The sequence below is a fragment of the Sulfurimonas gotlandica GD1 genome, assembly GCF_000242915.1.
Taxonomy (GTDB): Bacteria; Campylobacterota; Campylobacteria; order Campylobacterales; family Sulfurimonadaceae; genus Sulfurimonas; species Sulfurimonas gotlandica.
Genome location: NZ_AFRZ01000001.1, coordinates 1 through 230,686 on the forward strand (window position 1 = coordinate 1; position 230,686 = coordinate 230,686).

Below are 230,686 nucleotides of genomic sequence, written 5' to 3' on the forward strand. Positions count from 1 at the left end.
AGCTAAATCTTGGAAATCATCTCCAACATCATAAGTATAACTACCATCAGAGTTAAAGACTAAAGTACCTTCATCTTCACCAAGAGTGTCTTCTCCAAGTTCATATCTGATCTCATTACCATCAGCATCTTGACCAACTAACTGACCACTTACTACTACACCATCTTCTATGGCACTATTAGCAGCATCGTCTGCTGTTGGAATGTTGTCATTAAGATTGTTTACATTGATTGAGAGTAGTTGAGTAGTAAAGTTACCCAAAGCGTCTGTCACTGTAACCAATATATTGTATTCATTGTCACCACCTGTATCAAGTGGATTTTCATAGTCAGGTGCGTCATTAAATCTAAGTACCCCTGTTATAGGGTCGATAGTAAATAGTGCGCTATCTAAACCAGATATACTAAATGTTACGGCACTCGTGTCCAATGCTGTTACTGTCATAACCGCATCCGGATCGTTCTCATCAAAAATCACTTCGTTGTCAGACGTAATGACCGGAGGAGTTCCATCTGTTTCTGACACAACACCGAAATTTGTTATACCTTCGCCGTATCTTGTATCATCGGCACCTCTACCAAATCCTAGCAACGATGATTCATCCATAGGAATTTCTTCTAAGAAAGCGGAACTTCCATCTGGGCCTGCATCACCTGCTGCTGTTTCCATAAAGTCAATGTCGTCTCCAAAATAATTCTCATTTCCATCAAGTCCTGAGATTACAGAGCCGTCAGCTAAAACTCTAAATATACCATCATAAGCTGTAGCTTCTGGAAGTGCTAAATATTTAATCTGGAAGAGCGCATTTACATCGTCACTATAAATTTGTTCACCTTCATACATTAGCCCCTCATACCCAGTATCGCGAAGATTACCATTAACATCAACAATTTTTACATTCCCGGTAGATACTTCGACTCTACCAATCACTTTTCCAGTAGCCATAATACACCTCCATTATTAAGTATACTTATATAATAACATGGATTTTGAGGATTGTATATAGTACTTCAGTATTAATTTAGCACTAATTACGTTATATTACAGTACTTTCGTATTGGTATTTATTTAATTATTATTGTAGAATATAATTATGATAACTGAAGTTGCTATGAATTACATTTTACTATTCGTTTTTCTCGAAATTTACGAGATAAGTTGGCAAAAAGCTCCAAGCATAATGGGCATGCTTATTCGTATGCACAGATACTATTCTAAGAGCATATTTCTATTTTTAATTATGCAGCCAACATTCTACTTCGCCATAGGTTTTGCGATGCTCACAGATTATAGTATCAGTGCTATGATTTTACTCTTTATAAAAACAGCAGACATCGCTACTAAGATTTTACTTATAGAGCAGGTATTTAAAAAGAGAGAGTTGACTCAGGAGTTGAGTCTTGTTTTGCTAGCGCCCATAAACAATTTTTTACCATATATGGGTTTAGTTCTTTATCCTGCACTTATTGTCTTGAGCTTAAATTAGTATATTGCTACTTTAAGTCTGTATATCCCTTTTGAAGCTGTGCTTTTTTTGCTAGTATCTGAACACTCTTCGTGATATCATCAGATGCTATGTGATAGTGCTCATGAAGTTTTGCTAAAGAGTCATCTATCCTTTTTGTTAGTGTTACTATCAGAGCTTCCATCTGCTCTTTTACACTGTCTATCTCAGACTCTTTTTTTGAATTGAGCTTATAAGAAATACTACTTAATTCTGACTGAGCTTTTACATAATCAGCTTTGATAACTTCTATCTCACCTACTAAGTCTCTAATAGTAGAATAAATGTCGTGCAGTCCGCTGTTTTGGCGCTCTAGCTCATTCATTTTTTTAGATGAAAGAAGCATCTGCTTCATAATCATCTCACTCTGTTCACGAATAGCACCCAGTCTATTTTCGCTCTCATATAGAGATGTACTAACTCCCTCTGTATGAGACTTCAGAGACAGAATTTGATTTTCAAAAGTTTTTGTTACACCAGAGAGCTGTTCTAGAGTATGTCTTGTAATTGTTTTTGCGATATCCTCAGATATAGACTTCATACCATTTAGATTCTCTTTTAACTCATCTATGTCCTCTGACATATCAAATCTACTGGCTACTGCTTTTTCAAGTGTAGTTTTTATTTGGTTATAGTGGTCCTGTTCTGCAACTCTTAGTATATCTATGTGCTTGTGAACAACATTATCAAGTTCTGGAAGTTGAACGTTTGTAAAGTCTTCAAATGCTTTTGAGACTCCATTGTGCCAACCATCCATATCATCAAATTTTTCTAAAAATTTACTTTGATTAAGTTCAATAGCATTCAGAGCTTTGATATCGTGTTTAAACTTCTCTCGCATTTCTTCTTGAGATTGTCTATCCTCTTGTTGAGAAAGAATCATACGACCTTCTAATTCGCCCATAAACTCTTTTAACTCACTTACCTGAGTTGTGATTACTCTTGCAAACTCATCATGTGTTCTTGCAGTTTGAGTCTGTTGTGTCTGATGTAATATGTTCATAACTATATATAGCAGCATAGCTACAAGAAGCGGTAAAAAAGACTCTCTTAGAAGTAAAATTGCATCAGTGATATCTGGATGGATAATAAAGTGAACAACACTACTAATAGTACCTATTCCTATCATAAGCGGTGCGTAGTTTATCTTGTTTGGTTGTTTTAGTATAGATATCTGTCTTAAAAAGAGAATCCCCATAAATGCGAAGGCTAGGAGTAAGTCACTATCAAACACTGTTGTCCCCTTTAGATAATTTATAGTTATTTTATCATATAAATTTATAAAACGATGTCTAATATCTCTTTTGGCTCAAAAACTACAATATCATGCTTAGCTTCCGGTGTAAAACCCCAAGTAGCAAACATAGAACTTATTCCTGCATTTTTAGCACTTAACATATCTTTTGAGTTGTCTCCAACCATCCAAGCCTCATCTTTAGTTCTATCAAAACCGTAGTGATTAAGTATCTCATGTAGCATCTGTGGGTCTGGTTTAGAAACTCTAACCTGATCAGCACCTATTATGAGATCAAACATCTCATCAACTCCAAGGTGCTTTAACATTCTAGATGCAAAAGGTGTAGGTGCATTTGTAGCAACAGAGACTTTGACTCCAGATGCAACCAGTTTTTCAAGAGTCTCTTTTACACCATCGTAAAGATATGGATTTTGAGTACACTGAAGAGCATAGTGGATTTCAAAAACATCTCTATCTTTGTCATGATAAAGCTCAGTACCATAAAACATTTTGGGAAGATTTCTCACTTCCATATTTATTGCCTCAACTACAAACTCTTCAGTTAAAGGAGGAAGATTATAGTGCAAGTCTCTTATGTAGTTTATAGAGATTGTTATATCTTTTTTAGAATCTAAAAGCGTTCCATCCATATCAAAAATAACTACTTTCATTTGCTCTTTCACCTAGTAAATTCCTCTTCTGTTTATTGGTCTACCAATACCTCTATACGGCATAGTATTATAATAAGATTCGTTTTCTTCATCCTGTCTGATAAAAGGGGTGGTTTTTGAGCTATTAACATCTTTATTTATAGTTGCTTTATCTATATATGATTTGTCTTTACTAGATGCCATTAGAGTTATAGGTCCTCTGTTGTATTCACCTTCAGTCACTGTAATGCTTCCCTCAAGATCAACTTTACCTATGAAAGTTATGTTCACATCTGTTGCGTTTATTGTCTTCCACTTTATCTTATATAGCTGCTTATCGTCTTTAACAACACTCACAGAATCAAAGACAACAATTTCAGGATTATTACCTTTTGGCATCTCAAATTTTGGAAGTTCATAAGCACTTAGAGAGAGTGAAAAAAGAGCTAAAAAAACTAATCTTATCAACATCATCAGACTACTTCATCTTCTTATAAATTTCTTCTAAAGCATCTACAAAAAGTTCACTATCATTTGGACATCTACAAACTCTGTATTCTTTAAATCCAAGTTCCTCAGCTATCTCTCTATACTCAATTTCCAGTTCAAAATCTGTCTCAGAGTTATCTATTGTAAAAGCTATCGGGAAGATTATTACTCCCCTGTTTCTAACAGTTTTGAGCTTATCTTCTAGAGATGGCTTCAACCACTCCATAGGTCCTACTTTTGACTGATAAGCCAGATGCGACTCATGGAAGTTCATTTTTTCATCTGAGAGCATCTGCTTTAAAATAGCTACATGCTTCTCAACATGACGCTGGTAAACATCTCCAGCATCTACTATCTTTTGAGGAAGTCCGTGAGCTGAGAAAATAATATCAAAATCTTCATACTTGGCCTCAGCGACCTGTTCTTTAATTCTATGGATTATCGCTTTATTATAAGTTTCATTTTCAAAAAAATGTTTTGTCTCTACAAGAATAGCATCTTCACCTATATCGTGATAACACTCTTCAAAATCTTCTAATGATGATTTTGTTGTAGTAGTTGAGAACTGAGGATAAAGAGGAATCAGGTATATTTTTTCAACATTTTCTTTGTTGATTTTCTCTATTACTTCTGACGCAAAAGGCGGAGTATATCTCATTACAAAGTCAACCATAACATCTTCGCCAAGTCTTGTCTGAAGTTTTTCAACTAAGCTTTTTGTATGTCCTACTATAGGTGATTTTCCACCTATTTGTCTGTAAATGTCTTGCGAACTTTCTGTTCTTGTAAAAGTAATCATACCACCAACAAATTTTCTTAAAAGGTCGCTTTTCATTGTCAATATATTCTTATCAGCGAACATATTCTTCAAAAACATCTCAACTTCTTCTAAGTTGTTTGGTCCACCCATATTTAATAATATAACTGCTTCTTTACGACTCGGCATTTAGTGCCTCCCTGCATTGAGCTTTAACTCTTATTTTCAACTGTTTTCCTCTTTAACTCTCAAACTTATTTCATAAACCAACTGCTGTAATGGTAGCATCTCTTCATAGATTTTATAGAGCGTATCTATGAGTTTATCACCATTTACTATAAGCTTAGGGTCTAAAATTTTATATGTAGCCATACCTTTGTAGAGGCTCAAGTGAGCATCTGACATCTCTGCACTAAATCCTCTAGGATATCTTTTGTAACCCTTTTCTATGGTCTTGTAACCCTTACTTTCAAGAGTGTCTAAAACTTCTGCAAGCTTTGCTCTTCTCTTATCATCTAAAATGAACTCTCTGTAAGCATCTAACATGGGTTTTTCAAACCATCTGACACCAACAGCTACAAATAGTTCATCCGGAGAGAAGTGAAGATAAAAAGATGAATTTTGCATTCTACTGCCGTTACCCTGCCAGAAGATAATCCCGATGCGGTGTTTCAAAGGAACTTTAATAGCACCCATTCGACGAGTGTCTCTGTAGATGCGAAAAAGAGATTTGTTTATTTTAGGAGAGAAGGTGATAGTAGGTTCAAGAGCCATCAGATGCTCACCAAACTCTTCAACGAAAGCTCGTGAAGGGTTTAGTATGTTTTGCTCATATTCTGATCTGTGCTCTTCAAACCACTCTTTATCATTGTTTTGACGAATGGATTCTAAAAAGGGGAGTGTATCTTTACTAAATCCCTTAAATTCCATATATAGACCTATGCTAACTTTCTGTTTCTAAACGCAAGTGCGACTAATACAAAGATTATCGCATAAGTTATAGGAACAAAATCAGGAACAGGAACAGGATCACCCTTAGCGTATGAGTGAAGTCCTGCAAGATAGTAGTTTACCCCGAAGTAAGTCATGATTACAGAAGTATAAGCCATTAATGAAATAACTGCAAAGTTAAACTCGCTGTAGATAGACTTAATAAATCTAAGGTGCACAACAACTGCATAAACTAAGATAGTTACAAGTGCCCAAGTCTCTTTTGGATCCCAGCCCCAGTATCTACCCCAAGACTCATTTGCCCAAACACCGCCTAGGAAGTTTCCTATAGTAAGCAGCATAAGACCAACCATAAGAGCCATTTCATTTATAGAGTTTAACTCTTTTATAGATAAGGTAATGTGTTTAGAGTTTTTATCAGTTTTAAGTATAAAAAGCAGTACTGACACAAAACCAAGTAAAGCTCCAAGCCCTAAAAAACCATAACTGGCAGTAATTACTGCAACGTGAATACTTAACCAGTATGAGTTAAGAACAGGAACAAGATTTGTAACCTGTGGATCCATCCAGTTTAGGTGTGCAACAAATAGAATAAGACCTGCTAAAACAGCTGTTGATGCCATAGTCATAGATGAGCGTTTTGAGAAGATAAAACCTGCTAAAACTGTTGCCCAACCGATGTAGATCATAGACTCGTAACCATTTGACCAAGGGGCATGACCTGAGATATACCATCTAAGTCCTAAACCAAAAGTATGTGCAACAAAAAACACAACTAAAAGGCCAAGTGTGACTTTAGAGAAAATTGCTATATTAAAAGCTGGTTTAAGTATTTTTACAAAACTTAAAATTAAAAGTATAAACCCAAGTAGAAGATAAAAAGGATAAAGTGTTTCAAAGATATATGCTTTGTTGTAAAACATCTCTGCTTTAATTCTATTTTTGCTTGGATAAACATCTGCGCCATAAAATTTTTGATACTCTGCTAATTTAGTGACTGCTGTATTCGCATCAGCCCAGTTACCATTTGCTAATGCATCATCAATAGAAGTAAAATACTTAACTGCAACACCTCTTAGTCGCTCAGCATTTTCAGGAGAAAATGTCTGAAGTGCTTCTATTGTCGGATACCACTTGTTGTTTGCATCATTTGGCTTTGGCCACATTTTCATCAACGCACCGGTATAAACAGAGTAAGCTATATTTACTCTCTCATCAACTTTTAAAATAGCTTTATCAAGCATATTTCTGTGTTTTGGTTCCTTACGAACTGCAGCATCTACAAGTTCAGCCAGCTTATATCCATTCATATTAGAAGGATCACTAAAAAACTGTGCAAATGAAGCATATTTAGCATCTGAAACAGTACCTATTAGCTTATTAACTTCAGGGTTTTTTGTATAGATAATTTTAATATCACGATATGCATCAGGCTTAACCATCATTCCAAGAATAACTTGGTTTGAGTCTAGTTTGTAGTCACCGATTTTAACACTTGCACCTCTATGTATTTTAGCTAATATCTCAGTTGAGAGAGTATCCATCGGTTTCATTCTACCACCGCTGTCTTGGATAACCAACTCACCAAATTTCTCAGCATGGTCTTTATCAAAAGAAATAATTGTTTTGATAGTAGGATTTAAATCCTCTGCATACGATGGTGTTAAACTAAGAACCAGACCTAAAGCAATGATAGCACCGACAGCCTTTTCATCAGCAGCTTTTTTCGCTCTTTTTGCTAGCTGTGCAAATCTATTTGATTTTGAAAAAAGAGACCACATCATCCCTAAAGTTAAAAGAAAATAACCTATATATGTCGGTAAAGTACCAGGGTCATTATTTACAGAAAGAATTGTTCCTTTTTCATCTTGATCATAAGATGATTGGAAAAATCTATATCCACGGTGTTCTAAAATATTATTCATAAAAATTCTATAAGGCATTTCAATATTTTGCTCTTTATCTATTAAAATAACTTCACTAGCATAAGATGCAGGACTCATTGAGCCTGGATATCTGTCTAGTTGAAATTCTTTTAGTTTGATTTCAAAAGGCAGTTGAAGTTTTTTAGAACCATATGAGAGATGAACGTCAACACCATTGACTTCGTTATGATACTCTTTTGCCATTCTTCCCGACTGTCCAAAGATTAGAACATCTCTTGAAATATCATCAACTGTAATCTTAAAACGAAGTCCATCATAACCAGGTCTTTGTGGAGATGCATTTGGATTTGTAACAATCTTTTTTGAAGCATGTGGGTAAAAAGTTCTAAGAACAAATCCACCACCTGCTGTACTAAAAAGAGTTCTTATAGTAAAAGGTTGTTTTGCGCTTGCTTCTAGTGTTCCTTTTGACTGATCATCCATTTTTAAGTATGAGAGAGTCATAGGGTGATTCATAAAAAATTTGTCATCTTCAACAAAAAGAGAAACAACCATTTTGTCAAACTTTTTACCTGAGTTAAAGTCTAAAACAAAATTATCACTCTCATAAAACTCACCTTCACTAAGTGAAACAGGTTCACCCTTCCCTGACCCAGTAACCATCATAGAAGCCATAGGAATACCTGTTTTGTCTTCTACTGTCGTCTCAACTGCATCTGGAATATACTCTATCATCTCAACATTTACTTTCTTGCCTTCTATCTCTAAAGAACTAGATAAGCTGTTTGTACTTTTTTTAGAAAGATATAGTGTCTGGGATGTAATTTCATGTTTAGAACCTACTTTAGCATCAACTGTAAAGTATGTATCTGAACTTGTCATTGTCGAAGAGCTTGCACCCTCACGAATATGCATAGTTCCTTCGTAACCAACATATCTAGTAATAGAAGCACCAATTATTATTATTATAAATGCAACGTGAAAAATAAATATAGGAGCCTTTTTAAATGTATACATTTTGTATTTATATATATTTAAAATAAGGTTTATTGTTAAAAGCCCCATCAGAACTTCAAACCATCTCGCGTTATATATATCAGCCTTAGCTGTAATAGTTCCATAATCGTTCTCTACAAATGTAGCATAACCGATTGCAAATGCAAAGATTGACATCAAAACTGCCATAGTTTTCATGGAGTTTAGAATTGATAATAGTTGTTTCATTATTAGCCTTTCATATAAAAAGGACATTCTAATCAAAATAAGCTAATAGAGGCTTAATTTATTTATCAAATACTCTATGATGGTAACGATTCAGGTCAAATAATCCTGCTTCATGAGGATTATCTTTGTAAAATCTTTCTTGAAACCAGTCATAATTTTGCCAAAAATCATCATCTCCACGATTGATGCCATACTTCAAAAACTTATTTATATACTTTTTACTTCCGTCATAATTATGTAACATATCAAAAAAGTCCGGTAAATCTTGATAATCTACTACCATAAATAGGTTTGGGTATGAACCGACAAAACCTTCAACAAAATCAAACTCATCCTTAGAAGCATCTAAACTATCATCCTCATCAAACATAAATGAGACATTGTCATGCCATCTATTAACAACTGCAGAGACTACCACATCTTTATTATTTGGTGTGTTCTTAATTCTGATAAATGCTAAATTTGAGCTTTGTCCACTCACAACTCTAATAAATGCTAAACCTGGTTTAAACATAGACTTGAATGCTTGTTGATAATCAGCATGTTTTTCATAAACTTTTGGAAGTTTTGGTATTCTCTCGTTTGCATAAAAGTAATTTAACTTATCAAAAGCGATTCCACAAGATTTTAAAAGATGTTTGTCTACCACTTTCTCTATCAACTCTCTTTTTGAATCAACTTTTTTATATTTTATCGCTGTAATATTTTTTGATAAAAAGTGTTCCTCTTTATTTTCAGAATTCAAATACCATGAAGCAAATAGTTCTTCTCTATCCTCTTTAGGCAAAAGATTTATAAAATTGCTCTCACCCTCCACTCTTAACCTATTCATATAACGGCGTGTAGAGATTTGGTGACCTACATTTCCGTAAATGTCAAAACCAGCGACAAGAGCGTAATATATTCTCTCAAACAGAGGATAGTCTATCACCCATGCAGTTCTAGGAAGTCCACCTAAGGCACCTTTGTGAACAGAGGCACTGTCAAAGTGTCTATAAATTGTTAAAAAAGGAACACTAGTAGAATTGTCACCTCTCCAAATGCTATCAATACCTAAACCATTTTTATATGTTGCATCGTATAGTTCTTGTCTGTTTTTATTGTATTTTACTGCTGAGTCTATATAGATATCACTAAAAGATTTTAAAAGCCGTACTGTACTTCCATCTTCTATTGGCATCTTGAGATTCTCAAATTCTTTAGTTAAAAAACTTTGATTCTTAAGTGATAAATCATATTCTGGATCCATAAACATAACCCAAAAATTATCTTGTATAACATTTAAAGCAATCTGTCCTTTACAAACAGGACCTCTAATAAAAGTTCTTATTACATACTCAGAGTTATCGAGTAAAAACTTATATCTAGAAGCTTCTGGAATCTGAGAAAATACTCTAAAAGGTTCTGCATTAAACTTTGTTTTATAACCGACTACATAAGGGTTTTCATTCCATTTAGGCTCTATAAAAAGTTCTTTATATCTTTCTAACTTCTCAGCATCTAAGTCATAGACCATATGTGTTTTATAGACTATAGTAGAGTGTATTTTTCTAAAACGGTAGTAAAACTTTTCTACTTCTGGATCGTCGTATGGACGAACTGTTGGAATAATATCTATGGCTTGAGGCGACGGAGTTTTTGAGCGTACTAACTCAAAAAATTCATCTGGTGAGCTTTTAAATGAGAGATGCGCCAAAAGAGATGCTCATATATATATCTGGCACTCATAACGTGTTTAGCATCTGGATTATTTAAAAATATCTCAAATTCTTCTATATCTTTTTGTGCTACTTTTGAAGCTACTTTTGAGGGTGTAATTTCAGATGCACTTGGAGCTGGTGCACCTTGACCTAGCCACTCTTTAATAGTTTTAAATTCATCTTTACTCAGTGGAGGAAAACCAAATGGCATACCTTGATGAGGATTATCATCTAAAAACTCTGCTAATTCTTCTCTGTTTTTTGAACATGTCAAGTCATCACTCTCACTAAAGTAATCACCTTCACTTTTTGGATTTCTCATCTTGTGATCTAGTAGAAGTAACATCATAGAGTTATTAGATCCCATTTGAGCATCACTATCAAGAACACTGTTAAAGTCTTTTTCTCTCCACTCTTTGGTATTTTTAGCATCTATAAATAATCTTGATGGATCTTGAGCTAATAACCTCTCAGCAAGATAGACCTTGTCTTTTGAAGCACCTCTATCAATACCCTCGAAAGAACTAAGCTTTAACTGACAAGGAGAGTTATAACATGAGTGACATACAACACATCGCTTGTCCAGTATTGGTTTAACCTCTTTTAAATAATCTATCCTAGCCTGAGGGGCAGTTACCTCTACAGGTTTTAAAGGCTCTACACTACATCCACTAAAAACACTCAAGATAAACGGTATAAAAAATAAATAATTACGCATCTGCTAAAAATTCCTCTATATATTCAGATATTTCACCAATAGCTTCTGTAGCCTTGGCATAATAAACTTTTGTAAAATAACTATCATCAATAGCATTACTCGGTTCCAAGTTGTTTAGTATTGACTTATCTGTAAGTTGTGCAAAATATGTAACATCCAAGACATTTCCGCTAGTACCTATAATAACTATAAGTTCACATCTATTTAATTCTTGTGTAAGCTTTTGATACTCTGGAGCTGCTTCACCAAAGAAGACAATATTTGGTCTCAGACTTCCTCCACAGCTTGGACACTGAGTTGCAAAACTCTCCTGAGGCTGATAAGCTATGTCAAATATCTCATCACAATCTCTGCATCTTAACTCTCTTATAAATCCATGCAGATGAACAATCTCATTCTCTTTCATACCAGCTTTTTCAAACATATCATCTATATTTTGAGTTAGCACTGAGATTTCATTAGGATACTTTTGTTTTAACTCAGCTATCACTTTATGCGCATAATTAGGAGTCTTATCTTTAATATCAGCTCTTCTTGCATCATAAAACTTTATTGTAGCTTCACCATTAGTATCCAGACATCCCGCACTGCAGACATCTTCAATGCGGTGTTTCTCCCATAGTCCATCACTGTCTCTAAAAGTAGAGATGCCTGACTCAGCACTTATACCTGCACCGGAGAGAATTAAAACTTTTGACATGCAATATCCTTTAGAACATTGTATTTTATTAATAGTTAAAATTAGTTTATGTACAATGAGAGAACGAAGGAAATACAATATGCACAATTATAAACGTGAGATTTCTATTCTTTATGTTGAAAATGAAAAAGATATTATGGAAAGTTATGCAAAAGAACTCCAAAAAGTATCACAAAATCTTTTTACAGCAGACAATGGTGAGGAAGGTTTAAAGCTCTATAAAAAGCATAAACCAGATATTATTATCAGCGATATGAATGGTCTGGAAATGACGAAAGCTATAAAAGAGATTGATGAAAATGCAAATGTTATCTTTACCACAACCAACAATGAAAGTGCTTATCTACTAGAAGCGATTAAACTACATGTTGAAGGTTATCTTTTAAAACCTGTTGAAAAAAAGCTACTCTTAAAAATAGTTAAAAAACTCTCAAGAACAATTATTCTTGAAAAAGAGAACAAAGAGCAAAGAGAGCTGCTACAGTATATTATTGATTCTGAAAACAGCATTACTATCATTACAAATACTACGAATATATCATTTGCAAGTAAATCGTTTTTGAGCTTCTTTGGTGCATCTACAATTCAAGAATTCAAGCAGAAATTTCCAATACTTCTAGATATATTTTCAAACTCAGATGACTTGATTAATAAGTTCAGCATAACACAAAGCATGAAAAACAATATAGATTTTTATGAGTTTATACATAACATAGATGAATCATCAAGAGTTGTAACACTTAAAAATATAGACAATGAAGAGAAATCTTTATATATAAATATATCAAAAATTAACGATTTAAACTACCTTATAAACTTTACTGACATAACTAAACTAACACAAGAAAAAGAAGCTACAGAACTAAAGCTTTATCAAGACTCTTTAACAGGAATCAATAATAGAGAAAAATTTGAAGAGGTAATTTACTACGAACTAAAACAGTCTAAAAGATATAATCGTTCTCTTAGTCTAGCTATTTTAGATATTGACAAATTTAAAGACTTTAATGATACATATGGCCACCTAATAGGTGATGAAGTTCTAATCATGCTGAGTGAAGAAATACAAAAACACACTAGAGAGAGTGATTTATTTGCTAGATGGGGTGGAGAAGAGTTTGTACTACTTTTTAGTAATACAAACTTGCAAAATGCAATGAATCTTGCAGAAAATTTTAGACAAATCATTGAAAAACTAAAACACAAATCTGCAGGCAGTGTAACTGTAAGTTTTGGACTTACAGAGTACAAGAAAGGTGATACCCTAAAATCAATGTTCAAACGAGCTGACGATGCTCTATATGAAGCGAAAAACAGTGGTAGAAACTGTATAAGAAGTATCTCTTAGACAGATAAAACGAAATTTTAAATATATGGTAGAGTTTTAAAACCCTCCCATATATTTTTATATTATTTAGAAACTATACTATCAAGGATAGCAAACATCTCTTTAGATTTAAGTTCAGTATCTTTAAATAGTGCAACTATCTCGTCTGAGTTAATTGTGTTGTCATTTTCAATCATTTTCATAACTTTAGCTATGTTTTCATGAACTCCATTGTGAGGTTTAGAAAGAGAAGAAAAAGCACCGTTACTACCGAAATTCTCTTTACCATCTTTGTTATACCACTTGCCAAGACCACAAGCATTATGATCTCCTAGAGACGGTACAGATTTTCCTTCAAAGACTGATGAGTAAGTATAGTTTTTATAAACCATATGCTCAAGTTTAGCCATGTTTACAAATAGTTCATGACCAATAACTGTATTATCTTCAGTAATTCTTCCAGAGTTAACAATAAGCTCACCAAGAATATCTTTAAACTGATCAAGTTTAGCTTGTGATGAGTGAGCATGTCCTTCGATAAGCTCACTATTTTCTGACATACTCATAGAGTTTTGTTTAAGCACACTAATATTTGCTTCAACTTCACTAGTAGCTTTTTGAGTACGTTCTGCAAGTTTTCTAACTTCATCAGCAACAACAGCAAACCCACGACCATGTTCGCCGGCACGAGCAGCTTCAATGGCAGCATTTAGTGCCAGTAAGTTTGTCTGATCAGAGATATCTTTAATAAGTGATATAACATTAAAAATCTCTTCAACATTTGCATTTAACTGCTCAGAAGAAACTCTTGATTCACTAATCATCTCAGTAATATTTGATATAGTACTTATAATCTCGTCTGTAGAAACTGTAACTTTAGAGATAACATCTTCAGTCTCTTTATTAAGTTCGTTAACACTGTTTACATTCTCAACATTTTTCTTCATACTATCGCTTAGATTGTTAGCGTTATCAATCGCTCCGCGAATCATCTCATCTGAAAGTGCTAAGGTTAATTTGTTTTTATCCATACTATGCTGAACAGCTTTTTCAGATTCAACTGCTCTTAGAGCCTCTGCCTTAGCTTCATTTGACAATACTTGAACCTTATCTAAGAACCTATTAAAACTGGTACTGGCATGTCCTAATTCATCTCCAGATTTTACTGGTAGTCTTTTTGAAAGATCTGCATCTCCTTGAGCAAGCTCTATGGCAACTTCGTCAAGATTTAAGATAGGATTTACTACAGCAATCTTAATAACTATAATTAAAAATACCAAGATAAAAAGGTCTATCATAGCCATTACATACACTTGTCTCATCAGTGAGTCTTCTGATTGAGAGATAACACTATTAACATTTGCAACAGTATTACCTATCAAAGCATAACCAACAACTCTATCAGAGAAGTCTTTTATTGGTTCAGATACTACGAAATAATTACCTGCTTGTTGAAAAGAAGTTGTATTAGATATATCTATATTTTTCAGGTCTTTGATAAATCCCTGATCTACAACTTTTTCTTTTACCGCTAGAGTATAGTTTCCTATTTTAGGAGCCGATTCTAATGCTGTTGCAGTAGATAAAAAATCATTTTTCATCACGATTGCAATTTCATATCCAGCACTACTTCTTGCATGCTTAACTATAGAGTTTAAACCTTGCATAAACTCAACTGATCCAATATAATCACCTTTGTCAAATATTGGAGCTATACCACGTAAAACCAGACCTGCACGACCAAGTTCTATATCAACAATTGGTTTTTTGTTCTCTTTTACATTTACAATTGTCTTTCTAAATGAACTTAAATCATCACCAAACTTTTCTGGTTTCCAAGCTCTTAAAAAACTATGTACTTTAGCATCATGAATATGAATCTTGATATTCTTGTAATTTGTATGCTCTTTGAACTCTTTAGATATTAATCCAAGTCCTTCAATAGCTATATTTCTGTCATTCTCTTTTAAAGCACGTATAACATCGTAGTTTTTTGCGATATTGATTGCATTAGTAAGACCAATATTCTCTTTAGACTGAATAGATTCTTTATACAAAGAACGAAGTGATTTTTCTTGAGTTTTATGTACATTTTCTTTCATTTCATCAATAGAATAAAAATAATTCATTATGATAATAATAAATCCAAAAATTATTGACGCAACTAGCGGAATGTGAATTTTTTTACTGATAGAGAGGTTGTTGAGCATTTTTATCCTTTTAGGCAACATATTGTCATTATTTCACAATTGTACTTAAAAGTGCTTTATTTATTCTTACTCAGATTTTTTAAAAGTAACTTGAAAGTCTCCACTATCAAGCTCTACTGCTTCATGTGATATTGTGAAAGGTATTCTTTCATAAAGAGGAAAAGGCTCGTGAAAAAAGATACCAACAAGTCTATCATTATTACTTTTTAAAAGGCTAAGTCCTTTGATTGTGTTAATCATTGGTTCTGGAGGATTGCACTCTGTTGCGTTAAACTCAAAAAATGTCAAACCATCTTGTTCATATGTATAAAATGGAAGTGTCGTACCTGGGACTTCAACTAGCTTTTTTTTCAAATTCTAAACCTTTTTTTGCTGTATATACATAGCTATTGTAGCTATCGCTCCACTCAAAATACTTTGATACTTTTTCAAAAGCTTTTAATACTATTGTATTATGCGAATCATGATTGTAGATTGTTATAGGAGTGTGATAATATCTGTTATATGACTCAATTGGATGCAGAATTAATTCCTGCCATGAGATCTCTATCTTTCCATCATATGGTTCAAATGGGACAGTTGAAATAATAGTCTTGTTTGTTATTTTGCATCTAAAATGACAAACCACATAGAACCTATCTATCTTAACAAATTCCAAAAGTGGAGTTATATTTTTATGATTTATTGGCATATCCTGATACCCTTGAATGAACTATATAAAACAGAAGCAAGAATTATACCATTTTTTTAGATAGCAATCTTAATCTCAAAGCATTTTTTGTCTGTATCTAAAAGCTCTACTGAACCGCCGTGAGCCTCAGCAATCTCTCTGCAAAGAACCAGACCTAAACCGTTACCTTTTACTTTTGTACTCTTAAAAGCTTCAAAAAGCTCTTTTTTATTTTCTATCTCTACACCGCTGTCATAGATGTAAAACTTATGATAAAACCCATCATTTTCATAGACAACTTCTATGCTTCCCTCTTCGTTATCATCACACTCGATTGCATCTATAGCATTAGCCATGAAGTTTGAAAATAGCATCTCCAGTAAATCTTTATCTGCATTTAATTTAAAGTCTTTTTCTGGAAATATGAAGCTAATCTCTTTTGAATATCCGTAATATCCAATAGACATATCAATAGAATTCTTTAAATCACTCCACATAAATGATCTCGTTGAGACTTCAACTCCTTTGGAAAACATCAAGGTAGCTTTTATGATTCTGTCTATACGATAAACAGACTTCTGAATCTCTTCTACTATGGCTACATTTTCAGGTAAAACACGTTTTTTTAGAGTTGAACTAAGCAGTGATATAGAACCTATAGGATTTCTTATCTCATGAGACAGATGAGCTGCCATTTGTCCCATAGTCGCAAGATTTTCTTTTCGTTTTTGCTCAGTTATATCTGTTGCGCTAAGCATGTTCTTATTCTTATAATTAGAACTTTTAATAAGATATGAGCGAGAGTTAAAGCTTACCTCATAATCATCATTTTTAAACTCTAAAAGTTTTAAAAGTTCCCATAGTTCTCTAGCTTTAGAGTTTTGTAAAAAAACAGTGTCGTCACTATTTAATATCCATATAGCATTAGGTAAAAACTCTACAACCTTTTCTACTGTATCTTGCAAGTGTGCATAAGATGCTTTTAGTTCATTAAACTCTTTTTCAACCTTATATGTTTGCTCTATTAAAAGGTTTAGTTCTTCTGGAGTTACCATGTTATGACCTTTACTTAAAACCAAGAATTATTTTATATAAAGAGTGCGCATCATCACTGCCGCAAAGTTCTCTTATGGAGTGCATAGCAAATGTTGGAAGTCCAACATCAAGAGTTTCAATACCAAGTCTTGTAGCTGTAATAGGTCCTATTGTGGAGCCACAACCCATATCACTTCTTGTAACAAATTGTTGTATCGGTTCATTAAGCTCAGATGCCACGCTCATAAACTTTGAAATAGTTTTAGAGTTAGATGCATATCGCTGATTTGCATTTACTTTTACTACACTTCCTTTGTTTATATGCGGAGCATGGTTTGCATCGTGCTTGCTTGGAAAATTTGGATGGATTGCATGTGCATTGTCAGCAGATATCATCGTTGAAGTTCTTATCATTTGCATATATTCATCATAATCAGCGAACATTCTGCGAAGTGTATTTTCCAAAAATGAACCACTTGCACCTGATGTTGACTCACTTCCAACCTCTTCATGATCACTTGCTATAAAAAGCATAGGTTTACTTTCATCTACACTACAGATGCTAAGCATTCCTACATAACAACTAAGAAGATTATCAAGTCTAGCACTAGCAATAAAATCATCACTTAGTCCTACTAAAGAGGCTTTTTGTGTGTCGTAAAAACTAAGTTCAGATGCATAGAGTTCTTTAACGTCCAGAACATCTACTTTTGAGAGTTGCCACTTTAAAAACTCTTCAAACTCAAAGTCATCTGATGTTGTTAAGATTGGACATATATCTGTTTGGTTGTTTACAGTTCTCTCTTTATTTGCTTTTTCATCTAAATGAATTGCAAGAGATGGGATAATAGCTAGAGCTTTTTTAGCATCTATTAAAGCATCTTTTATCTCGCCCTTGGAGTTTAAGTAAGAAACTCTACCAGCCAAAGACAAATCTCTGTCAAACCAAGGATTGAGAAGTAAGCCACCATAAGACTCAACTCCAAACTTTACAACTCCATGCTCTTTTATCACAGGATTTGGTTTTAGTTTTAGATTTGGTGAATCAGTATGAGCACCAACCATAGTGTAATCTTTAGCATCTCTAGGATATGTAAATGCTATAACAGAAGAATCATTACGAGTCACATAGTACTTACTGCCCTCTTCTAGCTCCCACTTCTCTTCTTCATTTAGTTTTATAAACCCAGCATTTTCAAACATCATTGACATGTTTAAAGTTGCATGAAAAGGTGTAGGAGACGCATCTAAGAAACCAAGTAAACCCTCATTAAAATCTTTTTTATCCATTTAAAATTTCCTATCCTATGATATCTATAGCTTCGTTACCGTCTAAAGCCGTTATTATTTTACTGTCGACTCTTATGGCTGAGTCTATTACTACGTTGTGTAATTTTGAGATAATTGTAATTTTGAGTTGGCGATTACCTGGGTTCTGTCTGATTATTGAATATAAATTATCTAAAACATTCATATCTGCATCTAGCCTTACAGCTAAGTTAAGTGGTTCTTGTGGCACTTCACGCACCTCTTTTTTCACTTTTTTACACTCTTTTTTAGCCTCTTTAAGTGTCATGATTTTTGTAACACCTATTCTTGTAAACATCTCAGTATGCGTTATCTTTGCTTTAAATGCGATAGGCTCATCTAAGTCCATCTCATTTAACTCATCTAACTTGTCGCTAAAAAGCATAATTTCAATATTTCCATGAAAGTCCATCAGAGATACTATTCCAAACTGATTTCCTTTTTTAGAAACCTTTTTTTGTATCTCTTCAACTTTACCGATGAAGATTGCAAAAGTGCCATCTTTAATGCCTTCAAGTTCTGAAGATAGTGAGTAGTTAAGTTCATCTAGTTTGTCTCTGTATTCATCTAGCGGATGCCCAGAAACATAAAAACCCAAGGTGTCTTTTTCAAACTCTAAAATCTCTTTTAGCTCATACTCATCAGAGTTTTTAAGTGATAGTTTTACAGTAGTAATTTCTTCATCATCTCCAAAGAGACTTCCGACCGCATTTTTTCTGGCAGTAGATGCATCTTTTGCAGTATCAACTATAAGTTCTATCTGATCTAAAAGTGCTTTTCTAGAGTACCCAAATCTATCAAACCCTCCTGACTTTATGCTTGATTCAACAAACCGTTTATTTACCTTTGATGGATCGATGCGGTTTACAAAGTTCTCTATGGATGTAAACTCACCATCCTCTTCTCTTGTTTGTATAATAGACTCAACAGCAGCTCCACCGACTCCTTTTATGGCGCCCAAACCAAAAAGAATAATATCTTTTTCATCTTTTGTTATCGCAGAAAACTCCAAATAAGAATCATTAACATCAGGAGGAGCTAGTTCTATTCCCATTCTTCTAACCTCATCTATGTAACGAACAACTTTTTCTGTATTGTCCTTGTCAGATGTTAAAAGTGCCGCCATAAACTCATTTGGATAGTAAGTCTTTAGCCATGCTGTCTGAAAAGTAACCATCGCATAAGCTGCCGAGTGAGATTTGTTGAAACCATAACCCGCAAACTTTTCAATCAAATCAAATAGTTTTGAAGCCTTATCATAATCATAACCCTGCTTTTGTGCGCCATCACTAAACTCATGATTAAAAACACTCATATCTTTTTTCTTACCCATAGCACGACGAATAATGTCAGAATAACCAAGAGAAAAACCACCAATAGTCTGAACTATTTGCATTACCTGTTCTTGATATACGATGACCCCATAAGTTTTTCCAAGAATAGTTTCCATAGTATCAAAGGTGTACTCTATCGTCTCACGACCATGCTTTCTTTCAATAAAACTATCAAGCATTCCAGACTCCATTGGTCCTGGACGATATAGTGCCAAGACCGCTATCAAGTCTTCAAAGCTATCTGGCTTTAGTCTTTTATTAAGGTCCTGCATACCTGAAGACTCTATCTGGAACATTCCTACAGTCTCACCTGTTCGAATTACCTCATAAACCTTAGGGTCATTCTCGTCTATCTGATTCCATATTACATCTTTATCAAATCTTCTTTTTACAAGTTTTATAGCATTGTCGATTACATCAAGCGTTTTAAGACCAAGGAAGTCAAACTTGATTAAATCAACATCTTCTAGGTAGTTCAAAGAGTACTGAGTTACAAAGGTTGTCTCACCTGAAGGTTTATAAATAGGTGTTTTATACCAAAGTTCTTCATTGGAGATTACTACACCAGCAGCATGAATACCTGAGTTTCTCTTCAGTCCTTCAAGCTTTTTGGCAAATTCCCAAACTCTTTTAGAGTTAGCATCTGAGTCTATAAGTTCTCTAAGCTTAGGCTCTTTTTGAAAAGCTCCATCAATAAACTCACCATTTTTTGTTTTACCATTAAGAGTGATTCCAAGTTCATCTGGGATGAGTTTTGCCATTTTATCAGCTTGTGACAGAGGCATATCAAGAACACGTGCAACATCACGGATAACTCCTTTTGCTAAGAGAGAACCGAAAGTGATGATTTGTGCAACCTGATTACGACCATACTTCTCAACAACATAGTCTATAACCTCTCCACGACGAGCCTGCATAAAGTCCATATCTATATCGGGCATTGATACACGTTCCGGATTTAAGAATCTCTCAAAAAGAAGATCATACTTCATCGGATCAATATCTGTAATATCAAGTGAGTATGCAACAAGACTTCCAGCAGCTGAACCACGACCAGGTCCAACAGCTATCCCTCTATCTTTCGCAACTTTTACGAAATCCCAAACGATAAGCATATAACCAGGGAATTTCATAGAGTTAATGATATTAATCTCAAATTCTAAACGCTCACGGTATTCATCATGTTTTTCTTGAGGAACTATTTTAAGTCTATTGTCCAAACCGCGTTTACAACAAAATGTAAAGTATTCAGCATCATTTTTATCAATTCCGCTAAACCATTTCTTTTTATCTTCAGCGGAAGCATCTGCAGAAAGCGGAGCATCATCTTCATGGTTTATTGCAAGTCCATCATTAGCTGCATATTCTGGAGTAAATTTAAAATTAGGAGGAATAGGTTCCTTGACTGTAATGCTAAAATCTTCTATTTTATCTACAATTTCTTGTGTATGTGCCAATGCTTCAGGAATATCTGCAAAGAGTCTAGCCATTTGCTCAGGGCTTTTAAGATAAAACTCATGTACCGAGTGACGCATACGGTTTGGATCATCGTAGAGTTTATTCATCCCAATACACATAAATGCTTCATGATACTGTGCATCTCCAGGATAAGTATAGTGTGTATCATTTGTAGCGACTATCTTTATACCTGTCTCTTTTGAGATTTTAAGTATTTCATTATCAATAAATAGTTGATCACCTATCCCGTGTCTCATTAATTCTAAGTAAAAATCATCACCAAATATTTCTTTATATTCCAGTGCTACTGCTTTTGCACCTTCATAACCCAAAGCACCGTTTCTTACATTTCTTTCATTAGCTAAGTTTAGATGCCAGTTTACTTCACCCTGAAGACAAGCAGAAGTACATATAAGACCTTCACTATGAGCAGCCAACTCTTTTTTGTTTATACGTGGAAAGTAGTACATTCCTTCTATAAAAGCTTTTGACGAGAGATACATAAGATTCTCATAACCCTTTTTGTTTTTAGCAAAAAGACAGATATGAAAACGCTGTTTTGTAGATTTATCATCGAGTGTTTCACCATTATGGATATACCCTTCCATTCCGATAATTGGCTTAATATCAGCAGCCTTCATCTGGTGGTAAAAGTCTATAGCCCCAAACATATTTCCATGGTCAGTCATAGCTACAGAAGTCATTCCCAGCTCTTTAACACGGGAGACTAAGTTTGTAAGTTTGTTCGCGCCGTCAAGTAGTGAATATTCGGTATGTAGATGTAAGTGTGTGAAGGGTTGTGCACTCAAAATAATCACCTTTAAAAGTATTAAATTATTAAAGTGATTATAGTAAGTTTGTCTTAATATTTAGTAAGAGTTTTAATTAATACTCTTTTTAAGAAGCAGCTAAAATATAACCGATTTTTGGAACATTTTTTATGTGTAAATCCGGCATTTTCTTTCTTAGTCTATAGATAAGTTCTCTTAATGACACTTCTCTATTACTCTCTCCGTTCCAGATTTTCATAATTAATTGTTCATGAGAGATATATGAATTTTTATTTTCTATAAGATACGCTAGAAATATAGTCTCGTTCTTACTCAGGTATATAATCTCATCCGCTTCTCGTACTGTTTTGCTTTCTTTTTCGTAGATATATGGACCAATTTCTACAATATTATTATCTACTACTTGTCTATTTCTTTTAAAAGACTCTACAACCATAAGAATTGCATTTAAGTCACTCTCAACAACAGGTTTTATTATGTAACCAAGTGGAGACACTATCTTTGCTCTATCGATAGTCTCATCATCTTTAAATGATGTTATGAAAACTATAGATATTTTTGGGTACTTTATACTAATCTCATAAGCGAGATCAATCCCATCTAGCTTACCATTAATCTGTATGTCCATAAAGATAAGATCTATATTTCTATTTTTGTTTAAAAACTCTAGCATCTCAGCAGAGTTATCATACATACAAAGAATATTATGTCCAAATTCTTCAAAAGTGTCTTTTAAAAAAAGTGCTGTTATTGCTTCGTCTTCAACTATAGCTATATTCATTTATCATCTTTAGTATTTTTATTATATTATATTGGAATAGAGTTAGAAAAGAGTTAGTACATATTAATTCTGTTATGATAATAAAAAAAACATGAGATAATAATGAATATTTGTAAGTTTGAAGATAAGAACACACAAAAAAAATTTGATAAATGGAGAGAACAATCTCAATTAAAACAGATATTTGTGATATCTATCTTAACTGCTTCTTTATATATAATCATGTCTTTTGCTGATAGAGTCATTGCGCCTAAAGAGACAATGTCTTTGATGGTTTTTATGCATCTATGGGCTGTCCCCTCTGTACTATTATTAATTTCACTTCTTACTTATTTAAAGAAATACAAATCTTTTATGATAAATTTACTTATAGTAGCACCCCTTATCGCAGCTATTGGTAATATAATTATTGTCTCAAATTTTCATGGATATTCTATATATTCAAATGAAATATATCTTATAGTATTTTGGATTTTTACGGTCTCTGGCTTAAAGCTTACTCAAGGACTCATTAGTGCACTTTTGGTTGTTACTATGTCTGTCACCTGTTCTTACTTTTTTTATAATCTTCAGACAAATGAATTTATCATGCATTTATTTTGGTTATTTTCCTCTATGACTTTTGGTTTTTTTGGCAAATATCTACTGGAACAATCAAATAAAAGCATCTTCATAAAACATGAACAACTCACATTGGAACTAAATAACAAAAATGTTTTACTAAGAGAGCTTTTTCACAGAGTAAAAAACAATCTGCAGATAATTTCATCTATATTATCTTTGCAATCAAAAAAAATAGAAGACAAGTCTGCAAAAGAAGTTTTTAGAAATAGCATCCAAACAATTATATCAATGGGAATTATTCATGAAAAACTATATAAGTCCGATAACTTGGAAGCTGTTAACATAAGTGACTATGTATACAGTCTCATTGGCTACATGAAACAGAATCTAGGCGGTAGCGATATAAAATTCAATGTAGATTGTAATGACATGATGATTGCACTTGATAATGCAGTTCCTATTGGTCTAGTCATAAATGAACTAATCACAAATAGCATTAAGTATGCATTTACTGAAGATTCTAAAAATAATACTATAAACGTAAAAATGCATCTAGATAATGAAAAATTAGTTTTAGAAGTATCAGATAACGGAGTTGGGATAGATTTTGAAAACTTAAATAAAGGCTTTGGTTTTAAGCTCGTGGACTCTCTAGCTGTCTATCAGTTAAAGGGGACTTTGGAGTACTTTAATAGAAATGGTCTTTGCAATATATTGAAGTTTAATGAGAATGTTTTAGCAAAGTAGTCTTACTCTCAGCTTTGCTGAGAATAAGAGTTATTTTAGAAGTTTCTTCCAAGCTTTTTCAATCTTAGATGCAAGCTTTTTAGTGATGCCTTTTACTTCAGTAAGTATAGAAGTGTTTTGGTGAAGCACACCAACTACTTCATCAACATTGCCAAAGTGTTTAACAATTTTTTCTACTTTCTTAGCACCAACACCATCAACTGATGTTAAAAAGTCACTTAACTCTTCTTTAGTTATTTTAGCTTCATCTTGAACTGATTCACTTGATTCATCTTTAGTTGGACTTGGAACATCTTTATCATTAGCAATTTCTTGCTTTGATGATTTATTAGCTGGTTTTAGAGCAAGATTATCTTGGTAGTTATATATCTCACTTGGCCACTCTTCAGTCCATCTTCTCTTAACATCATACATTTTGTATTCACTGTCTAAAACATGAAGGTAGACTTCATTCTCTCCAAATAGTTTTTTCTTTTTACCGAAGTATGCACCATCATAACTAGAGTTATACTCTCCGAATGTAATGTGTCTCATTGTTCTAAGGATTGAGCTGTCAAGTTTACCTAACTCTTCCCAGTTGAACATTGGAGCGTGAGGCTTTCTAAATCTGCCTTCACTTAGACTCCACATAATGTACTGACCTATCCAGTCTCTGATGTATGGGAATGCTGCAAATGCTGTAGCACATTCTAAGATGCGAACCTTGCCGTCTTTACCATAAGCAACATCACAAGCCCAATACTCAGCATTTGCAGCTTTAGACACTTGTACAGCTAAGTCAAGTACATTTTTAGGAACATCGTTATAGTCCATACTTCCACCCTGAGAAGTGTTAGTCAACCATTCACCTTCCGGTGCGCGTCTCCAGAATGCACATACAGGTTTATGACCTATTAGCATTACACGAATATCTGCTTCCATAGGAATAAAGTCTTGAAAGTATTGAGGATGATATTTTTTCTCATCAAAAAGCTCTCTAGCCTCTTTATAGCTATCTACTTTGTGTACAAAGTATCCGCCATAGTTTGATGGTCCGTAAGACTTTTTAATTATCTTAGGATATTTACATTTTTTAAGAAATTTGTCTGCATTATCATGTTTGTAGTAGATATATGTTTTAGGAATAGGAAGGTCATATTTCCAAGCAAATCTTGTAACATTTTCTTTTGATTTGTTAGAAAACTGCGTATCCATTGATGGGATAAATCTCACATGAGGAAGCTCACGAGCTATCTCTCTAAAAGTTTCATAAGCAGTTGCTGGGATGTTACCGATTAGTACATCAATTTTCTTTCTTTTTACCTCTTTGATAAATCTATCTTTATCATTTTTCCAGTGGTATGTGACTGTCTCTATCTTATTTGGCCACCCTTTAAAGTTTGAGTGATCAAAAAATCTCAGTACATAATCAAGATATAAAAAACCTAATTTTGGTAGTTGCTTATTACTTAGTCCCATATTTTACTTACTCCCCATGTTTTTGTATGTGTAATTATAGTAAAAATGTCTTAAATTTCTGTCTGTTTTATCTTAATACTAAACTCCGCACCAAAATATTTTTCATCATTAACAACAAACTCTCTATTTTGAACTTCTATACTTCCATTAAAATGGTTTGAGATTATTTTTTTACTCATAAATAGTCCTATTCCGGTTCCCTGAGATTTATGCTTGGTTGTAAAATATGGTTCAAAGATTTTCGTCTTAATATCATCAGGTATTCCACCTGCATTATCATGTATTTTCACTACTACATATTCATCATCACTCAAAACTTCAATCAATACAACTGCATTCTTTATCTTTTTGTCTTTTATAGCATCTTTAGCATTATTTAAAATATTTAAAAAGACTTGTGAGAGTTCACTCCCGCTTCCCATAAGCATTACTTTTAATCCGCCACTTTTAAGAACAAGATTTATGCCATTGTCTTTATACATCGCGTCTGTAAGTGTTATAGACATATTAACTACATCGCAAACATCAAAGGCTTCTATCTTTTTATCATGTTTAAAAAAATCTCTAAAATCATCTATGGTCTTTGATAGATGCTGAGTATGATCTTTTATCTTTATAAAAGTCTCATCAAGCTCTTCATCACTCAGTAAGTTGTTCTTATATCTTAGTTTTGCACCTGTAGCAATAGTACTTATAGAGCTAAGAGGTTGTCTCCATTGGTGAGCTATATTACCTATCATCTCACCCATAGCCGCAAACCTAGACTGCTCAACTATCAAAGAATCTTTCTCTTTTTCTAGAGTAATATCCTGTATATTCGCAACAACTATTTTGCTATCATCTTCTATCTTTGAACCAAAAGAGATTCTAATAGGAAATATTTTGCTATCTTTGTGTTGTCCTTCAAGCTCAAAGACATAGTTTTTATTATTGAACTCACCACTAAGCATAAAGTTTTTGAGTCCTTTTACATGTCTGTCTAAATACTTTAATGGAATAATTCTGTCATCTAAAAGTTGAGTATGTAGCATCTCTTCTGCACTATAACCAAACATATTTTGAGCGCTCTTGTTGAATGTTAAAATATTAAAATTTCCATCTACTGCGATAATCGCATTGTTATTTATCTCAGTAATAATATCTGAATACTCTTTTTGACTCTTTAGCTCTTTAGTTTTTCTTTTTTCACTATTGTTTGCAGGTCTAAATATAAAAAGTGCTTCAAATAGTAGGGTTGCAGATATAAATAGAAAAATGAACAGCTCAACATTTTTTAGATTCTCTGTTTTCATCTCTGTCTCTTTTTGGTATATTGAAACAGCAGTGTCTAGATCTTTTAAAAGAGGCTGAGAGTTTGTAAGGATATAAGTTAAACTACGTCCGTCTCTGTGTTTTAAGAAGCTTCTTCCTCTAGATATATACTCTCTAATCTTCTCATCTAGAAGAACAGGTTTGGAATAGTATATTTTTTTTAATTCATCACTCATTTCTAAAGATAGCAGATAAGAGTGAGATGAGTCCATCAAGTCAACCATCTCTTCAAGACTTTTTGTTTTATAGTGAATAGCGAAAAGGGCTATCTTTTGTGAGAGCATTCTCTGTTTACCACTAATGTTAATTACTTTTACATCATTAGATTGTGAATCTATTAACCTAACAAGATTTATATAAGCAGCAAATGAGAAAAATGCGATAAGAGATAGAGCAAATACATATTTTTTTGTAAATGTTAGAGAAGTGAAAAAACCATTCACTATATCTTCTCTAGGGGTTCAGAAAAATAGAAACCTTGGAATTCATCTATATCCATAGTTTGAAGTAGCTTAAAAACTGCATCACAATGAACAAACTCTGCTACTGTTTTAATCCCTAACGAATGGGCAAAATCATTAATAGTTTTAGTAATGAGAAAAGAATTATTATCTATATGAATATTTTTTACTAAGGAACCATCTATTTTTATATAGTCAGGTTTAAACTTTAAGAGATATGCAAAATTAGAATAACCGCTGCCAAAGTCATCAATCGCAATTTTACAACCCAGCTGTTTAACATTATCTATAAAATCTATGACTTTTCTATAGTCTGTAATACTCTCACTCTCTAAAATCTCAAAAGTGATTAGATACGATATATCCCTTTTACTTAATTCATCTTCAATAAACTTTATAATTTCAAGATTTACAACATCTTCAATTGATAGATTTATATTTATAGATATTCTCTTTTCTTGGGCTTGTTCAAAAGCTTTTTGAATCACTATTTTGGTTAGCTGAGGGTAGAACTTAACCTTTTTGGCTATATCTAAAAAAAGCATAGGAGGATAGATGATTCCATCATCTTCTATACGCATTAATGCCTCATACTTAACTATCTTTTCGTTTGAGTTAACTACCGGCTGATAGTAGACGATGACTTTATTTAATTTAATAGCCTTCTCAATTATTTTAGTCCATTTAACATCATTCTTATATTCAGCATCCATACTGTATTCATCACTATATATCAAATATTGGAGCCTATCTGTCTTAGCTTTTTTAAGGGCCATATCTGCACTCTCTAAAGTATTTACTTTCTCGTGAGAGACACCTATTGTCACATTGACTCTAATTACAATATCATAATCAACAATATTTAGAGGTTCAGAATTTATTACATTTAATATTGACTTAACAGTTTCTTCACACTTACGTTTATCTAATTCTGCTTCTTTCATCAAAGCAAATTGATCAGCACCTATTCTATAAAGATCACAATCTAGATGCTTAACAAAGTTTTTAAGTATCTTTGAGACTGCATCTAAAACTAAGTTTCCTATATGTTCACCATATAAATCATTAATGCTCTTAAACGAATCAATATCAATAATTAAAAGAATTGGTCGATCCACTTTTTTAAGATCTCTTAAAAGAGATTTTCTATTTTTAAGAGAGGTTAATCTGTCTGTGTGAAGTTGATAGTACAGTTTTTCATTTTGTAAGCGAAGCTCTTTAGTCTTCTCTTCTATCTTTTTTTCTAAATCTTCGTTTATTTCTTGAAGTGAGTTTTTAAGTTTGTCGTTTTCTATTTTTATAGATGCTTTTTCTATAGCTTTTAAAAGAAGTTCTACATCTATTGGTTTTATAATGTATCCAGTAACAGATTGTTCTATGGTCTTTTTAAGATATTCACTGTCACTAAAAGCAGTTGAGTAAATAACTGGAACTTCTGAATCAATCTCTCTAATCTCATCAATCATATCGATACCGCTAAGATTTGGCATCAAAATATCAGTTACAATTAAATCAATTTTATCACGATGTTCTATATAATATTTAAGACCTTCTTCTCCGTTATTGGCTGTAAAGATCTCTTTTACGAAAGGAGCTAAATTTTGACACACTTCTTCTTGCAAAGTCAACTCATCTTCAACATAAAGTAGTGATATTGTTTTTAGAAGTTCAAAATTCATAATTATGTATGTTACTTGATTTAAACTGAAGTTATATTGAATATAGATATTTTAAAGACATTATGAAGAATTAATGATAGATTAATATTTTACATAAGGGGTAAATCCCCTATGTGATGTAGATTAAAAAAGTTATTTTACTTTTTCTAAGTATTCACCTTCAACAGTATTTACTCTGATTAAGTCACCCTGAAGAACATGGTAAGGTACTTGAACAACAGCACCAGTTTCAAGTGTAGCAGGTTTTTTACTTCCACTTGAAGTATCACCTTTGAAATTTGGGGGAGTTTCAGTAATTATAAACTCCATAACTTCTGGGGCAGCAACACTGATTGCATTACCTTTATAGAAAATAATATCAACATTGATTCCATCTTTGAACCATTTTGAAGCATCATCACATTGATCATATGATAGACCGAGTTGGTCGTAAGTGTCATTGTCCATAAACTGGAACATTTCACCATCATCATAAAGATATTGCATTGTTTTAAAATCAATAATTGGAACTTCAAACTTATCACCAGCATGAACAGTTTTATCAACTACTTTACCATTTAAAAAACTTTTTATTTTCATACGAACAAATGCTGCACCCTTACCTGGTTTAACATGTTGGAACTCTACCACTTTATATGGTACTTCTCCAACAATCATACGAACACCTTTTTTAATATCACTCATTCCGACAGTTGCCATTAACACTCTCCTTAATTTTATTGTAATTATTTTATTTTAATTTTGATTGGTTGAATTCTACTATAAAGGTTCTTAGAATGCTATAATGTCACTAAAATTATTAACGGATTTATTAAACTATGGAATTTACTCTAGAAGCCACTTCAAAAAATGCACGTGCATGTACTATAAAAACAGCCCACTCAACTATTAAAACTCCTGTATTTATGCCGGTTGGAACACTAGGTAGTATCAAAGCTCTAGACATGGATGATGTACTAAATGTCTTAGGTGCAGAAATTATTTTAGCTAACACTTACCATATGTATCTGCGCCCTGGTGATGAGACAGTTGCTAAAATGGGTAAGCTTCATAAGTTTACAACCTATCCTAAAAGCTTTTTAACAGATAGTGGCGGATTTCAGGCATTTAGTCTTAGTGATATTTCTAAACCTAAAGAAAATGGTATTGAATTTCGCTCACATATAGATGGCTCAAAACACTTCTTTACACCAAAAAAAGTAATTGATATTCAGAATAACCTTGGTTCTGACATCATGATGATTTTAGATGATTTAGTTGCTCTTCCTGCAACTCAGGAGCGAATCAAGCTCTCTATTGAGAGAACTACTGCTTGGGCAAAAGAGTCTATAGAGTATTTTCGCTCAAAGCAAGCAAAAGGTATAGGGCAAGAGCAAAATATCTTTGCCATCATCCAGGGTGGAACTGACAAAGCATTTAGAACAAAGAGTGCAACAGAACTTTGTGCTCTTGATTATGATGGTTTTGCTATCGGTGGTCTCTCAGTTGGAGAGTTAAATAATGAGATGTACGACACGGTTGAGCATACTGTACAGTATATGCCTAAAGATAAGCCCCGCTACCTTATGGGTGTTGGAACCCCAGAAGATCTGATAGAAAATATTGAAAGAGGCATAGATATGTTCGACTGTGTTATGCCTACACGTAATGCAAGAAACGGTACTCTGTTTACATCTTTTGGAAAGATAAATATCAAAGGTGCTAAATTTAAAGAAGATGAAGCTCCTATTGATCCGGAGTGTAAATGTATTACTTGTCAAAGATACTCTCGTGCATATCTAAACCATATGTTTAGAGCTCGTGAAATAACATACTTCAGACTTGCAACTATTCACAACCTTCACTACTACCTAAATCTAATGAGAGAAGTGCGTGAGGCCATCTTAGAAGATAGATTTGCAGAGTATAAAGAAGTATTTTATAAAAAAAGAGCAAATTAGTAAGTTTAGTTACATTACTCACTACTAACTCACAACTATCAGATAGAATACCGTATTAAATAATATTATAATTAGGGAAAACAAAATAATGGGAAACGAAAGACTTTTTAAAGTAGGAAAGAACTTAGTTAAATTTGCCTGGGTAATTGAGGTTATAGCTGTACTAATCGGCTTCTTAATCTCTATTATTGTTTCTTATTCTGTATTTAATGAAATCAATAGATTTGGTAAAGTATTTACATTTGGTGACTACTCGGCAATACTTGTAGCCGGTCTTCCATTTTTACTTGTTGCAGTAGTTGAAGCTACTAAAATACCTATAGCAACAGCGATGATGTATGCAAAACATAGATCATGGAAAATTATGCTGTTTTTTGGAGTGATTTTACTTTCTCTTATCACATTTGAGACCATGATTAACGGTTTTGAGCGTAACTTCGCTAATCTTACATTTGCAATAGATGAGAGAAAGAGTGAATCACTTTTACTACAACAGAGTATTGATAATATTGAAGAGCAAAAACGAAAAATTGATACTATAAAAATTGAAAAAGTTGAAACTTCTTATGCAAATAGAGTGGCTCGAGCAAATGAAAACTTCAACCAACAAGTACAACGTCAAAACGAATATATAAATAAACAGCTAAATGGTATGGATGACACTTATAAAGCTAAAATAGACAAAGAATTAAATGAACTCTACTCTAAAGAGAGCAATATATATGAGTCATGGGATAAAGAGCGTGAGAGTATGCAAAAACGTTTGAGAAATCTACTTAACCAAAATGTATCAGGTGCTAACAAAGACAAAGAAAAATTATCAAATGAAGTAGATTCACTTAAAATAGAGATGAAGAAAAAAATGGCAGACTCTACATTCTTGACAAGAGGTGCTGTTGAGAGAAAATATAGACAGCTTATCTCTGAGAAAGAGAAACGTCTCTACGCTGTCTCAGATTACGCTACAGGTACAAAAGCACTGGACCAGCAGACTGGTACAGAAAAACAGTTACAAGAGCAGTTATCGGTAGTAGGAATTACTTATCAAAAACGTATAGATGCTATTCATTCACGTATTGACTACTTAAACAATCAGCTTAAAAAGCAACAAAATTCAAATGATTTCATACAAACAAAATACCGTAAAGAGTTAGAAAACTTTACACATGATGCTGCAAAAAACAAAGATGATCTTATAAGAAGAGCAACTAATGAAAAACAAAGTCTTTATAATAAATATTCAAATATTCAAACAAAAATGAAAACTCATGATGAAAAAATATTTGACTTAAAAAAAGAGCAGACTACTATACATTATGAGATGAACAGACTTGTTAATCAAAACCAAGTTTATCGCGTGGCTTCATATATAAGTTCTAAAGAAAATGGGATGGATGTGCCACGTGATATAGTTGGTTGGGTAGCACTTATCTGGTTTGCTTCACTTGCATTTATTAGTTCTGTAACAGGGGTGTTTTTAGCAATAGCCGGTATCTATATTCAGAAGTGCTATGATCCAGAGTTAAATGAGAAGACTGTAGTTTAGTCTTCTTTATTTTCTGCGCTTTAGTATCTCTGGCAGTACAAAGTGTCTAAAATGTGCATTATTTATTGGCTTTTTCAAAAAACGCTGTACACCAACTTTTTTCATATTCATATAGCTTTCAGGACTCTCATCACCGCTTATAGCGAAAAAAGAGCTTAGTACACTTGGTTGTATTTCAAATACCAATTTAGCAAACTCGTATCCATCCATCTTAGGCATATTGATATCTGTAAAAACTATATCTGCGCTATTTTCTTTTATAAATTCTATAGCATCATGACCACTCTCAAATGAGAATATTTCATCATCTTCTACACCAAAATCTTCTAAAAAAGATTCAATTATCATTCTGACCGTCAAAGAGTCGTCTAATATTACAATTTTCATAAAATAATTATAGCCTATTTGTCTTCCAAAAAAATTGATTTAGCTCATTCTTTGGTTAAAATATATTAATTACCTCTCCACTTAACTTTTCACCATTATAAAGTGATTGTTCATTCTCAACTTCTCTTATAACTTCAGTAGCAAAAAGAAAAGCATTGGCAGGAGTTCCTACTTTTATTTCTCCAGCATCTAGACCTATACTTTTTGCAGGATTTTGTGATGTAAGCTTCACTAATTCTGACATTGTTAAAAGACCAGTTTTAACAAGCTTGGTGTAGTAAAGAGGCATAGCATCACAGAGTGCTTCACATCCATAGTCAGCATCATAGAATGCGACCTCTTTGTTTAGTGGTGAACTAGGTTGATGAAGTGTTGTAAGAACATCTATCTCTTTGTTTTTAAGAGCAGCTCTTAGCAGTTTTACATCCGATGCAGATGCTAAAGGCGGGTCAAGTTTTGCTGTAGTGTTAAAACCTTCACAAGCTTCATCTGAATTAGTAAGATGATGGATAGAGACTTCGCATCTAACATCAACACCATCTTCTTTTGCTTTAGTTATAAGAGAGATTGAGCGAGGAGATGCTATAGATTTAAAAAGTATCTTGATGTTAAAGTGTCTAGCAATTTCTATCATACGAGAGACATGTAAGACTTCACTAAGGTCAGGTATACCTGCGAGTCCTAGTTTTGAACTCACATCACCATCTAACATAACTCCACTCTTAATAAGAGAGTTGTCTTCTGCCTTACAAAAAAGTGTGACTTTATACATCTGTGCATACTCTGCAATTTTTATTGCTACATCATTTTTAGCAATCGTACTCATATATGGAGCTACTGCTCCCCTCTTTAGAAGTATCGCTATATTACTCAGTGTACTATCTTCTTTTAAAGAGTTTAACATCAAGTCTATTTTTGCACCTTCAAGATTATGTAATCCATTTTGAGCAAATTCTAAGACTACTTCATTATCTATAGCAGGATTACTATCAGCATTTAAAACAACATGCCCTACTCCGCCAAGATATGCTTCTTTAGAAATGGCTTTAATATTTTTTGAGTTTAATGTTGAGTCATGAAGCCTTACGTTTGTATCGACTAAGAGAGGTAAAAAGTATGCACCTTTTGCATCTGTTATTTCACTGCCTTCTAAATCAGAGCCTAACTCTGTAATAATTCCATCTTCTATGCGTATATCAGACTTATACTCACCATTAACATCACATACCACTGCATTTGATATTATCATTTAAAACTACCCTTATTCGAAATATTGTACTAACGCTTCTTTGTCTATTCTTTTAGACTTAATATCTATAATATCGTGGTCCTTAAAGAATTTCAGTATTCTTGAGAGAGTCTCTGGAGATACACTTAAAATCTCTGCTATTATAATATTTTTAGTAGTAAAAAAATCATCAGTATGATTGTAGATATACTTAGCTACTCTCTCTTTAGAATCTAAAACCAAGTTTGTAGAGATTATAACTTCAAGATTTTTAATCTTTTTAATCAAAGATGTTTGAATAATAAATGATAACTCTGGATTTGAGTATATAATCTCTTTTAAACTACTGAAGTCTATTTTTAGTATTTCGACATCTGTATATGCTTTAGCTGTCGCAGGATAAGGTATTTGCTCAAAGTTAGCTACCTCACCTATAAGTTCATTTTCGTGAAAATATTTTAAAACTATCTCTTTATGATTTGATGAAGTCTTATATAGTTTAATGATTCCGTGAACTAAAAGATATAGATATTTAGAGTCATCTCCTTCATAAAAAACTATGTTGTCTTTTGAAATAGTATGCTCAGTAGTTAACTTTTCTATTCTTTGGATTGTATCATCATCCAAATCTTTAAACATATCTATGTTTTTTAGCTTTAATTTCATTGACCTATCTTTACTACTCTTTTAATAACTTCATCATAAGAGATGATTTCTTCATCTTTTTTGATACTGTTTTTTGATTTATGAGCAGAAAACCCATATGCCATTGGTGTAATATTATTTGTGTCATAAAACGCAGCCCTTGCATCTATGAACTCTCCAGATTCTAAATCTGTGACCCATACTATAGCTTTGTTCTTCCACTCTATTTTCTCTTCTTCAAACCAAAGAGCCATACAACCAATATCATCGAACATATATGTCTTAGATGTATCTGGGTTTCTTACTTGTACAGTGTTTTTTCTATCACTTACAACCATAACACATCTACTACACATATCTCTATCCCAGTGGACTTCTGCCACACCAGTTTCAGCTTTTTTCTCACAAGCTAAAAACACTACTCCAATCACAAGAAGTAATAAAACTTTTAGGTACTTAACAATCAAAGCCAAACTCCATTTTTTATAAAATATATCATTACAAATGAACTCAGTAATATAACATAAAGAGTGTTAAATATGACAGATTTCTTGTAGCTTTTGTCTCTATCTTCTTTGCTGGATTCTATAAATCCGACAACAAGACCATAGAAAGTTCCCAAAAATAGGAGAGTATAGATGAGATAACCTACAAAATAGTAATCACTTTGTAAATAACAAAAAGGACAATGATGAGAAGGAAGTTCATAGATATAAGTTCCAAAAAAGACAATCAGAGTCACTAAAGATATTATTGTAAAAAAAGCATTGCTTATTGCAAATAGATACCTGTTTTTTATAAAATAAAAAAAGATTATAAGTAAAAATATTCCATAAAAAAGGCTCAAAAGAAAAGTAGTATCAAGAGCAAATATGCTAGAAATCGCAGAAGTTGAAGAGCTAGAATATAGAGTTCCGCAACAACTCACCATTTTATCTATCTCTATAGAGCCAAACATAATTCCCTCTATAATCAATTCTGCCATAAAAAGGAAAAATGCCAAGATAAAAATGCCAAATTTTTGTTTTACAAATGGTTGGTTTTCATGTTTCATATCTTCATTATGAAGTACAATCCAGTAAGCAAATATATACAAGTTAATGATTTTTAAAACAAAAAGAGCCGTGCCGGTATCTGTAGCATCAACTACTCCAGCTCCACACATAGCTCCTGTTAGAACGTTAGATATTTTATCCAGAGTAAATACAAAAAACAAAAATAGAGGAACTTTAATGATAAATATATATTTGATGATAGTAGCACCGAGATAGCTTAATTTTTCAAGCTTGTACTGCTTCTTGCTAACTGAGTTTAAATCCCATCCAAAATAGATTTTCACACTCAAAATAAATGCGATGATGCCAAAAAATGCGAAGAGTGCATTTAGTATAAATATGGCTAAGACTTCTGGTGTGAGAATCAAACTAAGACACCATTATGCATCTCTATCTCTCTATCTACAAAATCAAGACCAAAAAATAGTGGATCATGAGTTGCGACTACGATAGTTTTACCTAGAGCCTTTAGCTCACGAAGAATCTCTATAAAGTGAAGTGAAAGTTTCTCATCCAGATTTGCTGTTGGCTCATCGGCTATTATAATCTTAGGATTATTAACATTTGCTCTGGCAATCGCAACACGCTGTTGTTCTCCACCGGATAAGTTTTTAATGAAAGCGTCTTCTTTATGCTCTATTTTAAACATATCCATTACACGTTGAAGTTTTTCATTTGCCTCATCAGCATCTGGATTTAGTGGGACTAAAGGAAGCAGAATATTCTCTTTAACACTAAGAGTAGTTATGAGGTTATACTTTTGAAAGATAAAACCTATGTTGTCACGTCTATACTCAGATGCAAAGTTATCAGGAAGTTTTGAGATATGTTTAGCATCTACGATAACCTCACCGCTTGTAGGTTTAGAAAGTGCTGCAATAAGAGAGAGAATACTACTCTTTCCACTACCACTAGCACCCTTTAACACGATAAGTTCACCCTCTTCTACCTTAAGGTTTATATCTTTGAGTGCAGTGACGACATTATTTTTATTTATCTCGTATGTTTTTGTTATATTTATTAACTCTATCATTTATTGACTGCTTTTTTTTAAAATCTTTTTCATTTCTTTGTCAAAATCAGATTCTATTTTTTGTATTTTGTTAAATTCTTCATATTCACCAAAAGCTTTTTTTTCGGCTTGACTTCTTGAAATTTTACCACTATTTTCAAGAATTTTATATTCGTTAAATTCAAGAAACTTATTTACAGAGTTTGAGATTTTTTCCATTGTAAGAGTTGTGTGTTTTTCAATCATTCTTTCTATATAATCAAAATATCCACTTACTGCTCTTTCAAGCTTTTTTATATCATCAACACTAAGATAGTTCTTGGCAATTACTGTATCTGACTTTAAAACTCTACCATCTGGAGAGTTTTTAAAAGTTTGGAGTCCCATCAATGGTTTTAATTTATCTGCCTTTTCATAAATAATTTCTGCTGACGTTTGTCCACTTATTGCGAAATGAAATTTATTTTGAACACTTGCATAAAAGTTTTTTGTTGTCTCTGCATTTTTATCATAATCTATACTACACTCTGCAAATATATCTGTAATTTGCTGGTATATTCTTCTTTCACTCGCACGAATGGAGCGAACCCTTTCAAGAAGTTCTTTGAAATAGTCTTTTTCAAAATAGCGACCATTTTTAAGTCTGTCGTCATCTATAGCAAAGCCCTTGATGATATACTCTTTTAGTATTTTTGTAGCCCAAATTCTAAACTGTGTAGCCTTTGTGGAATTGACACGATAACCCACTGAGAGAATGGCATCTAAATTATAAAAGTTTATTTCCCTTTTAACTTCCCTTTTACCTTCCATTTGAACTATTGGGAATTTCCCAATAGTTGCTTCCTCTTCTAGTTCATAACTATTGTAAATATTTTTAAGATGCTCATTAATTGTGCTTACATCTACTCCAAAAAGTTCAGCTATCTTTTTTTGTGGTAACCATACAGTTTCATCATGCATATATATTTCAACTTTTACATCACTGTTAGGGGTGGTATATAATAAAAACTCTGTAGTTAAATTTTGCATTATTTAAAATTTTCCAAAAGAGTCATAAATTGATTTTGTAATTCATTGCTAAGTTCTAAAACATTTTTTACACTTCTTGTTCTATTGTAAAATTTTAACCACCAAGATTTTTTTGGATACGTTTGTAGTTCATTTTTACTTTGTTCAAGAATTTCTATTGACTTTTTAGAACTAGAACTTTCTTCTAGCTTTTCTATTCTTTTTTGTAATTCTTCTAACCTATTAGTTAATTCTACTTTTTCACTTTCTGTAAACTTCTCTGTATCATTTGTGAATTTTTCATTTAACTTTATTTCAAAGTCTTCAATATCAGCTATGTCATCTATATCGAATTCAATATTATTTTTTAAATCTTCATCTAAATATATAAGCCATGAATAAATTGTTTCTATACACTCATCAATATTTTCATGATTATTTATTTCTATATTTTTATCTTTACCTGGCTTTTCAATTGTTTGTAAAACTTTTTCATATTCTTTATTTGCTAGCGTATTAGCAAAATCATAAATTCCATTACTCACTGTATTTTCTTCAATATTGAAAGAATAATTTGGTAAAGCTCTAAAGTGTATGCTTGCTAAAACATTTCCATCATCAGGAAATTCAAACTTAAAGTCATTTATAGAAAATACCTTAGATTTGTTGATTTCATTTTTTATATTTTGTATTTTTGTATTTCTAATTATTGGCATTTTAATTCCTTAAATAATATTATTTGAACTTACTACAAATACTACCTCATTTTAAAATTAAGCTGAAATAGTATTACAATTTGCCATATTTATCTTATAACCTCGTCAGCATCTAAAGTAGCTGTTTTCCATGATGGGATAATAGTCGCTGCTATGTAGATAGGAACGCTTAGAAAAAAGACCAAAAATAGTGTTTGAACATCAAAGATAAAAGGTAGTTCAAACGAAGTCTTTAGTTGTGAATAACCTGTAAATATATTTTGTAGAAGTGGAGCTTGTAAGATGTAAACAAATCCAAAGGCTAAAATCACACCTACGATGTAAGCTATAAAAGAGATTATAAACCCCTCATAGAACTTCTCTTTAAGTACATCATCTACTCTCCAGCCAATAGCTTTTAGTATTCCTATCTCCCTTTTTTCTTCGTTTGAGAGTCCGCTCGCCTTATCGTATATAATGATGAAAAATGTAAAAAGTGAGATGATGAAAAGCGCTAAGAATATACCGCTCTTATAGTCAAAGATATTTTGATAAGAGATTTTAAGATCATTTTTCGTGATTATCCTGCTATCTGGAAAAATTAGTTTTATCTTAGATGCAATAGTCTGCACTTCATCTGGGTTTGATACTTTTACAACTATGTCAGTTGCTTTTGACTCATCTATATCAAATATCTCTCTCACATTCTCTTTGGACATAACTATCATGTCGTTAGATTCCAGCTGAGTGTCACCGTCAAAGACACCTACAACATCTACTTTTTTAAGTGTTCCGTCTGGTTTTATGAAGTTAAAATACTCTTTGTAGTAGTTTTTATGCATCGTCTTTTTAACTCCGCTTCCAACTACCATAAAGCTATTTTGGCTCTCACCTAGCTCTCCACTCTTTACTACATTTGTAAGTGAGTTTTTATACTGCTTTTCAAACTCATCTACCCCGACAACAGAGAAGTTAACACCGGCATTTTCAAAGTAGTAGTAGCCCCATACGCGAGCCACTGCATCTATTACACCTGTAATCCCTAAAATCTCTTCTTGTATCTCTACATCTATATCGTAATGTCTTCCTGCTTTAATCTTTTGAACCACTATCTCTGGAAGAGCATCTACGGTAGAGTCCAGCTCATACTTTATTGAGTTTGTTATGAAAAATACACTTGTCAAAAGAAAGACAAGAAGTGTCAAAACAGTAGTAATAAAAAAGCTTTTATACTTCTGTCTAAGTATCGCATTTATTGCATACTCAATGAGGTAGAAGTTGATTTTACTTAGCATTTGTCTGTCCATTTATGATGTGTGAGTGAGAGTAAGCATAAGTCGATGGAAAATACTCTCTAAGACTTCCATCATCTTTATATATTGAAAACATATCACTCATACTCCTGTGTCTTATAAAAGTAGCTTCCGTAGAGATTGCAAGATCTGGAAGTCCGCTTATACTGACAAACTCTTTTCTTTTGTTTTGAGACTCAAGACTGAGAGTTTTTGTTGCATTAAGATAAATACCCTCTGCTATTAAAATAGCAACTAGAGAAGCTAGTATAAACAACAGACGAGGAGTCTTTTGAGTGTATTTATATTTATTCATCTAGTTTATGTACTTCAAGCGCATTTATTTCGTCAAATTTTAAGACTTTAATACCTTTATGATCCATACTAAAAGTTTTAGCATCCGAGAGTTTTTCAAAAGGTATAAGCTCATCTCCCATAGGTCCGTAAACGTCACTGCCAAAGACGAAGTAAGATTCTCTGGCTTCTATAGCTTTTTGAGAGTAGTAATCTGTAACTAATATTTTAGAGATGCCCTCTTTATGCTCATAATAGTATTTCATCATATCTTTTGCACCATCAAATGAGTAATGTCTATCAGCATAAAAAATCTGTGCTGCCCACTTAGGGTATTTATATACAAACATTCCACAAATCGGACACTTTTCATCTTCGGTTACATGAATTTTACCCTCTATATTATCCAAGTCACCAAAGCGTTTTACTTCCCACAGATAGAGCGCAAGAACTTGAAGCTTTTCCTCATTTAAAGGCTTACATAGTTCTTTATTTTTTATATCTGCTTTTAGCTCATTTATCTCTATATAGTTTGTTACATCTATATCTTTGTTACACATTTTTTCAAATATTCTTTTACCCATCGGATAGAGTTTTTTAATCTTTTTATTTTTTATAGACTCTATGTCAGAGAAAAGCGACTCTTGTGCAGATTTTAGTGCCTCGTCGAAAGAGACTATCTTTCCTTTATACTTTTGAACATGTTTTTTTGCATCTTCTTCTTTAGCAAAAGCTAACTTGCTTACTTTGCTCATAGTTCCTTTTACTTTTGAACCAATAACATAATAAGCACTCTTTGCATCTATTAACATCTCCGTTGTTGCGTCTACAACTTGTATGCTCTTACTGTCGATACCGTACTCTTTTTTATCCATAACCAGACATCTCATAGAGCAGTATTGTCTTGAGGTTTTATTTTGAAGTTGTGATGTGTGATTTGTTTTGTAATATATCTTTAGACTCATGCCACAGACCGGACACCAATGTTTTTCATCTCCTTTTTGAACAAGCACAGGTTCTTTTGAAGCTTCTTTAGAAAAATTGTTTGCATTTAAATTTAATGAAGAGAAAATTAGTAGAGTAATTAAAATAAATATTTTTATTGTTGTCATATAATTCCTTAATTAACAAGAAGTATTATTTTATCTGAAATTATTTATGGTAACTTGAAAAATACCAAAACTATGACTTCATAGCCTTGGTAATTCTAATATTTTTTATCTTCTACCTAAGTAGATTCCGACAGCTTGAAGTTTTTTACCACTCATATCTCCACAAAGCTTATTTGATTGAATATAAGCTTTAGCCTCAGCAGTTGATTTGAATTTTAAGTCAGTTTTTTTGCACATTTTATTGTACATCATCTCACCTTTTTGAGCCATCATCGCTTGTTTCTCAGCAATCATCTTCATCTCTTTTTCCATACTATTTGAAGCAATTTTATATGTTTCATCAAAGTTTTCAACTTTACCGCCAAACTTCTTAGCAAAATCCTGGGCATCTTCTTTTTTAGCAAAAGCATACTTACTGACCATACTCATAGTACCTTTTTTACTACTACCTACAACATAGCTAGCAGTTCTTGCGTCTATAAACTCAAGAGTTGTAACATCAACAACAATTATGTCTTTTAATATACCTTTGTTTTTCATGTTTGTCTCTACCAAACAGTGCAGAGAACAATACTGCTCTACATGCTCACCGTTGTTAGCGGCATGATTTGTCTTATAAAACATTGGAAGATTCATCCCACAAGCAGGACAGAACATCTTTGCTTTTCCACCCTGCATGATAGTAACTTTATTCATATCTACACTTTGAAACATCTCCATCTGATTGTTTCCCTGAGCATCACCTTTAGGCTCACCCATTCCAGCAAAAACCAAAGTACTCAGTACTAATATACCAGCAATAATCTTTTTCATTCTATCTCCTGTTCTTATAATTTACATAATCATATACTATAAATGTTAAAGAAGTGTTAAGTTTATGGAATATTTCTAATATATGCATGTTTTAATTTAAAAGTAGAAAATGTAGAAAAGTTAAAGGGGAATATAAAAGTGGAAAGTTTTACGAAAGTCTAAGCAGCATTAGCCTTCTTATAAAAAGAACGATTAAGCCTACTGCTAATATTTTGAAGTCAAGTTCACTTGCCATATGGATATTTTGAAATGTATCGCTTTGTGTAGCTTCTACGCCGATTGCTTGCATAGATAAGATTTTTGGAGAGTAGACGGCGCTAAACATCAGAGATGAGAAAACAACCGTTACTGCACTTGCAAAAGCTATGGCATCTCTTTGACCCATCTTGTACATCGCAGCTTCATAGAGTAAAACTCCAGATGCTACGACATATAACCAATAGCTAAATCTATGAAAGACTTCACCCATTAGTACTCCAGAATGATAGTGATCAAGAGTCATGTCTACGAGAATTTTATCAGAGTGAAAAATGACAGGTGCAACAACAGCACCCAAAATGATAACAGCACCAAAAGAAGCCGCTAGCATTATCAAGTAAGTAAAATCTACGTATATTCTCTTTTTCAAAACTGTCACCACCTTTATGTTCTTAATGTAAAACCGCGATCGAAATCGCTGTAGTCTTTGTAAAACTCCAAACTGTCAAAATCTGTGTTTTTCAAATAATCACGTATTCTATCCTTTTGGTCATAACCAATCTCACAAGTAAAAAAGTTAATATTTCGCTTTAAGACTTCATCAAGAAGGTTTTGTATGATTTCATCGCCGATATTTCCGCCAAAAAGTGCATTTTGAGGTTCATAAGAAAGGTTTGATTCTAAAAGGATTTCATTTGCTATGTATGGAGGATTTGAAACAAGGTAATCAATATGTTCATCAACAGGTTCTAAAAGTGAACCAAGACGAAGTTCGATTCTGTTTTGCATCTCAAACTTCTCTATATTTGCTTTTGCAATGATGAGTGCAGCCGGTGAAATATCCACAGCTATGAATTTAGCATTTTTATAGTGTTGTGCTAAAACTATAGAGATGATGCCGCTACCGATTCCAACCTCTATAAAAGTCATTTTGGCATCTGTGTCTGGGAAGTTCTTTAAAACATCATCTATAAGAAGTTCAGTTTCAGGACGAGGGATAAGAGCACCTGGAGCAATGAAGAACTCTTGTGAGTAAAAGCTCACGCTGTTTGTGATGTACTCAAGAGGCTCATTTTTAGCTCGTCTCTCTACCCATTCATAAAGTCTATCTACATTTGAGACTTCAGCACTCTGGTTAGTGATAAGCCAAAGCTCATCTTTTTGCAGATGCATCATCAAAAGAAGTTGCGCTTCTCTAGATGCTCGCTCTATAAAAGGCTTAAGCTTTGAAGTAATATCTGTTAAAACATCTTTAACTATATGTTGGCTTCGCATTTGCCCTCTAAAGAACTTTTATCTATATTTCCCACATCAACACCAAGCTCTTTTAGTCTCTCTAAAACAGGAGGATGAGTATAGTGAAAAAAGATATATATAGGATGAGAAAGTGGAAAACTCTTGTTCTCAGTTACAAGCTTTTTAAGTGCATTAGCAAGCTCAACTGCTCCACCTTCTCCACCCAATTCACTTCCCATTTTGTCTGCTTCGTACTCATTATGACGGCTGACAATTCCCATGATAGGCATCATGATAAAACCTAATACAGGCATAAATAGTATAAGAAGTATCATAAGTAGATATGGTGCAGGAGAGATACCCATCTCTAAGTAAAGAGATTCAGGAAGATTTCCAAAGATACCAAACATAGCAAAAAGCATAGCACCAACAAGAGCTATGTTTTTATAGATATCGCCATGTGCAAAGTGTCCAAGTTCGTGTCCTAAAACAGCTAAAAGTTCTTTTGTACTTAGCTTTTCTATCAGTGTGTCATAAAGCACAACTCTCTTAGCTTTTCCAAAACCGCCAAAGTATGCATTTAGTCTTGCATCTCTCTTACTTGCGTCACTTACAAATACACCTGAACTTACAAAGCCTGTCTTGTCCATAAGTCTTTTTATCTCAGCATCTAGTTTTTCGTCTTGTAATGGAGTAAGCTTGTCAAAAAACATTGCACGAAATGCTGGGTAAAGCATATTTATAAGTACAACAACACCAAAGATAAATACAAAACTCCATAACCACCAAAGGTCAAAGTTTGAGATAATCGCGTAGATGCCCCACACTACTAAAGAGCCAAGAACAAGAGTCATCACAAACGAGATAAGAGTATCTTTTATCCACTGAGCCATAGTTGACTTGTTAAAACCAAACTTCTCATCAAGCACAAACTTTTCATAGTATGCAAAAGGCAGTGAGATAACTGAGTTGATTACAATAAAGCCCATAACAATAGCAATATTCATCAATGCATCATTTTCAAAAATCATACTACCAGACAGATAAGAGATACCAAATCCCATCCAAGCTATAAACATAATATAGTCTATAAATGAGCTTACTATACTCATCTTCTCTTTAGCGACGGCATAGTTACCCGCTTTTAGGAAGTCTGCATCTGATAGTAAGACTGCTTTTTTTCTTTTTGCTAAATTTACATAGCCGATTTGCATTACACTTGTATAGATTGAGACTAAAACAAATAGAGTATAGATAGTGACAACTGTCATTAACATTTTATGACCTTAATTTTTTTGATATTGTATCGAAACTTCTTATCTCATTGGAACTTTTTGAAATGTTTTATCTGCTGAAGTCGGTTCTTCATGAGAAATAAAACTTGTTGCTAGCATGTAAACAATGCCCATAATAAGACTTGAAATCACTATTGCAAAAACAACTTTCTTTTTTTCTCCGCTTAATGTATTGTAATCATCAATACTTTCTAGAGTCGGTTCGCTCATGTCTTATCCTTTTATTTTATTTTTAATATAATAGCTTGTTATTTTTATACAAATTATACCTTTATCAACTAAGAAAAATTTTTAAGTATTATTTATTAATTACACAAATGTAATATAGTTTTTATAAATTAAAAAGAGCTACTAATGATTAAGACACTACTTGCTACCCTACTTTTAAGTTCTGCACTCTTTGGCGTAGATGGTTATGAGGTATACAAAAAAAACTGTGAATCTTGTCATGTTGAGATGATGGAAAGATTTGAAATGATGCCTAGTTTAAAAGGTAAGCTAAACGCACAAGAAGCTCAAGCAGTAGCTGAGTGGTTGTATAATAGATACGAAAATATAGATTTTAAATAATTAGTCACATTTTTGTATAACTTCAGATCAATCAAAGTTAGCTTTTAAATCCTATTGTCCTAGTAATACAATAAAGTATATAATTGATATAATACAAGCAATAAGCTCTAAACATAACTTAATTCAATGTAAAAAGACATAAAAAATGATGAAATTATTGATAACATTTACATTAATATTAACTACACTTTTCTCTTATGAAATAGTTTTAGGTAAATCATCCAACAAAGATAAAAAAGTCACAGAGTCTAAGCCAAAAATAGCTTTAGTTAGAGATGATTCAAAAGAGTTGGTAATAGATAAGAATACAGGTTTGATGTGGCAAGATAATATTGATGCTAAAACTATAAGAAAAAATCGCAAAGATGCAAAACAGTATTGTCGAAGTCTTGTTTTTGCTGGGTATGATGACTGGTATTTACCAAGGCTTAAAGAACTAAAATCTATAGTAGATGAAAGCAAATATGACCCAGCTATAAAGTTTGGATTTAAAAATATCCAATCTTATCATTATTGGACATCTTCCCCAAACCTATCCGCGAATATTATAAATGTAATAAATATTGACTTTAAAAATGGTCAAACATATAAGACTAACAGAAGAGGTAGGTGTAATATTAGATGCGTTAGAGGTAAATATAATCTTTAATATAATCTTTTAGATATAATTGCATCATTATAAATACTGAGGTTTTTAGTTGCGTTTTTTACTACTTATTTTACTGACTTTCACACTTTCTTACGCCTCTTCATCTTACGAACTTGGCAAAAAACTCTATATGGAAAAAGGGTGTTTTTCTTGTCATGGTTCTAAGCTTGAAGGGATGCATATGTATCCTCGTCTTGCCAATCGTGCGAGAGGATTTCTTACATACAAACTCAAACGATTTCGTGACAAAAAATCAGATAACCAACAACAAGAGATGATGATAGCTTTTGCTACTTCACTAAGCGATGCCGATATAGAGAACTTAGTAACTTATATGACAGACTATGTTGAAGACAAAAATGGGGAGAGATATGATGACACTTATCATACACATGGAGACGGTGGATCATGAAAGTATTAGTTAGTGCCTTAGAACATTCGGCAAATATGCATCTGAAGTCTCTCAAAAAAGAGCTTAGTGATGAAACAGAGTTTATCGGGATATTTGACAGTGACTTGGGTGATTCTATAGTAGACCTGAGAAGTTTAGCAATCATGGGTTTTGTAGATGCCATAAAAAAGCTACGCTACTTTTTCAAGCTAAACGCTCAGATGGTAGACTTAGCCCAAGATGCGGACAAAGTCTTGCTTATAGACTCATCAGGCTTTAATCTTCCACTGGCTAAAAAGATAAAAAAACGTTACCCAAATAAAGAGATAATCTACTATATCTTACCTCAGGCTTGGGCATGGAAGAAAAAGCGTATTCCTGTGCTAGAACGTACAATAGACCATTTAGCATCTATACTTCCTTTTGAGAAGAACTACTACTCAAAAAATGCTCCCATAACTTACGTTGGGCATCCACTGCTTGATATCATTAAAGAGTTTAAACAAGAACTTAGTAGTAATGTAAAAAGTGTTGCTTTTATGCCTGGAAGTCGTAAGGGCGAGATAAAAAAACTCATGCCAATTTTTGAGAAAGTAAGCCGTAAACTTGGGGTTGAATCGACTATTATAATTCCAAAACACTTCACAAAAGAAGATATAAAAGAGCTTTATGGTACCCTTTCAGGTTTTAAAATAGCTCACGATGCACATAAGACTCTTTATGAAGCGGACTTTGCGTTTATCTGTAGTGGAACGGCAACACTTGAAGCAGCACTCATAGGAACTCCTTTCGTGCTTAGCTACATTGCCAAACCGTTAGACTACTTCATAGCGTCTAAACTGGTTAAACTAAGCCATATCGGTCTTAGTAACATCATGTTTACACAGTTTAATGACAGGGACTTGCATCCGGAATTTATTCAAGAAGATGTAACAGCAGATAATCTCATCAAAGCTTTTAACGAGTATGACAGAAGTACATTTTTAGATGATTCAAAAAGTCTAAGAGCCTACTTAAAACACGGTAGTTCAAAAAACATAGCAGCAATTATAGAGGACAAAAATGAAAATTAATTTTATAGACTTACAAGCACAATATTTAGAGTATCAATCAGAGATAGACAGTGAAGTTTTAGAAGTATTTAGCTCGGCTCAGTTTATAGGCGGAGAAAAATTAAACACGCTTGAAAGAGACTTAGCAACTTATACTGGTGCAGAACACGCTATCGGTTGTAGTAGTGGAACTGACGCTCTTTTACTAGCTCTAATGGCTTTAGACATTGGACAAGGTGACGAAGTTATAACAACTCCTTTTACATTTATTGCTACAGCTGAAGTTATTGCTTTTTTAGGTGCTAAACCTGTATTTGTTGATATTGACGAAGAGAGCTACAACATTGATCCTACTAAAATAGAGAATGTTATTACAGATAAGACTAAAGCTATTATGCCTGTTTCACTTTACGGTCAGTGTGCGGACATGGATGCTATCAATGAGATAGCTAAAAAACATGACATTCCTGTAATAGAAGATGCATGTCAGAGTTTTGGTGCAACTTACAAGGGTAAAAAATCTTGTAACCTTTCAACTATAGGTTGTACAAGTTTCTTCCCGTCTAAACCACTTGGTGCTTACGGTGACGGTGGAGCAATCTTCACAAATGATGATGAACTTGCAACTAAGATGAGAATGCTTCTAAATCACGGTCAAAATGAAAGATATAAACACAAATACATCGGTATCAATGGGCGTCTAGATGCTGTTCAAGCTGCAGTTTTAAATGTAAAACTAAAACATTTTGACAAAGAAGTAAAAGCTCGTGATGATATTGGAAGTAGATACAGCGACCTTTTAGAAGATGCTAATGTTATAACTCCTAGTATTGCACAAGATTGCACAAGTGTATATGCACAGTACTCTGTAAGAGCTAAAGACAGAGAAGAGTTAGTGGCTAAACTAAGTGCTTTAGAGATTCCAACTGCTGTTCACTACCCTGTTCCACTTCACCTCCAAGAAGCATTTATATATCTTGGATATAAAGAGGGAGACTTCCCTATAAGCGAAGTAGTATCAACTCAAATCATGTCACTTCCTATGAGCCCATATCTTACAGAGGCTCAACAAGACTTTATTGTTAAGTCAATAAAAGGCGAATAATGCAAAACATAGCAATAGTCGGTTTAGGTGTAATGGGTAAAAACCACTACAAAACTCTAAAAAATGTAGAAGGTGCAAAAATAGTCGGTCTCTGTGATGTGCATCATAGCAATGAGTATAAAGAACCATTTTTTACAGACTTTGAGACTATGATAATTGAGACTAAACCAGATGCAGTTATCATCGTAACACCTACATTTTTACATAAAGAGACTGCTCTTATCTGTGCTAAACACGATGTGCATATGTTTATAGAAAAACCTGCTGCTTCAAGTGTAGAAGATGCCAAGATAATGGCAGAAGCTATAAGAGCAAAAAACCTTAAAAGCTGTGTTGGTCATATTGAGAGATACAATCCTGTTGTTAAGGCTCTTATAAATGAAATATCAAAACATGAGGTTTTATCTATATCTATTACTCGTAGTGGAGCATTTCCTGAGAGAATCGCAGATGTTGGAATTTTAACTGATTTATCTGTTCATGATAGTGATCTTATTAGATTTATCACTCAAAAAAATATAGTTAAAAGTGCAGTTTTTAAATCTCAAAAAATCCACAAAACACATGAAGATAATGCCATCTTAGCATTTGAGCTTGAAGGCTCAGTTGTTGGTGACATTACAACAAACTGGTTAACTCCATATAGAAAAAGAAGTATTGCCGTAGCTTGTAGAGTAGATGCCAACAGTAAGATAAAATACTTTGAAGCTGACCTGCTTTCTCAAACACTAAAAGAGAGAATCAACATAGATGCTTCGTCTCATACAACAAGAAACTGTTTTGTTGCTAGAAGCAATGCTCTTAGTGATGAGCTTGAAGCATTTGTTAACTATCTTAATACTGGTAACATTGGCTCTTTGGCTACAGTAGAAGACAGCATAATCACACTGGAGATCGCAAATGATTCATGAGAGCTCAATAATAGAAGATGGTGCTAAAATAGCAGATGATGTAACAATAGGACCGTTTTGTAATATTGGCAAAGATGTAGAACTAAAGTCTGGATGTATTTTGGAATCAAACATCATACTAAAAGGTAAACTTACACTTAGCGAAAATGTAAGAGTATTTAGTTTTACAACAATTGGTAATGATACTTCTGACATTGAAGTAGGTGAAAAAACTCATATTAGAGAGTTTGTACAACTTGGTGCTCAAGAAAGAGAAGATGGAACTAATAAAAAGATAACTATCGGTGCGAATAACTTCCTTATGGGATATGTTCAAATCCTTAACGGTGTAAGCACTGGAGACTTTTGTATTCTTACAAATGCCGTTAGACTTTATGAAGATGTTAAGTGTGAAGAGAGAGTGATTGTTGGTGGTCTTAGTACTATAGAAGCAGGCAACACTATCGGAACTGGTGTAATGATTGGTGGAGCTTCTTGTGTTGACCATGACATTCCGCCATTTACTCTTGTAGAGGGCAACAAAGCAACTGTAAAAGGTTTAAATGTTGTAGGTCTTAGAAGAAGACTTGAAAACAAAGATGACATAGAGAAAATCAAAACTATTTTCAAACAGATTCTAGGTGATGTAGTTGATAAAGAGCTGGCATCTGACATAGCTATAAAACATGAGAACGAGTACGCCAGAAAATTTGCTTCGTTTATCTCAACGAGTAATATTAAGTAACTTAGAGTTAAAGCCTGCTACTACTTAGCTGCTGCTTTAACCTCTTTTAGTTTATCAGAAAAATCTTTCTTATTTACACCACCATCGATTCTACCTATTTTTTTCTCATGTTTATTTAAAAAGTGGAATGTCGGTGTTCCCATATATGTTAAATCATCATTTGGTATAAAACCTTTATATATATCTATATGAACAGGAATAAAATCTTTGTAAAGCTCTTTTAAAACTACATCATCATCAAATACTATATCTTCCATATATTCACAAGCTACACAATTTTCTCTACTTAACATTACCATGATAATTTTATTTTCTTTTTTGGCAAGTTCTAAGGCATCATCATACTCAACCCATTTTATTTCAGCAAACAGGGAACTAATCAATAAACTTATTATTAATATTATTTTTTTCATTTTTTCTCTTTTATATCTTATTCAAGTGTGTCAAAAACTCATCTGGTTCTATAAAACCTATGATAGTTTTAGACTTTATAACTTTAGAGTCTTTATCAAAAAAGAGTATTGCCGGAGGGCCGAATACTCCATACTTTTTACTTAAGTCTTTTTGCTCTTTTTTGTTATCTGTAACATCTGCTTGTATTAGAATAAACTCATCCATCTTATTTTTAACACTCTCATTTGCAAATGTAACTTCTTCTAACTCTTTGCATGATGTACACCAGTCAGCGTAAAAATCAAGCATTATCTTTTTGCCTTTATGCTTAGACAAAAGCTCATCCAACTCTGCGATTGAAGTTACTTTAACAAACTCAGTATGTTTTCTCTCTATTTTAGTAACAGTAGACACTACTTGTGGCTTTAGAAATGATAATGGCTTGATCATACTTGTTGAGCCGCCTAAAACACCTATAAAAAGAGCTACTGAGTATATAAACATTATTACTGCGACACTTCTTTTAAATATATGTGAATCTTTATCAAAAGTACCTAAATAAATAGCAAAACCAATACCCAGCATAGAGTAAAGTATCATAGTTACATATACGTCAGCTACACGTTCTAGCATCCATACAGCAACTCCTAGCATCATAACACCAAAGATTGCACTAACCATAGTCATCCATGCACCAGGCTTAGGCATAAACTTACCTGCACTTACACCAACTATGATAAGAGGAATACCCATACCGATACTCATAGAGAAAAGTGCCATACCACCAAGAACTGCATCTCCAGTTTGACCTATATATACAAGAGCGCCTGCCAGTGGGGCAGCTACACAAGGCCCAACAATAAGAGCTGATAAGAATCCCATTATTGCTACACCAATAAATCCGCTTTTATGTTTAGAAGAACTTACTTTTGAAACCAAAGAGTCAGGTAGTTTAAGCTCATAAAAACCAAACATACTAAGTGCCAGTGCTACAAAAACACCTGAGAATGAATAAATAACCCAAGGAGTCTGAAGAGCAGCTTGAAGGTTAGAACCAAAAAGCCCGGCTAAAACACCTGCCACTGTATAAGCAACTGCCATAGCAAGAACATAGACCATAGAGAGCATAAATGCTTTTTTAGTTGTTATTCCATCACCCTGAGAGATAATAACTCCTGAGATAATTGGAATCATAGGGAATACACATGGAGTGAGTGCAAGAAGTAGACCAAAGCCTAAAAATGTTAAAAGAATTACAAAGATATTTCCAGATTTAATAGTATCTGCAATAGCATCTGACTCAGACAACTCTTCTTTAACAGGCTCTACCTTTTCTTCTTTTTTTGTCTCTATTTTTTTAACATTTAGACTTTTTAACTCTGGCTTTTTTATAGATGCTTCATCTAATTTAGATGTATCAATATCAAAGTTATAGACCGTTGTCAGAGGCTCATAACATAAACCCTGCTCAGAACAGCCCTGATAAGAAAAACTAAGCTCAATATTCTTAATTCCTGTGACGCCACTCTCTTTTTGCAGAGTTACTACAAAACTTGGTGACTCTAAGTAGACCATCTCATCATGATGCTCAACACTTTTTGGCCCATCTTTTTTAGCTATAGATATACCACTGCCCTCTTTTAGAGAAAACTTTGTCTGTTCTTCATATACATAGATATCTTTAGCAATCTTGAGAGTAACCTCTATCTGCATCTGTGAGTTAACTTTTGCATCTGATATAAATGCCTCATCTGGCATTAAAAATTTAGGAGTAGCGGCTAAAATAAGTGTGGATGTAAAAAGGATTAAAAGTAGTTTTTTCATATAAATTTGCCTATTAAAATAATTCAATTATTATAACTAATAAAAATGTGATATCTATTATCTTTTTTGATATAAATGGAGTCTAAATTCGTATTGTCACAAAACTGTTACTATAATTAGCAACTAAAAAGTTGCTAATTATCACGAACAGGAATGTACGCAAAACCTTCATTTTGCTTGTCTATTAAACCAATAGTAGATGTTGGCACTAATTGAACAAAGTCAAATAAATTGTTTTTTTCTAACTTGTTTTTCTCCATTCCAACTTTACACATCAAAAACTCAACATCATATGCTTCTGACATAGTAGAAATTCTTTTTTTCAAGTCTGCATGTACTTTTATAAGTTCTTTATCATCTTTATAGATAGTACCTTTAAGATCTTTTAAAAAATATCTATATGCTTCACCATGAATAACAACTGCTACTTCCAGCTCTTTTAAATTATTTCTATAGTGAGTTTTACTAACTTCGATTCCCTTTAGAATATTCTTTTCAAACTTAGCAACACTACTTGTTGTAAGATCAATAACAACTCTTGGTGTCGCATCTTCAGCACTAAGAAGACCTATAAACGCTAGCAATAATATGAATTTCTTCATTATAATTCCTTATTCTGTTACTTCTTTTAAGATTGACTCAAAATCCTTCTGAGCTTGTTGAAGCACTGCTTTGGCTTCTTTGTCTTCAACTTTTGCACTACTCATCCAGTTGTAAACTGCCGGAAACCCAAGAACAACTTTATCCTCATCTTTTTTCTTGTATACCATCAGAGTACAAGGTGCAAATGCAGATGCTTCAGGACGTGTTTGAGATACTGTGTATATAACTTTTAATTTACAAATAGAGTAAGTAACATAAAAATCAAATGGACTCTCTACTGTTCCCTCTTTTGTCATCTCAGCATTGAAGTCCATATAGTTTGGCGTTACAAAACCAAATGGTTTAAAGCCGTTTTCTAAACCTAATTCTAGTTCTTCTTTCACACCTTCCCACTCTGCACCATCTAACTCAAATTCAAACTTAGAAACAAGTGATCTGCTCTCTTTTAAACTATCTTCACTATAGCCATGTTTTGCATTTGCAAGGGCACTTTTAATAGATTTAAGTACCTCTTTTTCTATAGTTCTTAATAGTTCATCATCAAATCCGAGAATCTTTGCTTGAGCTTCTGATGTTAACGTAGAAACATGCAGAGTATCTTCATTTAAACCTTGATATATACCAACACCAAGTGGAGTAAATACACCGGCATCTGGATGTTTTTTCACTAAATCCTGAGATAGTTTTGTATGATACACAGTTAAAAGTGTAAACACTTTAAAGTCAGTCTTTTGAAACTGCTTTTTAAATGGAAGATTCATCTCACTGTTGACGGCGATACTAAAGCCATTATCTGTAAATGCTTTTTCAATTGTTGTTGGTGTAATTACACCTTTTTTATTGTCTACATCAAACAGATGCAGGTCTCCTTGTGCGAACACTATACTAGCACTAAAAAGTGCAACAAACATAAGAATTATTTTCTTCATTTTTTTTCCTTTTATATTTTAAATTTAACCAGATTAAGGGACTATGTTGACCCAGCCCTCTTTAACTCTCTCTATCATCTCAACTATTCCAGCCGTTACGATTTGGGTATCTTCTATTAGTTCTTCTTCTTTTATATTTTTTGTCTTCATTGTGTTGCCACAAGCTACAAACTCTACATCAAGAAGTTTCAAAGCTCTTACTCTAAGTGCTATCTCTTTGTTGGCTTTTAATAGAGCTTTTATCCCGTGATAATAAGCAACTATTCTCATCTGAACATTTTCAGGACCATAGAACTTCAGCACATTATTTGCACTACTTAGCACATGATGTATATCTTCATCATTTGCACTTTTTATGGAAAAAACTATTTGACGTTGGTTATCAATAGCAGGTTTTGGCTCTGCAAACTCTGTTTCAGCAGATGCCAATAAAGCAAAAGTAAGTAAAACAAGTAGAAATTTAATCATTTAATCCCCTTTGTAAGATCTTTAAAGTCCTCAATATTCCAAGAACCAGGTATTGTCTTCAATATCTTTTTATTTGAATCTACAAAATAAAAGGTAGGTGTAAAATGTACTTTTATACCTAGTGGCAACTCTTCATTGTTTAAGTTTATTTTAACAGAGATAAATCTCTCATTTAACCACTTACTCATTTCTTTGTCTCTAAAAACATTTCTGTCCATATCTTCACAATAGTGACATCCTGTTTTAACTACATCTATCATTATGATTTTTTTACTCTGTTCTTGAAGCTTTAAAGCATCTTTATACGAGTGAAACTCAACTGATAAAAGAGAAGAAGCAGTAATAAGTAAAACGATTAGTATCTTATTCACTGCTCCACTCCAACATTCTATACGCTATCTCAACATTTTGTCTATGTAGAGAACCGTACATCTTAAAATCTTTAAAATCTTTCATGCTAACATTGTTTACAGTATCGGCTATATCTATCCCATTTTCTAATGCTAATGAAATCTTATCCACTAACTGAGTCAGGTATTTATATGTAGCATCGATTGAGCTCTTGTCTACTATTTTTCCATGACCACCTATAATATACTTTACATCCATAGATTTTATTTTATCCAGTGCCTCTATCCAATTTTTTAAATTTCCATCTCTTATGGATGGTATTCTTTCATTAAAGACTAAGTCACCAACAAAAATTGTCGAAAATTCCGGTATATAAATTAAAAGATCACTTTTTGTGTGAGCTTTTTTATTTACACTTTCTATGTTTATTTCTTTAGCATCTATACTTATTGTTTTATTCTCTACTAAAATATTTGGAAATACTTGTTTAGTCCCTGAATAAGCATCTTCAAGTATATTCATTTGCATTCTAGTTTTTTCTAGTTTTGTCTCATTTTCAAACTCATTAGAGCCAACAATATCAACACCTATTTCATTGTAAAATGAATTACCTAAATAGTGATCATCGTGTGTATGAGTATTTATAACATAAGAGATTGGAAGATCTTTAATCTCTTTCATTTTTGAGTATGCTTGTTTTGCGTACAAGTATGTAGGACCACTATCTATCACAAGATAGCTAGTCCCCATATTAACAAAACAGGAGTTGACCATATTACCGTTGTTACGCTCGTCCATCACCTCTGGCAAGCCAAAAAAGCAGTGTGTCTCTGCACTGACTTTTTGTGGCTTAAGAGTATAATCAAAAGCTAGGAGAGAATGAATGAACACTAAAAGTATTAGAAGTGATTTCAAAGCGTAACCTTTTTTAATTTAGTCTAGAATTTTATTTGATACTGAGCTATAAATGCATCAGCTCTATAACCACTTAAGCCACTCCATTTATCAGCTGCAACTTCAGTTGCACCGTTACCGCTTGCTACAATGTAGTTAAATGCGATTTTGTGCTGATTTCTATTACGTTTTTCCATACGAGAAAAACCTTCGTAAGGAGGGTTGATGAAAAAATTGAAACCTAAGTAAGTATTTCCTAACTCTGAACTCTTCGAATTTGTAGCAGATGCAGGATTTTTAGCTGTACCTTGCATATGTTTACCAACTAATTCTAAGGTTGGAGTTACAAGATAACCAGCTGTTGCTGTCCATACTTGTTCATCATAATTTTTTATACCTGTGATGTTATGCGCATCAAAGTACTCAGCTTTAAGGCTTAACTCTTGTAAGTTTGAGTCAATACCAATGTTATAGTTTGAATAATCTTCACCATTTGTAGTTAATGCATTTAGTCCATCAGCATTTTCAGATACAGCATAAGAAGCTTCTATGTGAAGTTTTTCAGTATAGTCAAACATACCACGAACCGCATAAGCATTTCCACCAAATTCAATACTGTTTGCCGCTGCACTTCTACTTGCTTGATTTGCTACCATAATATCGTAACCAAAACCTATCCATGGACGTTCGTGACCCATCTCAAAACCATTTACTTTACCATTATTTCCAAAACCGATATCACGGCCAGAAATCATAAGACCTGTATTTCTTTCCATTGCAAGTGACTTATCTAGCCCTCTTTCAGTAATGTCAAGATTCCATCCTGGCATAGTAAAACTCATACCATTTGGCATTTTCATAAGACCAAGTTTCACAAAAAATGCGTCATCTGCAAGATAACCAACGAAAGCATCTTTTATCATACCAGGCATAGCCGCACCATCTGTAGCATCACTACCAGCATCACCCGGATCATTTTTTTGATTAAAATCTAAGAAAACTTTAGCAAAAGCTTTACCAGCTACATAGTTCCAACCAAGACGAATACGCTGTGCTCTAAATGCAACATCAGAGTTAGCTTTTGCTACTGAACCAGATTCTTTGATTTTCATACCGTCACCACCAACTGCTTCAAGTTGTGCAAAACCGTAGAAAGTAAGTTTAGTATCTATATCACCAACTTTTTTCTTCATTGTATAACCAGCTTGTGCTGATGTACTCATTAGTAATACCGCAGCTGCTCCAGCAGCTAATTTAATCATTGAACTTTTTTTCATTGTATACCCTTTTTTTCTTTTTTAGTACATGTTATAATAAAGCGTTTGACTTTGTTATTATTAACATATTCAGATTGGATGGTAGTTAGAGCTACCATCTGCCTTTGTTTAACAGCTTCTAGAGCCTTTTGTCGGACAACCACAGTCGTAATCAACGATAGTAACATTACCTTCATTACTTACATCAACAACTTTTTTTCTTTTTATATAGTCACGAGTAACATCATACACTGCTCTGATCTTATCTTTTTGAAGATTTGATCCTGCATTTTGTAAGTTACCACCCCAAGAAGAAACTATGTATGTCTTATTCAAGTCTATAGGTTTACCTCCAATCATAAGTTTAGAAATTCTCTTACCAGCTTTATTTGCAACAGCGATGCTATACGTTACACCGCCAAGACGACTCATGTCACCACCTTGCTGATAAAGAGGATTTGCATTAAATACATTATCCGCAATATCTTCTAATAGAGTTGCAATTTTAGAACCTTTTAACTCAAATGTATAAACGTTAGGGTAAGTAATACCACACATCTCATATACATTATCCATTAAGATATCATCACCAGCTAAAACCGTTGTTCCCCATCTATAACCAGGAGTAAAAGAGATATCACACTTCATCTCATCCATGATAGCGTCATTAATCAGCTGATCAAAAGTCGAGAAGAAAGTATCTCTCTTATATAGAGTATTTTTAGTCTTACCTAGAACTTCATTAAACTCTTTAGCAAACGGTGCATATAGCTCATCTACCAGTTTAACACCTGCAGGATCTGCCGGAATCATGTTAGATGCTATTGGAACAAGCTTGTACTCATAGTTATTTACTTTACCATTCTTAGCATCTATGTCTAAACGACCAACATATTTACCATGACTACCTGCAATAACGATAACAGTACCGTTGATTGTAATAGGCTTAGGTGAAGGGTCATGTGTATGTCCGCTTAAGATAAAGTCAATACCATGAACCATACGAGCAACTTCTTGATCAACACTAAAGCCATCATGAGAAAGAACAACAACACAATCAACTTTGTGCTCTTTTCTTAACTCGTCTACATATTTTTGAAGTGTTTCAGGTCTAATACCAAAACTCCAACCCTCTGTAAACTCTTTAGGATTTGCAGTTGATGTGAATGGAAATGATTGACCGATAATACCGATCTTTGCTCCACCCTTTTCCTGAATCGTATACGGTTCAAAAATCAGTTCTTCATACTCATCAGCAAATGGATCGTTACCAATAACATTTTGAGAGATAAACTTAGCATCTAACATATCAATAAGCTCAAGAACTCTTTTTTTACCGTAAGTAAATTCCCAGTGTCCAACCATTACATCAACACCAAGGTAGTTTTGAGCTTTAACGATAGCTTCACCTTGAGTTTTCAATGCAACACCAGTACCTTGCCAAGTATCTCCAGAATCTAAGAATAGTACATTTTCAGCACCACGCTCTTTTCTTACATGATCAAGGTATGTTTTCATATGAGCTATACCGCCCATTTTTCCAAACTTCTTAGCTAATGTATCAAAATCCATATGCGTATCGAAGTAAGCATCTAATGAGCTTGGCTCTAATCCGTAATGTTTTGCAAAAGCTTCACCACATAAAAAGCCAGGTGTACCGACTAAGTTTGGAGCAGAGATCAAAGTAGACGGTTCTCTCCAGTATAGTGGTTTAATATGAGCATGAATATCACACATATGTAATAGAGTAAAATTACCCGTTGCTTTAAAAGCATAAATATCTTTTAAAGATATTTGAGCGGGTGTTTTTGGACTAGCCATACCGCTTGTAGCAGCACTTAGTCCAAAAATTGCTGCTATGTGCATAAAGTCTCTTCTAGAAATTTCCATTCTGTTTCCCTATCTCTTAATACCAGGAACAGCTATTTCTGCGCCCTTAGCTTGATCAGTAAGATAGACTTCTAATGCAACCATTTCTGGTGAACCAAGAGGAATAACTTTTAATAAAGCGTTTTTCATACAACCTTGAAAACGACGTTGTAGAGTTCTTAGAGATGATTTAGTCATTCTATATGCCGGCCAAGTTGCTGCAACTGCGACACCTTTGTTACTCAGGTCTGGTAGTGGTTGAGTTCTTAAAACTGAACCTATAACATCACTAGAGTGACAGCTTAAACATGCTAAACCACGTCCACCACGCTTTTGTTCAAACGTTAACTTACCAAGCGCATAAGCATCTTTCATATGTTGATTTGCATTGATATCAATATTACTTTTCTCACCATTAGCAAGAGTTTTAGCATAAGTACTCATATCAAACATTTCTGAACTTTTAAGCTCAAATGGTTTATGTCCATTTTTACTCATTAATCCCTGAAGAACTTGATCTACCCCAACTACTTGTTTAAAATCTTCTAAGTAACGAGGAAAACCTGCTATATATGCCGGTAGTTCATCTTCACTTACATTTAAAAATGCCGCTAAACCAGCATCTCCACCGCAATACTTACTTAATAGTTCTCCACCATTGGCAACCATAATATCAGCTGGATTGTTTTCTAGCATCTCAGCATACATTGCACGGTCTGCATCACTCATTGCGAACTGTTCGCCTCCAAAAGACAATGAAGAAAGAAGTGCAATAGATAGTGCTATTTTAATTCCTGTTTTCATTGATTATCCTTTTGGTTTAATCTTTGTACTTTGCTCGTTTACTTCACCAGTGTTATCAGTATATGTAACAGTAAGGTCACCAGCACCATTTATCTTCATATATGTTGTAAATACAGGGTTAGTAGATAGTGATTCCCATACGTTCATAGTTGTAATAACTTTACCGTTATAGTTAAATTTTACACTATTGATATATTTAGCTGGAACTATTTCTTTAGTTTTTTTGTCTTTACGCATACCAGTTTCCATTGGATGCATAACCATAAAACTTACTTTAACAACTTCGCCATCTTTAAATTTTTTTGGCTTGATTTTAATTAGTGATTTACCTTTTTCCATTCTTAATTCCTTAATTTTTTATATTTTAAATTTGTATTAGTTGGTTAAAATCAACCACATCCACCAATAGTAACTTTTACATTTTGACTAGCAGTTAAAAATGTTCCATCACTAAGCTCAACAACAGTTGCAACATCTTGAGTCCCACCAAGTTTAATACGAGTTGCGAACATCGCTTTTCCATTTGCCGGAGTTAAATGAACATCAATACAACGACTATTATTATTTTTAGTAGCAAAAATATGGATAGCTTTTACATAATCAGCATCTGTCATTGGAGAGTCTACCTCAACAGTTACAGGAACAACAGCACCATTTTCAGCGATTTCCGGTACTTTAAGCGTGATTTTTGAAGAAATAACAGGAGTTTTACCACCAGTTATTGCATCTACAGCAGCTTTAAATGAAAGCTCATTTGGACCTGTTGGTTTTTTTGCCTCAGCTGCAAAACTAATTGATGGAGTAACAGCAGCAACTGCAGCTACTGCACCTAACTTTTTGAAAAATTCTCTTCTTTGCATAATTTTTATTCCTTTATTTTGGAGATACAATATATGAAGTAATCTCACATATCTCTTTAGTTGTAAATAACTTAGTAGTTAAGTTAACGGTCATGTGTGTGTCTTTATTATCTATACGAGGATCAGCAATTTTTTGAAAAACAAATTGATTATCTCTAACACCAGTTGCCATAAACATATCTTTATAACCTGTTAAATCCGGACCAATATTTCCAGCACCTTTTGCACCTTCTATATTATGACAAGCAACACAGTTTCCATATTGTTTATCTGGTATTTTGTCGCCAGGCATATATGTCTTGCCTTCTTGCATTTGCTTTTTAGCCAAACCTTCAGGTGTATCGCCTTTTACTTTTGAACCATTTAAATTATGGAATATAAAAGCGCCTCTTGCGATAGCCTTAGGATCAGTTGTAATACAACCAGCCGGCATAGTAAATGTTTTAGCTGGAGCCAATAGATCTTTTTGAATCAGCTCACTTGCATTTGGTTTCTCTATAACACTACTATAATCAGCAGCGAAAAGTGAAGCACTTACAAGTAGTGATATCATCACAGTTTTCTTCATTCTTGTTCCTCCTATTCTTATTTCAGGAGCAAGTTTATCTTCTAAGTGTAAAATTTATGTAAAATCAGATTAAATTATCTTTATTTTGTAGAAGTTAATGGAAAAACGTAGAGAAATTCACTTCCTATCTTTGGAGTTGAATCTATTATAAGTTCTATATTAGCCTTGTCAATGATTGATTTTACAATGTTTAGTCCGATACCAAAACCGCCTTTGTTAGTGTCTTCACGATAGTATCTACTAAAGATTTTTTCTACTTTTTCTATTCCAACCCCATAATCTCTAAAACTCATATGACACTTTCCATCTTTCATATATAGCTTTATGTCTATCTTTGAGTTTTCATATGAGTACTTAATCGCATTAGATATAGTATTGTCAATTACACGTTGAAGTTGCTTTGAATTCATCTCTATATTTGTACACTCTTTTATATCAGAGTTAATTTTAATATCTTTCATCAGAGCGACTTCACTAAAATACTCAATCCTCTCTTTTAAAAAAGCACCCATATCTATATTTTCTTTTTCATGCTTAAGTCTGTCATGCTTTATTAGATAATCCATATCGTTATATATGTTTGATAAGACCTTTGTTGCAGCTTTCATTCTCTGCATATACTTGTTTGGTTCATTCTTTCTATTATAAAGGTCAATATTTACACTGATAATAGAGAGTGGTGTGTTTATCTCATGCATGGAATCTTTTATAAAGTTATCTAGTCTTTTGTTCATCTTTTGAAATGGTTTAGCAAAACTTTGTAAGAAGATCATACTCAATATAAAAACTAATATAACTACACTAAAGAGTATGTACATTACTTTTTCATAGACTACAGCGAAAGAGAGTTGGTTCTTGACTATGAGATACTTTGCACCGAAATATCTATCTTTTGGAAGTTTAACAATCAGGTAAGCGTCATTGTTATCTAAGTGATATCCATCTTTAAAGTACTTTATCTTATAGTTTACCAAAGAAAAAATTGGTTGAAAACTCTGATCATAAAGACCAGATTCAAATGTTTTAAATCTCGGGTATTCAAAATAGACATCATTTTCATTGTACTCCTGCATCGCTTTTATAACTAAGAGGGACTTCTCTTTGAGCAACAACTCATTTTGAATTGAGTGAATGTTTTTCATATATATGAAATAGAAAAAGAGTGGAGTTAAAAGTATCACTGAAACTAGTGTAGTATATATTAGTGCATACTTTGCAGAGTATTGGCTATCTTTCAATTATATATCCTAGTCCTCTTCTGTTTTGGATAACACCATCGGGTAGTTTTTTACGTAGATTGTTTAGCTGTACTCTTATCGTAGCAGGCTCTACATATTCTCCCCAAACCTCATCTTGAAACATCTGAGTAGATACTATGGCATTTTTATTTTTTATAAGGACTTCTAAGAGATCTTGTTCTGTCTTTCTAAGGATTATCTCATTATCTTTAAGTGTTAACTTACTCTTTTTCATATCATAAGAGATATCACAGCCAATATTTACTACTGAGCTATCATCATTAAAGAAGCTTGCCAATGCCTGATCTATGCGAAGTTCTAACTCTTCTAAATCAAATGGTTTTCTTATGTAGTCACAACACCCTCTTCTGTAACCCTCTTTTAAGTCATCCATATCTGTCATAGATGTTAAAAAGATTGCAGGGGTTTTTATGTCATCAAGTCTGAGTTTCTTTAAAAGTTCAAATCCATTGAGTGATGGGACATTTACATCAAGCAGCAAAATATCATAAGCCTTATCATATACAGCATCATAAGCTTCGAGTCCATCCATAAAACCATCTACTTCATAACCTAAGTCTGTTAAAAACTCTTCTATACTTATTCGCAGTGAATACTCATCTTCTAATAATAAAATTCTCATCTGATTTTCCCATCTATCTTTTTAACTATTTTTCTCTCTAGCATCATCTGAATAAGTTCATCTTTAGAATACTCATCAAACTTTTCATATGCTTCATCTAAAAACATTTGTCTGTCTTCTTTGTCAACAACATCTTGAAGATATACCATTGAAGTGGCGGAGTAGTCATCATATATATTCTTCTCATACTTCTCTTCTTTTACAACATCATAAAGGCCACTTCTTGTAACATTTATAAGAAATGATATATCGTCTTCAGGATTTCTAAAATAGTTTAGATATCTCTCTGGCAAAACAAAAACAAATGCACCTATAGCTTTAAAATCTCCATCATACATAGTCTCATAAAAAATATACTTACCATCAGCATTTAGTACATGGCTTAGCCTTAGTTCTTTGAAGTCTATCTTGTTTAGCGTTTGAATATGACTATAGTTATAGTTTCTATTTGCTACAACGTACTTGTCAATAGCTAAATTTTCCATCATAAGTACTGCGCTATCTATATATTTAACATCAAGTAGAGCATAAACATCAACACCCATAGAGCTAAAGAAGTCTGTGATTGATTTAAAAAAAGAGATAACTTCTACAAAACCAAGAAGTTCACCATCTTTATATATAGGAACTGTAGCTTTTATACCTAAACGTCTTCCTACTTCTATGGAAGTACGAGGGGTTGTATGCGTCTCAAAATATTTCAAGTCAGTTCTATAGTCACCTAATGGCATCCCCGCATATACATCATCCCAACTTCTTGCAAAGATATTTAGCTCTTTAGTAATAATTTGTGATCTTATAAGTATATTTGTATTTTTTTTGATTGTAGTAGTGATGCCTGCTAGTATCTTATAACCTAAGTCTTCATCTTCATTTTCTAAAGCATCTACTAAGGCTTGGTTTTTTGATAATAATAGTGCCATCTTTAAGTCATCCATCTTATAAGACTTTAGTTCTGACTCAAGAGTTACTGTAAGCTGGTCCATTATATGGTATATCTTTTGTTCTTTTATCTCATTTTTGTAGTAAAACATTCCTATAGAGATGATAACTACAACTAATACAAAAATAACAACTATCTTTTTTAACATACATATACCATTTAAAATAATTTGAGAGGATTATAACTAATAATGAATTAGTATCTATTTATCTTTCAAGCGTGTTTATCATAAAAAGTTTTGATTTCAGGGTATATAAGTACAAACTTCTTAACTAAGTCAGGATCAAAATGTTTTGATGACTCCTCTGTAATATAGTCAATTGCATCTTGGTGAGTCCAAGCTTTCTTATAAGGTCTCTTAGAAACAAGAGCATCAAAAACATCACAAATGGCTGTGATTCTTCCTTCAATTGGTATAGCCAAAGCTTTTAGTGCATTTGGATAACCAGTTCCATCATACTTTTCATGATGTGTATATGCAATACTCTCTGAGAGTTTTATTAGTTTTGAGTTGCTGTTTTCTAAAATCTTCTTACCAATATTTACATGTTCTTGCATGATAGCTCTTTCATTTGCATCTAGTTTTCCCGGTTTTAGAAGTATGTTATCAGGGATTCCTATCTTGCCAATATCATGCATCCCACTTGCGTATAATATGCTGGTAACAAAATCTTCACCATATCCGCACTCTTTTGCTAAAAGACTGCAAGAGTAACTCATTCTTGTGATATGCATACCGGTCTCATTATCTCTATATTCACCAGCTTTAGAGAGTCTACTTACAACTTCATGCTGTGTATTGAGTACACTCTCTTTATCTACGATAGAGTCGACCAAGTTTCTGTAATAGCTTCGCCCTGATATGTAAAAAAAGATGATAAGACCAGTAATAAAAACACCCGTAGCAGTATATATATCACCCTCTTGCATAAATGCATAAGTCGCACTGATTCCAAGCATCGGAACTATAAAAGAGATATATACTTGAAATACAGCACTAAGAGTAACAACACTGGCACCTGCGAGTCCAACCACTACCGTGTACAAGAAAAACTGGTATTCTATAGAGTCTTCAAAAAAGAGAAGGACCACAGAGAGTCCCCAGACTATTCCACTTAAAAAAGTACCAATTACATAATATTTTTTATATTTTTTGAGTGTAATCAGATCCGTGATTTTACTTTTGTTTTTTGAGTAACTCTTACAAATAGCTGTTCTGTATATAAGCACAATCACATGCATAAACAGCCCTAACAGTATCACATAGATAGGCACTATGTTGTAAAATAAGAAACCGACTATCATCATCATGACAAAACTACCGCCTATGGTAATCGGTGACATTTTAAATAACTTATCTAATGTTATCTGTTGGACTTTAAAGTCAATATTCATTAAGCGCACTTTATCACAATTTTATGATATTGTACTTTGTTTGTCTCGTTATATTTCTTTAATGAAATTAATAACAAATATTTTAAGCGTTAAAAAAGTCTAGCTAACATAATTTAGAAAAAATTAGAGTATAATGAATTAGTTTTATTAAATTTATTAATATTTAAACTTATAGGATGGTTGAAATATAATGTTAAGATCAATCGGATATAAAAGTATATTAATCTCAATTATCATCTCTCTTTTTGGACTATTGAGTTATCTCCCTGGTATGGACTTACTTGGAAGAATAAATTACGAATATATTCCAATGGCACCGAGTACAGGAGTTGGCTTTCTTATCCTTGGTATTAGTTTAATAGTCTTATATATGCAAGAAATCTCAAAAAAGATTTTAGCTTTAGTTTTAATAGCTTCCTTGTCTGTATCTCTCTTTGGTGTATTGGAAGTAGTTGGTTATTTTATTGATATGGATTTAAATTATGAGGATTCTATTGTACCAATTCAAGGATACTTAAATGGCGTTCCAATAGCTAGAATGTCTCCTGCAACTGGAGCTCTATTTTTTACTTCAGGGCTCTCTATAACATTTTTTACAATTCAGAGATTATCATTAAAACAAAACACACTAAATAAACTTTTTGTGGCTATTTTTGGACAATTATCATTAATGGTAAGTTTTACATTTTGTTTATCATATCTATATGGACCTCCTTTTTTTTATGAAACACATAATACCATCCCTATGGCACTTACAACAGCAGTTTCTTTTTTATTTCTTTCTATTGCTATTATATTTATAGATGTTAATTGCTTCGTAATAAATTTCTATAAAGATACCGCTACTCGTAATTATTTATTTAAATTTATATTTCCTATTTCAACTTTATCAGTTATAGTTAGCGTGATTGCTACTATATATATAATTCAATCATCAATAATAAATCCTGCATTAATATCTGCAACTATAACAATATTAATAATGATATTCATAGGTCTACTATCTCATTATATCTCTCGTTATATGGGTATTAAAATTGATAATGCAGGGGAAGAAGAAAATAAAATAATAATAGAAAGTGAGAGAAAATTCAGAGGTACTTTTGATCAGGCAGCCGTTGGAGTAGCTCGCGTAAATTTAGATGGAACATGGTTGGAAGTCAATAAAAAACTTAGTGATATTGTAGGATATACAAAAGAGGAATTATTAACAAAAACATTTCAAGACATAACTCATCCGGATGATTTAGAAGATGATTTAAATTACATCAATCAGCTTCTCCACGATGATATCAAAACTTACTCAATGCATAAGCGCTATTTTAAAAAGAATGGTGATATTGTCTGGATCAATCTTACGGGAAGTCTTGTGAGAAAAACAAATAATGATCCTGACTATTTTGTTGCAATAATTGAAGACATTACGAGTCAAAAAAAAGATCAGCAAAGATTAAAAAAAAGTGAAGAGAAACTTCGTGATTTGTTAAACAGTCTGAGTGTTGGCGTTGTTGTTCATGCTCCAGATACATCCATAATCATGAATAATCCAAAAGCATCTGAACTCCTCGGTTTAAATGATGAACAACTAAGAGGCATGCAGGCAATAGACCCTGAATGGAATTTTCTAGATGCGAGCAAAGATATTATTCCAGTTGAAGAATATCCTGTAAACAAAATTATAAGAACAAAAAAACAAATTGAAAATATGATGCTAGGCATTGTTCAGCAAAATACAATTGATGTTATCTGGGTTTTAGTAAATGGTTTTCCCGTTTTTAACGATAAAAATGAAATAATAGAAATAATTATTAACTTTGTTGATATTACAGAACTCAAACACAAAGATGAGATGCTAATCAACCAATCACGTCAAGCTGCAATGGGAGAGATGATAGGCATGATAGCTCATCAGTGGAGACAACCGATCTCCATTATCTCTATGGATGCAAACAACATGCTACTTGATATTGCTATGGATAAATTTAATGAAACTGAAGCAGAAAAATATGCAAACAACATCACTCTACAGACTAAACATCTTTCTCATACCATCGATGATTTTAGAAACTTTTTTAAACCAGATAAAGTTATTTCAAAAGTCAATATAAGGGATATATTTGATATAACTTTATCTATTGTAAAAGATAGTCTCAAAAATCACAATATAGAACTCAAAATCTCCTACCAGACAGAAAAAGAAGTTTATGCTTATCCAAGGGAGCTAATGCAGGTATTTGTTAATATAATCAACAACGCTAAAGATGCTCTCTCATTTAAAAATAAAAAAAACTCCATAATAGATATTGAAGTGTATGAAGATGAGACATATATAAATACAAAAATATGTGACAACGGTGGTGGAATAGATGCTGATATACTCTCAAAAGTATTTGACCCATACTTTTCAACTAAAGATGAAAAAACTGGAACAGGTCTAGGACTTTATATGAGCAAGATGATTATAGAAAAACATCTTAACGGTGTGATTGAAGTCTATAGTAGTAATAAAGGTGCTTGCTTTACAGTTAAGCTGTTAAAACAAGATTAAATAGAGTCAGAACCAATATCTTCTTGGTTTTTAATCTGTTTAAGTGAATAAAGAAGGCTCGTCTATATAAAATCCTTGTGAATAATCAATTTTTAGTTCTTTTACTTTTTCAAAAACTGCACTTGAACAAACATATTCTGCAATGGTTTTAATACCTAGCTTTTTAGCAAATTGAACTATTGATTCTACAACTATAAATGAGTTATTGTCCTTATCAATATTTTTAACAAGAGAGCCGTCTATCTTTATATAATCAGCATTAATTTTAGTAAGGTAAGAAAAATTAGAGTACCCGCTTCCAAAATCATCTATCGCTATTTTAGCACCATATCTTCTGACTTCTTTTATAAAACGATCTACTTTTTCAAAATCTTCTATTGCATCTGATTCTAGTATTTCAAAAGTTACTTTATCTGATATATTAGAATTTTTTAGTTTATCCATAATAAAATCAAACATATCTTTCTTTACAATATCTTCTATTGAAAGATTTATACTAAACTCTGAGTCCAAAGTTTCAAAATTTTTGAATGATTTATCAATGATGATTTTCGTGACCATACTGTAGTATTTAATCTTTTTTGCTATTGGGATAAAAAGAAGTGGAGAGACTATTTTTCCGTTTATATCTACTAGTCTTGCCAAACACTCATACTTTTGTATTTTAGATGTCTTTGTATCCACAATAGCTTGATAGTAAGGTATTATTCTATAATTTCCTACAGCTTCTCTGACGGTTTCAGAGAGCTGTAACTTGATTGCATAATCTTGTTCAAAATTCATTGTATCTTCATATATCCAGAAGTTTGAACCTGTGTCTTTTGCATGCCTTAAGGCCATAGAAACTTTTGAAAATATATTATAATTATCTTTACTTGCAGATGATGCAAGTGTAAAATCTACATATATATTGGAATCAATATACTTAACAATAAAGTCTTTCATCTCTTCACAAAGATTGACTAGATGCTCTTTTATGTCATAAAAAAACATTTTCTTCGCTATTACAAATGCGAACTCATCACCTGTGAGTCTGTATGTTTTATGATTTTGGAGATTATGTTTAAAGTATTGTCCAAGCTCTTCTATTACATAGTCACCGACCATACAGCCGTAAAAATTATTTATTGTTCTAAAATTATCTACATTAAATATTATCAATGTAAACTCTTCCTGATTTTCTAAATCTCTTCTGAGCTGATATACATTAGGAAGATTTGTCATGTGATCTGTAAAATATCTACTAAAAATCATATTTCTATTCTTGATTTTACTTACAGATATTGTTTCTTCAGAATTATTCTCTGATTTCAATTCTTCACCAAATAAACCTTTATTCATATACTCTATTAACAAGCAAAACTAGTTCCATTAAAAATATATTTCACTATATAAAAATAATATATAATAATATACAACAAGAAGTAAAGTTTAACTGTCGAACTATATCATATAAATTGAAACAACAGTGTTTACGCAGAATAAAAGCATGAAAAAGTGTCCATTATGGAAGAATATAATCTTAGCATTAGCTTTAAGCATAAGTCGTATAGAATGTGTGAACGACAATATGATTTACAAATCTAAATAAAGGAGATATTATGGCAAAAGGTCAAGATGCAAAGAAGACAGTTAAAAAAACAGCAACAAAAAGTTTAAAAGAGAAACGAAATGATAAAAAAACAAAAAAAGCCAAAGACTAAAATTCTGAAATAAGCATTTCAAGATCTCTCTCTTATAGCTAAAAATTGAGTTCAAAAACTCACTTTTTAGCCTAAAATATTTACTTTAAATCCAACTAATTTACCAATATTCAGATCTATGTTAAACTTACGATATTAGAACAAATAAAAGGATTTTTAAATGCTTAATGAAATAATGTCTCAATTAGGACATTCCTACACTGATGAGGACTATGAAACTGTTATTGAAAATATGTATGAAGATATTTATGATGAAATAATAGAAGATGATAAGTATGAGATGATTTTTGATGAGGACTGCTCTTTTGAAGTAAAAGAGTTAATTGCACAATATCTCAACCATGAGAATTTTCAAATGATGCAAAAAGATACAGTTGATCAAATTAACGAGAGCATCACAGATGCTTTAGAAATTTTAGAAAAAAACAACACACCTGAATACCAATGCTTAGTAGATAATGGATTTTGTGATCCGCTTGCTGTACGTCCACCTTATGAAGGATATATAGATGAACAATGGCATATTGATTATATGCAAAAATTTGTAGACAAGGCGCAAGGATTTGGTATTGAGGATCATATAGCTAAGAAGATGATATCCGGCTTAGAAAATATCCTATAATAAATCTCTAACTATTTTTGATATAAACTCTTCTAGCTTCTATCTTTATTTAAGCAAAATAATACAAAAAAAATTAACACAATATTTATAGAGAACCTTTTGAAAACGAAACTGGAGATGTAAAATAATATTTTTGTTTAAAGCTAAGATGTTAATAATAAGGGGTATGATTTAGAGATAGTAAAAAAGGATTTAAGATGCAAAGAATGATCAATGGTATAAGTGTTCACACTTTTGGTAAAGCAACCAACCAAGCTATAGTTTTTATACATGGATTTCCATTTGATCATACACTTTGGGATGATGTGATAGATGAGTTTAAAGATGAGTATTATTGCATCTCATATGATATTAGAGGGTTTGGTAAGTCTGAGATAGAAACTGCTCAGTTTACTATGGAGAGTTATGTTCAAGACTTAGAGAGTGTTGTTTTGGGATTAAAGCTAAATAAGCCCATCATTTGTGGATTTTCTATGGGTGGTTATATAGCACTTAGAGCAAATGAAAGAGAAAACTACAAGGCGTTGATACTTGCAAATACTGCAACAAACAGTGATAGTGATGAAGCAAAACTAAAAAGAGCTGCAGGCATTTCAAACATAGATGCTAAAGGGCTTGAGCCGTTTATAGATGCTTTTTTCTCGGCTGCTTTTAGTGAAGACTTTGTCAAAGAAGAGCCACTAAAAATAAAAGATAAAGTCATGAACACTAACTCCATAGCTATAAAAGCAGCACTTTTAGCGATGATTAGCAGAACTGATACAACTCAAAGTTTAAACAAGATAGACATTCCTGTTTTACTTATTACTAGCGAAAATGACAAGATAATACCTAAAGAGACAATGGAGCAAATGGCAAGCAAGATAAAAAACTCAACGCTTGTAAGTTTAAGCGAGAGTGGTCATGTGAGTATGATAGAAAATCCAGATGAATTTAAAAGTGCAGTGAGAAGTTTTTTGCAAAGTCTTTGTCACTAAGAGCTGAAACTAAAGCATTTCTCAACTCTATCTTCATTTTGAGGGAGAATTTTAAACTTGTGCTATAATCCAACATTAAGAGTTGTGAAGTAAAACTATGACTAAGTACCCCAACAAAAGGCATTAAAACACTATGAAACAGTATATTATAATTATTTTAATTGCTTTTCATTTAGCAAGTAGCAGTGCCTATGCAACAAAAACTTTTTTAAATGAAGACCATCTTCATAATTATATTCATAAGTGTGCTATTCATATACATGGACATCATCATTCTCATAATGGTTTTAATCATCAACATAAGCATAGTCATTCACAAATAAATATAAATTATGCAGACATGATTACTAATATTTACGATATGAATTTATATGACTTTGAAAATCTAAAACAGGCATATTTAGAAACTGCTTTTTGGATTCCAAATCCTACGTTAGAGTCACTTTTTCGTCCTCCTAAAATCTAATTTCTTTACTTTAACTTACTTTATTATCATAATTACAAAGGAACAAAATGAAAATATTTTTTCTATTTGTCTCGTTTTTTTTGCTAAATACATCTGCATATGCACATGGAATTTCAGCAGCTGACACACAGGCAATGCTTGACGGAGGTAACCTTCGTTATATCTGGTTAGGTGCAACACATATGTTGAGTGGTTATGACCATTTACTTTTTCTTTTTGGAGTTGTATTTTTTCTTACAACAACTAAAGATATTCTAAAGTTTGTAACAATATTTACTGTTGGACACAGCATCACTTTGATATTTGCTACTTTTATGAGTATCAATGCAAATTATTATCTTATAGATGCTGTTATCGCTATTAGTGTTATCTATAAAGCATTTGATAATAACAAAGGATTTCAAAACTATTTAGGTGTAAAATCTCCTAACTTATTAGTAATGGTTCTTATATTTGGATTTATACATGGATTTGGACTATCTACAAGATTGCAACAATTACCACTTGGTGAGCAAAACTTAGATATGCTAATAAAAATAATTTCATTCAACATAGGTGTAGAAATTGGACAGATTATTGCTCTAATTTTCATGCTTATTGTATTGACACAGTGGAGAAGAACAGCATCTTTTTTACGACTTGGTAAAGTGGCTAATCATGTATTGATGTTTGCTGGTTTTATGTTGTTATTAATGCAACTACATGCTTATCTACATACAACAAATGAAGAAGAATTTGGATTTAACAAGGATGAGCATCATCATATTCATTTAGATATGAAAAAAGCTGAACAACAAAACTATACACATGATAGTTTATAAAGGAAAACAATGAAAACATTAATAAAAGCAACAGCAGTTACATTAGCACTAAGTTTCACAACACTATATGCAGGTAGTGGGCATAGCCATGATGGCGAACATGGGCATAGTCATGCGCAAGCAAAAGTAAGTCAATCAGTTGTTAAAAAACAGGCTAATCAAGGACTTACAAGATTAATTCAGTCTGGAAAAGTTGAGAAAAGTTGGTCAAATATTCCAATTAAAGATATGAATAAAAAACAATTTCATCATAATATGGAATGGGTAGTTAGCTATGAAAATAAAAAGATTACAAATAAAACGGAACAAACTCTTTATATTTTCGTAAGTCTTACTGGTGAGATTACAGGTGCCAACTATACAGGTAAATGATTATTAGCAAGCCTGTAAAGTTCAGGCGTGCTTACCCAACTATAAAGGAAATTATAATTGTCTTACTATATTGTTAAATTAATAATAACTACACTTTTAATTGTATTAATCTCTGAAATAGCTAAAAGAAATAGTTTAATGGGTGCAATGTTAGCTGCAATTCCCTTGGTGTCAATATTGGCAATGATATGGATGTATGTAGATACAAATGACAGTAATAGTGCAGTGGAATTTTCAAACTCTATTATATGGTTAATTGTTCCATCTATGACATTATTTATTGCTTTTCCGATTCTGATTAAAAAAGGATTGAGTTTTTATCCAAGTTTGTCTATTTCGATACTTATGACTATACTCGCTTACTATAGTGTTATATTTGTTCTTACTAAGCTTGGTATTAGATGATACAACTTTAGGAATTACTAGATGCTGACACTTTACAACTGTTATGAGGTATCACTAACCCACTAAAGGGCTAAATCTTCGACAGCCAATAGAGAGCCACAACTTAGAATACTATCTCTTTTTTACATCGGAATAATATAATGTCTGCACTCTAATTTTTTTCTAAATATTCAATAAATCAAAATAACTTAAGCAATCTCTCATCATTATTTCTCTACCCTACAAATAATTTAATTTATACACTTTTATAAATAGGAAAATTATTATGCCAAATAGATTAGAAAAAGAAGATTCTCCATATTTACAGCAACATAAAGAAAATCCGGTTGATTGGTTTGCCTGGGGTGACGAAGCATTTGCAAAAGCCAAAAAAGGAAATAAAGCTATCTTCATTAGTATAGGTTACTCATCTTGTCACTGGTGTCATGTAATGGAAGAGACAGTTTTTGAAAACCAAGAATGTGCAGATATTTTAAATGAGCACTTTGTCTGTATCAAAGTTGACCGTGAAGAGCGTCCGGATATAGACAAGCACTACCAAGAAGTTCATATGCTTCTTAACCGTCGTGCAGGCGGTTGGCCGACATCTATCTTTTGTACTCCTCAAAATAAGCCATTTTTTGCAGGAACTTACATACCACCTGAATCCCAACAAGGGTCAATTGAAGGTATGGGGTTTAAAGAACTTACAAAACTCATAGGTTCAAAAGTAAAAGAAAATGATCCTCAACTCTATAAAAATGCTGATGAAGTGGAAAGCTTTTTAAAAACGGAAAAACATCCAACAGAAGCAACAGTTTTAAAAGAAGAGTTTACTAAAAACTTTATGCTTCAGGTAAAAAACAATTATGAGCCAAGAGATGGAGGTTTCTCAGTATCTCCTAAATTTCCTCATGCATCTACGCTTGGTACACTTCTAACTATTGATAAACTATATGATGACAAAGCAGCTAAGGCTATGCTTATTCACACATTGGAGTCTATGAAAAAAGGTGGTATGTACGACCTTGTTGACGGCGGTTTTTGTCGCTACTCAGTAGACAGTGAGTGGAGAGTTCCTCACTTTGAGAAGATGCTATACGATAACGCCTTACTTTGTGACCTTTATGCAAATACTTACCTGACTTACAAAGATGAAAGTTTTTTGATTACTGCCAAAGAGATTGCAGATTTTTGGTATAACTTTATGAGTGAAGATAATCTTTTCTATAGTGCAAGTGACGCGGACAGTGAAGGTGAAGAAGGAATTTATTTTGTATATACATACGATGAAGTTTATAAGTCTCTATCAGATAATGGGTATGAGAATATAGAAGAGATGCTTGCAGAGATGGAAGTCACACATGATGGTAACTTTGAAGGCAAAAATATTATCCGCTTTAATGGTGAAAAAATCCCTGAGTATTTTGATAAAGTAAAAATTCTTTTGCAAGATTTGAGAAAAAACAGAGAGTATCCGTTTATAGACAAAAAAGTTCAAACATCTTGGTCTAGTATGATGATAAAAGCACTTTTTACTCTTGGAACTATAGATTCTAAGTATAAAGATAGAGCTGTAAAAAGCCTAGACGCACTGCTTAGAACTATGTTTATAGACTCTAAACTTTATCACACTACTCTTATCCATAAGACTCCAAAAGTAGAAGCTTTTTTAGAAGACTATGCTTATCTTGCTCAAGCACTAATAGCTGCATACAATGCTACTCAAGATGAACTATATCTTATTCAAGCTCAAAGGTTTGCAAACATAGCTTTAGAAGAGTTTTACAAAAAAGGAAGTTGGAACTTTAGCAACGGAGAGTTTGAGACAAAAGCTGATATTGCGGACAATACTTACACAAGTTCAGTAAGTATCATGCTAGATGTTCTTATCTCTCTAGGTACTCTTCTTGAAGATGAAAAATACTCTCATTTTGCTTTTAAAACTCTGGAGTACAACTCTTATGAACTAGGAAGAAGACCTGTAATATATCCATATATGCTGCGTCAGATGCTAAGACATATTAGAGGAGACAGAGTTATAAAATCAAATGCTTATAACCTAGGTGCAAACTCTTATGAACTAAGTTCTCTAGAATATCCATTTACACATAAAAAGTTATCTCAAGATGCCAGCTTTATGGTCTGTGGTGACAAGAACTGTTTTGCAAATACGGATAATATAAATAAAATCAATGATATAATAAAAAATAGTTTCTAAGAAAGGATAAATCATGAAAACAACAATATTTACAATTATACTAGCACTAGGGATTATGTCAATTTTCACAGCTTGTGAGAGAAATGACTACCAACACCCTGGTTACCGTTCAAATAACAAATAATTTTTCAAGAGGGATTAATGCTAAAAACACTAGGTAAGTTTATATTTATGATTGAGCTTGGATATAGACATATTAAAATATTCAAGCGCACATATTTTCATCCCTTTATATCACTAAAACCTGCTTATACACAGCTCTCAAAAGATAGACAATCATACTCAAATGGTGTCATTGAATTTCTAAATATTGAAATAGAATTAATCGGTGAAGTACCTCAAAAAGACAAGGTGCTCTATGCAATAAACCATCGTTCTCTGCTTGACATAATTGTTATGGAGCATATCTTCTCAAAGCATAATAAAAATGGAACTTGGATAGCAAAACAAGAACTTTTTGATGCATTTTACGGTGACTTTTTTAGATATAGCGGATGTATAAGTGTTGATTTGGAAAACAGAAAAGGTCTATTAAAATTTTTCAAAGAAATTAAAAAGACACTCTCAAAGATAGATGACTTTAACATTTACATCTTCCCAGAAGGTGAGAGAAATAAAACACCAGATATATTAGAATTTCAAAGTGGAGCACAGAAGATTGCAAAAGCAAATAATCTTGATGTAGTTCCAGTATTTATCAACGATACTCTAGAAAGTGTGTTTAAACATGCGCCATACAAAGAGAAAAAAGTAGTTCAGGTACATATGGGTGATTTAATCGACCATACAAACTTAGAAAACGATTATATAAATTTTATGAATGAAGCAAAAGGATAGAGACAGTGAGTACAATGAAGTTAGGTGTAAATATAGACCATGTAGCAGTTTTAAGAGAAGCAAGACGCGTTAACGACCCAGACATCCTAAATGCGCTTTTCGTGGCTTGTGCTAATGGCGCTGACCAGATTACAATACATCTTCGTGAAGACAGAAGACACATTCAAGACATAGATGCAAAAAATATTATGATTCACTCACAGTTGCCTGTAAACTTGGAATGTTCAATAAACAGAGAAATTTTAAACATTGCATGTAAGCTAAAACCGCATCGTGTAACTTTAGTTCCTGAAAAAAGAGAAGAAGTAACAACAGAAGGTGGACTCGATGTTTTTACTTATGAAGATCAAATATCTTATGCTATAGAACAGCTTCACGATTCTATTATCCCTGTTTCACTATTTGTTGATCCTACTATAGAAGCAATGGAAAAGTCAAAAGAGTTAGGGGCTGAGATGGTTGAACTTCACACTGGAAGTTTTGCCAACATCTTTGCAATGCTAAACTCTTCACTTCCTCACTCAAACCACTCAGTAAAAGAGCTTGAACTTCCTCGTTATGAGTTAGCTAGCAGACTTGAGAAGTCTCTAGAAGAGATTCAAGCAGCGGCGACTCATGCAAAAAAACTCGGACTCGAAGTTGCAGCCGGTCACGGACTAAACTACCACAACGTTTCTCATATGATGTCCATTGAAGAAATCACTGAGTTAAACATCGGTCAAAGTATCATTGCTAGAAGTGTATTTAGCGGTTTAGCAGATGCTGTTAGAGAGATGAGAAGACTCACTACACGATAATGACTAAACACAACATTGCCATCAGCGTTGGCGACTTAAACGGAGTAGGCATAGAGATAGCTCTAAAAGCTCACGAAGAAGTCTCCAAACTTTGTAACCCTATCTACTGTATCAGCTCCGAGATGCTCTCACAAGCTACTAAACTTCTACATGCCAAAACACCAAACGATATAAACCTGCATCCAGTTAATGGTGAGTTTAACATAGAAGCCGGAAAAGTTAGTTCTGCATCTGGCAAGTACTCTTATGATTCTTTCATGAGTGGTATCAAACTTTGTGAAGATAAAAAAGCAGATGCAGTCGTGACTATGCCGATTCATAAGGAGGCTTGGATGCTAGCTGGTTTAGAGTACAAAGGTCACACCGACCTACTCCGCCAATACTTTGACAGAGATGCTATCATGATGCTAGGCTGTGAGAAGATGTTTGTAGCACTTTTTACAGAGCATATACCTCTTAAAGAAGTGGCTGCATCTATACAGTATGTAAAACTAAAACAGTTTTTTATAGACCTGCATAACTCAATCGGAGATGCTAAAGTAGCCGTACTTGGACTAAATCCTCACGCCGGTGATAATGGTGTTCTGGGAAATGAAGAACTTAGAATAACTAAAGCTATAAAAAGTGCAAATAAAAAATTAGGCTTCGAGCAGTTCATAGGTCCAATAGTCCCAGATGTAGCTTTTACACCTCATGCAAGAAAAAACTACAAATATTTTGTAGCGATGTATCACGACCAAGGTTTAGCACCGCTAAAAGCACTATACTTTGATGAGAGCATAAACGTATCACTAAACCTACCGATAATCAGAACATCAGTAGACCACGGAACAGCTTTTGACATTGCCTATAAAGGCGAAGCAAAGACTCTTAGTTATATCAATGCTGTTAAGAGTGCTATTTCTTTTATTTAGCGTGACAAAGTTCAAACTTGATGTTAGTTTGAAAACCGATAGTAACATCACTCCAAGTCTTACCTTTATGAAGATCAAAACAAGCTTCGTTGATAGAAGATAGAGCTTTAGATGCACTGAAGTCTAAAAGGTCTATGTTTCCGCTTGCACTAAGATCACCTTCGTTAAAAATGTATGGCATAGCTACATTTTTAGTAATACCGTTCATAGTTACCGCAACACTCATTACACCAGTTTTTGGTTGACCTTTTATTCGCTTATTTGACTTAATATCTACAATTTCTGCTTTTATATTTCTAGAACTCATCTGATCAAAGAAAAATTTTACAAGTTTAACATCTCTATCACTATTTTTAGAGTTAACGCTTGCTGTGTCAATCATTACGCTTGAACCTACAAGTATCTCACGAAAGTTATTTCCCTTTGGAGCAACTGCAGTGTACTTTACGCTGTCAAAAATTCCGCCTACACCTACTTTTTCAGGTGTTTTATAAGCTTTCCAACTTACATTTACTTGACCATCTTGACTCAAGATACAAGAGCCACCTTTTGTTCCCATTTCCTCAGCATACGACATTGTCGCGACTAAAAATAGAGCTATTAAAAACTTCATCATATTGATTCTCCTTTTGTGTTGAGAGAGTATAGCCGTTGATATATAAATCCAAATTAAATTAATAGGTTTAGTTTTCTCTGTTATACTTTGAATATGAATCCAATACTTTTTTTCACAGCCTTTTTAGGTGTTTTTATCCTTATAAATATGTACATTTCCAAAAGACTAATTGCAAAATTAGATATCAAAGATAAGTACAAACTCTACCTTCGCGTCTTTCTCATAGTTAACTTTTTTGGCATCATCGGCTACATGCTTGGTCGCTACTATGTAGATATTCCAAACTGGCTATATTTTCTCTTTTCGCTTCCTATCGGCATACTTTTTTTACTCTTTTGTACGGCTATAATTTATGATATATCCAGAGTTATACTCCATCACTCGCCAATATCTCAAAAGAGAAGAAACTTCTTTAAACGCTCACTTGATATCTCCTCTCTAGTTGTTGCATCTTCACTTAGTGCAAGAGCAATGTATGAGGCAAGATATGTAAAACTAGAGAAAGTAAATATAAAAATAAAAAACTTGAAAAAACCATACAAGATAGTCCAGCTTAGTGACATACACATAGGCGGTCTTATAGATAAAGATTTCATACATAAGATAGTCCAAAGAGTAAACGCACTAAATCCTGACCTAGTTGTAATAACAGGAGACCTTGTAGATATAGATGTAAAACATGCTAAAGAAACACTTGATGAACTAAAAGGATTAAACTCTAAATACGGGACTTTTTTTATAGTAGGTAATCACGAGTATTTTCATGGAATAGCAACTATTATAGAGACAGTTAAAGCTCTTGGTATCAGAGTCCTTGAAAATGAAAATGTCTACATTGGTGAAGATGGAGAAGGCTTTAATCTAGCAGGTGTATACGATGTCTTTGGATACAGAACTAAAACATACATGCCAGACATAGACAGAGCTCTTCACAAGCTTCAAGAGTCACCTACTATACTTTTAGCACATCAGCCTAGATACATAGAAGAGGTTAAAGATAGTGTTGACTTGATTTTAAGTGGTCACACTCATGGAGGGCAACTCTATCCATTTAAATTTTTAGTAAATCTTGTACAGCCTTACATAAGCGGTCTTCATCAGCACAATGAGAACTTACAGATTTATGTAAATAAAGGTACAGGTTTTTGGGGGCCACCTATGAGACTAGGTGCAAGCAGTGAGATAACTGATATAACAATTATCCCTCTATAAGTTTTTTTCTTTGCATTAGTGCTCGAACAAGTGAGCCCAATACGGAGTGAAATGCATTACTGTGAACATCCAAGTTCTTTTTTAATTTTTGTTTGTTATTATAGTTGTTTTGAGATAAAAATAAAATTTATTTTCATTGATTTCCTTGAACTCATATTCAATAGAATTACATCGTTTTGCAATTTCATAAAAGCCAATTCCAGCACCTTGACAATGTGTATTCTGACCACTTTTTCTTAGCTCTCTATATCTTTTTTTGATGCCATCTCTATCTAAATATTGTATCTCTAGTAGTTTAGGTTCTATCTTTTCTTTATCTTGAATTGAAACAATATTTTGATTATGAATATGGTAGATACCTTCACCGCTTTTTGAGACAAGGATTAATCCTTGTGGTCTTAAAGCTTTTTCATCTACCTGTGCAGATTTAGAATAATTAATCATATTTTGAGAAAGTTCGATAAATACAGTAAAAATATTATTTGATGCATTTATACTAATATCGTTATGCTGAGCCTCTTTTTCAAGTGCTTCTATCATTATAGTATTACATTAATAAGTATAATAAAATACTATGTAACTGTCCTTAAGTAGTAATATATTTCAATACATAAAGACCAAGCTCATACAGGTTTAATTTTTAAATATAATTGTATTTTTACTATTATGTTTTAAAATTTGTAAGTTGAGTTCAGATGCCAGATGCTCAAATGTTTTTAGAGAAAAAAATCCTATGTGTGTCACATCTTTTATGTAAAACCACTTTAAAAACTTTTCATCATCACTTGGGTGAAAATAAGTCATCAGAAGTAAGTATCCATCTTTGTTTAGATGCAAGAGTAACTCTTTTAAAGTATCTAGAGGATTGTTTAGATGCTCTATGACTTCAGTAGAACAAATCAAGTCATATTTTTTGTTTTCATAGGCTTTATCTGGAAAGTAAAAAAGGTCATAGCTATCGCATGAGATGCTAGTTCTCTCCAGAAGTATAGGTAAGACTTCACCCTCTCCACAACCAAAATCAAGTGCAGTTTTTATCTCTTTGGCATTTGGAGTCACAAACTCGTCTATGAGCTTTTCAAACATCTTAACGTAACCAAGTGACTCAAGGTTGTTGTCATGATTATCGTAGTGTTTTTTCTCAAGACCAGCATCTAGGTAAAACTTCTCATCCATAAAAACATAGTCGCACTCTAAGCATCTATGGTAAATTTTGTCTGTTTTGGCGTCGCTTATTACTGTTGTATTACAATGACATAATTTACATTTTTTCATAAGTTAATTTTATCTTCTTTTGTTATAATTAAACATCAGAAAAAGGAATACTAATGGCATATTTTAAAAAAGTAAAAGTAAAAGACAAACTTTACGGCATGGTTTTTGGTGCTGGAAAAGTTACGCAGGTATTTGAAGACTCTCACTACAAAATGATGGTTACATTTAAAAACGGTCATGAGATTCCATATACAGAAGACGGTATTCCAGGCTGGGGTAACTTCAAAAAACAAACTATTTTTTACAAGACAGATATAGATCTTACCGATGTTGATTTCTCTCCTGTATCTAAAGTGCTCTCTCCTAAAAAAATCATCAAACTAAGAGAAAAGAAAAAGCTCGAAGTTAGACTTCCATCTGGCATCTGGTCAAACTGTGTAAAGTGTGCAAAAGAGTATGTTGAAGAGATGCTAGAAAACGAAAACTATCACCTTTTTAGAAAAAAAACTGACTAAGGTTATATCTATGAAAAAGCTACTATTTACAGGTCTATTACTAGTTGCGTCAACTCTATTTGCAGAACGTGTGTTTGTTGATAAAAGTACATCTTTAATCTGGCAAGATCATCAAGACAACCAAGAGCTTTCTATTACTTACTATCAGTCTCAAGAGTACTGCGCGAATCTTGTTATTGGGAAGTATAGTGATTTTCGTCTTCCAACACTTGTGGAACTTCAAAGTATAGTTGACTATAAAAGCTACGACCCTGCTATCAAAAAAGGTTTTGACTATGTTAGTAATGAGTACTACTGGTCTACTACACCATTTGCTGATGATGCAAAAACAGTCTGGCTTATACACTTTAGAAAAGGTGAGAGAACTGTTAAAGCTATGCACTATGATAGACACATCAGATGCGTTCAAAGTTCAAAATAGTACAACTATTTTTACTACTTTTTTTACTTGAAAATCTCCATGCTCTGCGACCTACTGCAGTAGCTGGATCTTTCTACACAAACAACAAACCTGAGCTTCAAAGAGAAGTAAACACCCTACTCAGAGATGCTAAGACATTTCCAAAACAAAATATCAACGCTCTAATAGTTCCTCATGCTGGTTACGTCTTCTCAGCCAATGTAGCATCTACTGCATACAAAACACTAAACAAAAAATACAAAAATATCTTTCTCATAGGTTCAAGTCACTACACTAGTTTTGACGGTGCATCTGTATACAACATCGGAGACTATAAAACACCACTTGGTAATGTTCAAGTCAACAGAAGCATCGCATCTAAGCTTATCAAAGATTCTAAGTATTTTGTCTTTAGAGCAGAAGCCCACGAAAAAGAGCACACACTAGAAGTTCAACTTCCATTTTTACAAACTATATATGGTGACGATTTAAAGATAGTTCCTATTATTATCGCTACTTCAAATCTCCAAACTATCATCTCTATATCTAAGACTCTATCGCCCTACTTTAACGATGACAACCTTTTCATAATAAGCACAGATCTCTCGCACTATCCGACGTTCAGAGATGCTAACATAGTAGATAAAAACATACTCGACTCACTTGTAAAAAACAGCCCAAAAAAGTTTGTAGAAGCCTTGGCAAAAAATGAAGATGCAAAGATAGAAGCACTCCAAACATCAGCTTGTGGATGGACTTCACTTCTAACACTTCTCTACATGACTCAAGACAAAGCTTACAAGTATGAAACACTAGAGTACAAAAACTCTGCACATTCTAAGTATGGAGACAAAAAAAGAGTAGTCGGTTATGGAGCGATGAGAGTTTACAAATCTGATGAGTTTTTTCTAACTGTGAAAGAAAAACAAGAGTTGCTAAAAATCGCTAAAGAATCTCTATATGAAGCTATCATAAATAAAAAAAGACATGTCATAGATGAGAGCAAAGTATCCGCAAAACTTAGAGAACCTCTGGGAGCTTTCGTGACGCTTCACAAAGAAAATAGACTCAGAGGTTGCATCGGTACATTTGAGCCCGATAAACCACTTTATAAAGTCATAGTGGACATGACTATAGCATCTGCACTTAATGATGAGAGATTTAAAGAAGTGACACCTGATGAGCTTAAAAATATAGACATCGAGGTATCAGTCCTTACACCTAGAAAAAAGATATCTTCGCTAGATGAAATCGTCATAGGCAAACATGGAATCTACATAAAAAAAGACTCTAAGACTGGAACCTATCTGCCTCATGTTGCAACTCAAATGAAATGGAATGTAAAAGAGTTTGTAGGTAACTGCTCAAATGAGAAAGTTGGCATCGGCTTTGATGGATACAAAGATGCAGAGCTTTTTATATATGAAGCTATAGTATTTGATAAAAAAGGATTATAAAATGATAAAAGCAATATTGACATTAACATTAACAGCGGTTGTATCATCAGCTTGGTTTGTTCCAAGCTTTGGCAGTTATGGCTCGGATTCTACTAATATAGATACAAACTATGTACGAGACGATAAGCAAGAGGTAGTTATAGATAATAAAAACCATAAGATGTTCTACGACTCCAAACCTACAAAAAGAATGCACTTTATTAAAGCATGGAGCTATTGTCAAAAAATGGACTATCTGGGAAAAATAGACTGGAGAGTTCCTACAAAAGATGAGTCTCGTGATTTACTTGAACTTTCAAGGTCAAATGTAAAATCAAAACATGCTTTTAAGAATGTGGATAGAGAACGTTACTGGACATCAACTGAGTTTAGAGATGGTATTGATGGATGGTATGTTGATTTTGACTTAGGAAGATACTCTACGGAAGAGTTCACTAAGCTATATCGTGTTATTTGTGTTAGAGACTCAAAAGATTAAATCTTTTTGAATTCTCTCAAATGCTGTTATAGAATCATCTTGTGTCACTGAATCTTTTAAGTCAATATAGTAGCTGTAAAAAAGTTTTCCATCTTTAGAAATTTGTATTTTCAGATAACTTGTAGGGAAATTTGAAAGAGCTTTTTTCTGGCTGTTTTGATTAGAGTTACAGACGATTCCACTTTTATGTGAAACATCCATTTTTATGGAACATTGCTTGTCAAAAGAATAGAGTTCATTTAAAGTCTTCTCTATCTTTTCATCTGGAGGAAAGACTACAAGTCTCATGCACTCTATTTTATTTTGAGAAATAGTTTTGTCGAAGATATTTACAGTTGCGTTATCACTGCATCCATGTAAAAAAAGAAGTAGAAAAGAAAGAGCGATAAAAGGTTTCAAAATTTATACTAAAGTCTCTATATCAACCAACTCTACACGTTCACAATCTTTTTTAAATAACTTTTTTGTGGTTGCATCTTCTTCAGCCAATACTAAAATATCTGCAAAATCATCTTTTGAGACTTCAAATGTATATAACTCTTTTGTAGTCTCAACTCTAAGCTGTGCATCTTTTGCATCTGTAAGTAGTTCAATATTTCTCAAACCCTTTGCAAATTCACTTTTTATTGCCTTTGAAACCTTATCATTTAAAAGCAGTTCACTTAAGAGTACGCTCGCGTTTAAATCTGATTCACACAAAATCTTATATGTTATGACGATATTACCATTCATTATTCTAATCCTTTATTTCTATAGCTTATCTGGAGTTAAACCAACCTCTTCTAGATAATGGCGAAGTTTACTGATTGAATCCTTAGACAAGTCGTTACTATGTGAAAGTGCCATTATGAATTCTTTATTGTTAAAAAGCAGTTTCGCTTTATTGTGCTTTGATATTTCAACTTCCACTTCGTAATGCTCAAGAGCAGATAGTAATCTTTTAACATCTATATTTCCAGATACCGGATGCTCAAACAGTTTTTCTATTTTACTTTTATATTTATGACTCATCTGTGTCCTTTAAACTATTATAACACTGTGTGTGTGATCTTTTTCTATTTCTAGAAGTGCCTTATCCAGTCTTTGAAATATCAACTTCATATCATCATCTTTTTCAAAAATAGTAGTTGAGAAGTTTGATTTTAGATGCGATACATTTCCAAAAATATTTTGCAGTATTATTGTATTTAATTTATGCGCATACTTATCGACACCTTCTATGTCTGTGTTAGGCGCAATTATTACAAAATTTTTCTGATCATACTTTATAAGTATATCAGTGTTTCTAATCTTTAGTTTTAAGAGTTTAGTAATATCTTTTAGTATCTGCTTTGAGACTCTATCTCTAAAGATATCATCACTTCTTCCAATATTATAGACTCTAAACATCATCACACTCACGTTTTGTGAGTTTTTATGGATTTTCTCTATATGCGACTGAAGAGAGGTATACTCTTTTAGTTTATCAAGAGCACTTACACTGTAAACTGAAGAGTCATCATGAGAGCTATTTGCAACGCACTCTTCTATCAGCTCTATCAATTCTTCTTTAGTTTTAGAATGCAAATCTATACCTTTGATATCAAACACGCTTAAACCTCTTAGTATCTGTTCTTATTTTATAGTATATCAAAATTTTCAAATAGTGCCTGCTTCGAGGAAAGTAACTTTAACTCATAGTAATTTTGCAATTCCAAAAACTCACTTTCCAAAAGTTCATCTTCTATGTTTTTAATAAGTTCAAGTCTTACAGAGTTGTCCTGTATCTCCCCAAAAAACTCTTGTATTATTTTTAATTTTGGCGTATCAAATTCAAATGCTCTTTCATTAGAAAAACAGTGTTCATAGATGTCAAGCGCGTAACGAAACTTCTTGAACTCTTTTCTAAGGTTATGAAGCTCATGTAATGGTGTATGCAAGTCAACTCTGCTGAGTTTTTTATATCTAATTTTTTTTGCTTTTGAGATAATTGCATATCTGTCTACACTATAAACATCATAAATAAAAAACGCACTCTCTCTGCTCATCATAGAAAGTATTTCAAGACTGTTTTTATACTCCTTACTGCTTATGGCATCTAAGAATGATTTAAAAGCATTTTCTCGTTTTACTCTCATCAGAAGGCCTAACTTTTCTTTTAGTAAATCAGAACAAAACAAAGTTTTTATGTCCATTAAAAAAAGGTCTATATCTCTTAGTTGTGCTGTAGGTTTTAGTAATTTTTTAATAAGCTTTGAGAACTCTTTTGAAGAGTGCAAATCTATCTCTTTAGCATAGATTTCACTGCAGGCATAAATCTTTCTAAGGTTTACTCTGTATTGATGTAAAAGCTCTATATCATCTTTTATTAGCAACACAGCATGCATCTTATTCGCAAGTATCACTCTGCTGCTAAACCACTTTCTAAACTCCATTATTCAGGCCTTTTTAGAGATTAATTTCAAGTACAAAATAACACTGATTCCTGAGCTTCCTAAAATCATTGCCATTACTACTATCTGGTATCTCACAGCGACTAACGGATCTACTCCTGAGAGAATCTGACCAGTCATCATACCAGGAAGTGAGACTATGCCGACTGCTAAAAAAGAGTTTATGACAGGAATCATCGAAGCTTTAAAAGTCGCTTTTAGTGCTTCATGGGACGATGATGTTTTTACTTCTTTTTCAAACCTCTCAGCAGCCAATGAGACTGAGTTCATCGAGTTTGCATATATCATCCCCGCAATTGGTATGACATATCTAGGCTCATAAAAAGGAGTAAGATCCAAGATGAATTCTATGACTAGAACAAGGTTTATTGTTCCACCTACTGCTATGGAGAAAAAGATTATAAAGTAAGAAGAGAGAGTGCCGTTATGAATGTTTCTCATGACTATGTAACTAGACATTGATATCATGACAAGGACTATGAAGATACCAATATACCAAGAGTCATTTTCAAAGATGTAGATAAGAACATAACCGATAAGAAGTAGTTGAATAACCATGCGCAAAGTTGCGTATATGACCTCTTTTGAGTCATCGGCCCACTCTTTGTAGTAGTACCAAACAACAGCTAGAGGAAGAAGTAAAAATAGAAAGTTTTGGACTGGTATCAACTCCATACTACTCTCCGGAATTTATATTATCCTAGTAGTATACAGTTTAATTTATTACTATTTCTTTTTAAAGATAAGTAGTGTCTTGTCCTCAGTGTCATAAAGAGAAAACGTTTGTTTATCTATTAGTTTGAGGTTTGTAAGTTTTTGAAAAGTTTTTATTTTATGGAAGTATTGAACTATGGTATCTTGATGTTTTATGTACTTTCCATCAGTCTTTTCAAAAAGAGTAAACTGTGTATGAAGTTCATCATCTGCAAACTCAGCATCTACGACTAAGAACTCTTTATCATTCTCAGCACTCATAGTTCCTTCTGCAACATCGCTAAATCCATAACGAGTGTTTATGTCTGCTATGAAGATTCCATCATCATTTAGCTTAGATGCCACTGCATCTAAAAACTTTACAAGCTCATCGTTGTTCATAAAGTTTAAGACATCAAAGATAGAAACAACCGCATCATAAGTGCCTTCAATCTCTGCTACGTCTATGCACTCAGCATCTAAGCCCTGAGCCTTACACTCTTCAACCATAACAGCACTAAGGTCTACACCTTTACAACTGACACCATCACTGATCATGCGCTGCATAAAACCGCCGCGTCCACAACCCACATCTAGTAGAGTCTTGATTTTATATTCATCAAGTTCTGAACGATAGAGGTCATAAAGTGCCTCAGTTGCTTCTTCTATTCCTAAAAGATGCTCAGCTTTTGCGTATAAGTCAAGATTTGTCATTAAACGTTTTGCTCTGCTTTTATAATTTCATTTATCTTCTCATAGATATCTAGAACTTCATCTTTTTTAGCGATATAGCTATTTTTGTTTGCGATAAGGTAAGTTGATGAAGTCATGATATCCTGAACAACTTCTAGTCCGTTTTGCTTCATAGTAGTACCTGTCTCAACAACATCAACTATCATATCAGCAAGTCCAATAATCGGAGCAAGTTCAATAGAACCGTAAAGTTTGATGATATCTACTGATACAGCACGCTCTTCAAAGTAACGCTTAGTGATGTTAACCATCTTAGATGCTACTTTTAAGTCAGGTTTGTCAAAGTCAAGTTTCTCACCTTTTTTCATACCAATAGAAACTTTACAAATACCACGTCTAAGGTCAAGCAGACGGATAACATCTAAGCCCTGCTCTTCTAAAGTGTCTAGTCCAACTACACCGATGTCAGCAGCCTGATGATAAACATATGTAGCTACATCTTGGTTTCTTACAAGTAAAAAACGAAAATTTGGAGTATCTAAGATAAGCTTTCTATCATCAAACTTAAAACTGTCACCAAATATAGTCTCAAATATTTCTAAAGTCTCTTTAGCAATACGACCCTTTGGAAGTGCAACTGTTAGCATTTTATGCCCTTATATATATTATTATTTTTCGCATTTTATCTAAATGTAGCTCAAAGTTTTATGAGTTATAGATAACTTTTACTTTACCTTCACTAACGGAAACCCTTGACCCAAAGGAGAAACAAACGGATACTGAGCACGTTTAAACTCTTTCTCCGCTATCTGAGGAACTGTGTCTTCTACAAAGTTTGCTATTTCTAATGTTTTTATATATCCATCACTATCACCATCTGCTTTTCCATTTAGTCCATCTGTTAGAACATAAGTAAGAAGACCATGACCTTTATAGCCTTCTAGTGCTTCTTGGCTTGAAGAAGATGCTGAGATTATTGTACTTCCTACTGCACGGCTTAAAACTTTCATAGCTGTGGTTTCTGTGAGTCCACGAGTAAGAAGTGCAACTTCTAGTGTTTGACCTAATGCTCCAGAGTTACAAGTATCCAGAACAATGAACTTTTTAGTAGTTGGAATATTTGCTATCATATCTCTTAGAGCATTTTGAGAAATAGCTTCTTTTTCTATACCTCTAGTAGATAATGCTCCAACATTTGAAGTTATCATATTATACTTTGCATCTTCTACCATTCCGTGACTTGCTACAAAGAATATAAAGAGGTCATTTGGAGAAATAGTTTCTAAAGCTTTTAAAGTTTTAGTGATGTTCTCTTTTGAAGTCTGAGCTTTTGAAGTAAGAAGTTCTACTTTAACATCTCCATATAAACCTTTGGTTTTTGCTTTTATAGTATTTGCAAAAAGCTCTGCATCTGCTACTGCATATTTTAAAGCTATGCTTGGATTTTTATATTCGTTTATACCAATTACCACTGCGTAGATATTTGGTTTGACTATCGGGTTAAAAGTTGAAGTAACAGCTAAAGTATCTTCTATAGATGCCATAGTATTTTCTTCGTTATAAACTATAGCTTTTAGAGTATGTTTGCCTTTTGCAAGTTTGATAGTATATGTTTTTAAAACTACATTTTTATCTTGTTTCTTTTGCAGTCCTCTATCTCCATCTGTTTTTATAAGAACACCATCAAGGTAAAGTCTTATTTGACCTATGCCTCCTGAGTTTGGAGTTATTTTTAGAGTTACTTGCAGTTCTTCTTTGTTTATAGACTTTTTAGTATCTATTATGGCTACTTGTGGTGCTGGTTTTACGTCAGATAATTTTAGTGTTGGGGTTTGAGTCGCATATTGAATACTTTTATCTTCACTCATAGCTGAGGCTACTATGTCTGGACGGTAAAATGTTTCGTAGTACTGGTCTATTGAGCTTACTTGCATTGGTCCTGTTAATATACTTAGGTGTTTAGCTCCGTTTAGTGATGCGTTGAAGTAGCCTTCTGGGGTGATATGAACCCATTCTCCATCTTCAAATGAAGCTTTAGCAAGTACTTCTTTACCAGTTTTCACATCCCAATATCTAATTACCCCATCCAACCCTGCAGAAATTATATATTTTTTATCCTTAGTGAACTTCACATCTTTTATATTACTCATATGTGTATCAAACGATTTTAATTTAACTCCATTAGTTAAGTCCCATAGTGTAATATGATTATTATCACCAAGCGTTAACATAGATTTGTCATCTGATGAAATAGTTAACTTTTTAAGTCTACCAGTGTTATCAAAAGTGTGCAGCACTTTATCCGTTTTAGTGGTAAATACTTCTAGATAACTCCCTCGTTTTTTAGTGTACCTAGGGTTAGTTACAAGAAATTCACCACTATGAGAAATTGTCATATGATTAATCTTTCCAGTTTTCTCATATGAATTGATTATTTTTTTTGATTTGATATCAAATATATTAATCTTTGATTTTGGGTGATATAAATCCCCTTGTAATATGTCAAAAATGATATATTTTTTATCAAACAATAGTGCTGTATGTATTATCTCTTGCGCAAAAGTAAAAGATTCTATAACTTTTGAGGATTGAATATTAAAATAATCAATTCTACTTTCATTTGCAAAACTATTGACTAAAAGTCCATACTGATTATCATCAGACAAATCAGATATAAATGATATGTGCTTATTTATTGCCAGCTCTTTTGTTTTTTGTCCACTTGTTAAATCCCAAAAATTTATATTATTTTTGAAATCAGAAGACAATACATACTTCAAATCATCAGATAAAACTGCACTATGTACCCAAGGTGATTTTGATAAAAACTCTTGTTTTAATTTTCCTTCATTTATATCAAAGATTTTTACCCCATACTCAACACCTTGAATAATATAATTCTCAGATAGAGTTAAGCCTTCAATCGTAGTTCTTTGATGATTACTTGCTTTTATAGTACGTAACTTATTCCCACTTTTTGCATCTAACATAGTGATGAGATCATTTTTGTTGTTTATAACTACATAATCTTTGTTTAAGTCAATAGAATAAAGGTCTGCATCATCCTTATAATAATCTTTAATTTCATTAGATTCAAGATCCCACAGTTGTATATTATTAGACTTTATAAAAAAGACTTTATTATCTTTGGATGCAGCCATATCATAAACTACACCCCGTTCCGTCTTAACTCGTTTAATATTTCCAGTATTTAAGTCAATTTTATTTAAAGAGTAAATTGAAGCGTACACAATTTCTGAATCATTTAAAAGAGTACTTGCAACACTAGGCATTACAGTCTGCTCATCACTAACTGTTTTTATTTTTTGACCTGTTTGGATATTCCAGAGATTAAAACTTGTACCATCAGAATTAATTTCAACAGAAATAATAATTTGATTATCAGAGTTCAAGAACATATCATGTAGTCTATTCTCACACTGAATCTCTCTGATTTTTTTGCCTGTTGCAATTTCCCAGATTATAATCTTTTTATCCAAATATCCAGCAATTATAAATTTACTGTCATTTGTAACAAAAACTTTGCGTACTGCATCAGTATTTGCATATAATGTTTTGATTTCTGCTCCACTTTGAATATTCCAAATTTTAATCGTAGCGTCGTTCCCACCAGTAACTAAATACATTCCATCAGGAGTTATAGCATTACTACGAACAGAATCTGCATGTCCTAAACTAAGGAATGGTTTAGTAATTTTAAAATTTGGATCACGATAAGTTATCTCGACATCTTTTTTTGTAACTACTTGAACATCATTCTGCTTTACAGAAACTTCTGGTTGACCACAGCCAACCATAAAACTCAAAATAAAAACTAAACTAACAAAAATTTTAAACATTTTTTACCTTTTAAATAAGTTTAGAGGAGAGAATCTTCTTCATTCCCTTAAATATCAGAGCTTCATCAATTACAGCATCTGGAAAGATTTTTGCAAACTTTTTTGCGTCTCCGCCTGTTAAGATAATGTTCATTTTATGAGAAGTAACTTCGCTGTAGAGAGTTTTTAGATAGCCATAGCTTATGGCATCTGTGGAGTTTTTCGGCAGAACATTTAAATCAAGATCAAAGTTAAATGGATAGTCTAGAGCAGATGAGATATTTTTGTAAGTTTGGCTCATGGCATTGAGTCCAGGATAGATAAAACCACCTTCAAATATACCGTCTTTTACAACATCAACAGTTACGGCACTTCCTGCATCTATGATGATTCCATTCTCAATGGCCTCAGATGCAACCATCCTGTCAACACCCATAGTCTCGTAATATTTACTCATATCAAGTTTAGTTGAGAGGTCTATCCAGTTGTCTAAATCTTTTAAAATATTTTTTAGTTTTGGGTTTACACAAATGTAGTGAACTTCTTCTTTTATGCTTGAAGGGTCAAAGTTATTTGTATCTTTTTTGAAGTCAATGTTGTCTTGTAAGAAGTGGTATGAAGTGTTGCCTATGTCACATAAAAGCATTACTGGATTTTCCAGCCTTGGCTTTTAAAAGCGTCTTTGGCTTTAGAACACAATGGAGCATCTATAAAGATTATTTTGTGCTTGAAGTTATGCCCGAAAAAAATCACTAGCTTTGCATATATCTCTTCAAATTTACGAACATCTTTCATTAACAGTTTACTCTTTTGACTAACAGCGAAAATAGCCCAAAAATAACCAGTTACATCTGTTGCTTTGTACATTCTTATTTTATTGCGAATTCCTAATTCTTTAGGAGGAATCTCTTGCATTTTTTTATAAATTTTCCCTTTTTGTCTTAGGGAGTCTACTACCATCTGCATATCTATTATATTGCCTTTTTATTAAAACATTATTTTATCCAAACTACCCTTTATATACAAACAACTATGTATATTATGTGATATAATTTCACCAATGAAAGTAATTCAAACAAAAATCAGAACAGTAGAACACTTCACCTCACTGGATTTAAATTTTATAACTATTGGTGAGGTTACAACATTTGACATTTTTATAAAAAAAGACAACAACTATCTTATAATTATTGAAGCCGGTACATTAATATCCGAAAGCCTATACGACAAACTAAAAAAGCAATTACGCCTATATATGAAAAAAATAGACAAAAACAAAACTAAACTCACATGTGAAAGTCTTAAATTTTATATGCTTCACAACAAAGATAATCTAGAAAAAAGAATATCACTTCTGTATAAGTTAAATGATGGACTTTTTACAAACTATCTTGAACATCCCTATAATAAAATAGATTTAATATGTGTAGATTTGATTGTAAAATCAATTGTATTTTTAATAAAGTATGATGATAAATTTTTAAAAAATACTATCCCGTACTTCATAAATGAACATTGCATGAAGAACCACTCTCTTCATGTAGCCATATATGCTATGAGTCTTGGTAATGGACTTGGACTAAACAATAAAAAGCTTTTACAACTTGGAACTGCTGGACTACTGCATGATATTGGCTTGAAAAAGATTAATGAATCTCTTTTAAATAAGAGTACTACATTTGATATATCTGAACTAGAAGAAGTTAAAAAGCATGTAACAAACAGTGTAGATATCATCAAACAAAATAATCTTCACGATCCAGACATCATAGATGCAGTACTGCATCATCATGAGCAGTATGATGGAAACGGATATCCTAATAAGTTAAGTGAAGTGGAGATAAGTGTCTTTGCTTCTATTTTAGCTATTTGTGATGTTTTTGATGCCCTTACAAGTAGTAGACCTCATAGAAAACAGTACACATCTTTTGAAGCCATAAAAATGATGCTAAAAGATGAGTCAATGGTCAATAAGTTTAACCAAAGCTACCTTCAAAAACTTCTCAAATTACTCTAGCTAGTTCATAAAACTAGGGTAGATTTTTTTGATTAAAAAATAGATTTTACATCCAAGACAATAGCTAAAGAAAGCTTCTAGCAGAGCACAACTCAAAAAAATAAAAGATACTACTATTGAAAATAGGTAAAAATCTAAGTTATTACTAGCAACTAACGTCAGTATAAAAAAAAGACCAAAATACCCGGCCAAGCGCTTAGCTCCACCATCGGTAAACTCATCTTTTAATCTAAATGCTTTTTTAAGAAATCTTGATATTTGAAAAAGAGGTGAATAATCTTTTTTGCAATATAGACGCATCATAAAATCAAAAAAAAGAAAATATAGTATAACAACGTTAAAAGTCATCATATAAGCGATTAGCAAAATACTGACCATAAGAGCTACAAACCTAGCTACATAACTATCAACGCTTTCAAAATTAAGGGGACATGAGTAAGACAAAGTGAATAACCTTTCATATAATATATACTGAAATTTTAGTCTCTTATTCTTAAAACATTATTATTTTAATTTCTTATCTTTTCTTCTATCTTTATTTTAATCTTAGATAACTCTTTTTCCACCGCAAAACAGCTTCTCATTGTACATGCCAAATACTCAGAACTTGTCTCTTCTTTTTTCATAAGAACATATGGATGTTTAATGTTTTTTATCTTTGAAACATCTCTTTCCAGAGTTTCTTTAGTGTTTTTTAATGTTACAACTTCCTCTTGAAGCATCAAAAATGCTATGGCAGATGCAGGAACATTTGACTGCTCTTTTTCTATCAAAGCATTTTGAGATTCCAATGTTTTTAAGGCTAGTTTTTCATATTTAAACGAAGCTCTCAAAGATGCAAGCTTGATGATATTTTGAGTCATTTTAGCTAAGGATGATGTGTAGTATTTGTCACGCATATCTGCTTTTATGCTCAACTTATCGTCACTCAGATACCAGATGCTCTCTCTGTAAAACTTACTTTTTGCCTTATTTAAAAAGTACTCTGCTTGAGAGAGTTTGTCATCATCCAGTTTGACTTCATAAGCTGCTAGCAATGCCGATATCAAAAAGCTGTAATCTTCTAAAAGACCTAGCTGAGTTGGTTTTGTACCGATGAGACTTTGATGATACAACTCTCCTCTCTCAAACATATAAGCTAAAAGAGCTTCGAGATGTTCATCTGCTTTTTTTGCGTACATCGCATCAAGAACTGAAGCCTTGTAAAGAGCCTCTATCATCATTGCATTCCAAGCAGTGTTTATCTTTTTGTCTATAAATGGGTACTCTTTATTTTTACGAATTTTTAGAAGCTCAGCTCTAAAGTTCTTAAAACCTTTTATTCTATCGTTTGACATAAAGTTCAGATGCACTTTACCTTCGAAATTTCCAAACTCATCAAAAGAAAAATTTTCTCTTAAAACGCTAGCATTAGGATTGTTTTTTAGTGCCTGTTCTACTTCATCAGTTGTGAAGATAAAGTACTTGCCCTCTTCATGATGTGTGTCAGCATCTGAAGCACTAAAGTAAAGCTTATCTTGCACAAACCTTGCGTCACACATCTCAATACTCTCTTTTACAACATCCTTGTATAACTTTTTTTTAGTTAAAAGATATGCTCTTACATACAAAGGAATAAGTTCAGCCTGATTGTAAAGCATCTTCTCAAAGTGTGGTATTTCCCAGGCAGCATCTACACTGTAACGAAAAAAGCCTCCATCGACATGATCATAAAGTCCACGCATAGCCATAGCATCTAGCATAGCCAGAGAGTTTTTCTGTAGCTTTTCATTCTTAGTTAGAAGAGCAAGATCCATCATTAGAGTTAGTTTAGAGGCTTCTGGAAATTTTTTGTTTCTTCCAAAACCTGCATATATGCTATCAAAACTTTTTAAAATTGACTTACTTAGAGTATCTACAGAGATTTTAGCACTATCGTTTTTAACTATCTTTAGAGGTTTATTCATCAAAGACTCCATAGCCTTTGCCTCTCGTACTACACTCTTATAATCTGTTTTATATTTATTATTTATCTTAGGTATAAGAGTATCTAATCCCTCATGATAATATTGTGAAGTTGTAGGAATATAAGTGGCAATGTAAAATGGTTTTTTATCATAAGTCAAAAAAGCGCTAAAAGGCCAACCCCCACTTCTTTTTTTCACTTTTAGATGCAGCTGTTGGTAATAACTGTCAAGATGTGGCATCTCTTCACGATCAACTTTTATACAAATAAAATACCTGTTAAAGACCTCTGCTATAGCCTTATTTTCAAACGATTCTCTAGCCATAACATGACACCAGTGACAAGTTGAGTATCCTATAGATAAGAACACAGCTTTGTTCTCTTTTTTAGCTTTAAGAAAAGCTTCATCACCCCAAGATAGCCAATTTATAGGGTTTGTTGCATGTTGTTGCAGATATGGAGATGTTTCATAAGATAGTTTATTCTTAGTTGTATCAGATTCTAAAAACATAAAAAAAAGTAATATAACAAGTAGATGTTTCATATAGTGATTATATCAAAATAGATTGTTAATTTGATTTTAATGTGATATATAAAAAAGGAATATATGTTATAATAAAAACTTAATTTTAATATAACGACGACAATAAAGGAAAATGGATGAAAAAAATAGTTGGTATGCTTCTTACAGCACTACTGCTAAATGCTTCTGATATTACTGTTTCTAATTCTTTAACACTAAATGAAGCTATAGAAATTTTAAAATCAGAAAACTTAGAGATAAAAACTGCATCACTTGATGTAGATTCAGCAAAGGCGGAAGTTCAAACCGCTAGTGGCAATCATTGGGGTAAGCTTGACTTTGTGCAAGACTACGCAAACTCAAATGATGCAGGAAATGTATTTGGATTTAAACTTACTTCGAGAGAAGCAAATTTTAATGACTTTGGTTTTGATGAGTTCTTAGCTCAAATGGGCGGACTTCCAGGAAACTCAGCAACACTTTTAGCAACACAACCAAAAAACTTAAACTATCCAGATGCTAGAAACTTTTTTCAAAGCAAATTAAAATATGAGGTTCCTCTTTTTACAGGTTTTCAGATATCAAGTTATGTTGATATTATGGAGTCTATGACTAAGATGAAAAAACTAGAAAAAAAACAAGTTATAAATGAAAAAATCTATCAAGTTAGAAAAAGCTTTTACGACATGGCTCTACTTAGAAACTCTACTAAAAATTTAAACACTATTCTTACAAATATTGACACGCTAGAAAATATGACTGAACAAATGATCGAAGTTGGATATGCAAAAAAAGTGGACTTATTAGAAGTTCAAGCTAAAAAAGGAAATGTACAAAGATTGATTCTTCAGATGGAATCTAATCAGAAACTTTTATATCACTATATCAGCTTCTTATTAAACCAAAAAGTAGAAAATATCTCTACTACTTCGGCTAGTGTCTCTATGCCAGTATTTACAAACGAAGATGTTTTAAACAACAACCTTGATATACAAAGAGCCTCAACTGGTCTTGAAGTTCGTAAAAGCATGGTTGATGTATCTAAATCTTCTTATTACCCGATGGTAGGCGCTTTTGCAGAAGCTGCTACTGCTGATGATACATTTTTAGGGAGTGCAGACGACCATAAAGCTTATACAGTTGGTGCAAGACTTACTTGGAATATATTTAATGGTGGGATTGACGAAGCTAATGTTGAGAAATCTCGTATCCAGCACATAAAAACAAAAACACAAGTAGAACTGGCAAAAAAAGGTATAGCTCTTAAAGTTGCTAAGATAAGAACTGAGATAGAGACTTATGATGCTGAGATAGCTTCTTTAGAAAAAGAACTTGCTCTTGCAGATGAGATTTATGCTAACTACGAAGGTAGATATAGAGAAAAACTAACTTCTATGAGTGATGTTATTATCAAACAATCAGAGCAGATTCAAAAAATACTAGAACTGCAAATGGCGCAAAACAAAAGAAATGAGCGTATATTTGCCTTAGAAAAATTAGCAAACGGAGAAAATAAATAATGAAAAAACTTTTAATAATAATTGCACTTGGAGCTTCGCTTATAGCTGAGACACTTGTTCTATCAGGAAGTGTTATTTCAGATAACCAGAAGATGATTACAAGCCGTTTTATGGGTTTTGTTACAGAGGTAAATGTAAGTGAGGGAGAGAAAGTTGTTAGAGATCAGATTCTTTATACTATTGACTCAAGAGAGATAGACTCTGCAAAAAGACAATCTGAGCTTAGTCTTCAAATGTATCAAAACCAGTATTCAAACGTAAAGCTAAACCTAGACAGATACAAAAGACTTCTAGAAAAAGATATGGTTTCAAAATATGAGGTAGAAAATCTCGAACTTGCCGCTCTTAATCTTCAAGATATGATATCAATTGCACAGGCAAGACTTCAAGAAGTTATCAACCAATACAGATACCTAAATATCAAAGCACCAAATGCAGGTGTTGTAGTTGCTAAAAATATCAAAGTCGGTGAGATGGCGATGCCTGGTATGCCGGCAATCATACTTTCTGACCTGAGTGATTTAAAAATCTCTGCTGAAATTGCTGAGAGTAACTTAAGTAGTATTAAACATGGTACACAAGTTATTGTAAATATTCCATCACTTAAAATAAAAAGCATTGGTAAAATAACTGCGATTATCCCTAGTTCAAACCCGATGACGCACACTTTTAAAATCAAAGTTTCTTTTACAAGTAACAACAAATCAGTATATCCTGGTATGTATGCAACTGTAGAAATAAACTAAGGCCTGAATATGACTGATATAAAACCTTATGAACCAACTGATTCAGCTGGTAAATTAGCCAAAGGATTTTTAAGGAATCCTCTTACGATTGTTCTTGGTGTCTTTTTACTGGCAATCGGATATCTGGCTCTTATGATTATGCCTCGTGAAGAGAATCCGCAGATGGTTGTTAGTGGATCAACCGTTATAGTTGCTCTTCCTGGAGCCAGTGCTGCTGAGATACAAAAAGTAATCGTTAAACCACTAGAGAGAAAACTAAAAGAAGTAAAGGGTGTTGAGCATATCTATGGAACTGCCATGGATAATGTCGGTATCGTTAATGCAGCATTTTTTATCGGTGAAGAGAAAGAGGGATCAAACCTTAAAGTTTATGACAAGATTATGCAAAACTCAGATATGTTTCCAAAAGGTGCTATGAACCCTATCATAAAACCTTTGGATATTGATGTTGATATTCCTGTTGTATCAATTGCATTCTACGCAAATGACAAGAGTATGAGTAAGACTGATCTTTATGACAGAGTAAAAAAAATCCAACATCAGATAAACGGTCTGAATAATGTAGCCGTAACAGAAGTAAAAGGTGGAAACAAGACTCAGTTTAACATAGAAGTGGATTTGCATAAACTCTCAGGCTACAACCTTTCTATGGGACAGATTGTTCAAGCTGTACAGTCACTTTCATATAGTGTTCCTGCTGTAAAAAACAGAACTAAAGACAACAAGATAATCATGGTTGGTGTTAAGAATGCTATTGAGAGTTCAAAAGATATCGGTAACATCATTGTTGCACAATATATGGGTTCTCCAATCTACCTAAACCAAGTAGCAGACGTAGAGAAGTCTTACGACATCCAAAACTTTAAGTCAGTTCAAATTAGTGTTAGAGATGACGCAGGCAAGTTTAAACCTCTTCAAGATCAGGTTACTCTGACAGTATCAAAACTTCAAGGTACAAATGCAGTTGTTATCGCAGATGCTGTAAAGAGTGAGCTCGAATCACATAAAGGTTATCTGCACGAAAACGGCATTAGCTATGTAATCACTAGAAATGATGGGGAAAGAGCAGATGAAGCCGTTAACGAGCTTGTATTTCACCTTATATTATCTATTGTGATTATCGCTATCTTACTTGCTCTTGTTCTTGGTTGGAGAGAGTCTCTTATTGTTACTTTTACAGTTCCTGCGATTTTAGCTATTACTCTTTTCGTAGCATACCTAACAGACCAGACAATCAATAGAATCACACTATTCGCCTTTTTACTTTCACTTGGTCTTTTAGTAGATGCTGCGATTATTGTTATTGAAAATATTCACAGACACTATCATGATGTTGCCTCAGCTCACTGTTCTCCAGATGACTTGATGGTACGAGCAACTGATGAGATCGGACCGCCGACAAATATCGCAACTTTAGCCATTATTATGACTATGGTTCCAATGGCGTTTGTTGGTCAGATGATGGGACAGTTTATGAAACCAATTCCGGCTAATGTTCCTGTAGCTCTAATAGCTTCACTCTTTGTTGCTTATATATTTACACCCTACTTAGCAGTTAGAATGCTTAAAAGACCGGATTTTTCTAAAAAAGGAGGTCACTAATGTTTAAGAAGTTTGAAGATGCTGTTTTAGTTGGCATCCAGAGTGCAACGCAAAGAAGAATAATTTTAATCGCAACTCTGATAGCATTTATACTTTCAGTTCTAATGATAGCTCCTAGTAAAATGGTTTTAGCAAAAATGCTGCCTGGGAAAAATAACGATACTTTTAATATCTATGCGACACTTGCAAATGGAAGTTCAGTAGAGCAGACTAAACATGTAACAGACTGTATCGTAGGATATATCCAAAAAGAAGGCGAAGTTTTAGACATTGAAGTTTTTCTAGGTATGGGTGCTCCACTTGATTTTGCAGGACTTATAAAAGGTTCACACTTTAAAAACTCTGAGAATGTTGCTGAGATAGTTTTAAATCTTACAAAGAAACATGACAGAAGTGAACCTTCATATATGATGGTCCAACGTATGAGACCTGTAATCATAAAGAGTTGTGAATCTCTCTATCCAGATACAGTTGTATCTTTTGTTGAACCTCCTGCTGGACCTCCAGTTTTAGCGGCTATTGTTGCTGAAGTATATGGAAGTGATGCTAAAGGTATTAGAGAGCTTTCTGCTAGAGTTTCTGATGTGTTTAAAAAGACAGAGGGCTTAGTTGACATAGATATCATGCAAGATGAGATTTATGACACTTTTGAAGTACAGATAAACAGTACAAAAGTATCTCGTTCAGGTGTAAGCATCAAGCAGTTAAACGACATACTATATCTAGCGTTTGAAGGTATGCAGATAGCTGTTAAAAACTCGGATGTTTACAATGACCAGATTCCTATCTACCTCTCTCTTTCTCAAGAGTCAAAAAGATTTACATCTAAAGATATCAACTCTGTAAAGACAAAACTTGCATCTTTAAAGCTTATGAATCAGATGGGAATGATGATACCTATTACTGAGTTAGTAACAATCAACCCTAAAAAGTCAAATCCACTAATCATGAGTAAAAATCTTCACCAGATGACAAATGTTATGGCTGAGACAGATATGCTTTCTCAAGTCTACCCTCTTATGGATGCAAGAAATATGATTCTTGATACGTTTACAGACAAGTATGATATAGAAAAAATTGGTATGTTTAACTTGAAACTTACTGATAAAACAAATCAAAATGTGTATAAAATAATCTGGGATGGAGAGATGGAAGTAACACTAGATACTTTTGTTGAACTTGGTGCTGCATTTATCGCGGCTCTTGTTCTAATCTTCTTACTAATGGTTATCTACTACAAGAGTTATACAATAAGCGGAATTATTCTTTTAGGATCTTTTCTCTCTATCATTGGGGTAATTGTAGGTCACTGGATAATGGATATATTTACTACAGATACATTCTTCCTGACTGCAACTTCACTCATCGGGTTTATTGCACTTATAGGAATCAGTTCTCGTAACTCTCTGCTTCTAATAGACTTTACTAAGTCGCTTATGGATGAGAAGGGAATGCACAAGGCTGAAGCTATCGCTTACGCAACAGCAACTCGTGCTAAGCCTATCTTCCTGACTGCTGCGGCAATCATCCTTGCATCTACGCTTCTAGCCGGAGATGCAGTATTTGGCGGTCTCGGTGTTGCTCTAATTTTTGGAACCATAGCAGCTGTAGTAGCATCTCTAATCGTTGTCCCTGTTCTTATGTTTCAAGCAGATTTAGAAAAACACTTTAACTTTCATGAGAAAAAATCGGTACCTATTAGCGACCCGCTTTAATCACTCTTACTTATTCCCCATTCACTGGGGTATAATTTTTAACTTTTAAAACTAGATACTTCTTATAACTTTATATCAGTATTTTACTTATCTAAGTTATTTATTTGAGATTCTTTTTTGCTTATGACACTAATAGTTAATATACCAATAGATACTACAAACACAGTTATTGATGCGATAAGAGTACCTATATAAAACACAACATTTTCTTGTTCTAGATTCATACCATAAACACTATATATGATTGCTAGAATAGAGAAGATTGCTAGTAGTTTAGAAAACTTTAACATGTTATTTCCTTTTTATTGTTCTTGAAATTTTTTTGCATTAACTTTATATTTTTAAAATTGGAGGTTTGTCAATATCTATAAAATTATCACGTAGAAAAAAAGATTGGTCATAGACAATTACGTATGAATCAAGAGTGACATACGATAACAGTAAAATAGGCTGTAAGGAATTTCGATTATCTTCAGTCTCTTCAACCTGTTCTGAAACCTCTATAGAGACTTCAGAGGTAACTACAAACTTATCCGGTGACTCAGTAGCACTACCTTGAGTTCCAAGGAAGAAAATGGACAAGAGAAAAAAGAAAAAAAGGGTTTTGAGTTTCATAACAACATTATAAGGTTTTTATACAAATAAAAGTAAATGCAAATTAATTTAAAGTATTAAAAACTCTCTTATTCCCATCTTTCTTTATCTCAGAAAAATTATCAAGATAGTCTAAATAAGTAATCAGATATTTTCTACTAAGTGGATATAACTCTTTAAAGTTTGCTATGTCTATGTAGCCATCTTTTTTTATGATATCTTTCATGTCATTTACAAGTTTGCTTAAAGAGTTTGTGTGCACAAAAAGATTGTGCTGAAGTCTAAAGACCTGTTTTTTAGAGCAGAGTGACTTTAGTATCTCATCACCCATCTTTCTGTCTAAATCTAAATCATCGTAGATATTATAAGGAGCAGTTGGAGATATGCCCTCCTCTTCTAAACGCTTTAACATCACTTGTTCGAGTGAAGTTTTAAAGTCCTCTTTTACATTGGCATTTTTAAATAGATTTCCGTCTTTTACTAAAAATTCTTCATCTACAAGCTCATTTAAAACAAGCTCTATAAAACCTGAACTTGCCCACTTTAGTCTTAGTTTTATAGATGCATTTGATAGAAGTGCGTATTGATTTTTAGTGTAGATATTTTTAATATTGGCATAGATAGTATCTTTTGTAGCTAATGGATAGATGATAAGCTCTTTCTCATCCACGAAAGACTCATGTAACTCTTTAGCACTATGGAGCGCTTCTTCGTGTGAGAGTGCAAACCTTTGTGCAGATGAAATTAGCCCTAAGCCTTTTTTATGTGCATAAAGTAAAATGGAGTAAGCTTTTGGTATGTCTTGTTTTTGCAGTGCTTCAAGCAGATGCAACTTTTGAGACTTTTTCATAGGATCACTTACGGGGTTTAAAACTACCCCGCCCGCCACTGTAAAGTTTCCATCTCTGATGATTAGTTTCTCGTTATAGATGCTAAAGATATCTTCTTCACTTTTTATAGATGCAAAACCCTCTTCTAAAGAGTCTTCTGAATTAAAAAGTAAAACCTTTGCATCTATCTTTCTTGATCCTATGTAAATAGAGTATTGTCTATTATGATGTAAAAACTTATCTTTAAGTGCTTTAAATGAGATATCTATGGAGTTAAAACCTCTAAGATATCCTTTTTTGCTTATAACAAAACCTCTTTTTATGTCCTTAGCATCTACCCCGCTCAGGTTTATGGCTGTTCTATTTGAGATATTTGCCGTTTGTGCATCTACACTATGAACCTGTAAGTTCTTTATCTTGGACTCTTTTTGTATGTCACAGATAAATACTTTCTCATTCACTTCTATTGGCTTTCCAAGTACGGTTCCCGTTACAATAGTTCCTGCACCCTTTGCACTAAAGACTCTGTCAACGTAGTATCTAAAGAAATTTTCTTCTACTTTTGTACTTGCGTCAAGAGTAAAAAGTCTCTCTTTAAGAGCCTCTACTGAAACCTCATCATATATGGAAACTCCCATACTAAATTTCAAATCAAAATCATATCTTGATATAAACTCTTCTATCTCTAGTAGTTTCTTTTCTAGCTCTGAATCTTCAACTAAATCTTTTTTACTCACTACTAAAACAGCATTTTTAACACCAAGCAGATTCAAAATTTCCAGATGCTCTACGGTCTGTGGTTTTATACCCTCTAACGCACTCACGACTATAAGCACACAGTCAAAAGAGAAAGCTCCGGCTATCATATTCTTTACAAGCTTTTCATGTCCTGGAACATCTATAAAAGCTATATTCTGCTCACCTTGTGCAATGTTTGAAAAACTAAGATCTATAGTAATTCCACGCTCTTGTTCTTCTTTTGTAGTATCACCCTCAAAACCGTTAAGTGCTTTGATAAGAGCCGTTTTACCGTGGTCAATATGCCCACAAGTTCCTATGATAAAGTTAGACATCTGATATCTCTTTTGCGGCATCTATAATTTGTGCTATATCATCTTTTTGTATGGTTCTAAAATCAAGTAAAAACTTATCATCTTCTATTCGACCGATGATGTCCCTTTGTCTAAATAACTTTTCCATCTTGTTTTGTTTATAGTTTTTAATTTTAACAGAAAGTGCAACAGTAGGAATAGTTCTGTTTGGAGTTGTTCCTCCGCCTATAACCGTTTTAGTATCTATAATCTCACATTCTGCTATATCTGCAATGGCATCTTGAAGTGTTAAAGCATTTTCTCTTAGCTCATCAGTACTTGAAAATAGCATCTTAAGAGTAGGAATATCATCTATTTGCCCGAGTAAAATGGACTTTATATTTTCTTCTAAAATGGCTAAAGTAATCTTATCTACTCTTAACATACGAAGGAGCTGATTCTTTTTTAGTTTTGCTATGTACTCTTTTTTCCCTACTATGATTCCAGCTTGAACACTTCCAAGAAGCTTGTCGCCTGAGAAGCTAAGAAGTGAAGGATTTTCCTGCATATACTTTAGAACTGAAGGCTCATACTGGTCTAGTCCATACGGCAAATCAATCAGATGCCCGCTTCCCATGTCGTAGTAGTCTATAACATCATTCTCTTTGGCTAACTTTATAAGTTCTTTGAACTCTACCTCAGAGCTAAAACCCTCTATGGAGTAGTTAGACTTATGGACTTTCATAAGCATCGATGTTTTGTTGTTTATAGCGTTTTCGTAGTCTCTTAAGTGTGTTTTGTTCGTAGCTCCAACTTCTATGAGTTTTGCACCGCTGTCTCGCATAACATCTGGAACTCTAAAACTTCCGCCAATCTCCACTAGTTCACCACGACTGACAATAACTTCTTTTTTCTTTGCAAATGTATTTAGAATGAGAAAGACTGCACTTGCATTGTTGTTTACTATAAGTACATCTTCACAACCGAGAAGTTTGCATATTACTTTAGAGATGTGAGAGTATCTCTCGCCTCTTTTACCTTTTGCTGTGTCATATTCTAAGTTATTGTAACTCGTGGCTATTGTTTTTACTTTATCAAATGTTTTTTCATCTATAAGACTTCGACCTAAGTTTGTATGAACTATTACGCCAGTAGCATTTATTAGCTTTTTAAGTGATGGGTTTATCAGCTCTTCATATTTTTGTAAAACTCTTTTTACCAACTCATCTTCACTGAATGAATCAACAGAGTTATTTAAAATATTTTCTCTTAGATTTTGAAGAACTTCTTGGGTAAAACTTACTATAAGTGGAGTACATAAGCCATCAAATTTTTCATTTTCAATAAACTTGTCAACCTTAGGAATTGATTTTAGTAAAAACATTTTTACCCTTTTTAGATTGTTTTTATATTTTATATTGTAAACTTCAGTTGTACAAGATTTGGGGGGCATGTGACCCTGGTGGGCACCACAGGTTTCAAACCTGATTGGAGGTTTTTGTGTAAACGCCTCGGGGGGTTCGATTCCTTCGCCTTCTCACCAAACTCTTAGTACACAATTATAGGTCTGTCACCCCTTGGGATAATAGAACCAATTATACTTGCATATCCAAAAGTCAAATCTTCAACTCTTTTTACATACTCCGCAGCATCTTCTTCATTCATAGATATTAAAAGACCACCAGATGTTTGAGCATCACAAAACATTAGTCTGTACTTTTGGCTCTCACCAATAAAGCTAACTTTATCTTCTAAGTACTTCATATTTCTCTTACTTCCACCAGGAACTACATCTTTAGCAGCAAGATCAAATGCATCTGCCATAACAGGAACAGCAGAAGCATCTATACTAAGAGATACATTATCATTAGTAGATTCGAAGGCGTGTCCTAAAAGGCCAAAACCTGTTATGTCTGTACATGCACTTACATCATACTCTTTGAGAAGTCTTGATGGCAGATGGTTCAAGGCTTCCATGACTTTTACAGCTTCGAGTGTTGTTGACTCTTTTAACAAGTCTCTTTTTATAGCTGTTGTTAAAATCCCCATGCCAATTGGCTTCGTCAATACTAAAACATGTCCTATTTTAGGAGTGTTGTTTCTTAGTATCTTGTTTGGATGAATCATCCCTGTAACACTAAGACCATAGTACATTTCAAGTGATTCAATAGTATGACCGCCCATTAAAACACCACCGCACTCTTTTATCTTCTCATTTCCGCCTCTTAGAATCTCGCTAAGAACCTCGTAGTTATGATTTGTCTTATCAAAGCCTACAATGTTTAGAGCAGTTTTAACTTCCGCTCCCATGGCAAAGATATCCGACAAAGAGTTTGCAGCCGCGATTTTTCCATATATATACGGATCATCAACAACCGGTGTAATAAAATCAACAGTTTGGACTAAGGCTTCATTTTCATTTATTTTAAAAACACAAGCGTCTTCGCTATTTTCAAATCCTACAAGTACGTTTTCATCATCTGGAACAAGTGAGCAAATAGTTTGTTTTAGATCTCCCGGACCCATCTTTGCTGCTCAACCAGCTGCTTGAACGAACTTAGTAAGTTTAGATTCGTTATTCATTTTTTTGACCTTTAGAGTATTTGTTATGAAGGAGGTGTATAAAAGTGCAGTAAAAGATTTTATTACATTTATGTACACCCAATCCATAGGTTAATGCTTGTTGTATTCTACTAGTTCTAAAGTTAAAGGAATATTAATAGAGTAAAATATTTTTTACCTTTTAATAAAAAATAAAGAATTCTTTCAATACAATTTTCTTTAGATTTGTGGTACAAATAGACATTTTGATTTTCTTTCTTTCTTAAAATTCATTTCTGTCACCTTTTATTTTTTACAAAAAATTTACTTAATTGGAGAAAAAATGAATTTTCTTGAAGAGTTAAAGAAGCATCTAGTTTCTTTTTGGTTACCGGTTCCCGCAGTTATTGCACTTGGGGTTTTATCTGTTTACTATTTCGGTATTACAGGGACATATTGGGCAGTTACGGGCGAATTTACAAGATGGGGCGGACATGCCTTAGAATTCGCTGGTGTTGATATTAGCGATTGGGGCTATTTCAAAATCATGAATATGAATGGTAATATTTTTACTCGTATTGATGGAGTTATGATTATTGGTATGTTTGGAGGAGTTATTGCAGCAGCCTTTTGGGGTAACAACGTAAAATGGAGAATGCCAGCAAGTAAGATAAGAATTTATCAAGCACTTATTGGTGGAATCATCGCAGGATTTGGTGCTAGACTGGGGATGGGTTGTAACTTAGCAAGTTTGTTTACAGGTATACCTCAGTTTACGCTTCACGCTTGGTTCTTCACTTTTGCTATGATTGCCGGTGTTTATTTAGGAGTAAAAGTAACTCAACTTCCATTTTTTCGCTCGAAAGTAAAACTGGAAAAACTATCTTGTAGTACACCCACAAAAATTGATACTGATGTAGATGCAAACAAGGTTAAACGATTTTTTACTATTGGAACTTTTGTATTTATAGGCATGATTGTTTGGGCAATCTATCTTATCATTAGCGGACATCAAAAACTTGGTATGGCTATGCTTTTTGGTGGTGCTTTTGGTCTTATAATTGCCAAAGCTCAAATCTGTTTCACATCAGCATTTAGAGATATTTTTACAACTGGTAGAAGCCAAATGGCTAGAGCTATTGTTCTTGGGATGTTAGTTTCAAGCATCGGTATTTATAGCTACATCATGATAGGAGTTCCACCAAAAATCATGTGGGCTGGACCAAATGCTATCATCGGTGGAGCATTGTTTGGTTTTGGTATCGTTGTAGCTGGTGCTTGTGAGTGTGGTTGGATGTATAGAGCAGTAGAGGGTCAAATTCACTTTTGGATAGTAGGAGTTGGTAATGTTATCGGTTCAACTCTACTTGCTTTTGTATGGGATGATATCTCTGGGCCACTTGCAACATCTTGGCCAAAGATAAATCTACTAGAGTCATTTGGTAATTATGGTGGACTGCTTATGAACTATGTTCTACTTGCCTTACTATTTTTAGTAGTGTTAAAACTAGAAAAGAATTATCTTAAGAAATTAAAAGGAAAAACAGACAATGCAAAATAATACTAAAGCTCCTACACCAACTCACCGTTTGGATATGCATGGTGAACCATGTCCATATCCTGCCATAAAAACACTAGAAGCATTAAGAAGTCTTAATGACGATGATATATTAGAAATCATCAGTGACTGCCCTCAAAGCATCAACAACATTCCCATAGATGTTAGAAATCACGGGTTTAAAGTTTTACATATAGACACAAGTACACCTTCTGTTAGATATTTTGTAAAAAGATAACAATTAATTATACTTTAATTCACCATGCCCCAATGGCTGGAATGCAAGCTTGGAACGATACGGTTTGTAGAATTAGGAAGGTTTAGTTACTACCTATATGACGCACACAATACCACCTCTGTAACTTCAACGAGGTGGTCTGAAATATTCACTGCTCGTTTAATTCAACGATGTGTTCAGCTAGTTACACCTCTCCCAAGGTGTAATATAATCTCTTATGTTATTTTATATATTTACTGCTGTATGCGTTCCATCTCAGGAGAGATGGAGCGAGAAAGAAAAAAGTCTTTATCTCTCTCTTTTTTTGATTTACTGGTTTAACTGCTTAAACAGCTTTTCCAGCCATTTATCAGCATCTTCGACATTTTCAAATCTTTGTGACTTGGCAACTTGGTCTTTGCCTTCATAAAATCTTACTCTTATGCCATCTTCCACATGGTCAATTTTTGTTCTTGTGATTTTACTGAAATTCAAGTAAACTCTATCGTTTAATTTTACAAACATTTATACCTCCTGATTTTTTATATTATATCACATGAGTGTTTTATAGTCAAATATGTTTTACCTAAACCAGCTCTAGTGCTTTTTCATCAAATCTATAAGTCTTATGTGCAATCTTTACTAAAATCTTCTTTTCTGAAAGCTCTTTAAATAGTTTGATTAGAGTTGGTTTTGAGATGGAAACCTTTTGCATAATATCACTATATGAAGCTACCAGTTCATTTCTTTCATTTAAATGATCCAGTATGCACTTTACAACTTCTACTTGTTTGGAGTCTGTAATTGCCGAGATTGTTTTAATGATATTTGAGTTTTTATGTATCTCTTTTTCTTGTATAAGCGGTAAGACTATATCGTGAAGAGTATTTAGTAGCTCTTTTAGGTTTATCGGTTTAACTATATAATTTTCTATCTTTAGCTTTATAGCATCTAACAGGTATTTTGTATCTGTATGTGCTGTTGTCAGAACTGTTGGTATGTTAATATTTTTATTAACTTTGAGATCTCTAAGAAAATCTATTCCATTTTCATTTTCCAGTAAAATATCTGAAATAATAATATCTATTTTCTCTTTTTTAAGTACCTGCAATGCTGCTTCTGAAGTTTTTACTGCAAAAACATTTTTTACAAAGTCTTCCAGCATGTCCCTTGTCTGCTTAAGTAGTGAGTCATCATCTTCTAAGTATAGTATGTTAAATTCGTTGAGTATATTTAAATTTCTAGTTGTCATTGTTCTTTGCCTTCGTTAACCGGAATTGTAATTGTAAAAAGAGTACAATTTTCAAAATCTTGATTTTCTATTTTATAATAAATATTCTTACAATCAATAGTCCCTTGCATATGTTTTTCAATAATTTGTTGAGACATATATAAACCTATACCTGTTCCTGCACTTTTATACTTTGTAGTATAGTATGGTTCAAATATATGAGGTAAGATTTCTTCATCTATCCCCCCGCCATTGTCCACCATGTTTATTCTTATCTTATTTTTTGATTTTTTTACTATTACTTCCATGAGTCTCTTCTGGTCTTTTGACCTCAGAGCATCTTTTGAATTTGAGATTATATTTAAGAAGACATGTGAGAGTTCATTGTAAAAACCATATACTTCAATATCTTGCTTAATCTTTAGATGAAACTCTATATTCTCTTCATCTAAAAGATATTTTGACAATTCAAATGAGTGTTCAATACAATCTTTTAAAGAGAATCTTTCTTTATCTCTATTTGGCTTGAAAAAATTCTGAAAATCTTCAAGAGTATTTGACATACTCTCTCCGAGTATAATTGCATCGTTTACCTTCTCTTCAAGAACCTCAGGAGTAAGTTTTCCTAACTCCATCTTAGTTTGAAAACCTTGAACTATCATCATAATAGAGCCTAGCGGCTGTCTCCATTGATGAGCTATATTTGAAATCATCTCACCTAAGCTGGCAAGTCTGGCTTGTTGAAACATTATCAGATCTTTTTTTCGTGAGTTTCCTACTTCATCTTGGATTCTTTTTTCTAAAGACTCATTAAGAGCTTGAAGCTCTTTTGTCTTTTCATTTACAGCATCTTCTAGACCAAAGTGAAGTCTTTTAAAATGTAAAATGATTACTATTGAGAGTATGATTGAAAACAAAAATACCCATACTATGGAAATATTTAAAATCATAGAGAGAGTATTGAAGACCTTTTGCGTATCTCTTCTCTCACTTATAGCCATATTCAAGTCGTAATTAGTCAAGTTTGTTATATAGATAGAGATTGTATTTATCTCAAAGTTTACATTGTCTATAAGAAGTGATACTCTCTCATAGTTTTCATTTGAAAGCTCTAAAATTATCTCATCGACCAACTCTTTTATCTTTACATTTTTATCATTTATATTTGAGATAATACTATTTTGCAAGATCTTGTTCTTATCCTGACTTCCTATAATAAAGAACTCTTTGATTATCTTGGTCACCCAGGATGTTTTATACTCCTCTGAAAAAGTTATTTCTAAATATCTACTCCAGTTTTTCTCAATAAGCTGTTCACCTAAATCAAGAACATCATATGACTGCTCAAGCGTAATATTTTTATGATAAACATCATATAGCGTGTCATGAATATTAACTACATACGCATCTTTAATAGCTTCGAGTTTAATGATAGGTTTGGTTCTCTTTTCAAACAAAATATCAAAATCATGCTTTACTGTATATATAGATACTTGGGACAAGCCTATTATGAGTATCATCCCGCCTATAATTATGAAAAGTAAGAAAAATGTCTTATATGTAAAAGGTATCTTGTTTATATAAGAGAGTATATTTTTAATTTTCATTATAGACTTCTATAAACTTAGAGTTTTTGTATTTAAACAGATAGACTTTGTTGTGCAGTTGATCATTTTTATAATCTATATCAACACCATCTAAAATATTCTTAGGAAGCTTTTTTATCTCTTGGAGGAACTTTTCTCTTGTAATGGCACCGCCGATATTCTTCAATGCCACAACAACTGATTTGGCTGCTAAAAATGCTTCTAAAGAAACAAAACCTAAAGGCTCATCCGGAAAGTACTTCTTCATAAGCTTTTTATACTCTAAGATAACAGGTTTAGAACTATCATCATAACTTGGAACAACTTGGGAGAAAAATAAATTTTCAGTATTGTAATCTAACTCTCTTATCATCTCATCTGCATCTCCAAAAGAGATATTACAAAAAAGTGTATCTTTAAAAATAGGATCTTTCTTTGCTGTTTTAATAAACAGAGCATTTGCTTTATACGCTCCAATCATAAAAACTGCTTCTGGTTTTGAAGACTTTATCTCATGAAAGGCATGTCTAATGGAGAGAGTGTTCCTTTTATATGTTCCTTCTCCGCAAAGCTTCAATCCTCTCTCGTTTAGTGAGTGAAGAAGTGAGACAAAGCCCTCTTCTCCATAATCATCATTTTGATAAAAAACAGCAAATTTCGAAAGATCTCTTTTAGTTCGTAAATACTCAACTGTGTAGTCAATCTCTTCTTTATAAGAACTCCTAAAATTGACAATATCCACACCGTCATTGTTTCTTAAAAAAGAAGCTCCTGTAAATGGAGCTACTAAAGGTATTTCTCCAGCTCTGAGATTAGGTAATATTTTTTTTACTGTTGGAGTACCTACAAAACCAAAAAAAGCAAAAATATTTTTATCAATAAGCTTTTTAATATTCTCAACAGTCATATCAGGCTCATATTTATCATCATAAACAATGAGTTCAATTTTCACATCGCCTAGTAATTTATTTTGATTAGCATATAAAAAATAAGAATCGGCTCCACTGTAAACAGAATCACCCAGAGCATGCATAATTCCACTTCTAGGTATTGAAAGACCGAGTTTTAAGGATTTTCCATCAAGCTCATCATTTTCAATATTTAGGAAAATCAGAACAAAAGCAATTAGTACAACTACTATATATCTAATCACAAGAACCCTTTTTATGTTGATTATATCATAAATATACATTCAAAGATAAATTGTCTTACAAATAATCACACTAGGTAAAATACTTTTGACTATTTAAGGACAATATAAGTTTTATGAAGTTAAACTTGGTAATATATTTTTTACCAAAAGGATTTAAGATGCAAGAATTTGTCTACTTTAGCGATAGAGGACTTGATTTTCCACTCCCAGAAAATATACTTGTTACCTCTGAATTATCAACTGCTTCAAACAATAATTTCATAGTATCAAATTCTAAAAATGTACATGGTGAAATAATCGCAGATGAGATTGACTTCTATATAAGTAACTCACAAGACCCTATCGCTAAAAAAATCAAAAATGTAGAAAAATTATATGAAATAAATGCCATTAGATTTGATATGGCACAAGATATTAAATACACTCAAAAAGTTTCACAAGAAGTTTTACTTGTATCTACTCAAGAACAAAAAGAAGAGTTTTTAAAATCTATGATCCCTGATGAGTTCAATCTTTTACATGTAACACCTGAAGTAGTTAAATCTATCTCTGGACATATTGGTAATCTAACAGTAATTGTAAATGACACTTTTAAAGATGCAACTCTTCATGTTTCTCAAATCGTATGGTACGACCAAGAAGAGATAGCTACTACACAAAGTGGTGCTTTTGACCCCTTAGAGAGTTCACTAGATGATGTCCTTGCAACTCTACGAAACAATATAAGTAATTATGAGTACAAAAAGTTTGTTGTGTATGATCAAAACATTTGTCAATATCATGGAAGAAATGAAAAGACTTGTGGAAAATGTGCAGTTGTTTGTCCTACTGTTGCTATTGAGAGAGATGATGATATCAAGCATCTACTATTTTCACAAATAGACTGTCACGGCTGTGGCGGCTGTATCTCTGTGTGTCCATCAGGAGCACTAGACTACGCTCCGCTAAATAGAGAGAGCATCTACGATATCTCAAGAATATTCAGTGGGCATATTCCTTTAGTCATCCCTCAAAAGATGAATGTTAAAGGTTTAAATGTAGAGTTAAAAGAAAATGTTTTACCTTTTGCTATTGAAGGTGAGAAGTTCCTTCACGAAGCAACACTGCTAACTATCGCACAAGAGTCAGGCTCACAAGTAATCTTCTACTCTGACTTCCTTTCAAAAGGAACTAAAGATGCCATCAGAATCTTAAATGACATCTATCAAAAGAGACATAACCTAGATGCAATTATAGTCGCGATGGATGAGAGTGAACTAGTAGATGCTCTAAACAAAGTTAACTTCATAGAAGACTCAAGACACACTATCAACGAACTAAACTCAAGAAAAAGAGAAGTTTTCGCAAATAGACTTAAAAATATTGTAGGTGAAGAAGACTTAGGTGAAGTTAAAACAGGCGAGCACATTCACTATGCAAAAGTAAACGTCAATGAAGCTAACTGTACTCTTTGTCTAGCTTGTGTAGGTGCTTGTAACGTAGATGCTCTTGTGGCAAACATAGATGACAACTCTCTAAGAATAAATCCAAGCATCTGTACAGCATGTGGCTTTTGTGAAGTTGTATGTCCGGAGAAAGATTGTTTAACTATAGAAGAAGATGTAATCAAACTAAATCCTACTTGGTTTAAAGAACAAGTCTTAGCAACAGACACTCTGTTTGCATGTGTGGAGTGCGGAAAAGAGTTTGCAACTACAAAAGCAATAGAGAAAATCTCTTCCATTATGTCTCCTATCTTTGCTCACGATCCAGTAAAAGAGAGAACTCTTTACTGCTGTGAAGATTGTAAGCCTAAGGTTATGATGACAAGTTATATGGAAAATAAAAATCTATACAAATCACCAGGAGATATGTAATGAATGAAGAAAAAATGAACAAAGCGAGAGCTTTATACTATGCAATGTTTTCAAGATGTTTTGTTTTTACAACGGACACTAAAAGATACTTTGAGCTGATTGAGTTTATAGATATTTTGAAAGAAAATCCATTAGACAAAAGCTCTGCCGAGGCTTTTGAGAAGATAAGAGCCCTTGTTAAGTCTGATTCTAACATCACTTTTATGAAAGAGTTTGATGCCATCTTTCACTCACCTGAGACTCAAACTCTCAGAACTACAGCTTCATACTATGATGAAGATATAGAGAGTGGAAAGAAAAGAATCGAGATGCAAAACTTTCTAGCTAAGACAAAAATCAGAAGAGATGAGAAATCTTACTCTGACTATGAAGACCATATAGGTTTTATCTTTTCTGTAATGAGCGAGCTGTGTGAACTGATCGCAAATGGAGAAGAGCAATATAAAAATACAGCACATTGTATTTTTGAGCAAATCTTAAATGATTTTGTAGACAAGTTCTCAAAAGAACTTTATGAACATGAAAGCGCAGATATCTTTAAAAATGTAGTTGTCTTACTTAAGTCATTTATCGAGTTCGAAAGACTCTACTTAGAAGTACAGACTCCAGTATATGAACAAAGTAAAGTTCAATCTAAACCAAAAGGCGAAGAACTCTCTGAAGCAGAAATTGAAAGAAGAGAGAGAAACAGACTACTGAGACAAAAAGGACCAAAGGAAGCACAAGATGCTTGTTCTATTGACATAGCCTATGATGTAGAGGATGACATTTAGTCATCCTCTATGTGAAACTTAAGTAAGCCAAAGAGTTTGGTTTACTTAAGTCTCATGATTTTATGGGGCTAATCACAAACAAAAGGAGACAACGATGCAAGAGAGTAGAAGAAACTTCTTCAAAAGAAGTGCATTAGTTGTTGGAGCTGCTGCTGTCAGTGCCACGGCGTTAGCTGCTAATAAAGATGATGCTATAGAAGCTGATTCAAACGGAGTTGTTGTAGGGACATCTACTAAGAAAGAGATTCTTTACAAAAAAAGTCAAGCTTGGGAAGATTTTTACAAACAAGCTTTATAGTAAATAAGGAGAGAGTATGTTAGTTGACACATATGAAACACTCAAAGCTCAAATCGGTAGAAGGTCATTTATGAAAATGGCTGCTGTCGCTACGGCTGCTAGTGTAACTAGTGCATTTGCTAATGATGGTGTAACAAGAGCTGCTACACAAGAGGAAGTTAAAAATCCTTTTCCTGGCTCAGTAAATGTTAAAACTATCTGTACTGCATGTTCGGTTGGATGCGGTATTATCGCAGAAGTACAAAACGGCGTTTGGGTAAGACAAGAAGTTGCACAAGACCACCCTATTTCATTAGGTGGACACTGTTGTAAAGGTGCTGATATGATTGATATGGTTAGGTCTGAAGTTAGACTTAAGCATCCAATGGTAAAAGAAGGCGGAAAATGGAAAAGATTAAGTTGGGACGATGCACTAGACAGAATCGCGACTAAACTAAAAGCTTCTCATGAAACAGCAGGACCTGACTCAGCAATGTTTTTAGGATCAGCAAAAATGAGCACTGAACAGGCATATTATTTTAGAAAATTTGCCGCAATGTATGGAACGAACAATATAGATCACCAAGCTAGAATTTGACATAGTGCAACAGTCGCCGGTGTGGCGAATACATGGGGTTATGGCGCTATGACCAATTCACTTGGAGATATCCAAAATGCTAAAGCAATTATAATTTTTGGAGCGAATCCTGCGGTTAATCACCCAGTTGGATTTCAACATTTTCTAAAAGCTAAGGAACAAAACAATGCAAAAATAATTGTTGTCGATCCAGTTTTTACTAAAACAGCTGCAAAAGCTGACCATTACTGTCGAATAAGACCGGGTACAGATATACCATTTATGTATGGAATGCTGCATCTAATCTTCAAAAACAACTGGCATGATGAGAAATTCATCAAAGACAGAGTTTACGGTATGGAAGATATTATGGAAGAAGCTAAAAAGTGGCATCCTAAAAAAGTTGAGGATGTAACAGGTGTAAGTGCTGATCAACTTATTCAAATTACAACACTATATGCTAGATCTAATCCTGGTACTTTAATCTGGGCTATGGGTTTAACTCAGCACTCAGTGGGTAGTTCTAATACTAGACTTGCTCCTATCTTACAACTGGCTCTTGGAAACATGGGTGTTGAAGGTGGTGGAACTAATATTCTTAGAGGTCACGATAATGTTCAAGGTGCTACAGACATGTGTTGTTTATCACATACACTGCCTGGTTACTATGGATTAAGTAGTGGTTCATGGAAATACTTCGCAAAATCTTGGGGTGTTGACTATGAATGGTTAGCTAAAAAAAGATTTAAGAATGAAGAATGGATGGGCAAAAAAGGATTTACACTTTCTCGTTGGTGGGCTGGTGTACTAGATGGTAAAGACGGTAATGATAAGATTCATAACGCAGGTACTAATCTAAAAAATCTTTTTGTAATGGGTAATGGTATTACTTCAATTGCTCAACAAGCTAAGGTAAAAGAAGGTCTGGACAACCTAGATATGATTGTTCTTTGTGATCCTTTTGTTAATGAAGCAGCAATTTTAACTGATAAGCAAGATGATGTATTTATTTTACCGGCTGCTACTCAGTTTGAGACTTCTGGATCTGTAACTGCAACTAATAGATCAGTTCAGTGGAGATCAAAAGTAGTTGAACCGATGTATGAGTCAAAAACTGACCACGACATTATGTTCGAACTGGCAAAAAGACTCGGTTTTTACGATGAGTATACTGCCGGAATGAAAATTAAAGAGAATAAAAAAGATTTTACATGGCCTGAAGATGCTACTGATGAAATTGCAAGAATCATTAAAACTATTGGTTTAACTGGTTGGACTGCAAAAAGAATCAAAAAGCATACTGAGAATTGGCATATGTTTGATCAAATCTCTGGACGTGGATACGGTGAGATGAAAGGTGAATATTATGGTTTACCTTGGCCAGTATGGACAGAGACACACGGTGGAAGTCCGTTACTATACAACATCAACAGAAGTGTTGCTGAGGGCGGTATGGGATTTAGAAACAGATTTGGGCTAGAGCATGAAGGGCATGATTTATTATCAGGCAAAGGTTCTGCACCTAAAGATTCTGCTAATAAAGACGGTTACCCAGAGATTACTGCAGAAAATATTGAAAAAGTTCTTGGCATTACGCTAAGTGCTGATGAGAAGAGCAGAATCGGTAAAAACTGGAAAGTTGATACTTCTAATATTATTGCTGAGAAATGTATGCAACGCGGTATAGCTCCTTATGGAAATGCTAAAGCGAGAGCTAAAGTTTGGACATTCCCTGACCAGATTCCAATGCACAGAGAGCCTTTACACTCTCCAAGACAAGACTTGGTAGAAAAATATCCTTCTTATGAGGATAAAAAAGACCATTATAGAGTTGATACTAAATATATTTCTAAACAGAATGAACAAGATTGGTCGAAAGATTTCCCTATCAACCTTGTAACAGGAAGACTTGTAAATATGAATGGTGCAGGTATGGAAAATAGAGCTTCTAAATATTTAGCAGCGCTTACTCCTGAGATGTTCTGTAGTATTAACCCTAATTTAGCAGGTAAGTATGGAATCAGAGATGGTTCTATGATGTGGATTCATTCACCTGAAGGTACTAAAATTAAAGTTAAAGCAAAATATTCTTATTCAGTATCTGAAGACAGAATTTTTATGCCTTTTCACTTTGCCGGTCATTTCCAAGGTGAAGATTTATCTCATAAGTATCCAAAAGGAACTAAACCTTACGCTGTAGGAGAGAGTGCTAATACTGTTACAAACTACGGTTATGACATTATCACTCAGATTCCTGAGACTAAAGGCGGATTATGCCGCATAGAATACGCGTAAGGAGTTGGTTATGAGTGAAAATGCAAGATTAAAATTTTATTGTGATGAGCATAGATGTATTTCATGTGATGGTTGTTCGGTAGCTTGTGCGGAGGCGCATGAGTTACCGGCTAACATCAACAGAAGAAAAGTAATTACTATGAATGAAGGCATTCAAGGTTTAGAATACTCTCTATCTATTGCTTGTATGCACTGTACAGATGCTCCTTGTGAGCAAGTTTGTCCTACTGATTGTTTCTATATCAGAGAGGACGGTATCGTTTTACACGACAAAGAAAAATGTATTGGTTGTGCTTATTGTCTGTACGCTTGTCCTTTTGGTGCTCCTCAGTTTCCACTAGATGGTGCTTTTGGAGTAAAAGGTGTTATGGATAAATGTACCATGTGTGCTGGTGGACCAGAAGAGACTAACTCACATAAAGAAAGAGAACTATACGGGCAAAATAGAATCGCAGAAGGTAAAGTACCAGTGTGTGCTGCTATGTGTTCTACTAAAGCATTACTTGTTGGTGATTCACAAGAAATTTCTTCTATATATAGAGAAAGAGTATTGTCAGTTGGCCATGGTGTTAAAACACAACCTTATGGATGGTCAACAGCATATGGTTCTAAAATATAGGACATTATTATGAAAAGTAAATATATAATAATCGCTCTTATCGCACTCTCTTCACTAGCCTTTGGTGCTAGTGAAAGTGTAGTATGGAGCGACAACCTAGTTGATAATATCCTTGGTTACGATAAAAAAGGTTCATTACATTTAGGACAATATTTTACTATTTTACAAAGTACATATTTCAAACCACTATTTTTAGGTGTTTTATTTGGAGTACCCGCAGTGTTTCTTTTACACTACATGGTAATCGGTCCAATGATCTTCTCTCATGATAGAAAGAAGATCTATGTATTTACTTTGTTTCACAGAATAGTTCATGCCATTGCAGGTGTATCATTTATCTTACTTATTCCAACTGGTCTAATTATGATGTTTGCTAGCACTTTTGGCGGTGGAGAATTTGTAAGAGTATGTAAAGAGATTCATGCGATCTCGACACTTCTTTTTATAGTAAGTATTGTACCTATGTTTTTTATGTGGCTTAGATGGATGTTTCTCCACTTCGATGACATTAAATGGTTAATGATTGTAGGCGGTTATCTAAATAAAGATAAGAAACCAGTTCCTGCAGGCAGATTTAATGCCGGTCAAAAAACTTGGTATTGGTTAGCTACTCTTGGTGGGTTTATAATGATAGGAACTGGTGCGGCTATGTATTTTCAAGACTTTAGACTTGATATGCTAGACACATACCAGATCTCTCAAATTGACTTTTTAAGAGCAAGTGCTATTGTTCATAATGCCTTAGGATTAGCTGTTGTAGCTCTTTTCTTTGTTCATATTTACATGGCAGTATTTGCGATTAAAGGTGCTATCCACAGTATGATAGATGGTCACAAAGAAGAAGAAGAAGTAGAAATTCTTCATAGTTCTTATTATAGAGAGCTAAAAGAAAAAGGCGAAGTTTAACAGATTAATCGGTTCATTCCTCCTTTTTTGGCGGAGTGTTCTTTTTTTTACACTATGCAAATATTACATATTTAAATAGTTGTATTTTTAAATATGCTAAAATAGCATAATAAGGAATAACAATGCCAAACACTAAATATTTAAAGAAAATCATTATCGACAGAGTTGATGGTGATGAGATTACAGAAGTAGAAGATGTGACTATTGAAGAAGCAAGACTAAATGTTTACCTCAATGGTGAAAAAATCATATCAATGATGTGTATTCCCAAGGATCAAAAAGCTCATGCAATTGGCTTTTTGATGAGTGAGAATGTAATCTCTGATATTACAGACGTTGAATATATAGAAGTTAGCGAAGATGGTTTAAAAGTTGATATCAAAGCAGCAGTTGATACAGACTCATTACAGAACCTATATAAAGAAAAAACCCTTGTAAGCGGTTGTGGTGGAGGAATTACTGGTAATATTGCCGGAAGCCTGGAAATACCATTTAACCAAACAAGTTTTGTGATTAGCCCTAAGACTATCAGCGATGAAGTTAAACTATTTTACGCTGATAGTGAACTATATAAACTGACAGGTTGTGTTCATAAAGCGATGCTTTATTTAGAAGATAAAACAACTGTAACTGCAGAAGATATCGGAAGACATAATGCTATCGATAAAGTAGTAGGTAAATGTAAGATAGATTCTCTGGACACAACAAAAGCAGTCTTATTTGTTAGTGGAAGACTTAGTTCTGAAATGGTTGTCAAAGCTGTTATGCATAAGATTCCAATTGTAGTTTCAAGAACTGCTCCAACATATCTTGGAGTACAAACGGCAAATACGCATGGAATAACTCTGATAGGTTTTGCCAGAGGTAGAAAAATGAATATCTATACTCATAGTGGAAGAATTCATGGCTAATCAAGCTGAAATTATAAAGCAATATCTAAATGAGAACGGAAAAATAAACTGTTTAGATGGCTTTAAATTGGCTAGAAAGTTAAATATAGATCCCGGCGAAATAGCTGAGCTTACTAAAAAATACGGTATCAAAATCGACAATTGCGAGCTTGGTGTTTTTGGTGACAATGACTTTGGTGAAAGAAGAGATGATATATATGAAAAGCTCTCTTTAAAAGCTGATAATGAAAAAAAGCTAGAGTGTAGTGTTGCTTGGGAAGTAGCACAGGAATTTTCTTTGAAAAAAGTTGGTTCTACCACTAAAAAAAGTGACATTGAAGTTATATATTGTCAGCTTGGATGTTTTAGAAGAAGGATTCACCATGGTAGTAAAAGTTAAAACTTGGATAGAAGACGACAGTGAGCACCTTATTTTTGGTGGGGGAAAAACTCAAGTCTTGGAACTGATAGATGAAACAGGTTCAATCTCAGAAGCTTCAAAAAAAGTGGGGATGAACTATAAAAAAGCTTGGACACATATTAAAATACTCCAAGAGTATATAGAAGATGATCTTGTTGTTGTAAACAAGGGAAGAGAATCTGGCGGGACAACACTTACACCAAAAGCTAAAGAGCTAATCTTAAAATATAAGCAACTTGAAGCAGAAGTAAAAGCCTATTCAACCAAAAGATTCCAAGAGATCTTTATAGCTGATGGCAATGTTATTCACTGTACTAAGGATAAGCAAGATGTATAAATTGAACTATTTAAATTATGCAGATGCTAAAGATGTATCAATAGAAAAAGAGCTTAGTATTGATCCTTTGAGTACAAATGTTGAGTATGAAAAGTTAAGCTCTGATTTAACTTCAAAATTTGATTTTTCGCATCTGCATACATTCTCTTTTTCAAAAGAAGGGTTTCTAGGTTTAATGTTGGAATTAAAAGAAGATATCGCTGTAAGTCTTGGTGAGAGTGAAGCATTGATCCAAGCTGCCAAACTATATGAAACACTGGGTTTCAAAGTGACTTACATAGATATAAAGCATAATGGAGAGATAGACTATAAAGATGTAGAGTCAATAAAAGAAGAGTACTTTTTTGTATCTCCATATATTATAGATACCTTTGTTAGAGTTGATTTGAAAAAAATCAAAGAATTATTTTGTGGAACTGTTATTTCAAATATATCGGCAACTCTAGATGCTTCACTATGTGATATTGCTTATTTTGATGTTTATAAACTAAGTGGATATTGTACGCATTCAGTGCTTCTGCATGACGGTCTGTTTGAAGAGCAAAACATTGCAAGTATTGACACACTTGGAGTAAAACTAATCTCAGATGCTCTTAACAAAAAAAGAGAAAACATAACTTGCAAAAAAGAGTTTATAGAAGCTTTAAAAGAGAGTTTGAAAGATGACTTTTTCTTTTTTGTAGGTGCAGATGCAACACTTGATAATGTAGTTCACTTTGGGCTTAAAGGTATAAAAGCCAGACAAGTTATTAGAAATTTAAGTCTATCAAATATTTTTGTAACAAATGGAGAAGGATGTTCTTTGGGCCTTTCACGCCCCTCTAGAATTATTCAGGAAATGGGTTATACAGAGCTGCAAAGTAGACAAGCACTATCTCTATCTTTTTTTAAAGATTTAGATAGTGAAGAGATACAATTTGTGGCTTCTAAGATAGCAAAATCATACAGACAGATAAAGGCTTTACATGGATAAGTATTTAGATTTTAAAGATGCTGTTGCTTCATCACTTGGGATTGCTGAAGTAACAACTCTTGAAGAAACGGTTCATATCGGTGACTCTATAGGAAGAGTTTTGGCACAAAAAGTCATCTGTGTTAAGAACCTTCCATCTTTTAATAACTCTGCAATGGATGGCTTTGCAATAAAAGCTACAGATGCAGGTAAAAGATTAAAAGTTTTAAAGACTATTTTAGCTGGTGATAGTGTTGAAGCGACTCTTAGTGCTGGAGAGTGCTACAAGATAATGACTGGTGCTAAAGTGCCAAGTGATGCTGATACTATCATCCCTATAGAAGATGTTTTAGATTATGAAAACAGTGAAGTCACAATCAAAGAAAATGTCGTAAAAAACTCATGTCTAAGATTTAAGGGTGAAGAGAAAGCTCTTGGTGATGTTTTATTTGATAAAGGTGAAGTTATCACATCCGGTATGGTAGCTCTCTTAGCTTCTCAGGGCATTACAATGCTCTCACTATATAAGAAGCTAAACATTGCCGTTGTATCGACTGGAAATGAGCTAAAAGAGCCATGGGAGATAGCAAGTGATGATGAGATTTATAACTGCAACTCTTATGCGATTATCTCGCTTTTAAAAGAAAAAGGCTTTAACGCGACATATACAGGTGTCGTGCCTGATTCTCTTGAGAAATCAGTTGAGTTTGTTAATGGCTTAAAGAGTTACGATCTGATTATAACAACAGGTGGCATCTCTATGGGAGATGCTGACTACATGGCAGAGGCATTTGAGCGCAATGGCCTTGAGATAGCTTTTCATGGAGTTAACATCAAACCTGGACGTCCTATCATGATGGGAAAAATGGATAATACTTTCGTAATGTGTCTTCCTGGAAATCCATTAACAGCTATGGTAAACATGCATCTATTTGCCTTTCCTGTTTTAAACAAGTTACAAGGTTCTTTGAAAGTTTTTCATGATGTAGATATTGCTACAAATGTTAAAGCCTTTAAAACAAAATCTGGTCGCGTTAATGTTGTTCTAGGGAGTTATGCAGATGGAAAATATTGCGTAACCCAAAATAATAAATATGGCTCTGGGATGATTAGTGTGATAGATGCTAGTAATTGTATTCTTGTTACAGATGAATCATGTGAGAGTATATCAGAAGAAGATAGCGTCAAGATTATTAAGTTTAATTGCTTATATAGCAAAGATCAAATCGATCTATTTAACTAAGGAGAAAAAGATGAATAAAAAAATATTACTAAGTTTAGGGTTTAGTGCCCTACTCGCTTCTAGTTTATTAGCAAAAGAGAGTGTATCAGTTTTTCATGCAGGATCTTTAGCAGTTCCATTTGCTGAGATTGAAAAAGCATTTGAATCAAAGTATCCTCAATACGATGTACAAAGAGAAGCAAGTGGCTCTATTGCAGCAGCTAGAAAAATTTCTGAAATTGGCAGAGCGGCAGATGTTATGGCAAGTGCTGATTATAAGGTAATTGACAATCTGCTAATTCCAAAAGATGCTAAGTTTAATGTGCAGTTTGCAACAAATGAGATGGCAATTGCTTATACATCAAATGCAAAATATGCAAAAGAGATAAATGCACAAAACTGGCCGGAGATTTTTTTAAGAGATGGGGTTAAGGTCGGTCATTCAAATCCTAATTTAGACCCTTGTGGATATAGAACGATGCTAGTTACTAAGTTGGCAGAAAAGCATTATAAGTCTCCAGGGTTATTTGACAAACTATTTGGTTATGGAGAGTCATACAAAGTCGGTGACGAAAAAAAGAGCAAAATCATAGTAAGACCAAAAGAGACTGATTTATTAGGTTTAATGGAAGCTAATGCTTATGATTATCTCTATATTTATAAATCAGTAGCACAGCAACATGGTCTGAAATACATAGAGTTGCCTAAAGAAGTCTCTTTAGTTGATAATGAGTTTAAAAATTTTTACAAAACTGTAAGCTTTAAAATCAGTGGCAAAAAACCTGGATTGTTTGTAACTAAATACGGAGGTGCTATGGTTTATGGCATAACCGTTGTAGAAAATAATAAGTCTCCTAAAAATAAAGATGGTGCAATTAAATTTGTCAACTTTGTACTTTCAGATGAGGGAAAAAAGATAATGGCCAGTAATGGTCAAGGTACATTTTCTTCACCAACAATTACAGGAGATGCTTCCATAATAGGAAAGTAGCTAAACAATGGACTATTTAAAAATAAAAAACTTATCAAGTAAAACAAATGATTTTTCGCTTGATAAAATAACTTTTGATATACAAAAAAATGAATATTTTGTACTTCTTGGGCAAAGTGGAAGTGGAAAGACTATGCTTCTCGAAACCATTGCAGGACTCAATCAATGTGAAGGAGAAATATTTTACAAAGGAGAGGACATCTCTCTTTTAGCAACTGAAAAGAGAGATATCGGCTTTGTATATCAAGACTTTGCACTATTTCCAAACTTAAATGTAGAAGAGAATATTAGATTTTCATCTAAGTATAAAAAAGTAGTAGATGCAGATACACTCTTTGAAGATATTGTAGAATTTTTAAAGTTAGATAGTCTACTAGATCGCGATACTAAAGACTTAAGTGGTGGAGAAAAACAGCGTGTGGCAATAGCTAGAGCAATATTTTCCAGACCAAAAATATTACTTTTGGATGAACCACTTAGTGCTATTGATCCAACATTTAGAAACTCTATTATGAAGAGTTTAAAAGATATTCATAGAAGATATGATGTTACAACAATCCATGTAACTCATAACTTTAGGGAAGCATCGTATCTGGCTGATAAGATAGCAATAATTATGGATGGAAAGATTCAGCAGGTTGGTAAAGCCGAAGATGTTTTGAATCACCCTATAAACATAGAAGTAGCAAGGTTTTTAGGATTTAAAAATATTTTTCCGGCAACTATGCTTGGATTTAGTTCAAGTTCAAAAGTTTTTTCTGTTGATCCAAATGTCATCAAGGTATCAAAAAATGGAACAATGGAAGCTGACTATATTTTAGAGGGAGTAGTTGAAGAGTGTATGGGGATAGTAGATCACTATAAACTTTTTGTAAAAGTTAAACAACATCAGTTTTTTATTAAAATCTTAAAGAGGGATTATGAAGGGTGCTATGCAGATAGGACCAATATAATCCAAATTGGGTTTGATAAAAAAGACATAAGTTTTATATAAAAAAAGGAAGAAAAATGAAGAAAAAATCAACTCAGATAAGCCTCTTAGTGAGTGCTTTAATAATATCAACAAGTCTTTATAGTGCAGATGAAATATCAAAGCGCACATTGAAAACAAACTATCAAGAAGTTTATAATGAAAAACCTGGTTCTGTTGAAAACTTCAGAGACATGTTTTTAGATGGTAAGTTTTACGGACGCCTGCGTTCTAATACTTTTTACTATGCTTGGGAGAAAGAAACTGCAACACAAGACTCTCATTTAATCACTGCTCTTGGTGGCTCAGTTGTATATAAAAGTGCAACATATTCTAACTTTGATTTCACTGCTGGTCTATACTATACACAGGCATTTTTTGATGATAACAGCGACCCTGTTAACCTCTTAAAAGCTGGGAAAGATGTTCTAAGCAGATTTGACAATACTAACACCGGAAGCAAATCAATGGGCGTTCTTGGTCAAGCTTACATTAGCTACAAAGGTATACCTAAAACAGAATTGCTAGTGGGTCGTCAGCTAGTTGAGACTTTTTATACTAAATCAAATGATACAAAAATGATTCCAAATACATTTGATGGTATAGTGATTGAAACAAAAATAATTCCAGATACTACTGTAAAACTAGGATATCTAGCAGAGCAGAAACTTCGTGACCATACCGAATCACACTCTGCTCTAATGTATGGAGATAGTAATTCAACTTCTTCAAACAATCCTGCATGGAGTGAAAATGATGATACTGCAATGCACAAAGGATTTACATACACTCGTCTAAAAGCTGCTGGAGTAGATACTGAGGCACCACTGATTGTAGGAGATTTACATAATAACTCTGTTGAAAATTTAAAAATTGATGTTTCCTTTTATGCTGTACCAGAACTTGTGTCTGAGATGATGGCTGAAGCAAACTATAAAATTAAGATGGGTGATTTTTCTATAGCACCAGGTGTACGTTACATAAAACAGTTTGACAATGGCGGTGGTGATATTGGTGGAGCAACTTATAGTGGCACACTAGCTGGTATAAGTGGACAAAGTGGTGGATATAAAAATGCCAATTCTCTTGATTCCCAGATGCTCGCTGCTCGTTTAGTTGGAAACTATGCTAACTATAAACTAAACTTGGGGTATTCTCAGGTATTTGATGAAGCTGACTTAATTACTCCATGGCGTGGTTTTCCTACTGCTGGATATACACGTTCAATGGCAAGATATAACTGGATGGCCAACACAAAGAGCTATCGTGTAGAAGTAGTACGTAATGCAAATAAAAAAGGTGTTTACACTGATCTGTTTGTACAGATGTCAATACTACACACAGATGCAGATGAGGCTAAAGGATATTTTGATGAAAACTACTACTATGTTGGATTTGCACAAAATATTCCAAGCTTTAAAGACTTACAATGGCGTCTTAGACTTGGTTACAATGATACAAAAAAGGTAGATGCAGACAATCTAGATGGTCGTTTTGAGCTTAACTACCTGTTTTAAAAAAATATAACCTGTGAATAAACCATAAGAAGAGAATATCATGAAAGCAATCTATAAAAGCAATACATTTAACACAACACTGATAGTCTTAGCACTAATACTAATATTTTTTCTTAGTGTTCCTATAATAAAAATATTTATAGGTGTAGGAAGTGAAAAACTACTTGAAACTATAAAAGACGGTGAAGCAATTGATTCTATAATCCTGACAATGAAAGTATCAGCATGGTCTATGATGTTTGTTTTATTTACAGGACTTCCACTAGCTTATGTGATTGCAAGATATGACTTTTATGGAAAAAGTATGGTTGAGGCACTTATAGATATTCCAGTGATGATTCCTCATACTGCTGCCGGAATTGCTCTTCTTACCACTTTTGGAGATAGCGCAATCGGTGACTTTTTTAAACTCTTTGGAATAGAATTTATCGGTACAGAATATGGAATAATGATAGCTATGATGTTTCTATCAGCTCCATTTTTAATAAATAGTGCCAAAGATGGATTTAGAAAAGTAGATGTAAAACTAGAAAAAACAGCTAGAACATTGGGAGCTTCTCCAATAAATGTATTTTTTAGAATAACTATTCCAAATGCAAAAAAAGACATTATAAACGGTGCTTTAATGATGTGGAGCAGAGGTCTTGGCGAGTTTGGTGCAATTGTAATTTTAGTTTATCATCCAATGACAACCCCTGTTTTAATTTTTGACAGGTTTAATAGTTATGGGCTTAGTTACAGTGCACCATTAGCAGCGGTAATTATTGGCTTTAGTATGCTTGTATTTTTGATTGTTAGATTTATTACAAATCGTTTGTAAAATATAAATGCTTAGTTGGTAAATTAAATATTTCTTATTATCTTTACTTTCTAAGTTCATGTATTATTTTCATCTGTCGATTGGCAATATACTGTTTTAAAATGCCTTTATTAATTCCATCTAAATGACATAAAACAACAATCTTAAAACCATCTTTAACTTTTTCAATTTTTTTAACTGTTGCTTCTGTAATAAATGAAGTAGTGATGTCATCAACAGGAAGCATTATATCTATAGATACAAAACTTCCTTCATCTAAACTTCTTTTTCGTTTTAATCTTAACCCAATATATTCTTCATTTATGTCATTTACTACACCTTCACAGTCTGGACCATCTGATAAAATATTGACTTTCATGTTTTCTTCTACTTCAACACGGAATATTTTGCGTTTTAGTGGAGTGTGTTTACTTAGCCTAAAGCGATGAATTTTAACAGTGTTGTTTTTATCGTTAAGACTGTATACAGATGCTTTAACAATACCTAACATTGGAAATTCTAAATAGATATTCTCATTTGGCGCGGTAGCACAAAACTCTTTATTTGATAGCTGAACAGTTGCACTATCTTTATCTACAAAAAGCAATTTATTCTCAACACTGATTGCTAAGCCCTTGTAGTATAGTGTTGTTTTAATCTTTTTCATGCCTTTTAGTCTATCTGTAAATCTTTCTTGATCAGGTAGAGCTTCGTATAATTTCACATTCTCAAAATCAGTACTAACACTGCCTTCTTGCGAAGAATTTATTTCATCAATTAAAGAATTTGCTCGAATCTGAACACTATTTACAGTCTCACTAAGGTCAAAAGCCGTAATAGATATAGTTTTTCTATGAGGTGATTTACTCAATTCAATATGAAGTGAACTACACCAGTTGTAACTATCCTGTTCATTCTCATATACTATCAATACACCAAAGCGACTTCCTTCAAGACGAGCGACAATCATATTTTTATCAGTATTAGAGATTAGATCTTTAGCTACATTTACTATTGCCTTATCACCAGCATCCATTCCCTGAGTATTATTTATTTCTTTTAGCTGTGGTATATCTACAATTACTAAAGCAAGTTGCGTGTTATCTTGCAAGGCCTTTCTTTGTGCTTCACCCATTAAATGAATAAATTTAACATAGTTGTAAAGTCCTGTCAATTCATCATGTTCAAGTTTTTCTCTTATAAGTGCTTCATTCGCAACATGAGAGGAGATACTATTAAAACTAATTATATATTTTGTAGGCTCACTCTCAGGAAGAGTAGTTATACGTCCACTATATGTAAAGACATCAGCCATTTTATTATTAAAGATATTGGTAGTAAAAGGTTTATTTGACTCATAGACACTGCTCAACCATTCATTTATATTTTCTAGATCAAATTTTATTTTTGAAGAACTATCTACATCTTTCATAAAACTAAATGTACTAGAGAAATTTTTATTAAATTCTTTTATATCATTAACACCTATAGCCTCAAAAAATGGTTGATTTGCTAAAATTATATGCCCATTTTGAACAATAATTATTTTTGTATTTATAAAGTTTATTATTTTTAATATTTGACTGAATTTCTTTTGTTGAACAATTGATTTTTGAATAGCTTGTTGTTTCTTTTCATAAAAAGTTGTAAAAATTTCCAATACGCCAGAGAGATTTGCATCAAAAAGAATCGCTATTTCATCCATCATCTCCATAGCATTATCTTTGATTAGCTTATCTCTAAATATATAAGTGACAAGAGTTCTACGCAGTCCCATACAAATGTCAAATACATCTTTTGGTGTAATATTTTTTTCTAACAAAAAGTTGACCAATTTACTCATTATCGGACAATTACCGGCTTCCTTCTCTTCGCGAACAACAGCTATAAAGTACTCTATTATTGGCACACCATATCCATCTCTAAACTTAACACCAGCAATTTTATAATTTTTAAAAATTGATTTAACAGTAGGAATCTCAATCCATTCAGACCCAAGTTTTACTCGATTTATTTCAAGTTGATCAATGATATTTAAAAGATTAGGGGCTAGTTCTTGTAGTTTAGACATAGCTTCTCCTGACATAATTTTGATTATTATATCACAAAAACTATAGAAGTTTTAAACCTCAAGAGGAGGTTTAAAAATAAGGATTAAAGTCTTGCGTAATTTACACTTAAACAAGCTTCTAAAGAAGCCAATGCATTAAGAGTTGCTTCATTAACTGCATTATCAACTAAGATTACAGCTAAAGCTTCTGCATCTTTGTTTCTAGCTAATGAAAAATCAGAGATATTAACATTGTTTCTTGCAAGGGTAGAGCCTATGCTTCCTATAACACCAGGAACATCACTGTTTTTAAATAGAATCATATCACCTTTAAGAGCTACCTCTATGTCAAAACCATCAATTGCGACAATACGCTTAACACCATCATCAAAGATTGTAGAACTAATTGAAGTTGTACCCTCTGCAGTAGTTAGTTTTACAGTAATAAGGTTTTTAAAGACAGCTGAATCGTTAAGAGCCTCAAACTCAATTTTTATGCCTTTTTCTTTTGCAACAAATTCAGCATTTACATAATTAATAGTATCACTAGAGTTTTGGCTCATTGCACCAACTGCAACGAAAGTAGATAAAGATTCAACATAGTTAGATATCTCACCTTGACCACTAACTTTTATAGCTATGATTTGAGATTTATTTATTTGAGATGCTAAGAAACCAATCTTTTGTCCCATCTCTAGGAAAGGTTTTACAAATGATGGTATTTTACTCTCATCAATTGGAAGATTCATTGCATGTGCAAAAGAGATTCCTTTAGCAGCTTCTATAGCATTTTTAGCTGCTTGAGTTCCTATGTTATATTGAGATTCATAAGTATTAGCACCCAAGTGAGGAGATACAACAATATTTTCTAAATCTAATAATGGATGATCTGTTGCAGGTTCTTTATTAAATACATCGATGCCGGCAAAACGAATTTTTTTAGATTTTAGACCATTATAAAGTGCTTCTTCATTATAAAGACCACCTCTAGCACAGTTAATTAAAACTACGCCGTCTTTCATCTTAGCAATCTCCGCTTCATCAATCATATTTAAAGTTTCTTGATTTTTAGGTGTGTGAATAGTAATTATGTCACAAGCTAAAATATCTGCAAAATCTTTAGTATAAGTCATATCGCAATCAGTAACTTTTGATGGATGAATGTAAGGATCATAAACAACGATATCAGTCTCAAATGACTGAGCTCTCTTTGCTACACGAGAACCAATGTTACCAAAACCAATAACACCGAGCTTTTTGCCTTTCATCTCATAACCATACCACTTTTCTCTTTTCCAAATTCTTTGGTTTTTAAGGTGGTCATGAGAGTATGGGAACATTCTCATACATGAAAGCATGTGTGCCATTGTAAGTTCAACTGCAGCTATAGTGTTTGCTGTCGGAACATTCATTACGATGATTCCTTCTTTTGAACAACCTTCTATATCAACATTATCAACACCAACACCGGCACGAACAATAGCTTTCATATTTTTTGCAGCATTTATAAACTTGTCATCTACATCAGTTGAACTTCTAGTAATTGCTACATCTGCTTTGGCGATGATATCAAGTAGTTTTACCTTGTCTTCATCAGCTGCCATTATAAAATTGATACTTTCATCATTACGAAGCATTTCTAAACCGGCTTCGTGGATATGGTCACAAACTACGATTGTATGTTTTTTCATTATACATCCTCTTTAAACAGCTCTACTTTGGCTGAAATTTGGTAATTTTTCAATACTCTAACTAAAGAGTTTAATTTTTCAATATTTTTTGAATAGATAAGCAATTCTACACTGCTTTTATCTCTTTTGAGATAATATCTTAATTTATGTTGTTTTAACTCTTCTTTTAAACAGAAAAGTTGGTATGGATCTAAGAGTGAGGCGGATAGTTTATAAATAGTATTACTAGTTATTTGTTCATCTAAATCTATCTCTATATAAGCTTCGTTAACAGGATAAAAATATCCTAGTCTTTCAGTTTTAGAAAAATGATTTAACCAGACTTTTTTAGATTTTTGTTGAACAACTTCACTCTTGTATTCAAGTGGCTCAACGTAATCTTTATCTTGTGAAGGATTGATTGAGATTAAAAAAAAGATAATAAAAATGGCAACTCCAAGTGCTAGGACTGGAGTAAACCATTTTAATATTTTTTGCATCTTATTTGAATTTATCTTTTATCAGGTCACCTAAAGAGTTTGATGTATTATCATTAATCTCTTCTAAAAGCTCTTGATTTTTAATATAATCTAATTTTTTAACAGATAAACGGATACGATCTCTACGAGTATCAATTACAGCTATAGCAGCTTCAATTTCTTGACCGGCTACTAACTCTTCTTTTACAAGTGGAGCTAAATCTTCATCACGAATAAGTGCGTCAACACCATCTTCTAAAGATACGAAAACACCAAATTCTTTAATGTCACGGATAGTCCCTTTAACAATTGAGTTTAATTTATGTGTTGTTGCAAATTTATCAATTGGGCTTTCCAAAAGAGTTTTACGGTTTAAAGATATTTTTTGATCTTCAGTGTTGATTTTAGCAATTTTAACTTCAACTTCTTCACCAGACTTTAAAACATCTTTACATTTTACATTTTTATCCCAAGAAATATCTTGATTATGTAATAGACCTTCAACTGAACCAACGCGTACGAACGCACCGAAGTCAGTAAGAGATGTAACAGTTCCAGTTACTACATCACCTTCGTTGTAGTTTCTAACAAACTCATCAAATGGTTTTGGTAAAAGTCTTTTTAATGAAACACGTAGCTTGTGAGTCTTAGAATTAATTTCGATAACTTCAACATCAATTTCTTGTCCAACAGTTAAATAATCATTAGGATTTTTAACGTTTTTGTCCCAAGTAATTTCTGAAATGTGTAAGAAACCTTCAATATCATTACCAAGATCAACAAATACACCGTATGCTTCAATATTTGAAACAGTTACAGTTATTGTATCACCTTCATCTAACTCGCTCTCAACTTCTGCCCATGGATCTGACTGAACAGCTTTGATTGATAAAGAAAGATGTCTTTTATCTTTATCGTAAGAGATAGCTTTAACAGTTACAACATCACCATCTTTATAAAGTTTTGACGGATTAACTGGACCTTTGTAGCTGATTTCATTGTAGTGAACTAGACCATCCACACCACCAACATCTACGAACATACCGTAGCTAGTGATTTTTTTGATAGTACCTTCTACAATAACATCATCTTCCATTAGTTGGTCAATAATCTCTTTCTTTTTCTTTCTTTCTTCGTTAAATAGTTTACGACGAGAAACTACTATTGAGTTCTCTGCAGCATCTACTTTAACAACCTGAGCTTTGATTTTGCGACCAACAACTTCGTCACCATCTTTGAAAGCTGCTAAAGAACGTGGCATAAAGAAAGAAACATCGTCAGCTTCTACTACGTATCCACCACGGTTTTTCTTAGTGATGATACCTTCAATGATTATTTCTTCAAAGTCTTCTTTGTGTGCTTCAATAAAGTCAATAGTCTTTTGTTGCTCTAAAACTTTTCTATAAGAGATTTTAGGACGCTCATTGTAGTATCCCATAACCATTACTTTAATCTTATCACCAGCACCAAACATCAATTCACCGTCTTCACCACGGATTTCATCAAGGCTAAGAATACCTTCTAGCTTATCGCCAACACCAACTAATGCTCTGTTCTCGTCTGCTTGAACTTCAACAATCTCACCCTCTACGATGCGACTTGATTCTTGCTGCTTTTCAGTTGCAGCAAACATCTCTGCAAAATTCTCTTCTTCTTCAAATGATTCGTTATCGAACGCCATTATCTATCCTCTTGTTACATAAAAATTGCGTGATTATACCTAATTATAGATTATTTTACCATTAATATGAGATTAACTTAAGATAAGAAAAATAAAAATGCTAATAAAATAGTTATTTATTAACATTTTCTTGGATAGAATTGACTACATTTTGAATAATCCAGTCAGGGGTTGAAGCACCAGCACTTATGCCACAAAATAATTTATCCTTAAACCAGCCATAGTCTAAATCATTTTCATCTTCTATATGATAACTGTTTTGACAATAATCATCTGAAATACTAAATAGCTGCTTTGTATTTGATGAGTTTTTCCCACCGATAATAATCATTACATCAGCTTTTTTAGAAATTTTTCTAACAGCTTCTTGATTTTCAAAAGTAGCATTACAAATTGTATTAAAAACTCTTACTTCTTTATGTCTTGGTATAAGATAATTAGCTACTTCCATATAATCTTCAACTTTTCTAGTTGTTTGAGCGACTAAAGCTATTCTCTCTTTTAGTTTTAAATCTTCTAAGTCTTTAGGACAAGTAACAACAGTAGCCCCATAAGTAGCATAACTTTTAACACCTTTTATCTCAGGGTGAGCTTCATCACCAAATATAATTATGTCATAACCTGCTTCACTCATCTCTTGACAAATTTGTTGTGGTTTTGTTACATATGGGCATGTTGCATCTACAACATCAACTTTATTGTCTTTTAACTCTTGAAGTTCATTTTTAGGTATTCCATGCGTACGGATTACCGCTTTATCACCAGCTTTAAAACTTTTATGATCATCACTAAGACCAACTTTAAAATCTTGCTCCAGTCTAGCAATCTCTTTAGAGTTATGAATAAGCGGACCATAAGTAGAAGAGTTTTTATTATCTTCTGCTATTTTTATGGCTCTTTTAACTCCAAAACAAAATCCGTAATTCTCAGCAAGTTCAATGTGCATATCTGTTTCCTTAACTAAAGCTACGCCTATCGGCGAGAGTCTTAAAATTATTATTGCTTAAACTCTATTTTTGTAATTTTTTGCAGTAGTTCAAAAAAGTTCGGAAATGATGTATTTATACAGTCTAAATCAGTTACATTCATCCCACATCTTAATCCTGCGATAATAAAACTCATAGCTATTCTATGATCTCCATCGCTGTCAACAGTAGCACGTTTGAGCTCACCACCGACAACTCTATATCCATCTTTGTATTCATGTACTTCAATGCCGCACGCACGAAGACCTTCTACAACAGTAGAAATTCTATCACTCTCTTTTACACGAAGTTCTTCAGCATTTTTAACAACAGACTCACCAGTTGCACAGGCAAAAGCGATTGAAAGAGCTGGTAGTTCATCTATAAGCCAAGAGATATTGTCTTCTACAGTAATAGCGTGAAGAGGAGCATACTTCACACGTATATCTCCTATTGGCTCATATCTGTTATCTGTAAGCTCATAACTGATATTAGCTCCCATTCTTTCTAATGCTTTAAATGCTTCTATCCTAGTTGGATTTAATGTTACACCTTCTAAAACAATATCCGAATCAGGTGTAATAGCAGCAGCTACAGCAAAGAAAAATGCACTTGATGGATCCGCAGGAACTCTAATAGTAAGAGGAGAAAGAAGTTCTTTCATCGGGGTTATTGTAGTTTTCAAACCATCAACAACTATATCAGCTCCCATCCCTTGTAACATTCTCTCTGTATGATCACGAGATAGTTCAGGCTCAGTATAAGAGCATATTCCATCAGCACGAAGAGCTGCTAAAATCATGCATGATTTAACCTGTGCAGATGCGATTTTAGAATCATAGTCAAATGCTTTTAAAGATGCCCCACGGATGCTAAGTGGTGCTAAGTTTGAGTCTTCTCTGCCATCAATGACTGCACCTATTTCACGAAGAGGAGTAGTTACACGTTTCATTGGACGTTTACGTAAATATTTATCACCAGTTAAAACAAAGTGACCATTAGCTGAGCTAAGTAAGCCACAAAATAGTCTTATACCAGTTCCAGAGTTACCACAATCTAAAATCTCAAAAGGCTCTTTAATACCACCTGAAGAGATTTTAATTGTTACACCATCATCTTCAATAGTTGCACCGAGATTTTTAACAATCTCTAAAGAGTTAAGTGTATCTTCTGCTCTTAAAAAATTTGTAACTTCACTAGTACCAGATGCAAGCATTGCAAACATAGCACTACGATGTGATATAGACTTATCCGGAGCTATCGTATTCAGTTTTAACGAAAATTTATTTGCTTTGCTAACTTCTACTGCACTCATCTCAGTCCAATTCCAAGTTCACTATTTAAAGCTGCTAAAATAGAATCCATAGATGATGTAATATCCTCTTCTTCCAGAGTTTTATCAAATGACTGAAGAACAAAACGAATAGAAAGGCTCATGTTTTCACCTAATGACTCATCACTATACTTATCTACTGGATAAAATCTAATAAGCTCTTCACTTGAGTGAGCTTCTATGACGTTTTTAACTTTTTCATAACTCATAGCTTCTGGCATAATAATACTTAGGTCTCTAAAAGCTGCTTGATATTTTGATGATTTTTTTGCAATTTTCAAGCCATATGAAAGTTTAACAAAATCAAGTTCACATATATATGTTGCTTCAAGTCCATAACTATCTTCTACATTTGGATGTACACGGAACAACTCTCCCATAACTTCACCATTTTGTAAAAGCTCAGCAGATTGATAAATGTGAGAAAGAGAGTGTAAAGTTTCATATTGACGAAGTTCAAACTCTCCTATTACATCAGATATTTTCTGAGTAAAAAATGCAAAATCAACTTTCTGAGGTTTTCCGGCATTAGCTAAATTCTCTTTTTGAGTATCTCCACTAAAAATAAAAGACATTTTAAGAGATTCTTCTCTTAATGGACTAAATACTGAGCCAACTTCAAAAAGCTTAACTGATGTTACGCCATTTTTAACATTTTGAGATGCTGCTTTTAAAAGACCTGTCATAAGAGTTGGTCTTAAAGTATCTAATGTACTTACAATTGGATTTAAAAGCTCTAATTTCTCATCAGTAGTATTAAATCCATATTCATTTAGAACTCTTTTCTCATCAAACACGAAAGCTACATTTTCAAAAAAGCCACTTTGTGCTGCTTTATGTCTGTAGATGCTTCTTTTTTTGTATTCAAAATAATCATCTTCAAGTTTAGAAGATTCTGAAAATATAAAAGGCTTTGAAGGAATATTATCAATGCCTACAAGACGAACTATCTCTTCAACAATATCTTGTTTATGGGAGATATCATGACGAAATCTTGGAACAGATATAACAAAATTTTCTGATGACGACTTAGTTGTACCAAAGCCTAAATTTCTTAGTATTTTAGTTATTTTAACTTTATCTATCTTAGCACCGATAATTTCATCGATCTCATTTTTTGTAACACTTACAATTTTATTTTCGTATGAATCACAAAGCTCGATTGTACCACCAAAAACAGATGAGTTAGAATTTGACTCTATAAGATTCAAACAAAAATCAAGACCTTGATTTAATTCAGGCTCACTTCCTCTTGATGTTCTGTAGTACATCGGCCCAGACTCCATCTTAGACTCTTGCATCTTCTTAGAAATAATATCTGGAGGGATATAACTGGCTTCAAGAAGAACAGTTCCTTCATTATATGTCACTTTTGAAGCTTCTTCTTGAATAATTCCTACAGTTGAAGCTTTTTCTTTTGACATGATAGAAGCATATCCATTCTCATCTTTTTTAAGTTCAATCTTTGCCATAGTCTCATTTTCTGCGCAGAAAAAACCATAGTTATAAGCTCTTAAAATTACACCACTACTATGAGTTACATAGAGCATTAAAGCCTCTATATCTGTTTCTCTAGAGTCTTCTATCTGTGCTAATCTAAGTTTTACAATAAAAGGAAGAGTCAAATCTTTTAAATCAACCGCTCTGTAGCGAAGATTAACATCTAAATCGTTTTCATGAGAAAGGCTTAAAATACGACCTATTCCAACTCTTCTGTCTTCATCTTCATTAATATTAGTTTCTTTTACAGGTCTATCATATGCAGCACTTAAATCTCTAGCAACACCCCTAATACTTAGGCAGTCACCACGATTTGCTGTTAGTTCGATCTCTATTAGGTCATCACTAAATGTAGCTAGTGAACAAACTTCTTGACCTAGTTCATATTTACCAATACTACTATCTAATTCTATTATCCCACTTTGGCAATCTTCAAGACCTATTTCTTTAGCACTACAAATCATTCCTTCAGACTCTACACCACGAAGTTTCACAGGTTTGATAACAGTACCATCGGGCATAACTGCACCAATCGTAGCTACTACGACATCAAGGCCTTCTCTAACATTTGAAGCACCACAAACAATCTGGCGAATACTCGTTCCGATATCTACTTTACAAACATTTAATTTATCTGCATCTGGATGTTTTTCACACTCCAAAACTCTACCGACTATTATCTTTTTAGGAATCTCATAACTTTGCATACGATCTACTTCTAGACCTATAGCATTGAATGTTTTTGCTAAATCTTCAGTAGTGATTCCGCTTAAGTCAATCCACTCATTTAACCAACTTCTTGTAACTATCATTGAAACTGCTCCAACAATTTAATATCTCCCTCAAATAGTGAACGAAGATCTCCAATATGATGAATTAACATCGCAAATCTCTCAACACCTAGGCCAAAAGCGTATCCGCTAACATCTTTATAGTTAACTGCTTCAAAAACATTCGGGTCAACTATCCCACATCCTAGAACTTCTAACCAACCTGTTTTAGAACATACTCTACAACCCTCGCCTTTACAAAATACACAAGAGATGTCCACCTCTGCTGATGGCTCTGTAAAAGGGAAGAAAGATGGACGGAAACGAACTTCCACATCACCAAACATAAATCTTAAAAAATCTTCTAATATATATTTCAAATTAGCAAAAGAAACTTTGCCTTCATCATCAACAAGAAGTCCTTCAACCTGATGAAACATCGGAGTGTGAGTCAAGTCATAATCACGACGGAAAACTGCACCTGGAGCTATCATACGAATAGGAGGTTTATGACTCATCATAGTTCTTATTTGAACAGGAGAAGTGTGAGTACGAAGTAGCATCTCATCTTTAAAATAAAATGTATCCTGCATATCTCTAGCTGGATGATATTTTGGTAAGTTTAGAGCTTCAAAATTGTTAAAATCATCTTCTACCATATTACCTGTTTTTACAGCAAAATTCATAGCACTAAAATACTCTACAATTCTGTCCATTGTCTCCATTACCGGATGCAATGCACCAGCTTCAGAAGAAACACTAAACATAGAAACATCTATAGACTCAGCTTTCATAGCCTCTTTTAGCTCTTGTGTTTGAAGAATAATTTTTCTTGCTGTCATCTCATTCATCAATGAGCTCTTATGTATGTTTAAATCTTGAGCTATTTTTGATTTTTCTTCATTTGGTGCTGTTTTCATCTTTGCAAATTCTGCTGCAAGAACACCTTTTTTACCAAACACAGATATACGAATTTCTTCTATACTTTCGACACTCTGTGCTTCTTTTATTTTGTCATACCACTCTTTCAATAGAGTCTCCATAATTGCGAGGCTTTACCCTCATAAATTTTAAAATAGATTATAGTCAAATATAATTTATATATAGCTTCATTTATCAATTTATGTGCTATAATTTAATTACAAGCCACCCATATAAAAGGAAAAAAAATGTGTTTATTTTGTAAAATCGTAAATAAAGAGATACCATCAAATATTATTCTTGAAGATGATAATTTCATCGCTTTTCATGATATCAATCCAAAAGCTCCCGTTCATATATTGGCAATACCAAAAGTTCATGTTGATAGTTTTAATGAAGTTAGTGGTGAGATGATGTCAAATATGACAGACTTTATTCAAAAGATTGCACAAGAAGTAAAGATAGAAGAGAGTGGATACAGAGTAATTACAAATATTGGAGATAATGGAGGACAAGAAGTTAAACACTTGCACTTTCATGTACTTGGTGGAGCTAAATTAAAATGGGGTCACTTCAGTGACGCAGACCCTAAAGGGCACTTTTAAAAAATGATTAAAAACTTATTTCTAGTTGCATGTATTAGTTCTACTATTTTTGCACAAAGTGCCCAAGATTTCAAGAATCAGCAGATGCAGGGATTTAATCAAGAGAAAAAACAGTTTGGCATCTATAAAAAGAGTCAAGAAGAAGAGTTTAACGCCTATTATGAAGAGCAAAACAAAGCTTATAAAGCTTATAAAAAAGAACTTGGAGTTTTTTGGGATGAACCAAAGATATCTACGAAGGAAAAGTGGGTCTCTTATACTGAGGATAAACAAACTCGGACTGATGTAGACTTTTCCAAAGAAATTATTACTCTAGAAACTATAGCTTCTTCACCGGAGGAAGCAAAGCAAAAACTTGAAATGGCACTTGCAAAAGTAGTAACTATAGATACAAAAACAGTTCAAGAGACAGATCCCTTAGAAAAAAAGCTATCAAAAATAAAAAAGCCTTTTGGTGTAATTGATGGAGAAGTTGAAGCAGAGCCAATATTGTCTACTATAGTATTTCAAAAGCAGCCAACTCAAAAAAGTGTTAAAGCATATGTAGAAAAATATGTTAAATACGATAATATAAAAGCTAAAGAGTCAACAAAAGTAAAACATTCAAAAATTTATTCACTAAATGTAGCTCTTCCTGAAGACACTATGATTAAGAGATCAAAGATCTACTACGAAGAAGTAAAAAAGAATGCAAAACTGCAAAAACTTCCAATGGCATTAGTTTTTGCTGTCATGCACACAGAAAGCAGTTTCAACCCAAGAGCAAGATCTCACATACCTGCGTATGGACTTATGCAAATTGTACCAAGGACAGCAGGTATAGATACATATAATTTTCTCTATAAAAAGAAAAAACTTGTCTCTGGAAGCTATCTCTACAATAGTTCAAACAATATTAAAATGGGCAGTGCATATCTGCATATACTCTACTACAAGTATTTAAAAGATATAAAAAATCCAGACACTAGACTATTTTGTACGATAGCTGCTTACAATACAGGTGCCGGAAATATAGCATGGGCTTTTACAAGAAAATACGATATGAGAAAAGCGGCACCACTGATAAATACAAAGTCACCCGAAGAAGTTTATAACAAGCTTTTGAAAGATTTAAGATATGACGAACCAAAGCACTACTTAAAAAGAGTTTCTCAAAGAATGAGTGCTTATTACAGGCTGTACGGCAGTTAATTTATTTATAGAATAAACTCTAAAAAATACTTTTAGAGTTTTCTCCCCACTCTCTTTTTTGCATAACATGTGAGAACTCATATGCTATTATCATTAAAATCCCTGTTGCTACTAAAACCGTTGCCATTTCCAACATAGTAAATTCCTTATATTTTATTTTTATATTCTAAAGTATAAAGTTAATAAATGTAAAAAAGATGGCAATTTGTCATGAAATGAATGTTTTAGATAATTTATTTACAATAAATCGTCCAATCAGTGCATCTTGAACGGCTATACCTGTTGAAATAAATAAAGTATTTTTTTCTATACTGATCTTTGAGTTCATAATATCTTTTAACTCAGTCACATTCTCTTCTGATAATAATTCCTTCTCTTTCCATATCTTCATATCGCCAAGAAGCATGGATTGAATAGAGTCAGTAATAATATCAAATTTATCAACAAGAGACTCATCTAGTTCTGAGAGGTTATTAGCATCTGCACCTACACTACTTACAAACTCTAGATGCGAGCTATTATTTGAATTTAGTATAGAAGTCTCTGAGTCAGTTGCTAAAAAAAGTGAGCTTGATTGAGAAATTGTATCTTCAGAGTCTAATAGATTTATACTCATATCAGGGGCATAAAATGATATTAGCTTTTCAAACTTCTCACATATTGCAGAATTTGGATCATAACAGTTAACATGAGTCACTCCTAACCATCTATGCAAAATAATTGCTGTATAAAAACCTATTCTTCCAAGTCCAAGTAACCCAACAGAATTATTTTTTTTATATATAAGCGAATATGCTAAAAGGCTTATTGCAGCAGTTCTAAAAGAAGATAGGATACAAGCGTCTATTGTCGCATAGACGTAGTTGTCATACCAATCTATAAGAAGCATTTTACCAACACTTATCTTATCTTTTATAGTCCTGTTTTCTTCATTTGTTCCAATGACTTTAACAGCTTTTATTCCACCATTAAAGTCTGTAATACAAGGCATAACACGAAAGTCACCTTTAATATTAGGTGTGTAAATTATCTTTTTTTTAGGAACATATACCCATTTTTCTCCATCTCCCCAATCAATGTATGACTGCTTTAACTCATCCATAAACTCTGCCGAGTTTGCTATGAGTATATCATGAACTTCTACATCACTAACAGATATACAAGGCTCATCCTGTAATCTTAAAAGCTGTTTTATATCTTTTGAATGCATCTATTCCACATTTATTAACCTTATTAGAGCTTCTACTCTATCCTGTGATACTTTATTTTCTAAATTTTTTGATGAAATAAGTTTGGCATCTACATTTGTTACTTTCTTAATATTACTACAAGGAAGGCCACTATATAAAAATTCATCTGTCTGAACTACTAAAATAATTGCTTCTACTTGACGGTTCATTAAAAGTGCTCTACATCTTTTATATAAGCTTTTAAAGGGAAGTATAATTCCCTTTCTTAATCCGTTTATTGTTACATTGTGACTGCTTACAAAACAGGATATTCCTTTTTGCATCAATTCAGACTGTTCTTGTAAAGCTATATCCATTGCCATGTTTCCACCGACTACAACACTGATTGGTATGTTTCCATCATCATCTAAAATAAGATCAAGATAAGCTGGAATATAACTTTTAGATATTTCACTTACACCAAATGCCGGTGCAAAATTTACTTCATTTATTATAGCTCCATTTACATGCCATGGTTTTTTGATATCTTCACTGATAATATCTATACCTGAAACTTCAAGTCCAAAGAGTTTAGCCGCTCTTATTGCTATATCAATATTATCAGGATGAATAATATCTGTAACATTTTGAGGTGTACCGCCAGATGCTGTAGATTCAATGATTCTTAGTGGGACAAGTTCCTTTTTTTTAGGTATAGATGCTAGTGAATAATTTGATTTTTTTATAACTTCAATTGCTTCTTTATCATCAGGAAATATTTTTTTACGTAACCATGGAGGATTATTTCTTATAGCCTCATTTTCTTCTTTAATAAGTTCAGAGATCTCTTTTACTCCATCACCTTCTATAGAAATCGGTAAACGTTTTACTGCATATATTAACTTATCTTTTGCTATAAAAATCCTATGTGCCACTCCATTAACTTCTCTTTCTATAATTATTCTTTTAGATCTTGAAAATAGTTTTGCTTTCTCAAATGCAATTTTTAATTGTTTATCATCTGTAACTCCAACAGTAACACCTTCACCACGATCAGCATCTGCAGGCTTTATAACAATAGGCCACTCTATCTTTTTTGCTATTATTGTCGCATTTTTAACGCTGTTCGCTACTCCGTTAACAGGAGCAGGCAATCCAGCCATACGAACAATGTTTGATGTCATCATCTTATCATTAGAGAGTTTTGCACCGATACTTGAATCTAAATCACTGGTACTACGATTTATTAGTCTTGATTTTGAACCATATCCAAGCTGATATGTACCACCACCCAAATGAAAAAATGGTATCTTTTTCTCATATGCCGCAGTTAGTATCGGTATAGTAGACTTGCCGGAACCACTAATCCCCTTTAGTTTATGTATGATCTCTTTTTCAATTCTATCATATAATTTTTCTCTATTTTCATCTGTTAGTTGAGTATTCATCATCCAGTAAATATTTTTTATTGCAAAGTTAATTATCATCTCATAACATATATCAGGAATATGTTCTATATAAACAAGAGCAACACTAGCACTCCATTGTAATGGTATTTTCTTATCCTGTTTTACTTTTAAAAGAGCACCTGTATCAAAATATGGTAGCAATATAGCCTGCATCAGTGAGCGTATAAGGAGTAACTCTCTCTTTATCAATGACTCCATTGGTATATTAGAGCCCTTCTGATCTTTTATCTCTATTTTAAGTGCTGAGACCAACCAATCGTCAAGAAGATCAAAGTTAAACTTTTTAGGGCTGCTTATATTAAAAGTAAAGTTACGAGTATGTTGCATATACATATTAAAGTCCTAATATTTTTCGTGTTTGTGCGGGAGTAGAGATTTCACGTCCAAGCTCATTTGACACTCTTACAACACGCTCTACCAGCTCTTGGTTTGTTGTTAACTTTGTTCTAGCACTGTCATAATATATATTATCTTCAAGTCCAACACGAACATTTCCACCTGCTATTATTGCAGCCATATTCATAGGTAACTGAAAGTCTCCAAGCCCTGCAGCAGCCCAAATAGAGTTATCAGGAAGAGATGAGTATATATGAGAAAGATCTCTTAAAGTAGCAGGTGCAGTATTTAAATTTCCAAGTAGTATATTAAAATACTTAACCCCGCATATAATATTATGACGCTCAAGATACTTTGCCATATTTATCATACCCGTATCAAAAACTTCGAGTTCAGGCATAATATTTTTCTCTTTCATTAGTATTGCTAATCGTTGAACCATATCAATAGAGTTAACACTAGCACCAGATATAAAGTTAAGTGATCCAAGTGTCAGGCTAGCCATATCAGGTTTTGCATCTCCACTCAGATGCAAAACTTCAGATCGTGCTTCAAAACTAATCCCTCCACGACCAGAAGTAGTAGCACAACATATAAGTTCTGGTCTCTCTCTTCTTAATGTAGAGATTATTATTTCAAAATACTTCGCATCTGATACTGGAACACCATCCTTGTCCCTTGCATGAAGATGGACTATACTAGCTCCTGCATCATGAACTTTTATGGCATCTTCTATGATTTCATTTACTGAGATTGGTACATAAGGAGTAAGTCTCTTTGTAGGTACCATTCCGGTTAGTGCCACATTTATTATTAGTGGTTTATACGCTGATAATGGCGCTGGTTCATTTAACTCTATATATTTAAGTTTATCTCTAACTATAATAGTTTTCTTATTTATATACTGAGTTAAATCAAGTTCTAATTTTGTCCAGATATCAACATCTTTAAGTCCATGGTCAGACTTCTTTTTAGTTATTCCTGTTTGTACATATCCATAATTTTTTTTATACCAAGTAATAGTCTCTTGCCTATCGGTATATGTTATGACTTTTTTGATTCCGGCTTTAGACATGGCTTCAAGTCTGATATCTTGAAGTTCTTTACCAATACCGGAACCTTGGAACTCCGGATAAACTGCAAGCGATCTTGTCTCCGCTATATCATTTGAAAGTAATTGATATCCAGAGACTCCAATAATTTTTCCCATAACTTTTGCTACAAAGAAAAACTCAAAATCAATTTCCAATGCTTCTGGAGAAGGTATTTTATGTAGATTCCATGGTGCTAAGACATCTATTATATCAGACCTATTTTCAGGTTTAGCTTTTTCTATTACAAATTCCAAAACAAATCCTTTCATAATCGTAGATTAGTTTAAAACAGACAGCTTGTATAGAAATATTATATCATATAAAATATTTAAAATATTTTTTAACAGTGATTAGAAATAAACGGATTATTTTTTGTATCAATTTGTAAAAATTAAAATATATAAAAAAAAGTAATAAAAAAGTCTTCCCAAGAGAACTTGGGAATAAAGAAGTTTAGCAGTTTAAGATGGGCAGCTTTCTATTGCACCCATATCTATGTTTGAGCCACCACCAGAAATCATCTGTTCATTTTCACGGATAAGTTTACCATTATGTGTGATTGAATAAGAGATAGCTGTAGTATCACGTATAGTGTTTATAGTTGAACAATAAGTCTCTAACGATGCCATAACCCAGCGAGCTGCCATAGTATCATCACCATCTGAGTTAAAACTATATGTCAGGTGCAGAGTATTGAACTTGCATGGATGAGCTTCATTTCTTACAACTTCACCATCTACAACTAAATCTGTAACAGTTTTATCCTGATTCTTTGGAATCAAAACTATATCTGTAGCACTACATGTAATGATACCTGCTAAGAAATACTCAATTGGAGAGATAACAGGACAATCAATTAAAAAACTACTTTTAGAAGTTTTAGCTTCAAACTTCATACCGTCTTGATGTGAAACACTTACTTTCATAATAATTAACCTTCTAAAAAAGTTTTAAATTGTTCTAACTGCTCTTTAGTTCTAACAGTTGCTGTACCACCGGCAGAAGTTCTTGCATTCATAGAATTTTTAAGAACTAAGAACTCAAGTACATCTTCGCTTATTCTTGAATCGATATCGTTAAGGTATTTAAATTCTATATCGCTTAAATCAATTTTCAATTCTTCACTTTTTGCTACAGCTTTTCCTGTAATAAAGTGAGCTTCACGAAAAGGAATATCGCATTTTTCAACTAAATAGTCAGCTAAATCAGTAGCGGCTAAATGCCCAACTGCACATGCAGATTCCATATTATGAGCTTTTACTTCCATAGTCTTTATAGCTTCTTTTAAAATCTCTAAAGATATTTGAGCAGTTTGTACTGAATCAAAAACACCCTCTTTATCTTCTTGAGTGTCTTTGTTGTATGCTAAAGGAAGTCCTTTCATTACAGTCAAAAGTCCCATTAGTGATCCATAAACGCGACCAGTTTTTCCGCGGAGAAGTTCTGGAACATCTGGATTTTTCTTTTGTGGCATAATCGATGAACCTGTTGAGTATTCATCACTAAGTTCAATAAAACCAAACTCATAACTTGACCACATTACAAGTTCTTCACTTAGACGAGAAATATGCATCATCATTGTTGCGATATTAAATAAAATCTCTAAAGCAAAGTCTCTGTCACTAACTGTATCTAAACAGTTAACACTAACACTATCAAAGCCTAAAAGTTGTGCTGTCATATCTCTATCTACGTTGTGTGGAGTACCTGCTAATGCAGCACAACCAAGAGGAGATACATTGTTTCTCTTGTATGAATCTTCAAATCTTGCAATATCACGTTTAAACATTGCAAGATAAGCACCTAGGTGAAAACCAAAGTTAGTAGGTTGAGCATGCTGAAGGTGAGTCATTCCTGGAATAAGAGTCTCAGTATGTTTTTCAGCCACAACTAATATCTCTTTCATTAGTAGTTTAAGAGCACCTACGATATCTAAATTTCTCTTTAAAACCCAACGACGAAAGTCAACTGCCACCTGATCATTTCTACTTCTAGCAGTGTGAAGCTTTTTACCAGCTTCACCGATAATAGCAGTTAAACGCTTTTCAATACCCATGTGCAGATCTTCATCACCGATCTTCCACTCAAACTCACCTGATTCTATTTCGCTCAATACTTGATTTAAACCATCAGTTATTTGACGAAGTTCTTCTGTAGTTAAAATCTCTTGTTTTGTAAGCATTGCAGCGTGAGCAAGTGAACCTTCAATATCTTCTTTGTATAACTTTCTGTCATACATAATTGAAGCGTTAAACTCATCCAATAAATTTGAGGCACTCGCAGAAAAACGACCTGACCACATTTTATCCATAATATCTCCGATATAAAAAAGTTTGGTATTTTATCTAAAGTTGTTTAAAGAGGAGTTTACAGATTAGTCACACGCAGGTACATTTCCGCTATCTTTAGCATATTCTACTAAAAACTGTTTAAGATCTTTTGACTCTTTGTTATATTTTTTGCTATTAAAGTATTTCCATGATTTTTCAGCTTTGTCACTTTTAAGATGAATATCGGCTAGAGGTTCACCCTTCTTCTTCATTAGATTTTTCCAATCTCTAATTTTTTTCTTTGAAATAAATGCTTGCCCAGCCTGATGACAATCAACACATTTTTTCACAAAAATCTTTTGACCTTTGTACACAGCGGCGCTTAAAGGAGAAAAAGAAAAAATAGAAATTGTAATAAATAGTAAAAAGATTTTATTCATTAATGGAACCTCAAAATAGTTATTTCTCATATTACATTAGAAAATATTATATTAACCTTATAAATAATAAAAATCACAATTTTGTAATGAAATCAGCTATAATTGAAACTCTTTATAGAGCTTCTCATCTAAGTCCCACAAGCCTTTTGCTTTTAATTCTTCTACCACATTTGGAGTACAATCGACATCATCAGGCCATTCGCGAGTAAAACCGTCTAGAGCAGTTTTATTTGTGCCGTCAACTCCAACCATTAATCCTGAAATAAACACATCTCTAAGTGCATCCATATTATTCGTAACACGCCAAATTAGCATATATGGATTTAATATATCATTTTTCTTTTCATCCACAAAAATAACGATTCTGATATTTGTACTTAAATCAACAAGTGCATCAAAATAATCTTTTGCTGATTTAGTTTTATTTACACTAATAACTGTTACTGGGTTTTTTGTACGTCTCATATATTGATGTACACCTGTTGCATCTGGTATTACTTCTTGAATTCTGTGAAGCAGTTCTTCATCGCCTAAAAGTTGTGGTGGTTCTACTTTATGAGCAGCAGTAGCATCAATACCAAGTTTTCCACCAACAAGCGTTTCTGGGGATGAGTGGTCAAGAGCATCTAGAATACCTTCTGATATAAAAAGAGATTTTGGAGTGAATCTATCTAATATATATGAAGTCAAAGCTTCATAATTACCAAGCTTTGGAGAGTTCTCATCTAAAAAGATTGCATGCTTTACAAAACTCATCTGTCCTGCACCCCAAAAAGCATGCATAAATTGTTTTGCATGCCCCTTGTAGTGTGGTTGCATCTTAGCTAATATAAGGTTATGAAAACCTGCATTTTCAGGCATATGATAATCAATTAAATCAGGAACAGTTGTCTTTAACAAAGGAAAGAAAATCTTACCAGTTGCCCAACCCATGTACTTATCTTCTAAAGGTGGCTTTCCAACAACAGTCGCTAAAAATGTCGGATTTTTTCTAGTAGTTATTGCACTAACTTGCATCACTGGATATGGTTCTTCTAAAGTGTAGTAACCAGTATGATCACCAAAAGGTCCTTCTATTCTCATATCTTGCGTGTCAACCCAGCCTTCAATCACATAATCAACATCTGCTGGAATATATAGAGGAGTGGTTAAAGACTTTACTAACTTAGCTGGTTCTTTTTTTATAAGTCCATACATTAAAAGTTCATTTACTCCGTATGGAAGAGGAGCAGTAGCACACCAAGTATAAAGTGGATCACCACCTATAGCAACAGAAACAGGCATCTTCTTACCAGCTTTTTGATATTGATCGAAAAAGTGAGACGAGTCTTTATGAATCTGCCAGTGCATTCCTAAATGATCTTTGTCATAAACTTGAAGTCTATACATCCCAAGGTTAACCAACTCGCCATCTAAGCTTTGAGTATAAACCTGACCCATTGTAATAAAAGGGCCACCATCTTGTTCCCAAGTTGTTAAAACCGGTAGTTTTGACAAGTCTATATCTTCATTTAGATATACAACTTCTTGACAAGCGCCCTTGCCTTTTAAACGTTTTGGAAAAATATTTTTAAGTGAAAAAAGCTCTTTAGCCATAGAAATTTTATTTAAAAAACCTTCAGGTGGTTTCATATGCAGTAAATTTGTAATCTCATCAGCTACTGACTCTATTGTACGGCCAAACAAAAGTTCACATCGTTTATATGAACCAAAAACATTCATAAACACAGGTTCACTGAATTTTTTGCCGCTTTTTTTATCAACTACATTCGTAAAAAGGATAGCCTTACCGCCATCTTTTTTCTTTACCTCTGCGTAAGCTAAGTGAGGAATTTCTAAATATATATCTAGTTCATCATCAATAACTCTTAATTCATTATTTTTTTTTAAAAGTTCTATTGTTTTTTTCATAATATTTCTTTGATTTTATTTAGATTATTTTATAATCTTTGTGGCATTTCATCTTTAAATGCGATTTTTTCTGCATCTTTTAATAATTCTAAAGCACCATTATCTATCATTTTTTTAGCTAGTTCTGAACCTAAATTGTCACTATCTTCAACATTTATAACTACTTTTTCTTGCATTATATTTGTGCCATCAGGAAAGCCCAACATAACCCTAAAAGTAATTATATTATCATCAATTACAGCATTACAGGCAACCGGAGCAGAACAGCCAGCTCCTATTTTAGAGATAAAATCTCTCTCTATTTGTGTACAGATAAATGTATTTAAATCTTTTAAACTTTCAGCTATCTCTCTTACTTTAGCATTACCACAGACTATCTCTATTCCAAGAGCAGCCTGCCCCATTGGAGGTATCATCATATCCAGTGATAATTTTTGAGTAAATGGAACATCTTTAAGTAAATCTAATCTATGAAGACCAATCCAAGCTAAGATAATTGCATCATATTGACCCTCAGAAAGTTTTCTAAGTCTAGTGTTTACATTACCTCTTAAATCTTTTACTTTAAGATCTGGACGTTGCTGTAGAAGTTGCATTCTTCTTCTTAAACTAGTTGTTCCAACTACTGCTCCTTGAGGTAAATCTTCAAGAGTTGCATGTTTGTGTGATAGAAAAACATCACTCTGATCTTGACGCTGTGTAACAGCTACCAGTTCTAAACCTTCTGGAATGTATGTAGGAACATCTTTTAAACTATGAACTGCAATATCAGCATTTCCTGCTAGCATCTCATCCTCTAACTCTTTTGTAAAGTGACCTTTTCCACCTATTAATGCCAATGGCTTATCTAAGACTTTATCACCATTACTTACAATTTTATTCAACTCAACAGTTATCTCTGGATAACTTGCTTCCACTCTGGCTTTTATATGATAAGCTTGCCAAAGTGCTAAATCAGATACTCTAGTTGCTATTACTAATTTATTCATACCTTATTCGGCCTTTTCAAATTTTCTTTTTGTTTTATCTAACTTATCATCAAAGAACATAGTCGGAGTTCCATTAACCATAAGAGCATTTGCTATATCTAAATCACTTTTAATATGATTTAAAACTGCTTCTGATTTTAAATCTGCAGGAGTAATGTTTGTTCCCATAACAGAGTTAAATGCAGCTAATATCTTGTTAATATCTTTTTCATCTGATTTAACATTTACAGTATAAAGTTTCAGCACAACATCTTTTTTGCCTTGTATTTCAGCTGCAACTGCTGCTTTAACTAACTCTACAGCTGCAGGATGAAGTGAAGGAAGAGGAAAGTGATAATAGTATACAGCAAACTTCTTTGGATCTTTTTTCATAGTGTTTATTGCCGCAGGAACAAAGTTTCTACAAAATGGGCAAAGTGGATCAGAGAAGATTGCTACCCTATGAGTAGCATCTGCATTTCCATAGATAAGATTCTCTTTTTTATAATATTTCAATTCAAATGACGGAGAAACTGAATCTTTTAAAGAAATGCCTGTTTTAACGTCTATAAGATCAGGAGAAATAGTATCTCCGTTAGAGAACCAAATCATTTTCTGCTTAACGTCACGTGTTCCTTCTTTAGCTTTTACTGTAGCATCTACACCTACTATAAATGCATTCCAACCTTTTACCTGCGCAAGAGGAATTGATTGTTCAACTTTAACACTAAGTTTGATTATATTTGGGTTACCCTCAAATGACTTTTTTAAAAACTTTTCTATATCTTCGTTGGAAGTAGCTGCTTGAGCAAAACTACTTAGAAGTAGAGCTGTCGCTAATAATTTCAACATCAATGACATCTGAATCCTTTTGTATGTTTTTTTCTATATTTTCTTGAGTATTACTCGGATGATAATTACCGGATTGTACATTATAACGGTTAACGAGCATGCTAGTAAAAACACTAAACTGCATCACTACACCAATTATGTCAGTTAAAAAACCTGGAATTATCAGTAATATAGCACCAATGATTGTAAAAAGATTAAGTCTCTGAAACTCTGTTAAATCAATGGCATGGTAAGAGACGGCGGTAATATTATGCAGCAGGGTTGTTCTAAAATTCACTAGTATTGATATACCTATAAAAGCAGTTAAAACAATCTCAAAAAATGTTGCTAAACCACCAATAGCTGATGAGATATTAACAGAGATTAGAACTTCTAAAAAAAGATATATTACAAAGTAAATCATACTAGATTAACTCCATAATATGCTTATAAATATCACCCGTCTTTACTGAAATTTTTTCTTGTGTTTTTCTATCATATACTTGAACAAGTCCATTATCCAACTCTTTACCAATAATTACAGTATATGGAAAGCCGATAAGTTCTGCATCTTTCATCTTGAAGCCAAATCTTTCTTTTCTATCATCAAACATAGCTTCAACATTTTCACCTAGAAGTTTTAAATACAACTCTTCTCCAAGTGTCATTTGTGTTTCATCTTTAATATTTGACACCATAATATTTATCGTATATGGAGCTGTCTCTTTTGTCCAGATACAGCCATTTTCATCATGGTTTTGCTCGATCACAGATGCTACAAGTCTACTAACGCCTATACCGAATGTCGCCATCTCAAAAGGTCTCGGCTTACCATTTTCATCACTAAAGTTTGCTTCAAGTGCGCTAGAGTATTTAGTTCCGAGTTGGAAGATATGTCCAACTTCAATACCCTTTTTGAAACTTAAATTTCCACCACAAGAACATTTTTCACTTATTTCTTTTGTTTGTAACTCTTCATAAGTTTTCTCATTTAAAGCATCAACTTCTTCTTCATTGTCAAATATAGTTTCTATATTTGCACCATAATCACAACTCTCACATACAATGATAGTGTCTTCACCGCTGTCAGCTAAAACATGGAACTCTTTACTTCCTTCTCCACCTATAGCTCCACTGTCAGCTTGAACTACTCTAAAGTCAAGACCAAGTCTTGTAAAGATCTTTTTGTAAGTCTCTTCCATCAAATCGAACTCTCTAATCATATCTTCTGTTGAAGCATGAAAAGAGTAACCATCTTTCATTAAAAATTCACGACCACGTAAAAGTCCATATCTAGGTCTTGCTTCATCACGAAATTTTGTATTAATCTGATATAGATTAAGAGGTAAATCTTTATAACTTGTTACTCTATTTTTAACAAGTTCTACCATAGCTTCTTCATTCGTAGGACTAAGTACAAAATCATTTTGGTGTCTGTCTTGAATACGAAGCATCTCTTTGCCCATTGCATCTGCACGACCACTTCTATCCCATAGGCCGATAGGCGTCACAAAGCTTAATTGTACTTCATTACAGCCAGCCATGTCTAACTCTTCTTTTACAATAGTTCTAATCTTTTCTAATACAATTTTACCTAATGGCAGAAAGTTATAAAGTCCAGCACCTTGTTGGTTTATAAACCCACCTCTTACTAAAAACTGATGTGACGGCAGAGTTGCATCGTTTGGTACTTCTTTAGTTGTTGGTATAAAAGCGCGGCTTCTTCTCATTTACTTCCTTTTTGTGCTATATTTAGGGCATGCTCACATTTGTATTTATCCGGCATCTCTACATTCTTATTGTCATTCTTTATTAAAAATTGTAAAGCTCCGGTTATCATATCTGACTTTGACTCTTCAGATACACTTCTCATCTTTGTAGTCATATCATGCAAGAAGCGTTTCATTACCTGCTCACCCATTTTATGTACTTCTTCTTCATACTCTTTTGGAATATATCCGTTTTTAATAACTCTTTGGCTTTCTATTCTTGCAGCTTCAAAAGCTTTTGCATATATATCTTTTATCATCGGTTCTATATTTAGAGTATCTAACCACTCAAAGAATGCCACCGTGCTTCGTCCAATGATTGTATGAGCTTTTCTAGCCTCATCTTCTCTAAGACCTTTATTTTCATCAACTATAGTCTTTAAGTCATCTATTTGATAAAGGTTTATACGCTCACCTTTGTGATAGACTATATCTCTTGGAATAGCTAAATCAAACCAGTATCTATCAAAATCACATGCTTTAATAATTTCATCAGTGATAATAGGAACTGGTGATGAAGTTGCAGTAAAAAGTATTTCAAACTCATTGATGATATGAGGAAGTTGATCAAAGTCTAAAACTTTTGCACCACATTCCTGAGCCAATGTAAATGCTTTTTCTTTTGTTCTGTTCATAATATAAACATCAGCACCGTTTGAAACCATATGTTTTGCTGTAATCTCAGACATCTCACCAGTTCCGATTATTAGTGCTTTTTTTCCTTCAACACTCTCTAGAACAGACTTTAGTTTAGCAACTGCCACACTAGCAATTGAAACAGGCTTTGAAGATATATCTGTCGCATTTCTAACTTTGGCAGCACACTTAAAAGCATTATGCATAGCACGTGCAAGTTTTTGACCACAATGTCCATTATCATATGAGAATCTAAATGCATCTTTTAGTTGTCCAGCGATCTGTGTTTCACCAATAACCATAGAATCAAGTGAAGATGCAACTGTAAAAAGATGGTGAATAGCACTGCTATCATCAAATATATCAGCACGGCCTTCTAGCTCTTCTATAGGAATTCCTGCACGAGCTGTCAGCTGCTCAAAAATATGCTGAGTAGCTGTAACTATATCACTACAGCTACAAAAAATTTCCATTCTGTTACACGTAGAAATAAGAATAGTCTCGTTTATAGCTTCACTTTCATTTAGTTTTGTTAGACATCCACTAACATGTTCATCATCAGGATATGACAACTTTTCTCTAATTTCCATAGTAGAGTTTTTGTGTGAAAAACTTATATTTAGATAGTGCATTAGTAACTTCTTTTAATCATAGTTTGTAATATATCAATGAGTTCTTGGTCATCTTTAACAGCAAGCATTGCTTCGTTAGATAGTTTTTTTGCAAGCTCAAACGAGCTTTCAACACTTTTATGTTCTTGCATCTTTTGCTTTATCCAGAGAACTTCACTTTCATCTATGTACTTGGCATGTGAGCTTTTTAATCTCTTTTTATCTTGGTCATTTAGTTTTTTGTATAAATATATATAAGGAAGTGTACACTTTCCTTCTACAAAGTCATTCATAGCAGGTTTGCCAAGAGTAGCCGAATCAGCTGTAATATCTAAAATATCATCAATAATCTGAAAAGAAAGACCTAGATTTTTTCCATAAACACCATATTTATCAGCATCTTTACCCACAAGCAGTGCAGAAGCATAAGCAGCTGCTTCAATTAAAGTAGCAGTTTTCAGATAAAGCATATCCAGATATTTTTCTTCGTCTTCATTAAACTCATCTGCCATCTTTACATCTTGCATCTCACCCTTAGATAGTGCAGTAACAGATGAGGCTATAGACTTTGCTATATCTCTGTCAAATTCAACCAACTCAGTAAAAGCTTTTGAGTAGAGGATATCGCCTAACATTACAGCTGTTTTACTGCCATCGGTAGCATTAACAGATGCTACACCTCTTCTTGTGATTGATTCATCAATAACATCATCATGAAGCAGACTTGCTCCATGAATCAACTCAACAATAGCAGCTAAAAGTGGAGCTTTTTCATGCTCAGGAGCGATTTTTAAAATTAATTTTGCTCTAAGTCTTTTACCGCCAGAGAGCATATTAAAGAGACGAGTTACCTCATCATAATCAATTTCTTTTATCAATCTTTCTATTTCACGCTCAACTCTTTGCATTAAACCCTCTTAACCATTATTTAAATGTGTGACACTTACTTCCATATCTTTATCAAACAAAAATAGCTCAAAGACTGCTTCTCTTGTTTCATATTTAAACTCTTTAAATTTAACTAGTATATAAGCCGCATTAAAATGACCACTGCCTCTAGGCCTTAACTCAAGCCTAAAAAAACGATTCTTTTCTCTTAGATATAAGATATTTTGTGCAACTTTCCTATCGTATGAGCGATGGATTACCAATCCCTCATTTTTATATAGTGTCCAACTAAATTTAAAAAGTTTTGTAATGTCGCCGTATTTTACAAGAATTTTCTTTTGTTCATCCTTTTTTAGAGTGATTGTTGTTACATCTCTGTACTCATCCCCTAAAACTACACCATGACTAAGTGCTAAAATGATAAAAACTTGTAAAAACAGCTTCATTTTATCTACTCACTTTTTGAAACTATTTCACCCATCAGCTCAATGCTTAGACTCTTAGTCTTAGTCTCAACCGAATCACGATTTTCTACAATAAACATATCGATTTCTTTACCATAATCTTCACCAAATTTTTCTTCCAGAAAAAGCTCCATTGCGGCTCTTCTTTTCATAAAATTTTCTAAATCATATCTAACGACATCATTATTAGCATTAAAAATTATATCCATTAATTTACTAGTTGGTGAACCTAAAAACACATCATCTTCATCTTCAAATAGCGCACTATATTTTGACATTTATTTATTCCTTAATTTTATTTATAGATTTTGTGATTATACAGTTCATTTATTAATTATTACTTGAGATAGTTCAAGAGAGTAAATAGTTTTAAGAAATACACAGATTTTTTTTAGAAGAATGAGATTGAAGGATTTGTTACTCTTTGGGAAATGAGGTCTAATCCACTCAGTCCCAAAGTAGCTATTATTACTTAATAATTTGAGTACCAACACCTTCTGATGTAAATAGTTCCAAGAGCATTGAATGCTCTATTCTTCCGTCAATAATATGTGCTTTTTGAACACCACCTTCAATCGCTTCTAAACATGCGTCAACTTTTGGTACCATTCCGCCATGAATCGTTCCATCAGCTTTAAGTGCTTCAACTTCGGCTTTTGTAAGAGTTTCTAAAAGCTCTTTATCATTGTTTAAAACACCTGCTGTATCCGTCAAAAATATAATTTTATTTGCACCGATTGCTTTTGCTACGTATGATGCACATAAGTCAGCATTTATATTATATCCTGGATGCCCCATCTCTTCACCGGCAGCAATTGGTGCAATAACAGGGATAAATTTATCATCAATTAATTTTTGGAGTACATCAGCTTTGACATTTGTTATATTTCCAGTAAGTCCCCACTTTGCAAAATCTTTTGGTTTTGCAGTAATAAAATGAGCATCTTTACCGCTTACACCGATAGCTTTAGCTCCATGAGAATTTAGTAAAGAGACTATATCTTTGTTTATTTCTCCGCTTAGGACCATTTCAACTATACGCATAACTTCTTTGCTTGTTACTCTTTGACCATCTATAAATTTAGAATCAATTTTTAAAGCTTCTAACATATCATTAATCTTAGGACCGCCACCATGAACAATAACTGGTCTTATCCCAACTAAATACATCAGTAAGATATCTTCAGCAAACTTCTCTTTTAATTGAGGTGTCTCCTGAGCTGAACCACCATACTTTATAACTATAATTTCTTTAGTGAACTCTTTTATAAACGGTAATGCATCAAGCAGCGTTTTTACTGTTTCAATCTTTTTTTGCACTATTACTTCCTCTATACTTATCTATAATATTAAAAAATTTATCATCAACTATCACCTCTAAATCTAACAACGAAAGTGGAAGATTGAAAGATTCAACTTTAACAAAATCCTTGTATGTGAGTAAAAGTGAATCTGAATTATCTTTTTTTAAAATCTCTTGTAACTCTTCTTTTAAAAATGAGTAATGATCTTCAAAATAATTTTTACTTACAACTTCTGGTAGAAATTCATCAAGTCTAAATGGTCTTGCTATAGCTGTTACTAGTGACATTCTAGCACTTTTATTTTTAAGTTCCACCACTCTCTTGAAATCTTTTGTCTCTTCAAGTACAATCGCTTCTTTAGAAGACCATAGTCTCTCTCTAAAAGCACCTGAAGGCAAACATCTACTGTTCTTAGTTTTTACATCTATGAGCAGGTCAAGCTTCTTGATATCATGCTTAGAATATGCATCATCTAAAAATACTATTTTAGCACCCATCTCTTTAGCTTTTTTAATTCCAGCAGGTCTATCTTCGCTAACTATGACTATGGCTTCTTTAAGTTTATGCGCATAAATCATAGCTTCATCTCCACTAATCTCTACATCACATAAAATATTATCTCTATCTTTAACAACATATAGGCCCTTGCTCTTACGGCCATATCCACGAAGTACTATAGCCGCATCTGCATATCGAGATGCAAGAGCAGTGACAAGAGGTGTTTTTCCACTTCCGCCAACACTTAAATTACCTACACTTACTATGTCTATTTCAAAATCTATTGGAGTTTTATTTTTAAAGCGAATGTACATACCAAAGCAATATATCCAACTTAAAGGAAGGAGTAAAAAAGAGAGAAGTTTTTGAATAAAATTTGGATTATAGAAATACTCTTCAACCCAAAATACTAAACTCTTTTTCAAAGTTATTAAACTCTTGTTTTAGCTATTTGTTTTACTTTTTCACAAATAAACTTAATCTCTTTATCATCCATACTTGCATAAATAGGAAGAGATAAAACTTGCTGATAGCTTTTTAGTGCCATTGGATAGTTATTTATCTTTAGTGAATATTTTGATTTATAGTAAGTTAAAAGATGTAGTGGAATATAATGTAATCCACACTCAACACCAACTTTTTTAAGTTCAAGTGCGAAGGAATCACGATTTTTATCTATCTTTACAATATATAAAGAGAACGGGTGCTCATCATTACTCATATCTGGTATTGTTACATGGTCTATTCCAGCTAAAGCATCACTAAATATTTTTGCAATCTCTTGATGTTTTTGTATGTTTGCATCTTGCTTTACAATTTGCGCTCTAATATAAGCAGCTTCTAGCTCACCCATAGAGTAATCATTGCCAATATCTACAACATCATAGATATATTCAAGTGAATCTTCATCACGCTCTATTGCATGATTACTTAGAAGTTTTGCACGCTCCATGATTTCATCATTATTAGTTACTAGCATACCACCGTTACATACATTCTTTTTTAAATGTGGAGAGAAGTTAAAACAAGTGATGTCTCCACCTGTTGAGCCTATCTTTTTACCCTTATATGTGGCACCTAGTGCTTCAGAAGCATCTTCAACAATCTTCACATCATAAATTTTAGCAATTGCATATAACCTTTCTAAATCAACTGTAACTCCAGCCATGTGAGTAACTATTACTGCTTTTAGTTTTTTAGATTGATTATCTTCTAAATAAGCTTCTAAAAGATCTAAATTAATATTATAAGTTTCAGACTCTATATCAATAAAAACAGGTTCTGCATCAAAGTGACGAACTACCTCTGGCACATTAGGGTAAGCATTTACTGAACAAACTACTTTGTCCCCACGTTTAAGATCAAGTGCAATCATTGCTAGATGAAGTGCTGAAGTGCCATGAGAAGTTGCTAATGCATATTTTGCTCCTATATACGAAGCAAATTCTTCTTCTAACTGTGCTACCTGATTTAAATCTTCTGCGTCTAAAACGTCTGCTACATTACTATGCTCTTCTCTTCCACTTTCATATTTACAAAACGGTATTTTCATACTTTGTCCTTATAAGGTTATATCTCTAGGGTAGTTAAAATCATGGTTTATAGTTCTCGATGTAAGCTTTGCAATAACCGGCATCTTTCGCTTAAAATGGTTACGAAAAATTCTTCCTATTATCATATCCAGCATCTTAGAGTCTATACCTTTTTCAACAATTTCTTCTTTACTTAATCTATCTTCTACATATAATTTCAAAGCTTCATCTAGCTGTGCATATGTATAACCTAAATCATCTTCATCACTCTGTCCATCCCATAAATCGGCTGATGGAGCTTTATCTATAATACTTCTTGTAACACCAAGGTAGTCTGCCAACTCATATACTTCACTCTTATAAAGATCCCCAATCGGGTTAACTGCGCTAGATAGATCTCCATAAAGAGTTCCATATCCCAACATCAATTCACTCTTGTTGCTTGTTCCTAAAACCAAAGCATTTTCTCTTGCTGAGATATCAAACAAAGTTGACATTCTCATACGAGAGGAGAAGTTGCCTTTTCTTAGATTGTCCATATTTGGATTCAACTCCTCATATGCACGCAACATCGGCTCAATAGATGCAGTTATCGCTTTCATAGAAAAATCTCTACAAAGTGCATCTGCATCATCGAGTGAACTCTGTGAAGAGTATTGTGAAGGCATTTTCACACATAATAGATCATCTTTAAAAGTTTTATGAGCTATAACAGCAACAACTGCAGAATCTAATCCGCCACTCAAACCAACAACAACCCTCTTTATTCCAGTTTTTCGAACTTCATCGTCTAAAAACCGTTGTAAATAGTCTGAAATTTGTGCATATTTACCCATATATTTTAGCGAACCTTTAAAAATCTTTAACAAAAAATATTATATCAAAGTTTTGTAACAAATAACTTTTAGAATAATTTAGTTCTAATATTTATATAGTTTTGTTACAATCCAATAAAAAAGAGTACATGATGCAGATAAAAGTTCAACCTATGGGCGTCTACCAAACAAACTGTTACATAGCGTCGCTAGATGGTAAAGACTTCATAATAGATCCAGGGGTAAACGCAACTTCCTGGGTAGAACAAAATGTTACAAATCCTGTGGCAATTTTAAATACTCATGGTCATTTTGATCATGTTTGGTCAAATGCAGAACTTCAAAAGAAACTAAATATTCCACTTTATACTCCAAAGGATGATGTTATGTTACTTAAAGAGAGTAGCTGGATGCCAGATCTTCCGCCTTCAACCCCAGATTTTGAAGTAAAACCAGATGAAGAATTTAATTTTGATGGAGTCAAAGTAAAATTCCATCATTTCCCAGGGCATTGTCCAGGCTGCTCTATGATAGAAATAGGAGATGCAATGTTTAGCGGTGACTTTATATTTGAGCGTTCAATCGGCAGAACTGATTTCCCATATTCTTCTCCACAGGACATGAAAGACTCTTTAGAGAGATTTAAAAAACTGGATTTTGACAAAACACTCTACCCCGGTCATGGTGGAACAACAACTATAAAACAAGAACAGCAGTATTCAGATTACTGGATAGGAAACTTATAATGCAAGATCATTTTAAAGAAAAATCAAAAGAGTGGGACAAGGGTGACGTCCAAGTTCAAGGTGCTAAAATAATTGCAGAGGCTATAAATAAAAAAATAGAGCTTAACAATGACATGGATATTTTAGATTTTGGTGTTGGAACTGGACTTTTAGGTTTTGATATAGCTCGTAGTGTAAAAAAGGTTTATGGAGTAGATACATCCCTAAGCATGTTAGAGAAGTTAAAAGCTAAAAACACTCCTGAGCTTAGTATTGAGACGTACTCTCAAGATATCATAGCTACTCCACTAAATAGAACATTTGACGGATTAGTTAGCTCTATGACTCTGCATCATGTTGAGGATTTAAAATCATTTTTTGAGACTATTTATAAAAATATAAATGACAATGGATTTATAGCAATTGCTGACTTAGAAAGTGAAGATGGAACATTTCACTCAGACAATACTGGCGTATTTCACTTTGGATTCCAAAGAGACATATTATGCAAAATTGCTGTAGATGCTGGATTTAATGAAGTTAATTTTCAAAACATAAATACGATAAATAAACCACACAGAGATTTTGGTGTATTTTTACTAACTGCTAAAAAGTAAAGAAGAGGTTTTATTTTACCTCATCTTCATCTTCTAGAAGTTTCAACTTTAATACATGTCTCTCAGTAATAACAGTTTTAAACTCACCCTCAAAAACTTTTATATCTAGAACATGTCCCTCCACATAAACATTTCTTTTTCTACCCTCTTTATGTCTTACTCTTGCAACAAAGTTTACTTCATCTCCAAACTTTACTGGAGATAAAAACTGACAATCACTTGCTACAAGCACAACGTTTCTCTCATTTACAGCAGCCATAGCAGCAAAATCAGCAGCACTAAAAATGAATCCTCCATGTATTAAGCCCTGATCATCAGCAACCATTTCTGAGATAGTGCTAAGTCGTAACTCAACATAACCGCGCTCTAATTTTAGAATCTCGCCATTCAGGTCACGATTAATACTCTCATGTGTAGCTAAAAGTACCGAATTCTCTTCGTGTTCTCTATAGTCATCAAGCTCTAACTCTTCATCTTTTATCTCTTTGTCTTTACTCATTTTTTATCCTTAATCAGTTTAACATATACTCTTGCTGGAGCCGGATAGCCCTCTACTGTTTTTGTATTATCGTTTGGATCTAAAAAGTCTTCTAGAGACTGACCTTCAATCCAGGAAGTCTTTCTTTGCTCATCTGCATCTGTAACAGAAGTCTCTAAAACCTCAAAGCTGCTAAATCCAGCTCTTAAACACCAGTTTTTAAGTGCAGGAATTGTTGGTACAAAGTAGATATTTGGTATTTTTGAATAAGATGACTTTGGACAGAGTGCCATCTCATCATCACCCTCTATATAAAAAGTATCAAGTATAACTTCACCTTCTACATCTAGACCACGAAAAAGTGACTTTAACATAGCTACAGGGTCACTTCTATGATACAGAACGCCTAAACAAAAGATAGTGTCAAACTTATCTTCATAAAATTCCAGATGCTCAACACCTAAAAGCTCATAGACTATATCACTCTTAACAAAATGATTTACAAAATCAAACTGTGTCTTATATAGGGGTGAAGGATCAAAGCCAACTAAAGACTTTGGTGAGTCTTCCTGCATGCGAAATAGATAGTAACCATTGTTACACCCTATATCGGCAACTCTCTTATCTTTTAAATTAAAATGCTTTCTTAGAAGATTATATTTTATGTTACTTTTCCACTCTGTATCTATTAAACACTCAAAAATCTCAAATGGCCCTTTTCTCCAAGGCATCATAGTTCTTGCAATATCTTCTATATTTTGAGTACTCTCACCCTTAATTTTAACAACATCGCCAAGTTCAACTTCGAAATTAGCATCTTCTAAAACAGCTATAGCATCGCGAAGAGGCTTGATATTTTTCCAAGTCATCCACTTTTGTCTATCTATTCTTATTTCTTCTAAGTTCATTTTATTCTTTATCTATGTAAATTTAACTATAATTGTACCCAAAATTATATAACTAGTTATATGGGCTTTCTGCCGAAGAAAACCCAGTGTTAACGTAGGTAGAGAGATTACTCTCGATACCGTGAAAAAACAGGTGAAGGGTTCCCTTCATTTTACAAAGTAAAATTAAGGAATATTTTAATGCGCTTAGAAAAAAAAGCAACCGTAGTATCAACATCAGTGGCAGGAATTCTTGTACTTATGAAAATGACCGTAGGAGTTTTAAGTGGTTCTATTGCTGTTCTTGCTTCTGCGATTGATAGCTTTTTAGATCTCACAGTATCTCTGTTTAACTACTTTGCACTAAATACAGCCGAAAAAAATCCGGACAATCAATTTAACTATGGACGTAGCAAAATAGAACCGATGGCTGCTGTTGTTGAAGGCACAGTGATCTCACTCTCCGCTGTTTTTATTCTCTATGAAGCACTAGTTAAGATTGCTCACCCTAGAGAGATGGAATTTATGCAAAGCAGCATCTGGGTAATGGCCGCTTCGCTTATAATTACTCTATTTTTAGTTATGTTTCTAAACTATGTTGCTAAAAAAACAAATAACATGGTTATAAAAGCAGATGCTCTACACTACAAAACCGATCTCTTTTCAAACGGTGCAGTTCTTATGGCTCTTGCTCTTATCTCTATGACAGGAGAGCAATTAATAGACCCTATACTTGGTGTTGGAATAGCAATTTATATGATTTACTCAGCTCTGCCAATCATAAAAGAAGGTGTATTAATGCTTCTAGATGCTGCTCTGCCTGAAGAAGACTTAAAACAAATCAAAACTATTTTAGAAGGTGAAGAGTTAATTACTGCCTTTCACTATTTACAGACCAGAGAATCAGGTTCACATATCTTTATATCTGTTCATGCTGTTTTTAATGTTAGCATCTCTCTCTACGATGCACACTTGGTAGCCGATAAAGTAGAAGCAAAAATAAAAGCTCTTTTTGAAAATAAGAGTGTGCATATTCTCGTTCATATGGATCCTTATGATGATTCAGAGATAAATGAAATCGAAGATGAGTACTAAGAATAATATGAATTTCTATGCTTTAATTATCGGGACAGAAATTTTAAATGCTAGAAGAGAAGACAAGCACTTTAAATTTGTTCGCGATGAACTTCAAAAGTATGGGTATGAGCTTTTCGCAACATTTATTGTAAAAGATGATGTAAAGTTAATGAAGAGCTGTTATGAACTAATTAAAAAAGATAAAAACTCCATACTTTTCTCGTTTGGAGGGATAGGTTCAACACCAGATGATTTAACCAGAGAGATAGCATCTGAGATATTTACAAAAAAACCGGTAGTTCGTCATAAAGTATTTGAGCAAGACATTATTGATAGATTTGCAGAAAAAGCCTACCCTCACAGAGTTCATATGGCAGATTTACCTCATGGATCAGAACTACTATTTAATCCTGTAAACAATATGTCAGGCTTCTCTTTGGAGAACAGGTTTTTCTTTGTTCCTGGTTTTCCTGAAATGGCTCATCCTATGATAAACAGTGTGATAAGTAAACTATGTTCTTTACGATTAGAAAAATTCAGACTAACTCTTCTAGCGCAAACAAGCGAAGAGACTCTAATATCTCAGATGCAACTTCTTCCAAAGCATATAGAACTCTCATCTCTGCCTCTTTTTAAAGATGGTAAAGCTAATGTTGAACTATCAATTAGTGGTTACGATGAAGAAGAAGTACAAAAACACTTTGAAAAGTTCATACAAGAGCTTGAAAGTAAAAATATTCTTTACAAGCTATTAACTATTTAGCATACTCTACAGCTCTGCTCTCTCTGATAACATTTACTTTTATCTCACCAGGGTATTGAACTTTTTCTTCTATTTCTTTTGCTATTTCTCTAGACATTAAAATAGACTCGTCATCATTGATAAGGGTAGCATTAACTATAACTCTTACCTCACGACCGGCATTAATAGCATAAGCCTGTTTTACACCAGAATGCTGAGATGCTATCTCTTCTATCTGAGTTACTCTTTTTAGGAAACTCTCAAGAACTTCTCTTCTTGCCCCAGGTCTTGCAGCTGAGAGTGCATCTGCTGCACATACGGCTCCACATTCTATAGAGTTTATCTCTTCATGTCCATGATGAGCATATATGGCATTTATAACTACACTGTGTTCATTGTAACGGTTACAAATTTCAGCACCTAAATCAACGTGGCTTCCATCATTATCATGAGTTAGAGACTTCCCGATGTCATGAAGTAGTCCAGCTCTTTTTGCAAGTCTTGAATCCCCACCCATCTCAGATGCCATAATTCCAGCTAAGTGAGCAACTTCAAGAGTATGAGCTAAAGCATTTTGTCCATAACTGGCACGATATCTTAATTTACCTATTAACTTAACAAGTTCTGGATGCATAACTCCTATGTCCATATCAGCAATAAGTTCTTCACCTTCCGTTAAGATACCATCTTCAAATTCTTCTGATACTTTGTCAAATATCTCTTCAATTCTAGCAGGTTGAATACGTCCATCTTCTATAAGAAGTTGTAAAGTTTTTGTTGCTATCGCACGACGATAAAGATTAAAACTACTTACAAGAATAGCATTTGGTGTATCATCAATAATGATATCAACACCCATTAAAGTCTCAAGAGCTTTAATGTTTCTACCCTCTTTACCGATAATACGACCTTTTAGGTCATCATCTTCAAGATGCACAAGATTTGTAAGTCTCTCAGATGCAAAGTTACCGGCAAATCTACTTGTAGCCTGAGCTAAAATATAGTTTGCTTTTTTCTTACCTTCTTGTTTTGCTTCATTTTCATAACGTCTAACTATATGAGCAACATCTGCTCTTGATTTCTCTTCTATATTTTCAAGTAGAACTTTTCTAGCTTCATCTTGAGTCATTCCGGCACTGTGTTCTATAGTATGAAGAGCTTCATCTATCTTAGCCTCATACCTCTTTTTTAAAGATTCTAGTGACTTCTCATTTCTTTCTAAATCAACTCTTTTTACTTCTAAAATTCTGCCTTCATCACGAAGTCTTTTATCTTCATTCTGTTTATAGCGAATAAAACTTTGCTCTTTTCTTATAACATCATCTTCTCTTTGATGCATGTCAGCTTTTGCTCTATCTTTTGCACTCTCATACTGCTTAGTTGCTTCAAGCTCAATCTGTTGAGATTTGAGGCTTGATTTATGTAAAAGATGCTGTGCTTCATTTTCAATGGCACTTGCTTTTGCTTTTGCCTTATCAACAAAAACATCAAAATTGGCATGAGTAATTTTCTTAGAGATGAAAAATCCAAAAAGACCACTTACCGTAGCAATAGAGCCACCTAGTAGTATCTCATTTAACATTATTAATTTCCTATTCTCTAGCCGTAATACTTTCTTGGTCTCTTAGTTGAGCGTGGTGTCAACAGTAAATCACATGCGACATCATAATCATCGCAAATAAACTCTTTTGTAAAACAAATCTCCGGCTGTATAAAAATCGTGTATGGTTTCTTTTTTAACTTTTCAAAGAAACGATCATACATCCCTTTTCCAAAACCTATTCGTTGTAATTTACCATCAACCCCAATTGTAGGTACTATGGCTATATCAATTTTATTTATATTTCTTAGTGTGTTTCCCGCTTCGTAAATATTAAATTTCTTCTTCTTAAGCGGCAATCTAAATGGTACTATCTTAAAACTTGAATCTTGCATAAATGGAACAAAAATATCACATTTTTGACGAATTTTGTTAAGTGATTTTCTTATATCTGCTTCGAATGGTAACGGATAATAAAATAACACTTTTGCACCTTTAATGTTTTTTAACTCATTAATTAGGAGCTTGTTTATCATAGCATTTCTATAATATCTGCTATGAGGAGACGCATTTTTTATTTTTTTTATACAATTTTCTCTAAATATTGATTTTGTAAGAGGCATATCAATTCTTTAAGTTATAATTTCGTGTATTTTACAATAATAAAACAAAAAAGGTATTTTAATGTTTAAAAAATTAACTACAACACTTTTATTAAGTTCTGTTCTATTCTTCGCTGGATGCTCTAATGAAGAACCTCAAAATGTAAACGATATTATTTCAACAAATGAGTATGTATTAACAGCTCTTGACAATAAACAATATATAGTTAAAAAAGAGGGCTCAGGCTTTGTACTTAAAGATGCCAAAGGCAAGGTAGTTATCTTTGATATATTTGCAACTTGGTGTCCGCCATGTCGTGGAGCAGCAACTCATCTTACTTCACTTCAAGAAAAATACAAAGATAATCTAATTATCATAGGTGTTACAATAGAAGATAGCATTCCAAACTCAAAACTTTTAGAGTTTAGAAAAACATACAATGCAAATTACACTTTGGTTAATTCTGATCAAAACCGTAGATTAGCTGACACAATCGTAAATGAGTTAAAACTTGGAGATAGATATCCTATCCCTGTAATGGCACTTTACAAAGATGGAAAATATATAAATCACTTCATTGGTTCAATCGAAGAAGAACTTATAGAAAATGACATCAAATTGGCTATTGGTCAATAAGGAATTATATAAATGTTTGGTTTTATAAAAAAATCTCTAGCTAGGACAGCAGATGCGATTAGAACTGTTGCACCAAAAAGAAAGATTTCATTTACAAAAGGTGAGCTTGAAGATATTCTACTAGAAGCAGATGTAGAGTATGACTTAGTAGAGATCATCATAAATGAAATCTACCAAGACAAAGTAACAAGAGATATTTTACGTTCAAAACTTTTAGCGACCCTAGCTTACACTTCTTACAAAGAACCTGAGTTTACAGCTCCATTTGTAGAACTAATAGTTGGTGTTAATGGTGCTGGTAAAACTACAACAATCTCAAAACTTGCCCAAAGATATAAAAATGAAGGTAAAAAAGTAATACTAGGTGCAGGAGATACATTTCGTGCAGCTGCTATAGAACAACTTACCCTCTGGTCTAAGAAGCTTGATATTCCTATTGTCTCATCAAAGCAAGGTCATGATTCATCAGCAGTAGCCTTTGATACAATAGATTCTGCAAAAGCTAAAGGCTTTGACAATGTAATCATCGACACTGCAGGTCGCCTCCACACACAGACAAATCTGGCTAATGAGCTTAAAAAGATTAACCGCATCTGTGACAAAGCCCATCCTGGTTCTCCGCACAGAACAATATTAATTATTGATGGGACACAAGGAAACTCTGCCATAGCTCAAGCAAAAGCTTTCAATGAGATGATAGGTATTGATGGTATTATCATTACAAAACTAGACGGAACTGCAAAAGGTGGTTCTATCTTCTCTATTGCATACGCATTAGAGCTGCCTATTCTTTTTGTAGGAACTGGCGAACAACCAGAAAATCTAACACCGTTTGACAAATATGAGTTTGTAGATGGATTACTAGATGCTATCTTCGTTGAAGAAGAGATAGCAAGCAATAAGTAATGCATTTAAAAACTAAGCTTATTAAAACGCTGAGTATTACCAGCCTACTACTTCTTTTTGGATGCTCTACTCAAGAGAGCAAACCAAAGATAGTAAAAGCTACAGCTACAATAAAACAAGAGCTTACAAAAGAGATACAACCAACACCCAAAATAATAAAACATTCAGAGCCTAAGCAAATGAATATAGAACCTTTAAAAGTAAAAAAAAATGAAAAGCAAGCTCAAGAGATAAGCAAAGTCGAAACACTAAAACCACAAGAGAAAAAAAATATACCAGATAAAAATATTAAAACTATTCTAGCTCACGCAGGTATTGTTACCTCTATAGCTATAACTCCAGACAACAAATACATTCTCTCAGCAAGTGAAGATAAAACACTAAAACTATGGGACATACAAACAGCTAAAAATATAAAAACTTTTGAAGGTCATAAAGATTGGGTAAACGCTGTAGATATTTCTAAAAACTCTAAATATGTTCTCTCAGCAAGTGATGATAAAACCTTAATATTATGGGATATAGAAACAGCTGATAATATAAGAATTTTTAAAGGTCATAAAGATTCCGTAACGTCTGTAGTAATAACTCCAGATAGTAAATATGCTTTCTCAGGTAGTGTAGATAGCACTATAAAGCTATGGGATATTTCTACAGGTAAATTATTAAAAACTTTTAAGGGGCACAAAAGTACTGTAACATCTTTAATTATCACTCCAGATACTAAGCATATTCTCTCAACAAGTTTTGATAAAACACTTAAGCTTTGGAATATTTCTACAGGCAAAGAGATTAGAACTTTTAAAGGGCATCTGGGTGGTGTAATCTCAGCAGATATAACTACAGATTCAAAATATGCTATATCTGCAAGCAATAACAATAGTTTAATATTATGGGATATGGAAACAGCTAAAGTTATCAAAACTTTTAAAACTCCTTCTTATGATGTTTTATCTCTGAAAATAACTCCAGATGCTAAATATTTTATATCTGGAAATTCTGATGAAACTTTAAGATTGTGGGATATAAACACAATTAAAGTAATAAAAACATATAAACTAATGAGTGGTCAAGTATGGTCAGTGGCAATGACTTCAGATGCGAAACTTGCATTTGCAGGAAGTTATAAAACCATCATAATATGTAAACTTCCTTTTACAAAAGATGAAAAACAAAGTCAGTAGATAACTTTTTATTCAATTAAATGCGAAATATTTCCAGTTTAAATGACAATTTGCAATATTTTTAATTAAAATTTCAACAAGTTTGTATAATCACTCACAATTAAACAAAGGGCTTCTATTATGGCTAAAAAAAAGATTTTATTTGAGTGTCAGCACTGTGGACTTACTACTCCAAAATGGATGGGAAAATGTACAAACTGTGGAGCATGGGATTCCTTTGTTGAACTAACAGAGCATCAGCAAGAAGTAGTTAAGCAGACTAAGTCTGCATCTAGTACCTCGTCAAAAGCTGTAAGTATAAATGATATAGAAGAGAGTGAAGTATATAGATACAGTTCTCTTGACAAAGAACTTGACGGTGTTCTTGGCGGAGGAATCGTTCCAGGATCACTCACTTTAATCGGAGGAAGTCCTGGTGTTGGTAAATCTACTTTACTTCTAAAAGTTGCTTCAAATATTGCTTCTTCGAACAAAAATGTACTTTATGTTACTGGTGAAGAATCAAGCGGACAGATAAAACTTAGAGCCAATCGTCTAAACTCAAACAATGACACTCTGTATCTTCTTAGTGAGATTAGACTAGAGCAAATTTTAGTAGAACTTGAACATAGAGAGTATGAGTTTATTATTATAGATTCTATTCAAACTATATACTCAGAGAACATAGCTTCAGCACCAGGTTCTGTAACACAAGTCAGACAGATAACTTTTGAGCTTATGAGAATAGCAAAAGAGAGAGATATAGCCATATTTATCATTGGTCATATTACTAAAGAAGGTTCTATTGCAGGTCCTAGAGTTCTTGAACATATGGTTGACACCGTTTTATATTTTGAGGGAGACAGCTCACAAGAGTTAAGAATATTAAGAGGATTTAAGAATCGTTTCGGACCAACTAGTGAGATAGGTGTGTTTGAAATGAGAAGTGATGGATTAGTCTCTGCAACAGATGTAGCATCCAGATTTTTCAACCGTAATTCAGAACAGGCTGGTTCTGCACTTACTGTTGTCATGGAAGGATCTCGTCCTATTATTCTAGAAGTACAAGCACTTGTTTCTGAATCCCACACTTCTAACTCAAAAAGACAAGCCACTGGTTTTGACAACAATCGACTAAACATGCTTTTAGCACTTCTTGAGAGAAAACTAGAGATTCCGCTATCTGGATATGATGTATTTATAAATATAACCGGAGGTATAAAAATCACTGAAACAAGTGCCGACTTAGCTATATTGGCAGCAATAATTAGTAGTTTTAGAAATCGGGCAATTTCAAAAGAAACTGTATTTATAGGTGAAGTATCTCTAGTCGGTGATGTTAGAGAAGTCTACGGTACAGATGTTAGACTCAAAGAAGCTAAGATGCAAAATATAACAAAAGTACTTTTGGCAAAAAAACCGCTTGAAAAAACTACAATGAAAATTTTTATAGTAGATGAAGTAACAAAACTACTAGAATGGTATTAAAATAATCACTATATGAAGTTATTTTACAATATAATAGACTATAATTTCAAATATATATTACATAAAGGATATCAATGATAGATGCTGAGTTCAGAAGCGAAGAGAGATTTTCAAGATTATCATTAGCATATAAAGATGAAAGTGAAAAATTGCAGGTGCATTCTTGCGTTGAAAAAATCATAGCCAAACACAATATGAAACCTGAGTTACACACTACTAGTATATCTAATGGCAGAGAAGTTCTAGTTGTAGAATATCATGATGACAATGGCCGCGAAGCAGGCGCAATTTTTGAAGAGATAATGAAAGCTTTAGAAATTAAAGAGTGTATCTAAAATAATGAACCTAGAGGACTATGCAGAGGGCAATCAGCTTTTTAAATCTTACTTTAAAAAGAACAAAGAGTCACTTCTTAAACTTGTTACTAGTGGTCAAAGTCCAAAAGCTCTGTTTATAGGTTGCTCTGATTCTAGGGTAATACCAGACTTAATGGTTCAATCTGATCCAGGTGATTTATTTGTAATTAGAAATGTAGGTAACTTTGTTCCTCCATATAAACCAGATGAAGATTTCCATGCAACAGCTTCTGGGATTGAATATGCAGTTAGTATTTTAAAAGTCAAAGAAGTTATAATATGTGGGCACACCCACTGTGGGGCATGTAGCAGCCTTTATGAAGAGATAGATGATCCATCACTTATTCACACAAAGAAATGGCTTGAACTGGGGAAAAGTGCAAAAACAAGTGCAATTTTAAGCCTTGGTGTGAATGCTCCTAAAGAAGAACTTTTACGATTAACAGAAAAATTATCTATCATGAAGCAAATTGACAATCTTTTAACATATCCTATTATTAAAGCAAGATTTGAGGCTGGTACTTTATCTATTCATGGATGGTACTACGACATAGAAACTGGTAATATTGATTACTATAATGCAGAAACATGCGAGTTCTTGCCACTAAAAGATTTGGTACAAACAAGTGATAATTTATAAATTTATTATAAATTCCGATATACTAACACAATTATATTTTAAGGGAAAATAGATGGCAGAAGAAAGCACGACAGCAGAAGGTGCAACCAAAGAGAAAAAATCAAGTAATATGTTGATGATTATCATCATCGTTGTTCTTATACTTATAATAGTTGGTGGTGCTGTAGTAGCCTTACTTTTAATGGGTGGTGATGATGAGCAAGCTACGATGAATCAGGCTGCGCCTCAAGCTAATGAAAAAAGTGCTTCACAACCTAAAAAAAGCAACTCTGGAGAGTATAGCAACTCTAGAAAATTAAACGATATCGGTATTTTATACCCACTAGACTCTTTCACAGTAAACTTAAAAAGTGATTCTGGTCGTCGTTACCTAAAAGTTACTATGTCATTAGAGCTAGAAGGAGAAGAACTAAGTTTAGAACTAGATAAGAAAGCTCCTGTTCTTAGGGATAGAGTTATTAGAATCTTAACATCTAAATCATTAGAAGAAATATCTTCTAAAAAAGGTAAGCAAAAAATTAGTGATCAAATCATGGATACTCTAAACGCTATGATTTCAGACGGTCGCATTAAAGGTATATACTTTACGGAATTTGTTGTTCAGTAAATGATTGGTGTAGACCTTATAAAAACTTCTCGCATGAATCGCTTAATAGAGCGATTTGGCGAAAAAGCACTTCTTAGATTTTTATCTCCTGAGGAAATTAAACTTGTTAAAAACTATAAAACTGCTTCTGGCTTTTGGGCTGTAAAAGAAGCTGTTTCTAAAGCTCTTGGTGTTGGTATTGGTAAAGAGTGTGCATTTGAGGATATAAAGATATCAAAAACTGAGAGAGGCGCTCCAAAGCTGGAACTATCTCAAAAATTAATTGATAACTTTAATATAGCAGACACCTCAGTTTCCATCACTCATGATGGTGAGTACGCTATTGCAGTAGTAGCAATTCAGATAAATTAACCACCACCGACAAAATCAAGCAGCTCTAACTTATCTGAATCTTTTAGTTTGTAAGATTCCCAATCATTTTGTTTTACAATCTCCATATTTACAGCTGCTGCCATAACTTTACCTTCTAGAGACAACTCTTTAAGTAGCTTTGAAAGAGTTATACCGCTATCAAACTCTCTTGATTCACCATTTATTACTATATTCATTTTTTCTCTTTCTCATATAATTTTAATACATCTAATACAGCTAAATTATTTTTTTACACTCGAGAGATCATAGGCTGTATATTCAGATTTGGATTTTAGCTCATGAGCTGCACCAGTGTCAAGTAAATACTTGACAATAAGTGGATTTACACTATCTACAAAACTATAAATAAACAGAATTAATACAATAACAAATTGTAACACGTATGCGTCCATTGAATAAAATCACAATATTGTACCTATATATATTGAATTAATTATCAATAAAAGATATACTAGCTAGATATAAATAAACTTTAAAGTGAATGATAAAATGCTAAACTCAAAAGAGATACTTAAATATACAAAAAACCTTTCAATTTTATTTGTAGAAGATCATGATGAACTCAGAGAAAATACAACTGAAATATTGAAAAACTTTTTTCACAAAGTTGATTATGCTGAAGATGGAAAAGTAGCATTAAGAAAATATAGAGAGTACCATAAAGAGAACTCTAAATATTATGACATTGTGCTAAGTGATATCCAGATGCCTAATTTAAACGGGGTTGAACTTACATCTAAATTATATGAGATAAATCCTTCTCAGCTTTTGATCATATTATCAGCACATGATGATACAAGATATCTCCTGCCTCTTATTAACTTGGGTATCGAACAGTTTGTTAAAAAACCTATTGATTATCAAGAATTGCTAAGAGCCTTACTAAATAGTTCTAAAAAAATGCAATATGGCTCTACAACAGTAGCACCAGTTGCCTCTAAAAAAATATACTTAAGCAGTAATGTTATCTTTGATAAAGACAACAGTGCTCTTATAGAAAATGAGAAGATGGTTTATTTAACTAAGTATGAAATAATTTTCATGCAGTTTCTAAGTAACAGTATTGGTAAAATATATTCAAATGAAGATATAGCAAGCCAATATGAACAGCTAGAAGAAAACCTAGATATTCAAAACATAAGAAAGTTAGTTTCTAAACTAAGAAAAAAACTGCCTGAAAACTCTTTAGAGAGTATTTATGGAATTGGTTATAGAATCATTCCATTTATAGAAGAATAGATTAAACGGTGGGTCTCTTTGACTCGCTATGCTATCCTCAAGTTTCTCATAAAGTTTCCTGCGATTATTGTACTTCTTTGTTTAAACATATCTGCTGTACGTGGTTCATAAATACTGTCTAATGTCTCAAAAAACAGTTTTAGCCACTGATCGAAAGATTCACGTCTAAGCCCCTCTAATTCTAAATGTGGTGCTAAGGGATTGCCTCTATAATTCTGGTCCCCCAAAGCAATAGAAGCCCAAAAATTTGTCAGAAGTATTATATGAGGTTTCCATGTATCGTTATTTAAATCATCACCTAATTTTTCAATAAAAAAAGGGCCTACTACATTATCATTTAATATTTTTGTATAAAATCGGATAACCATCTTATTTAGATTTTCTTTTGTAATTTCACTTGTTAACATTGATACTCTCTATTATTAAAATTCTCCAGATTATATCAGACACAATATATAAGATACTGACAAAATTCAAGATATGGTAAAAATCAGTTTTTTTAAAGTTTAAGAGTGTACAATACTTTTTTTTATTTCCGCCGACATAGCTCAGTTGGCTAGAGCAGCTGATTTGTAATCAGCAGGCCCGGGGTTCAAATCCTCGTGTCGGCACCACTATTACTCCAAAATATTTCTCATCCACTCAGATATCATTACTAACTCATTTCTGTCAATACTATGATCTTTTTCATAACTTTTAAATTCTATATCAAAGCCAGCATCTTTAAGCACTCTAACTTGCTCTTTAGATGTTTCAAACGGTAGAACATCATCATATATTCCATGAGTACAGAGCCAGTTTGAGTTTTTAACATCTTGGTTCATATCTTCAAGTAATTTATGTTCATTATAGATGTATCCACTAACTGCTATATAGCCAGCTAAAACTTTACTATACCTAGCTCCAAATTCAAAAGTAAGTAGTGAACCTTGTGAAAAACCAAATAAAAAACTCTCGTTAGCATTAAACTTTTCTTCAAACAATTCATCCAAAACTTTTGTAAGAACATTTGATGAATACTCAATTCCAGGAAGTTGATCAGGTGGCAATGGATACCATGAAAACCCAGTATAGTATTCAAAAGGGGCGTCCAGTAAAAGGTAATTCATTTCGTCTATGTCTAAGAATGGAGGAAGTGAAGTGAAACCTTCAGATGAGTCTCCACGTCCATGAAGAATTATCATTAACTTTTTTGAAGGAATTTTTGAGGGTATAAAAATATTATCTAATTCTAAATTTTTCATTTCTAATTGTTCTCCATATTTTTAATAATGTACCAATTTTTTTTAGTATCACTCTTTTTTTTTTCTTCATTATGTTTATTATCTAGTAATTGATGTATAACTTTTGCATTTTCAACTATTTTCTTGACAGGTTGAAATTCTCTTATTTGTTTATCTGATATACGAATATTTGGTTCACTACTTTTTTTTAACTCTATTGGTTCTATAGGAATCCATTTTATCTCAGCATCTAGGTAGCTTACAAATAAAAAACTAAGTAAAACAGACAAAACTTTCATAATTTTTCCAAATATATTTTATATAACTGTAATCATAACAAGATTCTATTTAACTGCGCTTATTATGTGTACTCACAACAAAAAGTTTGATATAATCAATAAACTAATAAAAGGTAATTGTTATGATGCATTCAAATGAATCAATTCTTCGTTGTAAAAATATAGAAGTTTTAGATGATCATGTAGCTATTTATAATAATTACAATACTAACGAGATACTATTTTTTATAGAAAAAAATAACTTTGAAATTTTATTTGGTATGGAGATTGAAGAAGATAACATTAATAATGGAATTAATCTTGTAAATATTATTCATCCTGATGATATTGATCTCTTTTGCATCTCCAATCCTGCAGATATAACCCACCAAAGGTTTCAATTAAACTTTCGTATTATAAGACCAGATAAACATGTAATTATATTAAAAGGCATTTTTAACATAATTTTAGAACATGATCTTAAAAATACAACTATTTTTCAAGTTCAATTAAATGATGTAAGATGCTTAAATGCAAATAATAATGATTTGAGTACTGTTAAAATAAACTTTGAAGCAATGATGAAGCATACAAATGACTTTATCTTTTTCAAAGATGCCAATCATGTCTTAACAGCTTCAAGTGATTCACTTGCAATAATTACAGGATATAAAAAAGGGTCTGATATTATTGGTAAAATCGACTATGAACTATTTCCTTTTGAGCATGCTGAAGTCTACTACAAACTTGAAAAAGAGATATACAAAGGAAATATTCCGCACATTGAAGAAGTTCAACCGTTCACTGATGAAAACGGTAACGATGGGTGGGTGAACAATCGTAAATATCCAATTAAAAATGCTCAAGGAGATATTATTGGACTATTTGGCATCGCTCGTATTGTTACACAAGATATCAAAAATCAAAATAAGATAAAAGAGCAAAAGCAACAACTAGAAAAAGCCCAACATATCGCACATATTGGAAGCTGGACTTTAGATGTAGTTAATAACAAGCTCTTTTGGTCTGATGAAGTATATAATATTTTTGAAAAAGATAAAAATAATATTAATCTATCATATGATACTTTCTTAGCGTCTATACATCCTGATGATAAAGAAGTTGTCAGCACAGCATTCTTAACTTCTATTCAAAATAAAACATCATACGATACAGTCCATAGACTTTTACTAGATGGAGAGAGAGTTAAATATGTTCATGAAAAAGGTGAACATAAATTTGATACAAATGGAAATATAATTAGTTCATTTGGAACTGTACAGGACATAACAAATATTAAAGAGTATGAGAATGAAATAAGACAAAAAGATGAAATCATGATAGCACAATCACGTCTTGCAGCGATGGGAGAGATGATAAGCATGATTGCTCATCAATGGAGACAGCCTCTAGCTGCAATAGGTGTCTGTGCTGACACAATTCTTGTTGATATAGAACTTGAGACAAGCAGTGAAGAAGAAACTATAAAATTAGCATCTGCAATTTCATCTCAAACTCAACACCTATCTAAAACTATAGATGACTTTAGAAACTTTTTTAAATTAGAAAATGAAAAAGAGAATGAAAGTGTCATAAATGTTCTCAACAATGCTATTGATCTTATAATGAAAAGTTTAAAAGACCAGGAGATTACCTGCAAAGTAAATTCGCAAACAGATGAGAAAATAACAATTTTTTCAAGAGAACTTTTACAAGTATTTATAAATATACTCAATAATGCAAAATATGCTTTAGCTGAGTATAGACATGAAGATAGAAAGATAGAAATAGAAATAAAAGATATAAATGGAGCTATTGTTACTAAGATATATAACAATGGAGGGCAAATAGAACAGGATAACCTAAATAAGATTTTTGAGCCTTATTTTTCTACAAAAGAAGAAAAAAATGGAACAGGACTCGGTCTTTACATGTGTAAGATGATAATTGAACAACATATGAATGGTAAGCTATTAGTTGAAAATATAGACGAAGGGGTCTGTTTTAGTATTCATATACCTAAAGATAAATAGTTACAACCTTGAAATAAAATGATAAATGCTCTCGAAAATCTCTTCCTCTCCTGTTCCCAATATAATAGAATGATTATCTCTTGGTAAGAGAACTAATTTTTTTACTTTTGATTTTACACCTTTGTAAATAAACTGTGCACTTTTGGGATTAACAATAGGATCATTATCTCCTTGTATAACAAGGATAGGGTCTTTGATTTGCGTGAGTATCGAATCTGCTTTAGTCATTAGTTTTTCCATTTGAGCTATGGAGTTTAATGGATGCTTTGAGTAACTAATATTTGGATTCTCACTTTTATTTTCTACCCATTCTACAATACCTTTTTCATTAAGACTGGATATCATTTCATTAAAGACATGTAGTGTCGGTACCACATAGCTAACATGCAGACTATTTAGTCTTAAAGCAGAATTTATGACGATAATGCCATCGACCTTATGAGTAGATGCATGTAAAAGAGCTAGAAGTCCACCTGTAGCGAAACCTCCAATAAAGACTTTATCGCAAACCTGACTCATTGCAGTAATGGCAAGTTTAAAATCATACTCCCAATCCGAAGAAGCAATATGCTTTAAGGCAACTGGGTCTGTACCATGTCCTCTTAACCTTGGTAAATAAACATTTATACCTCTTGCAAAAAGGTACTGGGCTAATTGCCTTGCTTCCTCAGGAGTTGCCATATATCCATGCGAAAACACAAGTCCATGACTGTTGTTTTCATCGTACAACACTATAGGAGCAGATGTATTATCCTCACTCGGAAGAGTTTTATGATATGAAATATACTCTTTTTCAAATGTCGTATACTCCTTTTCTCTTAAATAATAGAAATTATCACGTTCTAGTTCTTTTTGAGAAAATGCAGCATTCTTGTAGGCCATGTCAACAATATTTTTTTGCAATTTAATCTCATTTAGAATAACTTGCAAAGTATTTTTAACTCTTACCTTGTCAAAATCGTACTCTTTTTCTAGTAAATTTCTATCAAATAAATAATCTCCTTCACTATCTTCATATAATATATGTTGCAATTGAGCTAACTTTATTGATGATAGAAAAGGGGCATATTTACTATCTAAAATTAGTGCAAACAGTTCATCCTTTAACTCTGAATGCATATTTAAATTTCTAATTTTTTCAAGTGATCTTGCATTTTTGTAAATCAATGTTTTAAGATAACTTGGACATACTTTAATAGTAGGCATTGTTACAAGAGAAAGTATAAAAATATGGTCAAAATTAATTTGTGTATTATCGTAAACTTTTTTCATCACATCTGTTATAAGTACCTTTCTTTGCTTACCTATGTACTCATCCATTGCTTCATCATTTTCCAAAGCACCTTGATGTTCTTCAAGAAATTTATTTACATATTTACTTACACAAATCGGTTTTGCAAAATGCAGATGCATATTTGATTTCATTAAGAGATTTATCTCAATCTCAAGCTCTTCGAAAAAGTGAGTACCACGTACATTTAGGTACTTGTCTATCCATAACAAAAGTTTGTTTTCACCTGGGCGTATATGGTTATATGTAATAGACAAGGGCACAATTTGCACATGTGTATCATTATCTCTATTTTTAATTCTATCTCTTAATATTTCTGCTTTTAGTGCTAAAACTGCTGCGCCCGTATATATTGGCTTTATTCCTGATTTTGTATTAATATAAAACTCACCATCATTAAAGGTGATAAGTTTATTTTTTATCATATTACCTTCAGGATAAATAATCCAATCTGCTTCTCCTGAGATTAAATCATTTAAAATAATACGATTTTTTATTTTATTTTTAATAGAAATAGTACCTGCTAATTCCATATACTTTCCAAGCCATCCAACAAATACAGAGTCATCACCTAATGAACGTCCTACATGATCATATTCGCTAAAAAGTATATATGGAACTATAAATGTTTCAAAACGAGTAAAGTGATTCGATAGAATCAAAACTGAGCCTTTACTCGGAAGTTCCCCGCTATGTGTAATATTTACTCCTATTAATTTTTTTAAAATAAATATAATAAATTGAGATATTAATAGAACAAGTCTTATCATTTAGAGTATTCTTTTTGCGTGAATGAATCTACGGAAACAGCTATGTCTTGCATATATCTTGCTAAATCAATCAATGTTTTTTCAGCTTCACTAAGAGCATCTGTTCCTAGTTTCTTCTCTTTGGCAAGTGCTTGTTGTGCATTTATCATCGCATTAGATGCATCTGATAATTCATTAATTCTACTGCTATGATAGATGTTTGAGCAGACTCTCTCTCTCATGCCAGAGTCTGTAGTCATTTGCAGTGCTATATGCTCTAAATCTTTATCTTTAATAGTTTCACCCATTGGATTTATCTTTGCTAAAAAGAGATTTATTTTAAATATCCAAGATAAAAGACCTTTTGATAGATTTGCATAGATTCCGATAAAGGATTCATCTATTTTATTAAATCCACTCTCCATAGCAACTCTAAGCAGTATCTCATCATCTTTTAATGAACCATCATGTTTAAAGCGTTTTAAAGTTGCACTCATCATGTACATCTGAGATAAAATATCACCAAAACGTCCAGATATTGATTCTCTTCTTTTTAAACCAGGACCTAACAGACCTAGTGCTACATCACTCCAAAAAGCGAATTTTGCAGATGCCCATGATAGTTTTTGCTCATAGCGTTTTGTTGTATCATTATCTATAGGGCGATGTAGATGTCCTCTTGTCAGTCCAAGAGCAAAAGCACGCATACTATTTCTCGCTACATGAGTAATATGTGCAAAAAACAGTCTGTCGAAAGAATCAACATCTCCTTTTTCCAATGCTTCTATTTGAGCATAAGCATACGGATGGCATCTGATTACTCCTTGACCAAACTGTATAAGTGAGCGGGTCATTATATTAGCGCCCTCCACTGTGATGCCGATTGGTGAGCCAAAGTATGCATGTGCCAAGAGATTTTTAGGACCTCTACTAATTGCAGCTCCACCTTGAATATCCATAGCATCTAATATATTTTTACGAAATATTTCTGTACTTTGATACTTCATGATTGCATTTGCAACAGCTGGTTTTGCTCCAGCATCTATAGCACCTAGGGTAAATGTTTTTGCTGAATCTAGCAAGTAAGTACTGGCAGCCAAGCGACCTATAACTTCTGATACCCCTTCAAACTTTGATATTGATAGTCCAAACTGATAACGGGCTACACTGTAAGTACAAGCAACAAAAGTTGAAAGTTTACTGCCGCCAGTGCTAGTAGATGGGAGGGATATCCCACGACCGACTGAAAGAGACTCCATAAGCATCGCCCATCCCCTACCAATACCTTCTTTGCCACCAATAATATCATCAATAGATATGACCACATCCACTCCAAAAAGAGGTGCATTTACAAATGGTACATTTAGCGGGTCATGACGTTTGCTTTGATCAATTCCTTCTTTTTTAGAGTCTACCAAGGCACATGTAATACCTAAGTCTTCACCCATGCCAAGGTGATTTTGTGGATCTTTTAGTTTAAATGCAAGCCCAATAACCGTAGCGATAGAGCCCAGTGTTATGTAGCGTTTTTCAAACTGCAGTCTAATCTTAAATATATCATCGCTATCTTTAAAGACTTCACCATATGACTTAATTGCTGCTGCATCGCTTCCGACATCTGGTTCAGTTAGTGCAAAACAAGGGATTTCTCTACCGTCTGCTAACCTTGGCAGATAGTGTTCTTTTTGTTCTTGCTTTCCATAATGAAGTAACAACTCTGCCGGTCCAAGAGAATTTGGCACCATAACAGTAATTGCCAATACCTGAGAGTGTGATACAAGTTTTTCAATTACACAACTATGTCCATAAGCACTAAAGCCCAAACCACCAAATTCTTTAGGGATTATCATTCCAAAAAATCGTTTTTCTTTTAAATATTCCCATACATTTTGTGGTAAATCTCTACTCTGAAACACTTCCCAATCATTTGTCATAGAACAGACTTCTTCCACCTGTATATCTATAAAAGCCTGTTCTTCCTCTGTTAGTTTTGGATATGGATATGAAAAAATCTTTTGGAAATCAGGTTTGCCACTAAATAGCTCACCTTCTATCCAAACATCTCCTGCAGTTAATGCTGTCTTTTCTGTTTGTGAGATAGAAGGCAAAAGCCCTTTTGATTTAAGCATATTAAATAGTGGCTTTGTAAAATATTTTACTCGTGTATTTTTAAAGGAACTCATAACACATCTCCATAGAAAGAAATATTTTCTTTTTCCATATTTACTAAAAGTTGTGAAGGAGTAAATCTATCTCCATCTACAGTTTGTAATTCATTTAATTGTTTTAGAATCTGAGGAATACCTATCTCATCTGCATAACGCATAAGCCCTCCGCGAAATGCTGGAAAACCTGTTCCCATCACCATAGCCATATCTAAGTATCTTGCATTATCAACTACATTTTCTTCTAAGCATCTACTTGCTTCATTAATCATAATCAATATAGCTCTATTTACAATAGCATCTTGATTCATTGTGCTATTCGCTTTTTTAAATGTAGAAATATCTTGATTTACGAAAGCCTCTTTAGAACTATAATCATAAAATCCTTTTTTTGTTTTCTTACCTAAGTACCCTTTTTCAACCATTTCGTTCATAAGTGAAGATGGTTTTATTCTATCTCCATAAGCATTATGTAAAATAACCGAAACATTAGCCCCAACATCTACTCCAACGGTATCAATAAGAGTAAAAGGACCCATAGGCATTCCGAAGTCCAAAAGTGCTTCGTCAATGTCTTGTAAGTCTTGACCTTCTTCAAACATCATCACCGCCTCTTGCAAATATGGTAAAAGTATTCTATTAACTAAAAATCCGGCAGAATCTTTGATTTTAATCGGTGTTTTACCAAGTTGTTTTGCGAGATGCACAACCGTAGCAAGAGTTTTATCATCCGTTTTTTCTCCGGCTATTATCTCTACTAAAGGCATCCTATCTACAGGATTAAAAAAGTGCATCCCTACAAAGCGATTTGGATATTTTAATCTTTTAGCTAAATTACTTATTGATATAGAAGAGGTGTTACTTGCCATAATACACTCAGATGCTACAACTTCTTCAAATTCAGCATATATTTTTTCTTTCAACGTTTCATCTTCACTGACTGCTTCTAGTAAAAAATCCATATTTTCAAAGCCACTGTACTCTTTTGTGAATGTAACCCTATCCATTTTCAGATCAATTTCTCTAGTAGTTATACGATTGCGTTTCATGATTGAATCATATATTTTTCGTATATTTTGAATAGTATTTGCAGCACTTTCATAACTTCTAACTTTTAAACGAACTTCAATATTTTGATGATTCATCGCCCAGGCAATACCACTTCCCATAACACCTGTGCCTACAACGGCTGAGTATTTTACTTCTTTTGGTTTTGACTTACTAAATGAATCATGTTTTAACTCTTCAGAGATTAAGAAAAGTTCTATAAGATTTTTACAAACAGGAGTAAGTGCTAATTGGACTTCTGCTTCTCTTTCTATATCTAAACCTTCTTCTAGCGGTTTTAAAAAACTATTTTGCATAACATCAATCACCATAAGCGGTGCAGGATAATGTCCGGCAGTTTTTTGCATAACCTTCTTTTTTGCAATTGCATCTATTATATTTCTTGTAAAAGAGATATATTCATACCATTTGATGCCTTTTCGATTGGCTTTTATCTTTGCATCAAAATTATCTTCTACTATCTGTTTTATATATTCTTCTTTTTTAAAATCCAAATATCCGCTTGGAACACAAGCATCTACTAAACCAAGCTTTAGTGCTTTTTCTCCTCGAAGTTGTTTAGCTCCAAGTATGAGTTCCATGGCTTTTGCGTAGCCTAAAAGAGGGTAAAGTCTTTGTGTCCCGCCAAATCCTGGTATAAGACCAAGATTTACTTCAGGCAGACCCAAGCGTGTATGCTCATCTGATGTTGCTATGCGATAAGTACATGCAAGCGCCATCTCTAGTCCACCGCCTAAACACGCACCATCAATTATGGCAACTGTTGGAAATGGAAGATTTTCCAGTTTATTAAAAAGATCTTGTCCCTGTTTAACGAAACTGTTTATCTGCTGCTCATTATTTGCAGTTTTTATCTCGTTAATATCTGCCCCGGCGATAAAAATATCTTTTTTTGCACTTTGAATAAATAGTGCTTTAATCTCTGCATCTTGTGCTAATGTATTTAGCATCTCGTCTAGCTCAGACATAGATTCAATTGAGAAAACATTTGCACTGCTTCTTGGAGTATCAAAAATCAGCGTGCCGATTCCTAATTTATCTTTTTTATATTTAAAGTATTTCATTATTCTGCCTCCAGAAGTAAAGCTACACCTTGACCGCCACCAATACAAAGAGTCGCCAATCCTCTTTGCAGATTACGATTCTTAAGTTCATGTAAAAGTGTAATAACCAGCCTTGTTCCAGTCATTCCAACAGGATGTCCAAGTGCTATACTACCTCCGTTAACATTTAAAATATTTGGATTTATTGCTCCAATTGCTTTGTCTTCACCAAAATGTGTTTTAGCAAAGGCTTTAGATGCAAATGCTTTTTGACAGGCGATAACCTGAGATGCGAAGGCTTCATTTATCTCAATCAAATCCATATCATTCATACTTAGTCCAGTTTTGGAAAAAAGATCATGCGTAGCAAAGACAGGGCCTAAACCCATTCGTTTTGGATCAAGTCCTTGATAACTGTATTCTGTAAGATAACCCAATGGTGTTAAACCTCGACTCTTGGCTTCACTCTCTGACATTAAAATAACAGCTGCTGCTGCATCTGTAACCTGCGATGAGTTGGCCGCCGTTACAGTTCCATTTTTTCTGTCAAAAAACGGTTTAAGACGAGATAGTTTTTCTAAAGATAGTCCCTCTCTAATTCCATCATCATAATCCAAATACTCAGCGTTAATCTCATCATATACAATAGGTGTACTCTCTTGTGCAAATCTACCGCTATTTTTAGCTAGTAATGCTTTTTCATGACTTTGAAGAGAAAATTCATCCTGTTCTACTCTGCTGATGCCAAAATCTCTTACAAGTATTTCGGCAGTTGAACCCATCATAAGTCCACTAACCGGATCTGTAAGCCCAGACATTAGACCAATAATCGGTTTTAAATATGCTGGACGAAAGCCAAATATGGTTTTTGCCCTGTCAATATAAGTTTTTGATTTTGATAGTTGTACAAAGAGACCTGTCATATTTTTGTTAAATATAAACGGAATGTTACTCATAGATTCCACACCACCACAGAGATAAATTTTACCCTCGTTGGCATGAATTTTAGCTGCAGCACTCGTGATAGATTGCATACCTGAGGCGCAGTTTCTATTTACTGTCATAGCAGGAGTAGATTCTGGAAATCCAGCGCGTAGAGAAATTACTCTTGCAATGTTTGCAGCATGTATTGGCTGAGACACATTACCAATAATGACCTCATCTACTTCATCAAACCCTATTTTAGAGTTCATCATCAACTCTCTAATAAGCCTTGCACCAAGGGCATCTGCCTGCAAGTTTTTAAACTTCCCACCTGATTTTGCCATAGGTGTTCGAAGTCCAGATATTATTGCTATTCTTTCATTTTTCATTTGTTAACTCCAGATAATAGGATGCTATAAAATGTTTGGTAGAAAATATTTTTTTTAACTATTTATAACTATAACTCCAATAGTATTAATATAAGCTTTTATAATATTGTTGAATTAACAATGTGACTTACCTAATAATATAGTCCATTTTATCTTTTATATTTATCTTAGATATAATCAATGTAAAGGATATTTTATGCATATCAAATATGATGTTGTCATTCTTGGTGCAGGAATCAACGGTATAGCAATTGCAAAAGCTTTGGCATTAGAGGAAAAGAAAGTTCTTGTAATAGAGAAAAACCATATTGCATCTGGTGCTTCGTCTCATTCATCAAGACTTATACATGGTGGACTTCGTTATCTTGAACACTTTGAATTTTCCCTTGTAAGAGAAGCTTTAAATGATCAACAATATCTTTTAGAAACCTATCCTGATTTAGTAAAACTCCGTCATTTTTATCTTCCCATCTACAAAAACTCAAAACGACCCGTATGGATGATTCGTCTTGGACTATGGCTTTACAGTTTTTTTGCAAAACATGAACATAAGGCAGTAGAAGTCAAAAAAAAAGATTTTTTAGATAAGTTCAAATCCATAAAAGAGAAGAACCTAAAAGCAGTCTTTAAATACTTCGACGGAAAAACAGATGATTATGCACTAACACAACAAATAGCTCAAGAAGCTAAAGTCCAAGGAGTAGAGATACTCGAAGAGACAGAACTAAAAACAGTTCTAATAGATGATGAAATAATTAAGATAGAGACAAGTGATGGATATGTTGAGACAAACCTGATTATCAATGCTACAGGCGCATGGATAGATGAGATTAATGCGAAGTTTAATCTACCTTCATCTTACAGCATTGAAAAACTCAGCGGCATTCATCTTGTCATAGACAGAGTCCTCACTCCCGAACCGCTCATACTTGAGACTGCAAGTAAGCGTATCTTCTTTATCATCCCTGAGATTAACACTACGATTATAGGTACTACAGAGCGAAGTGAAGACTCAAACGTGGATGATATAAAGATAGACGACGAGGATGTTGAGTATCTACTAAGAGAGAGTAACAGGTATCTAAAATCAGAATTAAATCGAGATGATATAAAAGAAGTATATATAGGTACAAGACCAATCATCAAAAGTCATAAAGACCCTACTATGATGTCTAGAGAGTATAAACTAGACCTTCATCACATTGGTAAAAACAGAGTCATGCATGTATATGGAGGAAAGCTCACAACCTTCCCATCTTTAGCCAGACGAGCTGTTGAAATATTAATAAAATAGTAGATGCAATACAAATCAAGTATTTTAACTTAACATAATTATTAGTTATTTTTACTAAGTATATTTTTTTCGATATAAGTTATACTTTAATTAAATCACAACGGGGAAATACTATGAAAACTCTACGTTTTCTTTTTGTTATTCTATTTGTAATGTTTTCTGACTTAGCCAATGCAGAAGATACTCCAAAAATAGATACAAAATATGGTGAGGTCTCAGGGTTAATCCGCTTTTTCTATGTTTTTGATGCATCTTATATAAAAAGTGGTCGTGCAAAAGATTACAGTATTGATGGTAGTGCTATTGGTGGCCATATCCGTTATACTTCACCTACCTACTCAAACTTCGGAGCTTCCACAGCACTTTACTATGCCCAAGATACAGGACTTAATGATTTCGATGATCCAAATACAATAGGTGCAGCGGGACGCTTTTTCACAAAAGACTATTCTGCTAAAGGTGTATTAGGAGAATTGAACTTTTTTTATAAAGATAAAGAGCACCATGCTATTGTAGGTAGACAGAAAATAAGTTCACCTATAACTAATTCAATATACACATATATGCCTAATATGTTCGAAGCGCTATATTATTCAAATAAAAGTTTCAATGCTAACGAGTTTATAGTTTTACATATCGATAAAATGGCTTACGGTACAAGAGCACCAGTAGAGTTTGGACTAATTGGTGAAACAACTAGAACAGCCGGTGCAACACAAAATGCAATAGATATACGTGGAAAGTTTTTACCAATTGAGCAGCAAATATTGGCAGACGATACAAGTAAGACAAACGGTATTACCGGTATTGCTCTAATAAACACTTCTTTAGCTAATACAACTCTTCGTATGTGGGACTTTTATGCATACGACATTATAAATATGTTCTATTTAGATGCTGAGTATAAAAACAAATACAATAATGTAAACTACACATTTTCAGCACAATATCTTAATGTTAGAAGTGTAGGTAAAGACTTAGCCTCTGCTTGGTTGGATGCTAATAGTGCAGATCTATTTGGTTTAAAAGTGGGAATAAACTACAAGAACATCTCCGCCTATATTGCATATAACCATTCAGGCAATGCAAAAATATTAAACCCTTGGGGAGGAGATCCTGCATATACCTCTTCATTTTTTTCGAGAAATGCCTATAGAGCCAATGTAGACGCATATAAACTCGGAGCAAACTTCGCATTTACTAAAAACTTTAAAATAATAGCAAGCCATGCTGATTACGGACGCTCTACAACAGATGGTACATTTTCTCCAGCTAAACCTGTAGAAGCACCAGCACAGCCAAGAGGAGATGCTATGGAGTCTTCTTTATTATTTTCATATAATCCGATACAATCTATAAATATATTAAGCGGTGCTATTTATAAAACCAGCGAATATTTTTATGAGAATAAACAGGTAGAGCTTCTAGATCTTGATCTAGTAATTACCTACAGATTCTAAATAGGAAAAGGATAAAATCATGAAAAAAATTATTTTAATACTTTTTTTATCACTCTCTCTTTTACATGCAGATAATCTAACGCTTAGCATTACTTCAGGTTTTGATGCTCCTGAAACAAATTTGATACATTCGGTACTTAAAGAGGGTTTTAAAAGAGCAAAAATTGGTTTACACTATCATACACTTCCAAATCAACGTTCACTAATCAATGCTAATCGTGGAATTTATGATGGCGAAGCCGCAAGAATATGGGAAATAAACAAACTATATCCAAACCTTGTTCGTGTTCCGGTTTCAATCCATTCAATTGATTTAGTAGTTCTGAGCCGAAAAAAGATTTTTATTACTAAAGTATCTGACCTTAAAAATTACCATGTTGGGGTAATAAGAGGAATGAAAATAGCAGAAAAAATAGCTAAAAATGCAAAACCTCTTTCTATTACAATAGCAACGAATCACATTACCCTTGTTAAGATGCTCTCCAACGATAGATTAGATCTAATCGTAACAAACAAGATTGGACTACTTACAGATCTTAGTAAGAGTATAGAGAAAGGATTTTACCTAGTTGAGAAGCCTATCTTATCTCGTCCCTTATATATGCATCTGCACAAAAAACATAAAAATCTAATTCCAAGACTGGAAAAAGCATTTGAGTCTATGCTAAAAGATGGTACTATTAAAAAGATACAAGACAGTTTTCTAAATGATATTGAGGACAAAATAAAAGATACACTAAAGGTGATAAAAGATGATTCACAATTTTCTTTATAACTATTTTATTGATAGAAAAGTCTCTTTTAAACTTCTAATACTTACACTGCTTTTCAGTGCTCTAATAACTCTCATGATTACAATAGTACAATTATATATAGACTACAAAAATGGTATGAAAGCGATTGATACACAGTTTTCTCTAGTAGAATCCAGTTATTTAGCAAGTGTTAATCAAAGTATATGGGTATTTGACAATAAACAGATAATATTGCAGCTTGATGGAATCCTTAACCTACCTGATATTGAATATGCAGCTATTGATTTAATTGAGGGTGAACACTATGAACGCGGAAGTATTCTTGATAAGAAACATGCTCAAAAAAAGTTCAACCTGCACTATCATCATAATTCACAAGATATAGAACTAGGAGAACTCACTGTAATTGCTGATTTGAGTAACCTCTATAAACAACTTACAGATAAAATAATAATTATATTATTCTCACAAGGTATAAAAACATTTCTTACCTCATTTTTTATTCTATTTATTTTTCAAAGACTGGTAACACGTCATCTTGAGCATATAGCAAAATACACTAAAATGTTAAGAATAGATACAAAACCAGAACAGTTGAGTCTAAATAAAACAATATCAACATCAAAACGTGATGAACTTGACAATCTTACCCAAGCAATAAATACAATGCAGGACGAACTTTACAAATCTTTTTTAAATATATCTGCGGAACTAGAAGCCAGAAATAAAGCAGAAAAAACTCTACTTGAATATAAGAAAGCATTAGATGCAAGTGCCTATGTTTCAAAAAGTGATCTAAATGGAGACATAACATATGTAAACGATGCTTTATGTAGTGCTACAGGTTACACAAGAGATGAACTTATTGGTAAACCTCATAATATCTTTAAACATAAAGAGACTCCAAAAGAGATTTACAAAGAGATGTGGGAAACCATACAGAATAAAAATATATGGCAAGGTAATATGATAAATATTAAAAAAGACGGCAGTGCTTTTTATATTACACAAACTATTATTCCAGTACTAGATACCAATGGGGAAATTGTGGAGTATATTGCTTCGCGTTATGATATTACAGAACTTGTAGAAAAAAGAAAAACTTTAGAAAAACAATACAAAACAGATAGGCTCACTACATTAGGGAATCGTTTTAAACTTTTAAATGACATTGAAACCATTGATTCAGCTGCTCTTGCTATTATAGATATAGACTCATTTAAAGAGATAAATGATTTTTATGGTCATGAAATAGGCGACCATGTTATTATAGAACTTTCAAAAAGACTGCTTGAACTTACTAACGATAGATTTGCAGAAGTATATAGATTGCAGGCAGACCAATTTGCATTTTTATGCACAGAGTGCACTACTAAAGATAAATTTGAAAATACGATTAAAAAGTTAGTAGATAAATTAACCAATAATCCAATATATTTTCAACAACATGAGATTTTGCTTAGAGTTACGATAGGTATTGCTTTTGAAAAAAAAGATCTATTTATAAATGCTGATATTGCATTAAAAATAGCAAAACAGGAGAATAAAAACTCTGTCACATATGAAAAGACATTCAATATAGAAGAACAATATAAAAATAATCTTGAATGGACAAAAAAAGTCAAAAAGGCATTAGATGAAGATAGGATAGTCGCATTTTTCCAACCAATATATAATCAACATAACAAAAAAATTGAAAAGTTTGAAGCACTTGTGCGGATGATAGATACAGACGATAAAGTAATATCTCCATTTTTCTTTTTAGAAATTGCAAAAAAAGCAAAACTCTATTCAAAAATTACAATGATTATGATTGACAAGGCTATTGAAGCAGCTAAGTCTCATGATTATGAATTTTCAATAAACCTTACCATAGACGATGTAGTAAATAAAGATGTAGCAACATATTTTCTAGAGAATATAAAAACAAACAATATAGGTCACAAAATAGTAATAGAGCTAGTTGAATCTGAAGGGATAGAGAATTTTGATGAGTTCTACTCTTTTATAGAACAGGCTAAACAGCTCGGTTGTAAATTGGCTATAGATGATTTTGGTACAGGATATTCAAACTTTGAGTACCTTTTAAAACTGGATGTTGACTACATCAAGATTGATGGATCACTTGTTAAAGACATCGACAAAGATAAAAATATGCGTCTAGTTGCAGAAAACATTATCTCATTCGCAAAAATAGCAAACATGCAAACAATTGCAGAGTTTGTATCTCACAAAGAGATTGCAGATATTGTCTCAGCGATTGGAGTGGATTACTCTCAGGGTTATTATTTTGGAGAGCCTGTACCTTATGATGAGATAACAAAATTCACACAGAGGTAATGGACTAACTAATTTAAATTATCATCCATCTTATTTAAAATTTCCAATGTTTTAGTGACATCGTAAATCGCACTATGGTACTGTTCGTCATCAAAGTCAATGTTGTAATATGCACAGGTTTCTATCAGCTTGGGATTTTTTATATTTCCTCTTATATTTCTGGCATCTACAGTTTTTTTATTCTCTTTCATAGTACAGAAGTGTTTCTCAAACGATAGTAAGCTTCCAATATGGCGAAGCTCGAAAGATATATTGTGAGCTACTAATGTTTTAGCATCTTTGCAAAACTCTACAAACTCTGTGTCATCTTCAAAGTGCTCTTCATAAGTAGCCTTTGCACGTAGTCTCTCTAGCCTATCAGGGGATAGTTTATGCACAGCCAATGCATGAGGGTTTACTTCATACTCTGAAAGATAGTAGCGGTGAAAACTGTCTTTTACTACATATTCATCATTTACTTTTTCTACTCGAAATGCAGCTACTTCTATTACATCGTGTATATTTGCTGAGTTTGTCTCAAAATCTAAGATTATCAATTGCTCTCACTCTTTATTTTTTATATAACTGCAATCATATCAAGTTTATGTATTATACGTCAGCATAAGCTAATTTTTCTTGCTCTATTAATACATGAGCTAAAAAGAAATATGCTTCTTTCCATGCATCTAAAACCTCTAGTGTAACAGCATCTCCTAGAACTTTTTTAATAGCTTCTAAGATTGAAATACCTACTATAGGGTAATGTTCTGGTTGTACATTTTTAAGAATATGCGTACTAACCATTTTTTCTATTGCTTTTTCCAATACAATCAGGTTGTCTATATTTGCAGCGTAAGCTCCTACCGCAGCAGCAAGTTTTTTATGCTGATCAGGCTTTGCGTCTTTAAATAACTCTTTTATTTCAGGATGATTTGTGAACATGATCTTATACATTGTTGATGTAATTGCTTCAGCGTTTGCAGCAACTATGGGTGCTGTGGCTTTTACTATTTCTATTGTCTTTGCAGATAATTCCATCTCTTTTCCTTTAAATTGACATACTATAATTATACACTAGCAAAATCATATTATCACAATTTTATGATTAAATAGTATACAGTTAAATTTTAATCATTCTAACTTAATGGTATACTATATGCAACTAAACAAGTAGCCTTAAACCAGAGAGAAATATGAGTAATAACCTACACTTAGATATTAAAATCATGGATGACACACACAGTGAGTTTTTAGAATTATTAGCTAAGATAAAAGTTTGCGAAGATGCTGATTTTTTACCACTCTTTAAAAAGATAATAGAACATACCAGAGGGCATTTCTCTTTAGAAGAAGGTATCATGGAGAAGTACAATTTCAACGAGGCTCAGGTGCACATTGATGAACATAAACGTCTCTTAGGTGAGATGGAGTACTTCTATACCAATGCGCTTAAACTTCCTGTCTTTGGTGAATCGTATATTAAATATTATGCCTATGATAAATTCAAAGACCACATAGTCACTCTTGACACTCAACTTGCAACATATTTAAAAGATAATAATATATCTATATAAACCACTCAGGATGCTCTTGCATGTTTTGTTGTAATTTTTCATATTCAGATTTTGGTAAGTTCTCGACACTGTCCTTATCAACAATTTGAACATTTGTTATATCTACACTATCTTTTCGTAAATATTTAAATACAAGTTTTCCAAGAGCGAAAACTTCTTGTTTAATTATTTCATTATTATCATTATAAGTTATGCATTCACCATGCAACTTTCCATTATCGTATGTTTTAGTACTTTTCACGCTCTTATTTGCTTTAGCAATAGAGTATCTTGTCTCTACCCCTTGTCTTTTATCATCTACAAAATGTTCCAACTTTGACAAAACACCTTTTACTGTAAAGTGTTTAACTTCTGTAATCCCATTTTCTGTATTAATCAGTTCTCTAACATAAGCATCTTTAGCATCGTAATAATGCTTTGTAGTAAATGTATCTCCGAGTATATATGTTTCAGTTTTTATATTTTTGCTTGGATAGTTAATTATTTTGTGTTTTTCTCTCATGATAGTCCTTATATGCGAAATTGTATCACATTAAGTTTCACTATAAGGACTTTCAATAAAATAAGCAGTACTAGTCTAAATAGCTGATATCGTTGCAATCAGAATAGTCGTAAGACTCCTCTTCATAATTACAATCATATTCATAGTCATTAGTTGACTCTTCATGTTCATAATCATCAAACTCTTCGTCTTCCCTGTCATATATATAAACTAACATGATAAATCCTTTTATCTATAGAGTTAATTAATATATCGAACATTTTATGTTTACTATGTAATATAACTTTTGTTGCATATAAGGACAAAAAAGTTATCACAAAAATATATACTGTAGTTTCATAGCTATTTTATATATTAATATAGTAAAATGCAATCATATTAAATTAAAGGGTACAAATGAAAAAGATTTATTCAATCTTTATAGGTGCATTTTTAGCACTAGGAGTAAGTGTTTGCTCAGCAGACAGTTCAAGTATGCAAGAACAAAATCTTAGAATATTTAGTGTTGACAACTCAAAAGGTGCGATTAACGCTAAGAGTATTGAAAAAGCTTTTAATGCTAGTGGCGTTAAAGTTGATGTTAACAACGATATGAATTCTATTTTTTCAAAAAGATATGGTTTTGTTCACCACAAAGCTTATAACTTAGCAATATTTACGAATGAAAAATTGGTTTTAAAACTGATGAAAAAATATCCTAACATAGGTTTCATAACACCTCTGTCAATGTCTATTTATGAGAATGCTGCAAACAAGACTATTAATATTTCTACATTGTCTTTACACGGTATGGCAAGAATCACTAAAATCCCTGTAACAAATCCAGACTTAATCGCTTACGCTGCTTCTGTAGATGCTGCACTTCATAAAGCATTGCCAAATGGCAAATATGTTCCTGTAAGCCATAATGTAAAACCTTCAGACAAGCCATTGACTACTGAGTTTACAAAAGAGTTCGAACTTGAAGAAGGCACTACATATACAGATGCAAAAACAGCATTTGAGGAAGAGTTTGAAGGTGAATTAGGACCAGTTGGTTTTTTAATACCAAAATCTTATAATTTGCAACATGATGATTATGATTTTTTTGATACATACTCAATCATTAGATTTAATGCTATATTTCCAGTATCTAAAAATCATCCAGATGCAGGTGCTTTTGCTCCTTTCTCATTGGTTATTTACAAGAAAAAAGATGAAGAGACAGCACATATTGGTTTTCCGTCAATTGACAACTGGATAAGTGATCTTGATATCAGTGATGAAGAGTCAATTAAAGCCGTTAATGAAACTCAGGGCAAGATTAAAAAAATTCTTACAGAACTTACTGAATAGATAGTTTTATCTGCTATTAGTATATCTACTCTCTTTAAAAAAAGTAGATATACTTCCACTACAGACAAGTACTTTTAATTGTATAATGGTGACAGTGTAAATATTAAAGCACAATTCCCTTAATCATAAAAAATATTGCTGCCGATAAAATAGCGGCTGCAGGAACTGTTATTATCCAAGCTGCTATAATTTTCTTAACTGCATCTCTTTTTACGTATTTAACTTTTTCTACACTTTTCAACTGTTTCTTAGACTCTTTTATTCTATCTTCTTCTACATCAATCATTTTATACAGATCAACGATTCTTATATAATCATCTTTTTGCTTATCATCTTTTAATTCTAATGTTTTAAGTTCAGCACCGTATGCTCTTAAAAGGATTTTTTCATCTCTAAGAGTTGCTTGCTCATGTCTTATAATATTTTTTTCATAAGATGGCTCAAGAAATTCTCTTAAAAAACCAACACCAAATATACCACCAATAGCAATATGAGTAGAAGAAACAGGAAGACCAAGCTGTGAAGCTATAATCACAGTTATAGAAGCGGACATTGCTACTGAAAATGCTCTCATCTGATCAAGTTCTGTTATTTCACCACCTACAGTTTTAATCAGTTTTGGTCCATAAAGAGCTAGTCCAATTGCAATACCTAAAGCTCCAACACCCATAATCCAAAATGGAATGCCTGCCTTAGATGAGATTCCACCAGTAATCACAGCATCACTGATCGCAGCTAATGGTCCAATTGCATTTGCAACATCATTTGCTCCATGAGCAAAACTTAATAGTGCCGCTGCAAAAATAAGAGGTACTGTAAAAAGTAAATTTATTCCAGCTCTAGTGTTATCAAGTTTAGCAGCTCTGGCTGTGACAGTTTTTTTAACTATGAAGTAGACAATTGCTGCAATGATTAATCCAAAAATTGCTGCAACAATAAATGAAGGTTTTTTCTCATCTGGAAGAAAAGACAAGACATCAACAATCGAAGGCCAAATCTTTTTAAGACCTTTTAAAGTTAAGTAAGTAACAAATGCCCATGACATAATGGCTACAAAGATAGGCACCCATATCTTGGCTGCGGTTATTTTATCTTCTTTATAGACCATTGTCTTTTTAATAGCAAACAAAAATATTGCAGCTATCACACCACCTAAAACAGGTGAGATAATCCATGAAGCTGCAATCTTACTCATTGTTCCCCATGATACTATACTAAAGCCTGCCGCTGCGATACCGGCACCCATAACACCACCAACGATTGAGTGTGTAGTTGAAACCGGTGCTTTTACAGCAGTTGCAAAGTTTAGCCATAAAGCAGCTGCTAAAAGTGCAGCCATCATCGCCCAAATGAATGGATCTACATTTCCGCCAAATGCATTTATATCAATAATACCTTTTTTAATTGTTTCAACAACATCACCACCGGCGATAAAGGCACCACCAGCTTCAAAAATAGCAGCAATAACTATTGCTCCACCCATAGTAAGAGCTTTTGAACCAACAGCTGGTCCAACGTTATTGGCAACATCGTTAGCTCCGATGTTCATTGCCAGATACGCACCAAAAAGTGCTGCAATTGCCAGAAACATACTGTTTGGAACACTACCAAGACTCAAAAAACTGTAGGCAAGAACTGCCACCATAAAAAAGAGTGCAAGACCTAGTCTAATAAAGTCTACCCCACTACTTTCCAAAGCCTCTGTTTGCATCTTTTTAACTGTTTGAATCATTTCCATTGGCTATAATCCTTTTGTTATCTAATATTACATCTTTGATTAAATATAGTTGCTATTAGATGTATGATAGCATTATTATTTATATAAAATACTGAGCAAATATAAAAAATATCTTCTCGCCAAATATGCCAACTGACGCGCTAAAATATACAAACTCTATGTAATGAAAATAGCTTAAAATTGAGCTTAAAGCTTCATTATTGACAAGCCTCTATTTAACTTTATTTTTAACAGCTAATGATTTAGCTTTTTCTTCTAAATTATAAAAATCTAATGTGTCAATTAAGTTTATGACTTCAGTTTGAAATTTATTCTTAGCCGCTTCAGCTAAACGTTGATATTCATCCATATTATAATCATCAACATTTTCCATTTCTTCAACATAATAGTTAAAATCATTCTCTGATTCTTCTAATAACTCGACAAAATCGTTTGCACTATGAAAATTTTTTACGTCATGCAATGCTCCACCTCTAATAGCATGTAGTCTATCATGCAATGTTTGCTCAAGCTCTTTTAGTAAATCTTGCAATTCTTCCAAATTTCTCATCTTTCAAGTAATTTAAAATGGATTTTATCGAAAAAAATATTAAACACAAGTCCACTACCTTCTAGCATCTTTAATAGCGGAGTAAGCTTCATTGATATTTTGTGTTTTTTCTTCTGCAAACTTTAGTATCTCTTCTGAAAGATCTTTGCTTGCGAGAGAATCATAATGATATTCTTTCATTAATCTTCTATAGTTTGCTTTTATTACATCGAAACTATCTGTTTTTTGAGATTCTAAAATTGCATAATATTTATCTAGATTACTTTGTGGCTGAGTATAGTTGGTTTGATTTTGAGAATATCGCCTATACTGAAATTTAGAAGAGCGACTATACTTATTTGGATTTATTATTGACAGACCAATTATAAGAAAAAAATTGAATGGAAAAAAAAGTATGCTTGGTGCAAATATAAGTAATAGTATGCCTATTATAATACTTCCAAAACAAAACCCCAACCACATAAATTCAAGAAAAACACCAAAAGCAATTATCACGAGACCTAAAATCATTTTCATATTATTGTAAAACCTTTCTATTTCTATAACGAATTATAGACTTAATTTAGGTAAAAACTACATAATGCTAGAATCAGCGTCTTTATTTAATTTATAAAGTGCTCACATAATGGAAACTTAAACGATATTTTGATTTTTATAATTTTTTGGAAATTCAATATTTAGGAAGTTTGTAAGTGGTGGGTCCTGCGTGATTCGAACACGCGACCACTCCGTTATGAGAGCCTATAATATCGCTCAAAAGCCCTAAAAACAGGGATTTAAAATTTTACTGTAACCGCAGATAACCGCTTTCAGTAGCAGAATGGTGACAAAGATATTCATCTAAATATATTACTTAATGAAAAAATATATTGCTATTATGTATATGTAATTATTAATAGAATTTTCTAGCTTGTAGGAGACATTCCATTGAAAGTGTTGTAGGTTCAATCTTTGTGTGAATATTATCAAACTAATTTTTCAAATAAAGACCTATTCTCATTTTGAATGGCATAATGAATTGCTTTATGATTAGAGGTTGTTCTAACATCTTTATCAGCACCATTTTTTAAAAGTTTATCAACTAAAATTTCTTCATTAAGTTGCGTAGCAAGTATCAGAGGTGTCAAACCTTCTTTTACAGGTATGTTTACATCTGTTGTTGCATTTAATATCAAATCAAAGATTTTGTATAAATTATCTAAATTTTCAGTGTAGTATAGTTCTAATATGAGCGTCTTGTCAGTTAATAAAGCATTTTTTATTTGCTGAAAATTTTTATCATTATTTTTCAGATTAAACCAATCTTCTTTGTCACTATCAAACACTGCATTAATCATATTAGAAGTTCTTAATATCTTTTTCATCTCTGTTTTTAATTCAAAAGGATTTTCTTTTATAAACTTTTTATCTGATAAATCTAATACTTTATCTACTCCATTTTTTACTATATTTATAATAGTAATACAATAATATAAAGGTGTTTGTTCATCCAATGATATCTTCTGGTTGATATCAATACCATTATTAATTAATAGTTCTACAATATCTACTAAACCTCTGTTAATAGCATAAGATAGAACTGTTTCTTGTTTTTTTATAAGCTTGGCATTAAGAGCATCTTTTGACATTTTAGGAATCAATAATTTTGCAATTTTTATATTTTCTTTTTTTATTTTATTTTCTAAAGTAGCTATTAGTGCAGTATAGTTGTCTATATTTCTTATATAGTTTACATCTGCCCCATTCTGTACTAGTTTACGTACTCCAGCATAATCAGCCTTGAATGAACAATGCATTAATTGAGAAACCTTATTTGAATAAACTTTTTTGATTTCTTTATCTGGACTAGTAAAATCTATCTTTACATTATTATCTTTATATACTATTCCCTTATTTCTCAGTATATCAGTAAAGTTTGCTTCTTTTGTTCCAGTATATAAGTTTGTAAAGTAGGAATCAAATTGTTTTTTTATGTCATTTAAAAAGTATTGATTAATTTCATTTGGTAAATCATCTATTAATTTATACAAATATGATTCCATATAAAAAGTTGTGAATGCACTTTTAGCATTGATTAAATCTAATTGCTCTTTTCTTGTATCTTGTGCTGATACAATCAGCCCCTCTTTAATGACATCTTTTATATTTGAGCCCATACAGTTTTTACCGAATTTTAATGTTACTAGATAATGTTCTGTAGATTTTTTATATTCTCTTTTTTGAGCAAAGTGTCGTGCCTTTATAAAGTGATAATATGGATTTTCAAAAATATCATATGACTCTTCAAAGTTTTTTATTTGAACTAAAAAGTTTGCTTCACTATCTTCAGTTTTTTTATTATTAGGATAAGTAAAAGTGTTTAAGGGAGCTAATAATTCGCTATATTTTTGAAACTCTTTATTGATAATAGTAATATCTATATTCTGCAAATCTTCATATTGAATCCTTCCATTCAAATATCTGATTGGCAACGTACTGTCAATTCTTTTAAAAAAATCATCTTCGTTTATTAGATACAAGTTTTTTTGATGCTCATGAGCTTCTCTAATAAACTTTTTAATTTCATCTTTTTCATTGGGAATATATCTATCATTTTCTTTAACTCTAGAAACTAAATAAGAAGACAAATGAGTATTATGATAAAAATATATATCCAAATACCATTGAATTAGATGTTGGCTCATTGTTGGATAGTACTTTTTAAGTGATTTTTCAAATTCTCTATTATCATTTGAATTATTATAATATAAAGACTTTAGTGCACTTAAAAATCTAAAATGTTCAATAAGTCTAATTGTCAACTCATCCTCAAAATATCCTATTGATTTTTCATACAAATACTGCATTACTTTAGCAAGTTTAAAATATGTTTTCAACTCATTTTTTGTAAATTCTGTTGAATACTTGTATAAGCCTTTTACAAATATATCTACGTGCTTGCTATCAGGTATACTTTTCCCATTAATCCAGTTATACACATCTTTATTTATAGAGTCATAACCTAAGTTTTTATTTTTATTTAAAGCTTCAGATAAAATATCTTTTATTATTATATCGTTACTATTAAAAGATTTTTCTATTATTTTAAATAACTTTTGTATTGCATTCACTTTTTTATCAGGAACAATAAGATTTATGATTGTTTGAAGTTTTTTAGTAGGAAGTAGTGATTCAACAAGGGGAATAAAGGTATGAATTAATTCTATAAAATCTAGTTGTCTTTGAGAACACGCTAGCGTCTCATTATTAGTTTTAAGTTGCTGATAATATGACAGAAATTCTTTTATCAACAATTCACAATATACAGCCTCTTCACTTCTTATATTATCAAAAAAGACATCCAATATATCACTAACAATTGTATCCAACAGATCATGATACTCCTGAGATGAGATTTCTCTTTCTTTGATAAATCTTTGATATGGTTTTTGAAGTTTTTCACCCTGCACTATATTTAAACTCTTCACTAAAAAGTCTAATATAAACCCATTTGTTCTGTACTTTGCAAATGTTATTTTTATTTTTTGCACTTTCGTGTCCACATGATTTCCTATATTAAAACTACCCTAAAAACTAAAATTCGTTCATATTAACACAGGAGTTCAAATGAACGAAATAACAATAAATTGGCACATTATACAACAATGTAATTATAAATGTACTTACTGCTTTGCAAAGTATAAAAGGTCTTTTGAAAAAGAGATTCAAGTATCAAAAAAAGACATTGAGGTTCTTTTAAATAAAGTTTATTCTTTTTTTTCTCAAGAGTATAAAGGCACCGTAGTAAGACTAAATATAGCAGGTGGGGAACCAACACTATCCAGAAATATAGATTTTATAATTAAAAAAGCTTATGAAATAGGATTTAAAGTATCACTAATAAGTAATTCTTCAAAAATAACAAACAGGTTTATAGAATCAAATGCTAAATATCTATCTATGTTTGCCATTAGTATTGATAGTATTGAAAAATCTACAAATTTAAATATTGGAAGAAGTTACAAAAATGAGATTCTAGATGTATCAAGAATCATTAAGAGTATTGAGCAATTCAGAAAAATAAATAAAAATATTCAGATTAAAATAAATACAGTAGTAAATGAGCATAACTATCAAGAATATTTAGGTCATTTTATAGATCTTATAAATCCAATTAAGTGGAAAGTTTTTCAAGCTTTATCTATGGACAAAGATATAGAATATTGCTCTATTGAGCAATTTAATGTATTTTTAGACAAGCATGAAGGTATAGATTCAAAAATTTATATAGAGTCAAATGATGATATGAAAGATTCATATATTATGATTGATCCACACGGTAGATTCTATCAAAACACAAATATCACATATAACTATAGCGATTCAATATTGAATTCAAGTGTTGCAGATGCTTTTCAATCTATAGAATTTAATCTAAATAAATTCAATAAAAGATATAAAAATGAAATATAGTATCAATGTTAGAACCTTTAAAAAACTACTAAAACATTACGGTTTTGGTATTAAAAGGCAGAATGGGTCACATGCAATTTATTCAAATGGCAATCTTTCTAGAGTCTTTACTATGGAAAAACAAACGCATACTTATTCTCAAGGACATTTAAAAAAGCTTTTAAAAGATTTTAATTTATCAGAATTAAAATTGAGATTTTTTTTAAATAACAAATATCATAAGTAGTTTGAGCAGTAGATTTTACTATAAATAAAGAAGCTTTTATGTTTTAAAATATAGCTTATAATAAGTCCATATTGGAATGTCCCATATAAACTAGACAATTACTAACCCAGTAAAAACCTAATTATCTGAAGACTCTAAATTATATCTTTTTCCCAACTCATTTGGAGATAAATAATCAAGATAACTATGTCTTTTTTTGAATTGTAAAATATTTTTATATATATCTCCGTTATGAGAGCACTTTTTATCGCTTAAAAGCCCTAGATATAGGGGTTTAAAATTTTACTGTAACCGCAGATAACCGCTTTTTGTTGCAGAATAGTGACAATATATTTACTGTAAATCTATATAAAAATTCCAATTAATATTCTAGTTATTATTTATAAATTGTACTACTATTTTATCTAATCAACTGATTAAAAACTTGTCTAGTTTATATGGGTCATTCCACACCATAGTTAATGATAGGTATATTACATAGAATTTAAGAACTAAACGCTGTCGCAAAAAAGAGAACCTTCTTGTATCCACTTAATAAGTACAGTTTTAAGTACAACTTTTAAATATTTAACAATATTCCTCTATATTTAAGTTAGATTGTGTCCTCCACAGCTCCATTAAAACTGGAGTTTGAAAAATAAAGGCTGAAATAATAAAAATATCATAGATACCAAGCTTCATAATACTCCTTTTATTAATTTCTCATATACTTTAAAGTAATAAACATTTACTAAGGAGTATAAGATGCTTAAATTTATTAATAGAGAGCAACTATATAAGCATGTTTGGAGTAATCCTTTTACCAAGTTGGCTCTTAAATATAATGTATCAGCAGTGGAGCTTAAAAAATTATGTAATAAGTTCCTTATACCTGTACCAAAAATGGGTCATTGGCAAAAAATAGCCTTTGGTAAAGAGATATATATACCTCCGCTAACAAGTTATAAATATATTAGTGTCCTACTTAAGAAGAGAAAAGCTATTCCTGTAATCAAAGGAATAGCATCGAATATAAAATTAAAAAAGACTATTTTTCTAGCTGCCAAAAAAACCAAGATAACTGTAAAACAAACATTAACAAGCCCACATACTATTATTGCAAAAACACGAGATAGCTTAAAATCTAAAAAAATAGATGAATATGGAATGATTACATCTGGAAAGGACTGTGCTGATATTAGAATATCACCAGCTAATTACAAAAAAGTTCTTAGAGTATTGGACGCTCTATTTAAGTGGTTTGAAAATAGAGGTTACGAGGTAAATACTTCTAATGGATATGGTACTTGTATTATTATAGATAAAGAGAAAATACAAATAGCAGTAGAAGAAAAATCAACTGTTACAAATACAACTGTTGTTGGAGATGGATTTTGGAAACGGACAGAACGTGAATATACTCCAAGCAATAAAATATCTTTACTTATCAAAAGTTATAATGGTAATACACGAAGAACATGGTCTGCTGGAAAACTTTATACATTAGAAGAACTATTACCAAGCTTTATAGATGGAATATTAAATTTTGCAACTGCAATGAAAGAAAATAAATTAAGAAGAGAAGAGGAAGATAGAAAAAGAAAAGAAGCTCGTATTTTAAAAAGATATAATTCACATTGTGAAGAGTTGGAAAAGAATATGATTGAGCAATTAGAAAAACAAGCTAAAGATTGGAACTTTACTATGCAACTTCAAAACTATATATCAGCCATAGATGATAAAGCAAAAAAAGAAAATGGAGGAACACTAACAAAAGACATGCTTAAATGGATAGAATGGGCCAATCAATATCTTGATAAAATAAATCCTCTTAATGGATCTTTACCATATTATTCTAAAGCAGAAGAATTATTAAGTATTAATCATTTTAATTAAGTTCAAAACAGCCCTATTCTCATCTAAAAAACCGAACTAGAATTTAAATTCTGTGAGACTTATTTTAAGCATGCAAGAAGCCATTAACTATGACATAGGTGAGGCGTAGTATTGTTTTTATGTATATACGCCCAAAAATAGCCTTAAAATTACTCTTATAGCATTTTAAATCTTCCGAAGACCCCTGATTATTTATAATAAAGGCTTTTTTATCATTACGATTTAAATAAACCGCTATTATTTTTTTATGCTAAACCTTAAGAATAATTGGTAAAAAATATATGCTTTCCATGAAATTTTCTTATTTCCGTTTTTTGGCAGTTTCCGAAAAGGCCCTATTTGGACCCATTTGTGTACCCAGTAAAATCGAAAATCGACCTTAGCAGGTATCTTACTCTTTTGATAACTCTTTTTGAACTAATCTTTGATTAGCTTTTGTATTCTTTGCTTGAGCTCATTAGATAACACATTTGTACTCTTTGATTATTATAAATACTATAATAGGGATTTCACGTTTTACAAGCTCTAATCTGCACTATTTAAGAATCATATTTTTTCTAAACTCTCCTTATTTTTCTTCCAATAATCATCAAATTTTATCACTTTTTATTTTCTTCGTAGAAGTAGCAAATAATCTGAAATAACGAACTAAAATTTAACACTAATTTACTGTCTCTATGTCTACTAAAAGCACTCTACTAAATAATAAATTTTGAGGTGCTTTTGCTACATAATTTAATTGTATTTTTAGAATCTAAAAACATTAAATTAGTAAAAAAACAACTTTCTAACTCCCTTAATATTCTCTAATCTAGCACATAGAAAACTAAAACATCCACTACATAATCCATCATTATTTCATGTATTTTTCACAATTACATTTACCGAAAATCGCTTAAATTGTTTTTCTTTTTTATCTATTTCACTCTAAAAAATAGTTGCTAAATCGTTAATTTCACTTTCTAAAATATCAGTAAATACCTCATTTTAAATTAATAAAAACAATGGTTTATCAATTTTATTTGACCCATTATTACTATAAATATCATGTCCAATATTCAGAATATGTGATCTTTTTTAAACAGCTTTTTTGCAATAAACAACTATCTAATAATCAATTTATTTGATTATTTCAGTTACTCAAAATCATAAAAAAAGAGTTTAATACCTTATGATTTTTGATAAATTATGCACTTTAGAAAACTCATTTTCAGAAACTTTGCTGCAGTTTATGTTGTATAAATATAGAAATAAATAGAAGCTGTTTGAGCGAATATAACAATAGCAAACTTGAGTAAAAATGATAATTTCTTAACTTTATGTCTAAACATTATTGCATATGACGGAGTATCCGGACACTGTTGTCGTTTCAGTTCGGACAGTTTAAGAAGAGATATTTTCTGTAACAACATTTTAGCATAAGTGTCCGGATGCTACTCTAGGATTTCCTTATTTTCTATCGTAGATTTCATTTTTCGCATAGATGGTCCGCTTAATTCTACCCTGTGAGAAGAGTGAACAATCCTATCTAAAATTGCGTCAGCAATAGTGTTGTTGTTAAGATAGTTGTACCACTCGCTAACTGGAAGTTGCGAAGTGATAATCGTAGAGTTAATCTCAGTTCTATCTTCTATGATTTCAAACAGATTCGTAGCGTCATCTTCAACTATTGGCGCGACTCCAAAGTCATCAAGAATCAGAAGCTGAAATCTTGAATATTTTTTTAGTAAATTTGTATATGTCCCATCTATTCTTGATATTCGTATCTCCTCAAGCAAGGTGGGTGTTCTTATATAATATGCTCTGTATCCATCAATAATTGCGCGATTAGCCATTGCTTGAGCAATGTAACTTTTACCTGTTCCTGTCTTGCCAGTAATGATGACATTTTGCTTAGCATGTATAAAATTTAATGCAGCAAGCGAATGTATCTGCGTCTTATTTATTTTTCTTCTTGGAGAGAAATCTATAGCATCAATAGCCGCTTGCTTGTCTTTTATTTTTGAAAGTCTAAATGCCATCGTAATGCGCTTATTTCTGAGGAATATATCCTGAGCATCAAGAAGTTGATAAAGTCTATCTTCGAAACTTAGCGTGTTGTAGTTAACATCTTCTATCTGATGCATATATGCATCTTTAAAACCTTTGTAGCTTAACTCAGCAAGTTTATTTATTATTATTGTGTGATCCATTGTGTTATTCCTTTGTTTATTTGTATTCATCCGCACCGCGGATATTAGTGTGTGTATCAAAGAGTGATTGTTTAGGAGTATTTGTGTTATTGGCACTTCTTGCAAGATAGAGTTTTTTATCAAGTATAGACTTGATAGACTTTGTTGTAATAGTTCTCATTTTTGTTGCGTACATAAGTGCTAGTTCCAACTCTGTGTTGCCGTAGAGTTTTGCCAATGAGAGCACAGCAGATATTTTTCTGTATGCTTGAGGATTGTGTTGAACTTCGTCAAACGCGTCTTCTACAAACACACTTGAATATTCTCCAATGTTTTTAGCCCATGAACGAAGTCTATCTGGATTCATCTTTTCATTTATATATTGATGATCATTTGGCATATGTTCATGGAGTGTAGATGTTTCGCCAACTCTTCGTAGTCTTGGATGTGTAGCTATGAGTTTGTGCTTATGGTAAACATATACACTCTGAGTTGAGTATCTTATTTCAACCTCTTCTTTGATGTATTTAAATGGAACTGAGTAGTTACACATTTGAAGTGTAATATGATAGTCCTGATTGACACGAGCAATTTTAAATTGCTTATAAACATAGCTATTCATTGGTAGTGGGTTAAGGTATGGCTTATCAATCTCTTCAAACAGCTCAGTACGGCTTTTTTGCAGATGTTTTATAATTTTAGTGTTGTATCTATCCAAGAGGGAAGCAATAGCATCATTTAATTCATCTACACTAAAGAATTTGTGATGACGAAATCTTGCTAATATATACCGCTGTATCGCTTGAACACCTTGTTCTGCTTTAGGCTTGTCTTTAGGTTTCCTTGGTCTTGCTGGTTCTACTGCAATTGAATAGTGTCTATTTAAGTCTGCATAACTTTCATTTACAACAATTCCATTTTTATTGTTGGAGATGATGGCTGATTTGAGGTTGTCTGGTACAACAACCCTTGGTACTCCAGCAAAAAAGCTATAACACATTACATGAGAATAAATAAAATCCTCTTGTGTTTGACTTGGAGTTGCATGTACAAATGTATATCCACTAGCACCTAACACTGCTACAAATATCTGAGCTTTTTCAACTTCACCAGTTCTTTGATTATAAATTGGCATAGTAAGACCACTGTAATCTACAAAGACCTTTTCTCCTGCGAGATGTGTTTGACGCATGGAGGGATTGAGCGCTTGTTTAAATCTGCTGTAGTATAAACGAAACTGTGTATATTCATATCCATCTGGATTGTCTCTTTTATACTCTTCCCAGAGAAGTTGGAGTGTCACCTTAGTTTTTTTGCGGAGTTTCATCTCTTTATGGAGATAGTTCATGTCGGGCATTGCTCTACGAGAGACTACAACAGAGGAGTGTTCAGGAAATAATTTTAGTCTTAGTGAGTCATCATCTAAAATATTGATTTGCTCAATCTTTAGACCAGAATGTTTAAATCGTTTGATGTAATCAGATATTGTACTTTTAGCTACATTAGTAGCACCTTGTATTCTCCGCAGCGACAAATTCATAACACTATGAAGTTGCAGTACATCACGAACTTGTTTCATCGATATAATCCTCATTCAACACCCTTGTAAAGTAATTTACAATTAGTGTATTTAAATTTAGAAAATATCTCTTTCTTAAATATTATTTAGATGCCGTTTTTTAACCTAAAGTGTCCGAATCATTTCCGGCATCACTGTCCGATTTAAAACGGCATTAGTGTCCGAACTGAATCGGCATTGGTGTCCGATTTGCTCCGTTTTTTGCAAACATTATCATGGCTATAACTGAACCAATTGTTCCACCAAAGAAAGATGAGAGTAAGAGTTTAAACTCAGATATTCTTGAAATTTTTCTGGTATTCTTTAGTGCTAAGAACCTGTCATATGTGTACAAAACAAATGAAAAAAATGTAATAAATATAAGATATATCTGTATATATGTCAGACTAAATGGTAGATCAATCATTGAATAAATGGATTTACATTACCCTGTATTTTAGCAATTCTCTTATTTCTTTCTATCTCCCATTCATTCGCTGGATACTGTTTGTTCCAAGAATTATACTTCTTCAGTTCTTGTTTTGATAGTTTCATCTTGTATCGTTTATTGAAATAAAGGTAGTCTCTAGCTATCACACCTCTAATCTCTTCTCTAACTCTAGCTCTCTTTTGTTTAAATGATACATTGAATTGACACTCGCCATATTGCTTTGGTTGTGCTAGTTCAAAGTCAAATCTAAAGTTCTTTCTATCAGCATTAAGTTCACCTACAGCTGGAAATAGATTGTGCATATCAGCTTGCATTATTTTGTACTTCTTATTAACATTTTCGCAGCATTCACGCCCTTTATAAGCTTTGCCATTCTTCTTAACACACTTACTATTACCTTCTCTCCAACAGGAGAATTGACGACCAAAGTTCTCAGCAGGTATTAGATGTTCCCACTCTATACGTCTGGCTCTTTGATTTACTTTACCTTTTTTAGTTCTTTCATTACGAGGTTTATAACCACATGATTTTCTATTAATCATGTTCTTTTTATCTTTATAGTTGTACTTACAATCACAATAGATAGTAGTTTGATGGTCTCTATATATCTTACGAAGTTCTTTTTTTGATTTAGAAAATGATTCATTGGCTGAGAAAAGTAGTGTAGTTAGTAGTATTATGGATAGAAGTAGTTTCATCTTATTCCTTAGTATCTTTATTCGATATACTACATTATTCTATTTTAAATATGGTTGTAAAATGAATATATTATTTAAAGCTCTCTTATTGTTAGTATTGCTAAACTTATCTTTAACAGCGAATAGTCTTGAATCTAACAAGAGCAAGGTACTGCAAGTTAAAGTTATAAGCATTGCAGATGAAGAAGCATATGGTAGTGCTGTAATAGTCTCTAATAATGGCGACTTAGTTACTGCTTATCATGTAATAAATAATGCTAAAAATGTAGAAGTTATTGATGCCTCTGGTAAAAGTCATTCAGCGATAATTGGTAAAGTATCAGTAGAAGATGATTTAGCATACTTACATATAAAAGACTTTACTCAAGCTCCTGCAAAGCTAGATAATAACACCTCTTGGTCTGAAGATATTTATAGTTTGTCAGGGGAAGGTCTATTATTAAAAGGTATTGTTTCTAAGAAAAACAAGAACTCAATTATCTTAAATTATAAAGTACCACACGGTAACTCCGGTGGAGGTGTGTTTAATGGAGATGGGAAGCTAATTGCAATCGTCTCAAGAACAAGTATTAATGAAGGTATTACATATGCAACTACCGTTGATAAGCTTAATGAAGTAACTGAAGATTTTAAATACCAAAAGGTAGTTGATTTGAAATCCAATAATTACGATTATTCTTATTGCTCAACAAAAAAGACTATTAATACTTGGACTAACCTTGCAAAATCTGATGATATAAAAATGCATACACTACATGCTATCTTTTTAGGCCTATGTGAAAAAGTAAAAAGGAAAGATATGACTACGGAAGAAGCAGACTATGTATTTTTTCAAAATAGAAAAAGATTATTTAACTTTTAATATAATGATATTACTTCACAAAACTCTGAACGGTCTCGCTTTAAATATATAATTTAAAAGCTCACTTTTTTTGTTCCATAATCCCTTAGGGTTTGTGGAACTTTGCAGTTTTTACTTTTTGAACACTTTGTGGAACACCTAAAGCTCTTAACACCTTATTATGTTCCAAATATAAGAATAATATGCTCACTACAGCTTTGATTTTTTATGAATTATAGCTACTATAATAAAAACAATTAGGATAGCCTGTGTCTAATCAAAAAACCTTCCGCCTTTTCATCTCCTCCACCTTCAACGACTTTAGACGAGAACGAGAAGTACTACAAACTAGAGTCTTTCCAGAGATAAAAAAGTATGCATCTACAAAAGGATACACCTTTCAACCTATTGATCTAAGATGGGGTGTATCTAACGAAGCACAACTGGATCAAAAGACACTAGAACTGTGTCTTTCAGAAGTACGTACCTGTAAATCTTATCCTCATCCAAACTTTCTTATCATGGCTGGAGATAGATATGGATGGGTACCCCTTCTTTATTCCATAGAAGAAAAAGAGTTTGATACTCTTTTGGAACTCATCCCTAAAGATGAACAAACTAAACTTGTAGAGTGGTACAAACTTGATCTAAATCAAATCCCAGCCTCTTACATACTTAAAGAGCGTATAGGTAAATATGAAGCCTATGAAGAGTGGGAAGAAGTTGAGACTAGCTTACGTGCTATCTTACAAAAAGCAGTCCACAGTTCAGACATAAATGAAGAAGAGAAGAATAAGTACTTTCAATCAGCAACAGAGTCAGAAGTCATAGAAGGGATCCTTCCTTACTTCAAGAAAACAAAACACCAAGAGAACCTAGAAGATGACACCGATCATATATTTGGGTTCTTTAGAGATATAGATAAAAGCACACAGATAGAAGATAAGTTCATTACCGATGATTATGATAAAGCTCAAAAATTTAAAGATCAGGTTGGAGAAATCTTATTTGATAAGAATAAACTCAAAGTCAATACAACTCAAAGATCAAAAGACAAGTTGGATGAAAACTATTTAGATATATTTGGAGAAAATATATTGAGTTTTTTAAAAAAACAATTAGATGAACAAAAAAGTTTTGAGGACAATAATAATGCAACCGAACTAGAAATTGAACAAGAAGAACAAAACCTTTTTTTAGTGCGCAAACTTCATAGTTTTGTAGAAACAGAAAAATTAAAAGAGACTTTACAAAGTATAAAGTCTTATATTTTAGATAATAATAAATCATCTGCTTTAGTAATATTTGGTTCATCAGGGAGAGGGAAATCATCTTTAATGGCAAAAGCCATATCTGATGCAAATACTTTCTCTAAAAGAAAAATTGCATTTAGATTCGTTGGTGCTACACCTTATTCAAGTACATCCAAAGATATTTTAACCTCAATTTTCCAAGAATTCGGGATATCAATAGATGCCCAAGAAAAAAGCTTTGAGCAATTTAGCGAACTTATTAATAAAAAGATAATGAAACTAGATAAAGAAGTTATTGTATTTATTGATGCAGTTGATCAACTTGAACATGATGATAATTTTTTATGGCTTCCTGAGATTATGCCTGCAAATGTAAAGATTATTATTTCAACATTGAACGATGAGCACTATAAGAAAGATACAAAATATTTTAATACATTGCAGAATAAAACTGATCAAATAATCGAGATCCCAGTTTTTGATGAACCTCTTAAACTAATTAAAAATCTATTGCAATTAGAGCATAGAACGTTACAAACTAAACAAGAAGAATATTTTCTACAGCAATTTGAAACTGCCAACTCTCCATTATATGTAACAGTTGCTGCCCAAGAATTAAAACATTGGAAAAGCTCTAATCTTTTAGATGATGATTCCAATGGCAATAAAAAAGTACAGGCATTAAAGGCTACAAATAGAGGAATCATAGAAGAGTTCTTGGATAACTTGGTTTTACTGTTTCATCATAATGAAGAATTTGTATATAAAGTATTAGGTTATCTTTATGCATCTAGGGATGGACTAAGTGAGAGTGAACTACTTCAATTGCTCTCATCAAATAGAGAGTTTGTAGAAAGAATGTCTCCTGAGACTTTTTATAAAAATATTACTAAAGAGCTTCCATTGGTTTACTGGAGTAGATTATACAGTCAATTAAGATTTTTCTTATCACAAAAAACACAAGATAATGAAGAGTTAAAGTACTTTTTTCATAGAGAATTTGAAGATGTTATTAAAGCACTTCCGATGCAAAAACAAGAGCATGAAGATATAATAGGATCATCACAAAGATTAATAGAACAATATCAAAATGAAAATTTCACTCATAATAGATTTGGTAAGCTTTATTCTATACTCATTACACAGTATGATCTAAGATATAAAGATAAAAAGAGAAAGAAAGACTATGCACAGTTCATATCTTTTTTATCTAATGAAACGTGGATTGATGTTTATTTAGATCATTTAACTAATACAGGTGAAACAGAGTATCTCCATAATAGAATGTTTAAAGCAATTGCATCTCAGGAGAGCTATTTAGAGACTATAAAAATTCTAAATGACAATAAGCCTATAAAATATCTTGAAAAGTACAATAAAGGGTTAAAAGATCTTGCAACTACATATAAATATCAAAATCGTCAAGATGAAGCCTTGAAGCTTGAAGAAGTGTCTATTGAGATCAGTAAACAACAATATGAACAAGAGCCGTTAAAATATGCTCTCAGCTACTGTGAAACACTTTTAAACTTAGCAAGATCACATTACAATCAAAATCGTTTAGAAAAAGCTGTTAAACTAGAAGAGATAGCTTTGAATGTATGTAAAAAGAATTATGAGGAAATAGATCCTGATAAATGGGCTTATACATACACAAGAGCCTTGCTAAATCTTGCCAGAACATTTTATAACTTTAATAGACTCAAAGAGGGTATACCTTTATTGGAAGATGCTTTGGTGGTTAGAAAAAAATATTTTGAAAAGGATCCTTCATCTTGGGTTGGATTTTATACTATTGCACTTAATGATCTAGCATTTTCATATAAAGATCAAAGTAAACAGATTGATGCTATCCCTTTAGAGGAAGAAGCTTTAAAAATAAGAAGAGAACTCTATAAGAAAACTCCAAGCCGTTGGCCAAAAGACTACACAAGATCACTTAATAATCTATCTGCAACTTATAAATATCAAAGATTATATGATAAAGCCATAGAACTCGAAGAAGAGTCTCATAGTATAATGAAAGGCTTATATGAAGAAAATCCTCAACGATGGGGGAAAGACTATACAATTACACTTGATAATCTAGGTACATCTTATAGAGATAAAAATAGATTAGATGAGTCTATAGAGTTGTTAACAGAGTCATTGGATATTTCCAGTAGATTATTAAATGAGGATTTTTATAGATGGGTTGAATATTATACAAGAGCATTAACTAGTTTAGCTCTCTCTTTTAAATTGAAGAATCAAACAGAAGAAGCTTTATCTATGGAGATAGAAGCTTATGAAGTTACTCAAAAGCTTTTTAATGAAAACCCTGATAGATGGCAAAGGGATTATGCAAGGACATTAAATAATCTAGCATTGACATATAAGAAGATTGATAAATTAGATAATGCATTAAACTTGGAAGAAGTTTCACTCGATATGAGTAGATCTTATTTTGAAGATGATCCAAATAGATGGGTAGATATATATACCAATGCACTTGAAGGGTTAGCTGACTCACTTTTTAGAAAAAATGAATTCACAAAAGCATCTGAATTACAAAAAGAGTTAGTGACTATTACAAAAAGTAAATTTAAAAACAATCCTGCCCACTGGGAAATAATATATAACAAAGCAGTTGAAATATATCAAAAAAATTTAAAACAATAATTTTAAGGAAAACCAAAAAATGAAAAATGAAACTTTCAGACTATTCACAAGATCAACATTTACTGACTTTGAGCCACGTTAATCCTATATCTAAAATTGATTATCGACCGTTATCTTTAATCCATGATTTATACAATTTATAAGCCAAACATCAATATGGCATGTCTTCAATATAGAGTTTAGATGAACGTATAATAATTGAATACATAAGTTTATCAACTTGTAGTATTTGGGATAGTTTAATTAATATCCAACAAAACATAGTAGAATAAGCACAACAAAACTAAAAGTCATAACCTGTCACAATTATGTAAGATACTACATCAGATATTTATTAAGGGTTAACATTGAAAATAAAACTAAGGAAAATAACTTGATTAACTGGTTGAATAAAAAAGTATATCTTGTACTAGAAAATAAGATTTGGACAACAATAATCTTAGCAACCATAACTTTTATATTTGCTTTTATTGGTTTCTTACAACTCTCTACTGATTTATCAGCAATGAATATATTTAAAGCATTTACAAATGCAGTAGATATCTTTGGTCTTGATGAACTTGATAAAACAAATATATCCCTTGAAATTGCCAGATTATTTTCATATCTAACAATATTTATAGGTGCAGCTTTCCTATTTGTCAAAGATATTATTCAAAAATGGATAGTAAAATCTATTATGACTCAAAACCACTCCATTGTATGCGGACTTGGTCAAAATAATCGCTTTTACCTAGATAGCGAAGTGATTTTAAAAGAGCCAGGAAAAATAGTTATTGTTGAACAAGATCCTACTAATCCGCATATTGAATCATATAAAGCTAAAGGCTTTGGTGTAATTATAGGAAATATCTTAGATAAAGAGTTTTGGAATAATATGAATATACCTGAACTTCAAAATTTCATTGTATCTACAGGCGATGATCGTAGAAATATTGAAGTAGTAACGGAGTTCTTAGACTCATGTGAAAAATATACTGATGATAATTTTGGAATAAATACGAAAATATATATACATATTGAGAGTCGTGATTTAAACATACTCTTTCAACAAGAAGTAGTTCAAGTAAAGAAAGAATTAAGAATAGAAATAATTCCTTACTCGTTTTATGAAGATGCCGCAAAACAACTTCTTACTACTCACTCTATATTGGGGAATAAAAGTGAACTAATTCATACAAATGAACCATACGATATAGCTATCGTAGGTAGTGGAGAACTAGCAAAGTATATCATATACCAAATATGTAAAATAGCTCATCTTCCAAACCAAAACGAACTAACAATACACTGTATAGATAAAGAGGCTGAAATCTTTGTACAAAAGCTTTATAAAGCATTTAGATATATAGATAAAGTACCAAATATCACAATTAAACCATTAACTGCAGATAGCAAGAGTACTGAGTTTTATGAACTACCTCTATGGAAAGAGAAAAATTTAACTAATGTTATTGTTTGTCAAGATGAAGAAAAAGACAATCTTGACACAGCCATCAGCTTATATGATAAAACTTACTTAGAAGAAGCTAATGAAAAGACTTTTAAAACTAAAGTACTATTCGCAATCTTTCAAGAGATGACACTAAGTAGTAAAATAAATATTAATAAAGAACAGTTTAGAGAATTTTATACTTTTGCTAATGCTAATGATATTTGTTCAAAAGAGAATCTTATTGATCCAAAGACAGACTCTATTGCTCAGCTAGTAAACTATAGCTATGGAGATGAATATAATCCTAAAGAAATTCTTGATTACGATGAGAAAATAGTTATTAAAGATAGGACTGGTAAAAAAATAGAAGTCACAAAAAGAAAAGCAATAGAAGCTAAATGGTTTGATACAGCACGAATGAGTGATAAAGAATCATCTCGTGCTCAAGCTATGCACTTAGATATTAAACTATTAGCTCTTGGTTTAAAGAAAGTTCAGACAACTAAACCTATAAATACAGAAGAGTTATTAAAAAAGAATAGAATCATATTTGAAAAATATCTAGGCAATCAAATTTTAGAAGGTGTGCTAAAAGATGCTTCTAAGGAGCTTGATAAATTTTGGGCAAACAAACCTTATCAAGTTAAATATTTCCCAACTGAGTATAAAACGCTATTTGAAAAAATAGTACACTCTGAACATAACCGTTGGAATGCACTACACTATTTAAATGGTTGGGTATATGAAGAGTTTGATGGACAAAATTATGATTTGAAACAGAAAATGAAAAAAATTAAACATCATAATTGTTTATTAACATTAGAAGAGTTTCAAACACCTGATACTCAGATCACATTGATTTATGATGTGTACTCTTTATTGTATATTCCAAATTATCTTACAAATATTGGGTTTGAGATTGTAGAAAATAATTAACCCTTAAAATACTAAGGAAGTTTACAAAAAATAAAATATTAGGAGAATAAGTTTTTATGAATTATAATTTTAGAGTTTTTATAAGTTCAACATTTGATGATTTCTCGATTGAGAGAAATATTTTAAAGTCGTTGGTTTGGCCAGAAATAGAATCATATTGTCAAAAAAGAGGGGCTACATTTCAGGCCATAGATCTAAGATGGGGGATTCCACCTGAACTAGCTGATAGCCTTGATGTTGTAAACATATGTTTAGATGAAGTTAAAAATTGTAAAAGGATTTCTCCTTCACCTAATTTTATTTCACTCATTGGAGATAGATATGGATGGAGACCCATACCAAAAAAAGTACCAAGCACTATATTAAATAAATTAATCCTAAATAATAAATGTGAAGAGAGTGATAAAAATTTCATCTTAAAATATTATTTGGAAGATAGAAATGAACTTCCAGCTATTTATATTTTAAATGAAGATATTAATGAAGAAAATTATACTGTTTTATTAAACTTATTGCGTAAATTATCTAAAGATGATAATGATGCTAGTAAATATTTTATGTATTCAGCTACGCATCAAGAAATAATAGAAGGTATATTGAATGATAAAGATGTAGTTGAGAACAATCATTACTTTTCTGCCTTTAGAACTATTGATAAATTGTATGACAGTAAACAAAATGAATTAATACTAAAAAAATATACAGACACTAATACTTTGCAAAACGGTAAAATAGTTATTGATGACGAAGCTTCATCACTTTTGGAAGACCTTAGAAATGATATAAAAACTACATTAAAAGACAAAGATGACCAAATTATAAATTATTCAGCATTATTAGATAATAATGGAAATATTATAATTGATGAAGAATTAGAATTATTTTGTATAAAAATTGAAAACTGGTTAAAAAAAGTTTTAGATAAAGAATTAAAAAGACTTTTAGAAATTGACTCATTAACACATGAAATAAAGGCACATGAAACTTTTCTAGAAAATAGAGTTAATGAATTTTATGGAAGAAAAGAATTACTTAAATCATTCGAATATAATTTAAGTAAAAGTGATAGTTTATGTATATGTGGAGAAGGTGGAACTGGAAAATCTACTGCTATGGCTAAATGTATATCACGCACTATTACAAATAACACAAATCTATTAGTTATATATAGGTTTATTGGGGCAACACCAGACTCTGTTAATGTTGATACTTTATTAAGAAGCATCATACTTCAAATTCAAAAAGAACTAAATATTTCAATGGATTTCGAAGGAGATATCTATGAACTAACTAATATATTGTATGATTTATTAATAGAAGCCACAGCTTCTAATAAAGTAATAATTTTCTTTGATGCTCTAGACCAACTAGAAGATAAAAATGATGCTTGGGCCCTCTCATGGCTACCTAAAGCAATAAGTAATTTTCAACTTATTGTTTCTGTAGTTTCGACAACTACATTATTTAGTAATTATAAAAGAATAATAAAACAAAAAGGCTATAATAATAAAATTATTGAATTAAACAAATTTAAAATAAATGAAAAAGAGTTGAGTAATATTGTAGATCATTTACTTAGATTAAAGTCTAGACAAGTTACTCTTGAACAGAAAAAAGTAATACTAGAAAAATACTCTAAATCTTCAAATTCTATGCTATATTTAAAGTTAGCAACAATTGTAGTTTCAAAGTGGAAATCATATGATGATCAAAATGATTTAATACTAAAAAAAATGGGATTACAAAACTCAACATCAGAGTTAATAATAAATTATTTTGATTACTTATCGACTCAAGAAAATCATGGAAAGAAATTTATTTTATCAGTATTATCTCTAATAAGTAATTCTAGGTATGGCGTATCTGAAAAGGAACTATTAGAAATAACATGGAAAAATAAAGAATATCAAACTGAGTTTGAGTTAAGAAAACATCCAACTCAACCTAATGTAGATAAAATACCATCTTTTATTTGGTCTAAACTATATTCAGAGCTAGAACCCTTCTTTATGTTTAGGAGCTATGACGGAACATTATTATTAACTTTTTTCCATAGAATTTTTTTAGAAGAAGCAAGACGATACACTAAAAGTATTAAAGAATATACTCATCAACTTATCTTCGAACATTTTAATAATAAACAGATTTCCCCTTTTTATTTTGTTAATTCTAGGGGAGTTCCTTTCATAAATAAACGAAAAATTACTGAATTACCATATAGCCTTGCTTGCATATCTCAAAGTCAACATAAATATCAAAAGGATATTAAAGACTTGTTTTTAGATTTTCATTTTCTTTTTTCAAAAGTTATTATAGGAAGATCATATGAACTAATTGATGATTTTAAGAACCTAGGTAATATAAAAAATAAAATTGAATTTGAAAATATTAATTTAATATATATTGCTTTAAGACAAGAGATTGCTTTTATACAAAAGCATCCTTCGCAACTTTTACAAAGTCTTTGGAACAAATGTTGGTGGCATGATAATCCAAAAATAAATAATTTCACTAACGAAAATATAAATGTATTGGAAAAAGAAAAATATTTATATGAATATTTAGAGGAATGGAAGGATTCAATGTTACTAATTGATCCAAGTTTTCAATGGTGTAAGTCACTAAGACCTCCAGTTAATTCTCTAAAAGGAACACAAGTAGATATGTATAGAGGTCATCCAGCACCAGTATGTTTTGTTGGTTTAACATCTAATCAACATATAATTAGCATTAGTAATATAGGTGAATTCATATCATGGGATACAAAGACCCAAAAGACTATTAAAACTATTAAAATAGATGATATTAAATCATTCCAGTTCAAACCAAATAGTAAAACTAAATTTACAGATAAAACTGAGGTAATCTATGAAGGTGGTGGTGTATTAGCTGATCATCCTGGATTTGAATTTTGGGCATGGTACGGTATTTCCAATGAGCAAAGTAATAAATTTATAAGTGGATCAGATGATGGCACAATTTTCTTAATAGAAATAACAGAGGATGGCATTACCAAAAATAAATTATATAAACATAATGCTCCAATTAGGGCATTGAAATTTTCTAAAAATGAAAATTATTTAGTTTCTGGTGCTGGTGATGGAACCATAAAACTATTTTCATTTATAACAAATGAACTTATAACCACTCTAGAGCATGAGGAAGGATGGGTTAATAGCGTTGATGTCACAAATGATGGTAAAAAAATATTTTCTGTTGGTGGAGACTGTTATTTATATATATGGGAATCAATAGATGATCTTTTTAATTTAAATCAAAAACTATTAGAGCATACAGATAGAATATGGTGCCTTACATTATCTCATGATGAAAAGTATATAGCTACTGGCTCAGATGATAAAAAAGTTATATTATGGCGACTTGATGAACAAAAAAATAACTTTAAATATTTTAATGAACATAGTATTCATACTAGGTGGGTTCAAACAGTGGCATTCAACTATAATAATACTTTGTTAGCATCCTCAGGTGGAGATGGAAAAATAGTACTTTGGAATACAAAAGATAATATTCTATCGTCAACACTAACAGGCAATGATGACTCAATTTATTCTTTAGGTTTTGCTAAAAAAGACAATCTATTAGTATCAGGAAGCAGAGATAGGACAGTACGACTATGGGACATAAATAATTTTAAATCTGATTGGGAGTTAGATGAGCATAAAGAAAGGATAGAATGTGCTGCTTTTTCAAAAAATGGAATATATTTAGCAACAGGTTCATCTGATGGAAGTATTATTGTAAGGTATGCAGAAAATGATCTATTATTTAAACAGTTCAAATGTAATAACAGAGTTGTAACATTAGATTTCACCTCGAATAAACTTGGACTAGTTTATGGATATATGAATAATATTGTTTTTAGAAATTTAAGTGATAATTGTGAATCTCTTATTAGCAATAATAAAACCACCAACAACGAAGAGATAGAATGTTTGAAGGTTTCACTTGATGATAAATATATTTTAAGTACACATAAAAATAAAAATGCAGGAAATATAAAATTATGGAGACTATTCGATAAAAAACTATTGGATAGTATAAATATACAAAATGATTATTTTCTTGATATAGCAGTTTCTAACGAAGGAGAAAAAATTGCTTGTTCTTCAAAGAATGGTTATGTATACTGTTATATAATAAAAAATCAACGTCTTATTTTTGATAAAAAGAAAAAAATATTTACAACATGGGCAGATGGTGTGATTTTTTCTAGTGATTCTAAATTTATAGAATTAAAAGGTGGTAGTTGGGGTGCTAAAGAAGTTGTGATTATTGAGTATGATACGCTTGACAATGAGAGATCAAGAAGAAAACTTGATGGATCAATTGGATCATTTGATGAATATGCTTTTAGCATAGATGCTACTGAGATTTCTATTCAACAAAAAGATAAAAATTACTTATTTTACCCAGGTACATTAGAGTTTTCTGTAATGCATCCAAATAAAAGGCAATGGGTAGGTGTTCAAAGATACAATCATACTCACATAAGACTTGAGGGTGGGGCATAAAGGTAGTGTTCAATAATCTGTGTCAGCATTGATTAATTACTGAAATGATAGCAAAAATTCAAATCAATATGCATTTAGCAGAATGAATAATAGAAATTTATTTAATAAGACAGCTGCCGATAAGCTGTCGAAACCATTCTCAACAAAATCCCAAAACACTCTAAACACCTTAGAAACAAACAGTTCTAATCGTGTCTATAAATAAATCTTGACGAGGTATGTAAGCCTCAGGTTGAAAATAAAATCAATAAAACGGTCACTAAACTTCGCTATATTAGGAATACATATAGTTTATTTACAAATAGCTGTAAATAAGTTCCTTAACCTGTAGCAATTGTGTTATTAGTTTGTGATTGTCCATCATATAAATAGTCATAAATCATATCATATGTAACCAACTGGTTTTTATGGGTAACTAGTAGGTATAATAATTGATGCTGCTTACGGGTTAAATCAATAAAGTGTTTACCGTCGAAGATTGTTTTATCTGTGTAAGAATATATAATATCATTAATCAAATGATTATCATCTGCAGACATTATTCTTCGAACCGATCGCATCATACGAAGCTCAAGTTCTTTGATACGTATAGGCATAAGCATATAATCTTCTGCACCTTTACCAAATAATTTTCCTAAAAGTTCGATACTGTTGTCGGTACCGATGCCTATAACAGGTTTTTTAATATTGGCAAGCTGCATATATTCCAAGAGATCTAATGCAGCGTGATTATTTTCTGTAATTGTTAGTATGAGAGCATCATAGCCGAAGAGATCAATCCTTTTAGAAAATATATATTCGTAGTCTTGAATAATTTTAACATCTACCTGCTTATATTCGAAATATTCGTATATCTCACTAGATATATCTAAACCAATGTCAATCAATAAAAATTTCATATTTTAATCTCCATTCTTAAGAAAACCATTTATTAACCATTAATAAATTATACCATATCGCTAATGATTTAAATTATTAAAATGTAGATATTACGTCTTAGAAATATAAAGGATACAAAATGACTTTAAAAGAGATTACCTTTTATACAAATCAATTGAGTGCCTTATATGTTGAAGACAATAAAGATCTAAGAGAACAAACTGTAGGTTTTTTAAATAAAGTGTTTCATCACGTAAGCTATGCTGTTGACGGCGCTGAAGGTATAGAAATGTATCAACAAAGAGAGTATGACATAGTTATAACCGATATTGAAATGCCAAATAAAAATGGCCTTGAGATGATCAAAGAAATACGGAAAGCTAATTCCGACCAACAGATAATAGTAACTTCAGGTTATGATGATGTAAAATATCTCATACCATTGATTAATATGGGTATTGACAGGTTCCACATAAAGCCATTTGATAGAAAAGATTTTCTTCTTTCAATATATAAAATAACTATGGCCGTACTTTTTGAAAAAAAAGAAAAATTAAAATCTAAAGAGTTAGGGCAAATTATGGATGTTGTCGAGAGCGGGATAGTTGTCATCGAAGATAATAAAGTGACTCATGTAAATAAAGCTGCATATAAAATGACATATACTAGTACTAAAGACGAGATTCAAACAAAGTGTGATTCACTAGAAAATGATCTTATAGAAATAGAAAACTATGTTTTTGGAAAAGATATCATAGAAATAATTGAAAAAACGAAAGATACATCTTTTAACAAACTCATGTTGCGCTTAGCTTCAGGTATTTCAACATTTTTATTTGACTGTCATACTTTAGATGAAAACAAATATGTTATTTCTTTTCGTGATATAACTGCTATTGAGAATAAAGAAAAATATAATCAATTTACTAGCCTACCAAATGAAATTTTTTTAGCCGAATCTCTTGAAGAGTTTCTTAAGACAGATGATGAAAAAGTATTATTTTTAATCCAAGTCAAAAACTATGAAGGCATTAAAAAATGGCATGGAATTGATGCAAGTTTAGAAGCAGAAAAGAAATTTGCAGACACTTTGAAATATGACTTTTATAGTTTGAACCTTGATAAAGATGGTATTTTAGCAAATATTGGTCAAAATCGTTTTGTAATAGTAAATAAAGCTTCACACATAGATACTATACAACATAAATTAAATGACTTACGCAATCAGTTTTTAGTGAAGTCTGAATCAAATAATGAGCATATGAAAGAGATAAGCTTAGAACCTAAATACAAAGGCATGTCATTTTCTGAGGCTACAGTAAGTGGGGTTCTTCATATCATAAATGAAGAATTTAAAAAAATAAACTAGTTTTAAAATGAAGATAAAGCTTTCAAAAGCTCTAAGTTATAGGGTGCTTTCATATTACTAATCGAGTAAGAGCCTAGTAAGTTAAATACTCTTCATTCTATCTTTTTTCAAACTCATTTTTTAGATATATAAAGCTTCTCCTGCTTTTGCAACACTAAGATGTAATAATAATTCATAAATTTTTTTTATTATATTATTAATGGATTGGAGAAAATATGAATATTAAATCATTATTAGAATATACACAATCTCTAAATATTTTGTATGTTGAAGACAATATAGAAATCGCTCATAATGGCAAAGATATATTGAGTCATTACTTTAACTCGGTAGATATTGCATATGATGGAGAGGATGGATCACAAAAGTATTTAAATTCATTGAAACAGCATCATACAAGCTATGATATTGTCATAACAGATATCAATATGCCAAAACTAAATGGAGTTGAACTAAGTCGTCTAATCCTAAGAACAAGACCAGAACAAGCTATAGTGATCATGAGTGGGCAAGAAGATTCTGCATATTTAATGGAATGCATTAACATGGGAGTATCTGGATTTTTAAGCAAACCACTAGATTTTAAACAACTGCATATGTTGTTATCTAGAATATCCCAGGCTATTGCAGATCGAAAGTTCGTAGTAGAGCACATAGAAACCCTAAAAAATCGCAACTCCAAATTGGAAAATAAAAACACACAACTCAACAAAGCAATTGATGCTAGCGTACTTGTCTCAAAATCAAACACAAAGGGAATAATTACTTACGCGAATCAAGCATTTATAGAAGTGTCTGGATATTCTCTTGACGAGCTTATTGGAAATTCTCATAATATAGTACGTCATAGCGATACAGAGGATGAACTGTATCATGATATGTGGAAGACCATACGATCAAAAAAAGTTTGGCGAGGTATGCTAAAAAATAAGGCTAAAGATGGACATGACTATTACGTGGACGTGACAATTGTTCCGGTTTTAAATACAAAAAATAGAATATCCGAATTTTTATCCATTAGATATGAGGTTACAAATCTTGTACTAGCAACACGAAAAGCACAAGAATCACAAATGGCCAAAGAACAATTTTTAGCAAATATGAGTCATGAACTCCGAACGCCGTTAACTGCAATACTTGGTTTTTCACAAATGATTATGGCTAGAGCAGATACACCAGAAATAATTTCAAACTGTGTTAGTAAGATAAATATTGCAGGTATCAATCTTTTAACTCAAGTGAATACAATTTTAGATTTATCAAAAATAGAATCTGGACAAATGACATATCAATTTGACAATTTCCAATTAAAACCACTTTTTGAAGAGTTGAGAGTTATATTAGAATCTCAAGCCAAGGATAAGAATATTAGCCTTATTATGCCTATGATAGATAAAGAGGAAATGCATGGCGATAAACTTTCCATCAAACAAGTATTTATGAACCTCCTCTCTAACGCTATAAAGTTCACTGCTATAAATACAACAGTAGAAATTTCGTACACATGCAACATAGAACAAAAGGAACATATATTTAAGGTCTATGATCAAGGAGATGGAGTAGATGAAAAGGATATTCAGACGCTGTTTGAACCTTTTTATCAAGGAGAAAATTCAAGAATCAATGCAACACCAGGAACTGGACTTGGACTTGCAATATGCAAAAAAATTGTGACTGACGTGCATAAAGGCAAGATTGGTGTTGAAAATATAAAAAATGGTGGAAGCTGTTTTTATATGACTATACCTATCAACTCATAGAGTTTGCAACATAATTGCAACACTAATACGGCATACTATTAAAATAAATGGAGTCTCTATTGTATAATAAATCAAATACTATAGTTGAAAATTTTATAGTCCTTAAAGAAAAAGAAATACTTTATAGATCAATACAACTTGGTAATATAGTCAATAATATTTATTTAGTGAACCATCATGATACAAAAATACAAAAAATCTAAATAAGGATATAAATGTCTAGGAGCCTTACTCTAAAAGATCTTATTTATAGTAGCTACATCACAAGCTCTTTAATCCCTATTATCGTGATCGAACTAGTTTTACTCGCTTTGTATTTTGGAGTGAGTTACTTTATAACTAGCGAGAGTCAAAAAACACTTTATTCTAGTGTTACTCAAAGTCTACATGAAATCACCTCTAGAGAAGCCCACCAAATTAGTCAGCAGTTTCAAGAGGTATCTCGTATATCTCAAATGATGAAAATAGATCATCAAGATTTTTTTAGCTCAGCAGATAGATGTACCCTTCCAAAGGGTGAACCTGAATTTATGGTTCACCAAAATGGTGTTTACTATAAGAATGTTAATAATGGAGGCGGCACGCTTTACTATTCCTCAAAAACAAAAATGACTCAAGAAACAAAACGTAAAGCAAGATGTAGTGAGTCTATAGATCCATTGTTGAAGTCGATAGTTCAGACAAATCCGATTATCACACAGGCATATTTTAATTCATGGGACAACCTTAATCGGCTATACCCATTTATGCTAGATGCTCCAACTCAGTATGGCGACACATTAATCATGCAAGATTACAATTTTTATTATTTAGCAGATCAGGTTCATAATCCTCAAAAGAAATCTGTATGGACCAGTGCGTATTTAGATCCTGCTGGACAAGGATGGATGATTTCAAATATCGTTCCTATTTACAATAATAATTTTTTAGAAGGTGTAAGCGGGCTCGATGTAACAATCGACTCTCTCATTCAAAATATTCTTTCCCTTAAAATACCTTGGCAAGGAAGTGCCTTTATGGTTGATAGTGATGGGATGATACTTGCGATGCCCCAAACGGTAGAAAATATACTTGAGCTAAAAGAGCTAAAAAAGCATATATATAAAAGTAGTGTAAATCAAACAATTTCAAAGCCTCAAGAATATAATCTTTTTAAAATAAAGAACCAAAAATTGCGAGAAAGCATGAGTAAATTCTTTAAAGAATTTACTCAATTTGGCATTCTAGAAAATGGGGATTCGCGTTATTTGCTAAGTCAAGAGAGTATTCCAGAGACAGGTTGGCGTTTAATTATCATAGTAGATGAATCCATTGTTTTTTCGCCAATAGACAAACTAAAAGAAAACACTAATATGATAGGTTATATAATCATTGCTTTAATGGTTTTATTTTATATTTTATTCTTTTCATATTTACTAAGAAAATCATTAAAAATAGCAAATAAAATCGCTTCACCAATTGAAAAATTATCTTTACTAACTTCAGATTTTGGGCGTAAAGCAAACACTCAATTAGGAATGAAAGTCGGTATTGAAGAGGTTGATCGTCTTACTCAAAATTTCAACAAAGTAAGTTTAGAATTAGATGTAAGAACCAAAGAATACGTTGAATCTCAGTTACGAGAAAAAATGAGAGAAAAAGATGCTGAGATAGCTTATAAAGCTGGTTTATTTGAAAGTGCAAGTAGTTATTTACATAATATCGGGAATACACTTACTATGATAGAGGGTAAAATCCTCTCTTTACTCGACGTTAAAAAAGCACTTGAAAAATCGGGTCTAGGAATTAAAAAAGCGAATACAATGGTAGAAAAAAGTGATGCGAACACACAGCAAAAAGAAGAAATTGGAACTTTTTTAAGCTTATTTGGTAAAGCCTTGACTGAGGATGTTACAGAAGAAATTCAAGATATTGCAAATGATATTAAAAATATTAATAATCAAGCAACAATTTCAATCAATCATCAACAAGATCTTTTTAATGCCAACACCGATATGAAGCAAAACTATACTCAAAAATTTGATGTAACAAGTATGCTTGAAGAATTAGTAGCCCAATATCACATAACTTTTAATAAAAAAGGCGTATACTTAAACTTAGATTCTGAGAGAAACTTAATCATTAACAGTGTTAAGTTTCAATTTCAAGAAGGATTAAGTAATGCGCTTAAAAATGCTTTAGAATCCATCCTAGCTAATTCTACTCAAGAGAAGGGAGAAACCTTTATTCGAGCATTTACTTTGGGTAACCGGGTAATCATTGACATAAGCGATAATGGCCTTGGTATTAAAGAGCAAGACCGTCCTAAATTATTGAAGTCTGGGTTTACAACTAAGGTGAATGGTCACGGCTTAGGATTACACTCTTTTAATAATTTTCTCAACAGCCATAATGGAAAATTAAGTTTAAGAAGTGATGGATACTTAAAAGGAGCGACTTTGCATATAGAAATAGGAGATACTCATGAATAAGAATTTAACAATATTCGCAGTTGACGACGAACCAATTGTATTGGAACTTTATGAAAGTATATTTTCCAAAGAGAAAAAGCTTACCTTGGATTTTTTACAGGCACTTGATGAAACAGAAGATGATGATGAAAATGATTTACATACCTTTACACATGGTAAAGCCTATTTAGCTGCTCTAAAAAGTCATTACGCTGATGGTAAAAGAGTGCCTCTTTCTATTTTAGATATGAGACTCCCGGAATTACATGGTTTAGATATAGCAAAAGAAGCACGAAAAATTGATCCTCATATGACAATCGTCATCGTAACTGCATACTCAGATTATACAGTAAAAGAACTCATCGATGAACTTGAAAATCGAGTTTACTATGTACGAAAGCCATTTAAGACTGACGAACTTTATGCTCTAGTACACTCCAATCTTAGAGAGTGGAATGAGATCGTACAAGAAAAAGAACTACAAAAAGACTTATCTATAGATCTAACACAAGATGGTCTGTGGAACTGGAATCTAGAAAATAACGATGTTTATTTTTCGCCAAGATGGAAAGAGATGCTTGGATATAAGGATGATGAACTCAAGAATGACTTCTCCGAGTGGCTTAGCCGTATTCACCCAGATGATAAGGAACAAGTAGAAAAAGATGTACAAATACACTTAAGTGGAAAATCCGAATTTTATGTAAACGAGCATCGATTACGCTGTAAAGACGGTTCTTATAAATGGGTTTTAGATCGAGGGAAAGCCCTCTTTAATAAAAATAATGAAGCTAATAAAATGTCAGGTTTTCATACAGATATTACACAAAGAAAAGAACTTGAAGAACAGTTATTTGGATTAAGCGAATCGCTGTCCAAAAAACTAAATCATGAAATTTCTAAGCAAGCAAAATTAAGTAACACTAACTCAGAACTTGAAAAACAACTTCAAGAAGAGATACAACTACGACGTGAAAAAGAAGATATGCTTTTACAACAAACACGACAAGCAGCTATGGGGGAAATGATAAGTATGATCGCTCACCAATGGCGACAACCTCTCACTGTCATTGGTATGATTGCTGATAATATTTCTTTGGATGTGATGTTTGAAACGCTTGATACACAGAAGCTTCAATCGTCACTCAAAGATATAAGCGATCAAACAAAGTATCTATCCCAAACCATTGACGATTTTAGACAGTTTTTTGTTCCCAATAAAGAAAAAGATACTATTTTCTTACACGATTGCGTAGAAGGTGCTTTAAATATAATAGAAAAAAATCTTATCAGTCATAATATCGAAGTAATCAAGAATTATGAAGATTTAACTAAGATTGATTTGTATAAAAATGAACTTATACAAGTTTTTATAAATTTTTTAAAGAATGCACAAGATGCTTTTGAAGAAAAGCATATAAAAAATGCAAAAATAGAACTAACAATAAAAGAGTACGATACTAGTGTTGAATGTTCTATCGAGGATAATGCAGGTGGTATTCCACTTGAAATACAAAAAAATATTTTCGACCCATACTTCACAACAAAAAATAAAAAAAATGGGACAGGACTTGGTCTTTATATGTCAAAAAGCATTATTGAAGATCATAGTTCTGGAACTATAAAAGTAAGTAATACTGATGATGGGGTTATCTTTACCCTCTCTTTTCCAAAAGTGTCTTTACAAAAAGATATTATGTAGTTACTATCAACTTTTCAACATATATAGACAATTATCAACTTCAGATATGACTTCATCAAGTGACTCATTTTTATCTATACTACATGTTAAAAAATCAACACTCATACTTTGCTTACCAGTCAAATTTTCATTTTTATAAGAATAATTATTTAGGAAATCTTTCAAAGAATCTTGCACTTCTTTTGAGAAACCTTTACATACTAATATGACAAATTGATTTGTATCAAAAGAGAATAATTCGATAACTTCATCCTCTAGTAAATTACTAAAATTATCTACTAAGTACTCTGAAAACTTCATATAAATTCTCTGTAGAGATGATACACCAAATTGTTTAATATATTCATTTATGTGCTTTAATCCAAAACATATAGCATTATATTCAATTTCATTAGTTCTGTAGCTATCTATTCTTTTTCTAAACCCATTTCTTAATAGTAAACCTGTTGTTAAGTCAATTTCTAATTCATCGCTAGCCCGCTTACTCGTTGATGCTATGACATCCAGTTGATCAAGATTAAGAAAGAAACACATCAATTTAGACGAATCTTTTATTTGTGTTACTTTAACCATATATTCAACTTTATCACCATTGTTAATAAGTAAACTATATGTAGTATTTTTATTTTTATTTTTATTTAAATATATTAAGATTTCATTATTATTCATTCCATGGAGTAATTCATCGTCAAATAAAGTACCTAACATGATATTGACATCATTTTTTTGATTAAATGTTTTTACAAATAACTCATTGGCATAATCAACAATACCTCTTTGAAATATTACAATAGGAGCAAATAGACTCTCAATAACTAATTCTTTTTCAAGATTCTTTTGCTTTTGTTTTTCTTCTAAAAGTATTTTTCTTTTTGTGTTGTAAATATTGACTACTTCTTTAGAAATAATACCTAAGAATTTAGGTACATCTATAGGCTTCATCACAAATCTATCCACACCTAAATCTATAAGCTTTATTAACTTTTCACTATCATTGTAACCAGAAGTCACAATAATAACTTGGTCTGGATTGATTTTTTTGATTTTTGTTGTCATCATTATGCCATCCATTTCTGGCATTAAAATATCTGTAATTACAACATCATAATTGTTTTGCTTATATGCAGCTAAACCTTTTATCCCATTATCTACATATGTAATATTCTCAAATAACTTTAAAAGAAGTTTTTCTACCTGAGAAGCTATTCTGGAATCATCTTCAACATATAAAATTTTTATTGATTTACCAATTATTCTAATTTTTTTAATTACTTCAGGATTCATCGTTATTCTCCCCTATAGGTATCTGTATTGTAAAAGCTACTCCATCCACTGTATTTTTAGCAAAAAGTTTCCCTTTTAAGTGGTTTTGAACAATAATCTTGGACATATAAAGACCTAGTCCTGTTCCATTCTTCTCTTTTTTTGTTGAATAATATGGTTCAAATATTCTTGGCATAATTTCATCGGGTATTCCACCACCATTATCTACTATGCATATATTTAAAAAATCATCAACTCTATCGCAGCTTAATTTAATAGTTTTAATTACCTGTGAAGATTTTAAGTTTGTTAGAACATCTTTTGAATTAGAAAGTATATTTAGTAGAACTTGGATGAGCTCATTTTTATAGATATTAACTTGTATGTCCTTGCATTCTTCGGTCTTTAAATCTATCTGTTGGTTTTGTAATTGCTTAAATACTAAGCCTTTTATAGACGTTATAATTTTTTTACTTGATATTATTTCTTTTTCTTTACTCTCTTGAAGAAAGTTTCTAAAATCATCAATTGTTGCAGAAAGGTAATTTACTTGAGTATTTATATTATTTAAATCATCTTGTAAGGTTTCGGTATTAAGCTCATCTAATGCTAAATCCATAGTTATATTACCAGAAGTCATTCCAATAGCAGTCAAGGGCTGTCTCCACTGATGTGCAATCATCTCAACCATTTCCCCCATTATTGCTTGTTTTGATTGTGCTAAAATCATTTTTTCTTTTTCTCGTATTTGCTTTATTGATGACTCTACTCTCTCTTCGAGTTCCTCTACGCCAAGGCATGCACTGATGGATAAGTTTATTTTTGATTGAAAGTTTCCGAGCATTGACGCTAGCTTATTAATATTTGGATGGCTCTTATAAAAAAACACCATATATCCATACTTTAGGGGTAATATAATTATCTCTAAATCATTCTCTTTAACTATTAAAAATTTCTTCTCTTCATCTATCTTGACACCAAGTGTAAAGTCTAACTTCTTACCAATATGTAAAAAAGGTTCTTCTTGTATCTTGTTTTTATAATACTTTGCAGTTATTGCACCAGTCTTTCTTGAAAAACTCGTTAAAACTTCAAGTATCATACTATTGAGTTCTAATGTATTACCAATTGCACTTAAACATTCATAAGATAAGGTAAGCTGATTTAGTAACATAATATCTTCGTTATATTTCAAAGTGTACCGACTACACAAGTTTTATTATAAAAATCTATATATGTATCTGACTTATTCGCAATTTCTCCTAAAGTCAAAGCACCAACAAGAGGCAAGTCACCAATTATGTTACTTACAGAATCTATCTCTTTAACAAAGCTATCTTCTAAAAAAAGAACTCGAGATATACAATCAATCATTATGACTAACTCTTTTTCTTTTTTAGTATCCATAGCATTTATTGCAGCAAACTTTGCAGCTTCAATAAGTTTAGACTTTTCACCTTTTAACACTTGTATAACAGAATTTTGTGGCATAACACCTACTAACACTAAGCTTTTACCGTCACTAGCAATTGGATCTCTTACAATAATTTCTCCGCTATAACTGACTATGCCCAATGGATATGATTTTGCCAATTCAAAGAAATTATCTTCACTAAACTTGAGTCCACTGTCTTTTTCAACTATATTTTTATAAACATCAAAGGCA

Annotated in this window: 216 protein-coding genes, 3 tRNA genes and 1 pseudogene (1 of these 220 cut by a window edge); 85 read left to right on the forward strand and 135 right to left on the reverse strand. The window is 32.6% G+C overall.

Annotation, left to right across the window (positions count from 1 at the left end; genetic code table 11):
• On the reverse strand, positions 1–945 hold a 945-nt coding region (locus tag SMGD1_RS00005; RefSeq protein ID WP_008338565.1), incomplete at its 3' end, for a cadherin repeat domain-containing protein.
• 148 nt (positions 946–1,093) lie between these two features.
• Here SMGD1_RS00005 and SMGD1_RS00010 point away from each other — a divergent pair.
• Positions 1,094–1,486 (forward strand): hypothetical protein, encoded by a 393-nt coding sequence (locus SMGD1_RS00010; RefSeq protein WP_139064112.1) that lies wholly within the window; start codon positions 1,094–1,096, stop codon positions 1,484–1,486.
• Between the two features lie 7 nt (positions 1,487–1,493).
• On the opposite strand, the gene SMGD1_RS00015 is transcribed toward SMGD1_RS00010, so the two are convergent.
• The 8 genes and pseudogenes from SMGD1_RS00015 to SMGD1_RS00055 all read right to left on the reverse strand — a co-directional run bounded on the left by SMGD1_RS00015 (position 1,494) and on the right by SMGD1_RS00055 (position 11,816).
• Positions 1,494–2,738 carry a coiled-coil domain-containing protein gene (locus SMGD1_RS00015; RefSeq protein ID WP_008338539.1) on the reverse strand — a complete coding sequence of 415 codons (1,245 nt, stop codon included), beginning with the start codon at positions 2,736–2,738 and terminating at the stop codon, positions 1,494–1,496.
• 44 nt (positions 2,739–2,782) lie between these two features.
• Positions 2,783–3,412 (reverse strand): HAD family hydrolase, encoded by a 630-nt coding sequence (locus tag SMGD1_RS00020; protein WP_241761407.1) that lies wholly within the window; start codon positions 3,410–3,412, stop codon positions 2,783–2,785.
• Between the two features lie 12 nt (positions 3,413–3,424).
• Complete coding sequence (locus SMGD1_RS00025; protein WP_039920145.1) at positions 3,425–3,865, reverse strand: hypothetical protein; 441 nt, start codon at positions 3,863–3,865, stop codon at positions 3,425–3,427.
• A 4-nt stretch (positions 3,866–3,869) separates the two neighbouring features.
• Entirely contained in the window at positions 3,870–4,826 is a 957-nt protein-coding gene (gene hemH / locus SMGD1_RS00030; protein WP_008340277.1) for a ferrochelatase, read from the reverse strand.
• A 36-nt stretch (positions 4,827–4,862) separates the two neighbouring features.
• A complete protein-coding gene (locus SMGD1_RS00035; RefSeq protein ID WP_008338208.1) occupies positions 4,863–5,567 on the reverse strand; it encodes a DUF2461 domain-containing protein in 705 nt (234 codons plus the stop codon).
• Between the two features lie 8 nt (positions 5,568–5,575).
• Positions 5,576–8,698, reverse strand: a complete 3,123-nt coding sequence (locus SMGD1_RS00040; protein WP_008338345.1) for a cytochrome c biogenesis protein — start codon at positions 8,696–8,698, stop codon at positions 5,576–5,578.
• 58 nt (positions 8,699–8,756) lie between these two features.
• Positions 8,757–11,116: pseudogene (locus SMGD1_RS00045) on the reverse strand (fatty acid cis/trans isomerase).
• A complete protein-coding gene (locus SMGD1_RS00055) occupies positions 11,109–11,816 on the reverse strand; it encodes an SIR2 family NAD-dependent protein deacylase (protein ID WP_008338624.1) in 708 nt (235 codons plus the stop codon). The pseudogene SMGD1_RS00045 and the gene SMGD1_RS00055 overlap by 8 nt, the downstream one beginning before the upstream one ends.
• A gap of 79 nt (positions 11,817–11,895) precedes the next feature.
• On the opposite strand from SMGD1_RS00055, the gene SMGD1_RS00060 reads away from it, so the two are divergent.
• Entirely contained in the window at positions 11,896–13,164 is a 1,269-nt protein-coding gene (locus tag SMGD1_RS00060; RefSeq protein ID WP_008338180.1) for a diguanylate cyclase, read from the forward strand.
• Between the two features lie 62 nt (positions 13,165–13,226).
• Here the strand turns inward: SMGD1_RS00060 and SMGD1_RS00065 are convergent, their stop codons facing one another.
• From SMGD1_RS00065 to SMGD1_RS00095, 7 genes are all read right to left on the reverse strand, one after another.
• Positions 13,227–15,353: a methyl-accepting chemotaxis protein gene (locus SMGD1_RS00065; protein ID WP_008338257.1), complete on the reverse strand. Its 2,127-nt coding sequence runs from the start codon at positions 15,351–15,353 to the stop codon at positions 13,227–13,229.
• A 66-nt stretch (positions 15,354–15,419) separates the two neighbouring features.
• Positions 15,420–15,707, reverse strand: coding sequence for a sulfurtransferase TusA family protein (locus SMGD1_RS00070; RefSeq protein ID WP_008338505.1), 288 nt, complete (start codon positions 15,705–15,707; stop codon positions 15,420–15,422).
• Positions 15,688–16,044 carry a hypothetical protein gene (locus tag SMGD1_RS00075; RefSeq protein WP_008340281.1) on the reverse strand — a complete coding sequence of 119 codons (357 nt, stop codon included), beginning with the start codon at positions 16,042–16,044 and terminating at the stop codon, positions 15,688–15,690. Before SMGD1_RS00075 ends, SMGD1_RS00070 begins: the two co-directional genes overlap by 20 nt.
• Positions 16,045–16,100: 56 nt before the next feature.
• Positions 16,101–17,078: a sensor histidine kinase gene (locus SMGD1_RS00080; RefSeq protein WP_008338245.1), complete on the reverse strand. Its 978-nt coding sequence runs from the start codon at positions 17,076–17,078 to the stop codon at positions 16,101–16,103.
• 10 nt (positions 17,079–17,088) lie between these two features.
• Positions 17,089–18,348 (reverse strand): M18 family aminopeptidase, encoded by a 1,260-nt coding sequence (locus tag SMGD1_RS00085; protein ID WP_008338511.1) that lies wholly within the window; start codon positions 18,346–18,348, stop codon positions 17,089–17,091.
• Between the two features lie 10 nt (positions 18,349–18,358).
• On the reverse strand, positions 18,359–21,967 hold the full coding sequence (gene dnaE / locus SMGD1_RS00090) for a DNA polymerase III subunit alpha (protein ID WP_081444060.1): 3,609 nt from the start codon (positions 21,965–21,967) through the stop codon (positions 18,359–18,361).
• An 88-nt stretch (positions 21,968–22,055) separates the two neighbouring features.
• Positions 22,056–22,730 carry a response regulator gene (locus SMGD1_RS00095; protein ID WP_008338302.1) on the reverse strand — a complete coding sequence of 225 codons (675 nt, stop codon included), beginning with the start codon at positions 22,728–22,730 and terminating at the stop codon, positions 22,056–22,058.
• A gap of 102 nt (positions 22,731–22,832) precedes the next feature.
• Between SMGD1_RS00095 and SMGD1_RS00100 the strand changes: the two genes are divergently transcribed.
• Complete coding sequence (locus tag SMGD1_RS00100; RefSeq protein ID WP_008338389.1) at positions 22,833–24,041, forward strand: sensor histidine kinase; 1,209 nt, start codon at positions 22,833–22,835, stop codon at positions 24,039–24,041.
• A gap of 30 nt (positions 24,042–24,071) precedes the next feature.
• Here the strand turns inward: SMGD1_RS00100 and SMGD1_RS00105 are convergent, their stop codons facing one another.
• The 4 genes from SMGD1_RS00105 to efp all read right to left on the reverse strand — a co-directional run bounded on the left by SMGD1_RS00105 (position 24,072) and on the right by efp (position 29,649).
• Positions 24,072–25,499 carry a helix-hairpin-helix domain-containing protein gene (locus tag SMGD1_RS00105; protein ID WP_008338323.1) on the reverse strand — a complete coding sequence of 476 codons (1,428 nt, stop codon included), beginning with the start codon at positions 25,497–25,499 and terminating at the stop codon, positions 24,072–24,074.
• A gap of 50 nt (positions 25,500–25,549) precedes the next feature.
• On the reverse strand, positions 25,550–27,253 hold the full coding sequence (locus SMGD1_RS00110; protein WP_008338536.1) for an ATP-binding protein: 1,704 nt from the start codon (positions 27,251–27,253) through the stop codon (positions 25,550–25,552).
• On the reverse strand, positions 27,253–28,950 hold the full coding sequence (locus SMGD1_RS00115) for a GGDEF and EAL domain-containing protein (RefSeq protein WP_008338376.1): 1,698 nt from the start codon (positions 28,948–28,950) through the stop codon (positions 27,253–27,255). Before SMGD1_RS00115 ends, SMGD1_RS00110 begins: the two co-directional genes overlap by 1 nt.
• 132 nt (positions 28,951–29,082) lie before the next feature.
• On the reverse strand, positions 29,083–29,649 hold the full coding sequence (gene efp / locus SMGD1_RS00120) for an elongation factor P (RefSeq protein ID WP_008338267.1): 567 nt from the start codon (positions 29,647–29,649) through the stop codon (positions 29,083–29,085).
• 119 nt (positions 29,650–29,768) lie between these two features.
• Here efp and tgt point away from each other — a divergent pair, with 119 nt between their 5' ends.
• Positions 29,769–30,890 carry a tRNA guanosine(34) transglycosylase Tgt gene (gene tgt / locus SMGD1_RS00125; protein WP_008338374.1) on the forward strand — a complete coding sequence of 374 codons (1,122 nt, stop codon included), beginning with the start codon at positions 29,769–29,771 and terminating at the stop codon, positions 30,888–30,890.
• An 88-nt stretch (positions 30,891–30,978) separates the two neighbouring features.
• Positions 30,979–32,436, forward strand: a complete 1,458-nt coding sequence (locus SMGD1_RS00130; RefSeq protein ID WP_008338248.1) for a GtrA domain-containing protein — start codon at positions 30,979–30,981, stop codon at positions 32,434–32,436.
• Positions 32,437–32,442: 6 nt separating this feature from the next.
• Here SMGD1_RS00130 and SMGD1_RS00135 read toward each other — a convergent pair whose 3' ends face one another.
• From SMGD1_RS00135 to SMGD1_RS00210, 16 genes are all read right to left on the reverse strand, one after another.
• On the reverse strand, positions 32,443–32,823 hold the full coding sequence (locus SMGD1_RS00135; protein WP_081444061.1) for a response regulator transcription factor: 381 nt from the start codon (positions 32,821–32,823) through the stop codon (positions 32,443–32,445).
• Between the two features lie 55 nt (positions 32,824–32,878).
• Positions 32,879–34,072 (reverse strand): amidohydrolase family protein, encoded by a 1,194-nt coding sequence (locus SMGD1_RS00140; RefSeq protein ID WP_008338541.1) that lies wholly within the window; start codon positions 34,070–34,072, stop codon positions 32,879–32,881.
• 12 nt (positions 34,073–34,084) lie between these two features.
• A complete protein-coding gene (locus SMGD1_RS00145; RefSeq protein ID WP_008338388.1) occupies positions 34,085–34,717 on the reverse strand; it encodes a Crp/Fnr family transcriptional regulator in 633 nt (210 codons plus the stop codon).
• Positions 34,714–35,169, reverse strand: coding sequence for a nitrous oxide reductase accessory protein NosL (locus SMGD1_RS00150; RefSeq protein WP_241761408.1), 456 nt, complete (start codon positions 35,167–35,169; stop codon positions 34,714–34,716). Before SMGD1_RS00150 ends, SMGD1_RS00145 begins: the two co-directional genes overlap by 4 nt.
• Positions 35,160–36,119, reverse strand: coding sequence for a hypothetical protein (locus SMGD1_RS00155; RefSeq protein ID WP_008340289.1), 960 nt, complete (start codon positions 36,117–36,119; stop codon positions 35,160–35,162). Before SMGD1_RS00155 ends, SMGD1_RS00150 begins: the two co-directional genes overlap by 10 nt.
• Positions 36,116–36,784: an ABC transporter ATP-binding protein gene (locus tag SMGD1_RS00160; RefSeq protein ID WP_008340291.1), complete on the reverse strand. Its 669-nt coding sequence runs from the start codon at positions 36,782–36,784 to the stop codon at positions 36,116–36,118. Before SMGD1_RS00160 ends, SMGD1_RS00155 begins: the two co-directional genes overlap by 4 nt.
• Positions 36,785–37,792: a virulence RhuM family protein gene (locus SMGD1_RS00165; RefSeq protein WP_008340293.1), complete on the reverse strand. Its 1,008-nt coding sequence runs from the start codon at positions 37,790–37,792 to the stop codon at positions 36,785–36,787.
• Positions 37,792–38,487, reverse strand: a complete 696-nt coding sequence (locus tag SMGD1_RS00170) for a hypothetical protein (RefSeq protein WP_008338648.1) — start codon at positions 38,485–38,487, stop codon at positions 37,792–37,794. The genes SMGD1_RS00165 and SMGD1_RS00170 overlap by 1 nt, the downstream gene beginning before the upstream one ends.
• Before the next feature lie 89 nt (positions 38,488–38,576).
• A complete protein-coding gene (locus SMGD1_RS00175; RefSeq protein ID WP_008338567.1) occupies positions 38,577–39,761 on the reverse strand; it encodes an ABC transporter permease in 1,185 nt (394 codons plus the stop codon).
• Positions 39,751–40,074: a hypothetical protein gene (locus SMGD1_RS00180; protein ID WP_008338329.1), complete on the reverse strand. Its 324-nt coding sequence runs from the start codon at positions 40,072–40,074 to the stop codon at positions 39,751–39,753. The genes SMGD1_RS00175 and SMGD1_RS00180 overlap by 11 nt, the downstream gene beginning before the upstream one ends.
• Complete coding sequence (locus tag SMGD1_RS00185; RefSeq protein ID WP_008338491.1) at positions 40,067–41,164, reverse strand: nitrous oxide reductase accessory protein NosL; 1,098 nt, start codon at positions 41,162–41,164, stop codon at positions 40,067–40,069. Before SMGD1_RS00185 ends, SMGD1_RS00180 begins: the two co-directional genes overlap by 8 nt.
• A 105-nt stretch (positions 41,165–41,269) precedes the next feature.
• The gene (locus tag SMGD1_RS00190; RefSeq protein ID WP_008338401.1) at positions 41,270–41,977 is read right to left on the reverse strand and encodes a nitrous oxide reductase accessory protein NosL; all 708 of its coding nucleotides are present in this window, start codon (positions 41,975–41,977) and stop codon (positions 41,270–41,272) included.
• 148 nt (positions 41,978–42,125) lie between these two features.
• The gene (locus SMGD1_RS00195) at positions 42,126–42,605 is read right to left on the reverse strand and encodes a DUF4149 domain-containing protein (RefSeq protein WP_008338212.1); all 480 of its coding nucleotides are present in this window, start codon (positions 42,603–42,605) and stop codon (positions 42,126–42,128) included.
• 14 nt (positions 42,606–42,619) lie between these two features.
• Complete coding sequence (gene prmC / locus SMGD1_RS00200) at positions 42,620–43,450, reverse strand: peptide chain release factor N(5)-glutamine methyltransferase (protein ID WP_008338449.1); 831 nt, start codon at positions 43,448–43,450, stop codon at positions 42,620–42,622.
• The gene (locus tag SMGD1_RS00205) at positions 43,432–44,688 is read right to left on the reverse strand and encodes a M48 family metallopeptidase (protein WP_008338566.1); all 1,257 of its coding nucleotides are present in this window, start codon (positions 44,686–44,688) and stop codon (positions 43,432–43,434) included. Before SMGD1_RS00205 ends, prmC begins: the two co-directional genes overlap by 19 nt.
• Before the next feature lie 39 nt (positions 44,689–44,727).
• On the reverse strand, positions 44,728–44,916 hold the full coding sequence (locus tag SMGD1_RS00210) for a hypothetical protein (RefSeq protein WP_008338332.1): 189 nt from the start codon (positions 44,914–44,916) through the stop codon (positions 44,728–44,730).
• Positions 44,917–45,060: 144 nt separating this feature from the next.
• Here SMGD1_RS00210 and SMGD1_RS00215 point away from each other — a divergent pair, with 144 nt between their 5' ends.
• The 7 genes from SMGD1_RS00215 (at position 45,061) to SMGD1_RS00245 (ending at position 50,108) form a co-directional block, all read left to right on the forward strand.
• On the forward strand, positions 45,061–45,276 hold the full coding sequence (locus SMGD1_RS00215; RefSeq protein ID WP_008338416.1) for a c-type cytochrome: 216 nt from the start codon (positions 45,061–45,063) through the stop codon (positions 45,274–45,276).
• Positions 45,277–45,421: 145 nt separating this feature from the next.
• Entirely contained in the window at positions 45,422–45,925 is a 504-nt protein-coding gene (locus tag SMGD1_RS00220; RefSeq protein WP_008338649.1) for an Lcl C-terminal domain-containing protein, read from the forward strand.
• A gap of 49 nt (positions 45,926–45,974) precedes the next feature.
• Positions 45,975–46,337, forward strand: coding sequence for a c-type cytochrome (locus SMGD1_RS00225; protein ID WP_008338574.1), 363 nt, complete (start codon positions 45,975–45,977; stop codon positions 46,335–46,337).
• Positions 46,334–47,389, forward strand: a complete 1,056-nt coding sequence (gene lpxB / locus SMGD1_RS00230; RefSeq protein WP_008338169.1) for a lipid-A-disaccharide synthase — start codon at positions 46,334–46,336, stop codon at positions 47,387–47,389. The genes SMGD1_RS00225 and lpxB overlap by 4 nt, the downstream gene beginning before the upstream one ends.
• Positions 47,379–48,473: a DegT/DnrJ/EryC1/StrS family aminotransferase gene (locus SMGD1_RS00235; RefSeq protein ID WP_008338473.1), complete on the forward strand. Its 1,095-nt coding sequence runs from the start codon at positions 47,379–47,381 to the stop codon at positions 48,471–48,473. Before lpxB ends, SMGD1_RS00235 begins: the two co-directional genes overlap by 11 nt.
• On the forward strand, positions 48,473–49,384 hold the full coding sequence (locus SMGD1_RS00240) for a Gfo/Idh/MocA family protein (RefSeq protein ID WP_008338494.1): 912 nt from the start codon (positions 48,473–48,475) through the stop codon (positions 49,382–49,384). Before SMGD1_RS00235 ends, SMGD1_RS00240 begins: the two co-directional genes overlap by 1 nt.
• Positions 49,374–50,108 carry an acyl-ACP--UDP-N-acetylglucosamine O-acyltransferase family protein gene (locus SMGD1_RS00245; protein ID WP_008338198.1) on the forward strand — a complete coding sequence of 245 codons (735 nt, stop codon included), beginning with the start codon at positions 49,374–49,376 and terminating at the stop codon, positions 50,106–50,108. The genes SMGD1_RS00240 and SMGD1_RS00245 overlap by 11 nt, the downstream gene beginning before the upstream one ends.
• 20 nt (positions 50,109–50,128) lie before the next feature.
• Here SMGD1_RS00245 and SMGD1_RS00250 read toward each other — a convergent pair whose 3' ends face one another.
• The 17 genes from SMGD1_RS00250 to SMGD1_RS00330 all read right to left on the reverse strand — a co-directional run bounded on the left by SMGD1_RS00250 (position 50,129) and on the right by SMGD1_RS00330 (position 65,146).
• The gene (locus SMGD1_RS00250; RefSeq protein ID WP_008338626.1) at positions 50,129–50,521 is read right to left on the reverse strand and encodes a thioredoxin family protein; all 393 of its coding nucleotides are present in this window, start codon (positions 50,519–50,521) and stop codon (positions 50,129–50,131) included.
• A gap of 10 nt (positions 50,522–50,531) precedes the next feature.
• On the reverse strand, positions 50,532–52,325 hold the full coding sequence (gene dsbD, locus SMGD1_RS00255) for a protein-disulfide reductase DsbD (RefSeq protein ID WP_008338305.1): 1,794 nt from the start codon (positions 52,323–52,325) through the stop codon (positions 50,532–50,534).
• Between the two features lie 134 nt (positions 52,326–52,459).
• Positions 52,460–52,927: a DsrE family protein gene (locus SMGD1_RS00260; RefSeq protein ID WP_008338564.1), complete on the reverse strand. Its 468-nt coding sequence runs from the start codon at positions 52,925–52,927 to the stop codon at positions 52,460–52,462.
• Positions 52,928–52,936: 9 nt separating this feature from the next.
• Positions 52,937–53,857, reverse strand: coding sequence for a DUF302 domain-containing protein (locus SMGD1_RS00265; protein WP_008338308.1), 921 nt, complete (start codon positions 53,855–53,857; stop codon positions 52,937–52,939).
• 33 nt (positions 53,858–53,890) lie between these two features.
• Complete coding sequence (locus SMGD1_RS00270; RefSeq protein WP_008338235.1) at positions 53,891–54,325, reverse strand: DsrE family protein; 435 nt, start codon at positions 54,323–54,325, stop codon at positions 53,891–53,893.
• A complete protein-coding gene (locus SMGD1_RS00275; RefSeq protein ID WP_008338194.1) occupies positions 54,322–54,696 on the reverse strand; it encodes a thioredoxin family protein in 375 nt (124 codons plus the stop codon). Before SMGD1_RS00275 ends, SMGD1_RS00270 begins: the two co-directional genes overlap by 4 nt.
• Positions 54,689–55,591 carry an MBL fold metallo-hydrolase gene (locus tag SMGD1_RS00280; protein WP_008338590.1) on the reverse strand — a complete coding sequence of 301 codons (903 nt, stop codon included), beginning with the start codon at positions 55,589–55,591 and terminating at the stop codon, positions 54,689–54,691. Before SMGD1_RS00280 ends, SMGD1_RS00275 begins: the two co-directional genes overlap by 8 nt.
• A 23-nt stretch (positions 55,592–55,614) precedes the next feature.
• Entirely contained in the window at positions 55,615–56,847 is a 1,233-nt protein-coding gene (locus SMGD1_RS00285; RefSeq protein WP_008338188.1) for a porin, read from the reverse strand.
• A 108-nt stretch (positions 56,848–56,955) separates the two neighbouring features.
• The gene (soxB, locus tag SMGD1_RS00290; RefSeq protein WP_008340308.1) at positions 56,956–58,716 is read right to left on the reverse strand and encodes a thiosulfohydrolase SoxB; all 1,761 of its coding nucleotides are present in this window, start codon (positions 58,714–58,716) and stop codon (positions 56,956–56,958) included.
• 9 nt (positions 58,717–58,725) lie between these two features.
• Complete coding sequence (gene soxA, locus SMGD1_RS00295) at positions 58,726–59,499, reverse strand: sulfur oxidation c-type cytochrome SoxA (protein WP_008338408.1); 774 nt, start codon at positions 59,497–59,499, stop codon at positions 58,726–58,728.
• Between the two features lie 3 nt (positions 59,500–59,502).
• Positions 59,503–59,838: a thiosulfate oxidation carrier complex protein SoxZ gene (gene soxZ / locus SMGD1_RS00300; RefSeq protein WP_008338357.1), complete on the reverse strand. Its 336-nt coding sequence runs from the start codon at positions 59,836–59,838 to the stop codon at positions 59,503–59,505.
• A gap of 50 nt (positions 59,839–59,888) precedes the next feature.
• A complete protein-coding gene (gene soxY / locus SMGD1_RS00305) occupies positions 59,889–60,359 on the reverse strand; it encodes a thiosulfate oxidation carrier protein SoxY (protein ID WP_008338385.1) in 471 nt (156 codons plus the stop codon).
• A gap of 13 nt (positions 60,360–60,372) precedes the next feature.
• Positions 60,373–60,927 carry a sulfur oxidation c-type cytochrome SoxX gene (gene soxX / locus SMGD1_RS00310; protein ID WP_008338309.1) on the reverse strand — a complete coding sequence of 185 codons (555 nt, stop codon included), beginning with the start codon at positions 60,925–60,927 and terminating at the stop codon, positions 60,373–60,375.
• An 80-nt stretch (positions 60,928–61,007) separates the two neighbouring features.
• Positions 61,008–62,165 carry a sensor histidine kinase gene (locus SMGD1_RS00315; protein ID WP_008338380.1) on the reverse strand — a complete coding sequence of 386 codons (1,158 nt, stop codon included), beginning with the start codon at positions 62,163–62,165 and terminating at the stop codon, positions 61,008–61,010.
• Positions 62,155–62,808: a response regulator transcription factor gene (locus tag SMGD1_RS00320; RefSeq protein WP_008338272.1), complete on the reverse strand. Its 654-nt coding sequence runs from the start codon at positions 62,806–62,808 to the stop codon at positions 62,155–62,157. The genes SMGD1_RS00315 and SMGD1_RS00320 overlap by 11 nt, the downstream gene beginning before the upstream one ends.
• On the reverse strand, positions 62,805–63,899 hold the full coding sequence (locus tag SMGD1_RS00325; RefSeq protein ID WP_008338580.1) for a cache domain-containing protein: 1,095 nt from the start codon (positions 63,897–63,899) through the stop codon (positions 62,805–62,807). Before SMGD1_RS00325 ends, SMGD1_RS00320 begins: the two co-directional genes overlap by 4 nt.
• Positions 63,900–63,964: 65 nt before the next feature.
• Positions 63,965–65,146: an HD-GYP domain-containing protein gene (locus tag SMGD1_RS00330; RefSeq protein ID WP_008338518.1), complete on the reverse strand. Its 1,182-nt coding sequence runs from the start codon at positions 65,144–65,146 to the stop codon at positions 63,965–63,967.
• Between the two features lie 190 nt (positions 65,147–65,336).
• On the opposite strand from SMGD1_RS00330, the gene SMGD1_RS00335 reads away from it, so the two are divergent.
• Entirely contained in the window at positions 65,337–67,694 is a 2,358-nt protein-coding gene (locus SMGD1_RS00335; protein ID WP_008338508.1) for a PAS domain-containing sensor histidine kinase, read from the forward strand.
• Positions 67,695–67,733: 39 nt separating this feature from the next.
• Here the strand turns inward: SMGD1_RS00335 and SMGD1_RS00340 are convergent, their stop codons facing one another.
• Entirely contained in the window at positions 67,734–69,035 is a 1,302-nt protein-coding gene (locus SMGD1_RS00340; RefSeq protein ID WP_241761409.1) for an EAL domain-containing protein, read from the reverse strand.
• Positions 69,036–69,557: 522 nt separating this feature from the next.
• Here SMGD1_RS00340 and SMGD1_RS00345 point away from each other — a divergent pair.
• From SMGD1_RS00345 to pdxA, 10 genes are all read left to right on the forward strand, one after another.
• Positions 69,558–70,019 (forward strand): hypothetical protein, encoded by a 462-nt coding sequence (locus tag SMGD1_RS00345; RefSeq protein WP_008338503.1) that lies wholly within the window; start codon positions 69,558–69,560, stop codon positions 70,017–70,019.
• Positions 70,020–70,216: 197 nt separating this feature from the next.
• Positions 70,217–70,996 (forward strand): alpha/beta fold hydrolase, encoded by a 780-nt coding sequence (locus SMGD1_RS00350; RefSeq protein ID WP_008338506.1) that lies wholly within the window; start codon positions 70,217–70,219, stop codon positions 70,994–70,996.
• Between the two features lie 133 nt (positions 70,997–71,129).
• Positions 71,130–71,462, forward strand: coding sequence for a hypothetical protein (locus SMGD1_RS00355; RefSeq protein WP_008338327.1), 333 nt, complete (start codon positions 71,130–71,132; stop codon positions 71,460–71,462).
• Between the two features lie 47 nt (positions 71,463–71,509).
• The gene (locus tag SMGD1_RS00360; RefSeq protein WP_008338515.1) at positions 71,510–72,283 is read left to right on the forward strand and encodes a HupE/UreJ family protein; all 774 of its coding nucleotides are present in this window, start codon (positions 71,510–71,512) and stop codon (positions 72,281–72,283) included.
• A gap of 9 nt (positions 72,284–72,292) precedes the next feature.
• Entirely contained in the window at positions 72,293–72,655 is a 363-nt protein-coding gene (locus tag SMGD1_RS00365; RefSeq protein ID WP_008338301.1) for a DUF6488 family protein, read from the forward strand.
• A 57-nt stretch (positions 72,656–72,712) separates the two neighbouring features.
• On the forward strand, positions 72,713–73,060 hold the full coding sequence (locus tag SMGD1_RS00370; RefSeq protein ID WP_008338217.1) for a DUF3147 family protein: 348 nt from the start codon (positions 72,713–72,715) through the stop codon (positions 73,058–73,060).
• A 265-nt stretch (positions 73,061–73,325) separates the two neighbouring features.
• Positions 73,326–75,260: a thioredoxin domain-containing protein gene (locus SMGD1_RS00375; RefSeq protein ID WP_008338483.1), complete on the forward strand. Its 1,935-nt coding sequence runs from the start codon at positions 73,326–73,328 to the stop codon at positions 75,258–75,260.
• 141 nt (positions 75,261–75,401) lie between these two features.
• Entirely contained in the window at positions 75,402–76,097 is a 696-nt protein-coding gene (locus SMGD1_RS00380; protein WP_008338650.1) for a lysophospholipid acyltransferase family protein, read from the forward strand.
• A 14-nt stretch (positions 76,098–76,111) separates the two neighbouring features.
• Positions 76,112–76,894: a pyridoxine 5'-phosphate synthase gene (locus tag SMGD1_RS00385; protein ID WP_039920189.1), complete on the forward strand. Its 783-nt coding sequence runs from the start codon at positions 76,112–76,114 to the stop codon at positions 76,892–76,894.
• Complete coding sequence (gene pdxA / locus SMGD1_RS00390) at positions 76,894–77,808, forward strand: 4-hydroxythreonine-4-phosphate dehydrogenase (RefSeq protein WP_008338474.1); 915 nt, start codon at positions 76,894–76,896, stop codon at positions 77,806–77,808. The genes SMGD1_RS00385 and pdxA overlap by 1 nt, the downstream gene beginning before the upstream one ends.
• On the opposite strand, the gene SMGD1_RS00395 is transcribed toward pdxA, so the two are convergent.
• Positions 77,801–78,424: a YceI family protein gene (locus SMGD1_RS00395; protein ID WP_008338557.1), complete on the reverse strand. Its 624-nt coding sequence runs from the start codon at positions 78,422–78,424 to the stop codon at positions 77,801–77,803. The two genes, pdxA and SMGD1_RS00395, sit on opposite strands and share 8 nt — an antisense overlap.
• 93 nt (positions 78,425–78,517) lie before the next feature.
• Here SMGD1_RS00395 and SMGD1_RS00400 point away from each other — a divergent pair, with 93 nt between their 5' ends.
• Positions 78,518–79,636 carry a metallophosphoesterase gene (locus SMGD1_RS00400; RefSeq protein ID WP_008338589.1) on the forward strand — a complete coding sequence of 373 codons (1,119 nt, stop codon included), beginning with the start codon at positions 78,518–78,520 and terminating at the stop codon, positions 79,634–79,636.
• An 81-nt stretch (positions 79,637–79,717) separates the two neighbouring features.
• Here the strand turns inward: SMGD1_RS00400 and SMGD1_RS00405 are convergent, their stop codons facing one another.
• Positions 79,718–80,176 carry a SiaB family protein kinase gene (locus tag SMGD1_RS00405; RefSeq protein ID WP_008338393.1) on the reverse strand — a complete coding sequence of 153 codons (459 nt, stop codon included), beginning with the start codon at positions 80,174–80,176 and terminating at the stop codon, positions 79,718–79,720.
• 93 nt (positions 80,177–80,269) lie between these two features.
• A complete protein-coding gene (locus tag SMGD1_RS00410) occupies positions 80,270–80,911 on the reverse strand; it encodes a class I SAM-dependent methyltransferase (protein WP_241761410.1) in 642 nt (213 codons plus the stop codon).
• Positions 80,912–80,964: 53 nt separating this feature from the next.
• On the opposite strand from SMGD1_RS00410, the gene SMGD1_RS00415 reads away from it, so the two are divergent.
• The 4 genes from SMGD1_RS00415 to SMGD1_RS00430 are packed head-to-tail and all read left to right on the forward strand — an operon-like array spanning position 80,965 to position 83,701.
• Entirely contained in the window at positions 80,965–81,366 is a 402-nt protein-coding gene (locus tag SMGD1_RS00415) for a hypothetical protein (RefSeq protein ID WP_008338277.1), read from the forward strand.
• A 10-nt stretch (positions 81,367–81,376) separates the two neighbouring features.
• On the forward strand, positions 81,377–81,787 hold the full coding sequence (locus tag SMGD1_RS00420) for an Lcl C-terminal domain-containing protein (protein ID WP_008338269.1): 411 nt from the start codon (positions 81,377–81,379) through the stop codon (positions 81,785–81,787).
• Entirely contained in the window at positions 81,766–83,223 is a 1,458-nt protein-coding gene (gene amrB / locus SMGD1_RS00425) for an AmmeMemoRadiSam system protein B (RefSeq protein WP_008338382.1), read from the forward strand. Before SMGD1_RS00420 ends, amrB begins: the two co-directional genes overlap by 22 nt.
• A gap of 1 nt (position 83,224) precedes the next feature.
• Positions 83,225–83,701, forward strand: a complete 477-nt coding sequence (locus SMGD1_RS00430) for an Lcl C-terminal domain-containing protein (RefSeq protein WP_008338220.1) — start codon at positions 83,225–83,227, stop codon at positions 83,699–83,701.
• Here SMGD1_RS00430 and SMGD1_RS00435 read toward each other — a convergent pair.
• From SMGD1_RS00435 to SMGD1_RS00485, 11 genes are all read right to left on the reverse strand, one after another.
• Entirely contained in the window at positions 83,690–84,100 is a 411-nt protein-coding gene (locus SMGD1_RS00435) for a hypothetical protein (protein ID WP_039920164.1), read from the reverse strand. The two genes, SMGD1_RS00430 and SMGD1_RS00435, sit on opposite strands and share 12 nt — an antisense overlap.
• A gap of 3 nt (positions 84,101–84,103) precedes the next feature.
• On the reverse strand, positions 84,104–84,433 hold the full coding sequence (locus SMGD1_RS00440) for a hypothetical protein (RefSeq protein WP_008338268.1): 330 nt from the start codon (positions 84,431–84,433) through the stop codon (positions 84,104–84,106).
• A gap of 18 nt (positions 84,434–84,451) precedes the next feature.
• On the reverse strand, positions 84,452–84,712 hold the full coding sequence (locus SMGD1_RS00445) for a hypothetical protein (protein WP_008338609.1): 261 nt from the start codon (positions 84,710–84,712) through the stop codon (positions 84,452–84,454).
• 9 nt (positions 84,713–84,721) lie between these two features.
• The gene (locus SMGD1_RS00450; protein WP_008338512.1) at positions 84,722–85,291 is read right to left on the reverse strand and encodes a diguanylate cyclase domain-containing protein; all 570 of its coding nucleotides are present in this window, start codon (positions 85,289–85,291) and stop codon (positions 84,722–84,724) included.
• A gap of 29 nt (positions 85,292–85,320) precedes the next feature.
• On the reverse strand, positions 85,321–86,115 hold the full coding sequence (locus SMGD1_RS00455) for a CHAD domain-containing protein (RefSeq protein WP_008338646.1): 795 nt from the start codon (positions 86,113–86,115) through the stop codon (positions 85,321–85,323).
• Between the two features lie 3 nt (positions 86,116–86,118).
• Positions 86,119–86,808 (reverse strand): ABC transporter permease, encoded by a 690-nt coding sequence (locus SMGD1_RS00460; RefSeq protein WP_008338559.1) that lies wholly within the window; start codon positions 86,806–86,808, stop codon positions 86,119–86,121.
• 51 nt (positions 86,809–86,859) lie between these two features.
• Positions 86,860–87,540 carry a class I SAM-dependent DNA methyltransferase gene (locus SMGD1_RS00465; protein WP_008338647.1) on the reverse strand — a complete coding sequence of 227 codons (681 nt, stop codon included), beginning with the start codon at positions 87,538–87,540 and terminating at the stop codon, positions 86,860–86,862.
• Complete coding sequence (gene hisG, locus SMGD1_RS00470) at positions 87,540–88,166, reverse strand: ATP phosphoribosyltransferase (protein WP_008338185.1); 627 nt, start codon at positions 88,164–88,166, stop codon at positions 87,540–87,542. The genes SMGD1_RS00465 and hisG overlap by 1 nt, the downstream gene beginning before the upstream one ends.
• Before the next feature lie 78 nt (positions 88,167–88,244).
• Positions 88,245–91,379, reverse strand: coding sequence for a caspase family protein (locus tag SMGD1_RS00475; RefSeq protein ID WP_008338421.1), 3,135 nt, complete (start codon positions 91,377–91,379; stop codon positions 88,245–88,247).
• 10 nt (positions 91,380–91,389) lie between these two features.
• Positions 91,390–92,004: a type III pantothenate kinase gene (locus SMGD1_RS00480; RefSeq protein WP_008338304.1), complete on the reverse strand. Its 615-nt coding sequence runs from the start codon at positions 92,002–92,004 to the stop codon at positions 91,390–91,392.
• Complete coding sequence (locus SMGD1_RS00485) at positions 92,004–92,318, reverse strand: hypothetical protein (protein ID WP_241761411.1); 315 nt, start codon at positions 92,316–92,318, stop codon at positions 92,004–92,006. The genes SMGD1_RS00480 and SMGD1_RS00485 overlap by 1 nt, the downstream gene beginning before the upstream one ends.
• Positions 92,319–92,418: 100 nt before the next feature.
• Between SMGD1_RS00485 and SMGD1_RS00490 the strand changes: the two genes are divergently transcribed.
• Positions 92,419–93,375 carry an HD-GYP domain-containing protein gene (locus SMGD1_RS00490; RefSeq protein WP_008338583.1) on the forward strand — a complete coding sequence of 319 codons (957 nt, stop codon included), beginning with the start codon at positions 92,419–92,421 and terminating at the stop codon, positions 93,373–93,375.
• Here SMGD1_RS00490 and SMGD1_RS00495 read toward each other — a convergent pair whose 3' ends face one another.
• Together SMGD1_RS00495 and SMGD1_RS00500 are read right to left on the reverse strand one after the other, a co-directional pair.
• A complete protein-coding gene (locus SMGD1_RS00495; RefSeq protein WP_008340323.1) occupies positions 93,376–93,819 on the reverse strand; it encodes a DUF4395 domain-containing protein in 444 nt (147 codons plus the stop codon).
• Positions 93,820–93,884: 65 nt separating this feature from the next.
• Positions 93,885–95,864: a thioredoxin domain-containing protein gene (locus SMGD1_RS00500; protein ID WP_008338524.1), complete on the reverse strand. Its 1,980-nt coding sequence runs from the start codon at positions 95,862–95,864 to the stop codon at positions 93,885–93,887.
• Between the two features lie 116 nt (positions 95,865–95,980).
• On the opposite strand from SMGD1_RS00500, the gene SMGD1_RS00505 reads away from it, so the two are divergent.
• Genes SMGD1_RS00505 through SMGD1_RS14960 form a run of 4 tightly spaced genes read left to right on the forward strand, consistent with a single transcriptional unit; the run spans position 95,981 to position 101,426 of the window.
• Positions 95,981–97,363 carry a TolC family protein gene (locus tag SMGD1_RS00505; protein ID WP_008338202.1) on the forward strand — a complete coding sequence of 461 codons (1,383 nt, stop codon included), beginning with the start codon at positions 95,981–95,983 and terminating at the stop codon, positions 97,361–97,363.
• Positions 97,363–98,109 carry an efflux RND transporter periplasmic adaptor subunit gene (locus SMGD1_RS00510; RefSeq protein ID WP_008338493.1) on the forward strand — a complete coding sequence of 249 codons (747 nt, stop codon included), beginning with the start codon at positions 97,363–97,365 and terminating at the stop codon, positions 98,107–98,109. The genes SMGD1_RS00505 and SMGD1_RS00510 overlap by 1 nt, the downstream gene beginning before the upstream one ends.
• Positions 98,110–98,118: 9 nt before the next feature.
• Positions 98,119–99,711 (forward strand): efflux RND transporter permease subunit, encoded by a 1,593-nt coding sequence (locus tag SMGD1_RS14955; protein WP_008338603.1) that lies wholly within the window; start codon positions 98,119–98,121, stop codon positions 99,709–99,711.
• Complete coding sequence (locus SMGD1_RS14960; protein ID WP_008338555.1) at positions 99,711–101,426, forward strand: efflux RND transporter permease subunit; 1,716 nt, start codon at positions 99,711–99,713, stop codon at positions 101,424–101,426. The genes SMGD1_RS14955 and SMGD1_RS14960 overlap by 1 nt, the downstream gene beginning before the upstream one ends.
• 83 nt (positions 101,427–101,509) lie before the next feature.
• Here SMGD1_RS14960 and SMGD1_RS00525 read toward each other — a convergent pair whose 3' ends face one another.
• The 4 genes from SMGD1_RS00525 to selA are packed head-to-tail and all read right to left on the reverse strand — an operon-like array spanning position 101,510 to position 105,265.
• Entirely contained in the window at positions 101,510–101,716 is a 207-nt protein-coding gene (locus SMGD1_RS00525) for a hypothetical protein (protein WP_008338328.1), read from the reverse strand.
• A gap of 43 nt (positions 101,717–101,759) precedes the next feature.
• The gene (locus SMGD1_RS00530) at positions 101,760–102,041 is read right to left on the reverse strand and encodes a hypothetical protein (RefSeq protein WP_008338478.1); all 282 of its coding nucleotides are present in this window, start codon (positions 102,039–102,041) and stop codon (positions 101,760–101,762) included.
• Positions 102,042–102,084: 43 nt separating this feature from the next.
• A complete protein-coding gene (gene selB, locus SMGD1_RS00535) occupies positions 102,085–103,923 on the reverse strand; it encodes a selenocysteine-specific translation elongation factor (RefSeq protein WP_008338587.1) in 1,839 nt (612 codons plus the stop codon).
• Positions 103,916–105,265: an L-seryl-tRNA(Sec) selenium transferase gene (selA, locus tag SMGD1_RS00540; protein ID WP_008340326.1), complete on the reverse strand. Its 1,350-nt coding sequence runs from the start codon at positions 105,263–105,265 to the stop codon at positions 103,916–103,918. The genes selB and selA overlap by 8 nt, the downstream gene beginning before the upstream one ends.
• 60 nt (positions 105,266–105,325) lie before the next feature.
• Here selA and SMGD1_RS14675 point away from each other — a divergent pair.
• Positions 105,326–105,424, forward strand: a tRNA-Sec gene (locus SMGD1_RS14675).
• Between the two features lie 5 nt (positions 105,425–105,429).
• On the opposite strand, the gene selD is transcribed toward SMGD1_RS14675, so the two are convergent.
• Positions 105,430–106,464, reverse strand: a complete 1,035-nt coding sequence (gene selD / locus SMGD1_RS00545; protein ID WP_198407972.1) for a selenide, water dikinase SelD — start codon at positions 106,462–106,464, stop codon at positions 105,430–105,432.
• A gap of 301 nt (positions 106,465–106,765) precedes the next feature.
• Here selD and yedE point away from each other — a divergent pair, with 301 nt between their 5' ends.
• Together yedE and yedF are read left to right on the forward strand one after the other, a co-directional pair.
• Complete coding sequence (gene yedE, locus SMGD1_RS00550) at positions 106,766–107,983, forward strand: selenium metabolism membrane protein YedE/FdhT (RefSeq protein ID WP_008338210.1); 1,218 nt, start codon at positions 106,766–106,768, stop codon at positions 107,981–107,983.
• Positions 107,973–108,218, forward strand: a complete 246-nt coding sequence (gene yedF, locus SMGD1_RS00555) for a sulfurtransferase-like selenium metabolism protein YedF (protein WP_008338333.1) — start codon at positions 107,973–107,975, stop codon at positions 108,216–108,218. The genes yedE and yedF overlap by 11 nt, the downstream gene beginning before the upstream one ends.
• A 309-nt stretch (positions 108,219–108,527) precedes the next feature.
• Here the strand turns inward: yedF and SMGD1_RS00560 are convergent, their stop codons facing one another.
• From SMGD1_RS00560 to SMGD1_RS00575, 4 genes are all read right to left on the reverse strand, one after another.
• Complete coding sequence (locus SMGD1_RS00560; protein ID WP_008338651.1) at positions 108,528–108,722, reverse strand: hypothetical protein; 195 nt, start codon at positions 108,720–108,722, stop codon at positions 108,528–108,530.
• Between the two features lie 61 nt (positions 108,723–108,783).
• On the reverse strand, positions 108,784–109,449 hold the full coding sequence (locus SMGD1_RS00565) for a response regulator (protein ID WP_008338484.1): 666 nt from the start codon (positions 109,447–109,449) through the stop codon (positions 108,784–108,786).
• Complete coding sequence (locus tag SMGD1_RS00570; RefSeq protein WP_008338183.1) at positions 109,446–111,035, reverse strand: sensor histidine kinase; 1,590 nt, start codon at positions 111,033–111,035, stop codon at positions 109,446–109,448. The genes SMGD1_RS00565 and SMGD1_RS00570 overlap by 4 nt, the downstream gene beginning before the upstream one ends.
• A complete protein-coding gene (locus tag SMGD1_RS00575) occupies positions 111,025–112,167 on the reverse strand; it encodes an ABC transporter substrate-binding protein (RefSeq protein ID WP_008338207.1) in 1,143 nt (380 codons plus the stop codon). Before SMGD1_RS00575 ends, SMGD1_RS00570 begins: the two co-directional genes overlap by 11 nt.
• 158 nt (positions 112,168–112,325) lie before the next feature.
• On the opposite strand from SMGD1_RS00575, the gene SMGD1_RS00580 reads away from it, so the two are divergent.
• The 15 genes from SMGD1_RS00580 to SMGD1_RS00655 all read left to right on the forward strand — a co-directional run bounded on the left by SMGD1_RS00580 (position 112,326) and on the right by SMGD1_RS00655 (position 127,590).
• Complete coding sequence (locus tag SMGD1_RS00580) at positions 112,326–114,023, forward strand: 4Fe-4S dicluster domain-containing protein (RefSeq protein WP_008338218.1); 1,698 nt, start codon at positions 112,326–112,328, stop codon at positions 114,021–114,023.
• Positions 114,023–114,796 (forward strand): TorD/DmsD family molecular chaperone, encoded by a 774-nt coding sequence (locus SMGD1_RS00585; RefSeq protein WP_008338213.1) that lies wholly within the window; start codon positions 114,023–114,025, stop codon positions 114,794–114,796. Before SMGD1_RS00580 ends, SMGD1_RS00585 begins: the two co-directional genes overlap by 1 nt.
• 94 nt (positions 114,797–114,890) lie before the next feature.
• Positions 114,891–115,094 (forward strand): twin-arginine translocation signal domain-containing protein, encoded by a 204-nt coding sequence (locus SMGD1_RS00590; RefSeq protein WP_008338606.1) that lies wholly within the window; start codon positions 114,891–114,893, stop codon positions 115,092–115,094.
• A gap of 16 nt (positions 115,095–115,110) precedes the next feature.
• Positions 115,111–117,945 (forward strand): formate dehydrogenase subunit alpha, encoded by a 2,835-nt coding sequence (locus SMGD1_RS00600; RefSeq protein WP_008340334.1) that lies wholly within the window; start codon positions 115,111–115,113, stop codon positions 117,943–117,945.
• A gap of 10 nt (positions 117,946–117,955) precedes the next feature.
• The gene (gene fdh3B, locus SMGD1_RS00605; RefSeq protein ID WP_008338497.1) at positions 117,956–118,564 is read left to right on the forward strand and encodes a formate dehydrogenase FDH3 subunit beta; all 609 of its coding nucleotides are present in this window, start codon (positions 117,956–117,958) and stop codon (positions 118,562–118,564) included.
• A 9-nt stretch (positions 118,565–118,573) separates the two neighbouring features.
• Positions 118,574–119,470 carry a formate dehydrogenase subunit gamma gene (locus tag SMGD1_RS00610; protein WP_008338171.1) on the forward strand — a complete coding sequence of 299 codons (897 nt, stop codon included), beginning with the start codon at positions 118,574–118,576 and terminating at the stop codon, positions 119,468–119,470.
• A 122-nt stretch (positions 119,471–119,592) separates the two neighbouring features.
• Positions 119,593–120,381, forward strand: a complete 789-nt coding sequence (gene fdhD / locus SMGD1_RS00615; protein ID WP_008338679.1) for a formate dehydrogenase accessory sulfurtransferase FdhD — start codon at positions 119,593–119,595, stop codon at positions 120,379–120,381.
• The gene (locus SMGD1_RS00620; protein WP_008340338.1) at positions 120,374–120,760 is read left to right on the forward strand and encodes a hypothetical protein; all 387 of its coding nucleotides are present in this window, start codon (positions 120,374–120,376) and stop codon (positions 120,758–120,760) included. The genes fdhD and SMGD1_RS00620 overlap by 8 nt, the downstream gene beginning before the upstream one ends.
• On the forward strand, positions 120,744–121,118 hold the full coding sequence (locus tag SMGD1_RS00625) for a winged helix-turn-helix domain-containing protein (protein WP_008338331.1): 375 nt from the start codon (positions 120,744–120,746) through the stop codon (positions 121,116–121,118). Before SMGD1_RS00620 ends, SMGD1_RS00625 begins: the two co-directional genes overlap by 17 nt.
• Positions 121,111–122,091 carry a cysteine desulfurase gene (locus tag SMGD1_RS00630; RefSeq protein ID WP_008338681.1) on the forward strand — a complete coding sequence of 327 codons (981 nt, stop codon included), beginning with the start codon at positions 121,111–121,113 and terminating at the stop codon, positions 122,089–122,091. Before SMGD1_RS00625 ends, SMGD1_RS00630 begins: the two co-directional genes overlap by 8 nt.
• Positions 122,084–123,313 carry a molybdopterin molybdotransferase MoeA gene (locus tag SMGD1_RS00635; RefSeq protein WP_008338675.1) on the forward strand — a complete coding sequence of 410 codons (1,230 nt, stop codon included), beginning with the start codon at positions 122,084–122,086 and terminating at the stop codon, positions 123,311–123,313. The genes SMGD1_RS00630 and SMGD1_RS00635 overlap by 8 nt, the downstream gene beginning before the upstream one ends.
• A gap of 10 nt (positions 123,314–123,323) precedes the next feature.
• Positions 123,324–124,283 carry a tungstate ABC transporter substrate-binding protein WtpA gene (wtpA, locus tag SMGD1_RS00640; protein WP_008338205.1) on the forward strand — a complete coding sequence of 320 codons (960 nt, stop codon included), beginning with the start codon at positions 123,324–123,326 and terminating at the stop codon, positions 124,281–124,283.
• A 7-nt stretch (positions 124,284–124,290) separates the two neighbouring features.
• On the forward strand, positions 124,291–125,277 hold the full coding sequence (locus SMGD1_RS00645) for an ABC transporter ATP-binding protein (protein ID WP_008338472.1): 987 nt from the start codon (positions 124,291–124,293) through the stop codon (positions 125,275–125,277).
• A gap of 14 nt (positions 125,278–125,291) precedes the next feature.
• The gene (locus tag SMGD1_RS00650) at positions 125,292–126,770 is read left to right on the forward strand and encodes an OprD family outer membrane porin (RefSeq protein ID WP_008338592.1); all 1,479 of its coding nucleotides are present in this window, start codon (positions 125,292–125,294) and stop codon (positions 126,768–126,770) included.
• A gap of 40 nt (positions 126,771–126,810) precedes the next feature.
• Entirely contained in the window at positions 126,811–127,590 is a 780-nt protein-coding gene (locus tag SMGD1_RS00655) for an ABC transporter permease (protein ID WP_008338418.1), read from the forward strand.
• 43 nt (positions 127,591–127,633) lie between these two features.
• Here the strand turns inward: SMGD1_RS00655 and SMGD1_RS00660 are convergent, their stop codons facing one another.
• From SMGD1_RS00660 to pheS, 8 genes are all read right to left on the reverse strand, one after another.
• Entirely contained in the window at positions 127,634–129,640 is a 2,007-nt protein-coding gene (locus SMGD1_RS00660; protein WP_008338438.1) for a GGDEF domain-containing protein, read from the reverse strand.
• An 83-nt stretch (positions 129,641–129,723) separates the two neighbouring features.
• On the reverse strand, positions 129,724–131,310 hold the full coding sequence (gene serA, locus SMGD1_RS00665; protein ID WP_008338375.1) for a phosphoglycerate dehydrogenase: 1,587 nt from the start codon (positions 131,308–131,310) through the stop codon (positions 129,724–129,726).
• Positions 131,310–131,789 (reverse strand): hypothetical protein, encoded by a 480-nt coding sequence (locus SMGD1_RS00670; RefSeq protein WP_008338526.1) that lies wholly within the window; start codon positions 131,787–131,789, stop codon positions 131,310–131,312. The genes serA and SMGD1_RS00670 overlap by 1 nt, the downstream gene beginning before the upstream one ends.
• A 1-nt stretch (position 131,790) precedes the next feature.
• Positions 131,791–133,449 carry a 30S ribosomal protein S1 gene (locus SMGD1_RS00675; RefSeq protein ID WP_008338600.1) on the reverse strand — a complete coding sequence of 553 codons (1,659 nt, stop codon included), beginning with the start codon at positions 133,447–133,449 and terminating at the stop codon, positions 131,791–131,793.
• Positions 133,450–133,561: 112 nt separating this feature from the next.
• Positions 133,562–134,395, reverse strand: a complete 834-nt coding sequence (locus SMGD1_RS00680; protein ID WP_008338434.1) for a 4-hydroxy-3-methylbut-2-enyl diphosphate reductase — start codon at positions 134,393–134,395, stop codon at positions 133,562–133,564.
• A gap of 50 nt (positions 134,396–134,445) precedes the next feature.
• Positions 134,446–135,729, reverse strand: coding sequence for a 3-phosphoshikimate 1-carboxyvinyltransferase (gene aroA, locus SMGD1_RS00685; RefSeq protein ID WP_008338279.1), 1,284 nt, complete (start codon positions 135,727–135,729; stop codon positions 134,446–134,448).
• A complete protein-coding gene (gene pheT / locus SMGD1_RS00690; RefSeq protein ID WP_008338216.1) occupies positions 135,726–138,059 on the reverse strand; it encodes a phenylalanine--tRNA ligase subunit beta in 2,334 nt (777 codons plus the stop codon). Before pheT ends, aroA begins: the two co-directional genes overlap by 4 nt.
• Complete coding sequence (pheS, locus tag SMGD1_RS00695; RefSeq protein ID WP_008338455.1) at positions 138,056–139,060, reverse strand: phenylalanine--tRNA ligase subunit alpha; 1,005 nt, start codon at positions 139,058–139,060, stop codon at positions 138,056–138,058. The genes pheT and pheS overlap by 4 nt, the downstream gene beginning before the upstream one ends.
• Positions 139,061–139,186: 126 nt before the next feature.
• On the opposite strand from pheS, the gene SMGD1_RS00700 reads away from it, so the two are divergent.
• Positions 139,187–139,543: a histidine triad nucleotide-binding protein gene (locus SMGD1_RS00700; protein WP_008338540.1), complete on the forward strand. Its 357-nt coding sequence runs from the start codon at positions 139,187–139,189 to the stop codon at positions 139,541–139,543.
• A 3-nt stretch (positions 139,544–139,546) separates the two neighbouring features.
• Positions 139,547–140,734, forward strand: coding sequence for a murein transglycosylase domain-containing protein (locus SMGD1_RS00705; RefSeq protein WP_008338215.1), 1,188 nt, complete (start codon positions 139,547–139,549; stop codon positions 140,732–140,734).
• A 208-nt stretch (positions 140,735–140,942) separates the two neighbouring features.
• On the opposite strand, the gene SMGD1_RS00710 is transcribed toward SMGD1_RS00705, so the two are convergent.
• From SMGD1_RS00710 to SMGD1_RS00800, 19 genes are all read right to left on the reverse strand, one after another.
• Complete coding sequence (locus tag SMGD1_RS00710) at positions 140,943–141,944, reverse strand: ornithine cyclodeaminase (protein ID WP_008340348.1); 1,002 nt, start codon at positions 141,942–141,944, stop codon at positions 140,943–140,945.
• A complete protein-coding gene (locus SMGD1_RS00715; protein ID WP_008338596.1) occupies positions 141,945–143,705 on the reverse strand; it encodes an ATP-binding protein in 1,761 nt (586 codons plus the stop codon).
• A gap of 1 nt (position 143,706) precedes the next feature.
• Positions 143,707–145,056, reverse strand: coding sequence for a GNAT family N-acetyltransferase (locus SMGD1_RS00720; protein ID WP_008338196.1), 1,350 nt, complete (start codon positions 145,054–145,056; stop codon positions 143,707–143,709).
• A gap of 207 nt (positions 145,057–145,263) precedes the next feature.
• Positions 145,264–145,728 carry an OsmC family protein gene (locus tag SMGD1_RS00725; protein WP_008338517.1) on the reverse strand — a complete coding sequence of 155 codons (465 nt, stop codon included), beginning with the start codon at positions 145,726–145,728 and terminating at the stop codon, positions 145,264–145,266.
• 5 nt (positions 145,729–145,733) lie between these two features.
• Positions 145,734–147,113 carry an argininosuccinate lyase gene (gene argH / locus SMGD1_RS00730; RefSeq protein ID WP_008338581.1) on the reverse strand — a complete coding sequence of 460 codons (1,380 nt, stop codon included), beginning with the start codon at positions 147,111–147,113 and terminating at the stop codon, positions 145,734–145,736.
• 63 nt (positions 147,114–147,176) lie between these two features.
• Entirely contained in the window at positions 147,177–147,512 is a 336-nt protein-coding gene (locus SMGD1_RS00735; protein WP_008338276.1) for a c-type cytochrome, read from the reverse strand.
• Between the two features lie 96 nt (positions 147,513–147,608).
• The gene (locus SMGD1_RS00740; RefSeq protein WP_008338444.1) at positions 147,609–149,423 is read right to left on the reverse strand and encodes a menaquinone biosynthesis decarboxylase; all 1,815 of its coding nucleotides are present in this window, start codon (positions 149,421–149,423) and stop codon (positions 147,609–147,611) included.
• A gap of 29 nt (positions 149,424–149,452) precedes the next feature.
• Positions 149,453–150,412, reverse strand: a complete 960-nt coding sequence (gene hemC, locus SMGD1_RS00745) for a hydroxymethylbilane synthase (protein ID WP_008338632.1) — start codon at positions 150,410–150,412, stop codon at positions 149,453–149,455.
• 3 nt (positions 150,413–150,415) lie between these two features.
• Positions 150,416–151,252, reverse strand: a complete 837-nt coding sequence (locus SMGD1_RS00750) for a DsbA family protein (RefSeq protein WP_008338481.1) — start codon at positions 151,250–151,252, stop codon at positions 150,416–150,418.
• Complete coding sequence (locus SMGD1_RS00755; RefSeq protein WP_008340351.1) at positions 151,206–151,646, reverse strand: FxsA family protein; 441 nt, start codon at positions 151,644–151,646, stop codon at positions 151,206–151,208. The genes SMGD1_RS00750 and SMGD1_RS00755 overlap by 47 nt, the downstream gene beginning before the upstream one ends.
• Before the next feature lies 1 nt (position 151,647).
• On the reverse strand, positions 151,648–152,952 hold the full coding sequence (gene proS / locus SMGD1_RS00760) for a proline--tRNA ligase (RefSeq protein ID WP_008338360.1): 1,305 nt from the start codon (positions 152,950–152,952) through the stop codon (positions 151,648–151,650).
• Complete coding sequence (gene hemA / locus SMGD1_RS00765; protein WP_008338206.1) at positions 152,949–154,259, reverse strand: glutamyl-tRNA reductase; 1,311 nt, start codon at positions 154,257–154,259, stop codon at positions 152,949–152,951. Before hemA ends, proS begins: the two co-directional genes overlap by 4 nt.
• Positions 154,259–155,146: a polyprenyl synthetase family protein gene (locus SMGD1_RS00770; protein ID WP_008338370.1), complete on the reverse strand. Its 888-nt coding sequence runs from the start codon at positions 155,144–155,146 to the stop codon at positions 154,259–154,261. The genes hemA and SMGD1_RS00770 overlap by 1 nt, the downstream gene beginning before the upstream one ends.
• A 9-nt stretch (positions 155,147–155,155) precedes the next feature.
• The gene (locus tag SMGD1_RS00775) at positions 155,156–155,572 is read right to left on the reverse strand and encodes a hypothetical protein (protein WP_008338441.1); all 417 of its coding nucleotides are present in this window, start codon (positions 155,570–155,572) and stop codon (positions 155,156–155,158) included.
• Positions 155,573–155,577: 5 nt separating this feature from the next.
• A complete protein-coding gene (locus SMGD1_RS00780) occupies positions 155,578–155,868 on the reverse strand; it encodes a DUF2018 family protein (protein ID WP_008338450.1) in 291 nt (96 codons plus the stop codon).
• A gap of 190 nt (positions 155,869–156,058) precedes the next feature.
• Positions 156,059–156,910: an acetylglutamate kinase gene (gene argB, locus SMGD1_RS00785; protein ID WP_008338324.1), complete on the reverse strand. Its 852-nt coding sequence runs from the start codon at positions 156,908–156,910 to the stop codon at positions 156,059–156,061.
• Positions 156,894–157,817 carry a tetraacyldisaccharide 4'-kinase gene (locus SMGD1_RS00790; protein WP_008338489.1) on the reverse strand — a complete coding sequence of 308 codons (924 nt, stop codon included), beginning with the start codon at positions 157,815–157,817 and terminating at the stop codon, positions 156,894–156,896. The genes argB and SMGD1_RS00790 overlap by 17 nt, the downstream gene beginning before the upstream one ends.
• Before the next feature lie 5 nt (positions 157,818–157,822).
• Positions 157,823–158,944, reverse strand: a complete 1,122-nt coding sequence (locus SMGD1_RS00795; protein ID WP_008338270.1) for a DegT/DnrJ/EryC1/StrS family aminotransferase — start codon at positions 158,942–158,944, stop codon at positions 157,823–157,825.
• A 9-nt stretch (positions 158,945–158,953) separates the two neighbouring features.
• Positions 158,954–159,760, reverse strand: a complete 807-nt coding sequence (locus SMGD1_RS00800) for an NAD+ synthase (protein ID WP_008338677.1) — start codon at positions 159,758–159,760, stop codon at positions 158,954–158,956.
• Between the two features lie 131 nt (positions 159,761–159,891).
• Here SMGD1_RS00800 and SMGD1_RS00805 point away from each other — a divergent pair, with 131 nt between their 5' ends.
• Positions 159,892–160,485 carry an MBL fold metallo-hydrolase gene (locus tag SMGD1_RS00805; protein ID WP_008338306.1) on the forward strand — a complete coding sequence of 198 codons (594 nt, stop codon included), beginning with the start codon at positions 159,892–159,894 and terminating at the stop codon, positions 160,483–160,485.
• On the forward strand, positions 160,485–161,081 hold the full coding sequence (locus tag SMGD1_RS00810; protein WP_008338278.1) for a class I SAM-dependent DNA methyltransferase: 597 nt from the start codon (positions 160,485–160,487) through the stop codon (positions 161,079–161,081). The genes SMGD1_RS00805 and SMGD1_RS00810 overlap by 1 nt, the downstream gene beginning before the upstream one ends.
• Positions 161,082–161,091: 10 nt before the next feature.
• Here SMGD1_RS00810 and SMGD1_RS00815 read toward each other — a convergent pair whose 3' ends face one another.
• Entirely contained in the window at positions 161,092–161,580 is a 489-nt protein-coding gene (locus SMGD1_RS00815) for a PaaI family thioesterase (protein WP_008338368.1), read from the reverse strand.
• The gene (gene cmoB / locus SMGD1_RS00820; protein ID WP_008338655.1) at positions 161,577–162,467 is read right to left on the reverse strand and encodes a tRNA 5-methoxyuridine(34)/uridine 5-oxyacetic acid(34) synthase CmoB; all 891 of its coding nucleotides are present in this window, start codon (positions 162,465–162,467) and stop codon (positions 161,577–161,579) included. Before cmoB ends, SMGD1_RS00815 begins: the two co-directional genes overlap by 4 nt.
• A 180-nt stretch (positions 162,468–162,647) precedes the next feature.
• Between cmoB and SMGD1_RS00825 the strand changes: the two genes are divergently transcribed.
• Positions 162,648–163,541 carry a cation diffusion facilitator family transporter gene (locus tag SMGD1_RS00825; RefSeq protein WP_008338425.1) on the forward strand — a complete coding sequence of 298 codons (894 nt, stop codon included), beginning with the start codon at positions 162,648–162,650 and terminating at the stop codon, positions 163,539–163,541.
• A 7-nt stretch (positions 163,542–163,548) separates the two neighbouring features.
• Positions 163,549–164,286, forward strand: a complete 738-nt coding sequence (locus SMGD1_RS00830) for a competence/damage-inducible protein A (RefSeq protein WP_008338363.1) — start codon at positions 163,549–163,551, stop codon at positions 164,284–164,286.
• On the opposite strand, the gene rny is transcribed toward SMGD1_RS00830, so the two are convergent.
• Both rny and SMGD1_RS00840 read right to left on the reverse strand, forming a co-directional pair.
• A complete protein-coding gene (gene rny / locus SMGD1_RS00835) occupies positions 164,279–165,847 on the reverse strand; it encodes a ribonuclease Y (RefSeq protein ID WP_008338435.1) in 1,569 nt (522 codons plus the stop codon). The two genes, SMGD1_RS00830 and rny, sit on opposite strands and share 8 nt — an antisense overlap.
• 17 nt (positions 165,848–165,864) lie before the next feature.
• Positions 165,865–166,428 carry a 5-formyltetrahydrofolate cyclo-ligase gene (locus SMGD1_RS00840; RefSeq protein ID WP_008338482.1) on the reverse strand — a complete coding sequence of 188 codons (564 nt, stop codon included), beginning with the start codon at positions 166,426–166,428 and terminating at the stop codon, positions 165,865–165,867.
• A 61-nt stretch (positions 166,429–166,489) separates the two neighbouring features.
• Between SMGD1_RS00840 and SMGD1_RS00845 the strand changes: the two genes are divergently transcribed.
• From SMGD1_RS00845 to acpS, 8 genes are all read left to right on the forward strand, one after another.
• Positions 166,490–167,044, forward strand: coding sequence for a TlpA family protein disulfide reductase (locus SMGD1_RS00845; protein WP_008338593.1), 555 nt, complete (start codon positions 166,490–166,492; stop codon positions 167,042–167,044).
• 12 nt (positions 167,045–167,056) lie between these two features.
• Positions 167,057–167,950, forward strand: coding sequence for a signal recognition particle-docking protein FtsY (gene ftsY / locus SMGD1_RS00850; protein ID WP_008338409.1), 894 nt, complete (start codon positions 167,057–167,059; stop codon positions 167,948–167,950).
• Positions 167,950–169,134, forward strand: a complete 1,185-nt coding sequence (locus SMGD1_RS00855; protein WP_008338487.1) for a WD40 repeat domain-containing protein — start codon at positions 167,950–167,952, stop codon at positions 169,132–169,134. The genes ftsY and SMGD1_RS00855 overlap by 1 nt, the downstream gene beginning before the upstream one ends.
• Before the next feature lie 120 nt (positions 169,135–169,254).
• On the forward strand, positions 169,255–170,601 hold the full coding sequence (gene radA / locus SMGD1_RS00860) for a DNA repair protein RadA (RefSeq protein WP_008338528.1): 1,347 nt from the start codon (positions 169,255–169,257) through the stop codon (positions 170,599–170,601).
• Positions 170,602–170,675: 74 nt separating this feature from the next.
• Positions 170,676–170,936 (forward strand): hypothetical protein, encoded by a 261-nt coding sequence (locus SMGD1_RS00865; protein ID WP_008338377.1) that lies wholly within the window; start codon positions 170,676–170,678, stop codon positions 170,934–170,936.
• Positions 170,937–170,940: 4 nt separating this feature from the next.
• Positions 170,941–171,597 (forward strand): carbonic anhydrase, encoded by a 657-nt coding sequence (locus SMGD1_RS00870; protein ID WP_008338352.1) that lies wholly within the window; start codon positions 170,941–170,943, stop codon positions 171,595–171,597.
• A 52-nt stretch (positions 171,598–171,649) separates the two neighbouring features.
• Positions 171,650–172,204 carry a flagellar basal body-associated protein FliL gene (gene fliL, locus SMGD1_RS00875; RefSeq protein ID WP_008338678.1) on the forward strand — a complete coding sequence of 185 codons (555 nt, stop codon included), beginning with the start codon at positions 171,650–171,652 and terminating at the stop codon, positions 172,202–172,204.
• Positions 172,205–172,555, forward strand: a complete 351-nt coding sequence (gene acpS / locus SMGD1_RS00880; RefSeq protein ID WP_008340362.1) for a holo-ACP synthase — start codon at positions 172,205–172,207, stop codon at positions 172,553–172,555.
• Here acpS and thiS read toward each other — a convergent pair.
• Complete coding sequence (thiS, locus tag SMGD1_RS00885) at positions 172,552–172,752, reverse strand: sulfur carrier protein ThiS (RefSeq protein ID WP_008338542.1); 201 nt, start codon at positions 172,750–172,752, stop codon at positions 172,552–172,554. The two genes, acpS and thiS, sit on opposite strands and share 4 nt — an antisense overlap.
• 301 nt (positions 172,753–173,053) lie before the next feature.
• Here thiS and SMGD1_RS00890 point away from each other — a divergent pair, with 301 nt between their 5' ends.
• Positions 173,054–173,815: a response regulator transcription factor gene (locus tag SMGD1_RS00890; RefSeq protein WP_241761412.1), complete on the forward strand. Its 762-nt coding sequence runs from the start codon at positions 173,054–173,056 to the stop codon at positions 173,813–173,815.
• 26 nt (positions 173,816–173,841) lie between these two features.
• Here the strand turns inward: SMGD1_RS00890 and SMGD1_RS00895 are convergent, their stop codons facing one another.
• The gene (locus SMGD1_RS00895; RefSeq protein ID WP_008338254.1) at positions 173,842–174,222 is read right to left on the reverse strand and encodes a group III truncated hemoglobin; all 381 of its coding nucleotides are present in this window, start codon (positions 174,220–174,222) and stop codon (positions 173,842–173,844) included.
• A 130-nt stretch (positions 174,223–174,352) separates the two neighbouring features.
• Between SMGD1_RS00895 and SMGD1_RS00900 the strand changes: the two genes are divergently transcribed.
• Positions 174,353–174,429, forward strand: a tRNA-Thr gene (locus tag SMGD1_RS00900).
• Positions 174,430–174,432: 3 nt separating this feature from the next.
• Here SMGD1_RS00900 and SMGD1_RS00905 read toward each other — a convergent pair.
• Together SMGD1_RS00905 and SMGD1_RS00910 are read right to left on the reverse strand one after the other, a co-directional pair.
• Complete coding sequence (locus SMGD1_RS00905; protein ID WP_008338365.1) at positions 174,433–175,059, reverse strand: alpha/beta hydrolase; 627 nt, start codon at positions 175,057–175,059, stop codon at positions 174,433–174,435.
• 2 nt (positions 175,060–175,061) lie between these two features.
• Positions 175,062–175,337: a hypothetical protein gene (locus SMGD1_RS00910; RefSeq protein WP_008338398.1), complete on the reverse strand. Its 276-nt coding sequence runs from the start codon at positions 175,335–175,337 to the stop codon at positions 175,062–175,064.
• 122 nt (positions 175,338–175,459) lie between these two features.
• On the opposite strand from SMGD1_RS00910, the gene SMGD1_RS14440 reads away from it, so the two are divergent.
• Positions 175,460–177,349 (forward strand): PAS domain-containing sensor histidine kinase, encoded by a 1,890-nt coding sequence (locus SMGD1_RS14440; RefSeq protein WP_008340365.1) that lies wholly within the window; start codon positions 175,460–175,462, stop codon positions 177,347–177,349.
• Here SMGD1_RS14440 and SMGD1_RS00920 read toward each other — a convergent pair whose 3' ends face one another.
• The 4 genes from SMGD1_RS00920 to SMGD1_RS00935 are packed head-to-tail and all read right to left on the reverse strand — an operon-like array spanning position 177,350 to position 184,978.
• The gene (locus SMGD1_RS00920; RefSeq protein ID WP_008338584.1) at positions 177,350–179,410 is read right to left on the reverse strand and encodes an alpha/beta fold hydrolase; all 2,061 of its coding nucleotides are present in this window, start codon (positions 179,408–179,410) and stop codon (positions 177,350–177,352) included.
• A complete protein-coding gene (locus SMGD1_RS00925) occupies positions 179,407–181,572 on the reverse strand; it encodes an acyl-CoA dehydrogenase (protein WP_008340367.1) in 2,166 nt (721 codons plus the stop codon). Before SMGD1_RS00925 ends, SMGD1_RS00920 begins: the two co-directional genes overlap by 4 nt.
• Positions 181,569–183,686 (reverse strand): 3-hydroxyacyl-CoA dehydrogenase NAD-binding domain-containing protein, encoded by a 2,118-nt coding sequence (locus tag SMGD1_RS00930; RefSeq protein WP_008338452.1) that lies wholly within the window; start codon positions 183,684–183,686, stop codon positions 181,569–181,571. Before SMGD1_RS00930 ends, SMGD1_RS00925 begins: the two co-directional genes overlap by 4 nt.
• Positions 183,686–184,978: a thiolase family protein gene (locus tag SMGD1_RS00935; RefSeq protein ID WP_008338246.1), complete on the reverse strand. Its 1,293-nt coding sequence runs from the start codon at positions 184,976–184,978 to the stop codon at positions 183,686–183,688. Before SMGD1_RS00935 ends, SMGD1_RS00930 begins: the two co-directional genes overlap by 1 nt.
• 196 nt (positions 184,979–185,174) lie before the next feature.
• Here SMGD1_RS00935 and SMGD1_RS00940 point away from each other — a divergent pair, with 196 nt between their 5' ends.
• The 4 genes from SMGD1_RS00940 to SMGD1_RS00955 all read left to right on the forward strand — a co-directional run bounded on the left by SMGD1_RS00940 (position 185,175) and on the right by SMGD1_RS00955 (position 190,827).
• Positions 185,175–186,272, forward strand: coding sequence for a glycerol-3-phosphate dehydrogenase/oxidase (locus SMGD1_RS00940; RefSeq protein ID WP_008338620.1), 1,098 nt, complete (start codon positions 185,175–185,177; stop codon positions 186,270–186,272).
• Positions 186,273–186,385: 113 nt separating this feature from the next.
• Positions 186,386–187,732, forward strand: a complete 1,347-nt coding sequence (locus SMGD1_RS00945) for a hypothetical protein (protein WP_008338256.1) — start codon at positions 186,386–186,388, stop codon at positions 187,730–187,732.
• Between the two features lie 19 nt (positions 187,733–187,751).
• Positions 187,752–188,507: a substrate-binding periplasmic protein gene (locus SMGD1_RS00950; RefSeq protein ID WP_008338639.1), complete on the forward strand. Its 756-nt coding sequence runs from the start codon at positions 187,752–187,754 to the stop codon at positions 188,505–188,507.
• Positions 188,485–190,827 carry an EAL domain-containing protein gene (locus SMGD1_RS00955; RefSeq protein WP_008338572.1) on the forward strand — a complete coding sequence of 781 codons (2,343 nt, stop codon included), beginning with the start codon at positions 188,485–188,487 and terminating at the stop codon, positions 190,825–190,827. Before SMGD1_RS00950 ends, SMGD1_RS00955 begins: the two co-directional genes overlap by 23 nt.
• A gap of 8 nt (positions 190,828–190,835) precedes the next feature.
• Here SMGD1_RS00955 and SMGD1_RS00960 read toward each other — a convergent pair whose 3' ends face one another.
• Both SMGD1_RS00960 and SMGD1_RS00965 read right to left on the reverse strand, forming a co-directional pair.
• Positions 190,836–191,363, reverse strand: coding sequence for a 3'-5' exonuclease (locus SMGD1_RS00960; protein WP_008338591.1), 528 nt, complete (start codon positions 191,361–191,363; stop codon positions 190,836–190,838).
• 52 nt (positions 191,364–191,415) lie between these two features.
• On the reverse strand, positions 191,416–191,844 hold the full coding sequence (locus tag SMGD1_RS00965) for a globin domain-containing protein (protein ID WP_008338602.1): 429 nt from the start codon (positions 191,842–191,844) through the stop codon (positions 191,416–191,418).
• Between the two features lie 155 nt (positions 191,845–191,999).
• Here SMGD1_RS00965 and SMGD1_RS00970 point away from each other — a divergent pair, with 155 nt between their 5' ends.
• On the forward strand, positions 192,000–192,380 hold the full coding sequence (locus SMGD1_RS00970) for a hemerythrin domain-containing protein (protein WP_008338504.1): 381 nt from the start codon (positions 192,000–192,002) through the stop codon (positions 192,378–192,380).
• On the opposite strand, the gene SMGD1_RS00975 is transcribed toward SMGD1_RS00970, so the two are convergent.
• Positions 192,373–192,882: a toxin-antitoxin system YwqK family antitoxin gene (locus SMGD1_RS00975; RefSeq protein WP_008338414.1), complete on the reverse strand. Its 510-nt coding sequence runs from the start codon at positions 192,880–192,882 to the stop codon at positions 192,373–192,375. The genes SMGD1_RS00970 and SMGD1_RS00975 overlap by 8 nt on opposite strands.
• Positions 192,883–192,952: 70 nt before the next feature.
• On the reverse strand, positions 192,953–193,099 hold the full coding sequence (locus tag SMGD1_RS14680; RefSeq protein WP_008338633.1) for a hypothetical protein: 147 nt from the start codon (positions 193,097–193,099) through the stop codon (positions 192,953–192,955).
• Between the two features lie 179 nt (positions 193,100–193,278).
• On the opposite strand from SMGD1_RS14680, the gene SMGD1_RS00980 reads away from it, so the two are divergent.
• Positions 193,279–194,217, forward strand: a complete 939-nt coding sequence (locus SMGD1_RS00980) for a DUF302 domain-containing protein (protein WP_008338585.1) — start codon at positions 193,279–193,281, stop codon at positions 194,215–194,217.
• A gap of 103 nt (positions 194,218–194,320) precedes the next feature.
• Here SMGD1_RS00980 and SMGD1_RS00985 read toward each other — a convergent pair whose 3' ends face one another.
• From SMGD1_RS00985 to SMGD1_RS01000, 5 genes are all read right to left on the reverse strand, one after another.
• Positions 194,321–195,955 (reverse strand): inorganic phosphate transporter, encoded by a 1,635-nt coding sequence (locus SMGD1_RS00985; RefSeq protein WP_008338319.1) that lies wholly within the window; start codon positions 195,953–195,955, stop codon positions 194,321–194,323.
• Positions 195,956–196,166: 211 nt separating this feature from the next.
• Positions 196,167–196,496, reverse strand: a complete 330-nt coding sequence (locus tag SMGD1_RS00990) for a hypothetical protein (protein ID WP_008338656.1) — start codon at positions 196,494–196,496, stop codon at positions 196,167–196,169.
• Between the two features lie 63 nt (positions 196,497–196,559).
• Positions 196,560–197,021 (reverse strand): J domain-containing protein, encoded by a 462-nt coding sequence (locus SMGD1_RS00995; RefSeq protein WP_008338160.1) that lies wholly within the window; start codon positions 197,019–197,021, stop codon positions 196,560–196,562.
• 177 nt (positions 197,022–197,198) lie between these two features.
• A tRNA-Tyr gene (locus SMGD1_RS14685) sits at positions 197,199–197,268 on the reverse strand.
• 202 nt (positions 197,269–197,470) lie between these two features.
• A complete protein-coding gene (locus tag SMGD1_RS01000) occupies positions 197,471–199,795 on the reverse strand; it encodes an ankyrin repeat domain-containing protein (RefSeq protein ID WP_241761414.1) in 2,325 nt (774 codons plus the stop codon).
• Positions 199,796–200,111: 316 nt separating this feature from the next.
• Here SMGD1_RS01000 and SMGD1_RS01005 point away from each other — a divergent pair, with 316 nt between their 5' ends.
• The 3 genes from SMGD1_RS01005 (at position 200,112) to SMGD1_RS01015 (ending at position 203,058) form a co-directional block, all read left to right on the forward strand.
• Positions 200,112–200,957 carry a viperin family antiviral radical SAM protein gene (locus SMGD1_RS01005; protein WP_008338209.1) on the forward strand — a complete coding sequence of 282 codons (846 nt, stop codon included), beginning with the start codon at positions 200,112–200,114 and terminating at the stop codon, positions 200,955–200,957.
• Positions 200,947–201,183 carry a type II toxin-antitoxin system HicA family toxin gene (locus tag SMGD1_RS15105; RefSeq protein WP_039920174.1) on the forward strand — a complete coding sequence of 79 codons (237 nt, stop codon included), beginning with the start codon at positions 200,947–200,949 and terminating at the stop codon, positions 201,181–201,183. The genes SMGD1_RS01005 and SMGD1_RS15105 overlap by 11 nt, the downstream gene beginning before the upstream one ends.
• A gap of 744 nt (positions 201,184–201,927) precedes the next feature.
• A complete protein-coding gene (locus SMGD1_RS01015) occupies positions 201,928–203,058 on the forward strand; it encodes a hypothetical protein (RefSeq protein WP_008338453.1) in 1,131 nt (376 codons plus the stop codon).
• Between the two features lie 1,433 nt (positions 203,059–204,491).
• Here the strand turns inward: SMGD1_RS01015 and istB are convergent.
• The 4 genes from istB to SMGD1_RS01035 all read right to left on the reverse strand — a co-directional run bounded on the left by istB (position 204,492) and on the right by SMGD1_RS01035 (position 207,936).
• Positions 204,492–205,250 (reverse strand): IS21-like element helper ATPase IstB, encoded by a 759-nt coding sequence (gene istB, locus SMGD1_RS01020; RefSeq protein WP_008338275.1) that lies wholly within the window; start codon positions 205,248–205,250, stop codon positions 204,492–204,494.
• Between the two features lie 16 nt (positions 205,251–205,266).
• Positions 205,267–206,808, reverse strand: coding sequence for an IS21 family transposase (gene istA / locus SMGD1_RS01025; RefSeq protein WP_008340375.1), 1,542 nt, complete (start codon positions 206,806–206,808; stop codon positions 205,267–205,269).
• Between the two features lie 154 nt (positions 206,809–206,962).
• Positions 206,963–207,214: a DUF1294 domain-containing protein gene (locus SMGD1_RS14510; protein ID WP_241761415.1), complete on the reverse strand. Its 252-nt coding sequence runs from the start codon at positions 207,212–207,214 to the stop codon at positions 206,963–206,965.
• Positions 207,211–207,936 carry an endonuclease gene (locus SMGD1_RS01035; RefSeq protein ID WP_008338326.1) on the reverse strand — a complete coding sequence of 242 codons (726 nt, stop codon included), beginning with the start codon at positions 207,934–207,936 and terminating at the stop codon, positions 207,211–207,213. Before SMGD1_RS01035 ends, SMGD1_RS14510 begins: the two co-directional genes overlap by 4 nt.
• 88 nt (positions 207,937–208,024) lie before the next feature.
• Here SMGD1_RS01035 and SMGD1_RS01040 point away from each other — a divergent pair, with 88 nt between their 5' ends.
• The 4 genes from SMGD1_RS01040 (at position 208,025) to SMGD1_RS01055 (ending at position 219,597) form a co-directional block, all read left to right on the forward strand.
• A complete protein-coding gene (locus SMGD1_RS01040; RefSeq protein WP_171800996.1) occupies positions 208,025–208,798 on the forward strand; it encodes a S1 family peptidase in 774 nt (257 codons plus the stop codon).
• Positions 208,799–209,046: 248 nt separating this feature from the next.
• On the forward strand, positions 209,047–212,691 hold the full coding sequence (locus SMGD1_RS01045; protein ID WP_081444062.1) for a tetratricopeptide repeat protein: 3,645 nt from the start codon (positions 209,047–209,049) through the stop codon (positions 212,689–212,691).
• Between the two features lie 373 nt (positions 212,692–213,064).
• Positions 213,065–215,062, forward strand: coding sequence for an NAD-binding protein (locus tag SMGD1_RS01050; protein ID WP_008338630.1), 1,998 nt, complete (start codon positions 213,065–213,067; stop codon positions 215,060–215,062).
• Positions 215,063–215,118: 56 nt separating this feature from the next.
• Positions 215,119–219,597 (forward strand): WD40 domain-containing protein, encoded by a 4,479-nt coding sequence (locus SMGD1_RS01055; protein ID WP_008338568.1) that lies wholly within the window; start codon positions 215,119–215,121, stop codon positions 219,595–219,597.
• 320 nt (positions 219,598–219,917) lie between these two features.
• Here the strand turns inward: SMGD1_RS01055 and SMGD1_RS01060 are convergent, their stop codons facing one another.
• On the reverse strand, positions 219,918–220,496 hold the full coding sequence (locus tag SMGD1_RS01060; protein ID WP_008338676.1) for a response regulator transcription factor: 579 nt from the start codon (positions 220,494–220,496) through the stop codon (positions 219,918–219,920).
• A 119-nt stretch (positions 220,497–220,615) separates the two neighbouring features.
• On the opposite strand from SMGD1_RS01060, the gene SMGD1_RS01065 reads away from it, so the two are divergent.
• From SMGD1_RS01065 to SMGD1_RS01080, 4 genes are all read left to right on the forward strand, one after another.
• Complete coding sequence (locus SMGD1_RS01065; RefSeq protein WP_008338499.1) at positions 220,616–221,845, forward strand: response regulator; 1,230 nt, start codon at positions 220,616–220,618, stop codon at positions 221,843–221,845.
• Between the two features lie 215 nt (positions 221,846–222,060).
• Entirely contained in the window at positions 222,061–223,605 is a 1,545-nt protein-coding gene (locus tag SMGD1_RS01070; protein ID WP_008338325.1) for a hybrid sensor histidine kinase/response regulator, read from the forward strand.
• 215 nt (positions 223,606–223,820) lie between these two features.
• A complete protein-coding gene (locus SMGD1_RS01075; protein ID WP_008338523.1) occupies positions 223,821–226,076 on the forward strand; it encodes an ATP-binding protein in 2,256 nt (751 codons plus the stop codon).
• The gene (locus tag SMGD1_RS01080) at positions 226,069–227,757 is read left to right on the forward strand and encodes a sensor histidine kinase (protein ID WP_008338423.1); all 1,689 of its coding nucleotides are present in this window, start codon (positions 226,069–226,071) and stop codon (positions 227,755–227,757) included. Before SMGD1_RS01075 ends, SMGD1_RS01080 begins: the two co-directional genes overlap by 8 nt.
• A 6-nt stretch (positions 227,758–227,763) precedes the next feature.
• On the opposite strand, the gene SMGD1_RS01085 is transcribed toward SMGD1_RS01080, so the two are convergent.
• The 3 genes in view from SMGD1_RS01085 to SMGD1_RS01095 are tightly spaced (each overlapping or abutting the next) and all read right to left on the reverse strand, a layout consistent with a single transcriptional unit that may run on beyond the window.
• Positions 227,764–229,041, reverse strand: a complete 1,278-nt coding sequence (locus SMGD1_RS01085; RefSeq protein WP_008338310.1) for a response regulator transcription factor — start codon at positions 229,039–229,041, stop codon at positions 227,764–227,766.
• A complete protein-coding gene (locus SMGD1_RS01090; protein ID WP_241761416.1) occupies positions 229,031–230,215 on the reverse strand; it encodes a sensor histidine kinase in 1,185 nt (394 codons plus the stop codon). The genes SMGD1_RS01085 and SMGD1_RS01090 overlap by 11 nt, the downstream gene beginning before the upstream one ends.
• Positions 230,212–230,686, reverse strand: the end of a protein-coding gene (locus tag SMGD1_RS01095) for an FIST signal transduction protein (protein ID WP_008338480.1). The gene runs 572 nt beyond the window's last position; 475 of the gene's 1,047 nt are visible here — the last part of the coding sequence; its start codon lies off the right edge, out of view; it ends in the stop codon at positions 230,212–230,214. Before SMGD1_RS01095 ends, SMGD1_RS01090 begins: the two co-directional genes overlap by 4 nt.

Excerpts from the sequence above, each read along its gene's own strand:
- istB (WP_008338275.1), bottom strand. The coding sequence starts at position 205,250 with ATGGATCACACAATAATAATAAATAAACTTGCTGAGTTAAGCTACAAA.
- SMGD1_RS00105 (WP_008338323.1), bottom strand. The coding sequence starts at position 25,499 with ATGGGACTAAGTAATAAGCAACTACCAAAATTAGGTTTTTTATATCTT.
- SMGD1_RS00940 (WP_008338620.1), top strand. The coding sequence starts at position 185,175 with ATGCATATCAAATATGATGTTGTCATTCTTGGTGCAGGAATCAACGGT.
- SMGD1_RS00585 (WP_008338213.1), top strand. The coding sequence starts at position 114,023 with ATGAATGAAGAAAAAATGAACAAAGCGAGAGCTTTATACTATGCAATG.
- soxZ (WP_008338357.1), bottom strand. The coding sequence starts at position 59,838 with ATGGAAAAAGGTAAATCACTAATTAAAATCAAGCCAAAAAAATTTAAA.
- SMGD1_RS00260 (WP_008338564.1), bottom strand. The coding sequence starts at position 52,927 with ATGAAGAAATTCATATTATTGCTAGCGTTTATAGGTCTTCTTAGTGCT.
- SMGD1_RS00935 (WP_008338246.1), bottom strand. The coding sequence starts at position 184,978 with ATGAAAAATGAAAGAATAGCAATAATATCTGGACTTCGAACACCTATG.
- SMGD1_RS00055 (WP_008338624.1), bottom strand. The coding sequence starts at position 11,816 with ATGTCAAAAGTTTTAATTCTCTCCGGTGCAGGTATAAGTGCTGAGTCA.
- SMGD1_RS00610 (WP_008338171.1), top strand. The coding sequence starts at position 118,574 with ATGAAAAGTAAATATATAATAATCGCTCTTATCGCACTCTCTTCACTA.
- SMGD1_RS00650 (WP_008338592.1), top strand. The coding sequence starts at position 125,292 with ATGAAGAAAAAATCAACTCAGATAAGCCTCTTAGTGAGTGCTTTAATA.
- SMGD1_RS00570 (WP_008338183.1), bottom strand. The coding sequence starts at position 111,035 with ATGAAAATTAAAAATATACTCTCTTATATAAACAAGATACCTTTTACA.
- wtpA (WP_008338205.1), top strand. The coding sequence starts at position 123,324 with ATGAATAAAAAAATATTACTAAGTTTAGGGTTTAGTGCCCTACTCGCT.
- SMGD1_RS00625 (WP_008338331.1), top strand. The coding sequence starts at position 120,744 with ATGGTAGTAAAAGTTAAAACTTGGATAGAAGACGACAGTGAGCACCTT.
- SMGD1_RS00325 (WP_008338580.1), bottom strand. The coding sequence starts at position 63,899 with ATGTTAAAAAAGATAGTTGTTATTTTTGTATTAGTTGTAGTTATCATC.
- soxY (WP_008338385.1), bottom strand. The coding sequence starts at position 60,359 with ATGCAAAGAAGAGAATTTTTCAAAAAGTTAGGTGCAGTAGCTGCAGTT.
- SMGD1_RS00675 (WP_008338600.1), bottom strand. The coding sequence starts at position 133,449 with ATGGCGTTCGATAACGAATCATTTGAAGAAGAAGAGAATTTTGCAGAG.
- yedE (WP_008338210.1), top strand. The coding sequence starts at position 106,766 with ATGAATTTTCTTGAAGAGTTAAAGAAGCATCTAGTTTCTTTTTGGTTA.
- SMGD1_RS14440 (WP_008340365.1), top strand. The coding sequence starts at position 175,460 with ATGATGCATTCAAATGAATCAATTCTTCGTTGTAAAAATATAGAAGTT.
- SMGD1_RS01060 (WP_008338676.1), bottom strand. The coding sequence starts at position 220,496 with ATGAAATTTTTATTGATTGACATTGGTTTAGATATATCTAGTGAGATA.
- SMGD1_RS00385 (WP_039920189.1), top strand. The coding sequence starts at position 76,112 with ATGAAGTTAGGTGTAAATATAGACCATGTAGCAGTTTTAAGAGAAGCA.
- SMGD1_RS00475 (WP_008338421.1), bottom strand. The coding sequence starts at position 91,379 with ATGTTTAAAATTTTTGTTAGTTTAGTTTTTATTTTGAGTTTTATGGTT.
- fdhD (WP_008338679.1), top strand. The coding sequence starts at position 119,593 with ATGCCAAACACTAAATATTTAAAGAAAATCATTATCGACAGAGTTGAT.
- hemA (WP_008338206.1), bottom strand. The coding sequence starts at position 154,259 with ATGCACTATCTAAATATAAGTTTTTCACACAAAAACTCTACTATGGAA.
- SMGD1_RS00925 (WP_008340367.1), bottom strand. The coding sequence starts at position 181,572 with ATGAGTTCCTTTAAAAATACACGAGTAAAATATTTTACAAAGCCACTA.
- SMGD1_RS00080 (WP_008338245.1), bottom strand. The coding sequence starts at position 17,078 with ATGGTAACTCCAGAAGAACTAAACCTTTTAATAGAGCAAACATATAAG.
- SMGD1_RS00845 (WP_008338593.1), top strand. The coding sequence starts at position 166,490 with ATGTTTAAAAAATTAACTACAACACTTTTATTAAGTTCTGTTCTATTC.
- SMGD1_RS00220 (WP_008338649.1), top strand. The coding sequence starts at position 45,422 with ATGATGAAATTATTGATAACATTTACATTAATATTAACTACACTTTTC.
- SMGD1_RS00945 (WP_008338256.1), top strand. The coding sequence starts at position 186,386 with ATGAAAACTCTACGTTTTCTTTTTGTTATTCTATTTGTAATGTTTTCT.
- SMGD1_RS00380 (WP_008338650.1), top strand. The coding sequence starts at position 75,402 with ATGCTAAAAACACTAGGTAAGTTTATATTTATGATTGAGCTTGGATAT.
- SMGD1_RS00800 (WP_008338677.1), bottom strand. The coding sequence starts at position 159,760 with ATGGGTAAATATGCACAAATTTCAGACTATTTACAACGGTTTTTAGAC.
- SMGD1_RS00175 (WP_008338567.1), bottom strand. The coding sequence starts at position 39,761 with ATGCTAAGTAAAATCAACTTCTACCTCATTGAGTATGCAATAAATGCG.
- SMGD1_RS00060 (WP_008338180.1), top strand. The coding sequence starts at position 11,896 with ATGCACAATTATAAACGTGAGATTTCTATTCTTTATGTTGAAAATGAA.
- SMGD1_RS00755 (WP_008340351.1), bottom strand. The coding sequence starts at position 151,646 with ATGATTTACTTTGTAATATATCTTTTTTTAGAAGTTCTAATCTCTGTT.
- SMGD1_RS00355 (WP_008338327.1), top strand. The coding sequence starts at position 71,130 with ATGAAACAGTATATTATAATTATTTTAATTGCTTTTCATTTAGCAAGT.
- SMGD1_RS00705 (WP_008338215.1), top strand. The coding sequence starts at position 139,547 with ATGATTAAAAACTTATTTCTAGTTGCATGTATTAGTTCTACTATTTTT.
- SMGD1_RS00215 (WP_008338416.1), top strand. The coding sequence starts at position 45,061 with ATGATTAAGACACTACTTGCTACCCTACTTTTAAGTTCTGCACTCTTT.
- SMGD1_RS00910 (WP_008338398.1), bottom strand. The coding sequence starts at position 175,337 with ATGAAAGTTTTGTCTGTTTTACTTAGTTTTTTATTTGTAAGCTACCTA.
- SMGD1_RS00245 (WP_008338198.1), top strand. The coding sequence starts at position 49,374 with ATGATTCATGAGAGCTCAATAATAGAAGATGGTGCTAAAATAGCAGAT.
- SMGD1_RS00210 (WP_008338332.1), bottom strand. The coding sequence starts at position 44,916 with ATGAGCGAACCGACTCTAGAAAGTATTGATGATTACAATACATTAAGC.
- SMGD1_RS00065 (WP_008338257.1), bottom strand. The coding sequence starts at position 15,353 with ATGCTCAACAACCTCTCTATCAGTAAAAAAATTCACATTCCGCTAGTT.
- SMGD1_RS14955 (WP_008338603.1), top strand. The coding sequence starts at position 98,119 with ATGACTGATATAAAACCTTATGAACCAACTGATTCAGCTGGTAAATTA.
- SMGD1_RS00930 (WP_008338452.1), bottom strand. The coding sequence starts at position 183,686 with ATGAAATACTTTAAATATAAAAAAGATAAATTAGGAATCGGCACGCTG.
- SMGD1_RS00985 (WP_008338319.1), bottom strand. The coding sequence starts at position 195,955 with ATGGAAATGATTCAAACAGTTAAAAAGATGCAAACAGAGGCTTTGGAA.
- selA (WP_008340326.1), bottom strand. The coding sequence starts at position 105,265 with ATGTTTTTACTAAAATCAATTCCTAAGGTTGACAAGTTTATTGAAAAT.
- SMGD1_RS00655 (WP_008338418.1), top strand. The coding sequence starts at position 126,811 with ATGAAAGCAATCTATAAAAGCAATACATTTAACACAACACTGATAGTC.
- SMGD1_RS00190 (WP_008338401.1), bottom strand. The coding sequence starts at position 41,977 with ATGAAAAAGATTATTGCTGGTATATTAGTACTGAGTACTTTGGTTTTT.
- SMGD1_RS00795 (WP_008338270.1), bottom strand. The coding sequence starts at position 158,944 with ATGAAAATACCGTTTTGTAAATATGAAAGTGGAAGAGAAGAGCATAGT.
- selB (WP_008338587.1), bottom strand. The coding sequence starts at position 103,923 with ATGTCTAACTTTATCATAGGAACTTGTGGGCATATTGACCACGGTAAA.
- SMGD1_RS00805 (WP_008338306.1), top strand. The coding sequence starts at position 159,892 with ATGCAGATAAAAGTTCAACCTATGGGCGTCTACCAAACAAACTGTTAC.
- prmC (WP_008338449.1), bottom strand. The coding sequence starts at position 43,450 with ATGCGAAGCCAACATATAGTTAAAGATGTTTTAACAGATATTACTTCA.
- SMGD1_RS00980 (WP_008338585.1), top strand. The coding sequence starts at position 193,279 with ATGAAAAAGATTTATTCAATCTTTATAGGTGCATTTTTAGCACTAGGA.
- SMGD1_RS00525 (WP_008338328.1), bottom strand. The coding sequence starts at position 101,716 with ATGTTAAAGTTTTCTAAACTACTAGCAATCTTCTCTATTCTAGCAATC.
- proS (WP_008338360.1), bottom strand. The coding sequence starts at position 152,952 with ATGAGAAGAAGCCGCGCTTTTATACCAACAACTAAAGAAGTACCAAAC.
- SMGD1_RS00830 (WP_008338363.1), top strand. The coding sequence starts at position 163,549 with ATGAATTTCTATGCTTTAATTATCGGGACAGAAATTTTAAATGCTAGA.
- acpS (WP_008340362.1), top strand. The coding sequence starts at position 172,205 with ATGATTGGTGTAGACCTTATAAAAACTTCTCGCATGAATCGCTTAATA.
- SMGD1_RS00620 (WP_008340338.1), top strand. The coding sequence starts at position 120,374 with ATGGCTAATCAAGCTGAAATTATAAAGCAATATCTAAATGAGAACGGA.
- SMGD1_RS00565 (WP_008338484.1), bottom strand. The coding sequence starts at position 109,449 with ATGACAACTAGAAATTTAAATATACTCAACGAATTTAACATACTATAC.
- SMGD1_RS00250 (WP_008338626.1), bottom strand. The coding sequence starts at position 50,521 with ATGAAAAAAATAATATTAATAATAAGTTTATTGATTAGTTCCCTGTTT.
- SMGD1_RS00680 (WP_008338434.1), bottom strand. The coding sequence starts at position 134,395 with ATGCACATTGAACTTGCTGAGAATTACGGATTTTGTTTTGGAGTTAAA.
- SMGD1_RS00780 (WP_008338450.1), bottom strand. The coding sequence starts at position 155,868 with ATGTCAAAATATAGTGCGCTATTTGAAGATGAAGATGATGTGTTTTTA.
- SMGD1_RS00335 (WP_008338508.1), top strand. The coding sequence starts at position 65,337 with ATGTTAAGATCAATCGGATATAAAAGTATATTAATCTCAATTATCATC.
- SMGD1_RS00340 (WP_241761409.1), bottom strand. The coding sequence starts at position 69,035 with ATGAATAAAGGTTTATTTGGTGAAGAATTGAAATCAGAGAATAATTCT.
- SMGD1_RS00560 (WP_008338651.1), bottom strand. The coding sequence starts at position 108,722 with ATGTTTGTAAAATTAAACGATAGAGTTTACTTGAATTTCAGTAAAATC.
- SMGD1_RS00010 (WP_139064112.1), top strand. The coding sequence starts at position 1,094 with ATGATAACTGAAGTTGCTATGAATTACATTTTACTATTCGTTTTTCTC.
- SMGD1_RS14680 (WP_008338633.1), bottom strand. The coding sequence starts at position 193,099 with ATGTTAGTTTATATATATGACAGGGAAGACGAAGAGTTTGATGATTAT.
- soxB (WP_008340308.1), bottom strand. The coding sequence starts at position 58,716 with ATGGAAATTTCTAGAAGAGACTTTATGCACATAGCAGCAATTTTTGGA.
- SMGD1_RS00165 (WP_008340293.1), bottom strand. The coding sequence starts at position 37,792 with ATGCAAAATTTAACTACAGAGTTTTTATTATATACCACCCCTAACAGT.
- SMGD1_RS00870 (WP_008338352.1), top strand. The coding sequence starts at position 170,941 with ATGAACCTAGAGGACTATGCAGAGGGCAATCAGCTTTTTAAATCTTAC.
- SMGD1_RS00905 (WP_008338365.1), bottom strand. The coding sequence starts at position 175,059 with ATGAAAAATTTAGAATTAGATAATATTTTTATACCCTCAAAAATTCCT.
- lpxB (WP_008338169.1), top strand. The coding sequence starts at position 46,334 with ATGAAAGTATTAGTTAGTGCCTTAGAACATTCGGCAAATATGCATCTG.
- SMGD1_RS00865 (WP_008338377.1), top strand. The coding sequence starts at position 170,676 with ATGATAGATGCTGAGTTCAGAAGCGAAGAGAGATTTTCAAGATTATCA.
- pheT (WP_008338216.1), bottom strand. The coding sequence starts at position 138,059 with ATGATAGTTACAAGAAGTTGGTTAAATGAGTGGATTGACTTAAGCGGA.
- SMGD1_RS00500 (WP_008338524.1), bottom strand. The coding sequence starts at position 95,864 with ATGAAACATCTACTTGTTATATTACTTTTTTTTATGTTTTTAGAATCT.
- SMGD1_RS00485 (WP_241761411.1), bottom strand. The coding sequence starts at position 92,318 with ATGGTAGTAGACTCCCTAAGACAAAAAGGGAAAATTTATAAAAAAATG.
- SMGD1_RS00160 (WP_008340291.1), bottom strand. The coding sequence starts at position 36,784 with ATGATAGAGTTAATAAATATAACAAAAACATACGAGATAAATAAAAAT.
- tgt (WP_008338374.1), top strand. The coding sequence starts at position 29,769 with ATGGAATTTACTCTAGAAGCCACTTCAAAAAATGCACGTGCATGTACT.
- SMGD1_RS00630 (WP_008338681.1), top strand. The coding sequence starts at position 121,111 with ATGTATAAATTGAACTATTTAAATTATGCAGATGCTAAAGATGTATCA.
- SMGD1_RS00240 (WP_008338494.1), top strand. The coding sequence starts at position 48,473 with ATGCAAAACATAGCAATAGTCGGTTTAGGTGTAATGGGTAAAAACCAC.
- SMGD1_RS00095 (WP_008338302.1), bottom strand. The coding sequence starts at position 22,730 with ATGAATATAGCTATAGTTGAAGACGAAGCAATAACAGCACTTTTTTTA.
- SMGD1_RS00035 (WP_008338208.1), bottom strand. The coding sequence starts at position 5,567 with ATGGAATTTAAGGGATTTAGTAAAGATACACTCCCCTTTTTAGAATCC.
- SMGD1_RS00205 (WP_008338566.1), bottom strand. The coding sequence starts at position 44,688 with ATGTTAATGACAGTTGTCACTATCTATACTCTATTTGTTTTAGTCTCA.
- SMGD1_RS00955 (WP_008338572.1), top strand. The coding sequence starts at position 188,485 with ATGATTCACAATTTTCTTTATAACTATTTTATTGATAGAAAAGTCTCT.
- SMGD1_RS01005 (WP_008338209.1), top strand. The coding sequence starts at position 200,112 with ATGAACGAAATAACAATAAATTGGCACATTATACAACAATGTAATTAT.
- cmoB (WP_008338655.1), bottom strand. The coding sequence starts at position 162,467 with ATGAACTTAGAAGAAATAAGAATAGATAGACAAAAGTGGATGACTTGG.
- SMGD1_RS00725 (WP_008338517.1), bottom strand. The coding sequence starts at position 145,728 with ATGAAAGTAAGTGTTTCACATCAAGACGGTATGAAGTTTGAAGCTAAA.
- SMGD1_RS01070 (WP_008338325.1), top strand. The coding sequence starts at position 222,061 with ATGAATATTAAATCATTATTAGAATATACACAATCTCTAAATATTTTG.
- SMGD1_RS00740 (WP_008338444.1), bottom strand. The coding sequence starts at position 149,423 with ATGAAAAAAACAATAGAACTTTTAAAAAAAAATAATGAATTAAGAGTT.
- SMGD1_RS00140 (WP_008338541.1), bottom strand. The coding sequence starts at position 34,072 with ATGATAATATCAAATGCAGTGGTATGTGATGTTAATGGTGAGTATAAG.
- SMGD1_RS01075 (WP_008338523.1), top strand. The coding sequence starts at position 223,821 with ATGTCTAGGAGCCTTACTCTAAAAGATCTTATTTATAGTAGCTACATC.
- amrB (WP_008338382.1), top strand. The coding sequence starts at position 81,766 with ATGCGTTCAAAGTTCAAAATAGTACAACTATTTTTACTACTTTTTTTA.
- SMGD1_RS01080 (WP_008338423.1), top strand. The coding sequence starts at position 226,069 with ATGAATAAGAATTTAACAATATTCGCAGTTGACGACGAACCAATTGTA.
- SMGD1_RS00285 (WP_008338188.1), bottom strand. The coding sequence starts at position 56,847 with ATGAAAAAAAGTTCAATGATTAAATTAGCTGCTGGAGCAGCTGCGGTA.
- SMGD1_RS00375 (WP_008338483.1), top strand. The coding sequence starts at position 73,326 with ATGCCAAATAGATTAGAAAAAGAAGATTCTCCATATTTACAGCAACAT.
- SMGD1_RS00235 (WP_008338473.1), top strand. The coding sequence starts at position 47,379 with ATGAAAATTAATTTTATAGACTTACAAGCACAATATTTAGAGTATCAA.
- SMGD1_RS00590 (WP_008338606.1), top strand. The coding sequence starts at position 114,891 with ATGCAAGAGAGTAGAAGAAACTTCTTCAAAAGAAGTGCATTAGTTGTT.
- SMGD1_RS14960 (WP_008338555.1), top strand. The coding sequence starts at position 99,711 with ATGTTTAAGAAGTTTGAAGATGCTGTTTTAGTTGGCATCCAGAGTGCA.
- SMGD1_RS00505 (WP_008338202.1), top strand. The coding sequence starts at position 95,981 with ATGAAAAAAATAGTTGGTATGCTTCTTACAGCACTACTGCTAAATGCT.
- SMGD1_RS00975 (WP_008338414.1), bottom strand. The coding sequence starts at position 192,882 with ATGAGAGAAAAACACAAAATAATTAACTATCCAAGCAAAAATATAAAA.
- SMGD1_RS00895 (WP_008338254.1), bottom strand. The coding sequence starts at position 174,222 with ATGTTAACAAGTGAAATTACAAAAGAAAATCTAAATAAGATGGTTATC.
- SMGD1_RS01085 (WP_008338310.1), bottom strand. The coding sequence starts at position 229,041 with ATGAATCCTGAAGTAATTAAAAAAATTAGAATAATTGGTAAATCAATA.
- argH (WP_008338581.1), bottom strand. The coding sequence starts at position 147,113 with ATGGATAAAATGTGGTCAGGTCGTTTTTCTGCGAGTGCCTCAAATTTA.
- SMGD1_RS00135 (WP_081444061.1), bottom strand. The coding sequence starts at position 32,823 with ATGAAAATTGTAATATTAGACGACTCTTTGACGGTCAGAATGATAATT.
- rny (WP_008338435.1), bottom strand. The coding sequence starts at position 165,847 with ATGTTAAATGAGATACTACTAGGTGGCTCTATTGCTACGGTAAGTGGT.
- SMGD1_RS00775 (WP_008338441.1), bottom strand. The coding sequence starts at position 155,572 with ATGAAGCTGTTTTTACAAGTTTTTATCATTTTAGCACTTAGTCATGGT.
- SMGD1_RS00400 (WP_008338589.1), top strand. The coding sequence starts at position 78,518 with ATGAATCCAATACTTTTTTTCACAGCCTTTTTAGGTGTTTTTATCCTT.
- hemC (WP_008338632.1), bottom strand. The coding sequence starts at position 150,412 with ATGAATAAATTAGTAATAGCAACTAGAGTATCTGATTTAGCACTTTGG.
- SMGD1_RS00715 (WP_008338596.1), bottom strand. The coding sequence starts at position 143,705 with ATGTATATGCAACATACTCGTAACTTTACTTTTAATATAAGCAGCCCT.
- SMGD1_RS00185 (WP_008338491.1), bottom strand. The coding sequence starts at position 41,164 with ATGACAACAATAAAAATATTTATTTTAATTACTCTACTAATTTTCTCT.
- SMGD1_RS00040 (WP_008338345.1), bottom strand. The coding sequence starts at position 8,698 with ATGAAACAACTATTATCAATTCTAAACTCCATGAAAACTATGGCAGTT.
- soxX (WP_008338309.1), bottom strand. The coding sequence starts at position 60,927 with ATGAAGAAAACTGTGATGATATCACTACTTGTAAGTGCTTCACTTTTC.
- SMGD1_RS00810 (WP_008338278.1), top strand. The coding sequence starts at position 160,485 with ATGCAAGATCATTTTAAAGAAAAATCAAAAGAGTGGGACAAGGGTGAC.
- SMGD1_RS00635 (WP_008338675.1), top strand. The coding sequence starts at position 122,084 with ATGGATAAGTATTTAGATTTTAAAGATGCTGTTGCTTCATCACTTGGG.
- SMGD1_RS00395 (WP_008338557.1), bottom strand. The coding sequence starts at position 78,424 with ATGATGAAGTTTTTAATAGCTCTATTTTTAGTCGCGACAATGTCGTAT.
- SMGD1_RS00970 (WP_008338504.1), top strand. The coding sequence starts at position 192,000 with ATGAGTAATAACCTACACTTAGATATTAAAATCATGGATGACACACAC.
- SMGD1_RS00965 (WP_008338602.1), bottom strand. The coding sequence starts at position 191,844 with ATGGAATTATCTGCAAAGACAATAGAAATAGTAAAAGCCACAGCACCC.
- pheS (WP_008338455.1), bottom strand. The coding sequence starts at position 139,060 with ATGGAGACTCTATTGAAAGAGTGGTATGACAAAATAAAAGAAGCACAG.
- SMGD1_RS00145 (WP_008338388.1), bottom strand. The coding sequence starts at position 34,717 with ATGAAATTAAAGCTAAAAAACATAGATATGTTTAAAGATTTGGATGAT.
- SMGD1_RS00420 (WP_008338269.1), top strand. The coding sequence starts at position 81,377 with ATGAAAAAGCTACTATTTACAGGTCTATTACTAGTTGCGTCAACTCTA.
- SMGD1_RS00100 (WP_008338389.1), top strand. The coding sequence starts at position 22,833 with ATGAATATTTGTAAGTTTGAAGATAAGAACACACAAAAAAAATTTGAT.
- efp (WP_008338267.1), bottom strand. The coding sequence starts at position 29,649 with ATGGCAACTGTCGGAATGAGTGATATTAAAAAAGGTGTTCGTATGATT.
- SMGD1_RS00180 (WP_008338329.1), bottom strand. The coding sequence starts at position 40,074 with ATGAATAAATATAAATACACTCAAAAGACTCCTCGTCTGTTGTTTATA.
- yedF (WP_008338333.1), top strand. The coding sequence starts at position 107,973 with ATGCAAAATAATACTAAAGCTCCTACACCAACTCACCGTTTGGATATG.
- hemH (WP_008340277.1), bottom strand. The coding sequence starts at position 4,826 with ATGCCGAGTCGTAAAGAAGCAGTTATATTATTAAATATGGGTGGACCA.
- SMGD1_RS00360 (WP_008338515.1), top strand. The coding sequence starts at position 71,510 with ATGAAAATATTTTTTCTATTTGTCTCGTTTTTTTTGCTAAATACATCT.
- SMGD1_RS00995 (WP_008338160.1), bottom strand. The coding sequence starts at position 197,021 with ATGAAAATGATTTTAGGTCTCGTGATAATTGCTTTTGGTGTTTTTCTT.
- fdh3B (WP_008338497.1), top strand. The coding sequence starts at position 117,956 with ATGAGTGAAAATGCAAGATTAAAATTTTATTGTGATGAGCATAGATGT.
- SMGD1_RS00430 (WP_008338220.1), top strand. The coding sequence starts at position 83,225 with ATGATAAAAGCAATATTGACATTAACATTAACAGCGGTTGTATCATCA.
- SMGD1_RS00580 (WP_008338218.1), top strand. The coding sequence starts at position 112,326 with ATGCAAGAATTTGTCTACTTTAGCGATAGAGGACTTGATTTTCCACTC.
- ftsY (WP_008338409.1), top strand. The coding sequence starts at position 167,057 with ATGTTTGGTTTTATAAAAAAATCTCTAGCTAGGACAGCAGATGCGATT.
- SMGD1_RS00020 (WP_241761407.1), bottom strand. The coding sequence starts at position 3,412 with ATGAAAGTAGTTATTTTTGATATGGATGGAACGCTTTTAGATTCTAAA.
- serA (WP_008338375.1), bottom strand. The coding sequence starts at position 131,310 with ATGAAAAAACATACAATCGTAGTTTGTGACCATATCCACGAAGCCGGT.
- SMGD1_RS00330 (WP_008338518.1), bottom strand. The coding sequence starts at position 65,146 with ATGAATATTGACTTTAAAGTCCAACAGATAACATTAGATAAGTTATTT.
- SMGD1_RS00670 (WP_008338526.1), bottom strand. The coding sequence starts at position 131,789 with ATGCAAAAAATATTAAAATGGTTTACTCCAGTCCTAGCACTTGGAGTT.
- SMGD1_RS00085 (WP_008338511.1), bottom strand. The coding sequence starts at position 18,348 with ATGGATAAAAAAGATTTTAATGAGGGTTTACTTGGTTTCTTAGATGCG.
- SMGD1_RS00735 (WP_008338276.1), bottom strand. The coding sequence starts at position 147,512 with ATGAATAAAATCTTTTTACTATTTATTACAATTTCTATTTTTTCTTTT.
- SMGD1_RS00825 (WP_008338425.1), top strand. The coding sequence starts at position 162,648 with ATGCGCTTAGAAAAAAAAGCAACCGTAGTATCAACATCAGTGGCAGGA.
- SMGD1_RS00510 (WP_008338493.1), top strand. The coding sequence starts at position 97,363 with ATGAAAAAACTTTTAATAATAATTGCACTTGGAGCTTCGCTTATAGCT.
- SMGD1_RS00130 (WP_008338248.1), top strand. The coding sequence starts at position 30,979 with ATGGGAAACGAAAGACTTTTTAAAGTAGGAAAGAACTTAGTTAAATTT.
- fliL (WP_008338678.1), top strand. The coding sequence starts at position 171,650 with ATGGCAGAAGAAAGCACGACAGCAGAAGGTGCAACCAAAGAGAAAAAA.
- SMGD1_RS00345 (WP_008338503.1), top strand. The coding sequence starts at position 69,558 with ATGCTTAATGAAATAATGTCTCAATTAGGACATTCCTACACTGATGAG.
- SMGD1_RS01055 (WP_008338568.1), top strand. The coding sequence starts at position 215,119 with ATGAATTATAATTTTAGAGTTTTTATAAGTTCAACATTTGATGATTTC.
- SMGD1_RS00350 (WP_008338506.1), top strand. The coding sequence starts at position 70,217 with ATGCAAAGAATGATCAATGGTATAAGTGTTCACACTTTTGGTAAAGCA.
- SMGD1_RS00660 (WP_008338438.1), bottom strand. The coding sequence starts at position 129,640 with ATGTCTAAACTACAAGAACTAGCCCCTAATCTTTTAAATATCATTGAT.
- aroA (WP_008338279.1), bottom strand. The coding sequence starts at position 135,729 with ATGAGTGCAGTAGAAGTTAGCAAAGCAAATAAATTTTCGTTAAAACTG.
- SMGD1_RS00170 (WP_008338648.1), bottom strand. The coding sequence starts at position 38,487 with ATGCCAATAATTAGAAATACAAAAATACAAAATATAAAAAATGAAATC.
- SMGD1_RS00480 (WP_008338304.1), bottom strand. The coding sequence starts at position 92,004 with ATGCTTTTATGTGACATAGGCAACACTTCATACCACTTCTTACAAGAC.
- SMGD1_RS00365 (WP_008338301.1), top strand. The coding sequence starts at position 72,293 with ATGAAAACATTAATAAAAGCAACAGCAGTTACATTAGCACTAAGTTTC.
- SMGD1_RS00645 (WP_008338472.1), top strand. The coding sequence starts at position 124,291 with ATGGACTATTTAAAAATAAAAAACTTATCAAGTAAAACAAATGATTTT.
- SMGD1_RS00710 (WP_008340348.1), bottom strand. The coding sequence starts at position 141,944 with ATGCATTCAAAAGATATAAAACAGCTTTTAAGATTACAGGATGAGCCT.
- SMGD1_RS00025 (WP_039920145.1), bottom strand. The coding sequence starts at position 3,865 with ATGATGTTGATAAGATTAGTTTTTTTAGCTCTTTTTTCACTCTCTCTA.
- SMGD1_RS00445 (WP_008338609.1), bottom strand. The coding sequence starts at position 84,712 with ATGAGTCATAAATATAAAAGTAAAATAGAAAAACTGTTTGAGCATCCG.
- SMGD1_RS00950 (WP_008338639.1), top strand. The coding sequence starts at position 187,752 with ATGAAAAAAATTATTTTAATACTTTTTTTATCACTCTCTCTTTTACAT.
- hisG (WP_008338185.1), bottom strand. The coding sequence starts at position 88,166 with ATGCTAACAGTTGCACTTCCAAAGGGTCGTATTGCTAAAGAGACTTTA.
- SMGD1_RS00490 (WP_008338583.1), top strand. The coding sequence starts at position 92,419 with ATGAAAGTAATTCAAACAAAAATCAGAACAGTAGAACACTTCACCTCA.
- SMGD1_RS00455 (WP_008338646.1), bottom strand. The coding sequence starts at position 86,115 with ATGGAGTTTAGAAAGTGGTTTAGCAGCAGAGTGATACTTGCGAATAAG.
- istA (WP_008340375.1), bottom strand. The coding sequence starts at position 206,808 with ATGAAACAAGTTCGTGATGTACTGCAACTTCATAGTGTTATGAATTTG.
- SMGD1_RS01015 (WP_008338453.1), top strand. The coding sequence starts at position 201,928 with ATGCTTAAATTTATTAATAGAGAGCAACTATATAAGCATGTTTGGAGT.
- SMGD1_RS01035 (WP_008338326.1), bottom strand. The coding sequence starts at position 207,936 with ATGAAACTACTTCTATCCATAATACTACTAACTACACTACTTTTCTCA.
- dsbD (WP_008338305.1), bottom strand. The coding sequence starts at position 52,325 with ATGAAAAAACTACTTTTAATCCTTTTTACATCCACACTTATTTTAGCC.
- SMGD1_RS00530 (WP_008338478.1), bottom strand. The coding sequence starts at position 102,041 with ATGAAACTCAAAACCCTTTTTTTCTTTTTTCTCTTGTCCATTTTCTTC.
- SMGD1_RS00770 (WP_008338370.1), bottom strand. The coding sequence starts at position 155,146 with ATGCAAAGAGTTGAGCGTGAAATAGAAAGATTGATAAAAGAAATTGAT.
- SMGD1_RS00815 (WP_008338368.1), bottom strand. The coding sequence starts at position 161,580 with ATGAGTAAAGACAAAGAGATAAAAGATGAAGAGTTAGAGCTTGATGAC.
- SMGD1_RS00855 (WP_008338487.1), top strand. The coding sequence starts at position 167,950 with ATGCATTTAAAAACTAAGCTTATTAAAACGCTGAGTATTACCAGCCTA.
- SMGD1_RS00265 (WP_008338308.1), bottom strand. The coding sequence starts at position 53,857 with ATGAAGAAAATAATTCTTATGTTTGTTGCACTTTTTAGTGCTAGTATA.
- SMGD1_RS00840 (WP_008338482.1), bottom strand. The coding sequence starts at position 166,428 with ATGCCTCTTACAAAATCAATATTTAGAGAAAATTGTATAAAAAAAATA.
- SMGD1_RS00920 (WP_008338584.1), bottom strand. The coding sequence starts at position 179,410 with ATGATAAGACTTGTTCTATTAATATCTCAATTTATTATATTTATTTTA.
- SMGD1_RS15105 (WP_039920174.1), top strand. The coding sequence starts at position 200,947 with ATGAAATATAGTATCAATGTTAGAACCTTTAAAAAACTACTAAAACAT.
- SMGD1_RS00750 (WP_008338481.1), bottom strand. The coding sequence starts at position 151,252 with ATGTCATTGATGTTGAAATTATTAGCGACAGCTCTACTTCTAAGTAGT.
- SMGD1_RS00320 (WP_008338272.1), bottom strand. The coding sequence starts at position 62,808 with ATGAGAATTTTATTATTAGAAGATGAGTATTCACTGCGAATAAGTATA.
- SMGD1_RS00440 (WP_008338268.1), bottom strand. The coding sequence starts at position 84,433 with ATGAATGGTAATATCGTCATAACATATAAGATTTTGTGTGAATCAGAT.
- SMGD1_RS00460 (WP_008338559.1), bottom strand. The coding sequence starts at position 86,808 with ATGGAGTTGATACCAGTCCAAAACTTTCTATTTTTACTTCTTCCTCTA.
- radA (WP_008338528.1), top strand. The coding sequence starts at position 169,255 with ATGGCTAAAAAAAAGATTTTATTTGAGTGTCAGCACTGTGGACTTACT.
- SMGD1_RS00700 (WP_008338540.1), top strand. The coding sequence starts at position 139,187 with ATGTGTTTATTTTGTAAAATCGTAAATAAAGAGATACCATCAAATATT.
- SMGD1_RS00405 (WP_008338393.1), bottom strand. The coding sequence starts at position 80,176 with ATGATAGAAGCACTTGAAAAAGAGGCTCAGCATAACGATATTAGTATA.
- SMGD1_RS14510 (WP_241761415.1), bottom strand. The coding sequence starts at position 207,214 with ATGATTGATCTACCATTTAGTCTGACATATATACAGATATATCTTATA.
- SMGD1_RS00270 (WP_008338235.1), bottom strand. The coding sequence starts at position 54,325 with ATGATTAAATTTCTACTTGTTTTACTTACTTTTGCTTTATTGGCATCT.
- SMGD1_RS00115 (WP_008338376.1), bottom strand. The coding sequence starts at position 28,950 with ATGAATTTTGAACTTCTAAAAACAATATCACTACTTTATGTTGAAGAT.
- SMGD1_RS01065 (WP_008338499.1), top strand. The coding sequence starts at position 220,616 with ATGACTTTAAAAGAGATTACCTTTTATACAAATCAATTGAGTGCCTTA.
- SMGD1_RS00410 (WP_241761410.1), bottom strand. The coding sequence starts at position 80,911 with ATGAAAAAATGTAAATTATGTCATTGTAATACAACAGTAATAAGCGAC.
- SMGD1_RS00075 (WP_008340281.1), bottom strand. The coding sequence starts at position 16,044 with ATGCCAATAAATCATAAAAATATAACTCCACTTTTGGAATTTGTTAAG.
- SMGD1_RS00465 (WP_008338647.1), bottom strand. The coding sequence starts at position 87,540 with ATGACAAATCTTGACTTATACGCAAAAGCTGAGCATCTTTTAGGAATA.
- thiS (WP_008338542.1), bottom strand. The coding sequence starts at position 172,752 with ATGAATATAGTAATAAATGGTGAATCAAGAGAGTTTGATAGCGGTATA.
- pdxA (WP_008338474.1), top strand. The coding sequence starts at position 76,894 with ATGACTAAACACAACATTGCCATCAGCGTTGGCGACTTAAACGGAGTA.
- SMGD1_RS00415 (WP_008338277.1), top strand. The coding sequence starts at position 80,965 with ATGGCATATTTTAAAAAAGTAAAAGTAAAAGACAAACTTTACGGCATG.
- soxA (WP_008338408.1), bottom strand. The coding sequence starts at position 59,499 with ATGAAAACAGGAATTAAAATAGCACTATCTATTGCACTTCTTTCTTCA.